206 protein-coding genes and 3 rRNA genes (2 of these 209 running past the window's edge) are annotated in these 230,686 nt (G+C 68.1%); 87 read left to right on the top strand and 122 right to left on the bottom strand.

The annotated features are described in order from the left end of the window. Positions 1-596: the 5' portion of a succinyl-diaminopimelate desuccinylase gene (gene dapE / locus FHU38_RS21495; protein ID WP_167174347.1), read on the bottom strand. It extends 481 nt beyond the left edge of the window; 596 of the gene's 1,077 nt are visible here — the first part of the coding sequence; its start codon is at positions 594-596; its stop codon lies off the left edge, out of view. A gap of 43 nt (positions 597-639) precedes the next feature. Here dapE and FHU38_RS21500 point away from each other — a divergent pair, with 43 nt between their 5' ends. Further along, positions 640-1,071: a hypothetical protein gene (locus FHU38_RS21500; RefSeq protein ID WP_167176391.1), complete on the top strand. Its 432-nt coding sequence runs from the start codon at positions 640-642 to the stop codon at positions 1,069-1,071. Between the two features lie 21 nt (positions 1,072-1,092). After that, positions 1,093-2,076, top strand: coding sequence for a 2,3,4,5-tetrahydropyridine-2,6-dicarboxylate N-succinyltransferase (dapD, locus tag FHU38_RS21505; RefSeq protein WP_167174350.1), 984 nt, complete (start codon positions 1,093-1,095; stop codon positions 2,074-2,076). A gap of 13 nt (positions 2,077-2,089) precedes the next feature. On the opposite strand, the gene dapC is transcribed toward dapD, so the two are convergent. The 3 genes from dapC to FHU38_RS21520 form a co-directional block, all read right to left on the bottom strand. Continuing rightward, positions 2,090-3,184, bottom strand: coding sequence for a succinyldiaminopimelate transaminase (gene dapC / locus FHU38_RS21510; RefSeq protein WP_167174353.1), 1,095 nt, complete (start codon positions 3,182-3,184; stop codon positions 2,090-2,092). Then, entirely contained in the window at positions 3,181-3,501 is a 321-nt protein-coding gene (fdxA, locus tag FHU38_RS21515) for a ferredoxin (RefSeq protein WP_009152606.1), read from the bottom strand. Before fdxA ends, dapC begins: the two co-directional genes overlap by 4 nt. 66 nt (positions 3,502-3,567) lie before the next feature. Further along, positions 3,568-3,759: a hypothetical protein gene (locus tag FHU38_RS21520; protein WP_167174357.1), complete on the bottom strand. Its 192-nt coding sequence runs from the start codon at positions 3,757-3,759 to the stop codon at positions 3,568-3,570. Positions 3,760-3,796: 37 nt separating this feature from the next. Between FHU38_RS21520 and FHU38_RS21525 the strand changes: the two genes are divergently transcribed. The 5 genes from FHU38_RS21525 (at position 3,797) to FHU38_RS21545 (ending at position 7,939) form a co-directional block, all read left to right on the top strand. Further along, positions 3,797-4,579: a GNAT family N-acetyltransferase gene (locus FHU38_RS21525; protein WP_167174359.1), complete on the top strand. Its 783-nt coding sequence runs from the start codon at positions 3,797-3,799 to the stop codon at positions 4,577-4,579. Further along, positions 4,576-5,571: a 2-phospho-L-lactate transferase gene (gene cofD / locus FHU38_RS21530; protein WP_167174362.1), complete on the top strand. Its 996-nt coding sequence runs from the start codon at positions 4,576-4,578 to the stop codon at positions 5,569-5,571. Before FHU38_RS21525 ends, cofD begins: the two co-directional genes overlap by 4 nt. Beyond that, positions 5,564-6,901 (top strand): coenzyme F420-0:L-glutamate ligase, encoded by a 1,338-nt coding sequence (locus FHU38_RS21535; protein ID WP_167174365.1) that lies wholly within the window; start codon positions 5,564-5,566, stop codon positions 6,899-6,901. Before cofD ends, FHU38_RS21535 begins: the two co-directional genes overlap by 8 nt. Then, a complete protein-coding gene (locus tag FHU38_RS21540; RefSeq protein WP_167174368.1) occupies positions 6,895-7,479 on the top strand; it encodes an NUDIX hydrolase in 585 nt (194 codons plus the stop codon). Before FHU38_RS21535 ends, FHU38_RS21540 begins: the two co-directional genes overlap by 7 nt. Positions 7,480-7,573: 94 nt before the next feature. Continuing rightward, entirely contained in the window at positions 7,574-7,939 is a 366-nt protein-coding gene (locus FHU38_RS21545) for a GntR family transcriptional regulator (RefSeq protein WP_167174371.1), read from the top strand. A gap of 3 nt (positions 7,940-7,942) precedes the next feature. On the opposite strand, the gene FHU38_RS21550 is transcribed toward FHU38_RS21545, so the two are convergent. Genes FHU38_RS21550 through FHU38_RS21560 form a run of 3 tightly spaced genes read right to left on the bottom strand, consistent with a single transcriptional unit; the run spans position 7,943 to position 10,210 of the window. Continuing rightward, on the bottom strand, positions 7,943-8,710 hold the full coding sequence (locus tag FHU38_RS21550) for a putative hydro-lyase (RefSeq protein WP_167174374.1): 768 nt from the start codon (positions 8,708-8,710) through the stop codon (positions 7,943-7,945). A 19-nt stretch (positions 8,711-8,729) separates the two neighbouring features. Beyond that, a complete protein-coding gene (locus FHU38_RS21555; protein WP_167174377.1) occupies positions 8,730-9,602 on the bottom strand; it encodes a 5-oxoprolinase subunit C family protein in 873 nt (290 codons plus the stop codon). Continuing rightward, positions 9,599-10,210: a 5-oxoprolinase subunit B family protein gene (locus tag FHU38_RS21560; RefSeq protein ID WP_167174380.1), complete on the bottom strand. Its 612-nt coding sequence runs from the start codon at positions 10,208-10,210 to the stop codon at positions 9,599-9,601. The genes FHU38_RS21555 and FHU38_RS21560 overlap by 4 nt, the downstream gene beginning before the upstream one ends. A 240-nt stretch (positions 10,211-10,450) precedes the next feature. On the opposite strand from FHU38_RS21560, the gene FHU38_RS21565 reads away from it, so the two are divergent. Continuing rightward, positions 10,451-11,149, top strand: a complete 699-nt coding sequence (locus FHU38_RS21565; protein WP_167174383.1) for a GntR family transcriptional regulator — start codon at positions 10,451-10,453, stop codon at positions 11,147-11,149. Here FHU38_RS21565 and FHU38_RS21570 read toward each other — a convergent pair. Both FHU38_RS21570 and FHU38_RS21575 read right to left on the bottom strand, forming a co-directional pair. After that, a complete protein-coding gene (locus tag FHU38_RS21570; protein WP_167174386.1) occupies positions 11,134-12,045 on the bottom strand; it encodes a DNA-3-methyladenine glycosylase family protein in 912 nt (303 codons plus the stop codon). The two genes, FHU38_RS21565 and FHU38_RS21570, sit on opposite strands and share 16 nt — an antisense overlap. Continuing rightward, positions 12,038-13,117 (bottom strand): sugar phosphate nucleotidyltransferase, encoded by a 1,080-nt coding sequence (locus FHU38_RS21575; RefSeq protein ID WP_167174389.1) that lies wholly within the window; start codon positions 13,115-13,117, stop codon positions 12,038-12,040. Before FHU38_RS21575 ends, FHU38_RS21570 begins: the two co-directional genes overlap by 8 nt. A 148-nt stretch (positions 13,118-13,265) precedes the next feature. Here FHU38_RS21575 and FHU38_RS21580 point away from each other — a divergent pair, with 148 nt between their 5' ends. Continuing rightward, positions 13,266-13,619 (top strand): hypothetical protein, encoded by a 354-nt coding sequence (locus FHU38_RS21580; protein WP_167174392.1) that lies wholly within the window; start codon positions 13,266-13,268, stop codon positions 13,617-13,619. Positions 13,620-13,626: 7 nt separating this feature from the next. On the opposite strand, the gene FHU38_RS21585 is transcribed toward FHU38_RS21580, so the two are convergent. The 3 genes from FHU38_RS21585 to FHU38_RS21595 all read right to left on the bottom strand — a co-directional run bounded on the left by FHU38_RS21585 (position 13,627) and on the right by FHU38_RS21595 (position 16,857). Then, entirely contained in the window at positions 13,627-14,490 is an 864-nt protein-coding gene (locus FHU38_RS21585; RefSeq protein WP_313886846.1) for a glycosyltransferase family 2 protein, read from the bottom strand. A 75-nt stretch (positions 14,491-14,565) separates the two neighbouring features. Next, the gene (locus tag FHU38_RS21590) at positions 14,566-15,714 is read right to left on the bottom strand and encodes a glycosyltransferase family 4 protein (protein ID WP_167174413.1); all 1,149 of its coding nucleotides are present in this window, start codon (positions 15,712-15,714) and stop codon (positions 14,566-14,568) included. 57 nt (positions 15,715-15,771) lie between these two features. Then, on the bottom strand, positions 15,772-16,857 hold the full coding sequence (locus FHU38_RS21595) for a glycosyltransferase family 4 protein (protein ID WP_167174415.1): 1,086 nt from the start codon (positions 16,855-16,857) through the stop codon (positions 15,772-15,774). A 19-nt stretch (positions 16,858-16,876) separates the two neighbouring features. Between FHU38_RS21595 and FHU38_RS21600 the strand changes: the two genes are divergently transcribed. Genes FHU38_RS21600 through FHU38_RS21610 form a run of 3 tightly spaced genes read left to right on the top strand, consistent with a single transcriptional unit; the run spans position 16,877 to position 21,406 of the window. After that, a complete protein-coding gene (locus tag FHU38_RS21600) occupies positions 16,877-17,782 on the top strand; it encodes a glycosyltransferase family 2 protein (protein WP_313886847.1) in 906 nt (301 codons plus the stop codon). Positions 17,783-17,811: 29 nt separating this feature from the next. Then, positions 17,812-20,328, top strand: a complete 2,517-nt coding sequence (locus tag FHU38_RS21605; protein ID WP_167174417.1) for a glycosyltransferase — start codon at positions 17,812-17,814, stop codon at positions 20,326-20,328. Continuing rightward, a complete protein-coding gene (locus FHU38_RS21610; protein ID WP_313886848.1) occupies positions 20,321-21,406 on the top strand; it encodes a glycosyltransferase family 4 protein in 1,086 nt (361 codons plus the stop codon). Before FHU38_RS21605 ends, FHU38_RS21610 begins: the two co-directional genes overlap by 8 nt. 6 nt (positions 21,407-21,412) lie before the next feature. Here the strand turns inward: FHU38_RS21610 and rfbD are convergent, their stop codons facing one another. Beyond that, positions 21,413-22,375 (bottom strand): dTDP-4-dehydrorhamnose reductase, encoded by a 963-nt coding sequence (rfbD, locus tag FHU38_RS21615; RefSeq protein ID WP_167174419.1) that lies wholly within the window; start codon positions 22,373-22,375, stop codon positions 21,413-21,415. Then, complete coding sequence (rfbB, locus tag FHU38_RS21620) at positions 22,376-23,368, bottom strand: dTDP-glucose 4,6-dehydratase (RefSeq protein WP_167174421.1); 993 nt, start codon at positions 23,366-23,368, stop codon at positions 22,376-22,378. Between the two features lie 151 nt (positions 23,369-23,519). On the opposite strand from rfbB, the gene FHU38_RS21625 reads away from it, so the two are divergent. From FHU38_RS21625 to FHU38_RS21635, 3 genes are all read left to right on the top strand, one after another. Beyond that, the gene (locus FHU38_RS21625) at positions 23,520-25,067 is read left to right on the top strand and encodes an LCP family protein (protein WP_167174422.1); all 1,548 of its coding nucleotides are present in this window, start codon (positions 23,520-23,522) and stop codon (positions 25,065-25,067) included. Between the two features lie 25 nt (positions 25,068-25,092). Next, on the top strand, positions 25,093-26,355 hold the full coding sequence (locus FHU38_RS21630) for an LCP family protein (protein ID WP_167174425.1): 1,263 nt from the start codon (positions 25,093-25,095) through the stop codon (positions 26,353-26,355). A gap of 64 nt (positions 26,356-26,419) precedes the next feature. Beyond that, positions 26,420-27,127 carry a TIGR03089 family protein gene (locus FHU38_RS21635; RefSeq protein WP_167174427.1) on the top strand — a complete coding sequence of 236 codons (708 nt, stop codon included), beginning with the start codon at positions 26,420-26,422 and terminating at the stop codon, positions 27,125-27,127. A 121-nt stretch (positions 27,128-27,248) separates the two neighbouring features. Here FHU38_RS21635 and FHU38_RS21640 read toward each other — a convergent pair whose 3' ends face one another. Then, positions 27,249-27,731 (bottom strand): GNAT family N-acetyltransferase, encoded by a 483-nt coding sequence (locus tag FHU38_RS21640; RefSeq protein ID WP_167174429.1) that lies wholly within the window; start codon positions 27,729-27,731, stop codon positions 27,249-27,251. A gap of 81 nt (positions 27,732-27,812) precedes the next feature. On the opposite strand from FHU38_RS21640, the gene FHU38_RS21645 reads away from it, so the two are divergent. Together FHU38_RS21645 and FHU38_RS21650 are read left to right on the top strand one after the other, a co-directional pair. After that, positions 27,813-28,169, top strand: a complete 357-nt coding sequence (locus FHU38_RS21645) for a YrdB family protein (RefSeq protein ID WP_167174432.1) — start codon at positions 27,813-27,815, stop codon at positions 28,167-28,169. Between the two features lie 86 nt (positions 28,170-28,255). Continuing rightward, on the top strand, positions 28,256-29,146 hold the full coding sequence (locus FHU38_RS21650) for a YwqG family protein (protein WP_167174435.1): 891 nt from the start codon (positions 28,256-28,258) through the stop codon (positions 29,144-29,146). Between the two features lie 78 nt (positions 29,147-29,224). Here FHU38_RS21650 and FHU38_RS21655 read toward each other — a convergent pair whose 3' ends face one another. After that, the gene (locus tag FHU38_RS21655; protein WP_313886849.1) at positions 29,225-30,394 is read right to left on the bottom strand and encodes an acyl-CoA dehydrogenase family protein; all 1,170 of its coding nucleotides are present in this window, start codon (positions 30,392-30,394) and stop codon (positions 29,225-29,227) included. Positions 30,395-30,491: 97 nt separating this feature from the next. On the opposite strand from FHU38_RS21655, the gene FHU38_RS21660 reads away from it, so the two are divergent. Then, the gene (locus FHU38_RS21660; RefSeq protein WP_208415776.1) at positions 30,492-32,138 is read left to right on the top strand and encodes a class I adenylate-forming enzyme family protein; all 1,647 of its coding nucleotides are present in this window, start codon (positions 30,492-30,494) and stop codon (positions 32,136-32,138) included. 34 nt (positions 32,139-32,172) lie between these two features. Here the strand turns inward: FHU38_RS21660 and purE are convergent, their stop codons facing one another. The 3 genes from purE to FHU38_RS21675 are packed head-to-tail and all read right to left on the bottom strand — an operon-like array spanning position 32,173 to position 35,176. Then, on the bottom strand, positions 32,173-32,670 hold the full coding sequence (purE, locus tag FHU38_RS21665) for a 5-(carboxyamino)imidazole ribonucleotide mutase (RefSeq protein WP_313886850.1): 498 nt from the start codon (positions 32,668-32,670) through the stop codon (positions 32,173-32,175). Continuing rightward, complete coding sequence (locus tag FHU38_RS21670) at positions 32,667-33,860, bottom strand: 5-(carboxyamino)imidazole ribonucleotide synthase (protein WP_167174447.1); 1,194 nt, start codon at positions 33,858-33,860, stop codon at positions 32,667-32,669. Before FHU38_RS21670 ends, purE begins: the two co-directional genes overlap by 4 nt. 26 nt (positions 33,861-33,886) lie before the next feature. Then, positions 33,887-35,176, bottom strand: a complete 1,290-nt coding sequence (locus tag FHU38_RS21675; protein WP_167174450.1) for a glycosyltransferase 87 family protein — start codon at positions 35,174-35,176, stop codon at positions 33,887-33,889. Between the two features lie 198 nt (positions 35,177-35,374). Here FHU38_RS21675 and FHU38_RS21680 point away from each other — a divergent pair, with 198 nt between their 5' ends. Both FHU38_RS21680 and FHU38_RS21685 read left to right on the top strand, forming a co-directional pair. Next, positions 35,375-37,483, top strand: coding sequence for a sigma-70 family RNA polymerase sigma factor (locus FHU38_RS21680; protein WP_313886851.1), 2,109 nt, complete (start codon positions 35,375-35,377; stop codon positions 37,481-37,483). 97 nt (positions 37,484-37,580) lie between these two features. Beyond that, positions 37,581-38,120, top strand: a complete 540-nt coding sequence (locus tag FHU38_RS21685; RefSeq protein WP_167174456.1) for a GtrA family protein — start codon at positions 37,581-37,583, stop codon at positions 38,118-38,120. On the opposite strand, the gene FHU38_RS21690 is transcribed toward FHU38_RS21685, so the two are convergent. Both FHU38_RS21690 and FHU38_RS21695 read right to left on the bottom strand, forming a co-directional pair. Then, a complete protein-coding gene (locus FHU38_RS21690; protein ID WP_167174457.1) occupies positions 38,117-39,400 on the bottom strand; it encodes an ATP-binding protein in 1,284 nt (427 codons plus the stop codon). The two genes, FHU38_RS21685 and FHU38_RS21690, sit on opposite strands and share 4 nt — an antisense overlap. Positions 39,401-39,403: 3 nt before the next feature. Continuing rightward, positions 39,404-40,114: a response regulator transcription factor gene (locus tag FHU38_RS21695; protein ID WP_167174460.1), complete on the bottom strand. Its 711-nt coding sequence runs from the start codon at positions 40,112-40,114 to the stop codon at positions 39,404-39,406. 9 nt (positions 40,115-40,123) lie between these two features. Between FHU38_RS21695 and hisN the strand changes: the two genes are divergently transcribed. Further along, positions 40,124-40,924, top strand: coding sequence for a histidinol-phosphatase (hisN, locus tag FHU38_RS21700; protein WP_167174462.1), 801 nt, complete (start codon positions 40,124-40,126; stop codon positions 40,922-40,924). A gap of 9 nt (positions 40,925-40,933) precedes the next feature. Here hisN and FHU38_RS21705 read toward each other — a convergent pair whose 3' ends face one another. From FHU38_RS21705 to FHU38_RS21730, 6 genes are all read right to left on the bottom strand, one after another. Beyond that, the gene (locus FHU38_RS21705; RefSeq protein ID WP_167174465.1) at positions 40,934-41,206 is read right to left on the bottom strand and encodes a hypothetical protein; all 273 of its coding nucleotides are present in this window, start codon (positions 41,204-41,206) and stop codon (positions 40,934-40,936) included. Further along, a complete protein-coding gene (locus tag FHU38_RS21710) occupies positions 41,203-43,290 on the bottom strand; it encodes a glycohydrolase toxin TNT-related protein (protein WP_167174468.1) in 2,088 nt (695 codons plus the stop codon). The genes FHU38_RS21705 and FHU38_RS21710 overlap by 4 nt, the downstream gene beginning before the upstream one ends. A 9-nt stretch (positions 43,291-43,299) precedes the next feature. Beyond that, on the bottom strand, positions 43,300-43,632 hold the full coding sequence (locus FHU38_RS21715) for a WXG100 family type VII secretion target (protein ID WP_167174471.1): 333 nt from the start codon (positions 43,630-43,632) through the stop codon (positions 43,300-43,302). Further along, the gene (locus tag FHU38_RS21720) at positions 43,629-44,072 is read right to left on the bottom strand and encodes a YbaB/EbfC family nucleoid-associated protein (protein WP_167174474.1); all 444 of its coding nucleotides are present in this window, start codon (positions 44,070-44,072) and stop codon (positions 43,629-43,631) included. Before FHU38_RS21720 ends, FHU38_RS21715 begins: the two co-directional genes overlap by 4 nt. 133 nt (positions 44,073-44,205) lie before the next feature. After that, on the bottom strand, positions 44,206-44,565 hold the full coding sequence (locus tag FHU38_RS21725; protein WP_167174477.1) for a hypothetical protein: 360 nt from the start codon (positions 44,563-44,565) through the stop codon (positions 44,206-44,208). A 57-nt stretch (positions 44,566-44,622) separates the two neighbouring features. After that, positions 44,623-45,381, bottom strand: a complete 759-nt coding sequence (locus tag FHU38_RS21730; RefSeq protein WP_167174481.1) for an SDR family NAD(P)-dependent oxidoreductase — start codon at positions 45,379-45,381, stop codon at positions 44,623-44,625. A gap of 68 nt (positions 45,382-45,449) precedes the next feature. Here FHU38_RS21730 and FHU38_RS21735 point away from each other — a divergent pair, with 68 nt between their 5' ends. Continuing rightward, entirely contained in the window at positions 45,450-45,911 is a 462-nt protein-coding gene (locus tag FHU38_RS21735; RefSeq protein ID WP_167174483.1) for a MarR family winged helix-turn-helix transcriptional regulator, read from the top strand. 37 nt (positions 45,912-45,948) lie between these two features. Here the strand turns inward: FHU38_RS21735 and FHU38_RS21740 are convergent, their stop codons facing one another. The 3 genes from FHU38_RS21740 to FHU38_RS21750 form a co-directional block, all read right to left on the bottom strand. Then, positions 45,949-46,893 (bottom strand): hydroxymethylglutaryl-CoA lyase, encoded by a 945-nt coding sequence (locus FHU38_RS21740; protein WP_167174486.1) that lies wholly within the window; start codon positions 46,891-46,893, stop codon positions 45,949-45,951. Further along, on the bottom strand, positions 46,880-47,422 hold the full coding sequence (locus FHU38_RS21745; protein WP_167174489.1) for a PH domain-containing protein: 543 nt from the start codon (positions 47,420-47,422) through the stop codon (positions 46,880-46,882). Before FHU38_RS21745 ends, FHU38_RS21740 begins: the two co-directional genes overlap by 14 nt. A 61-nt stretch (positions 47,423-47,483) precedes the next feature. Beyond that, positions 47,484-48,308, bottom strand: a complete 825-nt coding sequence (locus tag FHU38_RS21750; RefSeq protein WP_167174492.1) for a biotin--[acetyl-CoA-carboxylase] ligase — start codon at positions 48,306-48,308, stop codon at positions 47,484-47,486. An 81-nt stretch (positions 48,309-48,389) separates the two neighbouring features. On the opposite strand from FHU38_RS21750, the gene FHU38_RS21755 reads away from it, so the two are divergent. The 3 genes from FHU38_RS21755 to FHU38_RS21765 are packed head-to-tail and all read left to right on the top strand — an operon-like array spanning position 48,390 to position 51,014. Beyond that, complete coding sequence (locus FHU38_RS21755) at positions 48,390-50,030, top strand: acyl-CoA carboxylase subunit beta (protein ID WP_167174495.1); 1,641 nt, start codon at positions 48,390-48,392, stop codon at positions 50,028-50,030. A gap of 45 nt (positions 50,031-50,075) precedes the next feature. Next, the gene (locus FHU38_RS21760; protein WP_167174498.1) at positions 50,076-50,303 is read left to right on the top strand and encodes an acyl-CoA carboxylase subunit epsilon; all 228 of its coding nucleotides are present in this window, start codon (positions 50,076-50,078) and stop codon (positions 50,301-50,303) included. 42 nt (positions 50,304-50,345) lie between these two features. Beyond that, on the top strand, positions 50,346-51,014 hold the full coding sequence (locus FHU38_RS21765) for a Maf family protein (RefSeq protein WP_167174501.1): 669 nt from the start codon (positions 50,346-50,348) through the stop codon (positions 51,012-51,014). Between the two features lie 4 nt (positions 51,015-51,018). On the opposite strand, the gene FHU38_RS21770 is transcribed toward FHU38_RS21765, so the two are convergent. Further along, positions 51,019-51,723, bottom strand: coding sequence for a hypothetical protein (locus tag FHU38_RS21770; RefSeq protein WP_167174505.1), 705 nt, complete (start codon positions 51,721-51,723; stop codon positions 51,019-51,021). Between the two features lie 177 nt (positions 51,724-51,900). Between FHU38_RS21770 and FHU38_RS21775 the strand changes: the two genes are divergently transcribed. From FHU38_RS21775 to FHU38_RS21800, 6 genes are all read left to right on the top strand, one after another. Beyond that, complete coding sequence (locus FHU38_RS21775) at positions 51,901-53,676, top strand: acetyl/propionyl/methylcrotonyl-CoA carboxylase subunit alpha (protein WP_167174508.1); 1,776 nt, start codon at positions 51,901-51,903, stop codon at positions 53,674-53,676. A gap of 62 nt (positions 53,677-53,738) precedes the next feature. After that, positions 53,739-54,155: a DUF1707 SHOCT-like domain-containing protein gene (locus FHU38_RS21780; protein ID WP_167174511.1), complete on the top strand. Its 417-nt coding sequence runs from the start codon at positions 53,739-53,741 to the stop codon at positions 54,153-54,155. Positions 54,156-54,164: 9 nt separating this feature from the next. Beyond that, positions 54,165-54,686 carry a GNAT family N-acetyltransferase gene (locus tag FHU38_RS21785; protein WP_167174515.1) on the top strand — a complete coding sequence of 174 codons (522 nt, stop codon included), beginning with the start codon at positions 54,165-54,167 and terminating at the stop codon, positions 54,684-54,686. Beyond that, a complete protein-coding gene (locus FHU38_RS21790) occupies positions 54,683-55,981 on the top strand; it encodes a hypothetical protein (protein WP_167174518.1) in 1,299 nt (432 codons plus the stop codon). The genes FHU38_RS21785 and FHU38_RS21790 overlap by 4 nt, the downstream gene beginning before the upstream one ends. Then, positions 55,978-56,865 (top strand): hypothetical protein, encoded by an 888-nt coding sequence (locus tag FHU38_RS21795; RefSeq protein WP_167174521.1) that lies wholly within the window; start codon positions 55,978-55,980, stop codon positions 56,863-56,865. The genes FHU38_RS21790 and FHU38_RS21795 overlap by 4 nt, the downstream gene beginning before the upstream one ends. Then, positions 56,862-57,209, top strand: a complete 348-nt coding sequence (locus FHU38_RS21800) for a hypothetical protein (RefSeq protein WP_167174524.1) — start codon at positions 56,862-56,864, stop codon at positions 57,207-57,209. The genes FHU38_RS21795 and FHU38_RS21800 overlap by 4 nt, the downstream gene beginning before the upstream one ends. Before the next feature lie 34 nt (positions 57,210-57,243). Here the strand turns inward: FHU38_RS21800 and FHU38_RS21805 are convergent, their stop codons facing one another. After that, positions 57,244-58,953, bottom strand: a complete 1,710-nt coding sequence (locus FHU38_RS21805; protein ID WP_167174527.1) for a glycerol-3-phosphate dehydrogenase/oxidase — start codon at positions 58,951-58,953, stop codon at positions 57,244-57,246. A gap of 321 nt (positions 58,954-59,274) precedes the next feature. Between FHU38_RS21805 and FHU38_RS21810 the strand changes: the two genes are divergently transcribed. After that, positions 59,275-60,183: an MIP/aquaporin family protein gene (locus FHU38_RS21810; RefSeq protein ID WP_208416856.1), complete on the top strand. Its 909-nt coding sequence runs from the start codon at positions 59,275-59,277 to the stop codon at positions 60,181-60,183. Positions 60,184-60,204: 21 nt separating this feature from the next. After that, positions 60,205-61,719: a glycerol kinase GlpK gene (glpK, locus tag FHU38_RS21815; protein ID WP_167174533.1), complete on the top strand. Its 1,515-nt coding sequence runs from the start codon at positions 60,205-60,207 to the stop codon at positions 61,717-61,719. An 85-nt stretch (positions 61,720-61,804) separates the two neighbouring features. Here the strand turns inward: glpK and FHU38_RS21820 are convergent, their stop codons facing one another. Beyond that, the gene (locus FHU38_RS21820) at positions 61,805-62,590 is read right to left on the bottom strand and encodes a VOC family protein (RefSeq protein ID WP_167174535.1); all 786 of its coding nucleotides are present in this window, start codon (positions 62,588-62,590) and stop codon (positions 61,805-61,807) included. An 81-nt stretch (positions 62,591-62,671) separates the two neighbouring features. Then, complete coding sequence (locus tag FHU38_RS21825; RefSeq protein ID WP_167174538.1) at positions 62,672-64,069, bottom strand: NAD(P)H-quinone dehydrogenase; 1,398 nt, start codon at positions 64,067-64,069, stop codon at positions 62,672-62,674. 98 nt (positions 64,070-64,167) lie between these two features. Here FHU38_RS21825 and FHU38_RS21830 point away from each other — a divergent pair, with 98 nt between their 5' ends. Then, on the top strand, positions 64,168-64,620 hold the full coding sequence (locus FHU38_RS21830) for a gamma-glutamylcyclotransferase (RefSeq protein WP_009152544.1): 453 nt from the start codon (positions 64,168-64,170) through the stop codon (positions 64,618-64,620). Between the two features lie 121 nt (positions 64,621-64,741). Here FHU38_RS21830 and FHU38_RS21835 read toward each other — a convergent pair whose 3' ends face one another. From FHU38_RS21835 to FHU38_RS21860, 6 genes are all read right to left on the bottom strand, one after another. Next, positions 64,742-65,647 (bottom strand): endonuclease domain-containing protein, encoded by a 906-nt coding sequence (locus FHU38_RS21835; protein WP_167174541.1) that lies wholly within the window; start codon positions 65,645-65,647, stop codon positions 64,742-64,744. Between the two features lie 180 nt (positions 65,648-65,827). After that, positions 65,828-67,117, bottom strand: a complete 1,290-nt coding sequence (locus tag FHU38_RS21840) for an amidohydrolase (protein ID WP_167174544.1) — start codon at positions 67,115-67,117, stop codon at positions 65,828-65,830. Positions 67,118-67,360: 243 nt separating this feature from the next. Then, positions 67,361-67,645, bottom strand: coding sequence for a hypothetical protein (locus FHU38_RS21845; RefSeq protein WP_167174547.1), 285 nt, complete (start codon positions 67,643-67,645; stop codon positions 67,361-67,363). A gap of 33 nt (positions 67,646-67,678) precedes the next feature. Further along, positions 67,679-68,680 (bottom strand): methylmalonyl Co-A mutase-associated GTPase MeaB, encoded by a 1,002-nt coding sequence (gene meaB / locus FHU38_RS21850; RefSeq protein WP_167174550.1) that lies wholly within the window; start codon positions 68,678-68,680, stop codon positions 67,679-67,681. Positions 68,681-68,682: 2 nt separating this feature from the next. Beyond that, complete coding sequence (gene scpA / locus FHU38_RS21855; RefSeq protein ID WP_167174553.1) at positions 68,683-70,860, bottom strand: methylmalonyl-CoA mutase; 2,178 nt, start codon at positions 70,858-70,860, stop codon at positions 68,683-68,685. Continuing rightward, the gene (locus tag FHU38_RS21860) at positions 70,857-72,677 is read right to left on the bottom strand and encodes a methylmalonyl-CoA mutase family protein (RefSeq protein ID WP_167174556.1); all 1,821 of its coding nucleotides are present in this window, start codon (positions 72,675-72,677) and stop codon (positions 70,857-70,859) included. The genes scpA and FHU38_RS21860 overlap by 4 nt, the downstream gene beginning before the upstream one ends. Before the next feature lie 202 nt (positions 72,678-72,879). Here FHU38_RS21860 and FHU38_RS21865 point away from each other — a divergent pair, with 202 nt between their 5' ends. Then, positions 72,880-74,610 (top strand): serine/threonine-protein kinase, encoded by a 1,731-nt coding sequence (locus tag FHU38_RS21865; RefSeq protein WP_243852726.1) that lies wholly within the window; start codon positions 72,880-72,882, stop codon positions 74,608-74,610. Between the two features lie 38 nt (positions 74,611-74,648). Here the strand turns inward: FHU38_RS21865 and FHU38_RS21870 are convergent, their stop codons facing one another. Then, complete coding sequence (locus tag FHU38_RS21870; RefSeq protein WP_167174562.1) at positions 74,649-75,284, bottom strand: MerR family transcriptional regulator; 636 nt, start codon at positions 75,282-75,284, stop codon at positions 74,649-74,651. A 120-nt stretch (positions 75,285-75,404) separates the two neighbouring features. Between FHU38_RS21870 and FHU38_RS21875 the strand changes: the two genes are divergently transcribed. The 5 genes from FHU38_RS21875 to FHU38_RS21895 all read left to right on the top strand — a co-directional run bounded on the left by FHU38_RS21875 (position 75,405) and on the right by FHU38_RS21895 (position 81,136). Then, positions 75,405-76,214: a purine-nucleoside phosphorylase gene (locus tag FHU38_RS21875; protein ID WP_167174564.1), complete on the top strand. Its 810-nt coding sequence runs from the start codon at positions 75,405-75,407 to the stop codon at positions 76,212-76,214. Between the two features lie 501 nt (positions 76,215-76,715). Further along, the gene (locus FHU38_RS21880; RefSeq protein WP_167174567.1) at positions 76,716-78,371 is read left to right on the top strand and encodes a phospho-sugar mutase; all 1,656 of its coding nucleotides are present in this window, start codon (positions 76,716-76,718) and stop codon (positions 78,369-78,371) included. A 79-nt stretch (positions 78,372-78,450) separates the two neighbouring features. Further along, on the top strand, positions 78,451-78,903 hold the full coding sequence (locus tag FHU38_RS21885; protein WP_167174570.1) for a flavodoxin family protein: 453 nt from the start codon (positions 78,451-78,453) through the stop codon (positions 78,901-78,903). 50 nt (positions 78,904-78,953) lie between these two features. Next, positions 78,954-79,631: an LppX_LprAFG lipoprotein gene (locus FHU38_RS21890; RefSeq protein WP_167174573.1), complete on the top strand. Its 678-nt coding sequence runs from the start codon at positions 78,954-78,956 to the stop codon at positions 79,629-79,631. After that, positions 79,628-81,136, top strand: a complete 1,509-nt coding sequence (locus FHU38_RS21895) for an MFS transporter (protein WP_167174576.1) — start codon at positions 79,628-79,630, stop codon at positions 81,134-81,136. The genes FHU38_RS21890 and FHU38_RS21895 overlap by 4 nt, the downstream gene beginning before the upstream one ends. Positions 81,137-81,283: 147 nt before the next feature. Here FHU38_RS21895 and rrf read toward each other — a convergent pair. From rrf to FHU38_RS21915, 4 genes are all read right to left on the bottom strand, one after another. Next, positions 81,284-81,400 (bottom strand): 5S ribosomal RNA (gene rrf / locus FHU38_RS21900). Between the two features lie 73 nt (positions 81,401-81,473). Beyond that, positions 81,474-84,616, bottom strand: a 23S ribosomal RNA gene (locus FHU38_RS21905). Between the two features lie 190 nt (positions 84,617-84,806). Then, positions 84,807-86,339: ribosomal RNA gene (locus FHU38_RS21910) — 16S ribosomal RNA — on the bottom strand. Together the 16S, 23S and 5S rRNA genes form the textbook arrangement of a ribosomal RNA operon. Before the next feature lie 317 nt (positions 86,340-86,656). Then, positions 86,657-86,926: a hypothetical protein gene (locus FHU38_RS21915; RefSeq protein WP_208415777.1), complete on the bottom strand. Its 270-nt coding sequence runs from the start codon at positions 86,924-86,926 to the stop codon at positions 86,657-86,659. Between the two features lie 155 nt (positions 86,927-87,081). On the opposite strand from FHU38_RS21915, the gene FHU38_RS21920 reads away from it, so the two are divergent. Continuing rightward, positions 87,082-87,672, top strand: coding sequence for a TetR/AcrR family transcriptional regulator (locus tag FHU38_RS21920; RefSeq protein ID WP_167174579.1), 591 nt, complete (start codon positions 87,082-87,084; stop codon positions 87,670-87,672). Between the two features lie 5 nt (positions 87,673-87,677). Here the strand turns inward: FHU38_RS21920 and upp are convergent, their stop codons facing one another. Further along, a complete protein-coding gene (upp, locus tag FHU38_RS21925; protein WP_167174582.1) occupies positions 87,678-88,301 on the bottom strand; it encodes a uracil phosphoribosyltransferase in 624 nt (207 codons plus the stop codon). Between the two features lie 42 nt (positions 88,302-88,343). Between upp and FHU38_RS21930 the strand changes: the two genes are divergently transcribed. Genes FHU38_RS21930 through FHU38_RS21950 form a run of 5 tightly spaced genes read left to right on the top strand, consistent with a single transcriptional unit; the run spans position 88,344 to position 93,564 of the window. Next, positions 88,344-89,006 (top strand): DUF1707 SHOCT-like domain-containing protein, encoded by a 663-nt coding sequence (locus tag FHU38_RS21930; RefSeq protein WP_167174585.1) that lies wholly within the window; start codon positions 88,344-88,346, stop codon positions 89,004-89,006. 22 nt (positions 89,007-89,028) lie between these two features. Continuing rightward, the gene (locus tag FHU38_RS21935; RefSeq protein WP_167174588.1) at positions 89,029-90,276 is read left to right on the top strand and encodes a serine hydrolase domain-containing protein; all 1,248 of its coding nucleotides are present in this window, start codon (positions 89,029-89,031) and stop codon (positions 90,274-90,276) included. 38 nt (positions 90,277-90,314) lie between these two features. Continuing rightward, entirely contained in the window at positions 90,315-91,268 is a 954-nt protein-coding gene (gene deoC, locus FHU38_RS21940; protein ID WP_167174591.1) for a deoxyribose-phosphate aldolase, read from the top strand. 3 nt (positions 91,269-91,271) lie between these two features. Beyond that, a complete protein-coding gene (locus FHU38_RS21945; protein WP_167174594.1) occupies positions 91,272-92,705 on the top strand; it encodes an aldehyde dehydrogenase family protein in 1,434 nt (477 codons plus the stop codon). Next, entirely contained in the window at positions 92,698-93,564 is an 867-nt protein-coding gene (locus FHU38_RS21950) for an aldehyde dehydrogenase family protein (protein WP_167174597.1), read from the top strand. Before FHU38_RS21945 ends, FHU38_RS21950 begins: the two co-directional genes overlap by 8 nt. 58 nt (positions 93,565-93,622) lie before the next feature. Here the strand turns inward: FHU38_RS21950 and FHU38_RS21955 are convergent, their stop codons facing one another. Beyond that, entirely contained in the window at positions 93,623-96,142 is a 2,520-nt protein-coding gene (locus FHU38_RS21955) for a DEAD/DEAH box helicase (RefSeq protein ID WP_167174601.1), read from the bottom strand. A gap of 142 nt (positions 96,143-96,284) precedes the next feature. On the opposite strand from FHU38_RS21955, the gene FHU38_RS21960 reads away from it, so the two are divergent. Continuing rightward, positions 96,285-97,553, top strand: coding sequence for a primosomal protein (locus FHU38_RS21960; RefSeq protein ID WP_167174604.1), 1,269 nt, complete (start codon positions 96,285-96,287; stop codon positions 97,551-97,553). Positions 97,554-97,574: 21 nt separating this feature from the next. Here the strand turns inward: FHU38_RS21960 and FHU38_RS21965 are convergent, their stop codons facing one another. Next, on the bottom strand, positions 97,575-98,681 hold the full coding sequence (locus FHU38_RS21965) for an adenosine deaminase (protein WP_167174607.1): 1,107 nt from the start codon (positions 98,679-98,681) through the stop codon (positions 97,575-97,577). A 231-nt stretch (positions 98,682-98,912) separates the two neighbouring features. On the opposite strand from FHU38_RS21965, the gene FHU38_RS21970 reads away from it, so the two are divergent. Next, a complete protein-coding gene (locus tag FHU38_RS21970; protein ID WP_167174609.1) occupies positions 98,913-99,971 on the top strand; it encodes a PA containing protein in 1,059 nt (352 codons plus the stop codon). 33 nt (positions 99,972-100,004) lie between these two features. On the opposite strand, the gene FHU38_RS21975 is transcribed toward FHU38_RS21970, so the two are convergent. The 6 genes from FHU38_RS21975 to FHU38_RS22000 all read right to left on the bottom strand — a co-directional run bounded on the left by FHU38_RS21975 (position 100,005) and on the right by FHU38_RS22000 (position 106,822). Next, a complete protein-coding gene (locus FHU38_RS21975) occupies positions 100,005-101,315 on the bottom strand; it encodes a thymidine phosphorylase (protein ID WP_167174612.1) in 1,311 nt (436 codons plus the stop codon). Then, the gene (locus FHU38_RS21980) at positions 101,312-101,710 is read right to left on the bottom strand and encodes a cytidine deaminase (protein ID WP_167174615.1); all 399 of its coding nucleotides are present in this window, start codon (positions 101,708-101,710) and stop codon (positions 101,312-101,314) included. The genes FHU38_RS21975 and FHU38_RS21980 overlap by 4 nt, the downstream gene beginning before the upstream one ends. After that, the gene (locus FHU38_RS21985) at positions 101,711-102,979 is read right to left on the bottom strand and encodes an ABC transporter permease (protein WP_167174618.1); all 1,269 of its coding nucleotides are present in this window, start codon (positions 102,977-102,979) and stop codon (positions 101,711-101,713) included. It abuts the gene before it with no gap. After that, positions 102,963-104,069: an ABC transporter permease gene (locus FHU38_RS21990; RefSeq protein ID WP_167174621.1), complete on the bottom strand. Its 1,107-nt coding sequence runs from the start codon at positions 104,067-104,069 to the stop codon at positions 102,963-102,965. Before FHU38_RS21990 ends, FHU38_RS21985 begins: the two co-directional genes overlap by 17 nt. Beyond that, positions 104,066-105,604 carry an ABC transporter ATP-binding protein gene (locus tag FHU38_RS21995; RefSeq protein WP_167174624.1) on the bottom strand — a complete coding sequence of 513 codons (1,539 nt, stop codon included), beginning with the start codon at positions 105,602-105,604 and terminating at the stop codon, positions 104,066-104,068. Before FHU38_RS21995 ends, FHU38_RS21990 begins: the two co-directional genes overlap by 4 nt. Positions 105,605-105,697: 93 nt before the next feature. Next, the gene (locus FHU38_RS22000; protein WP_208415778.1) at positions 105,698-106,822 is read right to left on the bottom strand and encodes a BMP family lipoprotein; all 1,125 of its coding nucleotides are present in this window, start codon (positions 106,820-106,822) and stop codon (positions 105,698-105,700) included. Between the two features lie 439 nt (positions 106,823-107,261). On the opposite strand from FHU38_RS22000, the gene sdhC reads away from it, so the two are divergent. The 4 genes from sdhC to FHU38_RS22020 are packed head-to-tail and all read left to right on the top strand — an operon-like array spanning position 107,262 to position 110,731. Continuing rightward, positions 107,262-107,705 (top strand): succinate dehydrogenase, cytochrome b556 subunit, encoded by a 444-nt coding sequence (gene sdhC / locus FHU38_RS22005; RefSeq protein ID WP_167174627.1) that lies wholly within the window; start codon positions 107,262-107,264, stop codon positions 107,703-107,705. Beyond that, positions 107,705-108,130: a succinate dehydrogenase hydrophobic membrane anchor subunit gene (locus FHU38_RS22010; RefSeq protein ID WP_167174630.1), complete on the top strand. Its 426-nt coding sequence runs from the start codon at positions 107,705-107,707 to the stop codon at positions 108,128-108,130. Before sdhC ends, FHU38_RS22010 begins: the two co-directional genes overlap by 1 nt. 23 nt (positions 108,131-108,153) lie before the next feature. After that, the gene (sdhA, locus tag FHU38_RS22015; RefSeq protein ID WP_167174633.1) at positions 108,154-109,950 is read left to right on the top strand and encodes a succinate dehydrogenase flavoprotein subunit; all 1,797 of its coding nucleotides are present in this window, start codon (positions 108,154-108,156) and stop codon (positions 109,948-109,950) included. 1 nt (position 109,951) lies between these two features. Continuing rightward, positions 109,952-110,731, top strand: coding sequence for a succinate dehydrogenase iron-sulfur subunit (locus tag FHU38_RS22020; protein WP_167174636.1), 780 nt, complete (start codon positions 109,952-109,954; stop codon positions 110,729-110,731). An 84-nt stretch (positions 110,732-110,815) separates the two neighbouring features. Here the strand turns inward: FHU38_RS22020 and FHU38_RS22025 are convergent, their stop codons facing one another. Both FHU38_RS22025 and FHU38_RS22030 read right to left on the bottom strand, forming a co-directional pair. Continuing rightward, positions 110,816-111,256, bottom strand: a complete 441-nt coding sequence (locus tag FHU38_RS22025) for a hypothetical protein (protein ID WP_167174639.1) — start codon at positions 111,254-111,256, stop codon at positions 110,816-110,818. Further along, positions 111,253-111,513, bottom strand: a complete 261-nt coding sequence (locus FHU38_RS22030) for an SCO4848 family membrane protein (RefSeq protein ID WP_167174642.1) — start codon at positions 111,511-111,513, stop codon at positions 111,253-111,255. The genes FHU38_RS22025 and FHU38_RS22030 overlap by 4 nt, the downstream gene beginning before the upstream one ends. A gap of 41 nt (positions 111,514-111,554) precedes the next feature. On the opposite strand from FHU38_RS22030, the gene FHU38_RS22035 reads away from it, so the two are divergent. Further along, positions 111,555-112,793 carry a D-alanyl-D-alanine carboxypeptidase family protein gene (locus tag FHU38_RS22035; protein WP_167174646.1) on the top strand — a complete coding sequence of 413 codons (1,239 nt, stop codon included), beginning with the start codon at positions 111,555-111,557 and terminating at the stop codon, positions 112,791-112,793. A gap of 31 nt (positions 112,794-112,824) precedes the next feature. On the opposite strand, the gene FHU38_RS22040 is transcribed toward FHU38_RS22035, so the two are convergent. The 4 genes from FHU38_RS22040 to FHU38_RS27535 are packed head-to-tail and all read right to left on the bottom strand — an operon-like array spanning position 112,825 to position 118,119. Beyond that, the gene (locus FHU38_RS22040) at positions 112,825-114,093 is read right to left on the bottom strand and encodes an MFS transporter (RefSeq protein WP_167174648.1); all 1,269 of its coding nucleotides are present in this window, start codon (positions 114,091-114,093) and stop codon (positions 112,825-112,827) included. A 39-nt stretch (positions 114,094-114,132) separates the two neighbouring features. Then, positions 114,133-115,155, bottom strand: a complete 1,023-nt coding sequence (gene yhjD, locus FHU38_RS22045) for an inner membrane protein YhjD (protein WP_313886852.1) — start codon at positions 115,153-115,155, stop codon at positions 114,133-114,135. A 47-nt stretch (positions 115,156-115,202) separates the two neighbouring features. Then, positions 115,203-117,752 carry a bifunctional FO biosynthesis protein CofGH gene (locus tag FHU38_RS22050; protein ID WP_167174651.1) on the bottom strand — a complete coding sequence of 850 codons (2,550 nt, stop codon included), beginning with the start codon at positions 117,750-117,752 and terminating at the stop codon, positions 115,203-115,205. Positions 117,753-117,807: 55 nt separating this feature from the next. Then, positions 117,808-118,119 (bottom strand): hypothetical protein, encoded by a 312-nt coding sequence (locus FHU38_RS27535; protein ID WP_167174654.1) that lies wholly within the window; start codon positions 118,117-118,119, stop codon positions 117,808-117,810. 323 nt (positions 118,120-118,442) lie between these two features. On the opposite strand from FHU38_RS27535, the gene FHU38_RS22060 reads away from it, so the two are divergent. Together FHU38_RS22060 and FHU38_RS22065 are read left to right on the top strand one after the other, a co-directional pair. Beyond that, complete coding sequence (locus tag FHU38_RS22060; RefSeq protein ID WP_313886853.1) at positions 118,443-119,411, top strand: purine-nucleoside phosphorylase; 969 nt, start codon at positions 118,443-118,445, stop codon at positions 119,409-119,411. A 207-nt stretch (positions 119,412-119,618) separates the two neighbouring features. Then, entirely contained in the window at positions 119,619-120,212 is a 594-nt protein-coding gene (locus FHU38_RS22065) for a hypothetical protein (RefSeq protein WP_167174659.1), read from the top strand. Between the two features lie 40 nt (positions 120,213-120,252). Here FHU38_RS22065 and FHU38_RS22070 read toward each other — a convergent pair whose 3' ends face one another. Next, entirely contained in the window at positions 120,253-121,065 is an 813-nt protein-coding gene (locus FHU38_RS22070; RefSeq protein ID WP_167174662.1) for an exodeoxyribonuclease III, read from the bottom strand. A 49-nt stretch (positions 121,066-121,114) separates the two neighbouring features. On the opposite strand from FHU38_RS22070, the gene FHU38_RS22075 reads away from it, so the two are divergent. Continuing rightward, on the top strand, positions 121,115-121,873 hold the full coding sequence (locus FHU38_RS22075) for an MBL fold metallo-hydrolase (protein WP_167174665.1): 759 nt from the start codon (positions 121,115-121,117) through the stop codon (positions 121,871-121,873). Between the two features lie 5 nt (positions 121,874-121,878). Then, positions 121,879-123,369 (top strand): serine hydrolase domain-containing protein, encoded by a 1,491-nt coding sequence (locus tag FHU38_RS22080; protein ID WP_243852730.1) that lies wholly within the window; start codon positions 121,879-121,881, stop codon positions 123,367-123,369. A 2-nt stretch (positions 123,370-123,371) separates the two neighbouring features. On the opposite strand, the gene FHU38_RS22085 is transcribed toward FHU38_RS22080, so the two are convergent. After that, positions 123,372-123,695 carry an SH3 domain-containing protein gene (locus FHU38_RS22085; RefSeq protein ID WP_313886885.1) on the bottom strand — a complete coding sequence of 108 codons (324 nt, stop codon included), beginning with the start codon at positions 123,693-123,695 and terminating at the stop codon, positions 123,372-123,374. On the opposite strand from FHU38_RS22085, the gene FHU38_RS22090 reads away from it, so the two are divergent. After that, entirely contained in the window at positions 123,661-123,804 is a 144-nt protein-coding gene (locus FHU38_RS22090; protein ID WP_167174671.1) for a hypothetical protein, read from the top strand. The two genes, FHU38_RS22085 and FHU38_RS22090, sit on opposite strands and share 35 nt — an antisense overlap. Positions 123,805-123,812: 8 nt before the next feature. On the opposite strand, the gene FHU38_RS22095 is transcribed toward FHU38_RS22090, so the two are convergent. Genes FHU38_RS22095 through FHU38_RS22120 form a run of 6 tightly spaced genes read right to left on the bottom strand, consistent with a single transcriptional unit; the run spans position 123,813 to position 130,534 of the window. Next, positions 123,813-124,967 (bottom strand): vWA domain-containing protein, encoded by a 1,155-nt coding sequence (locus FHU38_RS22095; RefSeq protein WP_167174674.1) that lies wholly within the window; start codon positions 124,965-124,967, stop codon positions 123,813-123,815. Continuing rightward, entirely contained in the window at positions 124,957-125,838 is an 882-nt protein-coding gene (locus FHU38_RS22100) for an AAA family ATPase (RefSeq protein WP_167174677.1), read from the bottom strand. The genes FHU38_RS22095 and FHU38_RS22100 overlap by 11 nt, the downstream gene beginning before the upstream one ends. Before the next feature lie 23 nt (positions 125,839-125,861). Next, entirely contained in the window at positions 125,862-126,767 is a 906-nt protein-coding gene (locus FHU38_RS22105; protein ID WP_167174680.1) for an XdhC family protein, read from the bottom strand. After that, positions 126,764-129,142 carry an aerobic carbon-monoxide dehydrogenase large subunit gene (locus tag FHU38_RS22110; protein WP_167174683.1) on the bottom strand — a complete coding sequence of 793 codons (2,379 nt, stop codon included), beginning with the start codon at positions 129,140-129,142 and terminating at the stop codon, positions 126,764-126,766. Before FHU38_RS22110 ends, FHU38_RS22105 begins: the two co-directional genes overlap by 4 nt. Continuing rightward, the gene (locus tag FHU38_RS22115) at positions 129,139-129,651 is read right to left on the bottom strand and encodes a (2Fe-2S)-binding protein (RefSeq protein WP_167174686.1); all 513 of its coding nucleotides are present in this window, start codon (positions 129,649-129,651) and stop codon (positions 129,139-129,141) included. Before FHU38_RS22115 ends, FHU38_RS22110 begins: the two co-directional genes overlap by 4 nt. A 1-nt stretch (position 129,652) precedes the next feature. Continuing rightward, positions 129,653-130,534: an FAD binding domain-containing protein gene (locus FHU38_RS22120; RefSeq protein ID WP_167176403.1), complete on the bottom strand. Its 882-nt coding sequence runs from the start codon at positions 130,532-130,534 to the stop codon at positions 129,653-129,655. A gap of 96 nt (positions 130,535-130,630) precedes the next feature. Between FHU38_RS22120 and FHU38_RS22125 the strand changes: the two genes are divergently transcribed. Next, positions 130,631-131,569, top strand: a complete 939-nt coding sequence (locus tag FHU38_RS22125; protein WP_167174689.1) for a LysR family transcriptional regulator — start codon at positions 130,631-130,633, stop codon at positions 131,567-131,569. Between the two features lie 40 nt (positions 131,570-131,609). Here FHU38_RS22125 and FHU38_RS22130 read toward each other — a convergent pair whose 3' ends face one another. The 3 genes from FHU38_RS22130 to asnB all read right to left on the bottom strand — a co-directional run bounded on the left by FHU38_RS22130 (position 131,610) and on the right by asnB (position 135,203). Next, on the bottom strand, positions 131,610-132,146 hold the full coding sequence (locus FHU38_RS22130) for a hypothetical protein (RefSeq protein WP_167174692.1): 537 nt from the start codon (positions 132,144-132,146) through the stop codon (positions 131,610-131,612). An 83-nt stretch (positions 132,147-132,229) separates the two neighbouring features. Then, positions 132,230-133,453 carry an NADP-dependent isocitrate dehydrogenase gene (locus tag FHU38_RS22135; protein WP_167174695.1) on the bottom strand — a complete coding sequence of 408 codons (1,224 nt, stop codon included), beginning with the start codon at positions 133,451-133,453 and terminating at the stop codon, positions 132,230-132,232. 226 nt (positions 133,454-133,679) lie between these two features. Continuing rightward, positions 133,680-135,203, bottom strand: a complete 1,524-nt coding sequence (gene asnB, locus FHU38_RS22140) for an asparagine synthase (glutamine-hydrolyzing) (protein ID WP_167174698.1) — start codon at positions 135,201-135,203, stop codon at positions 133,680-133,682. 103 nt (positions 135,204-135,306) lie between these two features. Between asnB and FHU38_RS22145 the strand changes: the two genes are divergently transcribed. Together FHU38_RS22145 and FHU38_RS22150 are read left to right on the top strand one after the other, a co-directional pair. After that, entirely contained in the window at positions 135,307-135,495 is a 189-nt protein-coding gene (locus FHU38_RS22145; RefSeq protein WP_167174701.1) for a DUF1918 domain-containing protein, read from the top strand. A 361-nt stretch (positions 135,496-135,856) separates the two neighbouring features. Further along, positions 135,857-137,050 carry an MFS transporter gene (locus tag FHU38_RS22150; protein WP_167174703.1) on the top strand — a complete coding sequence of 398 codons (1,194 nt, stop codon included), beginning with the start codon at positions 135,857-135,859 and terminating at the stop codon, positions 137,048-137,050. Positions 137,051-137,075: 25 nt separating this feature from the next. Here the strand turns inward: FHU38_RS22150 and FHU38_RS22155 are convergent, their stop codons facing one another. Next, the gene (locus FHU38_RS22155; protein ID WP_167174706.1) at positions 137,076-137,387 is read right to left on the bottom strand and encodes a DUF3017 domain-containing protein; all 312 of its coding nucleotides are present in this window, start codon (positions 137,385-137,387) and stop codon (positions 137,076-137,078) included. Then, positions 137,384-138,238: a bifunctional methylenetetrahydrofolate dehydrogenase/methenyltetrahydrofolate cyclohydrolase gene (locus FHU38_RS22160; protein ID WP_167174709.1), complete on the bottom strand. Its 855-nt coding sequence runs from the start codon at positions 138,236-138,238 to the stop codon at positions 137,384-137,386. Before FHU38_RS22160 ends, FHU38_RS22155 begins: the two co-directional genes overlap by 4 nt. Before the next feature lie 245 nt (positions 138,239-138,483). On the opposite strand from FHU38_RS22160, the gene FHU38_RS22165 reads away from it, so the two are divergent. Then, on the top strand, positions 138,484-141,432 hold the full coding sequence (locus tag FHU38_RS22165; protein ID WP_167174712.1) for a glycohydrolase toxin TNT-related protein: 2,949 nt from the start codon (positions 138,484-138,486) through the stop codon (positions 141,430-141,432). A 185-nt stretch (positions 141,433-141,617) separates the two neighbouring features. On the opposite strand, the gene FHU38_RS22170 is transcribed toward FHU38_RS22165, so the two are convergent. From FHU38_RS22170 to FHU38_RS22185, 4 genes are all read right to left on the bottom strand, one after another. Beyond that, positions 141,618-144,974: an error-prone DNA polymerase gene (locus FHU38_RS22170; RefSeq protein WP_167174715.1), complete on the bottom strand. Its 3,357-nt coding sequence runs from the start codon at positions 144,972-144,974 to the stop codon at positions 141,618-141,620. Positions 144,975-145,140: 166 nt separating this feature from the next. After that, entirely contained in the window at positions 145,141-146,724 is a 1,584-nt protein-coding gene (locus FHU38_RS22175; protein WP_167176405.1) for a DNA polymerase Y family protein, read from the bottom strand. A gap of 95 nt (positions 146,725-146,819) precedes the next feature. Then, positions 146,820-147,584 carry a hypothetical protein gene (locus FHU38_RS22180; protein ID WP_167174718.1) on the bottom strand — a complete coding sequence of 255 codons (765 nt, stop codon included), beginning with the start codon at positions 147,582-147,584 and terminating at the stop codon, positions 146,820-146,822. Between the two features lie 287 nt (positions 147,585-147,871). Next, positions 147,872-148,993, bottom strand: a complete 1,122-nt coding sequence (locus FHU38_RS22185; protein WP_167174721.1) for an epoxide hydrolase family protein — start codon at positions 148,991-148,993, stop codon at positions 147,872-147,874. Positions 148,994-149,055: 62 nt separating this feature from the next. On the opposite strand from FHU38_RS22185, the gene FHU38_RS22190 reads away from it, so the two are divergent. Next, complete coding sequence (locus tag FHU38_RS22190; protein WP_167176407.1) at positions 149,056-150,030, top strand: helix-turn-helix transcriptional regulator; 975 nt, start codon at positions 149,056-149,058, stop codon at positions 150,028-150,030. A 64-nt stretch (positions 150,031-150,094) separates the two neighbouring features. On the opposite strand, the gene purH is transcribed toward FHU38_RS22190, so the two are convergent. The 8 genes from purH to FHU38_RS22230 all read right to left on the bottom strand — a co-directional run bounded on the left by purH (position 150,095) and on the right by FHU38_RS22230 (position 159,272). Further along, the gene (purH, locus tag FHU38_RS22195; protein WP_313886855.1) at positions 150,095-151,666 is read right to left on the bottom strand and encodes a bifunctional phosphoribosylaminoimidazolecarboxamide formyltransferase/IMP cyclohydrolase; all 1,572 of its coding nucleotides are present in this window, start codon (positions 151,664-151,666) and stop codon (positions 150,095-150,097) included. Next, entirely contained in the window at positions 151,663-152,280 is a 618-nt protein-coding gene (gene purN / locus FHU38_RS22200; RefSeq protein WP_167176409.1) for a phosphoribosylglycinamide formyltransferase, read from the bottom strand. Before purN ends, purH begins: the two co-directional genes overlap by 4 nt. Before the next feature lie 109 nt (positions 152,281-152,389). Beyond that, positions 152,390-153,838 (bottom strand): cell division protein PerM, encoded by a 1,449-nt coding sequence (locus FHU38_RS22205; RefSeq protein WP_208415783.1) that lies wholly within the window; start codon positions 153,836-153,838, stop codon positions 152,390-152,392. Positions 153,839-153,949: 111 nt separating this feature from the next. Beyond that, positions 153,950-154,582 carry a DUF5336 domain-containing protein gene (locus tag FHU38_RS22210; RefSeq protein WP_390623314.1) on the bottom strand — a complete coding sequence of 211 codons (633 nt, stop codon included), beginning with the start codon at positions 154,580-154,582 and terminating at the stop codon, positions 153,950-153,952. Between the two features lie 336 nt (positions 154,583-154,918). Further along, positions 154,919-155,806, bottom strand: coding sequence for a succinate--CoA ligase subunit alpha (gene sucD / locus FHU38_RS22215; RefSeq protein WP_167168232.1), 888 nt, complete (start codon positions 155,804-155,806; stop codon positions 154,919-154,921). 9 nt (positions 155,807-155,815) lie between these two features. Then, positions 155,816-156,985 (bottom strand): ADP-forming succinate--CoA ligase subunit beta, encoded by a 1,170-nt coding sequence (gene sucC, locus FHU38_RS22220; protein WP_167168235.1) that lies wholly within the window; start codon positions 156,983-156,985, stop codon positions 155,816-155,818. 113 nt (positions 156,986-157,098) lie between these two features. Further along, a complete protein-coding gene (locus FHU38_RS22225; RefSeq protein ID WP_167174731.1) occupies positions 157,099-157,425 on the bottom strand; it encodes a hypothetical protein in 327 nt (108 codons plus the stop codon). Next, positions 157,422-159,272 carry a hypothetical protein gene (locus FHU38_RS22230; protein WP_313886856.1) on the bottom strand — a complete coding sequence of 617 codons (1,851 nt, stop codon included), beginning with the start codon at positions 159,270-159,272 and terminating at the stop codon, positions 157,422-157,424. The genes FHU38_RS22225 and FHU38_RS22230 overlap by 4 nt, the downstream gene beginning before the upstream one ends. Before the next feature lie 677 nt (positions 159,273-159,949). On the opposite strand from FHU38_RS22230, the gene FHU38_RS22235 reads away from it, so the two are divergent. Continuing rightward, positions 159,950-160,642 carry a M23 family metallopeptidase gene (locus tag FHU38_RS22235; RefSeq protein ID WP_167176413.1) on the top strand — a complete coding sequence of 231 codons (693 nt, stop codon included), beginning with the start codon at positions 159,950-159,952 and terminating at the stop codon, positions 160,640-160,642. 376 nt (positions 160,643-161,018) lie between these two features. Here the strand turns inward: FHU38_RS22235 and pcrA are convergent, their stop codons facing one another. Beyond that, on the bottom strand, positions 161,019-163,421 hold the full coding sequence (pcrA, locus tag FHU38_RS22240; protein WP_167174734.1) for a DNA helicase PcrA: 2,403 nt from the start codon (positions 163,419-163,421) through the stop codon (positions 161,019-161,021). Between the two features lie 222 nt (positions 163,422-163,643). On the opposite strand from pcrA, the gene FHU38_RS22245 reads away from it, so the two are divergent. The 6 genes from FHU38_RS22245 (at position 163,644) to FHU38_RS22270 (ending at position 169,746) form a co-directional block, all read left to right on the top strand. Next, positions 163,644-163,922 carry a chorismate mutase gene (locus FHU38_RS22245; RefSeq protein WP_167174737.1) on the top strand — a complete coding sequence of 93 codons (279 nt, stop codon included), beginning with the start codon at positions 163,644-163,646 and terminating at the stop codon, positions 163,920-163,922. A gap of 67 nt (positions 163,923-163,989) precedes the next feature. Then, entirely contained in the window at positions 163,990-164,304 is a 315-nt protein-coding gene (locus FHU38_RS22250) for a hypothetical protein (RefSeq protein ID WP_208415784.1), read from the top strand. Positions 164,305-164,798: 494 nt separating this feature from the next. Then, entirely contained in the window at positions 164,799-165,800 is a 1,002-nt protein-coding gene (locus FHU38_RS22255) for a hypothetical protein (protein WP_167165491.1), read from the top strand. A gap of 268 nt (positions 165,801-166,068) precedes the next feature. Continuing rightward, complete coding sequence (locus tag FHU38_RS22260) at positions 166,069-166,938, top strand: hypothetical protein (RefSeq protein ID WP_167174740.1); 870 nt, start codon at positions 166,069-166,071, stop codon at positions 166,936-166,938. A gap of 150 nt (positions 166,939-167,088) precedes the next feature. After that, complete coding sequence (locus tag FHU38_RS22265) at positions 167,089-168,732, top strand: serine/threonine-protein kinase (protein WP_167174743.1); 1,644 nt, start codon at positions 167,089-167,091, stop codon at positions 168,730-168,732. Positions 168,733-168,789: 57 nt separating this feature from the next. Continuing rightward, a complete protein-coding gene (locus FHU38_RS22270) occupies positions 168,790-169,746 on the top strand; it encodes a serine/threonine-protein kinase (RefSeq protein ID WP_167174746.1) in 957 nt (318 codons plus the stop codon). A gap of 24 nt (positions 169,747-169,770) precedes the next feature. On the opposite strand, the gene FHU38_RS22275 is transcribed toward FHU38_RS22270, so the two are convergent. Further along, positions 169,771-170,445: a response regulator gene (locus FHU38_RS22275; protein WP_167174749.1), complete on the bottom strand. Its 675-nt coding sequence runs from the start codon at positions 170,443-170,445 to the stop codon at positions 169,771-169,773. Beyond that, positions 170,442-171,833 (bottom strand): ATP-binding protein, encoded by a 1,392-nt coding sequence (locus FHU38_RS22280; RefSeq protein ID WP_167174752.1) that lies wholly within the window; start codon positions 171,831-171,833, stop codon positions 170,442-170,444. Before FHU38_RS22280 ends, FHU38_RS22275 begins: the two co-directional genes overlap by 4 nt. 128 nt (positions 171,834-171,961) lie before the next feature. On the opposite strand from FHU38_RS22280, the gene FHU38_RS22285 reads away from it, so the two are divergent. Next, a complete protein-coding gene (locus FHU38_RS22285; RefSeq protein ID WP_167174755.1) occupies positions 171,962-173,206 on the top strand; it encodes a PspC domain-containing protein in 1,245 nt (414 codons plus the stop codon). Continuing rightward, entirely contained in the window at positions 173,199-173,420 is a 222-nt protein-coding gene (locus FHU38_RS22290; RefSeq protein ID WP_167174758.1) for a hypothetical protein, read from the top strand. The genes FHU38_RS22285 and FHU38_RS22290 overlap by 8 nt, the downstream gene beginning before the upstream one ends. Before the next feature lie 9 nt (positions 173,421-173,429). Here the strand turns inward: FHU38_RS22290 and guaA are convergent, their stop codons facing one another. Next, positions 173,430-174,974 (bottom strand): glutamine-hydrolyzing GMP synthase, encoded by a 1,545-nt coding sequence (guaA, locus tag FHU38_RS22295; RefSeq protein ID WP_167174761.1) that lies wholly within the window; start codon positions 174,972-174,974, stop codon positions 173,430-173,432. A gap of 96 nt (positions 174,975-175,070) precedes the next feature. Between guaA and FHU38_RS22300 the strand changes: the two genes are divergently transcribed. Beyond that, on the top strand, positions 175,071-176,384 hold the full coding sequence (locus FHU38_RS22300; protein ID WP_167174764.1) for an aldehyde dehydrogenase family protein: 1,314 nt from the start codon (positions 175,071-175,073) through the stop codon (positions 176,382-176,384). Here the strand turns inward: FHU38_RS22300 and FHU38_RS22305 are convergent. The 3 genes from FHU38_RS22305 to guaB all read right to left on the bottom strand — a co-directional run bounded on the left by FHU38_RS22305 (position 176,368) and on the right by guaB (position 180,950). Further along, entirely contained in the window at positions 176,368-178,071 is a 1,704-nt protein-coding gene (locus tag FHU38_RS22305) for a GMC family oxidoreductase (RefSeq protein WP_313886857.1), read from the bottom strand. The genes FHU38_RS22300 and FHU38_RS22305 overlap by 17 nt on opposite strands. A 137-nt stretch (positions 178,072-178,208) precedes the next feature. Further along, positions 178,209-179,342: a GuaB3 family IMP dehydrogenase-related protein gene (locus tag FHU38_RS22310; protein WP_167174767.1), complete on the bottom strand. Its 1,134-nt coding sequence runs from the start codon at positions 179,340-179,342 to the stop codon at positions 178,209-178,211. A gap of 63 nt (positions 179,343-179,405) precedes the next feature. Further along, the gene (guaB, locus tag FHU38_RS22315) at positions 179,406-180,950 is read right to left on the bottom strand and encodes an IMP dehydrogenase (protein WP_167174770.1); all 1,545 of its coding nucleotides are present in this window, start codon (positions 180,948-180,950) and stop codon (positions 179,406-179,408) included. Between the two features lie 98 nt (positions 180,951-181,048). Here guaB and FHU38_RS22320 point away from each other — a divergent pair, with 98 nt between their 5' ends. Beyond that, positions 181,049-181,444, top strand: coding sequence for a DUF5319 domain-containing protein (locus FHU38_RS22320; protein ID WP_167174772.1), 396 nt, complete (start codon positions 181,049-181,051; stop codon positions 181,442-181,444). 56 nt (positions 181,445-181,500) lie between these two features. On the opposite strand, the gene FHU38_RS22325 is transcribed toward FHU38_RS22320, so the two are convergent. The 4 genes from FHU38_RS22325 to FHU38_RS22340 all read right to left on the bottom strand — a co-directional run bounded on the left by FHU38_RS22325 (position 181,501) and on the right by FHU38_RS22340 (position 184,933). Continuing rightward, the gene (locus tag FHU38_RS22325) at positions 181,501-182,472 is read right to left on the bottom strand and encodes an anti-sigma-D factor RsdA (RefSeq protein ID WP_167174775.1); all 972 of its coding nucleotides are present in this window, start codon (positions 182,470-182,472) and stop codon (positions 181,501-181,503) included. Continuing rightward, on the bottom strand, positions 182,473-183,045 hold the full coding sequence (locus FHU38_RS22330) for a sigma-70 family RNA polymerase sigma factor (protein WP_009152448.1): 573 nt from the start codon (positions 183,043-183,045) through the stop codon (positions 182,473-182,475). Positions 183,046-183,350: 305 nt separating this feature from the next. Further along, entirely contained in the window at positions 183,351-183,947 is a 597-nt protein-coding gene (locus FHU38_RS22335) for a response regulator transcription factor (protein WP_009152447.1), read from the bottom strand. A gap of 140 nt (positions 183,948-184,087) precedes the next feature. Further along, on the bottom strand, positions 184,088-184,933 hold the full coding sequence (locus FHU38_RS22340) for a hypothetical protein (protein WP_313886858.1): 846 nt from the start codon (positions 184,931-184,933) through the stop codon (positions 184,088-184,090). Between the two features lie 322 nt (positions 184,934-185,255). Here FHU38_RS22340 and FHU38_RS22345 point away from each other — a divergent pair, with 322 nt between their 5' ends. Next, positions 185,256-185,558 carry a WhiB family transcriptional regulator gene (locus FHU38_RS22345; protein WP_167174780.1) on the top strand — a complete coding sequence of 101 codons (303 nt, stop codon included), beginning with the start codon at positions 185,256-185,258 and terminating at the stop codon, positions 185,556-185,558. 190 nt (positions 185,559-185,748) lie between these two features. Here FHU38_RS22345 and groL read toward each other — a convergent pair whose 3' ends face one another. Continuing rightward, entirely contained in the window at positions 185,749-187,368 is a 1,620-nt protein-coding gene (gene groL, locus FHU38_RS22350) for a chaperonin GroEL (RefSeq protein ID WP_167174782.1), read from the bottom strand. 82 nt (positions 187,369-187,450) lie between these two features. Next, complete coding sequence (gene groES / locus FHU38_RS22355) at positions 187,451-187,744, bottom strand: co-chaperone GroES (RefSeq protein ID WP_009152442.1); 294 nt, start codon at positions 187,742-187,744, stop codon at positions 187,451-187,453. Positions 187,745-188,019: 275 nt separating this feature from the next. On the opposite strand from groES, the gene FHU38_RS22360 reads away from it, so the two are divergent. After that, entirely contained in the window at positions 188,020-189,630 is a 1,611-nt protein-coding gene (locus tag FHU38_RS22360) for an alkaline phosphatase D family protein (RefSeq protein ID WP_167174785.1), read from the top strand. Here FHU38_RS22360 and tsaD read toward each other — a convergent pair whose 3' ends face one another. The 3 genes from tsaD to tsaB are packed head-to-tail and all read right to left on the bottom strand — an operon-like array spanning position 189,631 to position 191,761. After that, a complete protein-coding gene (tsaD, locus tag FHU38_RS22365; RefSeq protein ID WP_167174788.1) occupies positions 189,631-190,677 on the bottom strand; it encodes a tRNA (adenosine(37)-N6)-threonylcarbamoyltransferase complex transferase subunit TsaD in 1,047 nt (348 codons plus the stop codon). It abuts the gene before it with no gap. Beyond that, on the bottom strand, positions 190,677-191,150 hold the full coding sequence (gene rimI / locus FHU38_RS22370) for a ribosomal protein S18-alanine N-acetyltransferase (RefSeq protein WP_167174791.1): 474 nt from the start codon (positions 191,148-191,150) through the stop codon (positions 190,677-190,679). Before rimI ends, tsaD begins: the two co-directional genes overlap by 1 nt. Beyond that, positions 191,147-191,761: a tRNA (adenosine(37)-N6)-threonylcarbamoyltransferase complex dimerization subunit type 1 TsaB gene (gene tsaB, locus FHU38_RS22375; protein WP_167174794.1), complete on the bottom strand. Its 615-nt coding sequence runs from the start codon at positions 191,759-191,761 to the stop codon at positions 191,147-191,149. The genes rimI and tsaB overlap by 4 nt, the downstream gene beginning before the upstream one ends. 293 nt (positions 191,762-192,054) lie before the next feature. On the opposite strand from tsaB, the gene FHU38_RS22380 reads away from it, so the two are divergent. Next, complete coding sequence (locus FHU38_RS22380; RefSeq protein WP_313886886.1) at positions 192,055-193,494, top strand: acyl-CoA synthetase; 1,440 nt, start codon at positions 192,055-192,057, stop codon at positions 193,492-193,494. Positions 193,495-193,603: 109 nt separating this feature from the next. Here the strand turns inward: FHU38_RS22380 and tsaE are convergent, their stop codons facing one another. From tsaE to xylB, 4 genes are read right to left on the bottom strand one after another with little or no spacing between them, the layout of a single operon-like run. Then, entirely contained in the window at positions 193,604-194,077 is a 474-nt protein-coding gene (gene tsaE / locus FHU38_RS22385; RefSeq protein ID WP_167174800.1) for a tRNA (adenosine(37)-N6)-threonylcarbamoyltransferase complex ATPase subunit type 1 TsaE, read from the bottom strand. After that, complete coding sequence (locus FHU38_RS22390; RefSeq protein ID WP_167174803.1) at positions 194,065-195,069, bottom strand: alpha/beta fold hydrolase; 1,005 nt, start codon at positions 195,067-195,069, stop codon at positions 194,065-194,067. Before FHU38_RS22390 ends, tsaE begins: the two co-directional genes overlap by 13 nt. Next, positions 195,066-196,199 (bottom strand): alanine racemase, encoded by a 1,134-nt coding sequence (gene alr, locus FHU38_RS22395; protein ID WP_167174806.1) that lies wholly within the window; start codon positions 196,197-196,199, stop codon positions 195,066-195,068. The genes FHU38_RS22390 and alr overlap by 4 nt, the downstream gene beginning before the upstream one ends. A gap of 26 nt (positions 196,200-196,225) precedes the next feature. Next, the gene (xylB, locus tag FHU38_RS22400; protein ID WP_167174809.1) at positions 196,226-197,638 is read right to left on the bottom strand and encodes a xylulokinase; all 1,413 of its coding nucleotides are present in this window, start codon (positions 197,636-197,638) and stop codon (positions 196,226-196,228) included. 286 nt (positions 197,639-197,924) lie between these two features. On the opposite strand from xylB, the gene FHU38_RS22405 reads away from it, so the two are divergent. Next, a complete protein-coding gene (locus FHU38_RS22405; RefSeq protein WP_167174812.1) occupies positions 197,925-198,725 on the top strand; it encodes an SGNH/GDSL hydrolase family protein in 801 nt (266 codons plus the stop codon). On the opposite strand, the gene FHU38_RS22410 is transcribed toward FHU38_RS22405, so the two are convergent. After that, the gene (locus tag FHU38_RS22410) at positions 198,682-200,127 is read right to left on the bottom strand and encodes an NAD(P)H-hydrate dehydratase (RefSeq protein ID WP_167174815.1); all 1,446 of its coding nucleotides are present in this window, start codon (positions 200,125-200,127) and stop codon (positions 198,682-198,684) included. The two genes, FHU38_RS22405 and FHU38_RS22410, sit on opposite strands and share 44 nt — an antisense overlap. A 10-nt stretch (positions 200,128-200,137) precedes the next feature. Further along, on the bottom strand, positions 200,138-202,000 hold the full coding sequence (glmS, locus tag FHU38_RS22415) for a glutamine--fructose-6-phosphate transaminase (isomerizing) (protein ID WP_167174819.1): 1,863 nt from the start codon (positions 201,998-202,000) through the stop codon (positions 200,138-200,140). A gap of 117 nt (positions 202,001-202,117) precedes the next feature. Between glmS and FHU38_RS22420 the strand changes: the two genes are divergently transcribed. Continuing rightward, positions 202,118-202,930: a poly(ethylene terephthalate) hydrolase family protein gene (locus FHU38_RS22420; RefSeq protein ID WP_167174822.1), complete on the top strand. Its 813-nt coding sequence runs from the start codon at positions 202,118-202,120 to the stop codon at positions 202,928-202,930. Here the strand turns inward: FHU38_RS22420 and FHU38_RS22425 are convergent. The 6 genes from FHU38_RS22425 to FHU38_RS22450 are packed head-to-tail and all read right to left on the bottom strand — an operon-like array spanning position 202,923 to position 208,617. Further along, on the bottom strand, positions 202,923-203,909 hold the full coding sequence (locus tag FHU38_RS22425; RefSeq protein WP_313886859.1) for a beta-ketoacyl synthase N-terminal-like domain-containing protein: 987 nt from the start codon (positions 203,907-203,909) through the stop codon (positions 202,923-202,925). The two genes, FHU38_RS22420 and FHU38_RS22425, sit on opposite strands and share 8 nt — an antisense overlap. 13 nt (positions 203,910-203,922) lie before the next feature. After that, positions 203,923-205,125, bottom strand: coding sequence for a beta-ketoacyl-[acyl-carrier-protein] synthase family protein (locus FHU38_RS22430; RefSeq protein WP_167174825.1), 1,203 nt, complete (start codon positions 205,123-205,125; stop codon positions 203,923-203,925). A 5-nt stretch (positions 205,126-205,130) separates the two neighbouring features. Next, entirely contained in the window at positions 205,131-205,379 is a 249-nt protein-coding gene (locus FHU38_RS22435) for an acyl carrier protein (RefSeq protein ID WP_167174828.1), read from the bottom strand. Beyond that, positions 205,376-205,897, bottom strand: a complete 522-nt coding sequence (locus tag FHU38_RS22440; RefSeq protein WP_167174830.1) for a hypothetical protein — start codon at positions 205,895-205,897, stop codon at positions 205,376-205,378. The genes FHU38_RS22435 and FHU38_RS22440 overlap by 4 nt, the downstream gene beginning before the upstream one ends. Positions 205,898-205,921: 24 nt before the next feature. Then, positions 205,922-208,246: a WXG100 family type VII secretion target gene (locus FHU38_RS22445; protein WP_167174833.1), complete on the bottom strand. Its 2,325-nt coding sequence runs from the start codon at positions 208,244-208,246 to the stop codon at positions 205,922-205,924. Then, positions 208,243-208,617: a hypothetical protein gene (locus FHU38_RS22450; protein WP_167174836.1), complete on the bottom strand. Its 375-nt coding sequence runs from the start codon at positions 208,615-208,617 to the stop codon at positions 208,243-208,245. The genes FHU38_RS22445 and FHU38_RS22450 overlap by 4 nt, the downstream gene beginning before the upstream one ends. 194 nt (positions 208,618-208,811) lie before the next feature. On the opposite strand from FHU38_RS22450, the gene FHU38_RS22455 reads away from it, so the two are divergent. Beyond that, positions 208,812-210,083, top strand: coding sequence for an IS110 family transposase (locus tag FHU38_RS22455; protein ID WP_243852283.1), 1,272 nt, complete (start codon positions 208,812-208,814; stop codon positions 210,081-210,083). A 184-nt stretch (positions 210,084-210,267) separates the two neighbouring features. On the opposite strand, the gene glmM is transcribed toward FHU38_RS22455, so the two are convergent. From glmM to rplM, 3 genes are all read right to left on the bottom strand, one after another. Beyond that, entirely contained in the window at positions 210,268-211,602 is a 1,335-nt protein-coding gene (glmM, locus tag FHU38_RS22460) for a phosphoglucosamine mutase (protein ID WP_167174839.1), read from the bottom strand. Between the two features lie 223 nt (positions 211,603-211,825). Beyond that, complete coding sequence (gene rpsI / locus FHU38_RS22465) at positions 211,826-212,296, bottom strand: 30S ribosomal protein S9 (RefSeq protein WP_167174842.1); 471 nt, start codon at positions 212,294-212,296, stop codon at positions 211,826-211,828. A 14-nt stretch (positions 212,297-212,310) separates the two neighbouring features. Continuing rightward, positions 212,311-212,763, bottom strand: coding sequence for a 50S ribosomal protein L13 (gene rplM / locus FHU38_RS22470; protein ID WP_167174845.1), 453 nt, complete (start codon positions 212,761-212,763; stop codon positions 212,311-212,313). 185 nt (positions 212,764-212,948) lie between these two features. Here rplM and FHU38_RS22475 point away from each other — a divergent pair, with 185 nt between their 5' ends. Together FHU38_RS22475 and FHU38_RS27540 are read left to right on the top strand one after the other, a co-directional pair. Then, on the top strand, positions 212,949-213,839 hold the full coding sequence (locus tag FHU38_RS22475) for a hypothetical protein (RefSeq protein ID WP_167174848.1): 891 nt from the start codon (positions 212,949-212,951) through the stop codon (positions 213,837-213,839). A gap of 235 nt (positions 213,840-214,074) precedes the next feature. Continuing rightward, a complete protein-coding gene (locus tag FHU38_RS27540; RefSeq protein WP_243852312.1) occupies positions 214,075-214,371 on the top strand; it encodes a DUF4333 domain-containing protein in 297 nt (98 codons plus the stop codon). A 57-nt stretch (positions 214,372-214,428) separates the two neighbouring features. Here the strand turns inward: FHU38_RS27540 and FHU38_RS22485 are convergent, their stop codons facing one another. The 4 genes from FHU38_RS22485 to eccCa all read right to left on the bottom strand — a co-directional run bounded on the left by FHU38_RS22485 (position 214,429) and on the right by eccCa (position 221,360). Then, a complete protein-coding gene (locus FHU38_RS22485) occupies positions 214,429-214,716 on the bottom strand; it encodes a WXG100 family type VII secretion target (protein ID WP_167174854.1) in 288 nt (95 codons plus the stop codon). 52 nt (positions 214,717-214,768) lie between these two features. Then, positions 214,769-215,086, bottom strand: coding sequence for a WXG100 family type VII secretion target (locus tag FHU38_RS22490; RefSeq protein WP_167174857.1), 318 nt, complete (start codon positions 215,084-215,086; stop codon positions 214,769-214,771). Between the two features lie 261 nt (positions 215,087-215,347). Next, positions 215,348-217,246 (bottom strand): type VII secretion-associated protein, encoded by a 1,899-nt coding sequence (locus FHU38_RS22495; RefSeq protein ID WP_167174860.1) that lies wholly within the window; start codon positions 217,244-217,246, stop codon positions 215,348-215,350. A 103-nt stretch (positions 217,247-217,349) separates the two neighbouring features. Beyond that, positions 217,350-221,360 carry a type VII secretion protein EccCa gene (gene eccCa, locus FHU38_RS22500; protein WP_167174863.1) on the bottom strand — a complete coding sequence of 1,337 codons (4,011 nt, stop codon included), beginning with the start codon at positions 221,358-221,360 and terminating at the stop codon, positions 217,350-217,352. Positions 221,361-221,578: 218 nt separating this feature from the next. On the opposite strand from eccCa, the gene eccD reads away from it, so the two are divergent. Beyond that, on the top strand, positions 221,579-222,976 hold the full coding sequence (gene eccD, locus FHU38_RS22505) for a type VII secretion integral membrane protein EccD (RefSeq protein ID WP_167174865.1): 1,398 nt from the start codon (positions 221,579-221,581) through the stop codon (positions 222,974-222,976). A gap of 37 nt (positions 222,977-223,013) precedes the next feature. Continuing rightward, complete coding sequence (mycP, locus tag FHU38_RS22510) at positions 223,014-224,633, top strand: type VII secretion-associated serine protease mycosin (protein ID WP_167174868.1); 1,620 nt, start codon at positions 223,014-223,016, stop codon at positions 224,631-224,633. Between the two features lie 378 nt (positions 224,634-225,011). Here the strand turns inward: mycP and eccB are convergent, their stop codons facing one another. After that, a complete protein-coding gene (gene eccB / locus FHU38_RS22515; protein WP_167174871.1) occupies positions 225,012-226,637 on the bottom strand; it encodes a type VII secretion protein EccB in 1,626 nt (541 codons plus the stop codon). Positions 226,638-227,104: 467 nt separating this feature from the next. Between eccB and eccE the strand changes: the two genes are divergently transcribed. The 3 genes from eccE to FHU38_RS22530 all read left to right on the top strand — a co-directional run bounded on the left by eccE (position 227,105) and on the right by FHU38_RS22530 (position 230,082). Beyond that, complete coding sequence (gene eccE / locus FHU38_RS22520; protein ID WP_313886860.1) at positions 227,105-228,283, top strand: type VII secretion protein EccE; 1,179 nt, start codon at positions 227,105-227,107, stop codon at positions 228,281-228,283. Beyond that, a complete protein-coding gene (locus FHU38_RS22525) occupies positions 228,280-229,002 on the top strand; it encodes a hypothetical protein (protein ID WP_167174873.1) in 723 nt (240 codons plus the stop codon). Before eccE ends, FHU38_RS22525 begins: the two co-directional genes overlap by 4 nt. Before the next feature lie 180 nt (positions 229,003-229,182). Beyond that, positions 229,183-230,082, top strand: a complete 900-nt coding sequence (locus FHU38_RS22530; RefSeq protein ID WP_167174876.1) for an endonuclease domain-containing protein — start codon at positions 229,183-229,185, stop codon at positions 230,080-230,082. Here the strand turns inward: FHU38_RS22530 and truA are convergent. After that, positions 230,079-230,686, bottom strand: the 3' portion of a protein-coding gene (truA, locus tag FHU38_RS22535; RefSeq protein ID WP_167174879.1) for a tRNA pseudouridine(38-40) synthase TruA. Its footprint extends 286 nt past the window's final position; only the last 608 of its 894 coding nucleotides appear in the window; the start codon falls outside the window, past its right edge — the gene reads right to left on this strand; the stop codon is at positions 230,079-230,081. The two genes, FHU38_RS22530 and truA, sit on opposite strands and share 4 nt — an antisense overlap.

Below are 230,686 nucleotides of genomic sequence, written 5' to 3' on the forward strand. Positions count from 1 at the left end.
GTGTGGATGGCGTTGACACCCATCCAGGCCCGTGCGGTGTGCGCCCGCCTGCCCTCGGCCCGCAACTCGACCCGCATGGTGCCCTGGCACCCCGCCTCGATCACACCGTTGGACGGCTCGCCGACCACGGCAAGGTCACCCCGCAACCACTGGGGCAGCTCCCGCTCGATTCGGCCGAGCCCGTTGCGGGCGGCCTCGACCTCCTCGCAGTCGTAGAAGACGAACGTCAGGTCGTGCCTCGGCTCGGTGAGGGTCGCCGCCAGGTGCAGCAGCACCGCATCGCCGCCCTTCATGTCCACCGTGCCCAGCCCGTGCAGCACCTGCTCCGCGCCGGAACCGGTGCGCGTCAGCGGAAGGTTGTCGTTGACCGGCACCGTGTCGAGGTGCCCGGCGAGCACCACGCGGCTCGGCCTGCCCAGCGACGTCCTCGCCAGCACGGCATCGCCGTGGCGGACCACCTCCAGGTGCGGCGCCTGCGCGCGCAGCGCCGCCTCCACCGCGTCGGCGATCTCGGCCTCGGCACCGGAGACGCTGGCGATGTTCACCAGCGCCTCGGTGAGATCGACGGGGTCGGCACGCAAGTCGAGTGAGGGCATGTCCGAACCGTAGCGCGGGGGTGCGTACGGTGTTGCCGTGCGCATGACAGTTGCCACGGCCGCCGTTGTCGCGGCGTTGCTGACGATCGCGGGTTGTTCCCGCGAAGCGGGCCCCATGCCCGAACAGCAGCCGCAGGACCCCGGACCAGGGGCGCTCACGGTCAAGTTGAACGCGCTCAGCGCCGATGAGTGCTTCCGGTCTCCGGAGTCGGTGCCCGCGCCCAACTGTGAGAAGTACGTGACCCAGGTGGCCAGCGTTCCCGAAACGGCGCGGCGCTTCGTCGACGCGGCGGGCAGCCAGCTCAACCGCGCGGCGAACGAACTCGCGTCGGGTATCGCCGCCTACCGCGACAACGGGTGCGCCCAGGGTGGCGGCCAGTCGTGTTCGACCGCGCTCACCGACATCGCGACCGCTCTGGAGGCGGTGCGGCGGGAGGTGTCGGCCCTGCCGGACGTGACGACACGGCCGAGCTGAGCAACGGCTACCGTAGCGGCCGTGAGCGAGCAGACCCCCAACCCAGATACGACCGGCGCGACCGGCGTCGGCCTTGCCACCGTGACAGGCGACGGGACCGTCCTCGACACCTGGTTCCCTCACCCGAAGCTGACGGCCGCGGCCTCGGGCGGCACCGAGCGGCTGACCGAGGCACAGGCCGAGGAACTGCTCGGGGATTCGGTTTCGGCGCTGCTCGGCCAGGACAGCGACCGAGGCGTCGAGGTGGTGGCCGTGCGCACCTCGATCGCCTCGCTTTCGCAGCCCCCTGCCGACGCCCACGACGTCTACCTGCGGCTGCACCTGCTCTCCCACCGGCTGGTCCGCCCGCACGGGCAGAACCTCGACGGAGTGTTCGGCCTGCTGTCCAACGTCGTGTGGACCAACCACGGCCCGTGCCCCGTTGAGGGCTTCGAGACGGCCAGGATGCGGCTGCGGGCGCGCGGCCAGGTGACGGTGTACGGCGTCGACAAGTTCCCTCGCATGGTGGACTACGTGGTGCCCTCCGGGGTGCGGATCGCTGATGCGGACCGGGTGCGCCTCGGTGCTCACCTGGCGAGCGGCTCCACCGTGATGCACGAGGGATTCGTGAACTTCAACGCGGGCACGCTGGGCGCCTCGATGGTGGAGGGCCGGATCTCGGCCGGAGTCGTGGTCGGCGACGGAACCGACATCGGCGGCGGCGCCTCGATCATGGGCACCCTCTCCGGTGGCGGCAAGGAAGTGATCTCGATCGGCGAGCGCTGCTTGATCGGCGCCAACGGCGGTGTCGGCATCTCGCTCGGCGACGACTGTGTTGTCGAGGCAGGCCTCTACATCACGGCGGGCACGAAGGTCAACGTAGAAGGCAAGTCGGTGAAGGCAAGGGAGCTGTCCGGCCTCTCCGGTGCGCTGTTGCGCCGCAACTCGACCACGGGCGCCGTCGAGGTCGTATCCCGTGCGGGCGCTGGTGTCGAGCTGAACGCCGCCCTGCACGCCAACGACTGACCGGGGCCGCCCGCTAGGCCTCGGCGAGCCGAGCGGCCGCGGCTTCGACCCGCTCGTCGGTGGCCGTCAGCGCGATACGCACGTGCTGGCGGCCCTTCGGGCCGTAGAAGGAGCCGGGCGCGACGAGGATGCCGTGCTGGGCGAACCAGTCCACGCTCGCCAGTGCGTCCTCGTCCCGGGTAGCCCACAGGTAAAGGCCCGCCTCGGAGTAGTCGATGCGGAATCCCACCTTCTCCAGCGCCGAGCGCAATACGGCGCGCCGGTTAGCGTAGCGTTCCCGCTGCCCGCGCAGCGCGGTGTCGTCGCGCAGCGCCACGGTCATCGCCTCCTGCACCGGCCTCGGCACGATCATCCCCGCATGCTTGCGCACGGCCAGCAGGTCACGCACGAGCGCGGGGTCGCCGGTGACGAAACCCGCACGGTAGCTGGCCAGGTTCGCCGACTTCGACAACGAATGAACGGCGAGCAGGCCGTCCATGCGTCCACCGTGGACATCGGGATGCAGTATCGAGATGGGTTCGCTCTCCCAGCCGAGCGCGAGGTAACACTCGTCGGAGACGACGATCGTGCCGCGCTCGCGTGCCCACTGGACCACCTTGCGCAGGTGTTCGAGGCCGAGCACTCGCCCCGTCGGATTGGACGGCGAGTTCAGCCACAGCAGCGCGGGCCTGCCGGGGCCGACGGCGGTCACCCCGTCCGAGCGCAGCACCGAAGCGCCTGCCAGCAGGGCGCCCACCTCGTAGGTGGGGTAGGCGAGCTCGGGGATGACCACCATCGAGCCCGGCTTCACGCCAAGCAGTGTCGGCAGCCACGCGACCAGTTCTTTCGACCCGATCGTGGGAAGCACGGCATCCGGGTCGATCCCCTCGACGCCATGCCTACGGCCCAACGCCTCCACAGCGGCCGATCGCAACGCGGCCGTGCCGTGGGTGGTCGGGTAACCGGGGATCTGCGACACCGAGGCCAGTGCCTCGCGCACGGGTTCGGGCACCGGGTCGACCGGTGTCCCGACGGACAGGTCGACGATGCCGCCGGGATGAGCCCGCGCGCGCCGGCTCTGCTCGGCCAGCGAGTCCCAGGGGAAGTCGGGCAGCCGCGAGCGGGTCATTCGCCCTGCGGGGGCAGGTCCTTGATCCACTGCGGGTCGTGAGCCGTCTTACCGACCTTGGACGCCCCGCCGGGAGAGCCGAGCTCGTCGAAGAAGTCGACGTTGGCCTTGGTGTAGGCGCTCCACTCGTCCGGCACGTCGTCCTCGTAGTAGATCGCTTCCACCGGACAGACCGGCTCGCAGGCTCCGCAGTCGACACACTCGTCGGGGTGGATGTAGAGCATCCGCTCGCCCTCATAGATGCAGTCGACGGGGCACTCGTCGATGCATGCCTTGTCGAGCACGTCGACGCAGGGCTCGGCGATCACATAGGTCACTGCGCTCTCCTGCTGGTGGTTTCAGTCCGGCTGGTTGCCGGACACTACGCTGTCTCGCCACGCATCCTAAGCCGAGGGCCCCTGTCGGGGAGGGAAGCGTTTGTCACCGGTAATCACGAATCGCGGCCTCGATTCGGCCGGTTCGGTGCCGGGCTCAGCCGTGGGTTCCGGCTCGTTGTCGACGGCCCTGGCGAAGCTGTCGGAGATTTCCCGCACCAGGTCGGCGTTGTGGCGATCGTCCTTGCGCGCGATACTCATCGGCCCTCCTTACTGGGCTTTTGATACCAATCTAGTCGTGAACGGGGCCGAGCACATCGAACACGCATGCGCCGACGCATGGCAGGCGCTGATCGAGCGAAGGCTCGGCGAGTGGCGGTTGCGGGCCGCGGCGGATCGGGTCGGCACCGAGCGGGTTCCCTTCACCGCCCGCGCCAACAGCGCTCTGGCCGTCGGCGACCCGGGAATCGCGATCACCAGCGCACTCGACGAAGTATGTGAGTTCGCCCACGAGCAACGCATCGAGCCTGTGGTGCAGGTTGTCCACGGCGATCCGGTGGAGTCCGAGTTGCTGCGGTCGGGATGGCGGCCGTATCACGAGCACGCGGTCGGTTGCGAGGTATCGGTCCTGGTCGGGCCGACCGGGCAAGGCGGCGAGGCAGGCGATGAGCGGATACGGATGTTGGACGCGCCGACGGCGGGCTGGTGGGAGCTCACGGTGGACTCGCCTCTGCCAACGACCGCACAGCGACATGTGCTGACCAGCGGTGACCGTGTTGGTTTCGGGGTGGCAGAGCACCAAGCAGGCACAGTGGCGGCGGTGCGCGGCGCCGTGGTCGGCGACCTGCTGCACGTCGCGCGGCTGGCGGTGCGGCAGCGGCTGCGCAGGCGCGGTATCGCGGGCGGACTCATGCGGCGGGTTTCGGCATGGGGGTCCGAACACGGCACTACTCGATGCGTTCTACAGGTCGCTGTCGGTAACAACGGTGCGCTGGCGTTGTACCAGCGCCTGGGATTCCGCGAGCACCACCGTTACCGCTACTGGGTTCCTGGCACGCCGTGGCAGGATCGGGCCCCGTGAAGGTTGTCGTTGTAGTGGGCGGCGTCGGCGGGGCGCGTTTTCTGCTCGGAGTCAAGGCCGCGCTCGGGCTGCCACCGGTGGGCGAGGGCGAGTCACCTCACCAGGTCACCGCGATCGTCAACACCGGTGACGACGTGTGGATGCACGGCCTGCGTGTCTGCCCGGACCTGGACACGTGCATGTACACCCTCGGCGGCGGGATCGACCCCGACCGGGGGTGGGGGCACGCGGGCGAGACCTGGACGGTCAAGGCCGAACTCCAGGCCTACGGTGCTGAGCCCACGTGGTTCTCGCTCGGCGACAAGGACATCGCCACGCACCTGGTCCGCACCCGCATGCTCCGCGCCGGTTACCCGCTCTCGGCGGTGACCGAGGCGCTGTGCGATCGGTGGCGCCCTGGGGCGAGGCTGCTTCCGATGGCCGACGACCGGGTGGAGACCCACGTGGTCGTGGACGACCCGGACGTGCCAGGACAGCGCAAGGCGCTGCACTTCCAGGAATGGTGGGTGCGCTACCGCGCTTCGCTTCGAGCGCACTCGATCGTTCCCGTCGGCGCAGAGGAGGCCACCCCGGCTCCCGGTGTGCTCGAGGCGATCGCTGAAGCCGATGCCGTGCTGTTCGCGCCTTCGAACCCGGTGGTCTCGGTCGGCACCGTGCTGTCGGTTCCCGGGGTGCGGGAGGCGCTGCGCAAGACCGAGGCCGGGATCGTCGGCGTCTCACCGATCATCGGCGGCAGGCCGCTGCGCGGGATGGCCGACGCGTGCCTCACCGCGATCGGCGTGGACACCTCGGCGGAAGCCGTGGGCAGGCTCTACGGGTCGAGACACACGTCGGAGGAAGGGCTGCTTGACGGGTGGCTGGTACACGAGGGCGAGTCGGTCGACGTGCCGGGAGTGGCGGTCAGGGCCGTTCCGCTGCTGATGTCCGGCGTCGACGCGACGGTGAAGATGGCACTTGCCGCGCTGGACTTGTCTGGAGTGGACGTTGACTGACCATGCGGCGCCAAGGCTGGAGATCATGCCGGTCGAGGGATTGCCCGAGTTCCGGCCGGGCGACGATCTCACGGGCGCCATCGCACGGCAGGCACCCTGGTTACGCTCGGGCGACATCGTGGTGGTCACCAGCAAGGTCGTCTCGAAGGTCGAGGGCAGGCTGGTCACCGTGCCGACCGATCCCGAGGAACGCGACGCCGCGAGACGCGCCCTTATCGACGAGGAGTCGGTGCGGGTCATCGCCCGCATGGGCCGCACGCTGATCACCGAGAACCCGCTGGGGATCGTGCAGGCGGCCTCGGGCGTGGACGCCTCCAACGTCGCGGGCGACGCGATCGCACTGCTGCCCACCGACCCGGACGCATCGGCCGCGGCGCTGCGAGCAGGGTTGCGCGAACGGCTCGGCGTCGAGGTCGCCGTGGTCGTCACCGACACGATGGGCAGGGCCTGGCGGCTCGGCCAGACCGACTTCGCGATCGGGTCATCGGGCCTTCGGGTGCTGCATTCCTACGCCGGAGCCGTGGACGGGCAGGGCAACGAGCTGGCCGTCACCGAGGTCGCGGTGGCCGACGAGGTGGCGGCTGCGGCGGACCTGGTGAAGGGCAAGCTCGGTGGCACACCGGTCGCGGTCGTTCGCGGCCTGGCCGTAGGCGACGGCACCGCCACGGCCCGCGATCTGGTGCGGCCGGTTGAGGAGGACCTGTTCCGGCTCGGCACAGCGGAGGCCATCGCGCAGGGACATCGCGAGGCGGTGCTGCTGCGCCGGTCGGTTCGGGAGTTCACCGACGAACCGGTTGACCCGGAACTGGTGCGCGCAGCCGTGGCGGCTGCGCTCACCGCGCCCGCGCCACACCACACCCGGCCGGTGCGGTTCGGCTGGCTACGCAACCGTGGGCAACGGGACAAGTTGCTTGAGGCGATGCGGGACGCCTGGCGGGCGGACCTGATCGGCGACGGCTTCACCGACGAGCAGATCGCCAAGCGGCTGCGCAGGGGCGATGTGCTGTTCGAGGCACCCGAGGTGGTTGTGCCGTTCCTGGTACCGGAGGGCGCCCACAACTATCCGGACCAGCGGCGCAACGCCTGTGAGCACACGATGTTCACCGTCGCCGGTGGCGCGGCGGTGCAGAACCTGCTGGTGGCTCTCGCGGCCGAGGGCCTCGGCTCGTGCTGGATCTCCTCGACGATCTTCGCCCCGGAAGTGGTTCGAACCACACTGGGACTGGACTCGTCGTGGCAACCGCTCGGTGCGGTCGCCATCGGGCACCATGCCGGGCCACGACACCCGCGCGAGCCACGCGAACTGGACGAGGGCCTGATCGAATGGTGAGCGCACTACACATCAACGCCACCGCGGCCCTGCGGGCGTGGCGGCCCTACGAGGCCGCGCAGGAGTCACTGCGGCAGAGCTACCTCGGCTTTCTCGCGGCGCGGGAGGACGCCTGTGAGCGGTCGTGCGCCCCAGGGCACCTGACCGCCTCGGCTGTGGTGTTGGACGAGCCGGGCGAGCGGGTGCTGCTTACCCTGCATCCCCGGGTCGGCAGGTGGCTTCAGCTTGGAGGTCACTGCGAACCGGAGGACTCCTCGCTGGCGGATGCCGCGCTGCGGGAGGCGCGCGAGGAGTCCGGCATTGAGGAGCTGACGCTGGACCCAGAGCCCGTTCGTCTCGAGGTGCACCCGATCACGTGCTCGCTGGGCGCCCCGACCCGGCACTTCGACGTGCAGTTCGTGGTGCGGGCTCCACGGGAAGCGCAGCCGGTGGCAAGCGACGAGTCGGACGACCTGCGCTGGTGGCCGGTACACGCGTTGCCCGAGGGCACAGAGGAGCTCACGGAGTTGATCGCGGCGGCGCTCGATCGCCGCCGCACCGGCTTGACTTCGCCGCGGCCACCGCGTCACCTTGGCTGACACAACGAACGGCACAACCCGGGGGGTTGCAGGTGACCTCGTACGCAGCGGAGGGTCGTCGGGCCCCGTTCGCGACCGGAACGAGGGTCCAACCATGATCGTCAAGATCGACCCGGCGGCGAAAACCCCGCCGTACGAGCAGGTCCGCTCCATCCTCGCCAGGCAGATCAACGACGGCACGCTCGCGGTGGGCAGCAAGCTGCCGACGGTTCGGCAGTTGGCGACCGACCTCGGGATCGCTCCCAACACGATCGCGCGGGCCTACCGGGAACTGGAGGAGGCCGGACTCATCGAGACCAGGGGCCGCGCCGGCAGTTTCGTGGGCTCCTCCGGCGACGAGAGCAGGCAACGAGCACGCGAGGCCGCCGCCCGGTACGCCGCCACCACTCGCGGCCTCGGGCTGTCCGGCCGGGAAGCACTCGCCATCGTCAGCGCCGCACTCGAAGAACCGTCCCGGTAGGTCTCACGGCACCTGGAACTCGGAGTCGCGCAGGTCGGTGATCGCCATGTGCCCGGGCGCGTGTCCGATCGCGAAGGGCGGTTTGGAACGCATCACGGCCGCCTGCGGCGTCACCCCGCACGCCCAGAACACCGGGACCTCACCGGGCCGAATCTCCACGGCGTCTCCGAAGTCGGGGCAGGCGAGGTCGTCGATGCCGAGCAGGCCGGGAGCTCCGACGTGGACGGGAGCACCGTGCACGGCCGGGTAACGCGAGGTCACCCGCACCGCCGTTGGCACGAGCTCGGCCGGGACGGGGCGCATCGACACCACGAGTGGGCCCGACAGCGCCCCGGCTGGCCTGCACTCCCGGTTCGTGCGGTACATCGGCACGTTGGTCCCCATGTCGATGTGCCGCACCGGCACCCCGGCCTGCTGCAACGCCGCCTCGAAGGTGAAGCTGCACCCGATGAGGAACGACACGAGGTCGTCACGCCACAGCGAGGTGACCTCCGTGCGCTCGTCCACCAGTTGCCCTTCCCGGTAGACGCGGTAGCCAGGCAGGTCGGTGCGCAGGTCCCCGGCGAAGACGGAAGCGCTGGTCTGTCCCGGCTCGGTCACGTCGAGCACCGGGCACGCCTTCGGGTTGCGCTGGGCGAACAACAGGAAGTCGTAGGCGTGCTCGCGGGGCAGACTCAGCAGGTTGGCCTGTGTCCATCCCGGGCAGTAACCGGACGTCGGCACCCGCAGGCCCGCCCTGAACTTCTGTCTGGCTTCGGCAGGCGAAAGCATCACGGCCTCATCTTCTTCTCTACCCTCTCCTCTTCAGCAGTGTGAATCGCAGCCGCATCCCTGGACGGGCTTGCGCCGCCTTGTCGACGTCGGCGGCCACGACCACGGCGATAACCGGGTAGCCGCCCGTCACCGGGTGGTCGGCGAGGAAGAGCGTCGGCCTGCTCGAGGGCGGCACCTGCAGTGCGCCCGCCACCATGCCTTCGCTGGGCAACTCTTCGTCGCGCACCCTTGGCAGTGCGGGCCCGTCGAGCCGGATGCCGACCCGGTTGCTCTGTGCTGTCACCTCGTACCGAGAGCCGAGGAGGGTGGCGAGCGCGCCTTCGGCGAACCAGTCGTCCCTCGGACCCGCCATCACGCCCAGCATCAGTTCGTCGGCGGGTGGCTCACGAACGGGGGCGAAGCCGATGGGCGGCCACTCCGAGGGCGGTGGCCCGACCGGCAGCACCGTGCCCGCCCGCAGCGGTTCGGGGCCGAGCCCCGCGAGCACGTCGGTCGAACGCGAACCCAGCACCGGCTCGACGGCGACGCCGCCGCGCACTGCCACGTAGTTGCGCAGGCCCTTGCTCGTCATGCCCAGCCGCAGCACCGAACCCGACGGCACCCGCAGCACGGTGTTGGTCGCCGCACCCCTGCCGTCGATGGACACAGGGCAGGTCGCCCCGGTGATCACCACGGTGAGGTCACGCAATGCCCGCGCGGCGAATCCCCCCAAGGTCACCTCGACGGCCGCCGCGTCCTCCTCGTTGCCCGCCAGCCGGTTGGCCAGCCGTAACGCGCCGCGGTCGGCCGCGCCGGAAACGCCGACCCCGATGGCAGCGAGGCCGGGGCGCCCGAGATCCTGGACCGTCGCGAGCAGCCCCGGCTCGAGCACCTCCAACCCGTGGTTCACGCGACCTCCTGGAACCTGACTCGAACGCCGGGACGCAGCAACGCGGGTGGGTCCCGGTCGACGCGCCACATCTCCAACTCGGTACGCCCGATGAGTTGCCACCCGCCGGGTGACTCGCGGGGGTAGACGCCACTGAAGGCGCCCGCGAGTGCGACGGCGCCCGAGGGCACCCGCGTGCGCGATTCCGTGCGCCTCGGCACCTCCAGCCGGTTGGAGTCGCAGGTGAGATACCCGAACCCGGGGGCGAACCCACCGAAGGCGACCGTCCACTCGACGCCGGTGTGTTCCGCGATCACCTGCCGGGGCGTGAGGCCCGTCAGTCGGGCGACCTCGTCCAGGTCCTCACCGTCGTAGCTGACCGGGATAACCAGCGACTCGCTGTCGTGCGAGGTCGTCTCCGCGGGGCGGACCCGCCGCACGACCTGCTCGATCTCCGCCACGTCGGCGCGGAGCGGGTCAAGCCGCAGCAGCAGCGTTCTCGCGGCCGGGACGAGATCGAGCACCCCAGGTGGCGGCGCTTCGCGCAGCGCCGCATGCAGCCTCCGCACCTCGTCGAGATCGTCGAGTTCGACGAGCAGTCCCGAATCAGCACACGGCAAAACACGCATAGCCAACTCCACAGTCTCGCGATCCAGCTCAGCCGCGGCTCGGCACCCTTCCGGCCGGGTGGACCGAACCGAGCGGGGCACCACCCGTCGCGACGACACGAAGCGTGTTCGTCTCCTTCACGATGGGACCTCCCGTTTGGATGTGGTGCACAACGAACGGTACAGAGTTGTTGAACAATCCTGCAAGACTCTTGTCGAACTCGCATGTAAGCTGCGAACGACAGCCGATCGGAGGGGTGCATGACTGCCACAGACCCGTGGGTGGACCTCCTCGCGGGCGACCGCTCGCTGCTGGACCGCACCAGCACCGCCGAGCGAGTGGCCGACGTGCTGCGCCAACGCATCATCGAGGGCGGCCTGCCACCCGGCACCCGGCTGTCGGAGGAGAACGCGGGTCGCGCCCTGTCGGTATCACGCAACACTCTCCGCGAGGCGTTCCGGCTGCTGGTGCACGAACGGCTGCTTGTCCACGAGTTCCACCGCGGGGTGTTCGTCCGGGTGCTCAGCGCCGAAGACGTGGTGGACCTCTACCGCATCCGGCGAATGCTGGAGACGAGCGCGGTGCGCCACGCGGACAGCGCTGGTCCGGCCCGGCTTGCCGCGCTCGACCAGGCGGTGAGCGCGGGCGAGTTGGCCTCCCAGGAGCAGCGCTGGCTCGACGTGGGCACCGCCAACATGCGTTTCCACCAGGCCATCGCGGGGTTGGCGGAAAGCCCGAGGGTGGATGAGATCATGGGACAACTACTCGCCGAACTGCGGCTGGCTTTCCACGTCATGTCCCGGCCACGCGAGTTCCACGAGCCCTACCTCGAACTCAACCGCACCATCACGGAGCTGATCGGGCAGGGTCGGCTCGCCGAGGCCGAGGCAAGGCTGGCCGAGTACTTCGACGTCGCCCAGGAACAGCTGGTGGACGCCTACCGTCAGATCGCGCGGTAGTCCCTGACGGCGTGCCTCGGGCCGAACCTGGGACGGGAGAACCCGGCCGCCTCCAGGTAGCGCACGGCGCGCTGCCGCTGCGGGAAATACGGCGCGAGCACGGCGTGCATTCCTTCGTCGTCCAGCTCCCGGCCGAGCAGCGCGTGGCCGACGATCGCGGGAACGTGGAAGTCACCGAAACTGACCGCGTCCGGATCGCCCCACGCCCGCTGCGCGATCTCCGCGGCGGTCCAGACACCGATTCCCGGTACCTGCCGTAGCAGCGCCCTGCCCTCGGCGCCCCGCAGCCCGCTCGCGCCCTCCAGCCGGTGCGCCACGCGGGCGGCGGCGACAAGCGCGCCTCGACGGCTGCTGTCCACACCGACCTTGTGCCACTCCCAGTCGGTGATGGAGCGGATGGCGAGCGGGGTAGGTGGCACCCGCATTCCGTGCGGCGCCGGCCCCGGCGCCGGCTCGCCGAACCAGCGGCACAGCTCTCGCCAGGAGCGGCGCGCCTCGTGGCTGGTGACCTTCTGCTCCAGCACGGCAGGTACCAGCGCGTCCCACACCCGCCCCGTCGCGCCGAGCCGCAGCCATGGCAGCCTTCGCCTGGCCATGGCCACGGCGTCGTGATGAGCGACGAAGCCGGTGTCGTCATCGTCGGCACCAAGCAGCGCCGGAAGCCCGTCGAGCAGTGCCCTGGCGCCCTGGCCCCACGCACGTGCCTGCACAACACCGTCCGTGCGCGGCCGCAGCACCATGGTCGCGGCGCCCTCGACGGTGTTCGCGGTGAGCCAGGTGAGCCCGCTGTCCTCATGCCGCAGGCAGGGGTCACCTCGCCCTCTCCGCGACGGGGCCAGCACGCCCGCGATGTCGGTACGGAAAGCAGGCCGGTAGTTCCTGGTGAGTTCAGGCATCACTGGAGAACCGGATAGAGCGGTCCGGCAGCGTTACCCGTGGCCACACGCGGGCGCCGTCGAGCAGTTCACAGCCCGAACCAACCACCGCGCCGTCACCGAGCACCACTCCACGCAAGACCGCGCCCTCACCGACCCGTGCACCCGCACCCAGCACCGAACGGTCCACCACAGCGCCGTCGGCGACCTGCGAGTCGGGAAACAGCACCGAACCCGCCACGCGGGCGCCCGCACCCACCGTCGCACCCGGCCCAACGCTCGACCCTTCGCAGATGTCGGCATCGCCAGCCACCTCGGCGCCTTCGAGCACCAACCGATCCCCGATCGGGCCAGGTAACGCGGAACTCGGCGCGATCCCGCGCACCAGATCGGCCGAGCCACGCACGAACGCCTCCGGCGTGCCGACATCCAGCCAGTAAGACGTATCGACGTAGCCCTGCAGGTGCGCGCCGTCGGCCAGCAGGCCGGGGAAGGTTTCCCGTTCCACCGAGACCGGCCTGCCCGTCGGCATCTTCTCGATCGTCCGCCGCCGGAACACGTAGCAGCCCGCGTTGATCTGGTCCGTCGGCGCCTCGGCGGACTTCTCCAGGAACGCCGTGACCCGGCCGTCGCCGTCGGTGGGTACCGAACCGAACCGGCTGGGATCGGCGACCCGTTGCAGGTGCAGCGTCACGTCGGCCCCCGCCGTACGGTGGGTGTCGACCAGCGCGCCGAGGTCGGCACCGGAGAGGATGTCGCCGTTGAAGATCACCGCGTCGTCGGCGCGCAGCCGGTCGGCGACGTTGCGGATCGCGCCGCCGGTGTCGAGCGGTTCCTCCTCCACGACGTAGTCGAGCTCGAGGCCCATGGCAGAGCCGTCCCCGAAGTAGTCCCGAAAGACCTCCGCACGGTAGGAGGTGCCGAGCACCACATGCGTGATTCCGGCGTCGCTGATCCGGGAAAGCAGGTGGGAGAGGAAGGGGGCGCCCGCGGTGGGCAGCATGGGCTTTGGCGCCGACAGCGTCAGCGGGCGCAGGCGCGTGCCCTTACCGCCCACAAGGACGACGGCGTCAACTCCGGAAACGGATGTCATCGCGTGCAACCCTCCATTCCTGGCTCGGATGCGGTGACAAAACCGGGGGAAGGCCTAACGGTCACCGGGCCAGAGGGCCTACCCTAGACAGCAAGGCGGCGGCCCCGTTGAGAGAGGGCCCTCGGTGAGATTACGGGGAGGCGAGGAGATGGATCCCCGCGATCGGGCGGACGCCGTGCTCTCCCGCGCACAGGCACGTCACGGTGTTGTCACTCCCGACAACATGACATCGCCCATGGACGCCGCGAACACCCAGCAGCTCCCCAGATCCTTCGTGAACCGCATCGACGAGACCGATCCGGACAGCACGACGGTGCTGCCGTCTTCGATGATCAGGGAGAACGACAGCCACCTCGCCGAGCCCGCACCGACCACGCGGCTGGAACCGCCGCAGGGCCACCAGGAGCCAGCGACCGGGGAAACCGAGATCACCGGATTGGTACCGACCACCAGGACAAGGCCGGCACAATCGAACGTCGCCCGCAGGCTCGAGGGGCTGTAACCGGGGGTCAGCCGCGCCGGGTCTCCAACCGCAACCGCACCGCCAGTCCCGCACGGATCGCCAACAGCAGCGGTTTCCACAACACGCCACGATGACGGTCGGCCAGGTAACGGTAGGCGCTCTCGTGGTGCGCGGCGAGCATCCGTGCCGAGGCCTTGGACGTCGCCTGCCCTCCGATGTGCATCACGCTCGCCGAGGGCACGTACACGTTGAGCCAGCCCGCCCTACCCAACCGGTCCCCGAAGTCGACGTCCTCGAAGTACATGAAGTACCTCGGGTCGAACCCGCCGACCGAGTCGAACGCCACCCGCCTGACCAGCTGGCACGAGCCGGAAAGCCACTCCGTGGTGCGCTCGCTCGGCAACGCCCTGTCCTGCCGGTAGGCACGCGTCCACGGATTGCTGGGCCACACCTTGCCCAGCAGCGCGTGCCCGATCCCGCGACCGAGCGAGGGCAGCAGCCGGGCCGACGGGTAGACGCTGCCGTCCGGCTCGCGGATCAGCGGGCCGAACGCCGCGCCCCTCGGCCACCGCCGCGCCACTTCCAGCAGCGCGTCCAGCGAGCCGGGGTCCCATTCCAGGTCCGGGTTTGCGATCACCACCCAGCCGACGTGGTCGTCGAGTTCGGCCACACCGCGGTTGATCGCCCCGCCGTAGCCGAGATTGCCACCGGTGGGCACCATCCGGACGTGTTCCCGCTCGGCCGCCCGCTCCGGCGCGCCGTCGACCGAGCCGTTGTCGGCGAGCACCACGGTCACGTCACGGTCGGTCGCCTTGTCCAGGGTGTCGAGGAAGCGTTCGAGAGTCTCGCCGGGCGAGTACGTCACGGTCACCACCGCGACGCCGTCGCCGTAGGTCTTCGGCTCGGTCACGCCGACATTGTGCACCCATCACGGTGAGTGGTTGGTCGGCGGTCGTCAGTGCCGGAAAGGGTCCGCGACCGCGAGTCAGCCCCTGCGTGCGCGGTGTTTGTGCCAGGCACGGTCGTATGCCTCACGATGCCGTTCCGCGCTGGTTGCCCACGAGAACTCCTTGGCCCTGCGCTGAGCGGCCTCGGCGAGCACGGCGCGGCGTGACGGATCGTCGAGCAACTCGCGAAGTGCCGCCGCCACATCGCCCGCACCGACACCGCAATAGGCCACCGCGTCCCCGCCGACTTCCGGCAGCGCGAGCCTACGGGTGGTGAGCACGCAGGCTCCCGAGGCCATCGCTTCCAGCACGGGAAGGCCGAACCCCTCGCCGAGGCTGGGGTAGGCCACCACCTCCGCGCCACCGAGGAACCCGGCCAACGTGTCGAACGGCAGGTAGCCCGCGCGGATCACCCGCAGCCGGTGCGGTGCCGCGTCGAGCGCCTTCTCGACCTGGCTGTCCCAGCCCGGCTGCCCCGCCAGCACCAGCGCGGGCGGGTCCGGCCGCTGCGCGACCGCGAGCGAGAATCCCCTGATCAACGCCGGCACGTTCTTGCGCGGTTCGAGCGCCCCGAGGAAGGCCACATACGGCATGTCACCGAGACCGACCGCGTCCCGTGCGGCGCGAACCTCCTCGGGAGCAGGCGGATGGAAGCGTTCCTCGTCCACACCGTGCTGGATGATCTCCAGCTCGGCACCGGGCACGCGGGCAACCCTGGCCAGCTCCCGCGCGGTGGCCGCGCTGGGCACGACGCACAGCGAGGCACGGCGCAGCGCCGCCACCGTCCACGCCCTGAAGAACCGCGCCTTGACGGACGAGTGCAGCACCGCGTCGGTGAAGAACGTCGCGTCGTGCAGGGTGACCACGGAGGCGGCGCTGCTCGCCAGCGGCATGGTGTAGTGGGGTGAGTGCACCACGTCGACGCCGAGCCTGCGGATCATCCTCGGCAACGTCGTCTGCTCCCACGTCAGCCGCGCCGTTCTGGTCGAGGTCGACTCGGCGGTACCGACCACCCGGGCATCCGGAGCCAGTTCCGCGTAGAGGCGCACATCCCTCGGCTGGCACATCACGGTAAGAGCGGTACCGAGCTTGTTCAACGCGGCGACGAGCGAGTCGACGTAACGGCCCACGCCACCACGGTCGGCAGGCACGGCCGTGGCATCGATCAGCACGCGGGGTTCTCGCACCCGTGCAGCCTACGACTCCACGCGGTCGCGCTGGTCTCGTTCCCGTAAAACGGGCTCTCAGCTCACATCGGCATGCAACGCCCACACTCGCCGGGCCGCTTCGCGCCACGAGAACTCCGCCGCCCTCGCCTTGCCCGCCTCCGCCAGTTCGGCCGCGCGGGCGGGAGAACCCAACACCTCCCGCAACGAAGCGGCCAGCGCGCGGGCGTCGCCCCTTGGTACGACCAATCCAGCTCCCCCAGCCACCTCGACCAGGGCGGGGGCATCGGAGTGCACCACGGGAATTCCGGCCGCCATCGCCTCCAGCACCACCAACCCGAAGCCCTCCGCCATGCTCGGCGCGGCAACCACGCACGCCCCCCGCAGCACGGCGGCGAGTTCGGCGTCGGTGACCCTGCCCAGTACCCGGACCGCGCCCTGGGGCAGGCCGTGCTCGCGGGCGAGCCGCTCCGGGTCTAGTCCACCCCAGCCGGGCTGGCCCGCAAGCAACAACGGCACCTGCTGCCCGGTCGCGCGCAGCAGCGCCATCGCCTCCACCAGCACGTCGATTCCCTTGCGAGGCTCGATCGTGCCGACGGCCAGCACGTAGCGCTCTGGCAGGTCCATCGCGGCGGGCACGCCCAGCTCCGACACCCCGTGGCCGATGACGTGGACCGCCGCCCTTGGCTCGACGTACTCGGCGAGTTCGGTAGCGACCGACTCGGTAGGGACCACCAGCGCGTCGGCACGCAGTGCCGCCCTGCGGATCATCGCCCGATGCCAGCGCACGCCGCGCGGGGTCAGTGTCCCCGGATGCGTCCACGGGACGGTGTCGTGCGCCGTGACCGACAGCGTGCTACCACGGCGCGCCCTCGGTGGCGCCAGCGGGGTCGGAGCGTGCACCCCCGCACCACCCGGCCACAGCGCGAGCCCTGCCTGCCACGCGGACACCAGCGCCCGAGGGGGCAGCGGCAGCACGCGTGGTCCCCGCACGCCCGCCACCCGCGCGGGCTCGACGTCGCGGTGGTAGGCCACCACGCTCGACAGCGTCCACCCCGGCGGCACGGTGAGCGCGAGCGCGCGCAGCAGTTCCGCGGTGTAGCGGCCCGTGCCTCCCGGCACCGGGGCCAGCAACTGCTCGGCGACCACGACTAGTTCCGGCACGCCGGATATTCTGCCCGGCGTGCTCACCACCGTCGTCGTCGTCACCTGGCGTGGCGCGGCGCACATCACCGACTGCCTTGACGCGCTCGCCGCGCAGCGCCGCCCGCATGTCGCGCTGGTGGTGGACAACGCCTCCGACGACGGCACCGCCGAGTTGCTACGGCGGCACCCCACCCGGCCGAAGGTGTTGCGGCTTTCCCGCAACACCGGTTTCGCCGGCGGCATCGCGGCCGCGTTGTCCGTTGTGGACACACCGTTCGTCGCGTGGCTCAACGACGACGCGGTGCCTGCGCCGGGTTGGCTCGCGGCGCTGGAGGAAGCGATGGCCGCCGATGTCGCGGCCGTCGGGTCCCGGCTGGAGTACGGCGACGGCGGCTTGCAGTCGCTGGGGGTGCGGCTGACTCGCCACGGCTACGGCGCCGACCTCACCGCACCGGCCGAGCCGTTCGGTTTCTGCGGTGGCGCGGCATTGTTGCGCACCGACGTGCTGCGCGACGCGGGCGGAGTGCCCGCTGACTTCTTCTGCTACTACGAGGACACCGACACCGCATGGCGGCTGCGGCTGGCGGGCTGGCGGGTGGCCGTTGAGCCGAACGCCGTGGTGCGCCATCGGCACGGCGCGAGCACCAACCCGGGTTCGGCTCCGTTTCACCGATGGAACGAGCGCAATCGGCTGCTCATGCTGCTGCGTTGCGCGCCGGCCGGTGCCGCGTTACGGGAACTGGCCCGCTTCTGCGCCATCACCGCTACGCTTCCGGTGCGCGGGCGGGTGCCTCCTGCACCGAACTACCGGGTCGGCCTGCGCTGCCGCGTACTCGTCGAGGTGGTCACCGCACTGCCCGCGACACTACGGCAACGGTTTGCGATCGGTCGGCGACGCACGATCGGTCGAGCCGAGATATGGCGCAAGTGGGCCTGCCAGTAGGGTTGGGCTCGGCGGGAAGGAGCACGGCGTTGGCCCATGCGGACACGGCACAACCGCTGGTCTCGGTCGTTGTGGTGAACTACCGCGGCGCCGAAGACACCATCGCGTGCCTGCGTGCGCTGCTCGATCACGACTACCCGCGGCTTGAGGTCATCTGCGTCGACAACGCCTCCCCCGGCGACGACGCGGCGCGGATACGTTCCGCCGTGCCAGGCGCGAAGCTGATCAGCGCTGCGAAGAACCTCGGATTCGCGGGCGGCTGCAACCTCGGAGCAGGCCAAGCGCGGGGCACCGTGCTGGCGTTTCTCAACAACGACGCGCTCCCCGGTCGGGACTGGGTGAGCGCGGCGGTAGCCGAGCTGCGAACCGACCCGACCGTCGCGGCCGTGGCGAGCAAGGTGCTCGACACCGGGGGCGAGTCGGTGGACTTCGTCGACGGCGGGCTGACGTGGTTCGGGATGGGCTACAAGCGGCACGCGGGTAGCCCGCTGTCGCAACTCCCCGCCGCCGAGCACGAGGTGGCCAAGGACGTACTGTTCGCGACCGGCTCGGCGATGTTCGTGCGGGCCGGGGTCTTCGCCGAACTCGGCGGGTTCGACGAGAACTTCTTCATGTTCTATGAGGATGTCGACCTCGGGTGGCGGCTCAACCTGCGCGGTTGGCGGGTGCGTTACGTCCCCGCTTCGGTTGCCTACCACCGCCATCACGGCACGATGTCCGCAGTGGACACTCCCGACAGCGGTCGGGAGACCTTCCTGCTCGAGCGCAACGCACTGTGCGCGCTGTACAAGAACCTCGCCGACGACACGCTCGCGAAGGTGCTGCCCGCGGCGCTGGCACTGACCGTGCGCAGGGCCACGGCACGCGGCGAGTTGGACCCCACCCAACTGGACCTGGCGGCAGGCGTCGGCCCCGCCGAGACCGCACCGGTACCCGTGCCACGAACCGCCCTCGCCGGAGTGCTGGCGATCGACCAGTTCGTGCAGTTGTTGCCCACGCTGGCCGAGTCGAGGGCCGCCGAGCAGGCCGCACGGGTGCGCGGCGACGCCGACCTGCTGCCGCTGCTGCGCAGGGCACTGGAGCCCGCCTACCCGTTACCGCGCTACCTGGCCGCGCACGACATCCTCGTCGAGGCGTTCGGCATCGAGAAGTCGTTCGGCGCGCGCAGGAAGGTGCTGGTGCTCACCGGCGACTCCGTCGGTGAGCGCATGGCGGGCCCCGCGATCAGGGCGTGGAACATCGCTTCGGTGCTGGCCACCGAGCACGAGGTACGGCTCGTCACCGTCAATCCGGTCGCCGACCCGCCGCCCGCGCCGTTCGAGGTACGCGCGGCCCGCAGGCGGGAGCTGACCGAGCACGTCGAGTGGGCCGACATCGTGATCCTCCAGGGGCACGTGCTGGAAATGGCACCCGCGCTGAAGGCCGAGCAGGCACACAAGATCGTGGTCTGCGACCTGTACGACCCGATGCATCTCGAACTGCTCGAGCAGGGCAAGGACGCGCCGGACGACCGCAGGAGCGCCGACCTCGCGGGCGTGGTGAAGGTGCTCGACGCCCAACTACAGCGGGGTGACTTCTTCCTGTGTGCCTCACAGCGGCAACGTCACTTCTGGCTCGGCCATCTCACCGCGCTCGGCAGGTTGTCACCGCGCCTCTACGACGCCGATCCCACCACCCGGTCGCTGCTGGCGGTGGCGCCGTTCGGTCTGCCGCCCGAGCCGCCGCGCGGTAACGGCCCAGGACTGCGCGCAGCGATCGACGGCATCGCCGACACCGACCGGGTCGTGCTGTGGGCGGGTGGGGTCTACAACTGGTTCGACCCGCTTACTCTCGTTCGGGCGATGGAACTGCTCAGCCTCCGCCGAGCCGACGCGAAGCTGGTCTTTCTCGGTATGCGCCATCCCAATCCCGAGGTCGGCGAGATGGACATCGCCGCGAGGACGGTTCGGCTCGCGGATTCACTCGGACTCACCGACAAGCACGTGTTCTTCAACGAGCAGTGGGTGCCGTACGGGCAGCGGCAGAACTGGCTGCTCGACGCCGACTGCGGCGTCACAACCCACTTCGAGCACGTCGAGACAACGTTCGCGTTCCGTACCAGGGTGCTGGACTACCTGTGGGCCGGGCTTCCCATCATCACCACCGACGGCGACGCGTTCGCCGACCTCGTCCGCGAGGAAGGTCTCGGTATGGTGGTGCCCGCACGTGACGAGGACGCCCTGGCCGACGCGCTGGAACGCTGCCTTTACGACGAGGAGTTCGCCGCCGGTTGCCGCGAGCGCATCGCGGCCGTCGCGCAGCGCTACACCTGGCCAACGGTGCTGCGACCGCTCGTGGAGTTCTGCCGCGATCCTCGCCCCGCCGCCGATCGCCTTCCCGGCTCCGGCGATCTCGCCGTCGAGCATTCGCCTCGGGGCATCGGTCTGCTCCGTCGTGACCTCGCCCTGGTGAAGACCTACCTGGCAGAGGGAGGGCCCGCCGAACTGGCCAAGCGGGCGGGCGGCCGGGTGCGCAAGCTCACCCGAAGGGGATCGCGCCGTGGTTGACCGGCGGCTACGGGTGCTGTTGGACGGTACCCCGCTGCTCGGCGCCCGCACCGGGATCGGAAGGTACACCGCGTCGCTTTCCGAGGAGCTGGCATCACTGCCCGGAGTGGACACTCGCGCGGTGGCCTTCACACTGCGAGGCTGGCGCAGGCTGCGCACCGTGCTGCCACACGGCGTTCGCGCGAGGGGCATGCCGGTGGCCGCGAGAGTGCTGCGCAAGACCTGGCTTCGGTCCTCGTTCCCTCCGGTCGAACTGTTCGCCGGGCCGACCGACGTGGTGCACGGCACCAACTTCGTGCTGCCCGGCACGCTGCGTGCGGCGCGGGTGCTGACGATCCACGACCTCGCCTTCTTCGATGCTCCCGACGAGCTGCCACCGAGTGACAGGGAGCTTCCGGAACTGGTGCGCAGGGGTGCCGCGGCGGCGAACGTGATCTGCACCCCGACGGCTGCCGTCGCCGACGCCGTCGCCGAGCGGCTCGACGTCGACCGGGGCAAGATCGAGGTGACTCCGCTTGGGGTGGACGCGGGCTGGTTCACCGGGCGACCACCGAGCCGTGGTGTCCGCGAGCGGCTGGGCCTGCCGCCGAAGTACCTGCTGTTCGCCGGTGCCGCTGGCCCGAGAAAGGGCCTCGACTGGTTGGCCAAGGCACACGCCGCCGACGAGGAGCTTCCTCCGATCGTCTACGCCGGACCCGGCTCCTTTCCCGCGACATCACGCTCGCGACACATCGGCTATCTGTCCGATCTGGACCTTCAGCGCGTGGTGGCCGGTGCGGCGGCACTGGTGCTGCCGTCCAGGGACGAAGGTTTCGGCCTTCCGGTGCTCGAGGCGATGGCCTGCGACGTACCCGTGGTGTGCACCGATGTCCCCGCGCTGCGTGAGGTGTCGGGCGGGCTGGCCAGACTGGTCCCCTACAGCGACGTGGAAGGACTGGCCAGCGCGCTGGCCGAGGCCGTGCGACAACCGCACCTGGCGTCCGCGTCGGCCACGCGCAGGGCACACGCGGCAAGCTTCACCTGGCGCAGGTGCGCGGAAGCCACGGTGAACGCCTACCGACGCGCCGTGGACTCGTAGCGGCGCCTACGCGCGCAGTGCCGCCGCCCCGTGCTCGGTGAAGAACGCCGTCAGCGCTTCCCGCCACGGCCGCAGTGGCGTAAGCCCGGACTCCGTCCAGGACGCGTTGGACAGCACCGAGTACGCGGGCCGTGGCGCCGGGCGGGGGAACTCATCACTGCCGCAGGGCCGCACCCGTTGCGGGTCGGCACCGAGCTCCTCGAACACCGCGCGTGCGAATGAGAACCACGTGGTCTCCCCACCACCGGTGCAGTGCAGCACCTTTCGGCTCGGCCCTGCGCCACCGGCTACCCGCCGCGCCAGTTCCAGCAGACCGCCAGCTAGGTCGGCCGACCAGGTCGGGGAACCACGCTGATCATCCACAACCGACAGTGTGTCCCGCTCGCGCTCGAGGCGGGCGATGGTCTTGACGAAGTTGCTACCGGCGGCGCCGTACACCCAGGCCGTACGAACGATCCACGCCAGCGCTCCCGAACCGAGCACGGCGTCCTCGCCCGCCGCCTTCGTGCGCCCGTACGCGCTGCGTGGCCCCAGCGAGTCCTCAGGCTCGTAAGGACGCTGCTCCATGCCGGAGAAGACGTAGTCGGTGGAGATGTGAATGAGCGGAACCCGTCGCGACGAGCACACGGCCGCCAGCATTCTCGGTCCGTCGGCGTTGACGGCGAACGCCCGCTCCTCGTGTTCCTCGGCGGCGTCCACCGCGGTGTAGGCGGCCGCGTTGACAACGACCGGCGCTCGCCCCGCCTCGCGAGCGGTTGCCGAGAGCTGCGAGACGGCCTCGACCAGCCCGCCCGCCTGCGTCACGTCCAGCTCGGCCGATCCTGGCGCACGCACCTCGACACGGTCACCGGCCAGCGCCGCCAGGTCGCTGCCCACCTGGCCGGTGCCCCCGACCACAAGCAGGGACAGCCCAGCCGAAGCGCGAGGGTCCGCCGGGTCCACATCAGTTTCCGGGGCAGCCAACGACATTCACCTTCCAGCCAGCGCGGCACGGTCCTTCAGCGGTTCCCACCACGCGCGATTCTCCGAATACCAGCGCACAGTGTCGGCCAGACCGGCTTCGAAGTCGACCCTTGGTCGGTAACCGAGCTCATTACTGATCTTGGTGATGTCCACCGAGTACCTGCGGTCGTGCCCCTTGCGGTCCTCGACCTGCCGCACCATCTCCCAGCCGACCCCGACGGCCGACAGCAGCCGCTCCGTCAGCTCCCGGTTGGTCAGCTCGGTGCCGCCGCCGATGTTGTAGATCTCTCCGGGACGTCCCGAGTCGGCGACAAGCTGGATGCCGCGACAGTGATCGTCCACGTGCAGCCAGTCACGAACGTTGAGACCGTCGCCGTAGAGCGGAACCGGCTTGCCGTCGAGCAGGTTGGTGACGAACAACGGGATGACCTTCTCCGGAAACTGATACGGTCCGTAGTTGTTCGAGCACCGAGTGATGCACACATCGAGGCCGTAGGTGCGGTGGAACGAGCGGGCCAACAGGTCCGAGGACGCCTTCGAGGCCGAGTACGGCGAGTTCGGCTCGAGCACGTGATCCTCGGACCACGAACCCTCCTCGATGGACCCGTACACCTCGTCCGTTGACACGTGCACGAACTTGCCCACTCCGGCGTTCGACGCCGCCTGCAACAGCGTCTGGGTACCGAGCACGTTGGTGAGCACGAAGTCCGCCGAACCCAAAATGGACCGGTCCACATGCGACTCGGCGGCGAAGTGCACGACGAGATCCACGTCAGCCATCACTTCCGTCACCGTTCCGGGATCGCAGATGTCACCGCGGACGAACCGCAACCTCGGGCTGTCGGCCACCGGAGCCAGGTTGGCCTCACTGCCCGCGTAGGTCAGCTTGTCGAGAACCACGATCTCCGCGTCACGCAGCGCCGGATACTCGCCGGACAGCGCCTGCCGCACGTAGTGCGAGCCGATGAAACCCGCGCCGCCGGTAACCAGCACTCGCATGTGTCGTCCCTTTCGTTCTTCGCCAGAAGTTTGCCACGCCTGATGGCAGGGGAAACGCAACAGTAAGGGCAACGTTTACCAGGGCTGCCGCGTCTGTCACGTAGATCAGTAGTGTGTAGGCGCAGACAGTGAACTGGGGAGGAGCGCACACGTGACCGACTGGGCACGGGGACCGGTCGAAGCGCGACCGGTGCGCCGCGGGTCGCGAGCCGGGGTGTTCGCGCTACTCAGTGCCAAAGTAGTCCTCTCGCTTCTCTCCGTCACCGTACTAGCACTCACCTGGTACGGCTGGCAGTTCATCGGCGCGATGAACTCCGGTGTCACCACCACGGATGTCTTCGATTCCGAACCAGAGGCTGTGCCATTGGACGGTGCCGTCGACATCCTGCTCGTCGGGCAGGACAGCCGCACCGACGCGAAGGGTAACCCCCTCCCCCGTGAAGTGCTCGACAAGCTGCACGCGGGTGACGCCAACGGTGAGCGGCAGACCGACACGATGATCCTGGTGCACATCCCGCAGGACGGCACAAGGGCTGTCGCGATCTCCTTCCCCCGCGACTCCTGGGTGGAGCTGGCGGGTGGCTACGGCAGCAGCAAGCTCAACAGCGCGTTCGTCTACGCCTTCAACGACACGTTCCAGACCCTGCAACAGCAAGGAGAGACCGATCTCGCGGAGATCGAGGAGAAGGCCAAGGTCGCGGGACGCAAGAATCTGATCGCCACCATCGAACAGCTGATCGGTAAACCGGGAATGATCGACCGCTACGCGGAGGTCAATCTGGCGAGCTTCTACGAGGTGACCAAGGCGCTCGGCGGGATCGAGGTATGCCTCAAGGAACCGGTGCGCGAGCCCAAGTCGGGTGTCAACCTGCCGCAGGGCAGGCAGACCATCAAGGGCGTGCAGGCGCTGGCGTTCGTCCGGCAACGTTACGGACTGGAGAACGGCGACCTCGACCGGATCGCGAGGCAGCAGGCGTTCCTGTCCGGACTGGTGCGCAAAGTGCTGTCCACCGACGTGCTGATGAACCCGTCCAGGCTCAGCGACGTGGTCGAGGCCGTGCAGAAGTCCGTGGTGTTGTCGAAGGATTGGGATTTGCTGGAGTTCGCGGCGCAGATGCGCAACCTCTCCGGAGGCAACGTCGAGTTCCACACCATCCCGGTGGTGGGCAACGCCTGGATCGGCGGTGCCGCGGTGTTGGAGGTGGACGCGCCTCAGGTTCAGGAATTCGTCGACGACCTCGTCACCGAGCCGGGAGCCGACTCGAGCGACACCCCACAGACCGTGCCGGGCGCCGAGCAGTACACCGTCGACGTCTACAACGCCTCCGGCGACCCGCAGGCGGGGCAGGACGTGCGGCAACTGTTGCGGGAGCAGGGCTTCGAGGGCGAGCAGTACGCCACCACGGACCCCATGCCGAGCACCGTCGTGTACTACGCGCCTGGCGACGAAGCAGGAGTGCGGGCCATCCGGAAGACACTCGGCGAGGACGTGTCGGCCGAACCGGCGACCGACCTGTCCGCAGGGGTGCTCCGCCTGGTGGTCGGCACCGATTTCGAGTTGGATTCCCCCTCGGAGGCCGCGAGGGAGGGCTACCTCGGCCAACCCCGTGCCTACCCGCCACGAGCAAGCAGCCCGGCTCAGCAGGACGACCGGCCGGATGCGCCGATAACGGCTGGTGACGTCCCCTGCGTCAACTAGACTGACCGTCTGATCGCCCGGGGGAATGGGGGAAGAAGCCGTGGCTGAGGGCGAGGAGCGGGAAGACGACACCGGATCCTCTGCGGCCCCGACACCACAGCCGCCGGGCACCGGGGAGCAGCCGCGACGGCGATCGCCGTTTCGGTTGTTCAGGCGCGCCGTCGTCGCACTCGTCTCGGTACTGGCCCTCACCGCCACCGGCTACGCCTATACCGCGCTCGACGCCCTCCAGGACAAGGTCAACACCACCGACGCGCTTCGGCAAAACGACAGCGACGACGAGGACGAGGTGCCGAGCCCTCCACCGCCGGAGGACGACGGCGCCACGGACATCCTGCTCGTCGGCGCGGATTCCCGCACCGACATGGAGGGCAATCCACTGCCCGCGGCGACACTGCGGAAGCTGCGCACCGAGGGCAAGTCCGGTGTCAACACCGACACCCTGATCGTGCTCCGCATACCTGATGACGGTGGGTCGCCGACCGGCGTCTCGATCCCAAGGGACACCTGGGTCGACGTCCCGCACGGGAACAAGGACAAGATCAACTCGGTGTACGGGACGGCCAAGTGGCATGCCATGCGACGGCTGCGTGGCCAGGGCATCACCGAGCGCGCCCGGCTCGAGCGCGAGTCCGACCAAGCGGGCAGGCGCGCACTGGTCGGTGTAGTTCAGGAGTTCACCCGCATCCGGATCGACCACTACGCGGAGGTGAACCTCCTCGGCTTCTACCTGCTCACCGAGGCGCTCGGCGGCGTCAAGGTGTGCCTCAACCAGGCAACGTGGGATCCAGACTCGGGCGCCAACTTCGCCGCGGGGGTGCAGGTGGTCTCCGGTGGCGAGGCGCTGTCGTTCGTACGGCAGCGCAAGAACCTTCCACGTGGCGACCTCGACCGGATCGTGCGCCAGCAGGCGTTCCTGGCCTCGGCGCTCAACAAGGTGCTCTCGGCGGGCACGCTGACCAGCACCGACCGGCTGGATCGGCTGGCTGACACCGTGCAGCGTTCGCTGGTGCTCGACTCCGACCTTGACCTGCTGGAGTTCGCCGACAAGGTGAGGGGTGTCGCCTCGGGTGACATCACGTTCGTGACGATCCCGGTCGTGGAGATCGCCGCCCGCAGCCCCGACGGCAGGCAGAGCATCGTCACCGTCGACGTGGAGCGCGTGCGCTCGTTCGTGCGCGACGTCGTCAGCGGCGGGGCTTCCGAGGTGCGACCTTCCGGGGGCGGTTCGGCACCAGCTGGCGCGAGAACCCAGATCACGGCCGAGGGCGTCACCTGCGTGAACTAGCGATGACGGTGGCGACGGTGACCCTTCGCGTGCGGCTGATCGGCCGCCAGGCACAATCGGCCGCGTGAGCCTGACCGAGCACCTGCTGCGGCCCCTGCTGAAGTCGTCCGCCGCCCGCCCGCTGATCACGCACTACGACGACGCGGCGGGAAGCCGGATCGAGCTGTCGGTGGCCACGGCCGCCAACTGGGCAGCGAAGACGGCGAACTGGCTGGTCGAGGAGTTCGACGTCGAGCCGGGCGACGAGGTATCCGTCGAGTTGCCCGCGCACTGGCAGACGGCCGGGGTGTTGCTGGGCGCATGGTGGTGTGGGGCCCAGGTGGTGAAAGGCGGGAGCGGCGTGGCGGTCGCGTTCGTGGGACCGGAGGCGCCCGTGGAGCAGGCCGGGCGCACGGCGATGGTGGCGCTCGACCCGCTGGGCCGTGGCCTGGGGTCGCGATGCCCGGAAGGGGCCATGGACTACCTGGCCGAGGCACGCCTCTCCGGCGACGAGTTCACGCCGCTGCTGCCGATACCCGACGACACGCCCGCGCTGCTTGGCGCCCCGGTCGGTGAGGTGCTGACCCGCGCCCGCGAGCGCGCCACCGCGCTCGGCATCGGCGCCGGTGACCGGGTGTTGTCGGCCAGACCGTGGAGCTTGCCCGACGGGGTGCTGGACGCCCTGCTCGCGCCGCTGGCGGCGGGCGCGCACCTGGTGCAGGTCACGAACGCCACGCCGGACAAGCTGGCCACACACCGCGAGGAAGAACGCACCACGGTCGAACTGACCTGACGCGGCCCCACCCACGCGCGAGTCCCCCGTTCTCGCCCGCGAGTCCTGCGTTCCCGTCCGCGAGTCCTGCGTTCTCGCCCGCGAGTCCTGCGTTCCCGGTTGGCCGAGTGCTTCCGCTGTCTCAGCCAATGCGCCTCTCGTACCAGCACTCGGCGTAGGGGCCGTCGTTGTACCCGGGGATCTCGCGGTAGCCGTGCCGCACGTAGAGGCTGCGCGCCTCAACCAGGTCGTGCCTCGTGTCAAGCCGCACGACGTTCGCGCCAAGGTCGCGTGCGCTGTCCTCCGCGCGGGCCAACAGCCGCGCGCCAATACCTCTCCCCCGCCGGTCGGCCGACACGAACATGCGCTTCAGCTCGGCGACGCCCGGTTCGAGCAGCCGCACCCCGGCGCATCCGACGGGCTCAGTGCCTTCCCGGGCGAGCAGGAACACCCCACGTGGAGGCTGGAGTACATCGCTGGGGTCCTCGGTCATCGCGACGTCCAACTCCGCTGGAGTCGCGGCGCGGCCGTAGTACCGAGAGGCAACATCGGCGAAGTAGGCCCGCAAGATGGCCTTCGCGGGCTTGCTGTGCACACCGAACACCACGATCTCAAGATCTGTCACTCACGGTATCTTCGTCACGCTGACGTCCTGTGGCCAGCGGTTTTTCGCATCGCCCTTCGCTTGGCGACTAGGCTGTGCCCTGTGGGGCGGGGGCTGCGGTGGGCCAACCAGATCCTGGCGTTCCTGTTTGAACTCGCGGCACTGGCCGCGCTGGGGTACTGGGGCTTCTCCGTCGGGGGGTCCTTGCCGCTCAAGGTCGTACTCGGCGTTGGCTCACCCGCGCTCGCCGCCGCCGTCTGGGGTCTGTTCGCCGCACCACGAGCCAGGTTCCAGCTGTCGGTGGCCGGCGTGCTGGTGGTCAAGGCAGCGGTGTTCGCCGCCGCGACAGTGGCGCTGTACGTCACAGCCCCGCAACCGCTTGCGATCGCATTCGCGGCGCTCGTCGTGCTCAACACCGTCGCGGTCACGCTCACGCGAGCGAACCTCGGCACGCCCTGAACGCAGAACTCGCGGGCGGGTTGAGCTGTGTGGCCTACCGTGCTGGATCCACTCAGCGCAGCGGCATGCTGACAGAATCGCCGTCCATGCGCACGGGTGAAGCTCATCTGGTAGCCACTGCTCGCAAACTACTCCCACCTGCTGTGGCGGCTCGCTGGATCGCGTTGATCCGGCCCGCCCTGCGGCTGCGCCCCGCATACGGAGGTGACACGCAGGTAGGTCAACTCGGTGGTGTCCCCGTTCTGCCCGAAGGCATGGGGTGGCCGGTGTGGGAGGGCCAGGGGCCGCTGAACTTCGTCGCGTCGATCGATTGCGGCCGGCTACCGCGAGCGGCGCTCGACCTGCCTCTCCCGGCTGCGGGCACACTGAACTTCTTCTTTTTCGACGACGAGCCAGGCACCCCTGGCGGCTACGAGTTCTGGCGCAAGGTCGGTGGGTGGGAGCCCAAGTCGCTCGTCAGGGGATCGCGAGTCATCTATACCCCAACCACCGTGCCCGCCTCCGAACGGTCCACGCCGGGGGAGATCGCTCCGTACGACTTCGTGCCGCTCACCGCGACGCCGACGATGACCGGCCCCGACTGGCTCCACCCTGACTTCCGTGCCGCTTGCGCGGATCTGTCCGAGTCGGACAGCGCATTCGCCGCTGACTGGGCGAACCGCGATGCCCTGACTGGGGCGTTGTACGAGCTGGCGCAACCACCCCGGCATCAACTCGGAGGCCATGCGCTGCCCGTTCAGGATGCCGTGGAACTCGATGTGGCACGGGCGAGCCTGCGAATTCGTTCAGGCCACCATGTGCCGAGCCCGGACACGGTGAACCTGGAAGCCTCGAGGTGGACGCTGCTCGCACAGATCGACTTCGACGGCACAGCCCAGATGGCGACGAGGGACCTCGGCACCCTGTACTGGCTCATACGTACCGAGGACCTTGCGGCGAGGCAGTTCTGGGCATCTTCGTTCATCCGGCAGGAGTAGCGGGACAGGCCTGGTTCGCCACGCGCAGCCGACACGCCCGAACGCAGGACTCGCGGGCCTGAACGCAGGACTCGCGGGTTACTTGAGTAGGTTGCGGGCCATTACCATGCGCTGGATCTGGTTGGTGCCCTCGTAGATCTGGGTGATCTTGGCGTCGCGCATCATGCGTTCCACCGGGAAGTCGCGGGTGTAGCCCGCGCCGCCGAAGAGTTGCACGGCGTCGGTGGTGACGTCCATGGCGACGTCGGAGGCGTAGGACTTGGCGGCGCTGGCCATGAAGGAGGCACGCGCGTCGCCGCGCTCGGTGGCCGCGGCGGAGGCGTAGACGAGATGACGGGCGGCCTCGACCTTGGTGGCCATGTCGGCGAGCATGAACTGCACGCCCTGGAACTCGGCGATCGTCCGGCCGAACTGCTTGCGCTCCTTGACGTAGTCCACTGCCGCGTCGAGCGCGCCCTGCGCGATACCGAGCGCCTGCGCGCCGATGGTCGGCCGGGTGTGGTCCAGCGTGCGCAGCGCGGTCTTGAGCCCGGTGCCCGGCTCGCCGATGATGCGATCAGCGGGGATGGTGCAGTTCTCGAAGTAGATCTCCCTGGTGGGCGAGCCCTTGATGCCGAGCTTGCGCTCCTTGGGACCGACCGAGAATCCGGGGTCGTCGGCGTGCACCACGAACGCGGAGATCCCGTTCGCCTTCTTCTCGGCGTCGGGGTCGGTGACGGCCATCACCGTGTACCAGCTCGACTCCCCGGCGTTGGTGATCCAGCACTTGGTGCCGTTGAGTACCCAGGTGTCACCCTCCAGCCGCGCCCGCGTGCGCATGGACGCGGTGTCCGAGCCGGCCTCACGCTCCGACAGCGCGTACGACACCATCGCCTCGCCCGCCGCGATGGAGGGCAGCACCTGCTTCTTCAACGCGTCCGAGGCCGAAAGCAGGATCGGCTGCGTGCCCAGCTTGTTGACCGCGGGGATCAGCGACGCCGACGCGTCGACGCGCGCGACCTCCTCGATCACGATGCAGGCCGCGATCGCGTCCGCGCCCTGCCCGCCGAACTCCTCGGGCAGGTGAACGGCATGGAAGCCGGCCCGGATCAGCGCGTCACGCGCCTCCACCGGGTAGCGCTCCTGCTCATCCACCTCGGCGGCATGCGGGGCGATCTCCTTCTCCGCCAGCGCGCGCACCGCCGCTCGCAGTTCTTCGTGCTCCTCGGCGAGTTGATAGAGCCCTGGACCGTCGGTCACCGGCGCCACCCTTCTGCAGAAAGGCCGTTTTGCTCGGCATCCATGTTAGTGCGCGTTTACTCGGAAGTCCTTGTGTCTTCTGCCGCACCTTACTTACTGTCGGGTGATGCCGACCACAATGATGTCGCCGCCACCAGGGTTGCCCAACTCGCTCGACTACCCCGAGGTCCCCGTCGGCTCGCTGCTCGCCGGCGCGGCGACCCGCTACGGCGACCGCACCGCGTTCCAGCACGGTGACCAGAAGCTGAGCTTCACGCAACTGTGGGAATCGGCGTGCCGGTTCGCCAACGCGCTGCTCGACCGCGGTGTCGGCAAGGGCGACACCGTCGCCCTGCACCTGCCGAACTGCCTGGCGTTTCCCATCGCCTACTACGGCACGCTGCTGGCAGGCGCCACGTTCAGCCCGGCGAACCCGCTGCTGCCGCCCGGTGACCTCGCCGCGCAACTCGCCGACTGCGAAGCGAAGGCCGCCGTCACCTTCGGGCCCGTGGCGGCAGCGCTTGCCGGAACCGGCGTCGAGCTGGTGATCGTTGTGCAACCGACCGACGAGGGGCAACTCGATTTCCAGGACTTCGTCGCGACCGCTGAACAGGCGGCGCCAAGGGTGGACATCGACGTCGACAACCTGGCACATCTGGCCTACACCGGCGGCACCACCGGCCGGTCGAAGGGGGTGCGGATTCCGCATCGCAACGTCGTCGTCAACACGCTGCAGTACGCGTGCTGGGGGTCGGGAGCGGTTCCAGTGCTCGACGCCGACGGCAACCCCACACTGGACCAGATCGGCAGCGAGGACGAGTGGCCGGTGCGGCTCGGCACCGGCATCGGCATCAATCTCACCCCGTGGTTCCACGCCATGGGCACCATCGGCGGGCTCAATGTCTCCGTCGTCAGCGGCGGCACCGTCGTCATACACGACCGGTTCGACCCGCAGTCCTATGTGGCCGACGCGCAGCGGCTGCGGGTCACCTCGATGAGCGGAGCGCCCGCGTTGTTCGCCGCGTTGCTGGCGTGCGAGGACTTCCACAAGGCCGACCTGTCCTCCGTGCGCGCGATCACGTCGGGTGCGGCTCCGATGCCCCACGAGATGATCAAGGCGCTGCAAAGGCTCGTCCCCGAAGCCGTGATCGCGGAGGGATACGGGCTGACCGAGGTCACGATGGGTGCGACACTGTCGCCGAGTTGGCGTTCGGGTACGCGCAAGGTGGGTTCGGTTGGTGTGCCCATCTTCGACACCGAGGTCAAGATCATGCCCGCCGAGGGCGGCGACGAGGAACTCGCCGCGAACACGCCAGGCGAGGTGTGTGTCCGTGGCCCGCAGGTGATGCTCGGCTACCACAACCGGCAGGAGGAGACCGCTGCGGTGCTGGTGGACGGGTGGCTGCACACCGGCGACGTCGGGGTGATCGACGACGACGGCTACCTGTCTATTGTGGATCGCAAGAAGGACATGCTGATCTACAAGGGGTACAACGTATACCCCCGCGAACTCGAGGAATTGCTCATGGCGCTGCCCCAGGTCGCCTCGGCCGCGGTGGTGGGCAGGAAGACGGTGGAGACCGGCGAACTGCCGGTGGCGTTCGTCGTACGCGCTCCCGGCCACGATGAGGCGACTGCCGAGCAACTGCTCGACGCGGTTAACTCGCAGGTGGTGCCGTACAAGCGGCTGCGGGAGCTGCACTTCGTGGACACCATCCCGGTCTCGGCCGCGGGCAAGGTGCTCAAGCGGGAGTTGCGCGCGCAACTGACGTGACCGTCGGCGGGCGGGGCGCCCGTTCGCCCCGCCGCTACTCGCCGAGTCGGGCGCGCAGCGCGGCGTCCTTGTCAAGCACGAGCTGCTCCAGGTCCGCCTGGAACCGCTCCATCCGCTCGCGCAGGGCATCGTCGCCCGCGGCCAGCACCCGCACGGCGAGCAGGCCCGCGTTGCGCGCACCACCGACCGAAACCGTGGCCACCGGCACCCCCGCTGGCATTTGCACGATCGAGAGCAACGAGTCCAGCCCGTCCAGGTGCTTCAGCGGCACGGGAACCCCGATCACGGGCAGCGGGGTCGCCGACGCGACCATCCCGGGCAGATGCGCGGCTCCGCCCGCCCCCGCGATGATCACCTTGATTCCCCTGCCCGCCGCCGAGCGCGCGTAGTCCAGCATCCGTCGCGGCGTCCGGTGCGCCGAGTACACGCCCACCTCGTAGGGCACCGAGAACTCCCGCAGTGCCTGCCCCGCCGCCTCGAGCACCGGCCAGTCGGAGTCGCTGCCCATGATCAGGCCTACCTGTGCGGTCACCGTTCTCCTCGGTGGGTCTCGTAGCCGTCGAGCCATTCGGCGTGGGAAAGCCAATGCGCCGCCAGCCGCGCCTTCTCGCGCAGTCTCGGGGTCAACTCGCCGAGCAGGTTCACGTGCCCCAGCTTGCGGCCCGGACGCTCACCCTTTCCGTACAGGTGCACCCGTACGTCGGGGAACCGCGCGAAGAGGTGGTGCAGCCGCTCGTCAGGCCGCATCGCGGGCGAGGCGGGGGCGCCTAGCACATTGGCCATCACGGTGGGCGAGAGCAGTTCCGTCGCCCCAAGTGGGTAGTCGAGCACCGCGCGAAGATGCTGCTCGAACTGCGACGTCGCCGAGCCGTCCATCGTCCAGTGCCCCGAGTTGTGGGGCCGCATGGCCAGCTCGTTCACCAGCAGTCCGCCGTCGGTCTCGAACAACTCGACGGCGAGCACACCCGCCACATCAAGCGCTTCCGCGATGCGCAGCGCCAGGTCCTGCGCCTCCTGGGTGCGCCGCGCCGACAGCCCGGGAGCGGGCGCCAGTACCTCGGTGTTGATACCTCCGGACTGCACGGTCTCCACGACCGGCCAGGCCGCTCCCTGCCCGAAGGGTGAGCGCGCCACCAGCGCGGACAGCTCCCGCCGCATGGTGACCCTGGTCTCGACCAGCAGCGGTGTCCCCGCTTCCAGCAGTTCGGGTATCAGGCCGCGGGCGTCGTCCGGCGAATCCAGCGGCCACACCCCCCTGCCGTCGTAGCCGCCCCTCGCGGCCTTGAGTACAACAGGCCAGCCACGCGCGTCGGCGAACTTCAGTACGTCCTCGACCCCGGTGACCTCCGTGAACGGCGGCCCAGGAAAGCCGAGACCCGCGAGGCGCTCCCGCATCAGCAGCTTGTCCTGTGCGAACGCGAGCGCGTAGGGACCTGGTCGTAGCTGGAAGCCCTCGCCGGCCAGTGTCAGCAGGTGCTCACCCGGCACGTGCTCGTGGTCGAAGGTGACGACATCGACACCACGAGCGAACGAGCGCAGTGCCTCCAGGTCGGTGTGATGGCCGTACACCACCTCGCCCGCCACCAGGCCCGCCGAGTCGTGCTCGCCAGCAGCGAGCACACGAAGCGACTGGCCGAGCGAGATGGCCGCCTGGTGGGTCATTCTGGCGAGTTGACCGCCGCCGACCATGCCGACGATGGGGAGTCCGGTGCGGGTGTCCATGATGGGCTCAGCCTAATCGAGCACGGTCACGCCCGTTTCCTGCGCCACAGCCAACGCAGGCCGAGCACGGCGGCAAGGCACAGCGGCACGAGCAGGTAGGCGCTGCCGAGCACGTACTGCCAAAACGCCCAGTGCAGTTCCAGGTTGCGCCCGTTGGGCAGCACCAGCAGCACGCAACTCACGAACACCACGATCACCGCACCGGCGGCTGCCCACCGCTTCCACGCCGTCGCGGGCGTCGTCAGCGGCAGCCGGGAGACCAGCAGCACGATGAGCGGCACCGCCCACACCCAGTGGTGTGACCACGAGACCGGGGACACCAGCAACGCGTAGAACGCCGTGACCAGCAGCGCGGCGAGCGACTCTCCGCTGCGATGGAACCGAAGCATCAGCCACACCGCAGGCGGCGCGAGGGCGGCGCCCATGGCGAGCGCCACGGATGACGACCACGGCGCGAGATCGGACAGCCTGTTGATGAGGCCGTTCAGCGACTGGTTGCCCGCCCAGTGCATCGGGCCGATACGGCCCTGGTCGCTGATGGTGTGGGTCCAAAATCGCATGGCGTCGCCGGGCACCAGCGCGAACAGCAGCGCTTGCAGCCCGACGAACGTACCGAGTGCGCGAAGCGCCTCCATTCGCCTGCCGGTGAACAGCAGGTGCGGGATGAAGATCAACGGGGTGAGCTTTACGGCGGCGGCGACACCGACCAGTACCCCGCCCCAGCGGCTGTCCCTGCGGCAGATCACCAGCACGTCCAGCACGATCAGCGCCATCAGGATCAGGTTGATCTGGCCGAGGAACACGGTTCGCCACACCGGTTCCAGCGCCAGGAACACCACGCCGAAGATCAACGTAGCGCGGGCGGGAGAGGCCCAGCGCGGTACCTCGCCACGGGGTAGCGGCAGCGACGCGATCGTCACCCGGATCACCAGTGCCAGCGCGAGAAACGACACCGCGGCGACCACGCCCCACGCGACCTGCACCGGCAACACCGCGAGCGGCACGAACAGCAGCGCGGCGGTCGGCGGGTAGGTGAACGGCAACAACGCCCACCACGGCTCGGGCCCGAGTGTGTTGGCGTTGTACAGCGGCTCGCCGTGCAGCAGGGTGATCGCGCCCGCGCGGTAGACGGCGCTGTCGACACCGAGCCGCCAGTCGAACAGCCAGCCCAGCACACCGGCCAGCAGCGACACCGAAGGCAGCGCGAGCAGCAGCGCGACCGAGCGGGGCCGCACGGACAGCCTGCCGAGCGAATCCTTCAGCGACAGCTTGGATTCCGGGGCGGCGCGCACCTCGGGTTCGAGAGTGACCGGCATGGCCGCCTCACAATCCGACGGGTATCGACAGCCTCACGGCAACTAGGAAATCACGAAACGACATCGACTTCGGTGGCAACCCCGGCACTACGCGGCGTACACCGGTGGTGACACACCCGCCCGGTGCCCACCGCCGGGATGTCCGTCACACTTGGCCTGCACGGTTGTCGAGCCGGGCACAGGCAAGGAAGGAGCGCCGTGTCGACCGCCCTCCCGGACCCCAAGGGCAGCAGCGATGCCGAGCTGATCGCATCGGTGCGCGAGGGCAGGATCGAGGCGTACGGCACCCTCTACGAGCGCCACGTGGCCGCGGCGTACAACCTGGCGCGCCAGTTGACTCGTTCCGCGACGGAATCCGACGACCTGGTGTCCGAGGCGTTCGCGAAGGTGCTCGACGCACTGCGTGCGGGTAAGGGACCGGACAGTGCGTTCCGGGCTTACCTGCTCACCACGCTGCGGCACGTCGCATACGACCGGGCACGCAAGGACCGGCGCGTTGACCTCACCGCCGACATCACCAGCGTCGAGGAGGGTGTCGACGCGCTCAAGGTGCCGTTCACCGACACCGCGGTGCGAGGACTGGAACGATCGCTGGCCGCGAAGGCGTTCGGCAGGCTTCCCGAACGTTGGCAGACGGTGCTGTGGCATACCGAAATCGAACGCCAGTCACCTGCCGAGGTGGCGCCGCTGCTCGGCCTCACACCCAACGGTGTCTCGGCGCTGGCCTACCGCGCGAGGGAGGGGTTGCGGCAGGCGTATCTACAGGCTCACCTCGCCGAGACCGAACAGCAGCGGTGCAGGGCGACGGTGAGCAGGCTCGGGGCGTGGACGAGGCACGCGCTGTCCAGGCGGGAACGCGCGCAGGTGGAAGCGCATCTGGACCGGTGTCCCAGGTGCGGGGCGCTCGCGGCCGAACTGGCCGACGTCAACAGCGCGCTCCGTGCGGTGGTGGCGCCGCTCGTGCTCGGTGGCCTTGTGGCGGACTACCTGGCGACGACGGGCGCGGGTGCGGCCAAAGAACTGGCCGCACAGCCGCCTGCCACCGAAAGCAGCGCCTCCCCGGGCGATACGACGGACGCCGGGACCGCGATAGCGCCCGCGAGCCCTCGCCAGTTCGTCGGTGTGGCGGGCTCCGGTGTGGCTATGGCTGCCGCGATCGCCATCGCGTTGGCGGCAGGCGGGGTCTCGCCGCCGCTGGCGCAACGGCCGCCGTCGGCCACGCAGGTGCCCACCCCACCCAGCAGCCAGCAGCCGCTGCCCGAGCCAGGACCGGTCCCTCCGCTGCTTCCACCCGCTACTTCCGCACCGCTGATCCCGTCGCTGCCCGCCACCCGCACGCCACCGTTGCCTACCGCGCCCAGCACGTCACGGCCTGCTGAGGAGCCCGCGCCCGGACCGGCCAGGGTGGTGCTGCGCGAGCACGTGTCCGAACTCGTTCTCGAAGCCGACGGCGCACCCGCGGAGTTGCCGTTCACGGTCCGCAACGAGGGCGAAAGCACTTCCAGCGGCGTCAAGCTGACCCTGCGGTTGCCGCCCGGGATCAGCGCCGTAGCACCGGGTGGTGGCGGAGGCTCGCCGCAGGGCCACGTGGCGGGTGAGCCGGTCGGCACAGCACGTACACCCACCGGGGGTCACGACATCAACTGCCCCGCCGGAACGGGCACGGTGACCTGCGAGCGCGGCGGTCTGGCGCCCGGCGAGTCGGCGGTGTTCAGGCTGTGGCTGCGGGCGGCGGGCAACGCGGAGGCCGGCCGGATCACCGGCTCGCTCGGCCTCGGAGCCAGCAAGCGAGCCGACATCAGCGTGCCCCTCACCGTGCGCGCGGGCGACGTGGCCGAACTGGAGACGGAGAAGCTGCTCGGCGAGCGGCCAAGGGCGCTTTCGGTGGAGGTACGCAACGGCGGCAGGTCGCCACGCAGGGCGAGGGTTGAGTTCGACCGGCCCGGCATGGCGTTTCCTCGCGGCGGCGCACTGAACTGCGACAGCGGGAACCGGCCACGCTGCTCGCCCCTCCGGCCGCTGCGACCAGGAGAGTCGTTCCGGATGCTGTACGTGCCCTACCGGGATCAGCGACACGTGCTGGAACTGACCGTGTCCGCGACCGTGGGCCACGCTCGCGTCACCGAGACGGTGGAATTCGCGTGCGGGTACGGCCACTGCGCGCGGGATGAGGTTCCCCAACGAGGTGGTCCGGGTTCGGAGGAGCCGACGACCGGCGACGCCGAGCCTCCATCGGCTCCGCACCTGCGAGAGGTGCTGCCGCCCGTCGTCAGGCAACGGCCGGTGGAGGGCCTGCTCGGCGGGTGAGAGCGAGGCTGTCCTGACGTCGATGACCGGCAGGCAGCCTGCGCAGGAGAAACGCCGTGCTGACAGCGCGGACACCTCAACTGCGTAGACTGCGGGCGTGGCTGTCGTCGAATCCGTGCTGGCCCACGTGCCTGAGCCGCTGCGGGCGGTGCTCATCAAGCACCGCGAGTTGCTCAAGTTCGCGGTGGTCGGTGGCACCACCTTCCTGGTCGACAACGGCATCTGGTACCTGCTCAAGCTGACGGTGCTCGAGGCCAAGCCCACGACCGCGAAGGGCATCGCGATCATCATCGCCACGATCGTGTCGTACGTGCTCAACCGGGAGTGGTCGTTCCGCACTCGTGGCGGCCGGGAACGCCCCCACGAAGCGGCGCTGTTTTTCCTGGTCAGCGGGGTAGCCGTGGTGGTGAACCTGATCCCGCTGTACGCCTCACGGAACGTCTTCAACCTCGAGGTACCGCACGTGTCACTACTCGTGCAGGAAGTCGCCGACTTCGCGAGCGGGTCCGTGCTGGGCATGCTGCTTGCGATGGCGTTTCGCTTCTGGGGTTTCAAGCGTTGGGTGTTCCCCGACGAGTTGGGTGATCGGCGTGGCGAGGACGCCGCCGTCGCCACCGAACGGCGAGTGCGGGCCTAGCGGGGCACCCGCTCGGGCGGCCAGCTCACTCCCCCGACATCCGCGGGCGTCGGTACCCGCAGGAACAGGCTGAACGTAGCGGGCTTCTTCACCGAAAGCTCGAGCCTGCCGCCGTCGGCTTCGGCGAGGGCACGGGCGAGCGCGAGCCCCACACCGGTGGAGCCACCGCCGGAGACACCGCGGTCGAACACGTGCGCGGCCAGTTCTTCTGGCACCCCCTGGCCGCCGTCGGCCACCTCCACAACCACGGTGCCTTCGGAGTCTCCCCGCCGTGCGGTGACCGTCACGGTGCCGCCACCGTGCCGCAACGCGTTGTCCAGCAGCACTCCGACGACTTCCCGCAGCCGCGCGGGGGTAGCCCTCGCCATCAGCGCGTCAGCGCCACGCACCCGCAACGTGCGCCCGTGCGCCCGAAACTGCGGGCGCCACTCCTCGGCGATGTGTGACAGCAGCGTCGACAGTTCCACCGGCTCGGCACCCACCTCGCTGGCGGCCCTCGCGGCGGCGAGCAGCTCGTCGAGCACGGTCGCCAGCCGGTCGGCCTGTTCGAGCGCCGCTCGCGCGTCCTCGCGCACCTCGGGGTCATCATGCGCCGTCAGAGTCTCCAACCGCAGTTGCAGCGCGGTCAGCCTGCTGCGCAACTGGTGGGAGACGTCGCCGACGAGCTGGCGTTCCCGTTGCACGAGCTGAGCCAGCGCCGAACCGGACGCATCGAGGGCGTCGGCGACCATGTCGAGTTCACCGACCCCGTAGCGACGCTGGTCGGCACGGAAGTCACCCCCGCCAAGTCGCGCGGCACGGTCGGCGACGTGCCGCAGCGGCCGGGCCAGCCTGCGGGCGGTCACCGTGGCCACCATCGTGCCCGAGCCGACCGAGAGCACCACCAGCAGCACGACCGCCATCGCCACCTGCGTCTGTCGTGCCCGCATCGGCCCCGCCGGGATCGCAAGCTCCACGGTCCCACCCTTGGCGATCGGAACGGTCTCCACCACCACGTCAGACCCGGGGTAGCTGCCGTACACGAGTTCGCCCGTTGTGGCCCCGCGCACGGTGAGCAGGCCGTCCCTTGGCACGGCAACCCGCACCGGGTCCAGATCCAACGGCCTGTCGTCGGCGAGCTGGTCGTCCAGGATTGCCGCGATCCGCTGCGCGCTGGATGCGAGGTCTTCCCGTTGCAGGTTGTCGACCAGCAGCCATCCGGTTACGCCGAGCGGGATACCGAGGGCGGTCCCGGTGACCGCCACGGCCAGCAGGATGGCGAGCAGGATGCGCCGCCGCATGACTCACTCGGTGTTGAAGCGAAAGCCGACCCCGCGCACCGTGGCGATGCGCTCCTCGCCGGGCTTGCGACCGCCGTTGTCGCCGCCCGCGAGCTTGCGGCGCAGCCACGACATGTGCATGTCCAGCGTCTTCGAGGTCTTCGACTCCAGGTCGTTCCAGACCTCCGAAAGGATCTCCTCCCTGCTCACCACCTGCCCCGCGCGACCGAGCAGCACGCGCAGCAACTCGAATTCCTTGTTGGCGAGTTGCACCTCGCAGCCGTCCACCGTCACCAGGCGAGCGCCGACGTCCATGCGCACCCCGCCCGCCTCGAGCACCTCGGGGGCCCTGCGGCGCAGCAGCGCCCGAATGCGCGCCAGCAGCTCGGCAAGCCGGAACGGCTTGGCCACGTAGTCGTCGGCTCCCGCGTCAAGCCCCACGACGAAGTCGACCTCGTCGGTCCTTGCCGTCAGCATCAGCACGGGCAGCCCGGCATCCGTGGCCCGCAGCCTGCGGCACACCTCGAGGCCGTCCATCCCGGGCAGGCCGAGATCCAGCACCAGCAGGTCCACCCGGTCACGCGAGGTCGCGTCCAGTGCCGACGGGCCGTCGGCGACGACCGCGACCTCGTAACCTTCCCGTTCGAGCGCGCGGGAAAGCGGCTCCGCGATCGCCGGATCGTCTTCGGCAAGTAGGACCACGCTCACCTCGCCAACCTTACGGCGCGACCACATGAAAACATCGTGACCGTGTCCCGCTACTCCTCTGACCTGATGCTCGCGGGCGAGCTGGCCGACACCGCCGACGCGATCACCACCGCCCGCTTCCGTGCCCTCGACCTGGCCGTCGGCAGCAAACCAGACCGCACTCCGGTCACCGACGCCGACACCGCGGTGGAGGACGCCGTGCGCGACCTGCTCGCGCGGCGTCGCCCTGGTGACCGTGTCGCGGGCGAGGAGCGCGGCGGTGCTGTCGGTGGCCAGGGCCGGGTGTGGGTACTGGACCCCATCGACGGAACCAAGAACTTCCTGCGCGGAACACCGGTTTGGGCGACGCTGATCGCGCTGGTCGAGAACGGCACGCCGGTGGTCGGCATGATCAGCGCGCCGCTACTCGGCAGGCGCTGGTGGGCGGGCGAGGGCGGCGGAGCCTGGCTGCGGGACTCCTCCGGCGAGCGCAGGCTCGCGGTGTCACGGGTGTCGGCGCTGGCCGACGCCTACGTATCGACGACCGACCTGGGCTCATGGGTGGAGCACCACTCAAGAGCCGCCTACCTCGCACTCGTGGACGCCTGCTGGGAGAGCAGGGCGTTCGGCGACTTCTGGCAGCACTGCCTTGTCGCGGAGGGCGCGATCGACGTGGCGGTCGAGCCGATCGTCAATCCGTGGGACGTGGCCGCCGTGCGAGTGCTCGTCACCGAGGCGGGTGGCCGCTTCACCGACCTGGCAGGGCGCTCTCGCATCGACGGCGGCTCGGCGCTGTCGACCAACGGGCTGCTGCACGACGACGCGCTGGCCACGATCGACGGGGCACGGCGCGGCTAGACGCGCGCGCTAGGGCAGCACGCCGACGGCTCCGCGCACCACCTGCGCCCAGGTGAGCCTCCCGAACAGGTAGTGACAGGCGACCTGCTCGTTGCTGAACCGGGCCCAGTCGTAGCGGTTGCCCTGCTCTCGCCAGAACACCTCCCACGCGACGTCGCCGTCCTCGCAGACGTCTTCGGTACGCAGCAGGCACCACGTGTTGTCGGCCTCGGCTCCGATCGACACCACCTCTTGCGGGATGCCGACGGCATCCAGCCAGCGCACGATCGACTCGACGTTCATGGCCTCTCCTCGAACGTGACGTCAGCCAGATAACCCAATGTCACCAGTTCCGCCGCCGAGTACACCGACCGGTACCGCACCCCGCCCCCCGGCTGGCCGAACCATGGGGCGGACAGTGCCCGCCACATCGGCAGCTCGCGGAGCACGCGATAGCGCCGGTAGCCTGCCTCCAGCAACGCCGGTGGCAGCGAACGCCGCGCGAACGGGGTGCCGTCCTCGGCGAACACCCTGCCCAACGCGGTACCGAACCGGTCGAGCACCGTGTCCGGCGCGAGCAGCACCGGCTCGCCGGGCTCGCACCCACCCTCGGGGTAGCGCTCCCCTGGAGGCCAGGCGAACTCGGCTCGCTGCCCGGCGTGCACCACGTAGCGCCGATCCCATTCGCGTTCGTCCATCCCGCCGAGCGGATCGTGGCCCTCCGACAACGTGGCGGGCGGGCACGGCAGCACCTCGGCGGGCGGCGGTGCGGGCTGGCGTACCCCCGCGCGCAGCGAGGCAAGCGCGACGGTGGGGTCGATGGTGCCGGATTCGGGATGGTCGTGCGGCGGGAACCGAAGCCCTGCGGCGTAGTCGCAGTCGCCGGCAGGCACCGGCAACTGCCGTGCCGGTTTGTCCGTGGCGACAGGAAGGTGCCCGATCGGGAACATGTGCACCAGAAACAGCGCGACCACACTCTGTCGATCCTGCCTCGCGGCACCCACCGGCGGGTGCGCGGCAGGCTGCTGGGGGCGCGCGGGGTCGGGCGCCTGCGGCGGGTGCGGGGCGCGCTGCTGGTGGTGCTGTTCCGGCCCCCACCGAAATGACTGGGGCGGCGCGGCTCGCGGGGCGTGGCCGGGCCCGGCCGTGGGTGCCGCTGTGGCGGGTGCGCCTGGTACTGGTGGGCCGCCCGCGACGGGACCGTAGGGAACGGCACCGGGACCGAACTGCTGGCCTGCGTAGGGAGGAGCGGCGAACGGCTGTGCCGCGGGCACGGGTGGCTGCGGCGCGAACTGCCCCGCGACCGGTGGCCCCGCGACCGGTGGCCCCGCGACCGGTTGCGCCGCGACCGGACCCCCGGTGAAACCGGCAAGGTGCGTCTGCCCGTGCGACTGCCCGGCCGGTGGCGGCGCGAGCGCGGTGCCGCTCGGCGGCGTCGGCGCGTCGGCGAACCCCAGGCTTGCCGCGGGCTGCCCGCTCGGCGGCGTCCTCGCGTGCGTGATGGCGATGGGGCCGGTGTCTTCCGGCCCAGCAGCGAGAACAGGAGCGGGCCCGTCGAGTGCCTCGCGGCCACGCCACACGTGCGGCAGCGGGTCCGGCTCGGACTCCGGCGACGGCGGCTGCCACGGTTCGACGCTCTCGGCAAACGCGACCGGCTCGGCCAGGTCCAGGGACTGTGCCGAATCGTGTGGCTCACCCGCCGCGAGCGGTTCCTCCACCTCGACCTCGACCGTGCCCGAGGGCCCCCGCCCGTCAGGTGCACCGAGTGCCTCCTCGACCACCTCGGCGGGCAGTCCGGTCGTGGCGGCCAGCAAACCCGACTGGCCGCCCGAGGTGTGCGCGCCTGGGTTCGGTGCCACGAGTTCGGTGGCCGTGTCGAGTGGTGCACTCCCGCTCGGTCCTACCGCGTCGGCGAGGCCGGTGGTGACGGCACCGAGGTTGGCGGCCGTGCCGCGCAGGGTCGTGTCGAGCGCCGCCAGTGCACCCGGATGCCCGGCCTGCGCGGCCGCGAGAGCCGCGTCGCGGTTCCTCGCCGCTGTCACGAGCTGACGCACGATCTCCACCTTGGCCTTACCGACCTGTTCGGCGGCGTGCTCGAGGCGATCGGCGGCCTGGTTCGCACCCGCCGCCGCCTCCATCATGCTGCCGTTTCCGGCCGACACGATGCCGGACCACCTGTGACGGGCCGCTTCCTCGGCCGGTCCGGACATCGCGTCGAGTGCGTTTCCCGCCGCCGAGTCGGCCTCGCCGGCCAGCGTCGTGAGGTCGTGCGCCGCCCTGCGCCATGCCGCGGCCTGCTCACGCATGGCGTCCTCATCCGCCTGCGGCCACGCGGTGCCCGTCTCGGCGGCGATGCCTGCGAGTTCCGCGGGTAGTTCGACACCCATGCGCGCTCCCTAGCCGACCGACCCGATGCCGCCGATGCCGTCCGCCGCTTCCTCGTCGGCGTCCTGGTAGGCCGAAGCGGCTTGGGAGAAGCTCGTCGCGACTTCGCCGAGCCTGTCGGGCAGCGCGTCCAGCGAGCGCAGTATCTCGTCGGCAGGCCCCGCGTGCGTCTGGGAGAAGCTGCGCCCGACCTCATCAGCGCCCCACGGCTGAGCTGACTCGCTCAGCGCATCCCGCAATTCGGCCACCAGCCGCCGCGCTCTGCCCGACAGCGCCTCCAACTCGGCCGCATGCGACAGCAGCCGCTGAGGGTCGGCCCCGAAACCCGCCACGCCACCGTTCATCGCGTTCCCGACCATTCGCCGTCGTCGAGCCAGTTCTGATCCTCGAAACTGGCGTCGTCCTCTTCCTCCGGGCCGGAAGTGGCGATGTCGTCCTCGGTGAGATCGGCCGTGCCGAGCAGCAGTGCCTGCGGGTCGGTGCCAGAAGGCAGCGCGGGCGCGAGTACGTCCGCCGCCAGGGAGAACGCCCTGACGGTCGCCTCCCCCGTCAGCCGCACGATCTGCGCGGCCAACTCCGCAGGGCGGTACCGGTCGTATGCGTCGTCCGCGATCATGAGGTCGGTCAGCGTGCCACGAGCACCCACGACCGCGGTGACGAGCCCGTCCTCGCTACTCACCGAGGCGCTGATCGCGGCGAGGTCGCGATGCACCGTGCTCAGTTGCTCCCTGCTGCGGTGATAGTCGGCGAGCAACTCGTCCACCTGCGCGCGATACTCGGTCACGGCGCTCTCCCGACGTCCGAAGGTCGTGTACAGCAGTCGGCGATGGTCTTTGACGCAGCCTGTTCCTCCTCGGTTCCCTTCGCAACCGCAGTCGTTGTGATCACGTGACGTGGGTGCTGCCCGGCGCGGCCCGTCAGGACCAGTCGGTCTGCCAGCCCGGTCGACGCGACGACCCCAGCAGCTCCGCATCCGCCGGACGGTGGGAGTGGTCCACGATGTGCCGTAGCAGCCGGGAATCGACGTAGTTCGGATACCCGGAGACACTGCCGGTGAGGTCAACGAGGTCCCGGAAGAGCGCGAGCGCTGGATTGCTGTTTCCGGTGTCGTGGGCGATCACCAGTGTTCCCAGTGTCTCCAGTGTCTCCGGTGGTCCCACCGCGTCGCGGGTCCGGACCGCCCTGGCACCGCACCCGGCGATGCTTTCGTTCCAGCCGAGCACCAGGGTGATGGCGAAGGTCCGGTTGACCGGGGTGAGCCGCACGTTGTCGATCATGCCAGCCGCCCGATCGGTCAGCGGGCACCACGCATCACAACCCGCTCTGGCAGCACTTCACCGCGTCAGGTGCCGCCCGCCCGCCACGGAGAGGACCTCGCCGTTGGCGTGCCCGTTCGCGGCAGAACCGAGATACGCGACCGCCGAGGCGACGTCCTGAGGTGTGCAGATGCGGCGCGTGGGCGTCTTCGCCGCCTCCGAGTCGACGGCCTTCCGCCCGAATCCGGGGGTGGTCAGCGCCCGCTCGGTCAGGGTGAAGCCAGGTCGCACGACGTTGCTGAGGATGCCGTGCCGGGCCTCTCTGACCGCCAGCACCTTTGTCGCCGTCTCCAGCGCGCCCTTGGCGGCGGAGTAGGCCACACCCGCGGCCATCGGCTGCTCGACGATGTCGGTCGAGATCAACACCAGCCTGCCCCAGCCTGCCTTCCGCATACCGGGAAGGACGGCCCCTATCACGGCCATTGTTCCGGCGGTGTTCGTGGTGAGGCCGTCGGTCAGGCTCTCCCAGGTGTCCGTCATCGTCGTCGGCCAGGAAACCGCGTTCGCGACCAAGATCGCGACCTCACCGAACTCGTGTTCGACCTGGCGCACCGAATCCGCTATCGACTCCTGGTCACGATGGTCGATCCGCACCGTCATCGCCTCCCCTCCCGACTCGATGATGGAGTCGACCAGGCTGCGCGCCCCCGCCTCGTTGCTGTGCCAGGCCGCGGCCACCCGCGCTCCCTCTGCCGCGAACACCCTCGAAATGGCGCTGCCGATTGCGCCGGACGCCCCGGTGACCAGCACCACTCGACCGTCGATCCCGAGATCCATAGCTCCCCCAAAACCAGATAGTTAGCCGGACATCTATTAGCCGACTATATAAATATAGGATTGGGCTCGTGGACGCAAGTGATTCGATGCGCGTCAATCGGGCGCTGAACAAGATGAGCAAGCTCTACCGCGCCGCGAAGGCACGCAAGCTCGCGGCGCTCGGGTTGCATCCCGGACAGGACGTGCTGCTGTGGCTGCTCGCCCAAGAGCGCGACGGCATGACAGTCTCGGAACTGGCGGCACGGCTGGGAATCGAACCGCCGACCGCCACCCGTAGCCTCGCTCGGCTGGAGCGTGGCGGGTGGTTCCGGCGCGAACCGGTCGCCACTGATCGCCGACAAGTGCGCATCGTGGTCACTGAGGCAGGCCACAGGCTGGTCCCCAGCATCGAACGCGCGTGGTCCGAACTCGCCGAGCAGGCGCTGGGCGAGGTGAGCCAGGAGCAACGCGACATCACGATCGCGGTGCTCGAACAGGCCAACGAGCGACTGCGCGGTCTGGTGGGAGAAGCCGTCCTTGCCGAGGAGTGAGCCGTTGGCGTGTCCCCGAGAACTTCAGGAACCCGCCTCAGCCGCCGAGCGCACGCACCACCCGTGACGGGCTCGGCCTGCCGAGCCGCCCGGCCAGCCACGTGCTCGTCGCGACGAGCGCGTCCAGGTCGACGCCGTGGTCGATCCCGAGCCCGTCGAGCATCCACACCAGGTCCTCGGTGGCGAGGTTGCCTGTGGCCGACTCCGCATAGGGGCAGCCACCCAGCCCGCCAGCCGAAGAATCCACAGTAGACACCCCGAGTCGCAGCGCGGCGCAGGTGTTGGCCAACGCCTGACCGTAGGTGTCGTGAAAGTGCACGGCGAGCCCGGCAACGTCGATTCCGGCGGAGGTGAACGCCGTGACCAACCGTTCGACACCAGCCGGGGTCGCGACCCCGATGGTGTCGCCTAGCGACAGTTGCGTGCAGCCGAGGTCGAGCAGGTTCCGGCCGGCACGAACGACCTGCGCCGGATCGACCACGCCCTCCCACGGGTCGCCGAAACACATCGACAGGTAGCCGCGCACGTCGACACCTTCGCTCCTTGCCCGCGACACGACCGGCTCGAACATCGCGAACTGCTCGTCGAAGCCACGGTTGAGGTTGCGTTCGGCGAAGGACTGGGTAGCGCTGCCGAACACCGCGATGTGGCGCACGCCCGCGGCGAGCGCGCGGTCCAGCCCGCGTTCGTTGGGCACCAGCACCGGGTAGCGAACCCCGGCCACCCGCCGCAGCCGCTCAAGCAGTTCCTCGGCGTCGGCCAGCTGCGGTACCCATTTCGGGTGCACGAAGCTGGTGGCCTCCAGCGTCGTCAGTCCCGCGGCAGCGAGCCGATCGAGGAACTCCAGCTTCACCTCGACGGGCACGGTGGTGGCCTCGTTCTGCAGGCCGTCGCGAGGCCCGACCTCCCAGATGGTGACCTGACGGGGCATGCCCGTCACGGGCCCGACCCGCTCCGGCAACCCGAGCTCACGCGCGCCCATGACGCTCCTGGCTGCCGGTTCCGAAGTCGAAGTCGTCGTAGGGATTGTCGTTGACCTGCCGGTAGATCATCGTGTGCACCTTCTCGACGCCGGGAATGTCGTCGAAGGTCAGCGGCTCCTCCGAGGCGGACTCGATGATCAGCGTGCCGCAGCCGAAAACGCGATCGACGAGCCCGTGCTCGAAACGGACGCTGTTGATCCTGGCCATGGGGATGTCGATGCCGGTGCGCTTGACAACGCCCTCCCGTGCGATCACCCGGTCCGTGGTGACGATGAAGTGCGTGGTGCGCCAGCGCACGAACGGCACGAGGAACAACCACACCACCAGCAGCACCGCTACCGCGCCGACAGCGATCAGCGTGACCATGTCCCACGGCGCGTCCAGGTCGCGGGCCCACAGCGCGAGCCACACCCCGGCTCCCAGCGTGCCCGCCAGAGCCAGCACCGGCAGGATCAGCATCTTGAAGTGCGGATGCTTGTGCGTTATGACGCGCTCACCCTCACTGAGCAAATCGTCTGGATAAGGCACTTCGACACCCCCGAGGGCTCATGTTCGGCGTGGGAGTCACCGTACCGCGTCATCGCCGGGCTCAGGCGTGGCTCGGCCGCAGGTGGACGACATCACCTGCGAAGATCGTGTGGCGCTCCCCGTCGGCTGTCCGGACGATGAGCGCCGCATCGGAGTCCACGTCGAGCGCCTCACCGATCTTGGCCGAACCACCCGCCACGAGAACCTTCACCTGCATCCCGAGCGTCGCGCACCGCGACCGGTACTCGTCGAGCAGCCCGGCGGCCCGCAGATCCCCGCGGGCGCAGCGCCAGCGCTGCTCGCGTTCGTGCAGGTGACCCAACAGCAGGCGGGCCACCTCCGTGCGGTCGGAGGTCGAGGCGCCCTCCTCGGCGAGTGAGGTCGCGCGCAGCGCGCCCGGCCCCGGTCGCACCGGCTCGCGCATCGGCGACACGTTCACGCCGATGCCCAGCACGACAGCCTGCTCGTCACAGGCGACCGCCTCGGCGAGCACACCGGCGCACTTGGCGCGCTCAACCCCAGCCAGCATGTCGTTGGGCCACTTGAGCACCGCGTCAACACCCAACTCCCGCGCGGTGTCGATCAGGGCGAGCCCCGCGACGGCCGCCAGCGAGCCGAGCGCGGGCAGTGGCACCTCGCCAGGCCGCAGCAACACGCTCAGGTACACGCCGGCGCCGGGCGGGGAGACCCAGGTTCGGCCCCTGCGGCCCGCACCCTTGGTCTGCTCCTCGGCGATGAGCACGGTGCGGTCTGCCGCGCCCTCCACGACGGCATCTCGAAGATCGGCGTTGGTGGAGCCCGTGCTGGCGACCACGTCGATGGCGGTATAGGGGCCGACGGGCCGCAGCAGCGCGGAACGCAGTCGCGCGGCGTCGATGCGCTTCATACGGCACAGCCTATGACCCCGGCGAGCCCTATGACGTGGCACACCCCTGCGGCCAACTGAGGGTCGTTAAGCTGCTGTTTCATGAGCAGCGCGACGGAGCCGATCGGCACGCCCCCCGCAGAAGAACCGGACATCCACACCACGGCCGGTAAGCTCGCCGACCTCTACCTGCGCTACGACGAGGCGGTGCACGCCGGGTCGGCGCGCGCGGTGGAGCGCCAGCACGCCAGGGGCAAGAAGACCGCACGTGAGCGCATCGACCTGCTGCTCGACCCCGGTTCCTTCGTCGAACTCGACGCGCTGGCCCGGCACCGCTCCACCAACTTCGGGCAGGACTCCAACCGGCCCTACGGCGACGGGGTGGTCACCGGGTACGGCACCGTCGACGGCAGGCCGGTGTGCGTGTTCAGCCAGGACGTCACGGTTTTCGGCGGCTCACTCGGCGAGGTGTACGGCGAGAAGATCGTCAAGGTGATGGACCTGGCGATCAAGACAGGCAGGCCGATCATCGGCATCAACGAGGGTGGCGGCGCGCGCATCCAGGAAGGCGTCGTCTCGCTCGGCCTTTACGGCGAGATCTTCCGCCGCAACACCCAGGCCTCCGGTGTGGTCCCGCAGATCTCGCTCATCATGGGCGCCAACGCGGGTGGGCACGTGTACTCGCCCGCGCTCACCGACTTCGTGGTGATGGTGGACCAGACCTCCCAGATGTTCATCACCGGACCCGACGTCATCAAGACGGTGACCGGCGAGGAGGTGACCTTCGAGGACCTCGGTGGTGGCCGCACCCACAACACGAAGTCCGGCAACGCGCACTACCTCGCGGGCGACGAGGAGGACGCCATCTCCTACGTCAAGGAGTTGCTCTCCTTCCTGCCCGCCAACAACCTCTCCGAACCTCCGGTGTTCGACTCTCCCGAGCCGACGGGTGAGTCCATCCCGGACGGTGTCAGCGAAACCGACCTGGAACTGGACACGCTGGTCCCCGACTCGCCGAACCAGCCGTACGACATGCACGAGGTGATCAAGCGGGTCGTGGACGAGGGCGAGTTCCTCGAGGTGCACGAACTGTTCGCGCCCAACGTGCTGGTCGGGTTCGGCCGCGTCGACGGCCACAGCGTCGGCATCGTCGCCAACCAGCCGACCCAGTTCGCGGGCTGCCTCGACATCGACGCCTCGGAGAAGGCCGCCCGGTTCGTGCGTACCTGCGACGCGTTCAACGTGCCCGTGCTGACCTTCGTCGACGTTCCCGGCTTCCTCCCCGGTACCGACCAGGAATGGAACGGCATCATCCGGCGGGGCGCGAAGCTGATCTACGCCTACGCGGAGGCGACGGTACCGCTGGTCACCGTCATCACCCGCAAAGCGTACGGCGGCGCCTACGACGTGATGGGTTCCAAGCATCTCGGCGCGGACGTCAACGTCGCGTGGCCGACCGCCCAGATCGCCGTGATGGGCGCTCAGGGTGCCGCCAACATCGTGCACCGCAAGACCATCGCCAACGCGGCGGAAGCGGGCGAGGACGTGGAGCAGCTGCGGGCGCGGCTGATCCAGGAGTACGAGGACACGCTGTGCAACCCCTACGTCGCCGCGGAGCGTGGCTATGTCGACGGCGTGATCCCGCCCTCGCACACCCGCGGCTACGTGACCAGGGCGCTTCGGATGCTTCGGGACAAGCGCGAGACGCTGCCGCCGAAGAAGCACGGCAACATCCCGCTGTGATCGCGAAAGGCCGCTGCCATGTCTGCCATGTCGGAAGAAGCTGCCATGCCTGAGCAACCGGAACATTCCGGGCCGCTGCTGCGCGTCGTGCGCGGCAATCCCGACGACGCGGAGGTGGCCGCACTCACCGCCGTCATCGCCGCCGTGGCCGCCTCCGGTGAGCAGGAGGCCAAGCCCGCCACCCGGTCGCTGTGGGCCGACCCCGCGGCGCGACTGCGGGCACCGCTGCGGCCCGGACACGGGGCCTGGCGTGCCTCCGGGCTGCTCCGTTGAGGCGGCGGTGCGTGCGCGGTGCGATCACATAGCCTTTGCCGCGTGCGTTTCGTGCTGGCCTCGGCCTCCCCAGCTCGCCTCGCGGTGCTGCGCGCGGCGGGGATCGAACCGAGTGTGATCGTCTCCGGCGTCGACGAGGAGGCCGTCGCAGCCGGACTGCCCGACCCTTCACCGTCCGAACTGGTCACCGCACTCGCCATGGCGAAGGCCGACGCCGTGGCCCGCTCCGCGGACCTCGCCGCTATCACACACGGGTCGCACGCCGAGGCCCACGAAGGTGCCGAGGACGCCGTCGTGGTCGGCTGCGACTCGATGCTCGCGATCGGTGGCGAGGTGGTGGGCAAGCCCGCGACCGCTGAGGTCGCTCGCGCACGCTGGGCCGCCATGGCAGGCGGCACCGGCGAGTTGCTCACCGGGCATGCCGTGGTGCGGGTGAGCGACGGTGAGACCGTCGGCGTCGCGAGCGGAACCCAGTCAACGACCGTGCGGTTCGCTTCCCCCACCGAGGCGGAACTCGAAGCCTACCTGCGGTCGGGTGAGCCACTTGCCGTGGCGGGCGCGTTCACTTTGGACGGTCTTGGCGGCTGGTTCGTCGAAGGCGTCGACGGCGACCCCTCCAGCGTGATCGGAATCAGCCTGCCGCTGACAAGGCGACTCCTCGCGGAGGTGGGCGTGAGCGTCGTGGACCTGTGGCGAGACGGCGAGGGCTGACCCGCTACGAGCAGGCCCCGACCTCGTCGGCCGCGAGGTCCACCTCCGGCCAGCCGCGCAACTGGCCTGGCGAGTCGAACCCGGCCGTGCAGCCGACGAGTTGGCCACGCAGGTCGTAGACCTCGGCGAGCACGGGCGCGCGCCTGCACTGCGAGACCTCGCCTGCACGGCCACAATCGTGCCGCACCACGATCACCTCCGGCGCGGCGTCACCGGCCGCGTCGTCGAGCGTGATGCTGCCCGCGTCGGAGAAGTACGGCCGCTCGGCCGAAGCCCAGCCGTCGCCACGCCAGATGTGCAGCTCGCCCGCCATCCCGCCGTCGTGCGGCCCGCGCACAAGGCAGACCGGGGTGGCGATCTCGACGCAGCGCAGCGAGTCGTGGTTGAGCCGCACCCCCATGCCGGTGATCGTGGTTTCCGCGGTCGTACCCGACGACGGCCCACCGGCCCGCAGTCTGCCCGTGCCGCCGCGGCTGTCGGCCAGCAACTCAACCGGCATGCCGTTGACCATGGCGGACGCCAGGACACGGCACGGTTCGTCACCGCAACCGGAGTAGGACGCCGCCGCCGTGGTCGTCGCCCCACCCGCGCTCGCGGGCGCGGAATCCCCGTTGCGCAGCACCGCCGCCGTCACCAACGCGCACAGGGCCACAGCGAACGACAGCGCCGTCGTGAGCACGACGGCGCGCGGCGCCGACGTTCCCGCCACTGGATCCTCCTCCCTCAGCGTGCCCTGCGCGTTCGCGCCTGAGGGTAGGCGAGGTGGTAGCGGACCTTCAGCTACGGCGCCGCCCGCCCTCACCCCTACGTCGCGTGAGCCTCGTCTCGTCTGCCGTGGCAGCGGAGTCCGTAAACTCTCGCGTGAGCAGCTAACAGGGAGGTAAGCGTGCCCGAACCAGCGAGCGTCACCAAGGTGCTCGTCGCCAACCGCGGTGAGATCGCCGTCAGGGTGATCAGAGCGGCCAAGGACGCGGGGCTGGCCAGCGTGGCCGTGTACGCCGAACCCGACAGGGAAGCACCACACGTTCGCATGGCCGACGAGGCCTTCGCGCTGGGCGGCACCACGGCGGCCGAAAGCTACCTGGTGTTCGACAAACTGCTCGACGCCGCCAAGCGGTCCGGCGCCGACGCCGTGCACCCCGGCTACGGCTTCCTTTCCGAGAACGCCGACTTCGCACAGGCGGTACTGGACGCGGGACTCACCTGGATCGGGCCGAGCCCGCAAGCGATCCGCGACCTGGGGGACAAGGTCACCGCGCGGCACATCGCGTTGAAGGCGGGCGCGCCGCTGGTGCCAGGCACGAAGGACCCGGTATCGGGCGCGGACGAGGTCGTCGCGTTCGCGGAGGAGCACGGCCTGCCCGTGGCCATCAAGGCCGCGTTCGGTGGCGGTGGCCGGGGCCTGAAAGTGGCCCGAAGCATGGAGGAGATCCCCGAGCTGTTCGATTCGGCCACCCGCGAGGCCGTGGCCGCGTTCGGCCGTGGTGAGTGCTTCGTCGAGCGCTACCTGGATCGGCCGCGCCACGTCGAGGCGCAGGTGCTCGCGGACAAGCACGGCAACGTGGTGGTCGTGGGCACGAGGGACTGCTCGCTGCAACGCCGCCACCAGAAGCTGGTCGAGGAGGCGCCCGCCCCGTTCCTCACCGCCGAGCAGCGTGAGATCATCCATTCCTCTGCGAAGGCCATCTGCAAGGAAGCGGGCTACTACGGCGCGGGCACGGTCGAGTACCTGGTCGGTGTCGACGGCACGATCTCCTTCCTCGAGGTGAACACCCGCCTCCAGGTCGAGCACCCGGTCTCGGAGGAGACCACCGGGATCGACCTCGTGCGTGAGCAGTTCCGTATCGCGGAGGGCGGCACACTGCCGTTCACCGAGGACCCGCAGCCGCGCGGTCACTCCATCGAGTTCCGCATCAACGGCGAGGACGCGGGCCGCAACTTCCTGCCCGCACCCGGAACGGTCACCCGCCTGGTGTTCCCCGAAGGGCCAGGCGTGCGCGTCGACTCCGGCGTCGAGACCGGCAGCGTGATCGGCGGGCAGTTCGACTCCATGCTCGCCAAGGTGATCGTCACCGGCGCCGACCGTGCGCAGGCGATCGAGCGTGCGCGCCGCGCGTTGGACGAGATGGTCGCGGAGGGCTTGGCGACCGTCCTACCGTTCCACAGGGCGGTCCTGCGTGACGAGGCTTTCGTCGGCGACGGCACCGGGTTCTCCGTGCACACCCGCTGGATCGAGACCGAATTCGACAACACCATCGAACCGTTCACAGCCGCCGAGGAGGTCGAAGCCGAGGCCGAGCCACGCCAGAACGTCGTCGTCGAGGTCGGTGGCCGCAGGCTGGAGGTGTCCCTGCCCGGTGACCTGGCGCTCGGCGGTGGCGGCACCGCCGCCGCTGGCAAGGCCAAGCCGCGCAAGCGGGGCGGCGGCGCGAAAGCGGCCGTCAGCGGGGACGCGGTCACCGCGCCCATGCAGGGCACGATCGTCAAGCTGGCTGTCACCGACGGTCAGCAGGTCGAGGCGGGTGAACTGATCGTGGTGCTGGAAGCCATGAAGATGGAGAACCCGGTCACCGCGCACAAGTCGGGCACGGTCGCGGGACTCGCCGTCGAGGTCGGCTCCGCCGTCAGCCAGGGCGCCGTGCTGGCCGAGATCAAGGACTGAGGCGATCGGACGGCCGCCGGGCTTCGTGGCAGCCACTGATCCATCCGACCTACCATCGAGACGTGGCCGTCGATCGACCGGAGTACCGGCTCAGTGACGCTGAGCGGCGAGAAGCGTTGGACGCGCTTTCCGAGCACGTCCGCAGCGGACGGCTGGACCTGGTCGAGTTCGAGCAGCGGTCGGGCCAGGTGAGCGCCGCGAAGCTACGCGGCGAGTTGGAGCCCATCTTCGCGGACCTGCCGGAGCCGCGGCCGAGTGTGCTTCACACCGTTCGCACGCTCGGGCAGCCGCGGCAGCGAGGCGAGCCGCCGCAGCCCTGGTCGCAGCGGGTCGCGGCAAGCGCCGTCCCGATCGCGGCCATCGTGGCCCTCGTGCTGTTCTTCACCATCGCGAGAGGCATGGTGTTCGTGTTCCTGTTACCTGCCGTGGTCGCGCTCTTGGCAGGGTCTTTGGCCTCCAACCGGCGCCGAGGGCCATAAGATCACCGCGTGGAGCCGGTCGAGATCAACGCGGGGACCTACTACCTTCGCAGCCTGCGGGCGGACGAACTGCTGGACGACCGGCCACGGCTGCTGGCTGCCTTCGCCGATCCGGTTCACCGTCGGTTCGTCCCCCACTACGTCGTCGACACCGTTGAGGCGGCCACCGCCTACGTCGAGCGCCGCGCCCGCGAGTGGCTGGCCGACGAGCGCTGTTCCTGGGCGGTCGCCGAGCCCACTACCGGCGAACTGCTCGGCGAGGTGGGGCTGAAGCGGCTCGATCTCGCCGCGGGCACCGCGGAGGCCGCCGTGTGGCTGCACCCCGCCGAACGCGGACGAGGGATTGCCGCCACAGGGCTGACCGCGGCGTTGCGTTTCGGGTTCGGCGCGCTCGGTCTTCGCTACGTCGACTACCGGCACGAGGCCGCCAATCACGCCTCGGAAGCGGTCGCGAGGAAGTGCGGCTTCACTCTCGTCGACGCGGCGGGCTCCGATCTCCGCTGGCGGCTGACCTCGGACGGCGCCGCGTGAGCAGGGCCGCACCGCTGACGGTGCTGCTCGCGATCGTGTTCACCCTGCTCGGTATCACCCCGGTCGCTCCTGGCCGCGCGGCCGCCGAGGAACCGCTGCCTCCGAAACTCGATGTCGACGCGGCGCTGCGCGCCTTCGAGACTCAGCAGATCTACCGGGCGCCCGGCGCTGTCGCCTACTTCGACACCGAACTCATCCGGCGGGAACTGCCGCCGGACATCCGGGTGCTCATCGCGCCCTTCACCGGCCCGGTCGAGGAAGGCGGAAACTACGCCAGCCACGACGAGCACTACGAGCAGGTGTACGACCAGCTCATGCGGTGGAGCGAGCGGACGGGCAAGAAGTGGGTCAGGGTGGAGGGGTTGCGCGTCTCCTCCAGCGAGGGAGTCACCGCGAGCCCGAGCGACCTGACCGAGCTGCGCAGGGTGACCGCGTGGTACGACGTCACCGACTTGCTGTGGTTGGTGATCCGCCACGCCAAGGGCGTGCAGACCGGCAGCGGGTCGCCGGACCGTCCGAAGGCGCGGGTCGTGACCGCGACACCGCAGCAGCTCACCGAGCTGGAACGGCGGCTGCGCGATGACCCCGTCTACAACGCTCCCGGTCGCGAGGACCCGGTCGAGCTGTCGGTCGAGCGAATCCGCGAACGCACCGGCATGCGGGTGCGGGTGGCGGCGTTCCCGGTCGTCGATCCGAGTGAGCCGATGGTGGACTACGCACGGCCGCTGGCGAAGCGGTTCCCCGGCGAGGTGGTGCTGGTGGCCCAGGGCGGCTGGCTGGAGGTAGCCGGTGCCCACCACCACGAACTGGTCTCCGCCCGCGACTACGCCTACGGCCGCTACGAGGGCGGCAGCTTCGAGCAGGGCATCACCATGACCGACCGGATCGGCACGGTGCTGTTGCGCGCCGACCAGCTGCTGACCGAGCATCCGTTCAGTCGCCCGCCACCGCGAACTTCGCGCCAGCTCATCGGAGCTCTCGCACCGTGGCTCGTCGGCGGGTCGGCCCTCGCGATCGGCGCGATCGCACTGCTGCGGGCACTGCTACGGCGAGCGCGGCAGGCAAGGGCGGACCGTGCCGCGCTACGCGAGGCAGGTGCCGAGGCTTTCGCCGAGATCACCGAACTCGGCAGGCGACTGCTCGACGCCGACGGCGGTCGCGATGCTGCGGCGGCCGAGCGGCATGCCACCGCCACCACCCTGTTCGAGCAGGCGCACACGGCCGGTGCCATGGCCGAGGTCCGCGACATCGCGATACAGGGGCAGCGGCTGCTGCGAGAGGAGCGGGGTTCGTGACGAGGCGGATACCCGCATGGGGCTATGCAGCGCTACTCGGCGTCGTGGGGTTCCTGATCGTGTTCAAGCCGTGGCAACTGCCGAGCGAGCGGGCCCGCGAAGCGGCCCAGCACCTTCGCGACAGCTCCGTCTACGTCGCGCCGGGCGCACCCGGACTGGTCGACCCGGTGCGGGCCCGCGAGGTGATCGGCGATCGGGCGATCGTCGTCGCGATCTTCGACGACGAGCCACCGCGCGAGTACGCCGACGAGGAAGACCCGAGCCGGGCACTGTGCGACGAAATCGCCACGCTGGTGCCGACGAACCTGGTCATCGTCTTCTCCGCCGACGAAGGCGAGTACGCCAGCACCTACTGCGACGGACCAGCCTTCCCCGCGCCCACGCGCGGCGACGACTCCGCCGAGGACTTCTCCTTCAAAGTCATCCTCAAGGCAGAGGCCTCCTGGCAGTATCGCGTCACCGACACCGACCTCACCCCGGAGATCGAGGAGTACGCCCTCGCCTTCGATGCCGAAGCCGCCGAAGCGTACGGCGAGATTCCCCGGCGCGGCCCCGTGGACGACGTCACCGACGTCGGCCGGTTGCTGCTCACGGGTGCGGCAATGGTGTCGGCGACGGTGGTGCTGTTCCTGCTGCTGCGTGGGACCGCGCTGGCACTGCGCAACAGGGTCGGTGCCCGGGGCGCGGCCGCTCGCCGCCGCGCCGCCGTCGACGCGCGGCTGAACCGCCTCGCCGACCGCGTGCTGCACCCGGACGGGCCTGCTGACCCGGAACACGCCAAGGAGTACGTGCTCATCCTGCACGAGTTCCGCGAGGCGAGCGACGGTCCGCGGCTGGCGGAGTTGCAGTCGCGGATCACCGCGCTGGAAAGGCAGCTGCTGTGACCTGGCTGTGGCTCACCCTCACGGGCGTCGCGTTGGCCGCGGGCGCGGTGATCCCCGTGATACTGCACCGGCAGCCGCATCCCGGCAGGGCGGCGATCGCGGCGCGCTCCCGGTACCACCTGCTCGGCCACCACGTCGAGGTAACTGAGCCGGTCACCGACCCGGAGGCGGCGGCCCTGCTTCGCTCGGCCCGGGAGCGCTGGCACAGCGCGGGTGCCCTGCTCGCCTCGGCGAGGTCGCGCCAGGACTTCGAGCTGGCTCGGCGGGTGGCCGAGGAAGGGCTCTGCGACGTGACGCGAGCCTATGCCCTGCTAGGACTGCCGGAACCAGGTCAGCCGTGGTGAGCAGGAGCCGGCCCAGCCGTACCGCGACGGGTACTCAGCCCACCGGCTCGATGAGGTTGCCACGAGCCTCCGGTGCGGCCACCCGCCGCGCGTCCGCCGCCTCGTCGTCGGACTGGCTTTGCGACTCTCGCTCGGCCCTCACCCTCTCGCGATACAGCTCCACTTCCTTCGCCATGGTTTCCTGCGTCCAGCCCAGCACCCCGGATACGAGTTCGGCGACCTGCTCGGCGCAGTCCACGCCGCGGTGCGGGTACTCGATCGAGATGCGGGTCCTGCGCGCGAGCACGTCTTCCAGATGCAGCGCGCCCTCGTGACTGGCGGCGTACACCGCCTCGACGCGCAGGTAGTCCGGCGCGGCGTCAAGCGGGCGCAGCAGGTCGTGCCGCTCTTGCGCCAGTGCCAGCACCTCGTTGACCAGTGAACCGTAGCGATCGAGTAGATGCCGGACGCGGTACGGGTGCAGCCCGTGTGCCGCGGCGAGGTGGTCCGCCTGGTTGACAAGGGCGTGGTAGCCGTCGGCTCCCAACAGCGGCACCTTGTCGGTGATGGAGCCGCGAACGCGGCCAGGCAGATCCACCGAAGCCGCATCCACGGCGTCGGCGGCCATCACCCGATAGGTGGTGTACTTGCCGCCCGCGATCGCCACCAACCCCGGCGCCACCCTGGCCACCGCGTGCTCGCGCGACAGCTTGGAGGTCTCCTCGCTCTCACCCGCGAGCAGCGGCCGCAGTCCCGCGTAGACACCTTCGATGTCGTCGTGGGTCAGCGGCGTGGCCAGCACCTCGTTGACGTGGTCCAGGATGTAGTCGATGTCGGACCTGGTCGCGGCCGGATGCGCAAGGTCTAGGTGCCAGTCGGTGTCGGTGGTGCCGAGAATCCAGTGGTTTCGCCACGGGATGACGAACAGCACGGACTTCTCGGTGCGCAGGATCAGACCTGTTTCGGACACGATGCGGTCGCGCGGCACCACGATGTGCACACCCTTGCTCGCCCGCACGCGGTACCGGCCACGGCTTCCGGACAGCCGCTGCAGTTCGTCGGTCCACACACCTGTGCAGTTGACGACGACGCCCGCGTTCACCTCGGTCTCCGCACCGGTCTCGACATCTCGGACCTTCACGCCGGACACCCGGTCCGCCTCCCGAAGGAAGTCCACCACCTGGGTGGAGGTGCGCACCACCGCGCCGTAGTGCGCCGCCGTTCTGGCGACGGTCATCGTGTGCCTTGCATCGTCGGCCTGGCCATCGAAGTAGCGAATGCCGCCGATCAAGGCGTCGCGCTTGAGCGCTGGCACCATCCGCAGCGCTCCGGCCTTGGTGAGGTGCTTCTGCCCAGGCACCGAACGGGCGCCGCCCATCGTGTCGTAGAGCAGCAGACCGGCAGCGGTGTAGGGCCGTTCCCACAGGCGGTGGCGCAACGGGTACAGGAAGCTCACCGGCTTCACCAGGTGCGGAGCCAGCCGGGTCAACATCAACTCCCGCTCCCGGAGTGCCTCGCGCACCAGGCCGAACTCCAGCTGTTCCAGGTAGCGCAACCCGCCGTGGAACATCTTGCTGGAGCGACTGGAAGTGCCCGAAGCCAGATCCCTGGCCTCCACGAGCGCGACGCGCAGCCCTCTGGTGGCCGCGTCGAGCGCTGTCCCCGCACCGACGACACCCCCGCCGATGACGACGAGGTCGAAGTCCTCCCTGCCCAGCCGCTCCCACGACTCAGCGCGGTTGGCGGGCCCCAATGACACGGTCACGCGTTCCTCCTCGCCACGGGTTTCGGGGCGTGGGGCATGGCAACCCCACCTCTCAGCATGGCATGTCCCGCGCCGGACGGCGGCAGTTCGAAGGCGCGCTGATGGGACTCGACAACACGATGTTGATCTGTACTGTTAGTACTTCACGTCGCTGGAGGAGGTTTAGGCACGCACAGGTCGGCAAGTCTGTGTCGCCTGGCGTATCGCGGACCTCGCCAGGGACGCGTGCCCCGACGCAGGGGCGACGGGTGCCAAGCCACACATGGAGGTGTAGGCGTGAGTGAAAGGGCCTCCGGACAGCGAACCAGCGTCTTCTCCAGAATGCGTGCCACGACCGGCGGCGAGATGCTGGCGGAGTTCCTGGGCACGGCTGTCCTGATCATGTTCGGTACGGGATGTGTCGCGGTCGCGGTGGTGGGCCTGCCCGAGTCGGGGCGGCAGACTGTCGACTTCGGTGCTGGCAACTGGTTGATCATCGCGTTCGGCTGGGCGCTGGCCGTCGTGTTCGGCGTCTACGTCGCGGGAGGCGTCAGTGGCGCGCACATCAATCCCGCGGTCACGCTGGCGTTCGCCATCCGCAGGAAGTTCCCGTGGGCAAAGGTGGCGCCGTACTGGCTGGCGCAGGTCCTCGGCGCGTTCGCGGGAGCCGCGGTGGTCTACGCCGTGTACGGGCCCGCGATCAACGCGTTCAACAACACGCAGGGCATCGCGGACGGAGCGGACTCACTACCCACATTCTCGATCTTCGCGACGTTCCCCGCCGAGTACTTCGGCGGCACCTGGTGGGGTCCCTTCGTCGACCAGATCGTCGGTACCGCGCTGCTCGTCGGGGTGATCGCCGCACTGATCGACAACCGCAACCAGGCCCCGCTGAGCAACTTCGCCCCCTGGGTCATCGGCTTCGTCGTCGGCGCCATCGGGCTCAGCTTCGGAACCGGCGCAGGCTACGCCATCAACCCGGCGCGTGACCTCGGCCCTCGCTTCTTCACCTGGCTTGCAGGCTGGGGTGACACAGCGTTCCCCGGCAACGGTGATTGGTTCAGCAACTACTGGTGGATACCGATAGCCGGGCCATTACTTGGCGGCGTCATCGGGGTGATCATCTACGACCTGTTCATCGGTCAAGTTCTCACGGCCAAGGAGACGGCGCCCGAGGTCGAGCCCTCACCGCCGCCGGGACGTGTCCCGGAGTCGGCGGAAAGCGGCACCACCACCTCCGCGTCGGACTAGCGAAACGGGAGAAGGAGACAGATGGCTTCCTACGTGGCCGCCGTCGACCAGGGCACGACGTCGACAAGAACGATGATCTTCGATCACTCCGGCCAGGTCGTGGCTTCCGACCAGCGCGAGCACGAGCAGATCCTGCCGAAGGCGGGTTGGGTCGAGCACGACGCCGAGGAGATCTGGGCCAACACCAGGGCGACCGCCGCGGGCGCGCTCGCTGCCGCCGACCTCACCACGGCGGACATCGCCGCTGTCGGCATCACCAACCAACGCGAGACCACCCTGGTGTGGGATCGCAAGACAGGCAAACCGGTCTACAACGCGATCGTGTGGCAGGACACCCGTACCGACCGGATCGTGAACGAGCTCGGCGCGGCGGGCGGCGGCCAGGAACGCTACCGCGACACGACCGGGTTGCCGCTGGCCACCTACTTCTCGGGGCCGAAAGTGAAGTGGATCCTCGACAACGTCGAGGGGGCACGGCAGCGCGCCGAGGCCGGTGACCTGCTGTTCGGCAACATGGACACCTGGCTGCTGTGGAACATGACCGGCGGGGTGGACGGTGGCATCCACGTCACCGACCCGACCAACGCGTCGCGGACGCTGCTGATGGACCTGGACACGCTGTCCTGGGACGCCGACATCGCCGCCGACATGGGCATCCCGCTCTCGATGTTGCCGACCATCCGGTCGTCCTCGGAGGAGTACGGCACCGTGCGCGAGCGAGGCGCATTCGGTGGGGTTCCGATCGCGGGAATCCTCGGTGACCAGCAGGCCGCGACGTTCGGCCAGGCCTGCCTGTCCCCCGGCGAGGCGAAGAACACCTACGGCACCGGCAACTTCGTGCTGCTCAACACCGGTACCGACAAGGTGATGTCGCAGAACGGGTTGCTCACCACGGTCTGCTACAAGATCGGGTCGAACGACACCGTGTTCGCGCTGGAGGGCGCGATCGCGGTCACCGGCTCGCTCGTGCAGTGGTTGCGGGACAACCTCAACATGATCAGCTCCGCCGCCGAGATCGAGGAACACGCGCGGACGGTCGAGGACAACGGCGGCGCCTACTTCGTGCCCGCGTTCTCGGGGCTGTTCGCGCCCTACTGGCGATCCGACGCGCGTGGTGTCATCGCCGGGTTGACCCGCTACGTCAACAAAGGGCACCTGGCCCGAGCGGTGCTGGAGGCGACAGCCTTCCAGACCCGCGAGGTGATCGACGCCATGAACGCCGACTCCGGTGTTCCGTTGAAGACACTCAAGGTGGACGGCGGCATGGTGGTCAACGACCTGCTCATGCAGTTCCAAGCCGACATCCTCGGCGTGTCGGTGATCCGCCCCAAGGTCAGCGAGACCACCGCGCTCGGGTCCGCGTACGCCGCCGGCCTGGCCGTCGGCTTCTGGGAGAGCGAGGACGACATCCGCACCAACTGGGCCGAGGACAAGCGGTGGGAGCCCTCCATGGATGAGGCGCGCAGGGACCGCGAATACCGCAACTGGAAGAAGGCGGTGACCAAGACCTTCGACTGGGTCGAGTCGGAGGACTGACGGCCGCGACACCCGGCCTCGCCAGCGCTTGGGAGCGTCGCCGCCTTCCGCGGCAGCGACGCTCCCAAGTCCGCTGCCCGGCGGTTCAGTCGGCGGACGCGGTCACCGAGATCAGCGAGAACGCCGCACCCTGGTTGTCCGTGACCGCGCTCATCCTGCCGTAGGGCGAGTCCTGCGGCGGCCGAAGCACACTGCCGCCGAGTTCACCGACTCGCGCCACCGCCACGTCGGTGTCGGTAACGCCGAAGTAGGCCATCCAGTGAGCGGGCACCTCGGCGGGCGTGTCCTCGGGCAGTTGCCCCAGCCCGCCGACCGCCTGCCCGCCGACCGTGAGTGTCGCGTAGGTGAACCCGCCCCCGGACATGTCGTCGAAGCCGTAGCCGAACACCTTGCCGTAGAAGTCCTTCGCGGCGGCGAAGTCGCGGGTCATGCACTCGTTCCAGATCAGCGCGGAGGGGGTGTCGGCCAACTCGACGCCGAGAGTGTCGCCCGCCTGCCACACCCCGAACACCGCACCGGTCGGGTCCGCCGCGACGGCCATCCTCCCCGCCGACATCACGTCCATCGGCTCCACCAGTAGTTGCCCACCCTCGGCGCTGATCGCGGCCGCCGTCTTGTCGACGTCCCCGGTGGCCAGGTATGTGGTCCACGCGGCAGGCATGTTCTCCTGTCCCGGCTGGGTACCACCGATCCCGGCGACCAGCTTGCCGCCGACCGAACACATCAGGTAGTTACCCGCCTCATCACCGGTGTCGGCGAAATCCCACCCGAGCAGGGCGCCGTAGAAATCCATCGCCATCCTCGGATCGGGCACCGTCACATCGACCCAGCAGGGCGTTCCTTCCGGCCACGCCGTATCGCGAACAGTCATGTCGTACTCCACTTCGTCATCGAACCCACTCGTGACGAGTGTCACGACAGGCACCGACGAAACCGTGGAGTGACCGATTCGTCAGTCCAGGTCGTCGTGACGCATGAGTTGCCGCCCCGCCTCCGTGATCGAGCCGGACAGCGACGGGTACACCGAGAACGTCAGTGCGAGATGCTCGACCGTCAACTGGTTCTGCACCGCCAGCGCGATGGGCAGGATCAGCTCGCTTGCCGTTGGCGCCACCACCACCCCGCCCACGACGACGCCCGTGGCGGGCCTGCAGAACAGCTTCACAAAGCCCTGTCGCAGCCCTTCCATCTTGGCGCGCGCGTTGGTCGCCAGCGGCAGCATGATGGTTCGCGCGGGCACCTCGCCGGTGTCGATCGCCTGCTGGCTGATCCCGACGGTGGCGATCTCGGGGTGGGTGAACACGTTCGCGGCCACGGTACGCAGCCGGATCGGCGCGACGCCCTCGCCAAGGGCGTGCCACATCGCTATGCGGCCCTGCATGCTCGCCACCGACGCGAGCATCAGCACCCCGGTGCAGTCGCCCGCCGCGTACACCCCGGGCGCACTGGTACGCGAAACGCGGTCGACGGTGATGAAGCCGCCAGGGCCGGGCTCGATGCCGACACGCTCCAGCCCGATGTCGTTGGTGTTCGGCACCGAGCCCACCGTCATCAGCGCGTGGCTGGCCTCGATCTCCCTGCCGTCGGTGAGGTGAATGCGCACGCCCTTGTCCGTGCGGTCCACCCGGTCGGCCCTGGCGTGCTTGACCACGGTCGTGCCGCGCTGGGAGAACACCTCCTCCAGCACCGCGGCCGCGTCGGCGTCCTCGTGCGGCAGGACCCGGTCGCGGCTGGACACCACGGTGACCTTGACACCCATCTCGGTGTAGGCGGATGCGAACTCGGCGCCCGTGACACCGGACCCGATGACGGCAAGGTGCTCGGGTAGTTCGGGCAACTCGTACAGGTGCCGCCAGTCGAGGATGCGCTCACCGTCGGGAACCGCGCCGGGCAACACGCGCGGCGTGGCACCGGTGGCTATCAGGACGACATCGGCGTCGAGGATCTCCTCGTCACCGTCTGTGGTGGTGACCCCGACCTTGTGTGTTGCGAGCCCTGGCTCCTCGTCTCGGAAGCGGGCCGTACCCGTGATCACCCGCACGCCTTCCCGCTGCACGCGCGCTCGGATGTCGGCGGACTGGGCCAGCGCGAGACCGCGCACCCGGCCGTGCACGGTCGGCAGGTCGATGGCCGCCTGCCCGACGCCGATGCCCAGCTCGCGGAAGCCGTGCAGGCTGGCCCGCGCGCCGGAAGAGGCGATGAAGGTCTTGGAAGGAACGCAGTCGTAGAGCACGCAGGCGCCGCCAAGGCCGTCCCGCTCGACGACCGTGACGTCGGCTCCGTGCTGTGCCGCGACCAACGCGGCCTCGTAGCCTGCAGGCCCGCCGCCCATGATCACGATCTTGGTCAACGTCCGTCCTCCTCGTCACCTGGCTCGCGACCCAACTCTAGGTGGGGACACGCGGACTGCGTCCTTTCGGGTGAGCGTGTGGTCGCTAGGCTGTGGCCGTGCCCTTGTATGCCGCGTACGGGTCCAACATGGATCCCGCTCAGATGACGGAGCGAGCCCCGCACTCGCCGATGGCGGGTACCGGTTGGCTGGAAGGCTGGCGGCTCACCTTCGGCGGTGAGGACCTGAGCTGGGAAGGCGCGCTCGCGACGATCGTCGAGGACCCGGGTTCGAGGGTCTTTGTGGTGCTCTACGACGTGACGCCGCTCGACGAGTCACTGCTGGACCAGTGGGAAGGCGGGGAGCTGGGCCTACACACCAAGATCCGGCTGCGGGTGCAGACCATGGAGGGGTCGGTGCTGGCCTGGTTGTATGTGCTCGACGCCTACGAAGGGGGTTTGCCGTCGGCCCGCTACCTGGGCGTACTCGCTGACGCGGCCGAGGCCGCGGGCGCACCCGCCGACTACGTCGACGACCTGCGCACCCGCCCCTGCAAGCGAGTCGGCCCCTGACCCGCGAGTCCCCCGCTCCCGTCCGCGAGTCCCCCGCTCCCGTCCGCGAGTCCCCCGCTCCCGTCCGCGAGTCCCCCGCTCCCGTCCGCGAGTCCCCCGCTCCCGTCGGCGAGTCCTGCGTTCACGCGGTCAGGCCGCGACGCCGGAACGCGTCAAGGACGGCAGCGACGAGCCTGCTCGGGTCCCGCAAGTCGGCCGCGTCGGCCCGCAGCACGATCCAACCCCGCCGCCGCAGGTCCTCGTCGCGTTCCGCGTCAGCCTCCCTGCTGGCTTCGTGCGCCTCGTAACCGTCGTACTCCACCGCCACCCGGACCTGCGACCAGGCAAAATCCAGCCGATAGAGGACACGCCCGGCGATATCCGTGACCGGGACCTGCTGCTCCGGCACCGGCAACTCGGCCTCGACCAGTGTCAACAGCATCGCGCTCTCCGCAGGAGATTCCGCGAGCCCAGTGGCCAGCCACAGCAGCGACCGGCCCTGCCGCCGCCCCCGTGGGTCCGGCCGGGCCGCGATCCGTTCCTCCACGCGCAACCGAAACGTCTCGCGATCGTGCGGGGACAGAGCCCGCAGCGCCTCGTCGGCACACGCCAGTGCGTCTCGCCGCGAGCCACGACACAGCACCTCGGACAGGGCCAGATCGACGTCCACCACCCGCAGTCCGGCGATCTCGTGGATGTCCTCCTCCCGGACCGAACCGTGATGGACAAGCACCCCCGCCCGGCGCCGCGGCTTGCACCGGTAGGGCACCAGCACGTGGATCGGATTGGTGTCGGCCGCACAGAAGCCGTGCACCCGCAGCGCGCTGTGCTGGCTGAGCATCGCGTCCGGACCCGCGTGCAGCAAGGCTGCGGCGGCGCGGGTCCCGAAGTCGGCGGCGCGACGTGGGTCCACCAGCACCGTGCGCGAGAACGTGGCGAGTCGCCCGTCCCGCAGGGCAGTGCGCAACGCGGCCGAACCGAGTGCTGCCGCGAGGTCCGCACGCAGGTATGCGCCGTGCAGGTCGAGACTCGGAGGGAAGGTGACCATGCCCCAACCGTCGGCTGTCCAAGCACCCTCAGGGAGATGCAATCCACAGAATGTGGATAACTCAGGGTCCTGTGGACAACTCAGTCCGACGTGAACGCAGAACTCACGGTCCTGAGCGCAGAACTCGCGGGCCTGGACGGGGGACTCGCGGGCGAGAGCGGGGGACTCGCGGAAGGGTGGTCAGGCGACCAGCGCCGCCAGGGCCGTATGCACGAACACCCGCACGCCGTTGAACAGCGCCCGCTCGTCGGCTTCGAAGGTGGGCTGGTGCAAATCCCGCATCGCGCCCTCACCCGGCCACACCCCGAGCCGCGCGAACGCACCCGGCACGTGCTCCAGGTACCAGCCGAAGTCCTCGCCACCGGACGACTGCTCTGTGTCGGCCAGTGCGTTGTCGCCGAGCGCCGCTTCCGATCCCGCCCGCAACAGGACGGTGCTCTCCTCCTCGCTGACCACAGGAGGCACCCCGCGCCGGTAGTTCAGTTCGTAGCCCACCCCGGTGGGAGCCAGCAACGACTGCACCGACGAGGCGATGAGCGGCTCGAGCTGCGTCCAGGTCTCGTGGTCGGCTGTGCGCAGCGTGCCTCGCAACAGGCCGTCCTGCGGCACCGCGTTGGCGGCCTCGCCCGCGTGCACCGAACCCCACACCAGCACGGTTCCCGACCGCGGGTCCACTCGCCGAGAGAGCAACGCGGGCAACGAGGTGATGATCGTGCCGAGCGCGTGCACGAGGTCGGCGGTCAGGTGAGGCCGTGAGGTATGCCCGCCTGGCGACGTCAACCGCAGCTCGATCAGGTCGGCCGCCGATGTCAGGGCCCCGATGCGGGTACCGACCTTGCCTACCGGCAGCCGCGGGTCACAGTGCAGCCCGAAGATGCGGTCGACGCCATCGAGCGCACCCGCCTCGATGGCGTCCAACGCACCGCCGGGCATGACCTCCTCCGCAGGCTGGAAGATCAGTCGTACCCTGCCGGGAAGCTCATCGGCCTGTGCCAGCGCGAGCCCCGCGCCCAGCAGCGCGGCGGTGTGCATGTCGTGCCCGCAGGCGTGCGCCACGCCGTCGACGGCCGAGGCGAACGGCAGTCCGGTCGCCTCGGTGAGCGGCAACGCATCCAGGTCGGCCCGAAGCGCGACGCACGTGGGCCCGCTACCGACATCGCACACCACGCCGGTCCCGCCTGGAAGCACCCACGGACGCAAGCCCGCCGAGCGCAGCAGCTTCACCACCAACTCCGTCGTGCCGAACTCGTGTCTGGCCAACTCGGGGTTGGTATGGATGTGCCTTCGCCACGCCACGACGTCGGCGGCGTGGCGCAACAGCCACTCGTCGAGCCAGGCGGGGCCACGGCCCGCGCCGAGGTCGGTCGGCGTGGGGGCCACGGTGACCCCGGAGTCGGTCAGCAAAGCGGCAGCCGTACCCGACCCGCCGTGCTCACCAGGCAGGTCCGGCCGGGAGTCGAGAACGGTCACGCCGCACCTCCGCACGCATCCGGCACGAGGTCGTTGGAGCTCACTGTCTCTCGCTGGGAAATCATTGCCGTACGCATTTGCTCTCAGTCTTGCACCACACAGGGTAGTTGTAACCCAGATGTCCTAATGACGAGACAGAAGGTAGCCCGGTTGCGCTAAGCGGTGACGCAGTGTTCGGCGAAACTGTAGGGCTCTGTCGGTGGCTGAGAGCGTTCGGCAGCCCGCGCCGTCCGCCGAGCGAGCCTAGCCGCCCTGTTGCCGCTTCTTCCTGATGTGCCTTCCCCACAGCACGATGCCGAGCAGCACCGCGGCCGCGGCACCCACCACCAGCCTGCTTCGGTCCTTGTCCGCGTCAACCTCGGTCTGCGGGTCGAGGGTAGGGCCGGGCTCGGGATCGACGTCCTGGGCCGGATACGGCGCCGCTGCGACGAGCGGCTCGGCGGACGAGGTGACCGGTGTCACCGACCCGATGACCACGAAGCTCGCGGCAAGGGCAAGCAGCCCGACCACGACGGCAAGCACACGCACGGGCACCAGTCTGCCCGCTCACGCCCCTTCGCGTCAGCCGCCACGCGGCAGTGGCGCTTCGAACGCCTGGAGAATTCGCTCGGCGGCCAGGGTGGCGGTGAGCCTGCCGTCACGCACCTCCTGCTCCACCTCGGGCACGACCGCGCGAACCCCAGGGTGCGCCTCCAGGCGGTCGAGCAACTGCTCCCTGACCATCGACCAGGTCCAGTCGACCTGCTGCTGCCTGCGCTTCTCGGTCAACTCACCGGTGGACCGCAGCATCTCACGGTGCCTGCCGATCTGCTGCCACACCGTGTCCAACCCGGCACCGGTCAGCGCGCTGCAGGTCAGCACGGGTGGGACCCACCTGGCATCGGGCCCGTAGATCATCCGCAGTGCTCCCGACAGCTCCCTCGCCGCCTTGCGTGCCTGCAACTCGTGTTCGCCGTCGGCCTTGTTCACCGCGATCACGTCCGCGAGTTCGAGCACGCCCTTCTTGATGCCCTGCAACTGGTCGCCCGTTCGTGCCAGCGTCAGGAACAGGAAGCAGTCGACCATGTTGGCGACCGCCACCTCGGACTGCCCGACACCGACCGTCTCCACCAGCACCACGTCGTAGCCGGCGGCCTCCATCAGCACGATCGACTCGCGGGTGGCCCTCGCGACCCCGCCGAGCGTGCCCGACGTCGGCGACGGCCGGATGAAGGCCGACGCATCCGTGGCCAGTCGCGCCATCCGCGTCTTGTCGCCGAGGATGCTGCCGCCGGTGCGGGTCGACGACGGGTCGACGGCGAGCACAGCCACCCGGTGCCCCTCGCCGGTGAGCTTCGTGCCCAACTCGTCGATGAAGGTCGACTTGCCCACCCCGGGAACGCCGGTGATGCCGACCCGTTGCGCGCCGCCCGCGTGCGGCAGCAACTCCACCAGCAGCTCCTGCGCCTGCCTGCGGTGGTCGGGGTGTGCGGACTCCACCAGCGTGATGGCCCGCGACAGGATGCCGCGGTCGCCCGCGAGCACCCCCTTCGCGTATGCGGCGACGTCGACGGTGCGAGGCATGCCTACGAGTGTCGCGCTTGCAGCTGTTCGAGCAGACCGGCGGCGGCCTCGGCGATCACCGTGCCGGGGCCGAAGATCGCCGCGGCGCCCGACTGCCGCAGCTCGTCGTAGTCCTGCGGTGGGATCACACCGCCACAGACGATCATGATGTCGTCGCGGCCGAGTTGCGTCAGCTCCGCACGCAGGGCGGGAACCAGCGAGAGGTGTCCTGCCGCGAGCGAGGAGACGCCCACGACGTGCACGTCGGCCTCCACTGCCTGCCGGGCGACCTCGGCCGGGGTGGAGAACAGCGGCCCCACGTCGACATCGAAGCCGAGGTCGGCGAACGCGGTTGCGATCACCTTCTGGCCACGGTCGTGCCCGTCCTGGCCCATCTTCGCGACAAGGATGCGTGGCCTGCGCCCCTCGGCGCGGGCGAACTCCTCGACCAGTTCCCGAACCGACTCCACCTTGTCAGACTTGCCGACCTCGTCGCGGTACACGCCCGAGATGGTACGAATCTGGCCCGAGTGCCTGCCCCACACCCGTTCGAGCGCCTCGGAGATCTCGCCGACCGTGGCCTTCGCGCGTGCCGCGTCGATGGCCAGCTCGAGCAGATTGGCCTCACGGGACTCGGACGCGGCGCACTCGGTGAGCCTGCGCAGTGCCTGCGTCGTGGCCTCCTCGTCGCGCTCGGCCCGCAGCCTGCGCAGCTTGTCAAGTTGCTGGGCGCGAACCCCTTCGTTATCGACCTTGAGCACGTCGACGTGCTCGTCGGTGTCAAGCCGGTACTTGTTGACGCCGATCACCGGCTGCCGTCCGGAGTCGATGCGCGCCTGGGTGCGCGCGGCCGCCTCCTCGATGCGCAGCTTGGGGATACCGGCGTCGATGGCGCGCGCCATGCCGCCCGCCGACTCGACTTCCTCGATGTGGCCCCACGCCTTCCGTGCCAGGTCGTAGGTGAGGCGCTCGACGAACGCGCTGCCGCCCCACGGGTCGATGACGCGTGTCGTGCCGGACTCCTGCTGCAGCAGCAACTGCGTGTTGCGCGCGATCCGCGCGCTGTTGTCGGTGGGCAGCGCGAGCGCCTCGTCGAGCGCGTTGGTGTGCAGTGACTGGGTGTGGCCCTGCGTCGCGGCCATCGCCTCCACGCAGGTACGCACCACGTTGTTGTAGACGTCCTGCGCGGTGAGTGACCAGCCTGAGGTCTGGCAGTGGGTGCGCAGCGACAGTGATTTGTCGTTGCGTGGCTCGAATCGCTTGACCAGCTTGGCCCACAGCAGCCGGGCCGCTCGCAGCTTGGCGACCTCCATGAAGAAGTTCATCCCGATCGCCCAGAAGAACGACAACCGGGGCGCGAACGCGTCGATGTCCAGACCCGCGTCGATCCCCGCGCGGATGTACTCCACACCGTCCGCGAGCGTGTAGGCCAGCTCCAGGTCGGCGGTGGCCCCGGCCTCCTGCATGTGGTAGCCGGAGATGGAGATCGAGTTGAACCTCGGCATGTGGCGCGAGGTGTAGGCGAAGATGTCAGAGATGATCCGCATCGAGGGCTGCGGCGGGTAGATGTAGGTGTTGCGGACCATGAACTCCTTGAGGATGTCGTTCTGGATGGTCCCCGCCAGCTGCTTGGGCGCCACCCCCTGCTCCTCAGCCGCGACGACGTACAGTGCCAGCACCGGCAACACGGCGCCGTTCATGGTCATCGACACGCTCATCTTGTCCAGCGGGATGCCGTCGAACAGCTGCCGCATGTCGTAGATGGAGTCGATGGCCACGCCCGCCATGCCGACATCGCCCGCCACCCGCGGGTGGTCGGAGTCGTAACCGCGGTGCGTCGCCAGGTCGAAGGCGACGGACAGCCCCTTCTGACCCGCGGCGAGATTGCGCCGGTAGAAGGCGTTCGACTCCTCGGCGGTGGAGAAACCCGCGTACTGCCGGATGGTCCACGGCTGGTTGACGTACATCGTCGGATACGGCCCGCGCAGGTACGGCGCGATCCCGGGATAGGTGTCGAGGAAGTCCAGCCCGGACAGCTCGGCCTCGGTGTACAGCGGCCGCACGCCGATTCCCTCAGGGGTCTCCGATGCCAGCGCGTCGGGGCCCTTGCCGGTGGTTTCGTGCAGCGCCCCGGTCCACTCCGACCGGTCGGCCTGCCGCACACCACCGAGTTCGACGTCGGTGAAGTCGGGGATGCTCATGGGGCCACTCCCAGGGTTTCGAGGGTGCCGGTCAGTACGGCGAGCGCGTCACATCCCTTGTGGACGTACCCGGTAACAGCCGGGTAGTCGGCTGGCTTGCCCGCGAGCAGCACACTCACGGCGCCCGCCTCACGCAGCGCAGCGGCGACCTCGGCCGCCTGCTGGGCGTAGGCCTTGTCGCTGCCGCACAGGCACGCGACCGTCGTGCCGCTTTCACGGAAGGCCGCGACCGGATCGTCGGTCACCCCCGGGTTGATCGGCTCGATCCCGCCCGCCATGAACAGGTTCGCCGCGAACGTCGCCCGCGCGGTGTGGTCGGCCAGCGGTCCGAGCGTGGCGAGGAAGACCGAGGGGCGGCTGCCGGTCTCCGCCAGCCGCGCGTCGGCGCGGTCCCGAAGCCGCTCGTAGTCCTGCGCGTATCGCAAGCGCGGCAGGCCACCTCCCTCGGCCGCCGGTGTGGCGGGCTCGCGTTCGAGGTCGGCCTCTTCCAGCAGTGGGAACTCGCTGACGCCGGTGATCGGGTCTTCCCTGGTCGCGATGCGGGCTCGGCGGGCCTGCCAGGTCAAGTCGAGCCTCGCCGCGAGCGCACCGGAGCCGAGCTCGGCCTCGATGCCTCCCGCCGCTTCGATGGCGGTGAACTCCCGCCACGCCGCCTGCGCCAGCGCGTCGGTGAGGTTCTCCACGTACCACGACCCGCCTGCCGGGTCGATCACCGCGGCGAGCTTGGATTCCTCGAGCAGGATCGCCTGCGTGTTGCGGGCGATCCTGCGGCCGAAACCGTCCGCAAGGCCGAGCGCTGAGTCGAACGGCAGCACGGTCACCGCATCGGCACCGCCCACGCCCGCCGCGAAGCAGGCGACGGTGGTGCGCAGCATGTTCACCCACGGATCACGCCTTGTCAGCATGGCCGGTGAGGTGACGGCGTGCTGGTACATGGCGGTCCCAGGCGCCCCGCAGACCTCGCCGACCCGTGCCCACAGCCTGCGCGCGGCGCGCAGCTTGGCGATGGTCATGAACTGGTCGGTGGAGGCGGCGAAGCGGAACTCCAACTGACCCGCGGCCTCCTCGACGCTGAGCCCCGCCGCGGTGAGCGCACGCAGGTACGCGACGCCCGCCGCGACGGCGGCGCCCAGTTCCTGCGCGTCCGAACCGCCCGCCTCGTGAAACGGCAGCCCGTCGGCGACGACGGTGCGCATCGCCGGGTACTCGCGCGCGACCCGGGCGGCGAGTTCAGCCGACGCGGCCACGTCGTGCGCGCGTCCCGTTCTGGCCAGCAGCCCGATCGGGTCGGCTCCGATGCCACCCGCCACGCTTGTCGGCGGCACGCGCTGGTCCGCGAGCAGCGCGAACAACGCGTCGGCGGCTTCGAGATAGTCCGCTCCGGGGTCGAGCACCACAGGCGCGAGGTCCAGCCGGACCTCGTGCAGCGCGTCGGCGAGCGAGGACACCGGCAACGCGCCCGCGCCGACCCGCAGCCAGCTGGACGTGACGCCGCCTTCCAGGTCGGCGAGCACGGCGCGGTTCGTCACCGCCGGGTCGGGGTGGGTGTGCGACGCGCGCACGTCCCAGCCGGTGAGCACGTGCCCCTCCGGCCTCGACCCGCGCACGAACGGGCTCAGGCCGGGAAAGCCCGCGGCGGGGGCCACGTCGGCCGCCGTGTACAGCGGCTGGATCGCGATGCCCTCGTAGGTGCGCGTGATGAGGTCCTCTGGCCGCGAGCCGGTCTTGCTCAACACGGCCTCGACCAGCCTCTCCCAGTCGGCGCGGTCGGGACGGTCGAACTCGGCCGCCAGTGGCAGCTCAGCCACGTTCGTCATAACTAGTCATGTTAGGGGGGTCACCCTTGCGGTGGTTGTGAGGCAAATCGCCATTAACAAGGCTGGTCCGGCCAACCAGGGAAGGAGAGTTCGCCACAATAGGCCTGTGTCCAACCCGCCATCCAAACCACCGGCTTTCCCCGACGAGTCACGACTCGTCGCGGGCCGATACCGGCTGCGGTCTGTTCTCGGGTCGGGCTCGATGGGCACCGTCTGGTCGGCCTACGACGAGTTCCTGCAGCGGCCGGTCGCGGTCAAGGAAGTCAGGATGCCGCCTGGCGTGCCCGCGACCAGGATCAGCGAGTTACGGGAGCGGACCCTGCGTGAGGCCAGGGCGATCGCGGTGCTCTCCCACCCGAACGTGATCACGCTGCACGACGTGGTCAGGGAGAACGGCGACCCGTACGTGGTGATGGAGTTGCTGCCGGCGCGCAGTCTCGCCGGGCTGCTGCACCAGGCAGGGCGGCTCACGGTCCCGCAGGCCGCCGCGGTCGCCGACGCCGTCGCCGCCGCGCTCGAGGCCGCTCACGCGGCCGGGATCACGCACCGCGACGTCAAGCCCGGCAACGTGCTCGTGGCGGGCGACGGCCGCATCAAGCTCACCGATTTCGGCATCGCCCGCAACGTCTCCGAAGCCACCATGACCCACACCGGCATGATGCTGGGTTCGCCCGCGTTCATCGCGCCGGAAGTGGCCTCCGGCGGTGCGGTCACCTACACGGCCGACCTGTGGGGACTCGGTGCCACGCTGTTCGCGGCCACCGAGGGCCATCCGCCCTACGACGCCGACGGCGACCCGTTCGAAACGGTGACGCGTGTGGTTCACGGCGACGTGCCGAGGCCGTCGGCGGGTCCGCTGGCACCGTTGATCCGTGGCCTGATGGCGAAGCGCCCCGCGGAGCGGATGTCGCTGTCGGAGGTCCGGCGCAGGCTGTACCCGCTGCTGAGGAAGCCACACCACCCGCTGTTCCCCGCCGAACTGTTCCGGCAGGGCGAAGGTTCCCGTGCGGGCAGCGAGGCCAGCGTCACCCGCGTGATTCCACGCATGCCGCCCGCCAAGCCGAGCGAATCCCCTGCGGGCACGCGGCAGTCGAAGCCGGAAAGCACGGGCGGTGAGGCCGGCGCGTTGGCCGCCGACCCGGGGCCACTGCCCTTCGCCGCGAGCGGTTCGGGTTCGACGGGTTCACCAGGTTCGTCAGGTTCGGCGGGTCCCGCCGATCCGGCGGACTCAGCGGGGCTGTCGCCGTCCGCTATCGCGGCCGCGCTGGGCGAGCGGATCGACGCTCGAAGGGCCGCGCTCGTCGCCGTGGCGATGCTGCTGTTCCTCGCGGCCGCGGCGGCGGGTTTCGCGCTCACCAGGGTGGTGGCCGGGCAAGCGCTTGAGCCGCCCCAGCCCGTCGCACCCCACCCGGCGGCCAGGCCCGCGACACAGTCGCTGGAACTGCTCACCCGGGAAGGCGACGCGACCAACCTGCGAGGGGCCAAGGGCGGCCTGTTCTCCGTGGAGGTGCCTTCCAACTGGGTGCGGTTCACCAGCCAGCGGCCCGAAGGTGCGTTGCCGACATCGACCATGGTGCGTTTCGTGTCCCCCGATGGCTCGCAGGTGCTCGGCGTGGAGCATTTCGCCAACTACTTCCCGGACCTGGCCGCGCAAGACTACGTGCGGGCACTGGCCGGGTACTGGCCGGAGTCGGACTTCACGCTGGTGCGTTCCGACCCGCTGGCCGACGGCCGCGAGGGGGTGCTGCTGGGCTACCGCACCGCGGAGCGCGGCAGCGGGCAGCGGGCGAGCAACAGAACCACGCAGGCCGAGGTGTTCCGCAGTGACTCCAGCCTGTGGGTAGTGAGCGTTACGGTGCCGCTGGAGCGGGAGCGGTTCGGCCGCAGCCAACTGTTCGACCGGATCGTGCCGACGTTTCGGATGACCAGTTAGCGGTGAGTCACAGTGGGTTGGCGGGAACGGCGCCTGCCTCATCCCCGCCTTTCGTCTCCGAAGCGCCGCGCCGAGACGTTGGCCTGCGCGATCCTGCGCAGCGCCACGAGAACCGCGTCGCCGAGCACGGTGCCGACCACCGCGCTTTCCACGATCGACTCGGTGGTCGGTAGCCCGACCACGAACTCCAGGTCGGACTCGGCGAGCCGATCGGCCGCCTCTGCGTAGGTGTCGAGGGCGTCGACCAGCCGCGCGTGTCCGAGGTTGCGCAGTGTGCACAGCACTCCCACCAGCGCCTGCACCGGCGCCTGCCTCAGTTCCAGTCGCCAGCCACGTTTGGCCGCGACCTCCTCGACCCGCTGGATCGCCCACTGTTCTGTCCGCTGGTTGGCGCTTCCGCGATTCAGCGGCAGCCCGTGCTGGGCGATACCGAGCACGTCGTAGGTTCGGTCGTGGGAGTCGATGGCGGTGAGGATTTCGCGGACCGAAGCGATGGAAAGCCCACCGACTTCAAGCAGCGCGCGCACCAGCCTCAGGCGGCGCACGTGGGACTCGTCGTAGCGCGCCTGGTTCGGGCTGGTGCGCTCGCCCGGATGAAGCAAACCCTCGCGCAGGTAGTACTTGATGGTCGCGACCGCGACACCTGACCCCCTGCTCAACTCGGCCATTCGCATCGACGCTCGCCCTTCCCTCGCACCCTCCCAGTACGGATACAGTAGCTCTCCATTATGGAGAGTCTGGCTATCCAATAGCGCCGTCAACCGGTGCAGGAGCAGGCTCTAGGCTTCACGATCGTGGACGAGACAAGCGACCAGCGACCCCGTGAACTCGCCGCGGCCGCGGCGCGCGTGCTCGCCGAACGAACCGGCGCGGACACGCACGACATCGCCATCGTGCTCGGCTCCGGCTGGCGCCCGGCCGCTGACCTGATTGGCGAGCCGCAGACCGAGATCGATCTCGCGGAGCTTCCCGGCTTCGAGACACCGACCGCCGTCGGCCACGGCAGCACGACACGCTCGCTGCTCGTCGGCGGACGACGTGTCCTTGTCCTGCTGGGGCGCACTCACCTCTACGAGGGGAGGGGCGTGGCCCGCGTGGTGCACGGTGTGCGGACGGCGGCCGCGGCGGGTGTGCGCACCGTGCTGCTGACCAACGCGGCCGGCGGGTTACGCGACGGGTTCCAGGTCGGTCAGCCGGTCCTCATCTGTGACCACCTGAACATGACGGCCACCTCGCCGATCACCGGAGCGAACTTCGTCGATCTCGTGGAGCTGTACTCGGGCAGGCTGCGGCAGGTGGCAAGGGAGATCGACTCGTCGCTGGTCGAAGGTGTGTACGCGGGGCTGCCGGGACCGCACTTCGAGACTCCAGCCGAGATCCGCATGCTGCGCACGCTCGGCGCCGACCTGGTTGGAATGTCAACGGTCCTCGAGGCAATCGCCGCACGTGCCGAGGGAGTCGAGGTATTCGGGCTGTCGCTGGTCACCAATCTCGCCGCGGGCATCACGGGTGAACCGCTCAGCCACCAGGAGATCATCGAGGCGGGCAGGGCAGCCGCGGAACGGATGGGTGGCCTGCTCCGCGAACTCGTCCTGCACGCCTGACTACGTCACTTGCTCGTGGTGCCGTTGCCGGTAGCGATCGGAGCGTCTGTGATCTCACGGCTCGTCATCGGTTTTCCCTTCCCAAGCAACAGCGGCTTTCGCGTCTGACACGCGGAACCATTTGGCGGTGCGCGGAATCGCGCACTTCCAAATTTGGCGCAGAATTGGCAAGTGGACAATAGCCCGATCGTGTGCTAGCAGGTTTTCAGTCGTTGACTCTCAGCGACTTGTCGCCGCCCTGCTAAATGCGTTGTTCACGGTGGTCACACGATTACGAACACTGTCACTCGAACGAGTGGAAATATGTCGTGTCACCACCGCATGACGGAATTTCGGACAATGAACCCGTAAGAACACTCAGGCGAAGTGATCGGGCAAAGCTCGCTGCAAAATGTGATCCGCAACTTTCAGCTCCACCGCTCGCGACGCCTCACAACCGGCGGGCCGGTGACCGCCGGGGTCGACCCCAGCCTTGCGGTGCGCCCTTGGCAGCATTGCGAGATGGAGCAGAACCCGCCCAGACTCACCTCCGCCGAGCGGGACAGGGCACTTCGGTGGATCGCCGACGACGTGACACCTCACGACCGCACTGAGCTTCAGGAAGTGCTCGCAGCGGCGATGAACGCCCAACCCGACGCCGTAGCGGAGTTGCGGGAGCGCATGGCGGGGGAACTCGCGTTCGGCACCGCGGGACTGCGCGGACCCGTACGCGCAGGGCCCAACGGAATGAACACGGCTGTGGTCGTGCGGGCCACGGCCGGTGTCGCGTCCTGGCTTCGGGGCGAAGGCAGGGCGGGCCGCACCGTGATCGTCGGCAGGGACGCCAGGCACGGCTCGGCGGACTTCGCCACCGCCGCGGCAGAGGTGCTCACGGCGGCTGGATTCGATGTCCGGCTGCTGCCCGCAGCACTGCCGACTCCACTGCTTGCCTTCGCCGTTCGCAGGCTCGGCGCGGCGGCGGGCATCCAGATCACCGCGTCACACAACCCTCCCGCCGACAACGGCTACAAGGTCTACGACCACACGGGCGCGCTGATCGTGCCTCCCGCCGACCGGCGGATCGAGTCCGCGATCGAAGCGGCTCCGGCGGCGATCTCAGTGCCGAGGTCACCCGGCGCCGAGGTGCTTGGTGACGACGTACTACAGGCCTACCTCGATCGCGTGGCGAGGCTGCCGCGTGGATCGGCCCGCGAGTTGCGAGTCGTCGCCACCGCATTGCACGGGGTCGGCGCCGACACACTGCGACTCGCACTGCGGCGAGCCGGGTTCACCGACGTCGGCTTCGTACCCGAACAGGAAGAACCCGACCCGGACTTCCCGACCGTGGCGTTTCCCAACCCGGAGGAACCGCAAGCGGGCGACCTGCTCCTCGACCTCGCCCAGCGCACCGGGGCGGATCTTGCGATCGCGTTGGACCCCGACGCGGATCGCTGTGCGCTGGGTGTCGCGGGGCGCGACGGCCGCTGGCGCCTGCTGCGTGGCGACGAGACCGGTGTACTGCTCGGCGAGCACGTGCTGTCCGGGCTGAACACGCCGGACCCGCTGGTGGCCACGACGATCGTGTCGTCTTCGATGCTGGCGTCGATCGCGAAGGCACACGGTGCCCGCTACGAGGAGACACTGACCGGATTCAAATGGCTGGCAAGGGCGGGCGCCGGGCTGGTCTATGCGTACGAGGAAGCCCTCGGAGTGTGCGTCGACCCCGAAACCGTGCGGGACAAGGACGGCATCGCGGCCGCGGTGGTCGCCTGCGACCTGACAGCGCAAGCCAGGGCCGCGAACCGGTCCCTGCTCGACCTGCTCGACGATCTGGCGCTACGGCACGGACTCCACCTCACCGACCAGGTTTCACTGCGCATCGCCGACCTGGCCGAACGCGGGCGGGTGATGGCGAGGCTGCGCGAACACCCACCCACCGAACTGCTGGGGACGGCCGTGGTGGCACAAGACCTGCTACCGCGAGCCGACGTACTGCGGTTACGCGGCGAAGACCTGCGGGTTGTGGTGCGTCCCTCAGGCACGGAGCCGAAGCTGAAGGCCTACCTTGAGGTCACGGCGCCGGTTCCCGCACCAGCCGAGCTGCACCGTGCTCGCGACCTGGCCGAACGGCGGCTGGCCGGGCTGCGTTCCGCCGTGCGCGACCTGCTGGCCGGCTGACCGGCCAACCCACGCGCCAGGTCCGCCCCTGTCGTCGGTCGGTTGCGACCAGGCCTGCGCACAGGCACGCTGATCGACTGTGCCCACGTTGCTGATCGTTCACCACACCCCGTCGCCGCACCTGCAGGCCATGTTGGAGGCCGTGGTTTCCGGCGCGACAGATCCGGAAATCACCGGTGTCGACGTCGTCCGCGAGCCCGCGCTGTCGGCCACCGCTTCCGACGTGCTCGAAGCCGACGCCTACCTGCTCGGCACCCCGGCCAACCTGGGCTACATGTCGGGGGCACTGAAGCACTTCTTCGACACCGTGTACTACCCGTGTCTGGAGGCGACCCGCAAGCGACCGTTCGGCTACTACGTGCACGGCAACCAGGGCGTCGAAGGAGCGCAGAAGGCGGTCGAGACCGTCACCACCGGGCTGGGCTGGGAACAGGCCGCTCCGCCCGTCGTGATCGTGGGTGAGCCGGACAAGGCCGCGCTCTCCAACTGCTGGGAACTCGGCGCCGCTGTCGCCGCCAACCTCATGGCCTGAATTCCAGGAGCCATGACACAAGCCCCGTGCGGGGGCATACGATTCTGCGCATGCCTTTGCGCCGAACCCTGCTGGCGATGCTCGCGCTCGTGGCCGCCGCCACCACGGCCTGCACCGGGGACGCACCCGACGCGCAGTTGCCCGAGGGAGCAGCACTCGTCAGGGACGCCTCCACCGCCACTCGTGACATCACGAGCACGCATTTCACCATCGAGGTCAACGGCACCATTCCCGGACTGGCCGTACGTGGCCTCGACGGTGACCTCACCAGGGAAGGCGAGGCCAAGGGTTCCGGCACCATCGAGCAATCCGGTCAGCTGGTCGAGATCGAGTTCGTGCTGAAGGGCAACACCCTGTACCTGAAGGGACCCACGGGTGGCTACCAGCAGATCCCGGTGGCGCTCAGCTCCTCGGTGTACGACCCGTCCGCGGTGCTCGACCCAGAACGGGGCGTGTCGAAGCTGCTTTCCAGCCTGCGCGATCCGGTCACCGAAGCCACCGAGGAAATCGGCGGCGTGCAGACGTACAAGGTGACCGGAACACTTCCGAAGGACGTGCTGGCCGGGCTGCTGCCGGGAATCGACTCCGACGCCGAGGTGAGTTTCTGGTTGCGCAAGGATGAGCGGCACCTACCCGTCAAGGCGACCGCGGCGTTTCCTAACGACGCGACCGTCGATGTCACGCTGTCCGATGTGGACAAACCAGTCACGGTGAGTCCGCCGGCGTGACAACGGTCCTCACGCGGCGCGGGAGCAGGTCCGTCGCGCTCGGCGCGGGCGCGCTGGCGGTGCTGCTCGGGGCACTTGACACCTACGTGGTGGTCGGCCTGCTGCGGCAGATCATCGAAGACCTGCGGATACCGGTGAACCGCCTCGAGCGGGTCACCCCGATCGTAACCGGTTACCTGCTCGGCTACGTCGCCGCGATGCCGCTGCTTGGGCAGGCGTCCGACCGGTTCGGCCGCAAGATTCTGCTGCAGGCCTGCCTCGGCGGGTTCCTCGTGGGATCTGTCGTCACGGCTACCGCGCCGAGCGTTCCGATGCTGGTGACGGGTCGTGTGGTGCTCGGTGTCGCGGGCGGGGCTCTGCTGCCGGTCACGATGGCGCTCGCCGCGGACCTGTGGTCGCAACGCAATCGCGCCACCGTACTGGGGGCGGTCGGCGCGGCGCAGGAACTCGGCAGCGTGCTCGGACCGGTTTACGGGATCGCACTCGCGGCGGTCGCGGGCTGGCGGGGCGTGTTCTGGGTGAATGTGCCGCTGGCACTGGTGGCGATGGTCGCCATCCACCTCTCTGTGCCCGGCGGCAGGCCCGTGGAGCGCACCAGAGTGGATGTGGTCGGTGGCGGGCTGCTGGCGGTCGCGCTCGGCGCGCTGGTCGTGGGCCTTTACAACCCCAACCCCCGCGAACAGGTGCTGCCGAGCTGGGGTGTGCCCGCGCTGGCCTGTGCGGGCGTCGCCCTGGTGGCGTTCCTGCTGTGGGAGCGCGGGGCGCGCACCCGGCTCATCGACACCGCGGGGGTGCGGATGAGACCGTTCCTCGCCGCGCTGGCGGCGAGTCTCGCCGCGGGCGCCGCGCTTATGGTGACTCTCGTCGACGTCGATCTGTTCGCCCAGACCCTCCTCGGATATGACGACGAGGGCGGGGTGCTGCTCCTGCTGCGATTCCTTGTGGCACTTCCGGTCGGTGCGCTCCTGGGTGGCTGGCCCGCCTCGAAGGTCGGCGAACGTGCGGTCGCCGTGGTGGGCATGCTGATCGCCGCGGCCGGGTTCGCGCTGATGTCCGGCTGGACCGCCGACGTGCTGGCAGCCAGGCATATGCTTGGCCCATTGTCCCTGCCGAGGCTGGACACCGACCTCGCGATCGTCGGTATCGGGCTCGGACTTGTCATCGCCCCGCTTTCGGCGGCAGCGCTGCGTGTGGTCCCCGGTGAGCGACACGGGGTGGCTTCCGCTGGGGTGGTGGTCGCCAGGATGACCGGCATGCTCGTCGGCATCGCGGCACTGTCGGCTTGGGGTCTGCACCGTTTCCACAGCATGACCGCGAACCTCGACGTGCCGATCCGCGTGCTGTTCCCCTCCGAGAAGGCCTATCGCACGTCAATGGACGCCTACGTCGACGCGGTACGTCAAGCGCTGCTGGCCCAGTACACCGAGATCTTTCTGATCACGTCGTTCGTGTGCCTCGCGGGTGCGGCACTCGCTGTGTTCATCGCCCCGCGGTCCGCCCACTGAGACCACCCTGACAAGGGACCACCTTGACAAGGCTTTGTGGTCGGGTGTCCGGAACACTTCATGGGGCGCTGTGGAAATACCGAACAGCGGGCCAGGAATGCCAAAGGGCCCGCCGGATTTTCTCCGGCGGGCCCTTTGGTTGTTGGTGTTCGGCGGTGTCCTACTCTCCCACACCCGTGGGGGTGCAGTACCATCGGCGCTGGCAGGCTTAGCTTCCGGGTTCGGGATGGGTCCGGGCGTGTCCCTGTCGCTGTGGCCACCGAAACGGTGGTGAAACAACCACGGTGTGGTGTGGTGTTTCAGAGTTGCAGAGTGGGTGCGGGTGCATGGGGGTTTTGTGGTGAAGTCCTCGGCCGATTAGTACCAGTCCACTCCAGAGCGCATTGCTGTGCTTCCATGTCTGGCCTATCTACCCAGTGGTCTGCTGGGGGCCTTACCCCACGGGGGGTGGGAGACCTCATCTTGGAACGGGTTTCCCGCTTAGATGCCTTCAGCGGTTATCCCTTCCGAACGTAGCTAACCAGCCGTGCCCCTGGTGGGACAACTGGCATACCAGAGGTTCGTCCGTCCCGGTCCTCTCGTACTAGGGACAGCCTTCCGCAAGTCTCCTACGCGCGCGGCGGATAGGGACCGAACTGTCTCACGACGTTCTAAACCCAGCTCGCGTGCCGCTTTAATGGGCGAACAGCCCAACCCTTGGGACCTACTCCGGCCCCAGGATGCGACGAGCCGACATCGAGGTGCCAAACCATGCCGTCGATATGGACTCTTGGGCAAGATCAGCCTGTTATCCCCGGGGTACCTTTTATCCGTTGAGCGACACCCCTTCCACCAGGAGGTGCCGGATCACTAGTCCCTGCTTTCGCACCTGCTCGACCCGTCAGTCTCACAGTCAAGCTCCCTTGTGCACTTACACTCAACACCTGATTGCCAACCAGGCTGAGGGAACCTTTGGGCGCCTCCGTTACCTTTTGGGAGGCAACCGCCCCAGTTAAACTACCCACCAGGCACTGTCCCCCACCCCGATCAGGGGCGCGGGTTGAGGTTCCCCATCCGGCCAGAGTGGTATTTCAACAATGACTCCACCCGCACTGGCGTGCGGGTTTCCCAGTCTCCCACCTATCCTACACAAGCCGAACCGAAAACCAATACCAAGCTGTAGTAAAGGTCCCGGGGTCTTTCCGTCCTGCCGCGCGAAACGAGCATCTTTACTCGTAGTGCAATTTCGCCGGGCCTGTGGTTGAGACAGCCGGAAAGTCGTTACGCCATTCGTGCAGGTCGGAACTTACCCGACAAGGAATTTCGCTACCTTAGGATGGTTATAGTTACCACCGCCGTTTACTGGCGCTTAAATTCTCAGCTTCACCCCCCGAAAGGGGCTAACCGGTCCTCTTAACGTTCCAGCACCGGGCAGGCGTCAGTCCATATACATCGACTTACGTCTTCGCATGGACCTGTGTTTTTAGTAAACAGTCGCTTTCCGCTGGTCTCTGCGGCCGACCCACCCTAGCCCGCGCGGGGCTTCAGGTGTTTCGGCCCCCCTTCTCCCGAAGTTACGGGGGCAATTTGCCGAGTTCCTTAACCACAGTTCACCCGATCGCCTTGGTATTCTCTACCTGACCACCTGTGTCGGTTTGGGGTACGGGCCACGCGCACACTCGCTAGAGGCTTTTCTCGGCAGCAGAGGATCACCCTACTTCGCCACAACGGCTATGCATCACGCCTCACCCTCGTCATCGAAGACAGCCCGACGGATTTACCTGCCGGGCGGGCCACACGCTTACACCAGTATCACCACTGACTGGCGGGGCTACCTTCCTGCGTCACCCCATCGCTTGGCTACTACAAGCTCAGGTCCCACGCACACCCACACCCATCTCCGAAGAAACAAGCGCGGGGCGGGTGGTTAGTCTCACCTGCCTCGCCAGGGACGCGCACACGCGGGTACGGGAATATCAACCCGTTGTCCATCGACTACGCCTGTCGGCCTCGCCTTAGGTCCCGACTTACCCTGGGCGGAACAACCTGGCCCAGGAACCCTTGGTCATCCGGCGGCAGAGATTCTCACTCTGCATTCGCTACTCATGCCTGCATTCTCACTCCCACACCCTCCACCACTCGTTTCCACGATGGCTTCCCTGGATGCAGGACGCTCCCCTACCCACCCACACGACTACACCAACAACCCCGCAGGGACAATCGGCGGATCTCATGTGCAGGTGACACGGCTTCGGCGGTGTGCTTAAGCCCCGCTACATTATCGGCGCAAAACCACTTGACCAGTGAGCTATTACGCACTCTTTCAAGGATGGCTGCTTCTAAGCCAACCTCCTGGTTGTCTCAGCGACTCCACATCCTTTCCCACTGAGCACACACTTAGGGGCCTTAGCCGGTGTTCTGGGCTGTTTCCCTCTCGACGACGAAGCTTATCCCCCGCCGTCTCACTGCCACGCTCTCACACACCCGTATTCGGAGTTTGGTTGACTTCGGTAAGCCGGTAAGCCCCCTAGGCCATCCAGTAGCTCTACCCCAGGCGTGAAACACGTGACGCTGCACCTAAATGCATTTCGGGGAGAACCAGCTATCACGGAGTTTGATTGGCCTTTCACCCCTACCCACAGCTCATCCCCCAGGTTTTCAACCCTGGTGGGTTCGGGCCTCCACACCGTCTTACCGGCGCTTCACCCTGGCCATGGGTAGATCACTCCGCTTCGGGTCTAGACCACGCGACTCCACACGCCCTCTTCGGACTCGCTTTCGCTCCGGCTACCCCACCCGGGTTAACCTCGCCACGCAGCACTAACTCGCAGGCTCATTCTTCAAAAGGCACGCCATCACCACCACACAAGGCAGCAGCTCTGACGGCTTGCAGGCACACGGTTTCAGGTACTCTTTCACTCCCCTCCCGGGGTACTTTTCATCTTTCCCTCACGGTACTCGTCCGCTATCGGTCACCAGGAAGTATTTAGGCTTACCGGGTGGTCCCGGCAGATTCACAGCAAATTCCACGAGCTCGCTGCTACTCGGGGAAACACCACCACAACACCGCCATGCAGTTTTCGCGTACGGGACTCTCACCCACTCCGGTCAACCATCCCAGGCTGTTCCACTAACCACACACGGCATCACCAGAAGTGTCAGCTCCTGAACAGTGGCACCCCACAACCCCGCACACACAACACCTGACAGCTTGACATGCGCACGGTTTAGCCTCCTCCGCTTTCGCTCGCCACTACTCACGGAATCACACTTGTTTTCTCTTCCTACGGGTACTGAGATGTTTCACTTCCCCGCGTTCCCTCCACACACCCTATACATTCAGGTGCGGGTGACACCCCATCACGGGTGCCGGGTTACCCCATTCGGACACCCTCGGATCACAGCTCGGTTGACAGCTCCCCGAGGCTTATCGCAGCCTCCCACGTCCTTCATCGGCCCCTGATGCCCAGACATCCACCATGTGCCCTACACAACTTGACCACAAAGATGCTCGCACCCACTCTGCAATTCTCAAACACCACACCGAAACAACACCACGTGTTGCCTCAAAACCCAACAGCGCACCAACAGACCCCGCACCACCACCCCACAACAGGGCAGAACACAGCACAGGACGCGTTTGTGGCGGTCCACCAAAACCACGAACAACCGTGGAACAGTTGCTCCTTAGAAAGGAGGTGATCCAGCCGCACCTTCCGGTACGGCTACCTTGTTACGACTTCGTCCCAATCGCCAGTCCCACCTTCGACCACTCCCCCCCACCAACGTGGGTTAGGCCATGGGCTTCGGGTGTTACCGACTTTCGTGACGTGACGGGCGGTGTGTACAAGGCCCGGGAACGTATTCACCGCAGCACTGCTGATCTGCGATTACTAGCGACTCCGACTTCACGCAGTCGAGTTGCAGACTACGATCCGAACTGAGACCGGCTTTAAGGGATTCGCTCCACCTCACGGTATCGCCACCCTCTGTACCAGCCATTGTAGCATGTGTGAAGCCCTGGACATAAGGGGCATGATGACTTGACGTCATCCCCACCTTCCTCCGAGTTGACCCCGGCAGTCTCCCACGAGTCCCCGGCATAACCCGCTGGCAACATAGGACAAGGGTTGCGCTCGTTGCGGGACTTAACCCAACATCTCACGACACGAGCTGACGACAGCCATGCACCACCTGTACACCAACCACAAGGGAACACCCATCTCTGGATGCGTCTGATGCATGTCAAGCCCAGGTAAGGTTCTTCGCGTTGCATCGAATTAATCCACATGCTCCGCCGCTTGTGCGGGCCCCCGTCAATTCCTTTGAGTTTTAGCCTTGCGGCCGTACTCCCCAGGCGGGGCGCTTAATGCGTTAGCTACGGCACGGGACACGTGAACAGCACCCCACACCTAGCGCCCAACGTTTACAGCGTGGACTACCAGGGTATCTAATCCTGTTCGCTCCCCACGCTTTCGCTCCTCAGCGTCAGTATCGGCCCAGAGACCCGCCTTCGCCACCGGTGTTCCTCCTGATATCTGCGCATTCCACCGCTACACCAGGAATTCCAGTCTCCCCTACCGAACTCAAGTGATGCCCGTATCCACCGCACGCCCACGGTTAAGCCGTAGGTTTTCACGGCAGACGTGACACACCGCCTACGAGCTCTTTACGCCCAATAATTCCGGACAACGCTCGCACCCTACGTATTACCGCGGCTGCTGGCACGTAGTTAGCCGGTGCTTCTTCTCCCAGTACCGTCAAGCCGAAACCCTTCGTCCTGGGCGAAAGAGGTTTACAACCCGAAGGCCGTCATCCCTCACGCGGCGTCGCTGCATCAGGCTTGCGCCCATTGTGCAATATTCCCCACTGCTGCCTCCCGTAGGAGTCTGGGCCGTGTCTCAGTCCCAGTGTGGCCGGTCACCCTCTCAGGCCGGCTACCCGTCACCGCCTTGGTAGGCCATCACCCCACCAACAAGCTGATAGGCCGCGGGCTCATCCCATACCACCCAAAGGCTTTCCACACACCACCATGCGACGATGTGTCCTATCCGGTATTAGACCCCGTTTCCAAGGCTTATCCCGAAGTACAGGGCAGATTACCCACGTGTTACTCACCCGTTCGCCACTCATCCACCCAGCAAGCTGAGCTTCAGCGTCCGACTTGCATGTGTTAAGCACGCCGCCAGCGTTCGTCCTGAGCCAGGATCAAACTCTCCAACAAAAACCCTGAACTCAAACTCAAAAAAACCCACAAAAAAGGGGCAAAAAACAAACACCACAAACACAAAATCTGCTAGCACACTGTTGAGTTCTCAAACAACACGATCGCTTCGGTATTTTGCCTCTGAGGCGTCAGCCAACCCCGGACCAAAGTCCGAACTTGAAGTCGAAGGGTTGTGCCCTACCTCAGGGCCGACCAGCAACGTTACCCGGAGCCCTGCGCGGTGTCAACCTCGCCTGTCTCCGGCCGCCCCTGGCGACGAAGAAAAGATTACACACCGCCGATCGACCCCTGAAAAGGGGGGTGCCCTAAGTCGATCATCGCAGGTCAGCAGAGCCGAGGCCATGCCAGCGCCGCGCTCGACCAGAGTCACGCGAACGCCCCGGCGCGGACCTTGACGCGTCCCGCTCGATCCGCTCGCAGTTTTCGATCTGGTCGTCGAGCAGTTCGAGACAGGCCCGCGGCTGCGCCATGCGTTCGGCGAGTGCCCCGCGCTGCTCCACGGGTATGGCCTCACGCCTGCCCGCGCTCGCGACTCCGAGCCTTCGCAGGGCCGCCGCGCACTCAGGCATCCGCCTGATCGACATGCCTTTCCCGCGCAGCTTCGTCAGGAAGCGCAGCCACACCAGATCGGTCTCGGAGTAGACAAGCGGACGCTACGGCCTGGAGCGCGCTCCCAGGCCAACCGTTGACATAGCGGCTTTTCACCAGTTCGTGCACCGCGCCCGGATATGGTGTCGAGGTGCCACGCCCGAGAACCCACGACGACGCGCTGCGGCAGCGGCTGTTGGACCGGGCAGGTGAGCTGCTCGCGGACGAGGGAGCCAAGGCGCTGAGTCTGCGCAGGCTCGCCGGCGCGGTTGGCACGTCCACCACAGCGGTGTATTCGCTGTTCGGCAGCAAGCCCGGCCTGGTCAACGAACTCTACGTAGAGGGCTTCCGCCGGTTCGGGGCTCGACTGCGGGCCGTGCCACCCACCAATGACGTGTTCGAGGACCTGGTGCGCATCGGCCTGGAGTACCGGGCGAGCGCGCTGGCCGACAGCAGGCTGTACCCGATCATGTTCACGAACGCGGTACCTGGCTTCGAACCGGACGCGGCCTGCGGTGAACTCGCGAGGCAAGCACTGCGACCGCTGTGGGAGCGGGTGCGCGCGGGCATTGCGGCGGGGGCGCTCGTGGACGCCGGTGTCGATGTCATCGCCGTCGGCTACTGGGCCTGCGTGCACGGGCTGGTGTCGCTCGAACTCAGCCATATGCTTCCGCGCGGGTTCGACATGTGCACCACCTACCGACTGGCGTTGCGGGCGCACGCGGAAGGCTGGCGACGCTGACGGACTCACACCGCTCCGTACTGCCGATCCCCCGCGTCGCCGAGACCGGGCACGATGAACCCGGAGTCGTTGAGCCGCTCGTCGATGCTGCAGGTGACCACCCGCAGCGGCAGCTCGGCCTCCTCCAACCGCTTGATCCCCTCCGGCGCGGCCAGCGCGCACACGGCCGTCACATCGGTGGCGCCACGCTCCATCAGTAGCCTGATCGTGTATTCCATGGAGCCGCCCGTAGCCAGCATGGGGTCTAGGACGAAAACCGGTGACTGCGCCAGTGACTCCGGCAGCGACTCCATGTACGGCGTCGGCCGCAGCGTGGCCTCGTCCCGCGCCAGCCCCACGAACCCCATCTGCGCCTCCGGGATGAGCTTGTGCGCCTGGTCGGCCATACCCAGCCCAGCCCGCAACACCGGCACGAGCAACGGGGGCTTCGCCAGCCTGCAACCGTCCGTGCGTGCCACGGGCGTGTGGATTCGCTCCGTCACCAACGGCGCTTCCCGCGTGGCCTCGTAGATCAGCATGACGGTCAGCTCGTGCAGGGCGGCGCGGAACGCGGCGCTGTCGGTGCGGGCGTCACGCATGGTTGACAGCCTTGCCCTGGCCAGCGGGTGGTCGACGACGAGCACGTCCATAACAGACACCCTATCCGCCACCGAGGCGATAGGGTGGGCGTCGTGACGGAACAGCCGCAGCGCCCTGATCCCAAACAGCTGAGGGCCTCGGACGCCGACCGCGAACGTGTGGCGCAACTGCTGCACAACGCGATGAGCGAGGGCCGCATCACCATGGCCGAGCTGGAGGAACGGCTCGGCACGGTGTACGCGGCCAAGACACTTGGCGAGTTGGAGCCGGTACTTGTCGACCTGCCAGGCGCCTCGGTGTCGCACACGCAGGTCTCACCTGCAGCCGCTGGCGAGAACCTGCCGGACAGGCGGATCGGCGGCACACCTGGCTCGACGTTCTCGATCGGCGTGCTGTCGGGCGCCACCAGGAAGGGCAACTGGGTGCTGCCCACCCAGCACAACAGCTTCGCGTTCTGGGGCGGCGTGGAGATCGATCTGCGTAACGCGCGGTTCGCCGAGAAGCACTGCACCATCACGGCGGTCGCCATCATGGGCGGCATCGACATCGTCGTTCCCGACGACATCGTCGTCGACGTCACCGGCATCGGGTTCATGGGCGCCTTCGAGACCAAGGACAAGCAGGGCGCGGCGGATTCGGCGCCGGAAGGCGCACCGGTGGTCAAGATCAACGGACTGGCGCTGATGGGCGGAGTCGAGGTCAAGCGCGTCCCGCGCGACCGCAAGCGCCGCGAGGGACAGACCCAACTCGAATAAGAGCCACACTGGGGGTATTCACATGCGGCACGCCGTCCGCTTCGCGGCGACCGTCATCACCTGCGCCGTCATCGCGACGGTCGCGCCAGGCGTCCCCTCGGCTGCCGCGCCGGGACAGGCCGATGTTCGGACTGCCATGGACAAGGCCGTGGAAACGGGCACGCCCGGCGTACTCGCGGCCGTCGTTGACCGCACCGGCCGCTGGAGCGCCGCCAGCGGCGTCGGTGAGTTACACACCGGCCGAGAACCGCGGCAGCGGGGCAGGTTCCGGATAGCCAGCGTGTCGAAGACCTTCACGGCCACGCTCGTGCTCCAACTCGTCGAGGAAGGCAAGATCGGACTCGACGATCCCGTCGCAGGCTACCTTCCCGGGCTGCTGCCGTACCCGGAGCCGATCACGGTGCGCCAGCTACTGCGGCACACCAGCGGCCTGCCGAGGGACCTGCCGCCCGAACTCGGCTGGCAGTCGCTGCCCGAGGTCGACACCGAGCGGTTCGTCAGCCTCACCCCCGAGAAGGTGGTCAGGTCCGCGACCACGGGCACCCCGCTGCGGTTCGAGCCGGGCACTAGTTGGGCCTACTCCAACATCGGCTACACAGTGCTGGCGATGCTGGTCGAGAAGACCACGAGGCAGCCGATCGAAGAGGTGCTCGCCGACCGCATCCTGCGGCCACTTCGGCTTTCCGACACCACGTTGGTCCGCGACCAGCCGCTGCTCACCCGGGCGGCGGGCCACGGGTACGAGCAGCTCTACCAGCCACCCAGGGGGCTCACCGACGTCACCGTCTACAACTACTCCCGCTATTTCGGCTCAGGAAGCATGATCTCCACCGCCCAGGACGTGAACCGCTTCTTCCGAGCACTGCTGCGGGGCAGGTTGCTGAGCGCGGACACGCTCGCCCAGATGAAACGGACCGTGCCCGCGCTGGACGGCAACGGCGAGTACGCCGGGTTCGACTACGGGCTCGGCCTTGCCAGGCTGCCACTGCCACCCTGCGGCGAGGGCGCCTTCGTGTGGGGGCACGACGGCTCGCTTCCCGGTTTCGGCACCTACAGCTTGCACGACGAGTCGGCGAGCACCCAGATCACCACGATGGGTACCCGCAATCTCACCGCGCCGATCGACTCGCTCGTGGCTCGCTTCCAGGTCGCCGCGGCCGCGTTCTGCGAACTCGAAACCACGACGACGTCGCGCACGACACAGCTTGCGACCACGCTGCCCCGGTTGCTCGCGCTCGGACCGGTGAGCAGCCGCCGATCAGCGTTGTGAAGCTGACCGGGCTGACGGCGTGCGGCTACTCTCAGGCCATGGCGACAGCTACCTTGCCCGCCGAGCTCGCCGAAGCAACCCGCGACGAGCAGAGCCTGCGCCGGTTTCTGCACGGGCTGCCCGGCGTGGATCACGTGGGGCTGGAACAACGGGCGGCGAGCCTGGCCACCCGCAGCATCAAGAACACCGCGAAGCTGTGGGCCATCGACGCCGCCATCGCCATGATCGATCTGACCACGCTCGAGGGTGCCGACACCAGGGGCAGGGTGCGTGCCTTGGCCGCCAAGGCGCGGCAACCGGACCCCGGCTATCCGGACACGCCCAGGGTGGCGGCGGTCTGCGTGTACCCGGATCTGGTCGAGACCGCGACGCGAGCGCTACGGGGTAGCGGCATCGAGGTGGCCAGTGTCGCCACGGCGTTTCCGTCCGGGCGCTCCGGCCGGGACGTGAAGCTGGCCGAAGTGTCGCTCGCCGTGTCCTGCGGAGCGACCGAGGTGGACATGGTGATCGATCGGGGTGCCTTCCTCGAGGGCCGCTACGGCGCGGTGTTCGACGAGATAGTCGCCGTGAAGGCGGCGTGCGGCAACGCCCGGCTGAAGGTCATCCTGGAAACCGGCGAGCTGGGCACCTACGACAACGTGCGAAGGGCGAGCTGGCTCGCGCTGCTGGCGGGCGGCGACTTCGTCAAGACCTCCACCGGCAAGATCACCCCCGCCGCGACGCTGCCGGTGACGCACGTGCTGCTACAGGCCGTACGCGACTTTCACGAGGCGACAGGAGAGCAGCGCGGCGTCAAGCCCGCGGGCGGAATCCGCACCACAAAGGAAGCCATCCGTTACCTGGTGGCGGTTCGCGAGGTGGCGGGCGAGGGTTGGCTCGTGCCTGCGCTGTTCCGGTTCGGCGCGTCCAGCCTGCTCAACGACCTGCTACTGCAGCGCCGAACGCGGCTAGAAGGTCACTACAGCAGTCCCGACCACCTCGCACTGGACTGACAGATGAGCCAATGGGAATACGCGCCAGCGCCGGAGTCCGCGGAGATCGCCAACCTGAAGCAACGTTACCGCCCGTTCATCGGCGGTGAGTTCGTCGACGGTTCCGGTGAGCCGATACGGACGGTCAACCCGGCGACCGGTGAGGTGCTCGCGGAGGTCGGCACCGCATCGGAGTCGGATGTGGACAACGCGGTGCGGTCCGCGAGGCGCGCCTACGAGCGCACCTGGCGCAAGCTGCCCGGTGCCGAGCGGGCGAAGTACGTCTTCCGCATCGCAAGGCTGATCCAGGAGCGGGCACGGGAACTGGCCGTGCTTGAGACCCTGGACAACGGCAAGCCGATCAGCCAGTCGCGAGACGCCGATGTTCCGGGCGCGGCGGCGCACTTCTTCTACCACGCGGGTTGGGCCGACAAGCTCGAATACGCGGGACTCGGCCCCGACCCTCGGCCGCTTGGGGTGGCGGGCCAGGTGATCCCCTGGAACTTCCCATTGCTGATGCTCGCCTGGAAGGTCGCGCCGGCACTGGCTACCGGAAACACGGTGGTGCTCAAGCCGGCCGAGACCACACCGCTGAGCGCGCTTGTCTTCGCCGAGATCTGCCTGCAGGCGGAGTTGCCCGACGGTGTGGTCAACATCGTGCCGGGCGGAGATGACGTCGGCGCCGCCGTTGTCGCTCACCCCGACGTCGGCAAGGTGGCTTTCACGGGGTCGACAGAGGTCGGCAAACGAATCCAGCGCTCGCTGGCGGGCACCGGCAAGCGGCTGACCCTCGAACTCGGCGGCAAGGCCGCCAACGTGGTGTTCGACGACGCCCCGCTGGACCAAGCCGTGGAAGGCATCGTCAACGGCATCTTCTACAACCAGGGCCACGTGTGCTGTGCGGGTTCCCGGCTGCTCGTCCAAGAGTCGATCGCGGAGGAGCTGCTCGACCGGCTGCGGGCCCGGATCGAGACGCTGCGGCTGGGCGACCCGCTTGACAAGAACACCGACATCGGGGCGATCAACTCGGCGGAGCAACTGGCGAGGATCAACGAGCTTGTCGCCGCAGGTGAGGCCGAGGGCGCGCGGCGATGGTCGAGCCCCTGCCCGCTGCCCGAGCGGGGGTTCTTCTTCCCGCCGACGGTGTTCTCCGAGGTGGAGCAGTCGATGCGAATCGCAAGGGAGGAGATCTTCGGCCCGGTGCTTTCCGTGCTGACCTTCCGTACCCCGACCGAGGCCGTCGCGAAGGCGAACAACACCCGCTACGGGTTGTCGGCGGGCATCTGGACCGAGAAGGGCTCGCGCATCCTGTGGCTGGCGCAGCGGATGCGCGCGGGTGTGGTGTGGGCCAACACGTTCAACCGGTTCGACCCCGCCGCGCCTTTCGGTGGGTACCGCGAGTCGGGATTCGGTCGCGAGGGTGGCCGGATCGGGCTGGAGGCTTACCTGCATGTCTGATCGAGTGAGCGTGGCCAAGACCTACAAGCTCTACATCGGCGGTGCCTTCCCCCGCTCCGAGTCCGGGCGCACCTACCCCGTCACCGACACGAAGGGACGGTTCCTGGCCAACGCGTCGCATGCCTCGCGCAAGGACCTGCGCGATGCGGTGGCCGCCGCGCGCGCGGCGTTTCCGTCGTGGTCAGGGGCCACCGCCTACAACCGGGGCCAGGTGCTGTACCGGGTGGCCGAGCTGCTAGAGGGTCGGCGCGAGCAGTTCGCGACCGAGGTGGCCGACGCCGAGGGGGTATCGGCGCGCAAGGCGGAGGCCATCGTGGACGCCACCGTGGACAGGTGGGTGTGGTATGCGGGCTGGACGGACAAGGTCGCGGCTGTGCTTGGCGCGGCCAACCCGGTGGCGGGCCCCTACTTCTCGTTCACCGTCCCGGAACCGACCGGGGTGGCCGGGGTGGTGGCGCCGCAGGATTCGTCGCTGCTGGGGCTGGTGAGCGTGCTGGCACCGGTGCTGGCCACCGGATGTACCGCGGTGGTGGTGAGCAGCGCGGAACGTCCGCTGCCTGCGGTCACGCTGTCGGAGGTGCTGGCGACCTCCGACGTGCCTGGCGGCGTGGTCAACGTGCTGACCGGCAAAGCGGGTGAGCTCGGCCCGTGGCTGGCCTCGCACGCGGACGTGGACGCGATCGACCCCACCGGCGCCGGACCGCTGGGCCAGGTCGAGATCGCTCGCGAGGCCGCCGCGACGGTGAAGCGGGTGCTGGCGGTCACCGAGGACGAGCCGGACTGGACGGCACGCCCCGCTCTGACCCGGCTTCGGCACTACCTGGAAGCCAAGACGGTGTGGCACCCGATGGGCCCCTGAACGCGGAACTCGCGGGCAGGAGCGGGGAACTCGCGGGCAGGAGCGGGGAACTCGCGGGTCAGAGTTGGTTCACGTCGGTCACGACGATTACGGCGGCACCTGCCGCGTCGCTGGCCTTGAGGTCCACCTCGGCGCTGATGCCCCAGTCGTGGTTTCCTTCCGGGTCGTCGAAGACCTGCCGTACCCGCCACACGTCCTGCTCGGGCTCGACAAGCAGCAGTGCGGGACCCCTGGCATCGGCGCCGGTACCGATCTCGTCGTACTCGGCGTAGTAGTCCACCAAGGCCCGCTCCCAGGCCTGGGCGTCCCAGCCGGACCCCCCGTCCAGCTCGCCGAGCGCGGCGTAGTCCTCCCGCGCCGCGAGTTGCACCCGCCGAAACATCTCGTTGCGTACCAGCACGCGGAAGGCACGCTCGTTGCGGGTCACCGGCGGAGGACCGTCGAGCCGCTCGCCACCCTCGTGCTCCGAGCGTCGCGCTTGCTCGGGGTGGCGCAGCGCCTCCCACTCGTCCAGCAGGCTGGAGTCGACCTGCCGCACCAACTCCCCGAGCCATTCGATCAGGTCCTGCAACGGCTCGGTCTTCGCATCGTCCGGCACCGTGCGCCGCAGCGCGTCGTAGGTCCCCGCGAGATAGCGCAACAGCACGCCTTCCGAGCGCGCCAACCCGTAGAAACCGATGTACTCCACGAAGTTCATGGCGCGCTCGTACATGTCGCGCACCACCGATTTCGGCGACAGCTCGTAGTCGGCGACCCACGGATGGCCCTGCCGGTAGCGCGAGTATGCGGCGTGCAGCAGTTCCTCGAGCGGTTTGGGATAGGTGACGTCCTCGAGCAACTCCATGCGCTCGTTGTACTCGACGCCCTGCGCCTTCAGCTGGGCGATGGCCTCGTTGCGTGCCTTGAACTGCTGCTGGGAAAGCACCTGTTTCGGATCGTCTACAGTGGATTCGACGACCGAGACGACGTCGAGTGCGTAGGACGGCGAGTCGGGGGCGAGCAGTTCGATGGCGGCCAGCGCGAACGGCGAGAGTGGCTGGTTGAGCGCGAAATCGAACTGCAGGTCCACCGTGAGCCGCACGGTGCGACCCTGCTCGTCGGGCTCGTCCAGCCGCTCCACCACACCTGCTGCGAGCAACGCGCGGTAGATCGCGATGGCGCGCAGGATGTGCCTGCGCTGGGCAGGCCGGTCCTCGTGGTTGTCCTCCAGCAGGTGTCGCATGTGGGCGAACGCGTTTCCAGGCCGGGAGATCACGTTCAACAGCATCGAGTGGCTCACGGTGAAGCTGGACCTCAGCGGTTCCGGTTCCGCCGCGACCAACCGCTCGAACGTGCTCTCGGTCCAGTTGACGAAGCCTTCCGGAGCCTTCTTGCGCACGATCTTGCGCTTCTTCTTCGGGTCGTCGCCCGCCTTCTGCAACGCCTTGGCGTTCTCGATGACGTGGTCGGGAGCCTGCACCACCACGTAGCCGTCCGTGTCGTAGCCCGCTCGGCCCGCCCTGCCCGCGATCTGGTGGAACTCGCGCGCCTTGAGGTGGCGCTGCCGGGTTCCGTCGAACTTCGTGAGAGCCGAGAGAACCACCGTGCGGATGGGCACGTTGATGCCGACGCCAAGGGTGTCGGTGCCGCAGATCAGCTTGAGCAGTCCGGCCTGGGCGAGCTGCTCAACCAGCCTGCGGTACTTCGGCAACATCCCCGCGTGGTGCACGCCGATGCCGTGGCGAACCAGCCGCGACAGGGTCTTGCCGAATCCTGCCGAGAACCGGAAGTCGCCTATCGCTTCCGCGATGGCGTCCTTCTCGGCCCGGCTGGCGACGTTGATGCTCATCAGGGCCTGTGCCCGCTCGACGGCGGCGGCCTGGGAGAAGTGCACCACGTAGACCGGAGCCTGCCCGCCGTGCAGCAGCTCGGAGACGGTCTCGTGCATCGGGGTGAGTGCGTAACGGAACGTCAGCGGCACCGGACGCTGCGCGGAGGTGACCACGGCCGTGGACCTGCCGGTTCGGCGGGTCAGATCCTTCTCGAAGAACGAGACGTCGCCCAGCGTGGCCGACATGAGCACGAACTGTGCTCTCGGCAGCTCCAGCAGCGGCACCTGCCAGGCCCAGCCCCGATCCGGTTCGGAGTAGAAGTGGAACTCGTCGGCTACGACCTGACCCACGTCCGCGTCCGCGCCGAACCGCAGTGCGATGTTCGCCAGGATCTCGGCGGTGCAGCAGATGATCGGGGCATCGGCGTTCACGCTGGAGTCCCCGGTCATCATGCCGACGTTGTCGGCGCCGAAGACCTCGACGAGGGAGAAGAACTTCTCCGAGACCAGCGCCTTGATCGGCGCGGTGTAGAAGCTGCGCTTGCCGTGCGCCAGCGCCGCGAAATGCGCGCCGACGGCCACGAGGCTCTTTCCCGAACCGGTGGGGGTGGACAGAATTACGTTGGCCCCGGAGACGACTTCGATCAGCGCCTCTTCCTGCGCGGGGTAGAGTTCGAAGCCACGCTCGAAGGTCCAGGTGGAGAATGCTTCGAAGAGCGTGTCCGGGTCGGGGTCGCCGGGTAGGCGATCGGTCAAGGAGTCAGTCATCGTGGCCTAGATGGTGTCATCCCCGCGCCGGGAAGTGAGGGGTCATCGCGGTGCGGGACCGGAACCCGTAGGCTTCGCCTATCGCGTCCGGTTCCAGCTCCAACATCAGACCGGCACGTGCACAGGTGTTCCGGAGGGCGGAATGGCACAGGATATCATCCCGATCGAACTCGGGCTGCCACAAGGCGATCTGGTGACCCTGTGGGCGCCACGATGGCGGGAGGACGGCGAGGAGTGGGAGGCCTTCCTCGGCGACGAGGACGACCTCTACGCCTTCCCCGACGCCGCGCACCTCGCCGCGTACGTCCGCACCGCGGAGCAGCACGATCTGATCGACCACCCCGCGTGGGAGGCGGTCCCCGCGCTGAACGTGCCCGAGCTGATTCCCGACGACGACCACTCCTACGACCTTGTCGGCGTGCCGGAACTGGTGGCCGAGACGCCCGACTCGTGGACGCTGTCCGAGCTGGCCGAGATCGTGGGCATCGTCCGGTCGCTGGCCGACGTGTGTGAGCTGGATGAAGTCCATGAGGTGCTGGACGGCTGCGAGGCGTTCTCGCTGCTCGACCAGGGTCAACTTCCCTTCACCGGCCGCGAGGGCGGGCGGCTGTGGAACGAGCTGTCCAAGACGGTCTCCGAGAAGTGGGACGTCGTGCTGGACACCATCGACGAGCTGGTGACTGTTCCGGACGTGGACGCGGCGACGCTGGAGGAGACCACGGAGGAACTCGCCGCCTTCCACGAGGAATCCGCGGAGGCCGAGGCCGGAGTCGATTCCGAGGACGAGGACCTCGACACGGTGGACGCCGAGTCCGACGACGAGGAGGACGAGGAAGCGGAGGCCGAAGAGCCGACCGGGCTGTGGGCCGAGGTGGGCATCGACCCCATCAAGATCGTCACCTCGACCGGGGAGTACTACACGCTGCGCTGCTACCTCGACGACGAGCCGATCTTCCTCGGCGCGAACGGCAAGATCGAGGTGTTCGGCTCGGAGAAGGCGCTCGCCCGGGCACTGGCCGACGCCGGTCAACTCGCCGACACCGACCTCGCCGAGGTGTCCACTTGGGACGAGGTACTGACAAGCGCGACCGCTGGCGAGCTCGAGGTCGAGGTCGATCCCGACAACACCTACGTGCTCGCGGGCCTCGACGCCGATATCGCGGAGGGACTGCGGGCGATCGATCCGACCCAGCTGGAGCTGGCCGTGGAGCTGCTGCGTGACGCCGCGGACTGGGCAGACGACGACAGCGTGGCCGAGGCACTCTCGCACTCGGAGAGCCTCGGCTGGCTGGTGTCCTTCGTACTGCGGCCGGACCCGACCCGACTCGCGCCGAGCCCGCCGTTCGACGCCGAGCAGAAGGCCTGGCGTTCGCTCGTGGAGTCCTTCGAGGGCAGGCTGCACGTCAACTGACCGAACCTGCCGCTTTCGTGGCTAGAGCAACGGCTTGCTGACCAAGTCCGAGTACCAGGGTTTGATCACATTGTTGATGATGTCGAGCCGCTGATCGAAGTCGATGAACGCCGACTTCATCGCGTTGATGGTGAACCACTGCACGTCCGCCCAGCTGTAGCCGAACGTCTCCACCAGCGCCGCGAACTCCGACGACAGGGTGCAGCCGCTCATCAGCCGGTTGTCGGTGTTGACCGTGACGCGGAACCGCAACTTGGCGAGCAGCCCTATCGGATGCTCGGCGATCGAGGCGGCGGCACCGGTCTGCACGTTGGACGAGGGGCAGATCTCCAGCGGGATACGCCGGTCACGCACGTAGGCGGCGAGCCTGCCCAGTTCGGTGGCGCCGTCGGGCGAGGTCTTGATGTCGTCCACGATCCTGACCCCGTGCCCGAGCCGCTCCGCCCCACAGTGCTGGATCGCCTCCCAGATCGAGGCGAGCCCGAACGCCTCGCCCGCGTGAATGGTGAAGTGCGCGTTGTTGACCCTGATGTATTCGAAGGCGTCCAGGTTCCTGGTCGGCGGGAATCCCGCTTCCGGCCCCGCGATGTCGAACCCGACAACGCCGGCATCGCGGTAGCGAACCGCCAACTCGGCGATCTCCAGCGCCCTCGCGTGCTGGCGCATCGCACACAGCAGCGAACCGACGTGGATGCGGTGTCCCCGCCGCGCCACACGGCGCTTGCCCTCGGCCAGGCCCGCGAGCACCGCCTCGATCACGGCCTCCAGCTTGAGTCCGCGCTCGACGAACAGTTCGGGCGCGTACCGGACCTCGGCGTAGACGACGCCGTCGGCGGCGAGGTCCTCCACGCATTCCGCGGCCACCCGGGCCAGCGCCTCCTCGGTCTGCATGACGCCGCAGGTGTGAGCGAAGGTCTCCAGGTACGACTCCAGCGAGCCGGAGTCGGCCGCCTGCTGGAACCACCTGCTCAGTTCGGCCACGTCGGTGGTTGGCAGGCCGCGGTAGCCGGTGGACTCCGCCAACTCCAGCACCGTGCGTGGCCGCAGCCCGCCGTCGAGATGGTCGTGCAGCAGGACCTTGGGTGCGCTGCGCAGGGCTTGCAGCGTCGGGACGGTTCGCGTCGACATGACTCGACGGTACCCAGAACCGCCCTCATTCGATCGATCCACCGCAATCACTCGACGGGGAAGGAAGTCTCGACCTCCACTCAACCCTCCGCAGAGAGATCGTCTCGTTATTAGCTCGCCGGAGTTGCACGTCAATGCCAATTAGCCGGGGGCGATACCCTCCGCAGTGGTTCGATCGCTAGGCTGCCCACTACGTCCAGGTCTTTCCCCCGTCGAAGAAGGACAACCGCAGTGACGACTGAAAACCACCTCGCAGCCCCGTCCTTCGACCGCATGCGCAACATGCTCGTGCGCGCGGCCGAGGTCCGAGAGAGCGAACAGCAGCAGATCTTCGACGCGCTCGACGACATCTACGCCCGGCTGGCGCCGGTGGACTCGCTCGGCGCGGTGCGCAAGCGGCTGTCCGAACTGCCGGACCGCACCGAGGTCAGCGTCCTCGCCGAGCGCCTGGACGAGGCCATGTCCAGGCTGGAGGCGCAGGACAACGCGCTGGCCGACCTGGCGAGGGCGGTTGAGTCGATCGTCGACAAGCTGGCCAAGCCGTTCGCCCAACTCGACGGGCGATTGGACGGGGTCGCGGCCCGGTTCGAGGGCGTCGCGGGCCGGATGGACGGGCTTGAGGACAAGCTGGAGAACATCCACCGCAGGCTCGACGAGCTCGGCGGGCACCTCGACAAGCAGGACGACAAGATCGACGGGTTGCCGCTGGCGGTGCACGGCCCCGTGCGCGAGCGCATCGACCTGCTGGAGTCGAACGTCAAGGAACGCGTCGAGCGGCTCGACACCGACAACAAGGAGCGCATCAGCACCACCACCGAGTCGCTGCGCAACGCGCTCACCGAGACCGCCGAGATGGTGGACTCCTCGCAGCGGCTGGACACGCTCGGCGACCGGCTGGAGAAGGTCACCACTCGCCTCGACGAGCTGGCGAGCAGGCTGGACAAGGTCGAGGAGGGCTTCGTGGCCCAGCTCGGCGACCTCGACGGCTCGCTGAAGTCCGGTCTTTCCAAGGTCGAGACCACGCTTTCGAAGCAGCCCGACAATGACTACTTCAGCTCCGTGGTTCGCAGGAGCAACGAGGAGTCCGAGCGTCGCATCGGCGGGCAGTTGGACGAGGCGATGGCGACGTTCGCGGAGCTGATGCTCGGCGGTGGCCCCGCGGCACAGCCGGTCGCGGTGGCCGCACCGGCGCCTCGGCAGCCTCGCCGCCGCAACGGCCGCCAGCAGAAGGGCTCCGAGACCAAGGCCAAGGCAGGCGCCTCAGGCGAAAGCGGCGAGTCCGAGGAGTGATCAGTGGCCGGAAGGGTCGTAACCCTTCCGGCCTCACGGCCGGATCGTTTCCAGCACGATGCCGTCCAGTTCCTCGGCGGTCGCGCGCTCGTCGCGTGTGCCGGTTGTGGTCACCGTGTACGCGCCGTTCAGCGCCTCCAGCGCTGTAGGTACCGCTGCCGGGGTGTCGGTGTGCAGCTCGAACAACGGCTGGTCGGCTTCGACGAACTCGCCGGGTTTGGCCAGGCAGCGGATGCCCGCGCCCGCCTGCACCGGGTCTTCCTTGCGGGCACGGCCCGCGCCCAGCCGCCACGCGGCCACTCCTACGGAGTAGGCGTCCAACCCGGTAACCACTCCGGTTGCCCGCGCGGGCACCACGTGAACGTGGGCGGGCCTCGGCAACGGCGCCTCGGGGTCCCCGCCCTGCGCCCGGATCATGCGGCACCAGGTTTCGTAAGCCTGGCCCGAGGCCAGCACGGGTGCCGGGTCGACGCCGGACAGCCCGGCCGACGCCAGCATCTCCCTCGCCAGTGCCAGCGTCAGTTCGACCACGTCGGGTGGACCACCACCGCGTAGCACGGCAACGGCTTCGGCGACCTCGACCGCGTTGCCGACCGCGGAGCCGAGCGGCACGTTCATGTCGGTGATCAGCGCCGTCGTGGACACCCCGTGCGCTGTGCCGATATCGACAAGCGCCCGCGCCAGTTCCCGCGCACGTTCGCGGGTTTTCATGAACGCGCCCGAGCCCGCCTTGACGTCGAGCACGAGTGCCCGTGACCCCTCAGCGATCTTCTTGCTCATGATCGAGCTGGCGATCAACGGAACGGACTCGACCGTCGCGGTGACGTCCCGCAGGGCATAGAGCAGCCGGTCGGCGGGCGCCAGCGTTGGCGTCGCCGCACAGACCACCGCCCCTACCTCGTCCAGTTGCCTGCCGATCTCGGCCGCCGACAGCTCAGCTCGCCAGCCTGGGATGGCCTCGAGCTTGTCGAGGGTGCCTCCGGTGTGCCCGAGCCCCCGTCCCGACAGTTGCGGCACCGCCGCACCGCAGGTCGCCACGAGCGGAGCCAGTACCAGGGTGATCTTGTCGCCTACGCCGCCCGTGGAATGCTTGTCCACCGTCGGCCGCGCTGTGCGCAGCGACAGCCGCTCACCGGAGTCGATCATGGCGCCGGTCCAGCGGGCGGTCTCATCCTGGTCCATACCGCGCAGGAAGATCGCCATCGCGAGCGCGGCCATCTGCTCCTCGGCGACAACACCGCGGGTGTAGGCATCCACCACCCAGTCGATCTGCTCGCCGGTCAGCCTGCCGCCGTCCCGCTTGGTGCGGATGACGTCGACCGCCGCGAACGGCTCCCCGGTCACGACGGCAGGTCCGTTGGACCGAAAGCCTCGGGCAGCACCTCACTCATCGCACGCGCGCCGAGTGAGGTGTCCACCAGGCACGTGTCGCCGCCCAACTCGAAAACGAGCTGGCGGCAACGTCCGCACGGCATCAGCAGTTCGCCCGTGACGGCGCGGCAGGCCAGCGCCACCAGCCTGCCCCCGCCGGTCAGCTGGGAATGCCCCACCAGGGTCACCTCGGCGCACAGCGAGAGCCCGTAGGAGGCGTTTTCGACGTTGCAGCCGGTGACGACCCTGCCGTCGTCCATCAACGCGGCCGCGCCGACACGCAACCTCGAGTACGGCGCGTAGGCATGGTCGGCCGCCCGCACCGCCTCCGCCCGCAGCCGCTCCCAGTCCACGTGTCCCGGCTTCATCTAGCCACCCTCTCCACGCCGGTACCTCGCTCCGATGGCTTTCGGCGGCCGCAGCCGCTGAGCCGCGACAGCCAGCACGATGATCGTCACGAAGTGCGGCGTGTACGGGATGAGGTCCCTCGGCAGTTCGTCGTTGGCCCAGTACACGTAGTAAAGGGCACCGGCCCCCGCCAGCGCCAGCCCCGCAGCTGCCCAGCGGCGCCGCAGGAGTAGCACCACCGTGAGAACCACCAGCAGGAGCACCACGCCGTAGCACAGCGCGAGCACGGCCTGCCCTCCCCCGGACAGCTGCAAGCCGTCCGAGTAGCCGAACAGCGCCGCGCCACCGAGCAGCCCACCCGGCCGCCAGTTGCCGAAGATCATGGCCGCCAGGCCGATGAAGCCGCGCCCGTTCGTCTGGTTCTCCAGGTAGTCGGCACCCCCTGGAAGCAGCACGAGCGAGGCACCGCCCATCCCCGCGAGCGCGCCGGAGACCACAAGTGCAACGTACTTGTGCAGGTAGACGTTCACTCCGAGGGACTCGGCTGCCACCGGGTTCTCGCCACACGAACGCAGCCGCAACCCGAACCTGGTCCGCCACAGCAGGAAGTAACTCAGCGGCACGAACAGCACCGCGAGCACCGCCAGCGGCGTCACGTCCGTGACAAGGCCCCGCAGCAGCCCCGCCACGTCGGAGATGCCGACGCGTTGGGCATCCTCCAGTCCTGCGAGCCAGTCGGACAGCAACGTGGCCGAGTAGGTGTCGAACTTCGGCACCGGTGGCGACTGTCTGGGGTTGCCCGAGATCGGCTCGAACAGCAGGTTAGCGAGGTACTTCGCGACGCCGAGTCCGAGCAGGTTGATCGCCACACCGGAGACGATGTGGTTGACGTTGAAGCTCACCGTCGCCACGGCGTGCAGCAGCCCGCCGAGGGCACCGAAGACCACCGCGGCGAGCAGCCCTGCCCACACGCCGCCGTGGTAGGCACCCCACGCGGCGCCGAACGTGCCCAGGATCATCATGCCCTCGAGCCCGATGTTGATGACGCCGGAGCGCTCCGCCCACAGCCCGCCGAGCGCGGCGAGCAGGATCGGCAATGCGAGCCGCAACGCGGTCTGCGCCGTGCTGCTGGATGTCAGCGTGTTCATCCCGGTCAGGTACGAGGTGGTGGACAGCACCCCGATCGCGACGGCGGCCCACAACGAACCCCTCGCCCATCCCGGCAACCGGCGATCGGGGGGCGATTCGGAACCCGGGTCAGGGGTTCGCCGGTCAAGTGTCGTGGTCATGCCGCGCCCCCTCGCTCACCGGCGCAGGCGTGCCGCCGAGGCCTGCCTGGCCGACCCTGCGTTGCTGTGCCGCGAGGTCGGCGCGTTTGACGATCTCGTAGGCGACCACGACGGAGAGCACGATGGTGCCCTGCATGATGGTGGCGATCTCCCTCGGCACCTGGATGGCCTCCAGCGACACCGCCGACTTGTCGAGGAACGCCCACAACAGCGCGCCGAACGCGATGCCCACGGCGTGATTGCGGCCGAGCAACGCGACGGCTATGCCGGTGAAGCCGTAGCCCTGGGTCGCGGTGATCGCGTACACGTGGTCGCGACCGAGCAGCTCCGGCATCGCGATCAGCCCGGCGACGCCACCGGAGAGCAGCATCGCGAACACCGTCATCCGCGTGGCGTTCACACCGCCCGCGGCCGCGGCCGTCGGTGACTCACCACTGGCGCGCAACTCGAAGCCGAACCTGGTGCGGGTGAGCATGAACCAGTACCCCACCCCCAGCACGGCGGCGACGACCACCGAACCGAACACGGTGCCCGCCGCGCCGAGCGGTATCCCCGGTATCCAGCCACTGGGGTCGATCTCCTCGGTGCTGACGTTGTTGCCGTGCAGCACCCCGAACTGGTCAGGGCTCACCAGGAACGCCACGATCCCGTAGACGATCGAGTTGAGCATGATCGTCGTGATCACCTCGTGCACGCCGCGAGCGACCTTCAGTATCGCGGGCAGCAAGGCGTACAGCGCACCGGACGCCACCGCGATCACCATGATCGCCAGCGCGTGCAGAACCGGCGGCAGGTGCAGTGCGGCACCGGTCACCGCCGCGACGACGGCCGCGAACCGGTACTGGCCCTCGACACCGATGTTGAACAGGTTCATCTGGAACCCGATCGCCACGGCCAGTCCAGCGAGGTAGTACACGGTCGCCAGGTTGACGGCGTCCACGGCCGTGGTGTCTCGCAGCAGCTGCGAACCCATGGTCGCGAACGCGAGCAACGGGTCCGCCCCGGACACCAGCAACGCCACCGACGACAACACCACGGCGAAGGCGACGGCCAGCGCGGGAGGCAGCAGCGCGATGCGCCAGGAACTCACGCTTCCTCCTCCGCCGTCGCGCCCGTCATCGCCGAACCCAACTCGCCGGGGGTGACCGTGGCAGGATCGGCGGTTTCGACGAGCCTGCCGCGCAGCATGACGCGGATGGTGTCGGAAAGGCCGATCAACTCGTCGAGGTCGGCCGACACCAGCAGCACGGCCAACCCCTGCCTGCGTGCCTTCCTGAGCTGCTCCCAGATCAGTGCCTGCGCCCCGACGTCCACCCCACGGGTCGGGTGTGACGCGATGAGCAGGACCGGATCGTTCGACAGCTCCCTGCCGACCACGAGCTTCTGTTGGTTACCCCCGGAAAGCGCTGCCGCGGCGACCTCCACACTCGGGGCCCGCACGTCGTAGCGCCGCACGATGGCCTCGGTGTCAGCGCGGCTGGCCGCCAGGTCGAGCAACTGACCACTACAGACGGGCCTGCGACTCTGGTAACCGAGAATCCTGTTGCGCCACAACGACTGGCTGAGCAGCAACCCGTGCCGGGTGCGGTCCTCCGCGATGAAGCCGATGCCTGCCTCACGCCTCGCGAGCGTGCCCAGCCCGGTGAGGTCGGTCGCTTCACCGGCGTGGTCGAGCAGTTCCACGATTCCCGCGCTCGCCCGCCGCAACCCCATAATGGTCTCGACCAGTTCGGTCTGCCCGTTGCCTTCTACGCCGGCCACACCGAGCACCTCCCCCGCGTGCACGGTCAACGAGATGTCGTCGAGTACGGCTCGCCGCGACCCCTCCTCCGTCAGCCGCAGCCCCGTTACCCGCAGCACCGGCCGCTCGGTCACTGCCGACTCTCGGGTGTGCGGACTCGGCAACTGCGATCCCACCATCATCTCGGCCAGTTCGCGGGAGGTCACGGCGGCGGGCGCGACCGTGCCCACGGTGGTGCCCGCTCGGATCACCGTGACCCTGTCGGCGATGGCGCGAACCTCGTCGAGCTTGTGGGAGATGAAGATGAACGTGTAGCCCTGCGCGCGCATCTGGCGCACGGTGCGAAACAGCGCGTCGACCTCCTGCGGGACGAGCACGGCGGTGGGCTCGTCCAGGATGATGATGCGCGCACCCCGGTACAGCACCTTGACGATCTCCACGCGCTGCCGGTCGGCGACGCCGAGACGCTCCACGAGCGTGTCCGGCGCTACGCGCAGCCCGGTTTGCCGGGCGAGCGTGTCGAGCGCCGCGGTGGCTGCCCTGCCGATGCCGTACAACCCTTCGGCTCCCAGCAGCACGTTCTCGCGCACGGTGAGGTTGTCGGCGAGCATGAAATGCTGGTGCACCATGCCGATACCCGCCTTGATCGCGTCCTGCGGGTTGCGCAGCCGCACCGGCCTACCCGCCACCGCGATGGTGCCCTCGTCGGGCTGCTGCATGCCGTAGAGGATCTTCATCAGCGTGGACTTGCCCGCGCCGTTCTCCCCGCACACGGCGTGCACCTCGCCCGCGTGCACGGTCAGGCTCACGTCGGAATTGGCGACGACGCCAGGGAATCGCTTCGTTATCCCCGCGAGTTCCACCGCCGGATCGGCTTCGGTCATGTTGTGTGAGGTTCCCCCCGTCGCGATGGCGGAGGGGCCCGTGATCGACCGTCTCAAACGGGCCCCACGAACACGTACCGGTTGGTCGCGCCGCTAATTGGCCACCGTGGTAGCGACCTTGATATCGCCGTCGACGATCTGCTGTTTGTAGGCCCGCAGGATCGGGGCGATGTCGTCGATCTTCCCGCCCGACGTGGCGTAGCCGACCCCTTCCACGGCCAGGTCGAAGCGCTCGGGCAGCGTGGAGAGGTCGTCGCGGGCCACGGACTTGATGTAGTCGTACACCGCGATGTCGACGCGCTTGAGCATCGACGTCGTGATCACGTCCTTGACGTGGGCCACGGTCTTTTGCCGGTACTGGTCGGAGTCGACGCCGATGGCTTGCACCCCCGAGGCCTTCGCCGCCTCGAAAACGCCACGTCCCGAGGCGCCCGCGGCGTGATACAACACGTCGGCACCCCTGTCGATCTGCGACTTGGCGACGACATTTCCCTTACCGGGGTCGTTGAACCCGCTGATGTCTCCCGCGGGGGTCAGGTAGTCGCGCTCGATGGTGACCTTGTCGGACACCGCCCGCGCGCCCTGGACGTAGCCGGCCTCGAACTTCGCGATCAGCGGGGTGTCCACACCGCCGACGAAGCCGATGTGGCAGTTCTCGCTCTTGTAGACCGCCGCCACGCCGACGAGGAACGAGCCCTGTTCCTCGGCGAAGACCAGCGGGGTGACGTTCGGCGCATCGACGGAGTCGTCGTCGACGATGGCGAACCGCGTTCGCGGGTACTTGGGGGCGATCGCCTTGACCGCGTCGGCGTAGGCGAACCCGACGGCGATGATCGGGTCGTAGCCCTGCTGGGCCATCTGGTTGAGTCGCTGCCGCTTCGCGTCCTCCGACTCCTTTCCCTCGGCCGTGCTCTCCGTGGTGTCCTTGACCCCGAGCCGCGATTTGGCCCTGTCGACACCGGCGGCTGCCGCGTCGTTGTAGGAGGCATCGCCCCTGCCTCCTACGTCGTAGGCGAGCCCGACGCGCAGGTCACTGGCGTCGACATCCTCCTGCTCGCGACTGCGGGACTGGCTCGAAGCCACCTTCGGCGGGTCGGCCGCGGTGACGCAGGGGCCCTCGTCCCCTCCCTCTGCGGCGTCTCCACCGGAGTCCTTGGCACAACTGGCCAAGGTCAGCACGCCGGTCATCGCCACGGCCACCAGGGTTGCCCCACGCATTCGACGCACGGTGTCTCTCCCTCCCCGCTGTTCAAGCGGACGAACCCCTACAGCCCGCCCGTGCCGGTAACCGGGCGGGTCGCAGAACCGTACGCCGTGATGTGGCGGCGAACACACAAATGACAACTCGTGTAACCCAAATGTCCGCCGACGAACGTGGGTGTCGCAGCGTCCGAACAATGTCCGACCAATGCCAGACCAATGCCCGACCGGAGCCCGAACACTGATCGACCGGGCGCGCAATACCGAACGACGAGACCTACGCCACGCCGTCGCCGGTGATCGATGTTTGGTCCATCACAGACAACAACCCGAGCTTGAGCCCCCAGGACAGTGCGGGTCTAGCATCCATCCGTATCCACGCTCGACGACTCCGACCTCGGCGAAGCCGCTGGTCCGCCGGGCTCAGTCCATCAGTGACGTTGGAGGCCGTACACCGATGTCCACCACCGCGAGCACCGCCGTCGAGGCGGCGAGTGATCGGGCGGGCGCCTCACGCCGGAGCGGAACGTTCTACCGCGGCGATCCTGGCATGTGGTCCTGGGTGCTGCACCGCATCACCGGCGTGCTCACGTTCTTCTTCCTGTTCGTGCACGTTCTCGACACCGCACTCGTCAGGGTTTCTCCCAACGCCTACGACGAGGTCATCGAGACCTACAAGAGCCCTCTCATCAACCTGCTCGAGGTCGGGTTGGTCGGCGCGGTGCTTTTCCACGCCCTCAACGGCATCAGGGTCATCCTGGTCGACTTCTGGTCGAAGGGACCGAAGTACCAGCGGGTCATGTTGTGGTCGATCCTCGCCGTCTGGGCACTCGTCATGATCCCCGGCACCTATTTCATGCTCGAGCGCACCGTGACCGAGCTGTTCGGAGGCGGCAACTGATGGCTGATTCACTCACGGCGCTCACCCTCGACAAGCCGCGCTCCCCACGCAGGCCCGCGGCTCGTCGCAGCAACTTCGAGCTGTACAGCTGGGTGTTCATGCGCGTTTCCGGCCTGCTGCTGATCGTGCTGGTGCTCGGGCACCTGTTCATCATGAACATCCTTGACGGCGGCGTGCACCGGATCAACTTCGCGTTCGTCGCGGGCCGCTGGTCGTCACCGTTCTGGCAGTTCTGGGACCTGATGATGTTGTGGCTGGCGCAGCTGCACGGCGGCAACGGGCTGCGCACGATCATCGACGACTACGCGCGTAAGGACTCCACCCGTTTCTGGCTGAAGATGGTGCTCTACACGGCGATGGTGCTGATCCTCGTGCTCGGCACGCTGGTGATCTTCACCTTCGACCCCGACATCCCGACCGACTGAACCCACCACCCGGAGTTTGCGACATGCAGTTTCACAAGTACGACGTGGTGATCGTCGGAGCGGGCGGCGCGGGGATGCGTGCCGCCATCGAGGCGGGGCAGCGCGCACGAACCGCCGTGCTGACGAAGCTCTACCCGACGCGTTCGCACACCGGCGCCGCCCAGGGCGGCATGTGTGCCGCACTCGCCAACGTCGAAGAGGACAACTGGGAGTGGCACACCTTCGACACGGTCAAGGGCGGCGACTACCTCACCGACCAGGACGCCGCGGAGATCATGGCCAAGGAGGCCATCGACGCGGTGCTCGACCTGGAAAAGATGGGGTTGCCGTTCAACCGCACTCCCGAGGGCAAGATCGACCAGCGGCGGTTCGGCGGCCACACCCGCGACCACGGTAAGGCCGCGGTGCGCAGGTCCTGTTACGCGGCCGACCGCACCGGTCACATGATCCTGCAGACGCTGTACCAGAACTGCGTCAAGCACGGTATCGAGTTCTTCAACGAGTTCTACGTGCTCGACGTCGTGCTCACCGATACCCCGGACGGGCCGGTGGCCTCCGGCGCGATCGCCTACGAGCTCGCCACCGGCGAGATCCACGTGTTCCAGGCCAAGTCGATCGTGTTCGCCACCGGTGGTTTCGGCAAGGTCTTCAAGACCACCTCCAACGCTCACACCCTCACCGGCGACGGCATGGGCATCTACGCGCGCAAGGGACTGCCGCTGGAGGACATGGAATTCTACCAGTTCCACCCGACGGGGCTGGCCGGGCTCGGCATCCTGCTCACCGAAGGCGCCCGAGGTGAGGGCGCGATCCTGCGCAACGCCTCCGGCGAGCGATTCATGGAGCGCTACGCGCCGACGATCAAGGATCTAGCACCACGCGACATCGTGGCCCGCTCCATGGTGCTGGAGGTGCTCGAAGGCAGGGGCGCCGGCCCGAACAAGGACTACGTCCTACTCGACTGCACCCACCTCGGCGCCGAGGTGCTTGAGTCGAAACTGCCCGACATCACCGAGTTCGCGCGCACCTACCTCGGGGTGGACCCGGTGCATGAACCGGTGCCGGTTTACCCCACGGCGCACTACGCGATGGGCGGAATCCCGACCAACGTGCATGGGGAGGCGTTGCGCGACAACGACAACGTCATCCCCGGCCTGTACGCGGCGGGCGAGGTCGCCTGCGTCTCGGTACACGGCGCCAACCGGCTTGGCACGAACTCGCTGCTGGACATCAACGTCTTCGGGCGAAGGGCCGGAATCGCCGCTGCCGAGTACGCCCAGTGTCGCGAGTTCGTCGAGCTACCGGACAACCCCGCGGCGATGGTCGAGGGCATGGTGAACCACCTGCGCACCGCCAAGGGTGGGGAGCGGGTGGCCGACATCCGCACCGAGTTGCAGCAGACCATGGACGCCAACGCTGCCGTCTACCGCACCGAGGACACCCTCAAACAAGCGCTGCACGACGTGCACGCACTGAAGGAGCGCTACGGCCGCGTTTCGGTGATGGACAAGGGCAAGCGCTACAACACCGACCTGCTCGAGGCGATCGAGCTGGGATTCCTGCTCGATCTGGCCGAGATCCTGGTGAACGCGGCTCTGGCCCGCAAGGAGTCGCGGGGTGGGCATGCCCGCGAGGACTACCCCAATCGGGACGACGTCAACTTCATGCGGCACTCGATGTCGTACAAGATCCTGCCGGACAACGGCAAGGGTGTGGACCCGGGCGCCCCGCTCGGACTCGCCGGGTTCATGGCCGACATCCGGCTGGACTACAAGCCGGTGACCTTCACCCGGTACGAGCCGATGGAGCGGAAGTACTGATATGACTGCCACGGTTTCCGAGGGCACGCACGACACCTCGCAGATTCCCGCGCCCGAGGGCTCGATCACCATCACGGTGAAGATCCTGCGGTTCAATCCCGAGCAGGACACCGAACCGCACTGGGAGTCCTACGACGTCCCGGCTCTGCCCACCGACCGCGTGCTGAACCTGCTGTTCAACATCAAGAACTATGTGGACGGCACGCTGGCGTTCCGGCGCTCGTGCGCACACGGCATCTGCGGGTCGGACGCGATGCAGATCAACGGGATCAACCGGCTCGCCTGCAAGGTGCTGGTGAAGGACCTGCTGGAGAAGAAGGGCAAGCACACCACCGTCACGGTCGCGCCGATCAAGGGCCTGCCGACCATGAAGGACCTCTATGTCGACATGGAGCCGTTCTTCGAGGCCTACCGCGCGGTGAAGCCCTACCTCATCGCGTATGGCAACGAGCCAACGCGCGAGCGGATCCAGTCCCAGGCCGACCGGGAACGGTTCGACGACACCACGAAGTGCATCCTGTGTGCCGCCTGCACGTCGTCGTGCCCGGTGTACTGGTCGGACGGGTCCTACTTCGGTCCCGCGGCGATCGTCAACGCACACCGGTTCATCTTCGACTCCCGCGACGAGGGGTCCGAGGAACGTCTCGACATCCTCAACGACTCCGAAGGGGTGTGGCGTTGCCGCACCACCTTCAACTGCACCGACGCCTGCCCGCGTGGCATCCAGGTCACCAAGGCGATCCAGGAGGTCAAGCGGGCGCTGCTGTTCAAGCGGGTCTGAGTCGCTCCACAAAGCACAGGCACGGCAGGCAGGGGCACGTTCGCCGACGCGGACGTGCCCCTGCCTGTTCGGTGCCAGTACGGGTCAGGCGTTGGCGCAGGCATCGCGGGCGGCTGAAACCGCCTGCTGGAACTGCGGCCCCTCCGCTTTGAACGTGCTCCGGTAGATGTGCAAGGGCTTGCTGATCGCGTCCGCGAGCGGCTGGTAGGACTTGTCGACCTCCGCGGCGGCGGCGGCGAGTTCGGCCGCCGCGCCCCACCTTCGAAGGCTCGCGAAGTCGCCATCGGGTAGCAACGCCGGGGTGCGCTCGAGCGCCGCACACGCGGCGCTGACGTCCGCGGCAGGTCCTTCCGCCGAGCCGCCGGTCACCGACCACGCCAGCCCAACGGCACCGCCGCCGACCAGCAGGCCGAGCGCGAGTGCTGTCGGGAGCAGCCATCGACGGGGCCGGTTGCCGCCGGTGGGCTGGGTGGGCTGCTGGGTGGACTCCGCGGACGAGGGAATCCGCGATTGAGGAGTACTCACGAAAACTCAGACTCCCTTCGACTCGCCGTGGTTCGGGTAGCTCGCCAGCCGCGCCAACCGATGATCCCGATGACGGTGCCGAGCACGAACGAAACCACCGTCAGCGCGGCGTGCACGAAGAAGAACGAGGTGGGCGAGCCGTCGGAATTCCAGGCGTTGTCACTAGCCCACAGGTTGCGGGCGAAGGTGATCCAGATGATCCAGGACCACACCCCGAACGCCAGCAGAAAGAATGAAGTACCGCGAGACATTCGCATGCCTGGCAGTATCCTCGCTCGGCTGTCGATAGCCTGCACGGGTGCGCAGCGCTTCCACCACCAGACTCGCCTTCGTTTCGCTGTCCGCTCTGGTCGCGATCGTCGCGGTGCCCGTGCCCGCGCTCGCGCTGGGACAACCGGCGCAGCCGCCCGCGCCGGTTGTCCAGGAGTGCGCGAACCGGCAACTGCCGCCGCCCCCGGTGGACACCTCCGAGCAGCCACGCCCCGGAGAGTCGTCACCGGCGCCGCTGCCGGTACCCGCGACCCCGGCCGGTGGCGAGCGGATGGCCGAATGCGGGCTCGTCCTGCCCGGCCCGACACCCTCGTCGCCGAGGCAGCTCACTGCCGCGTCCTGGCTAGTACAGGACATGGAGACCGGGGAGGTGCTGGCGGCCAAGGACCCGCACGCCAGGCACAGGCCCGCCTCGCTGATCAAGACGCTGTTGGCGCTCGTGGTGCTCGACGAACTGCCGCCCGACAAGATCGTGGTGGCGAGCCGGGCGGACGCCGAGCAGGAGTGCACCTGTGTAGGCCTCGTCGCGGGCGGGCACTACGAGGTGGAGGTGTTGCTGCGGGCACTGCTGATGCGCTCGGGCAACGACGTGGCGCACGCACTCGCCACCGCCGTCGGCGGGGTGGATGTCGCGGTGAGCAAGATGAACGCACTCGCCGAGCGGCTCGGCGCGAGGGACACCCGCGCGGCGACACCGTCCGGACTCGACGGCCCCGGCATGGTCACCTCGGCCTACGACATGAGTCTCATCTTCGGCCACGCCATGCGGCAACCGCGTTACGCCAAGGCCGTGGCCACGAGGCAACTGATGTTTCCCGGCGGGCCCGGCAAGCCGGACTACCCGGTGTACAACGACAACAACCTGTGGCAGTCCTACCCCGGCTTCCTCGGCGGCAAGACCGGCTTCACCGACGACGCGCGCCACACCTACGCGGGCGCCGCGAGCAGGGAGGGCCGAAGGCTCGCCGTCGTCCTGCTCAGGGCGGAGCAACGGCCCAGCAGAGTGTCGGAGCAGGCCGCGCGGCTGCTCGATTACGGCTTCGCCCTCGCGGCAGCGGGCACAAGGCCCGTGGGGACGCTCCGGCAGGACACACCTGCGACGGCAGGGACCTCGGCGGAGCAGCAGCCTGAGGTTTCCGTCGCCGCCACGAGCGCTCAGGACCCGTTCGGCACAACCGGGTGGATCGTGACGCTGGTGGTCACCGTGCTGGTGATCGTGGGCATGATCACGGCTCACCGGCGGGGGTTGCTGCGCCGCCCGGAATAGCGACGCGGACCAACTCGTGGCGCGGTCGCCGTCAACGCTGCCGCGTGGACTCCGGGCAGCAGTTGTCCGTGGCGACCTCTTGCGCGGTGTGCTCGCCACCGTCGCGCGGTGGCAGGGTCTCCCTCGCCATGAGCCACAGCAGCAGGGCCACCGCCGCGACGCCGCCGGTGAGGCCGAATGCCGCACCGTAGGACCACTGCTCCGCGATCGCGCCCGCGGCAAGCGGCCCCACCACGGCGCCGACGTCGGCGGCCATCTGGAACCCGGCGAGCACGGAGCCGCCGCGTGCCTTGGCCCCTAGCACGTCGGCGACCGCGGCGCTCTGCGAAGGGTTCAGCGCCCCGGAGCCGACGCCCGCGACGAACGAGGCCGCGAGGAACAGCCACGGGTCGCTGGTCATGCCGAGCCCCGCGGTGCCAACACCGAGCAACGCGAGCCCGAACAGTGCGGGCAGCTTACGCCCACGCCGGTCGGCGAAGCGCCCGGCGAGCAGCAGCACGGCGGCGTTGGCCGCGGCGAACACCGCGAGCGCGATGCCGGTGAACGCCTCGTCCTTGGCGAGCACCGCCGTCACGAACAGCGGCATGAGCGACATGCGAACGCCGAACACCGCCCAGCCGTTGGCGAGGTTCGACGCCAGCGCGGCGCGGTAGGTGGGGTGCCGCAGCGCTTGCGGGAACGTCATGGTGGGTGTGGTGTCGTCGGCGGGTCGCGCGGCGAGTTCGGAGCCGCGCAGTTTCCACCACACGAACACCGTCGTGACCACCAGCGCGCTGCCGTAGGCGACGAACGGCGCCCGCAGCGAGACAGTGACCAGGGCACTGCCGATGACCGGGCCCGCGATGCCGCCCAGCAGGAAACTCGTGCCCCACAGGCCGGAGGCCCTGCCTCGCAGGTGGGCGGGCGAGATGCGGATCAGCAGCCCGATGGCGGAGACGGTGAACATCGTGGAGCCGATCCCGCTGGCCGAGCGAAACAGCAGCAACTGCCAGTATTCGGCCGCCAGCGCACACGCCAGCGTGCCGACGGCGACGATCGAAACGCCCCACAGATAGATGGGACGTTCCCCGAACTTGGTCACCAGCCTGCCGCTCGCCGGGGCGAACGCCAGTCGCACGAACGCGAACGCACTCACCACCACGGAGGCCGCGGTAACGCCGACGTCGAAGCTTGCCGCGTAGTTGGGCAGTGCGGGCCCGATCAGCCCGTAACCGATGGCGATCAGAAAGCTCGCCCCAACGAGAATCCAGATCTCGCGTGGCAGCTTGGTCGTCTCCGATGTCGTTACCGTTTCGCTCACCCTCACCCCTGTCGTCACAGGTGAGCATAGGTGAGCGGGTCAGCCGCGCCCGCGCCCGCGCCTGCCCAGCAGCACGCCGATCCCGAGCATGGCCAGCACCGCACCGGGTCCGGCGCCCTTGGTAACACGTACCGTCGGCCGGATCACCGCGGGCGGTGGCGGCTCGATCTCCCGCACCACGTTCTCTCTGGCCGTGGCCGTCCATGCGGTGACGAACAGCACGAAACGCGACACAAGATTGGCGAACACGAGCAGACCGATGATAGGGCCGAAAAGCGCGCCGCTGGGTGTGTCGGAGATCGCGCCGAGATACACCGACCCTGCCTGCTTGAGCAGTTCGAATCCGATGGCCGCCAGCACGGCGCCGCGTACCGCGCTGCGCACCGTGACCCGCTGTCTCGGCAGTCGCGACAGCACCCACAGGAAGACCAGCACGTCGGCGACCAGCGCCAGCACGATGGTCGACAGCCACAGCACGAACCTCGCGAACGCGACGTCCTGCAAGCCCGCGAGGTCGAGCAGATAGTTGCCGACCGTGTTGCCGACGGCGGTCAACCCGAACGAGACGGCCAGGGCCACGCCCAGCCCGCCGAGCGCGATCAGGTCCCGCAGTTTGGTCCGCAGGAACGGCACCCGCCGCTTGCCCTGCCCCCACTGCGCGGTGAGCGCGTCACGAAGGTTGGTCATCCAGCCGAGACCGGAGTAAAAGGCCAGCAGGAGTCCGAAGATCCCCACTCCCGCTCTGGAGTCGAGCGCCGCGTCGACGATGGTGCTGAGGAAGTCGCCGAGCCCTTCCGGCGCCGAGCTAAGGATCGCTTCCCGCAGTTCCCGCAGCGCGGTCTGGTTGCCCGCGAGCACGAAACCCGCGATCGAGAAGCCCACCATCAGCAGCGGAAACAGCGACAGCACCGAGAAGTATGTGATGGCGGCCGCGTAGTGGTTGCCGTAGCGCTCGGCGTAGGTGGTGGCCGCCACGAAGACGTGGTTGAGCCACGGGTACTTCCGGCGCAACCGTGGCAGTGGGTTCCGCGGGGTCACCGTGCCCGCGTCGCGGTCCGTCACGCGCGACGACGCTAGCCACGGGCCGGTCACGCCGCAACGGCGACCGGCTACGAACGGTGAACGAGGTCCGTGCTACCCGACTGGACCCTGCCGTAGGTGGTGGTCCGCTGTGCGCTGGAACGTCCGGCCAGCGTCGCCAGCTCGTCCAGTTGCGCCACGGTGCGTGACGAACCGTGTTCCGAGCCTGCCATCCGGGAGATCGTCTCCTCCATCAGCGTGCCACCGATGTCGTTGGCCCCGCCGCGCAACACCTGGGCCGTGCCCTTGTCGCCGAGCTTGACCCACGAGCACTGCACGTTGTCGATGCGGCCGTGCAACGCCAACCGAGCGAACGCGTGCACCGCCCGGTTGTCGCGAACCGTCGGCCCCGGCCTGGCCACGCCCGCGAGGTAGATCGGGGCGTTGTGGTGCACGAACGGCAGCGCGACGAACTCGGTGAAACCACCGGTCTCGTCGGCGATCGCGGCCAGCACGCGCAGGTGCCCCAACCAGTGCCCCGGGTGGTCGACGTGGCCGTACATCATCGTGCTCGACGACGGGATGCCCAGTTGGTGCGCTGTGGTGACCACGTCGATCCACGTCCGCGCCGGCAGTTTGCCCTTGGTGAGCACCCAGCGCACGTCGTCGTCCAGGATCTCGGCCGCCGTTCCGGGGATGGAACCCAGCCCCGCTTCGCGCAGTTCGGTGAGCCACTCGCGCACGCTGACGCCCGCCTTCGCCGCCGCGGACACGATCTCCATGGGTGAGAAGGCGTGGACGTGCATGTCCGGCACCGCCTTCTTGATCGCGCGCACCACGTCGGCGTAGTAGCCCACCGGCAGCTTCGGATCGATGCCGCCCTGCATGCAGACCTCGGTCGCTCCGGCCTCAGCGGCCTCCACAGCGCGAGCCGCCACCTCGTCGGTGGAGAGCCGGTAGGCGTCGGCGTCCCGCTCGCGCTGCGCGAACGCGCAGAACCGGCAGCCGACATAACAGACGTTGGAAAAGTTGATGTTGCGGTTCACCACGTAGGTGATGTCGTCACCGACCACGCTCGCCCGCAGTTCGTCGGCCAGCCGTGCCATCGTCTCCAGCGCCTCACCGTCAGCGGTGAGCAGCGCCATGGCCGCGGCCTCGTTCTCCTGGCGCAGCAGCGCCGCCGGGTCGTCGGCGGCCAGCCGCAGCCCCTCACGCACGTCGGTGTCGAACCTCGCCACCACCACCTCCGCCCGCTCCCGCAGCAGCTCCCAGTCGCCGTACACGCTGTCGAAGTCGCTGCGCCGGTCGTCGGTTCGACCCTCGGTGTCGATCGCGGTGTGCAGATCGGCACGCCCCGTTGTGTCAAGGCCACCGTCGGGCTCCTGCCACGGCAGGCCACTCGGCCGCGCCTGTTCCCTGCCGAGGCCGTCCGCACCGGCAAGGGCGGTGACATGCGGCTGGATACGCGCGTCGAGCCACCTGTCCTGGTCGAGGACGAACCGAGGGTAGACGGCGAGTCGTTCGCGCATCGCGAAACCCGCCTGCTCGGTGCGCCGCGACAACTCCTCGACGGCGGGCCAGGGTCGCTCCGGGTTGACGTGGTCGCGCGTCACAGGGGAGACGCCGCCCCAGTCGTCGATGCCCGCACGCAGCAGCAAGGCGTGTTCGTCGCCGACGAGATTGGGCGGCGCCTGCACGCTGACCCCGGGCGGCATCAGCAACCTCGCGACGGCCACCGTCGCGGCGAGGTCGGTCAGGTCCGCATCCGCGTGCGAGCGCATGGCGGTGTCGGGCTTGGCGCGGAAGTTCTGGACGATGATTTCCTGGATGTTGCGGTACTGCCTGGCGCGCGCACGAATCGCGTGCAGCGACTCGGCGCGCTCGAAGAGTGTTTCGCCGATCCCGACCAGGATGCCCGTGGTGAACGGGACCCCGACCCGGCCCGCGTCGTCGAGCACCCGCAACCGCACCGCGGGTTCCTTGTCGGGGCTGCCGTAGTGCGGTCCTCCTGGTTCGGACCACAACCGCTGCGCGGTGGTCTCCAGCATCATCCCCATGCTCGGTGCGACGGGCTTGAATCGCTGCAACTCCTCCCAGCTCAGTACGCCGGGGTTGAGGTGAGGCAGCAGCCCGGTCTCCTCGAGCACCGCGACGGCGCACGCCCTCACATAGTCCAGAGTGGACTCATAACCACGCTCGTCGAGCCATTGCCTCGCCTGCGACCAGCGCTCCTCGGGCCGGTCGCCCAGGGTGAAAAGCGCCTCCTTGCAGCCCGCGGCCGCGCCTGCCCTTGCGATGTCGAGCACTTCGTCGCGTTCCAGGTACGGCGAGTCGAGCTTGCCTGGCACCGTGACGAAGGTGCAGTAGTGGCAACGGTCCCGGCACAGCCTGGTCAGCGGGATGAACACGCTGCTGCTGTAGCTGACGACCCCGGGCCTGCCCTGATCGGCGAGGTGCGCGTCGCGCACGCGGCCCGCCGCGTCGAGCAACCGGTCCAGGTCCTCGCCGCGCGCGTGCAGCAGGACGGCCGACTCGGTCACGTCCAGCGCGACCCCGTCCTCGGCGCGACGCAGAGCGCGGCGCAACGCCGCCTGTGACGGCTTCGGGTCGGGCGGGTTGATCGAGACGGGATCAGCCATGCCCAGAGACTAAGGGCCCATGGCTGCACGCGACCATCGCCGCGCGTGTGACCTATTACTCGCCGGAGCGGGAATAAGCCGGGACGTCGGCGGCGGGCTCCGCCATCGCGACGACCTGCGCGCGCGCCTTCCTGCGCTGCCGAACCACACCCGCGGCCATACCCAGCACACCCAGGACCACCGCGACGAGACCGACTGGCCCGAGCAGCCCGAACGTCATCGCGTTGGGCTCTGCCTGCGCGGCGGAGGCAGTGCCTGCCCCTATGACCAGGAGAAACGCCATCAGCGCCTGCACGGCGACCAGGGCCGCGCCGCCACGGAGCACGCGTGCGAGCGGCCGTGACTGCTCGCTGACTGGGTTGCGCACCGGAGTGCCTCCCGAATGTGAGTCTGCCGTTGTGTGCGGACCTTCACCCAATCGAGTGACTGTCGCCCTTGAGGAAGCTACCGATCGTGTCAAGGTTTGGTCACTTTCATCGGGGCGCGGGTGAGATTAGCGGTCTCGCCGAAGGCCCCTACTTCCGGGTCGGCACTCAGCAGGCGTCACCCGCGCGAGCTCGACACTTCCGGGGCGCCGAACAGGCAGGACGCGCCGAAACGACCGACCATGCCCTTCAGTCGCTGCGTTGGGAGATACCTGTGTTGCGTTCCGCCTCCGTGAGATCGTGGCCGCGCCGACTGAGTGCCGTCGTGTTGACCGCCGTGCTCGTGGCCATCGCCGCGCCGACCTCCAGCCCGGTGGCGGACGGCGGCCCGGAGCCACCGCAACCAACGCAGCCGCCGGAGCCGGCGACCGGCCCGTTCCCGGTCTCGGTCCTGGTCATCACGATGTTCGGCGAGGAGATAACGCCGTGGCTGGAGAACGAGCGCCTCTCACACAAGATCGGTGTACCCGGCACGTACGGCCCGCTGCGCTGCGACGACAGAGGGCTGTGCGTCGCCGGTATCGGTGTCGGCAAGGCGAACGCGGCGGTCAGCATGATGTCCATGCTCGATAGCCCCGAGCTGGACTTCAGCAACGCGTACTTCATCACGGCGGGAATCGGGGGCACGCCACCGGACGAGGGAACCCTCGGTTTCGCGGCATGGGCCCGCTGGGTCGTCGACTTCGATCTGGGCCACCATCTGCTTCCGGAGTCCGCCCCCGAGGTGCCGCAGGGCTACCTGCCGTTCGACGCCGACGGCACCAACGTGTTCCGGCTCAACGACGAACTCGTCGACCTGGCCTACAAGCTCACCAAGGACCTGGAACTGGCCGACAGCGCCGAGGCCGCACGCAACCGGAGCCGCTACCCCGGCCAGCGCGACCAGACCCCGTACGTCGACGTGTGCGACACCATCACCGGCGACGACTACTGGGCCGGAGAGGAACTGTCCGAGCGAGCCCAGTACATCACCGAACTGTGGACGCAAGGGCAAGGCACCTACTGCACGACTCAGATGGAGGACACCGCGGTGGCGGCCGCGCTTTCGGCACGAGGCCGACTCGACCGGTACCTGTCACTTCGCACGGCCAGCGACTTCGATCAGCCCTACCAGGGGCAGAGCATCACCGAACTGCTTTCGGAGTTCCCCGGCTACGAGATCGCGGTGACCAACGCCTACCTGGTCGTGTCCACGGTGGTGGAGGAACTGCTCACCTGTCCACCGAACAACTGACGGCCTCGGCCGAAGCGCAGCCGCCGGTCCAAGGAGCCGTGACAGGGACGTGGTCGCGCCTGCCGTAGCTCTCGGCCCGCTCCACCACCGAGGCGCACACGCGCGCGAGTGACTCGACGGCGAGTGGCGGGCGGCTCACCAGCGCCTGATCCGTGTCAGGATGATGCACGACGAACCGGCTGAGAAACCGCTTGGAGCCCTGAACTAATGGCGGTCACCGCTGATGACCTTCACGCGGCGCTCGACAGCGTCGCGACGGCACTGCGTCCCGCGACCGACCGTGACTGGACCGCCTCCAAGGGAACCGGGGAATCGGATTGTTGGCACACGGCTGAACACCTCGGCGACTGCCTACTCTCCTACGCCGCACAACTGGTCGCCCAACCAACCTCTCGATTTGTACGTTTCGAAGCCGCCGCGGACAAGGATGCTTCCCCGGCCGAGGTGCTGGAGTTCGCCATCGCGGGCGGAATGATTCTCGCCGCGACCGTGCGAAGCGCCGCACCCGATGCCCTCGCTTACCACCCAACCGGGATGAGCGACCCTGAAGGTTTCGCGGGAATGGGCTGTGTCGAGGCGCTCGTGCACGGCGAGGACATCGCGCGAGGGCTCGGCCTTCACCTCGACCCACCGCCCGACGTGTGCGCCCGAGTGCTGGCCCGGATGTTCCCGCACAGCAGCGCCGACATCTCCGGTACCGATCCGTGGACAGCCCTGCTGTGGGCCACCGATCGAATCGACCTACCTGGCCGCGAACGGCAAACCGGTTGGCGCTGGCATAGTGCACCGCTCAACGCGTGACCGCGACACCGTCTCCATGCCTACCGGAGCGCCGGCCGGTTCAGCCGCCTGCGGGCGGCCAGTCAAAGGTCGCCGTGACGGGCGCGTGGTCGCTCCAGCGCTTGTCGTAACTCTCGGCCCGCTCCACCACCACTGACGTGCACTTCTCAGCGATACCCGGTGTCGCGCAAACCAGATCGATCCGCCAGCCCGAGTCGTTGTCGAACGCCTTGCCCCGATACGACCACCACGTGTACGGCCCCGGCCCTTCGGGGTCGAGCCTGCGCTGCACGTCCACGTAGCCTGCCTCGTCGAACACCCGGCTCAGCCATTCGCGCTCATGCGGAAGGAAACCGGAGTTCTTCCTGTTGCCCTTCCAGTTCTTCAGGTCGATCTCGGCGTGCGCGATGTTCCAGTCGCCGACCACCAGCACCTCACGCCCCCGTGATTCGGCGTTGCCGCGCAACTCGGCCAGGTACGGCAAGAACGCCTTCATGAACCGTTCCTTCTCCTCCTGCCTCGGGGTGCCGACGTCACCGCTTGGCAGATACAGGCTGGCCACGACCAGCCCTGGAAGGTCCACCTCGAGGTACCGGCCGCTGTCGGCGAACTCCGGCTCGCCGAATCCCACCCGTACCGCCTGCGGCTCTGTCCGGCTGTAGACGGACACGCCGTTGCGGCCCCTCACCGAACAGTCCGCGTGCGCGGCGTACCAGCCCCGCGGCCGAGCCAGTTGGTCCGGCAGACTGTCCGGCGAGGCCCGCACCTCCTGACAGGCCACCACGTCGGCGCGAGTGGCGGCAAGCCACTCGACGAACCCCTTCTTGGCCGCGGCCCGCAGGCCGTTGACGTTGACTGTGGACACGGTCAGCACGCCCGGCAGGTTACTCGCCCACGTCCCTTCGGACTGGCACACTCTGTCCATGACGCGGCCCATAAGGCGGCCCGCCACCCGGCTCACCGTGCTCGGTGGCTGCGGCGCCTGGCCGGAACCCGGCCGGGCTTGCAGTGGTTTCCTGCTTGAACACGACGGGTTCCGGGTCGTACTCGACCTCGGCTACGGGACCGCGTCGCGGCTGCTGGGGCGCTGCCCTGGCGGCGAGGTCGATGCCGTGGTCGTCACCCACGAGCATCCCGATCACTGCGTGGATCTGAGCGCGCTGGCCAGGGTGCGTTACTACGCCGGTTCCAAGGCGTTGCCGCTGTACTGCCCACCCGGTGTCGTGCGCGTGCTGCGCGAACTCGAGCGAAACCCGGACCCCGGCGAGGTGTTCGACCTTCGCACCCCACCCACCGCACCCGCGACGCGGCCGCTGGGCCCTTTCCAGCTCACGACGATCGCGCTGCCCCACCACGTGCCGAACCTTGGGGTGCGGTTGACCACCGCCGAGCACGCCATCGCCTACACCGGCGACTGCGGATCTTCTCCCCTCCTCGCCGAACTGGGCCGCGACGCGGATCTGTTCGTGATGGACGCCACGCTGTGGGAGCCCTCCGGCGAGCCGCACTACCTGATGACGGCAGAGGAAGCCGCGGGTTGGGCGAAGCGGGCGGGCGCCAAGCGCCTGCTGTTGACGCATTTCTGGCCGGGCACCAATCGCGATGTCGCTGTGACGCGAGCTCGCGCGGTGTTCCCCGGCGAGGTGCTGGCCGCCGATGAGGACACGGTGGTGGCACTGTGAGCAGAATGGTCGTGCTGCTGGCAGCACTCAGCACGCTGATCTGGCTTGTCCCGCGAGCCGCCGCGCAGGAGCGGCCTGCGGACATCGACGCGCTGGTGAACGCCGCTATGGAGGCCAACGTCGTCCCTGGAGTCGCGGTGGCGGTGGTGCGCGGCGGCGACGTGCTTCAGGTACGCGGCTACGGCACGGCGGGCGACGATCGCGACGTCTCCCCGGACACCCCGTTCCTCGCCGCCTCGCTGAGCAAGTCGTTCACCGCGACCGCCGTGTTGCAGCTCGCCGACGAGGGCAGGGTGGAACTGGACGCGCCGGTGCGGCGCTACCTGCCGGGGTTCACCACCGCCGACGCCGACCGGGCCGGGCGGATCACGGTGCGGCACCTGCTCAACCACACCAGCGGGATGGCCGACACCGGCTTCGCCGAACGAACGCTGCCGCAGCCGGAGTCGGTGCGCGAGCGGGTGGCGAGCCTGCGGACCGCGAGGCTGGTCAGCGACCCTGGCGAGGAGTTCCACTACTTCAACCCGAACTACGCGGTGCTGGCCGGCGTCGTCGAGGTCGTCTCAGAAATGCCGTTCGCCGAGTACCTGTCGACGCACGTGCTCGATCCGCTAGGCATGTCCGGCACGACCAGCGTGGTCACAACGGAACAGCTCGACGAGCGCGCGCCGGGCCGGGCACGCGGGCACGTGGTGGCGTTCGGTACGGCATTCGGGCACGACGAGCCACCCGGGTACCTCGCGGGCTCCGGCGGCGTCGTCACCAGCGCCTCGGACATGGCCAACTTCTTGCGCATGCAACTGGGCGCGGGAGTGTTCGAGGGCAAGCGGCTTCTCAGCACCGAGGCGGTCACACTGATGCACACCCCGGCGAGCGGCAGCGACTACGCGATGGGTTGGGTGGCACGCGAAGGTGAACCGGACTGGCTGGAACACACCGGCGTGCTCACCACCGCATACGCCGAGCAGGTGCTCGTACCGGCAACCGGCGTCGGCGTGGTCGTGTTGACCAACTCGAACCACGCGCTTTCCGGCATGGCGGGACTGGCGCACCGGATCGCATCCACCGTCCAAGGCGGACAGCCGGATGATGGCGGGCCAGGACTGCGGGTACTCGGCTACTCACTGCTCGCCGTCACCGTGCTCGCAGCGGGGCTGCGATCATGGCGGCTGGCACGAATTCGGCGGTGGCGACCCGTAAACCGAAGGCCGAGGCGGCGGTTGCCACAGCGGCGACCGTGGACACTGTGGACACTGTGGACACTGTGGGCACTACAGGCGCTGTGGGCACTGTGGATGCTCGCGCCGCTGGCCGTGCTTGTCGCGCTCCCCCGGTTGACCACCGCGTTCAGTGACCGGGTGTTCGGTTACCGGCAACTGTTCTGGGCGATGCCGGACGTGTTCGTTCTGCTCGCGGTCGCCGCACTCACCGGTGTATCACTGCTGGTGACTCGCGGGGTAATCCTGTTGCGCATGCGGCGCGGGAGCGGAAGCTGACCTCAACCGCAGCTGGCGCCCGAGACCGGTTCGAGAAACTCATCGGCCGCCCAACGGCTCTCGTCGATCTTGCGAAACCCGTTGCGCACCACCGGATGCGCTTCGGTCTCGGCATCCTGCCTGAACTTGCCGACGATCTCGGCATCCATCCCGGGCCCGGCCCTAACGTTGAGGATGTCCGCGGTGACCTTCACGCGGCAGTCCTGTCCGCCTGACCCCGACTGCGCCTCGGACGGGCTCTGGTCGGAGCCCATCGAGTAGATGAGCACGACCCCGATCAGAACCGCAAAGATGACCAACGTCTTCTTCGGTATTCCCAGCACCACGTTCGTGCTCCTTGTGTACTGCGACAGGCGCTGCGAGCAGAGTAGGGGCAAACCCGGCGGCGGGGACAGGGCCAACTGGTCCAACCACCCGCTCGCGGCAATGCTGTGATCGAATAGTCACTTTCGGTCAGCAGCGATGGCCTCGACCAGCTCACCGATGGCGTCCAACCGGTGTGCGCTCACTACCGTCGCGCAGTGCGGCCATGCCGCCGCCATCCCGCCCGCGAGCGGCCGGTACCCCGGTTTCGCCGTGCGCGGGTTGACCCACACCACCCGGTAGGCAAGCCGGGCGAGTCGCGCCATCTGCTCGCCGAGGAGTGCGGCGTCACCCGCTTCCCACCCGTCGGAGATGACGACGACCACCGCCGAGCGCGCCATGCCTCGTGCGCCATGGCTTTCGAGGAACTCGCGCAGGCTCTCCCCGATGCGGGTGCCGCCCGACCAGTCGGGCGCGGCCTGCCCCGCCTCCCGTAGCGCCGTGACCGGATCGGCGGCCAGCACGTGGGTGAGCCGGGTCAGCCGGGTGGCGAACGTGAACACCTCCGCTTCGGCGCCTCCCGCGGCGGACACCAGCAACTGCAGCATGGCCCGCGCGTGTGCCTGCATCGAACCCGAGATGTCACACAGCACCACCAACCTGCGCGGCTTCAGCCGCTGCTTCCGCCTGCGCAACAGCACCGGTTCCGCGCCGGTTCGCCGCGCCCTGCGCAGCGTCTCCCGCATGTCGAACTGCCGTCCCGCCGCGGCCGCCCGGTGTCGGCGCGAACGACGCAGCGGTGTCGCGATGCGAAACCGCCGCATCGCCTCGACCAGCGAAGCCAGCTCATCGGGGTCCAGTTCGGCGAAGTCACGGCTGGCAAGGCGCTCCACGGCCGCTCCCAGTGTCGGCGTGCGCACCTCGCGCCCGTCACCGTCGCCCCTTCGGCCGGCCTCGCGGTGGCCTTCCCGCTCGCCCGGCGGCGAGGCCTGCTGTGCGGTCCGGGCCGCCGACGAATCAGGTGCCGCGTCGGTCCCGGTCCGCGTCGCCGACGCCGCGCGTGATGGCAACTCGACCCCGAGCTCACCGAATACGCGGTCGAAAACCCGGTCGAGCAGTTCGACATCGGAAGGGTCCGCCGTCAACGTGGCCAGGGCACACCAGTACAGCTCGTCGGCCGTCCTTGGCGAAACGGCTACGACGGAGCGGGCGAACCGGGCCGCGCGATCGGCGCCCACCGGCAGCCCCTCCGCGCGCAACGCCGCGCACAGCCGCGCGGACAGCTCAGCCAGCATCGCCGGCGATCCTCGCCAGACCGGCCGCCTCAACGGCGGCACGATCCTCCTCGTACTTCAGCACCGCGCCCAAGGTGTGGCGCATCGAGCGCTCGTCAACGTGCTCGATACCGAGCGCGTGCAGCGCCGCGGCCCAGTTGATGGCCTCCGCGACCCCAGGTGGCTTGTAGAGCCGCAGCTCACGCATGCGCTCGACCACACCTGCGACCCGCTCCGACAACCAGCCGGTGGCCTCGGGCACCCGCAGCCGGATGATCGCGGCCACCCGCTCGGCGTCGGGATGGGCGATCCAGTGGTACAGGCAACGACGCTTCAGCGCGTCGTGCAGCTCGCGGGTCCGGTTCGACGTCAGCACCGCGATCGGGGGCACGACCGCTCTGCGCGTACCCAACTCCGGGATCGTCACCGTTGATTCGGCGAGCAGTTCGAGCAGGAACGCCTCGAACTCGTCGTCGGCACGATCCACCTCGTCGATCAACAGCACCGCCGGGCGTGGACCAGGATGGTCGATCGCCGCGAGCAGCGGCTTGGCAAGCAGGTAGTCATCGGTGAACAGGTCGGCCTCGGCCACCCGCGTGCCACCGGCCTCGGCGAGCCGGATCGCCAGCAGCTGGCGCGGGTAGTTCCACTCGTACAGCGCGTCGGCCGACGCCAGACCCTCATAGCACTGCAACCGGATGAGCGGGGTATCAAGCACCCGGGCCAGCGCCTTGGCCGCCTCGGTCTTACCGACGCCTGGCTCGCCTTCGAGCAGGATCGGCTGCGCCAGACGTACGGCCAGGAACAGGGCCGTGGCCAGCGCGTCGTCGGTGAGGTACTCGGCCTCCTCCAGCGCCCGCGCCAGCGAACCGACATCAGCGAACTCCGACACTCACCGCTCCCTTCGCGGTACCGCTAGCCAGGCAAGGTCTGCAGGTAGCGGGAGGGGTCGTCGGCGAACGCCTGCCCGCAGCCGGGACCGCAGAAGTAGTAGCGCGTGCCGTCTTGCACGGCCTGCGGGGTCGTCGCGGTGATGGCGACGCTCATCCCGCACACCGGATCGGTGGCCTCGGCCACCCCGGCGCTCACCTCCGGTTCTCCCGTCGAGGTGCGGGGGCGCTCGGCGAGCAACTGCGCGTACACCGACAGCGCGACCTCCTCCGGAGTGCGCGCCCCGATGTCCAGCCCGGCGGGAGTGTGCACCCGGCCTGCGTCCGGCTCGTCCAGTGCCGCCAGCACAGCCCGGCCCCTGCGCGGGCTGGCGATCAGTCCGATGTAGTCGACCCCCGCCCGCAACGCGGCTCGCAGCACTTCCTCCTCGTCCCTGCCGTGAGACGCCACCACCACCGCCGCGGTGTCGGTGGGCAGCGACGGCAGCGTGTCGCTGTTTCGGCGCACGTCGTAGCCGAGTGCCGCGCCCACCTCCTCCAGCGCCCGCGCGATGGGCGCGGCGCCGAACACCTCCACCAGCAGCGAAGGCAGTTGCGGCTCCAGGAAGATCTCCAGCGTTCCGCCGGAAAGGCATGGGTTGCCGACCGTGAGCACACCCTCCCCCGCCGTCTCCCCCTCGGCTTCAGGGGTGATGCGCAGCAACGTGGACTCGCCGCTGGTCAGCGATCGCATGCCAGCAACCCGAACGGTCGACTCGGCACACGTTCCGCCGACGAAGCCCTCGATGGTGCCGTCGGCGAGCACGAGCGCCCGGTCGCCGGGTCTGGCGCTGGTGGGGCGCTGCGCGCGCACGACGGTCGCGAGCACGAACGGGGTTCGCTGTGCCCGTAGCGACTCGGCGTGCGCGAGCAGCCGCGGTGCTTCCCTCATGTGATCGCCAGGTCGGTCCGTATCGGGTCACCTTGCGTCGCGCGCCACACGGCGGCGGGTGTCAGCGGCATGTCGGCGTGCCGCACACCGTGGGGCCGTAGCGCGTCCACAACCGCGTTCACCACGGCCGCGGGCGAGCCCACCGTCGCGGACTCCCCGATTCCCTTCGCGCCGATCGGGTGGTGCGGCGAGGGAGTCACCGTCTCCCCCAGCTCCCACGAGGGGCACTCCATGGAGGTGGGCAGCAGGTAGTCCATGAACGATCCGCCGAGGTGGTTGCCGTCCTCGTCGAAGGCCATCACCTGCATCAGCGCCATGCCGACGCCATCGGCCAGCCCGCCGTGCACCTGCCCCTCGACGATGATCGGGTTGATCCGCACCCCGCAGTCGTCCACGGCCACGAACTTGCGCACCTTCACCTGGCCCGTCTCGGCGTCCACGTCGACCACGCACACGTATGCGCCGAACGGGTAGGTCAGGTTCGGCGGGTTGTACACGCACGCCGCGTCGAGATGGCCTTCCACGCCTTCGGGCAGCTCCAGGTCGGCGTGCGCGGCCAGTGCGATCTCGGAGATCGTCTTGCTCGCCGAGGGATCGCCCTTGACGAACCAACGTCCCTTTTCCCATTCCAGGTCGTCCGGGCTCACCTCCAGCATCGCGGAAGCCACGATCTTGGCTCGTTCCCGCACCCTGCGCGCGGCCACCGCGGTCGCGGCACCGGAGACCGGGGTCGAACGCGAACCGTAGGTGCCCAGCCCGAACGGCGTCTGGTCGGTGTCGCCGTGCACGACGTCGATGTCGTCGGGGGAGATGCCCAGTTCCTCAGCCACGATCTGCGCGAACGTGGTCTCGTGACCCTGCCCCTGCGTCTGGCACGAAAGCCGCAGCACCGCCTTGCCGGTGGGGTGCACGCGCAACTCGGCCCCGTCGGCCATCCCGAGGCCGAGGATGTCCATGTGCTTGCGTGGCCCCGCACCGACCGCCTCGGTGAAGAAGCTGACGCCGATGCCCATCAGCTCGCCACGTTCGCGCTTGGCGGCCTGCTCGGCACGCAACTCCTCGTAACCCACCTGCTCCAGCGCCAGCCGCAACGCCTTCGGGTAGTCGCCGGAGTCGTACTCCCAGCCCGTCTTGCTCTCGTAGGGGAACTGCTCGGGCCGCAACAGGTTTCGCATCCGCAATTCGGCGGGATCGACCCCGAGGTCGTAGGCGAGCACGTCGACCAGCCGCTCGACGAGGTACACGGCCTCGGTGATGCGGAACGAACACGCGTAGGCCACCCCGCCAGGGGCCTTGTTGGTATAGACGCCGGTGACTTCGCAGTGCGCCGCCTCCAGGTCGTAGGACCCGGTGAAGACACCGAAGAACCCGGCGGGGAACTTCGTCGGCTGTGCGGTGCCGTTGAAGGCGCCGTGGTCGGCGATCACCTTCACCCGCAGACCCAGGATCTTGCCCTCCCGCGTGGCCGCGATCTCGCCACGCATGTGGTAGTCGCGGGCGAAGGAGGTGCTCATCAGGTTCTCCGAGCGGTCCTCCATCCACTTCACCGGCTTGCCGGTGACGATCGAGCCGACGATGGCGCAGACATAGCCGGGATAGATGCCGACCTTGTTGCCGAACCCGCCGCCGATGTCGGGCGAGATGATCCGGATCTTGTGCTCCGGCAGCCCCGCGACCATCGCGTACACCGTGCGGTGCGCGTGCGGCGCCTGCGTCGTGGTGTACATCGTGAGCTTGCCGGTGATCTTGTCGAGGTCGGCCACCGCGCCACACGTCTCCATCGGTGCCGGGTGCACGCGCGGGTAGAGCATGTCCTGTGCGGCGACGACCTCCGCCCTGCCGAACACGTCGTCGGTCGCCGTCTTGTCGCCGGTCTCCCAGTCGAAGATGTGGTTGTCCGTCCTGCCCTCCAGGTCGTCGCGGATCACCGGCGCGTCGGCGTCCAGCGCCTTGCGCGCGTCCACGACGGGCGGGAGCGGCTCGTAGTCCACGTCGATGAGTTCCAGTGCGTCGCGCGCGGAGTAGCGGTCATCGGCGATCACGAAGGCGACTTCCTGGCCCTGGAAGCGCACCTTGTCGGTGGCCAGCACGGCCTGCACGTCGTGCGAGAGCGTCGGCATCCAGGCGAGGTTCAGCCCGGCAAGGGTCTCGCCGGTGATAACGGCGCGGACCTTGGGGTGGGCCTGCGCGGCGCTGGTGTCGACGGACAGGATGCGCGCGTGCGCGTAGGGGCTGCGCAGCACGGCGCCGTGCAGCATTCCCGGCAGCACGATGTCGTCGACGTAGGTGCCGTGGCCACGGACGAAGCGCGCATCCTCCTTGCGGTTCATCGGGCCGTAGCCCATCGGGGTGGGCCGTTCCTCGGTGGCGGTCATGCCTGCACCTCCACGCTCGTGTCCTCGGTGACCGTTTCGCCCTCGGCAGCCGCCTCGTGCTCGGCGGCCCAGCGAACGGAGCGGACGATGTTCTCGTAACCGGTGCAGCGGCACAGCTGCCCGGAAATGGCCTCCCGGATGTCCGCTTCGGACGGATCGGGATTGTGGTCGAGCAGCCAGCGTGAGGTCATCATCATCCCGGGTGTGCAGAACCCGCACTGCAATCCGTGGCACTCGATGAAGCCCTGCTGAACGGGGTCGAGTCCGTCGGCGCGCTCCAGCCCCTCGACCGTCCGCACCGTGTGGCCGTCGGCCATCACAGCCAGCGCCGTGCACGACTTGACAGGGACGTCGTCCAGCCACGCCACACAGGCACCGCAGTTGGACGTGTCGCAGCCCCAGTGCGTGCCCGTGAGGCCGAGCTCGTCGCGCAGGAAGTGCACCAGCAGCATGCGCGGCTCCACGTCGCGGGTGTAGGACTGGCCGTTGACGTTGACCGTGATCTCCATGTCAGGCCTCCTGGTGGTTTCGGCCGCGCCAGCGGCTGAGGGCTTTGCCCAGTGCGCGCGCGGTGAGCGTCGCGGCGAGGTGCCGCTTGTAGTCGACGGGCCCGCGCTGGTCTGCGAGCGGGTTGCAGTGCTGTGCCGCGATCCGGCCTGCCTCGGCGAAGCGCTCCGGCGTGGCTGGTCCCCCGGTGAGGAACTGCTCGGCCTCGGGTGCGTGGAACTGCGGCGCACCCAACGCGGTCAGCCCGATACCGACCTCGGCGAGTTGGTCGCCCTCCAGTCGCAGCGCGGCACCCACCGCCGCCACGGCCCAGTCGCCGGCTCGCCGCTCCACCTTCTCGTAGGCGGAGGCGGAGGAGCGGATGGGCACGCGAAGTTGCAGCAGCAGTTCGTCGGGCTCCACCACGGTCTGGTAGGGGCCGGTGAAGAACTCCCGGACAGGTGTGGTTCTGCGTCCCCGCGGTCCCTGGATCACGGCCTCGGCACGGACCGCGGCGAACGCGGCCGACAGGTCCTCCGAGGGGTCGGCCTGGCACAGCGACCCACCGACGGTTCCCCTGTTTCGCACCACGGGATCGGCGATCATCCGCTCGGCGTCGTGGAAGATCGGGAAGTGCTCGCCCGCGATCGCGGAGTCGAGCAGGTCGGCGTGCCGGACCATGGCACCGACGACGAGTGTGTCCTCCTCGACGCTGATCCTCGCCAGTTCGTCGAGGTCGTTGATATCGATCAGCGCCTCCGGCTGGGCGAGCCGTAGCTTCATCATGGGAATGAGGCTGTGTCCGCCCGCGACCAGCCTGCTCTCCGATCCGTACCTGCCGAGCAGCTCCAGTGCGTGCTCGACACTCGTTGCCTTCTCGTACTGGAACTGCGCTGGTACCTGCATACCGCCGAGGTTCGCCCTGGTCGGCCATTCCGGCAATGGCGGCATAAGGGTCTGCTTATGTAGCCTGGTCCGTGAGGGATGTCACAAGGGAGTGCAATGACACTCGGCCAGCTCAGCGCGTTCGTGCTCGTCGCTCGGCTCGGCTCGGTCACCGACGCCGCACGTGCGCTCGGTGTAAGCGAACCCGCCGTGTCGCAGGCGCTGGCGGCACTACGGCAACAGCATGGCGACAAGCTGCTCGTGCGTACCGCGGGTGGTATGACGCTCACGGCGGGCGGCAAGCGGTTGTTGCCGATCGCCTCGCGCATGGTGGCGCTCGGGGCCGACGCCGAGGCCGCGGTCCGGCAGGCCAACGGCGTGGCCGAACCGCTGAGGGTGGCCGTCACCAGCACCATCGCCGAGTTCGTCGCCAGCCCGCTGCTGGAGGCGTTCGGCAAGCGCACCGGCGGTGGCGTCGAGGTGTCCTCCGGGCTTGCGAAAGTGGGCGAGATGCCGGTGTTGGTGGCCAACCGGCTCGCCGACGCCGCGCTGGGTCCACGGCTGGACGATGCCGAGCTTGACAGCGTTCCGGTGTTTCGGTGCGCGTTGGTGGTGGTGGCCTCGCCGAGGCGACCACCTTCGGGCAACCCCGCGGGTTGGCAGTGGCGGGTGGACCCCTCCGGCACCGATGCCGAAAGCGCCGCCGCGCGGTTGCTGCGCGGCCTCGGCGTCCCCGACACCAGCATCGAGGTGTTCACCAACCAGACAGCGGCCTGGGCGGCGACGGCGAGCGGGGGTGGTGCCTCGATCGCGATCGAGCACCTGGTCGCGCCGCAACTTCGGCGTCACGAGCTGGCCGTAATCCCGACTCCGCTGACCCCGATGCCACTGTGCTGGCACGTGACCACGCCCGCACGCGAGCGTTGCTCGGTAGCGGCGGCCTCGCTGCGGCACTTCCTCGGCACGCCCGGCGCGATGCAGGTGATGCGCTCACCCGGTAGCGGGGTACCGCCGTCGCGGTTCCGGCCTCCGGTGTTCGTCACGATCTGGTCCTGATTTCTGCCCGCCACACACCCGAGCGGCAGGCCGCGCTCCGTCACTGCCGCGCCACCGTGAAGTCCGCGCAACCGGGGCCCGCCACCCGGCCGGTCATCGTGTCCCCCTCCACGGACGCCACTCCGAGATCGACCATCACGTAGCCGTCGGGCTGTTCGATCCACTCCTGCTGCGCGAACACAAGGCCGGTCTCGGTGTTTCGGCCACGCATCGAGAAGCTGCCGGACGGATTCTGCGGCTGGCCGGGCAGCGGGAAGAACCGAAAGACGGCTTCGACCGTGTCACCCTCCGGCGCGGATATCTCCAACTCCATGCCGGTTTCGCCCTGCGAGCACTGATACTGCCCCTGCCACAGACCCTCAAGGCTCGCCAGGTCGACCGGTTCGCCTGCCTGCGGCAACGGACTCTGCTGCGTCGAACTCGGCGCGGTCACCGGGGCTGATGATGACGGTTCAACCGGGTTCGCGGTGGGGTCAGCAGCGCTCGGAGTACCTGCGATGCGCTGGCCGCAGCCTGCAACCGTGAGCACGCCGAGCAGGCACAGCGCCGCGGTGACAGCGCGGATCGTTGTTGACACGCCGCCTGATCCTAGCCGTACGAAGGCCCCGACCGGGTGAACCGGGCGGGGCCTCGCGACAGCTTTCGCGTCAGGCTCTGACGTCAGGCCTTCGCGATCTTGGCGGCGAGGTTGCGGTCCAGCGTGGCGAGAAATTCCTCGGTGGTCTGGTACGGGGTGTCCTTGCCGATGAGTTGGGCAAGGTCCTTGGTCATCTTCCCGCTCTCCACGGTCTCGACCACGACCTGTTCCAGCTTGTTGGCGAATCCGACCAGCTCGGAGTTGCCGTCCAACTTGCCCCGGTGCTCCAGGCCCCTGGTCCACGCGAAGATCGACGCGATCGGGTTGGTGGAGGTCGGCTTGCCCTGCTGGTGCTGCCGGTAGTGACGGGTCACGGTGCCGTGCGCGGCCTCGGCCTCCACGGTCCTGCCGTCGGGGGTGCGCAGCACGGAAGTCATCAACCCGAGAGAGCCGAAGCCCTGGGCGACGGTGTCGGACTGCACGTCACCGTCGTAGTTCTTGCAGGCCCAGACGTAGCCGCCCTCCCACTTCAGCGAGGCGGCCACCATGTCGTCGATGAGCCGGTGCTCGTAGGTCAGGCCCTTAGCGTCGAAGTCGGCCTTGAACTCGGTTTCGAAGATCTCGGCGAAGATGTCCTTGAACATGCCGTCGTACGCCTTGAGGATCGTGTTCTTCGTCGACATGTAAACGGGCATGCCCCTGTCGAGCCCGTACCGCAGCGAAGCGCGCGCGAAATCCTCGATGGAACGGCGGTAGTTGTACATCCCCATGGCGACGCCACCGCCCTCGGGGAACTTCGCGACTTCCAGCTCCATGGGTTCGGAGCCGTCCTCGGGCGTGTAGGTGATCGTGACCGTGCCCGGCCCCGGAACCTTGAAGTCGGTGGCCTTGTACTGGTCGGCGTGGGCGTGGCGGCCGATGATGATCGGCTTGGTCCAGCCGGGTACCAGCCTGGGAATGTTGGAGATGATGATCGGCTCTCGGAATACGACGCCGCCGAGGATGTTGCGGATGGTGCCGTTGGGGCTACGCCACATCTTCTTCAGGCCGAACTCCTCGACCCGCGCCTCGTCCGGTGTGATGGTGGCGCACTTGACCCCGACGCCGTGCTTGGCGATCGCGTTCGCCGCCTCGACGGTGATCTGGTCGTCGGTGCGGTCGCGCTCCTCGATGCCGAGGTCGTAGTACTCGAGGTTGATGTCGAGGTAGGGATGGATCAGCTTCTCTTTGATGAACTGCCAGATAATGCGGGTCATCTCATCGCCGTCGAGCTCGACGACGGTGCCCTCGACCTTGATCTTGGCCATGAGCGGCGGGGCTCCTCTCGCGGATCTTCGCGGTTCGTCTCGGCACGTGGTAGCGGTACAAGCGTACTGGTAAACGAGCGCGAGCGTCCGAGGCATTCGGTTACCCGGTGGTAATGCCCAAACACCCGCGAGTCCCCCGTTCTCGCCCGCGAGTCCCCCGTTCTCGCCCGCGAGTTCTGCGTTCGGAGGGCCTCCCGGCGAGCGCGGGCGCAGTTCACAGGCAGGATCAGGTGGTGGCGAACCTGCCCAGCGTGCGCTCGGGCCGGATACCGGCGAACTCCGCCCGCCAGATCGCGTAGAACGCCGCCTCCTCACGACCGCGCAGCTCCACCCCGTCGGCCGCCGCCACCTCCGGCGAGGAGCGCACGGCTTCCGCGAGCACGTCCTTGGCCCCCGAGCCGTCCCCGAACTGCTCCTTGCCCCTGCTCAGGATCGCCTCAGGCAACCAACCCTCGAAGGCCTCGCGTAGCAGCTTCTTCTCCGCCACACCCGGCCGGACCATCTTGTGTTCGGGCGGGATGGACAGCGCCAGCTCCACAACCTCCCTGTCCAGGAACGGTTCCCGCGCCTCCAACCCGAACGCCATCGACGCGCGATCGCAACGCTGCAGGTTGAGGTGGTGCAACTCCCCGACAGTGCGCACCAGTTCGGCCTGCAACGCGTCGGGGTCGGTGAAGGGCTCCTCGTGGTAGTAGGCGTACCCGGCGAACAACTCGTCCGCTCCCTCGCCGGTCAACACGGCGTGTACCCGCCGCGAGGCGTACTCGGCCAGCAGCAGATTGGGAACGGCGCTACGCACCAGCGACGGGTCGAAGTGCTCGATGGCCCTGACGGCCCTCGGCAACGCCGCGACGGCATTCCTCGGGGTCATCGCGATCTCGTGGTGCTCGATGTTGCCGTGCCGCCGCTGCAGGTACTCCGCGACCGTGCGTGCGGCGGCGAGATCCGAACTGCCGGGCGCACCGACCGCGAAGGTAGGCAACGGCTGGCCGTGTCTCGCCGCGTACTCGGCAGCCACTGCGGCCACGATGGCTGAATCAAGCCCGCCGGAAAGGAACACCCCGACCCCGACATCGCTCATCATGCGGTTCTCCACGGCGGTCACGACCGCCTCGCGCACGGACTTCACCAGTGAGCGCTCCCACACGCCAGGCTCTTCCGCGCGCCGCGCGGGGCGCACATGCGCGGGCACGGTGTCGGCGAACCGCACCAGGCCACCCACCGGGCTCCAGCAGTGCCCCGGCGGGAACGTCTCCACGAGCGGGCGATCTTCGACGTCGAAGGCACGCAGTTCGCTGGCGAAGAGCGTCACCTCATCGCGCCTCACCCAGTAGAGGGGCTTCACACCGAGTGGGTCACGCGCGGCGAGAAAGCCACCGTCCTCGGACGCGAACGCCAGCGCGAACATGCCACGCAGCCTGGCAAGGCCCGCCGGGCCGTCCACGACGAAGGCGTGCAGCGCCGCCTCACTGTCCGACCCGGTCTCGAACAGTTCGTGCCCCAACTCCTCCCTGATGTGTCGATGGTTGTAGATCTCGCCGTTGACCACCAGGTATGTCGTCGAGTCGGCATCGACCATCGGCTGGTGTCCGCCTGCCACGTCCATGATCGACAATCGCTGGTGACCGAGCCAGACACCCGGCCGGTGGATCTCCCCTGAGTCGTCAGGGCCACGGTGGGAGATCCGGTCCAACATGCGTCTACAGGTGTTCACATCGAAGTCGCCGACCGCGGCGACAATTCCACACACCGGTGCCAAGCACCTCCTCGGTTACGACCGAGTGTAGTCGTCGGCGTCGGCTCGCCCGGTTTCGAACGTGCTCCTACCCTGGTCGTTACGGAGGTGGTCAACGATGCGAGCATCCGTAGGAGACCGGATTCGTGTGCACGGACGCACTGTCGGTGCAGGTGAGCGACAGGGCGAGATCGTCGAGGTCCGGGGCGAGAAGGGCCGGCCGCCGTACCTGGTGCGGTTCTCCGACGGCCACGAGGGACTGATGTTCCCCGGTCCGGACAGCGAGGTCGAACGACGCCCGGAGTGATCGACACTGCTGGGAGCGCGGGCCGGTGCCCGGACCACCTCGCGGGTAACGGCCGGTGGGTCGCATCCCCGCCCTGCCCACTTGCGTGACGGTCGGCAGCGGCACCGGCCCGCGACACCCCTCTCCCGGAGCGTGCTGCTCGAACCTGCCGCATCAGCCTTCGGCGAAGGTGGCTGACATCACGGGCTGCCGGAGATGAAATGGCGCCCGTTCTTGGTTGAACTGGACGAGAGACAGATTCAGCAACGACGACGTTCACGCTGATCTGTCTTTCTTTGTGGCCAGTTTCTTGATCGATACAGCCATGATCGATACAGCCACGTGTGTCAACACCAGCACCTCCGTCCCCGAAGGGAGTGTTGTGCCTGTAGCGCTGCTCGCGCTCGCGATCGGTGCCTTCGGCATCGGTACGACTGAGTTCGTCATGATGGGAGTGTTGCCGGAGGCGGCAAAGGACTTCCACATCTCGATCCCGGTAGCAGGACACCTGATCACCGCGTACGCCGTGGGCGTGGTGGTCGGGGCCCCACTACTCACCGCGGCGGCCGTGCGCATGGCTCGTAGGACCGTGCTCATGGCCATGATGGCGATGTTCACCGCGGGCAATGCACTGTTCGCGGTCGCGCCGAGCCACGAGTTCGGTGTGGTGTTCCGCTTCCTGGCCGGACTGCCACACGGCGCGTTCTTCGGAGCGGGAGCCGTCGTGGCGGCCAAACTCGCGGGTGAGCACCGCAGGGCCCGTGCCGTCTCGTTGATGTTCCTCGGCCTTACCCTGGCCAACGTCGTCGGCGTGCCACTCGGCACGCTGCTGGGGCAGCAGGTCGGCTGGCGAGCCACCTTCGGCGTGGTGGCCGCGATCGGTGTGGTCGCGCTCGCCGCGATCGCCAAACTCGTGCCGTACGACGGAAGGCCCGCGGACCCGTCGCTGCGCGGTGAACTCGCCGCGTTCCGGCGGCCCCAGGTGTGGCTCGCACTGGCCGTCGTCACGTTCGGACTCGGCGGCGGCTTCGCCAGCCTCAGCTATGTGACCCCGATGCTGACCGGCGTCGCGGGGTTTGAACCGACCACGGTGACGTTCCTGCTCGCACTCGCCGGACTCGGCATGACAACGGGCAACATCGTGGGCGGACGGCTCGCCGACCGGGCACCGGTGCCCAGCCTTTACGGCGCGTTGTTCGCGCTTGGTGTGGTGCTGGTGCTGTTCACCTTCACCGCACACAGCAAACTCGGCGCGGCGATCACGATCTTCGGCGTTGGGATGACCGCCTTCATGGTCGGACCCATGATGCAGTCGCGAATCATGGAGAAGGCCGGTGGCGCGCCTTCGATGGTTTCCGCGGCCGTGCAGTCGGCGTTCAACATCGCCAACTCCATCGGTGCCTACCTCGGCGGGATGGTGATCGCCGGAGGGTTGGGCCTCGTCTCACCGAACTGGGTCGGCGCACTGCTCGCGGTGCTCGGACTGAGCCTCGCCGGCGTCGCGGGCACGCTGGACCGTCGTGAGGCGCGGCCACAGGTCCAGCCGGAGCCACAACCGCAACCTGCGGCGGCATGACCCGCGGGCGGTCCGCTGGGCTCGATCACCCCAGCGGACCGCCCGTGATGGTCAGCGCGACAAACAAGATCAGCAATCCGAGACCGGCGTAGCTGAGCACGTCGACCACTCGGCTGCGAATGGTCAGCAGCCCGGCCTGCTCATCGGAAAGCGCGGCTCGCAACACCGCGGCCACCAGCAAGGCCCCGCCGATGAGCGCCGCGCCCTGCCGCCAGTGGTACATCGCGATGCGCGCAGCCGCCAGCCCCACCAACGCCAGCACGAGCGCGAACGGCAGGTGGTACAGCAGGCGCCGACGAGTCCGGCGTTCCTTGCCCGTCTCCACGGCCGAGCTCACCGCGCCGCCGCCCGCTCAGCGGCTTCGACGACGTTCGAGATGAGCATCGCCCTTGTCATCGGGCCGACACCGCCCGGGTTCGGTGCGAGGTGACCCGCGACCTCTTCCACTCCCGGCGCGACATCGCCGGCGAGCTTGCCGTCCACTCTCGAAACGCCGACATCGAGCACCGCGGCGCCTGGTTTGACCATGTCCGGAGTGACCAGGCCGGGTGAGCCCGCCGCCGCGACCACGATGTCGCTTCGCCTGACCTCGGCCGCGAGATCGCGGGTGCCGGTGTGGCAAAGCGTCACCGTGGCGTTCTCGGTGCGGCGGGTGAGCAACAGCCCGAGTGTCCTGCCCACGGTGATGCCCCTGCCGATCACCGCGACCCGGGCCCCGTCGAGAGGCACTTCGTAGCGACGCAACAACTCGACGATGCCCAGCGGTGTGCACGGCAGCGGGCCGGGTTTGCCGAGCACCAGCCTGCCAAGACTCACCGGGGCTAGCCCGTCGGCGTCCTTTTCGGGGTCGATGCGTTCCAGGATCGCGCCTGCGTCCAACTGCTTGGGCAACGGCAACTGAACGATGTAGCCGGTGCAGGCCGGGTCGGCGTTCAACTCGTCGAGTACCGCCTCCAGTTTGGCCTGGGAAATGTCGGCGGGCAGCTCCCTGCGGATGGAGTTCACCCCGACCTTGGCGCTGTCGGAGTGCTTCATGCGCACGTAGGCATGCGAACCCGGGTCGTCCCCGACCAGCACCGTTGCGAGACCGGGCGTGATGCCCTGCTCGGCGAGCGCGGCCACCCTGGGCGCGAGTTCGGAAAAGATGGCGTCCTTGGTGGCCCTGCCGTCGAGAATCGTCGCCGTCACGGGACCGATTCTTTCAAAGGCGCCACGGCCCCGCGTCTCCGCATGCGGCGACAGCCCACCGAAGCCAGGATTGCGGCGTTCGAGCGATGTGAGACTGATACCGATCACGTACCGTAGCACTCACGGTCCCTCGTTGGTCTGCTCGTGACCGCACGGTTGCCTCCATCCAGTGAAATGTGGCGATACGCACTCGGTCGGTACACGCGGACCAGGTCCAGCCCTGGAACAATGAAGACGAAGTACACATGTGCCGTGCATTCACGGCGCCGATTGGCCAAGATGTTGGCGTGGCACTACCGACCCAGCTGAACGCAACCGAGCAGGACACTCTGGTCAAGCAGATCGGCCTCTCCTTGCTCAGGGCAGCCCCGCGCGATTGGCGCAGGATAACTGCCGAGTACAGAGCTGTGGGGAGGTACCACGAGCTGACCGGTGAGGTACTCACGGCCGATGGCGCCACCCAGGAGTGGGTGGCGACGCACGACATCGCCACGCTGTTCGGCCGGTTGCGCGCCGGGATGTACCGCGAAGGCCGCGGCACCTGGTTCAACGCCCGTTACCAACTGGACCATCCGTCGAGCTACAACCTCGAATACGACCGCGACGAACCCAGATGGGACCTGGCGCCGCCGCCCCAGGCCTACGCCGACGAGCTGCGCATGTTCCCGCGCAGTGAGGAGAACGTTCCGGACTGGCTGATGCGCAGGATGGCGGGTCTGAGTCCGGAGCGCCCAGGTCCACGGTTTCGAATGGCCCGCATCTTCGACGGTGCCGGTACCGGCGGCCACCCTGTGATCAACCGTCCGGAACTCGATGTCGAGGAGCAGGACCGCCTGCTCGACTACCTCGACGGGGCGCCCGTGGTAGTGCCGGGACGTGGCTACGACATCGATCGGCTGGCGGCCACGCCCGAGAGCACCGTCCCGATCGCCTTCCACAGCGATGGGACGTGGATCTGGCCCGCCGCAGTGAACTACTACCTTCGGGAGTACGGCGTCGCGCCCGAACCCGACCTCGTGCAGCACATCAGGGCGAACGGCTTCACGATCCCGGACGTGCCGGAGCCGGTGCGGCAGGCCGCGGCGACTCACATCTCGCGCGGTGTGCAGCCACAGCAGCAGCGCCCGGCTCCACCGCCCCCGCCGGAACCTGTGCCCTCTGCGGAGGAGCAGCGGCGAGCCGAGCAAGTTCCTTCTCGGTTCGACGAGCACCGACCAGCCGAGCAGGACGCCGACCGTACCCGCATCGCCGCACCACCGCGGTTCGAGAACCAGCCCCAGTTCGACGACCAACCCCAGTTCGACGACCAACCCCAGTTCGACGACCAACCCCAGTTCGACGACCAACCCCAGTTCGAGGGCCAACCCCAGTTCGAGGGCCAGCGCCGGTTCGGGGACCAGCCTCACTTCGACGACCAGCAACCATTCGAGGACCGACCCCGCGTCGACGACCAACCGTCGTCAGAAGAGACCCAGTTCGCCGACCAGGCATCATTCGATGAGCCGGAACGGGACGAGCCCACCGACGACCCCTACGCCGAAGACCACGCGCAGGTGGAGCAGGCCACGACGTTCACGCCACTGGCCGCGCTCGACAACGGACCTCCCACAACGATCACTCCGCCGCAGCCTGCCGCGGCCCACCATGCCAGGCAGGAGCCGCCGCTGAGCGATGCCGAGCGCACTGAAGTGCCCGGCTCCGAACAGCGCACCGACGAGCAACCGCTGCTACGCCACGACGGCAGGACTCACGAAGCCCTGCCCAGCTACGAGACACACGCGACGGCGCACGAGACGCAGACCGGGCACGAGTCCATCCCGCATCAGGGCGCGGGAGTGAACCACGACGTGCTCGGTGGCCAACCTCCCCTGCCACATCGCGATCACGCCGCGAACCACGTGGCCGGGCCCGGCCACGACGGCAGGGCCCACCAAGACATCCCAGCAGCTCACGAAGTGCCGCCAGAGCAGGCGGATCGCCCAATTCCGGACGCACTGCCGCGGCGGGGGAACACAGCGGGCGAGGAATCCATACCCGGCCGTGAGGCCGTACCTGACCACGAGGGTGCGCAGGTTCACGCCGCCGCCCCCGGCAGGCAGGCGGTGCCTGCCGGGGAGCCGATGGCCACCCACGATGGTTCGGTGCCTGCCGAGCCCGATGAGGGGCCGTCGACCCAGTACACCGCGCCGCCTCCGATGCTGGACGAACCCGTACTGGACGAGCTGCTGGACAAGCTCGAAGACCTCGGCATTCCCGAGACCGCCTACCGCCTCGGCGAACCCGCGGAACGCGGGTGGGCCATCGAGCAGGTGGCGGACGGCTGGCGGGTCGGCTGGTACGACAGGGGGCTGAAGAGCCCGGCCGTGTTCGGAGACGTCGAAGACGCCGCCGCCTTCATGCTCGGCAAGCTGCTGCTGGTGCCCGACGGTGTGGAGGAGGCGCCTCAGCAGCGGCCCGCATCGCACCTCCAGCAGGCACCACCGCCGACGGCGCAACAGGTCCCGACGCCTCAACAGCCCCAGCCGCCCGAAGACGGGCGCGCCCCCACACCACCTTCGCCACCGCCTCCATCACCACCGTCACCACCGCCTTCGCGGCCGGTGACAGCAACGCTTTCCCCGGAGGTCGCGACCGGCGCACGGCCACCTGCACGACCCAGGGACCAGAGCCCAGTGGACCCGCGACCACCCGCACCACAGCCACCGCCCAGGGAAGAGACCGTGGTAACCCCGGCCGCCCGCAGGCAACCGGCGACGCCCGCGACACCCGCGCCGAGGTCCCCTGAAACACCCTCGCCAGCCCAGCGAAACGGGCGCGTCGGCTCCGATGGTGGGGGGCAACAGTGGCCGATCCAGCCGCTTCCAGGCGAGCCGCCGCTGACTCTCTTCCGCGGGAAAGAGATGCGTGAGCTGCCGGTCGGCAGCGAGCTGGACAGGTTCGGCGGTCCCAGTGGCAACCTGACCTACGCCGCCGGCACACCGTTCGAGGAGCGTTCCCTGGTGCCGGAATGGGTCAACCGGCCGTACCACGTGTACCGGGTGCAGCGACCGATGGAAGCACTCGCGGGCGTGGCTATCCCGTGGTTCAACCAGCCCGGCGGCGGTGCCGCTTACGTGTTGCCTGCCTCCATCGAGGAACTGTTGGCGGAGGGTGACCTCATCGAACTCGAACCGGGCGAGCCGCCGATCGACTAGGTGAGGTGGCCCCCGGACGTGCCTGACCGGGACAGGCACCTTCCGCGATGAGATGCCGGCCGTCCGTCCGTTGAGAGACCCGTCTGAAGTGGTGCCACGGCCGCTGCTCGCGGTGCGGCTCCACGAGCAGTGGCAGCGGGCCGTCGCGCGGACGCCCGGGTTGACGAGCAGAAGCGCACCCGCGCTCACCGGAAGTCCCTCGACTTGGAAGGGACTCGCATGGGCAAGTGCTGCAACCGGTCAGCGAGCAGGCTCACGACCCCGTCGGCTCGTTCAACAACGCCGCGCACCAGTAGCGCCGGGCTGGAACGGGCCACCCGGTGGTAACGCTGCCACAGCCCAGCCGTGCACACGACATTGACCATTCCGGTCTCGTCCTCGATGTTGAGGAAGGTGATCCCACCGGCGGTTCCTGGGCGCTGGCGATGGGTCACCGCACCGCCGATGAGAACCCTCCTGCCGTCCTCGATTTCTTGCAGCCGTTCAGCGGTGACCACACCGAGCCGATCGAGTCGGTCGCGGATGAACTCGGTGGGAAAACTGTCCGGCGACAGGCCTGTTGCCCATACATCGGCGCTCGCGTGCTCGAGTTCGTCCATACCCGGCAACGGCGGCGCCTGTGTTCCCGGCATGCTGTCGGGGAGCTTCTCCGGTCGTTCCTGCGCCACCGCACCTGCCGCCCAGAGTGCTTTGCGACGGTCCGTCTCGAAACATCCGAAGGCTCCCGCCGTGGCGAGCGCCTCAACCTGTGGTGTGCTTAGCCGAACCCGTCTCGCCACGTCTGCCATGTCCTCGAACGAACCGCCACGTTCGCGTTCAGCGACGAGCTTCTCAGCGAGCGGTTCGCCGATCGTGCGTACCGCCCCCAATCCGATGCGGACAGCCAGTTCCCGCCCGGTTGTCCCGACCGGCTCGAGAGTCGCGTGCGACAAGCTGGCATTCACATCAGGGCCGCGAACCGTGACCCCATGCCTGCGGGCATCCGCCACCAGTGACTGCGGCGAGTAGAATCCCATAGGCTGCGCACGAAGCAGCCCAGCGCAGAATGCCTCCGGGTGGTAGCGCTTGAAGAACGCGCTCGCGAACACCAAATAGGCGAAGCTCAACGCGTGACTCTCCGGAAAACCGAAGTTGGAGAACGCCTTCATCTTCTGGAAGATGCGCTCCGCCATGCTCTCATCCACCCCGTTGCGCGCGGCGCCGTCATAGAACCGCCTGCGCAACCGTTCCATCTTTCTGCCTGATCGCTTAGCTCCCATGGCGTGGCGAAGCTCGTCCGCCTCGGCAGCGGTGAAGTTGGCGACATCGATGGCGATCTGCATCATCTGTTCCTGAAACAGCGGCACCCCCAGCGTCTTGCCCAACGCGTTCTCCAACAGCGGATGGTCGTGCTGCCACTCCTCCTTTCCGGTGTAGCGGCGGATATAAGGGTGCACCGAACCGCCCTGGATAGGTCCGGGACGGATCAGCGCGACCTCGATGGCGAGGTCGTAGAACTTTCGCGGCGCCAGCCGGGGCAAGGTGGCCAGCTGCGCCCGACTCTCCACCTGGAACACGCCTATCGCGTCGGCACGCCGAAGCATCGCGTAGACCTCGTCGTCGTCGAGGTCGAGCTTGCTCAGATCGATCTCGACACCCTTGTGCTGGCGCACGAGATCGACCATGTAGTGCAGTGCGGAAAGCATGCCGAGGCCGAGTAGATCGAACTTGACCAACCCCACAGAAGCGCAGTCGTCCTTCTCCCATTGCAGGACACTGCGGCCTGGCATCCGAGCCCACTCGATCGGGCAGATCTCGCTCACCGGCCGATCGCAGATGACCATGCCGCCGGAGTGGATACCGAGATGGCGAGGAAAGTCCTCCATCGCGGCTGCCAGCGCCAACACCGAATCCGGGATGTCGTGGTCGTTGCCTTCCTGGGTGTACCGCAGCGGCCCCCACCGATCGATCTGCTTGCTCCATGCGTCCTGTTGCCCGGGTGAGTGCCCGAGCGCGCGAGCAGCGTCCCGCACCGCCGACCGCGCGCGATAGGTGATCACGTTGGCCACCTGAGCCGTACGCAACCTCCCGTGCTTGGCATAGACATACTGGATGACCTTCTCGCGTTGGTCCGATTCAATGTCGAGGTCGATGTCGGGGTAGCCGTCCCTGTCAGGAGCCAGGAAACGTTCGAAGAGCAGCCGCCACCGCACGGGGTCGACCTTGGTGATGCCGAGCGCGTAACAAACCGCCGAGTTGGCCGCTGACCCTCTGCCCTGGCAGAGGATCTCGTTGTCACGGCAGAACGCTACGATGTCCCACACGATCAGGAAGTAGCCGGGAAACCCGAGCCGCTCGATGATGTCGAGTTCGTGGTCGAGCTGCCGGTAGGCAGCCGGGTTCTGTTTCGGTTCTCCGTACTTCTCTTTGGCACCCCGATAGGTCTCCTGACGGAGCAAGCTGACTTCGTCGTGCCCTTCCGGCACTTCGAACGGAGGCAGCCGGGGTGCCACCAGATGCAGTTCGAACGCGCACTCGGTGCCCAACAGCGCGGCTCGCTGAACCGCGCCGGGGTACCGGGCGAGCCTTTCGGTCATCTCCACGCCGGAACGCAGGTGCGCCGTGCCTGCCGCGGCAAGCCAGCCCTCCATCTCGTCCAAGCCCCTCCGCGCCCTTACCGCCGCGAGCGCCTGCGCCAGATACGCGCGCTGCGGCCTGGCGTAGTGGACCACGTTGGTGGCCACCGTCGGCAACCCGAACTCGGCGGCGAGCGCGGCCAGGATGTCGTTGTGGTGACTGTCGAGCGGGTTGCCGTGGTCGAAAAGCTCGACGTAGACATCGTCCTCGCCGAACCTGGCGACGAGTTCGCGCAGCCGTTCGGCCGCGCCCGCCGGGCCACGCTCGGCCAATGCCTTTCGAACCGATCCCTTACGGCAACCGGTGAGCACGGCGCACTTGCCGGCCACCTCGTCCACGACCGCGTCGAGGTCGTAGACGGGTCGGCCCTTCTCCGCCCGCTGTCGTGGCGACAGTTCCTGGTCATGCCCGTGCAATTGCCCTGCTGTGATCGCGCGACACAAGCTGGAGTACCCGTCCTGTCCTTTGGCGAGCAACAGCAGGTGCTCGCCTTCGGGGTCGGGCATCCCGTTCTGTGGCCCGGAAAGTCCCAGGCTCAGTTCCGTTCCGAACACGGTTCTGATGCCGACGTCACGAGCGGCCTCCGCGAACCGAGCCACCCCGTACATGCCGTCATGGTCGGTAATCGCGATTGCGTCCAGCTCCAGCCGAGCCGCTTCCTCCACCAGTTCCTCCGGATGGCTAGCGCCGTCCAGGAAGCTGAAGTTGGAGTGACAGTGCAGTTCGGCGTAGGGAACGCGGCTCGCCGCGCCCGTGTCGTCATCCCCGCGCAACGAGGCAAGGTCCACTGGCGGGACGTAGCCGAGCCGCCTTCGGCTCCAAGCCGGACTGTCGTTGCCGTCCCCCAACCGGTCCGGCGGTTCGACCCGCCCTGACAACGCGCGTTCGAGATCCCGCCATGGAACCTGCGGGTTGTTCCAACCCATGGCGGTTATCCGTGATTCTCCGGTGAGGTCCGCGGCAACGGGATCACCGGGCACACCTGTTGCGCCGACAGTTCCGTGGAGTTCACCCACGGGTCTGTTCCCCACGTCGGGGACCGGTGCTCTGCCGGGGACCACTCGGATCCACCGAAGTGGTATTCGTCGTTCACTAGTCGTACCTCCCCTCGACCGTCCACTCGGGACGAGAACCGTGCTGCCACAACAGCAGTAGCGCGACGGCCGGATCTTCCACAGCTTCGCCCTCGAGCAATACCTGCAGTCGGGCCTGTGTGCCCGCATCGTGCGACACCCACCAACGCGTCAGCACTGGCCACGGCCCCGCCCAATCGATAACCCTGCGAGGGCTTCCACCCTCGACAGCGACCTTCCACGGGGCCGCCGTGATCTGGTAGCGCCCTGTGCCGCTCACCGCCTCCCCATTCCAATCGGTCACGGTGACCGGGATCGGGTTCTCGAAGACAGTCGCCGGTGACGGCGCGGGCAACCGGCCGGGCCACGGGGCATCGTGGCCGTTGGTGGGGGCACGTCGATCGCCCCACGGAACTAGCCGCACGCGCTCAGCGGGTCCCCGTCCACCGTCGAACACCGCTGTGAAGACCCCGCTTGGCCCCAGCAGTCCTTGCACATGAACAAGTGCCCTGGCGGCGCGCTCCGACTCCGGCGTGTGCTCCCCACCGCTGTCGCTCCCACGCCACAGCCCCAGTTGCAGCGATTTTCCCTCGACGGTCTCCTCGGGTGTCAGGCGGAGCATGGACACTCCCGCCGTGGGCCGCTCCCCCGCTGCGGTGCGAAGCCAGCCTTCGAACTGCCAGCGCACCCGATCAGCAATGCCTTCCGGGGTGAGAGGTTCCGCGCAACGCCACACTCTGTGCAGTTCCTCGCCTCGCTCGGTGACGGCGTAGATGCCGAGTCTGGTACAGGCGAGGCCCCTGGCGGCCAGCCCCGCGTGGAACTGGGCGGACAGTGTCTTCGCCATGAACGCGGCGGTGTCCACCCGGTCCAAAGCAGGCTCGAACTCACGGGTGACGGCCAGTTCGGGGGGTGGCTTACGTCGATTCGGAGGCCGTTCATCCCCGCCACCTGCCAGCCGATGGGCAAGCAGTCCCACGCTTCCGAAACGGGAGACCACATCACGCTGGGGTAGCGCCGCGAACGACCCGAGCGTGCCAAGGCCGAGGCGACGCAACAGGTCCACGAGCTCGGCCCTGTTCGAGTCCGGCTGGTCGAGTTCGGTGATACTCAGCGGGTCGAGGAACTCCGCGCTCTTTCCCCGTGCAACGATCGCCGACCTGTGCGCGGCCAGCGTCGCGGCGAACAACCCGTCGGCGATACCGATCTGGCATTCCACGCCCACACTGCCGGACACGTGGTCAACCAGCAGTTCAGCGAAGCTTCGCTCCCCTCCGAAATAGCCCGCCGCTCCGTCGACCGGCACCGCCACCAGACCCGGGCGCACGACATCGACACCGACGACCAGTTCCTCCACCGCCGCCGCGACCGGCTCGAAAAACCGCGCGTCCCGGTCGGGATCGTCGGGGAACACCTCGATCTCGGGGCAACGCGACTGTGCTTCCCTTCGTCGCATACCCCTTCGGACACCGGCCGACCTCGCCGTCGCCGAACACGCCACCACCCGGTTGGCGACGAACACAGCAGCGGGCAGGTGTGCGGGCAGACCTGCGGCCGCTCCGGCCGCCACCACTGGCCAGTCCGGGCACCACAGGACCAGCATGCGGTTCACCGGGAAGGTCCGCTTCGCTTCGTCCAGTGGAAGCACAGCTCCTCGCGACTTCGCCACATTGCTGTCGAGCCGACGCGGCAGTGTGCTCATCCCGCCTTCACCACCCCGGCAGGCGCAACACCTTCCGTGTGGCCAACCCGACGCACCACGCCTCCTGGTCCAGGTAGCAGCAAGGCTGTCCGGGAGGGGCGGGTAACGGCTCCCCTGCCGACCACATCCACCAGCACTTCACGTTCTCGCAGGTAGCCGTGGCCGTGGTCGAGCCCGGTCCACCGTGAAGACAGGCACCGCAACTCCACTTCCGCACCGGGCCAGGGCCCGAACGACAGCAACACCGCGCCCCGATGTCTGGCGCGAGCGGAAAGTCTTCTGGCTTCCTGGGTACGTTCGGGGGAAGCGGTCGCGACCAGATCAAGTCCGTCGAGCAACGCCGCGGTCACGGGTGCGAAGTCCGCGCCTGGCCTCGGCACCAGCGCGAGTCTGTTCACCTCAACGCCGAGTTCGCTGGCGGCGGCAAGCCCGAGCCGAGGAATGCCTACCACCGCCGCCCAATGACCACCCGTTGTGGCCTCTGCCAATAAGGCAAGTAGCAAAGAAATGGATCCCCGCACGGCGACCGTGCTGCCCCGACGCAACCCGCGACGAGGCAACAAGTCCGCGAGAGCGGGCAGCACCGGCAGCACCTGTCCGGTAACTTGCGCGCGATCAGCGGCGCGCGCCACCACACTCGCGGTACTCACTCCGGGAAGGGCGGCCAATCGTGCGACAGTATTCCTCGACTCCGTCCGCGATTCGGTCGTCGACTCACCCGCTGCCGCGGCGGAGACCTCTGCTAGGCCCGGCCCTGACATGAACTACCTCCCCTCACAGACGGCCGGAGTACGCTCACGTCAAAGGGCGCAAACGCTCCGAAGGCGCCGCGGGGAAGACGGCGGATTCGAACATTTGTTCGATATACCCAGTGAACACTGGGGCCATGCCTGTGTCAAGAACCCGCCAGGGTGGCCTCCGCGTTGCTTCCGTCGTGTCTCCGTCGGCACGTAGCGGCCGAAGCACCTACCAAGCCGACGCCGCGAGATTCGTGCTCACCTGCCTAGGAAGCAGGTGAGCACGAAACCGCGGAGCGATACCGCCGTGGTCAGCGCAGCTTGCCGAAGAATGCCCGCAGGTCCTCCACGTACACCTCGGGCGCCTGGTGCGCCGTGTAGTGGCCACCACGCTCCAACTCGGTCCAGTGCACCAGATTGGCGTGGTCCCGTTCGGCGAATCGACGGATCGTCTGGAAGTCGTTGGGAGCCATCGCTAGACCGATCGGTACGGTCGTGGGCTCGCCGGCCCGCTCCAAACGTTCGTTCTCGTAGTAGAACCTCGCAGCCGACGCCGCCGTGCCTGTAAGCCAGTACACGCTGACGTTGTCCAGCACGAAGTCGTCGTCCACCGCGTCGCCGAACAGCTGCCCGTTCCAGGCGAGCTGGCCAACCGGAGAGTCCTGCAACGCGAACGCAAGCGTTTGCGGCTGCTGTGCCTGCAGTGTGTTGAACGCTCCCATCTTCTCCCAGAACCACTGCAGATGAGCCAAAGCCGCCGTTTCCTGCTCGGTGAGATCCCGCAGCTCCGCCGGGTCGCCGGTGGGGAAGGAAAAGATCTGCGTCACGTGCACACCGACGACGTGCTCGGAATCGACCCTGCCGACCTCGGGCGAAATCATCGAGCCGCCGTCGTTGCCCACGGCCCCGTAACGCTCGTAACCGAGCCTGCTCATCAGCTCCGCCCAGGCCGCCGCCACCCGCCGGATGTTCCAACCGGTCTGGGTCGTGGGGCCGGAGAAACCGAAACCGGGCACGGACGGAACCACGACGTGGAAGGCGCGCGCCGGGTCACCGCCGTGGGCACGCGGGTTTGTCAGCGGACCGAGCACATCGAGATACTCCACGAAGCTTCCGGGCCAGCCATGGGTAAGGATCAGCGGAAGGGCGTCGGGCTCAGGTGAGCGTACGTGCAAGAAGTGGACGTTCTGCCCGTCGATCTCAGTGGTGAACTGCGGGTACGCGTTGACTCTTCGTTCGAAGGCACGCCACTCATAGCCGCCGACCCAGCGATCGGCGAGCCTGCGCACGTACTCCTTGGTCACGCCGTAGTCGGCACCCACACCTGGCAACTCGTCCGGGAAGCGGGTGCGGCGAATCCGGTCCGCCAGGTCGTCGAGCTCGGCCTGCGGAACATCGATGCGGAAGGGGCGAATGTCGCTGCTGTTTGTCATACCAGCAACACTAGGGGGTAAATAGGCACGATACATTCCTAATGACCGGCACAATCGAGAACATGCTGGAAACCTCGGCACGACTCCTCCGGTTGCTGTCACTACTACAGACCCCACGCGAGTGGCGCGGCCCTGAACTCGCCGAACGGCTTTCGGTGTCAACACGCACGGTGCGAAACGACATCGAACGGCTGCGTACGCTCGGCTACCCCGTCCACGGAAGTAGGGGCGCCGCGGGTGGCTACCGACTCGAGGCAGGCGCGACACTGCCACCGCTGCTCCTCGACGACGAGGAGGCGCTGGCGGTCGCCGTCGGCCTGCGTACCGCCTCGGTCGGCACCATCGGCGGCATCGGGGAGTCTTCGCTGCGCGCACTCGCCAAGCTCGAACGGGTGTTGCCGTCGCGGCTGCGGCATCGGCTCAACGCGCTGCAGACCTACACCGTGCCGGTACCAAAGGACGGTGAAAGGCCGACCGTGGACCCCAGCGTGTTCACCACACTTGTGACAGCCGCCCGTGACCAGGAACGTCTCCGGTTCGACTACGACAACCACAGCGGCCAGACATCGGTGCGAACCGTGGAGCCGCACCGCCTGGTCAACTGGGGCCACCGCTGGTACCTGCTCGCCTGGGACGTGGACAGGGCGGACTGGCGAACCTTCCGAGCTGACCGAATCCGACCGCGTATCCCGACCGGTCCCAGGTTCGCCGCACGCGAACTCCCAGGTGGAGACGCCGCCGCCTTCGTCTCGCGGGGTGTTTCGGCCGCCGCCTGGCGCTATCGGGCGCGAGTGCTCGTGCACGCGCCCGCCGAAGTGATCGCCGAGCGGATCTCACCTGCCGTGGGCGTGGTCGAAGCGGTGGACGAGCGGACCTGCGTGCTGAACACCGGAGCCGACTCGATCTCGACGTTGGGCGTCCATCTCGGGCTGCTGGACACCGACTTCGAGGTCACCGAACCAGCAGAACTGGTCAGCCACCTGCGCGAACTGGCCGAACGCTACGCAAGGGCCACACCAGACCACAACCACGTTTAGCGGGCAGAACGCGGTACTTGCGCATTCTAAGTACAGCGGTTTGCCCGCTAAACGTCGTGCGGGGTCAGTGGGCGAAGTGGCGGGTGCCCGTCAGGTACAGGGTCGCGCCGACCGCCTCGGCAGCCGCGATCACCTCGGCATCGCGCACCGACCCACCCGGTTGCACCACGGCACGCACACCCGCGTCCAACAGCACCTGGAGGCCGTCAGGGAACGGGAAGAAGGCATCGGAGGCGGCCACCGAGCCCTTCGCGCGATCACCCGCACGCTGGACGGCAAGCCGCGCGGAGTCGACCCGGTTGACCTGTCCCATTCCCACACCGACCGTGGCGCCACCACTCGCGAGCAGAATCGCGTTGGACTTCACCGCACGGATCGCCCGCCAGGCAAAGACCAGGTCAGCGAGGGTGTCCTCATCCGCGGCCTCCCCGGAGACCAGCGTCCAGCTAGCGGGATCGTCGCCAGGCGCGTCCACCTTGTCCGCCGTCTGCACCAACATGCCGCCGGAGATGGGACGCAACTCCAGCGAGTCCGCATCCTGCTGCTCGCCAAGGCGCAGTAGCCGCACGTTCTTCTTGCGCGTCAACACCTCGAGCGCGTCGGGGTCGAACTCCGGCGCCAGCACCACCTCGGTGAACACATCAGCGATCTGCTCGGCAGTTTCAAGGCTCACCGGCCGGTTCGTCGCGATCACCCCGCCGTAGGCGGACACCGGGTCGCAGGCATGCGCCTTGCGATGCGCCTCCGCGACATCGACGCCGACCGCGATCCCGCACGGGTTGGCATGCTTGATGATGGCCACGGCGGGTTCGGTGAAGTCGTAGGCAGCGCGCCTGGCCGCGTCGGTGTCGACGTAGTTGTTGTACGACATCGCTTTGCCGTGCAGCTGCTCGGCGTGGGCCAACCCGCCTTCCGCGGCCCGGTAGACGGCGCCCCGTTGGTGCGGGTTCTCGCCGTAGCGCAGTACCTCACCGCGCTGCCAGGTCTCACCCAGAAAGTCGGGAAACCCGCTGTCATCCACCGGGGCGTAGCTCTGCGCGAACCAGGACGCGACCGCCGTGTCGTAGGCGGCGGTATGGGCGTAGGCCTCCGCGGCGAGGCGCCTGCGATCGGGCTCGGAGAAGCCACCGGTTCGAACTCGCTCCAGCACCCAGTCGTAGCGTGCGGGGTCGACCACAACGGCCACACAGCCGTGGTTCTTGGCGGCCGCACGCACCATGGCTGGACCACCGATATCGATGTTCTCCACGCATTCGGCTGCGCTCGCTCCGGAAGCGACCGTCCTGGCGAACGGGTACAGGTTCACCACGAGCAGGTCGAACGGCGCGATTTCCAGGGTCCGCAACTGCTCCACATGGTCGGGCCTGGCGGTGTCGGCCAGCAGGCCCGCGTGCACTCGCGGATGCAGGGTCTTGACTCGGCCGTCGAATGACTCGGGAAAGCCCGTGAGCTCCTCGACCTTGGTCACCGGCACGCCCGCGTCGGCGATAACGTTCGCGGTACCTCCGGTGGAAACGATCTCCACACCCGCGGCGTGCAGACCTGTCGCCAGCTCAAGCAGGCCCGACTTGTCCGAAACGCCGATCAACGCCCGCCGTACCGGTCGCTGCCCCACGTCAGAGGACTGCTCGCTCACGACAACCTCACCTTCCGTCCATCGACCGTGCATCCGACACGGCCGAGCTTCGCGATCACGTCCACGAGCAGCCTGCGCTCCACAACTTTGATCCGCTCGTGCAAGCTCGCTTCGTCGTCGTCCGGTTCCACGGCGACCGGCTCCTGCGCGATGATGGGCCCGGTGTCTACACCAGCGTCGACGAAGTGGACAGTGCAGCCGGTGACCTTCACTCCCAGTTCGAGCGCGTCGCCGACCGCGTGCATACCGGGGAACGCGGGTAGCAACGCGGGATGCGTGTTGATCACCCGGTTCGGGAACCCGGCGAGAAACAGCGGCCCCAGAATCTTCAAGAACCCCGCCGACACGACCAGGTCAGGGCTGTAGGCAGCGACGGCCTCGGTCAGAGCCTTGTCCCAGGCCACGCGATCGGGGTGATCACTCGTACGCACCGTGAAATGCGGCACCCTGGCACGTTCGGCGCGGGCGATAGCCTCGATTCCCTGCCGATCGGTACCTACCGCGACGACTCGGGCGGGAAACGACAGCTCGGCTGCCGCGTCGACAACAGCCTGTAGCAACGTGCCGGAACCCGACGCGAGCACCACCAGCCTCGCCGGGGCGGGCAGCTCCAACCTGCTGGGCAGAACGATCTCCTTGCCGGGCAGTGCGCAAGCGGCACACGTCGCGTGACCTCGTGACACCAGCCTAAACGGCAATGGTTTGATCTTGATGGGTGGTGTGTCACCCCCGCCCGGGGTCGACGTCGTCCCCGCTGGAACCGTCGTCGGTTACCGCCGGGTCCTCGTTCGATTCCGTGCCGTCCTCGGCATCCTCGGCGACATCGCCGTCAGTGGGCTTGTCCTCGTTCTCGTCCTCATGCTGGTCCTCGACCGCGTCTTCGCCTTCCGCTGCCTTCGCTTCCGCCTGGTCTTTCACCTCGACCCGCCGCTCGTCACCGTCGGCGTCCTCCGACGGCTGCGGCTGCTCCGCCAGATCGCGCGCCACCACATGGGCACGGCGGCGGCGAACGCGTGGCCCGCAGAACCATGCCACCAGACCCCCGGGCACCGCGATCCAGCCGAACGCGGCGATCGAGACCAACCCCAGTGGCAAAGCGACCGGGTCGAACGATCCCTGCGCCAGTCGACCACCCGCGAGGGCTCCCAGCACGACCGACCCGAACGCGGCGAAAGCGCCCGCCACCGCCACCATCCGCAGTCTTGCCACCGGATTGGCTGCGGCATGCCGCAGCGAGCAGCCCACGAGCACACCCGCGACCGCAGGTAACAGCAGCAAGGCGGGCCACCACGGAGCCTGCCGTTCCGGCATGCCCGCCAGTAGTGGTATCGCAGGCACCACACCACCGCTGAAGGTGAACGGACTCATCGACATGGCCCCGACCGAAAACCCAGGACCGGCCGTGAAGCCCGCGGCCATGACCACAGCGTTGGGAAGGTAGCCCAGGCACAGCAACAGCACACCTAATGCGCTGCCTACGTTCGGCGCGTTCACCGCGAACAGCCTGCTCGCTGTGGCTGCCGACAGCACCGTCGCCAGTGTGAAGGCCAGCGCACCGCCGGTGAGCAAAGCAGTGAGGCCGAGTAGCCCTGCCCGCAGCCCACGCAGCGCGGCTGGGTCGAGGTAGGTGCGCAACGCGGCCGCGATCCCGCAGCCGCGCGACAGTCCGACGGTCGCACAGCACGCCGTGATCAGTGCGGGCATGACAACGGCCGCGAGTGGTTGCACCGCAAGACCGCCCGTACCGCGTGCGAGCAGGACGATCGGAACCGTCGCCAGAAGATGCGCGCCGACCATGGCGGCGACAATCACGGTCGCTCGCGAGCGGCTCGTCGCATCGATGCGCCTGCCCGCGACGCGGGCACTGCGCGCCACGAGCACCCCGATCGCGACGGTTGGTCCGAGCGGAAGGATGCCCAGCGGCTGACCATCGATCTCCAACGGCACCTGGTACGCGGCCAGCCAGGCCGGTCCGGAGGCCGCGAGCACCCCGCTCAAGGAGAACTGGGGGCCATCCGCTCCCGCGACGGTCAGTGCGAGCAGCAGCAGGACCGCAAGGTAGCCGACGACCACCGGGCCGAGTGCGGCCGTGAGCAAAGCCCTCGCCCGCAGGCGGCTCGGCGGCAACTCGTCAACGTGGGCGGAAGTTGGCCGGGTAGTGGGCTGCCCCATGCAGCGCACCATCGCATCCGACCTGCCGCGCCCGGTCGAGGCGCGCCGCCGTACGGCCGCGGGCCGCCCATTACCCCCCACCTGGGTCAACCGCGCGGCCGTGGCGTTGCGTCAGCTTCCGGCCTGGTTCCCACCCGGGGGCGTACCTGGGCCGCCCTGCTGTCCGGACTCTGATGACGGCTGGAAGAACTGACCGTGCTGCGGCGCGTACTGCGTTGGCTGCTGTGTCGGCTGGCCGGGCTGCTGCACCGGCTGGGCGAACTTCGTCGGCTGGGCCATCCCACCGCTGTCGGGTGAGGGCTGCTGGCCGAACTGCTGCTGGCCGAATCCACCGGGCTGCTGCCCATAGGGACCGTGGCCGTACGGACCCGCCGCTGCTTGCGGCTGTGACGGCGGCTTCAAGACGCCATTCTCGAACAGGTAGGCGGCGACAGCCGCGAGCAGTTGGAGAATTCCGAAGATCAGCACCAGCACACCGCCCGCCGCCAAGCTGCCCTCGGACTGGAACACGCCGAACAGGAACGGAAGCATCGCGCCGACAGCCAATGCGGCGGGCCAGGCACCGGGCTTGTCCCCGCCCGGCAACAGGTTGAACGCCGCCGTCGCGCCAGAGATCAGCAACAGTGCGGGCACCCAGGCCCACGCGCTCTCGTAGAAGCTCGCGCCGGTGCCGATACTGGCGAATCCGAGGAACAGGTTCAGCACACCAAGACCGGCGGTCACCAGGAAAAGCAGCTGAGGCAATGCGATCTTGGGACCGGCGCCCGAGAGTGCGGGCCCAGGGTGAGGCTGTTGGGGCTGATGCGGACCCTGGCCCGGGAATCCACCCGGCGCGCCGCTCGGGAAGCTCATCAGTGTTCTCCTGTCGTATTCAAACTGAAACGCGCGGTCAGCCTGATCAGGCGGCTGTGGCAACGGAAAGGTAACGCATCGCCCGCCCATGTGCCGCCGGGCCTTAGACGTGGCTACCACGCGGGCGGTTTCACCTCGTTCCCTTTCTACAGTGGTTCGCCAACAGCGACGGGGCCGGGCACCGTTGTGGTGCCCGGCCCCGTGTCCGGTTGGTATGCGCCGCCGTGTTCAGAGTGTCTTGTAGAGCTCGCGTGCGTGTTCGGCGGTTTCGGTGGGTGTTTTGCCGACTTTGACGCCTGCGGTTTCGAGGGCTTGTTGTTTGGCGTGGGCGGTGCCTGCGGAGCCGGAGATGATGGCGCCTGCGTGGCCCATGGTTTTGCCTTCGGGGGCGGTGAAGCCTGCGACGTAGCCGACGACGGGTTTGGTGATGTGGTCGCGGATGTAGTCGGCGGCGCGTTCTTCGGCGTCGCCGCCGATTTCGCCGATCATGACGATGAGGTCGGTGTCGGGGTCGTCCTGGAAGGCTTGCAGGGCGTCGATGTGGGTGGTGCCGATGATGGGGTCGCCGCCGATGCCGATGCAGGTGGAGAACCCGATGTCGCGTAGTTCGTACATCATCTGGTAGGTGAGGGTGCCGGATTTGGACACCAGTCCGATGCGGCCGGGCCCGGTGATGTCGGCGGGGATGATGCCGGCGTTGGACTGGCCGGGGGAGATGATGCCGGGGCAGTTGGGTCCGATGATGCGGGTTTTGTTGCCGCTGGCGCAGGCGTGGGCCCACATCACGGCGGTGTCGTGCACGGGGATGCCCTCGGTGATGACCACGACCAGGCCGATCCCGGCGTCGATGGCCTCGATGACGGCGTCCTTGGCGAAGCGGGGCGGCACGAACACCACCGACACGGTCGCCCCGGTCTCGGCCATCGCCTCGGCGACCGTGCCGTACACGCTCAACTCGCTGCCGCCGATGGCGACCCGCTGCCCGGCCTTGCGGGCGTTGACCCCGCCCACGATCCGCGACCCGGCCGCCACCATCTTCGTGGCGTGCTTGGTGCCCTCCGACCCGGTCAAACCCTGCACGATGATCCGGGAATCACTGTTCAAAAAGATCGCCATGATGCCTGCTCACACCCTCGCCGCGGCCAGTCGCGCGGCCTCATCAGCCGCGGAATCCATCGTGTCCACCACCGTCACCAACGGGTGCGCCGCCTGCGCCAGAATGCGCCGCCCCTGCTCCACATTGTTGCCGTCCAACCGCACCACCAACGGCTTGGACGCCTCATCACCCAGCATCGCCAACGCCTCCACAATCCCCGACGCCACCGCATCACACGCGGTGATCCCCCCGAACACATTCACAAACACACTGGCCACATCCGGATCCCCCAACACCACATCCAAACCCGCGGCCATCACCTCCGCCGACGCACCCCCACCAATATCCAAAAAGTTCGCCGGAGCCACCCCACCATGCCGCTGCCCCGCATACGCCACCACATCCAACGTCGACATCACCAACCCCGCACCATTACCGATGATGCCCACCTGCCCATCCAACTTCACATAATTCAACCCCTTGGCCTTCGCCTTGGCCTCCAACGGATCCTCCGCGGCCACATCCACCAACCCCGCATGCTCCGGATGCCGAAACGCCGCATTGTCATCCACACTCACCTTGCCGTCCAACGCCACAATCCCATCACCGGGATCACGCACCAACGGATTGACCTCCACCAACAACGCATCCTCAGCCACAAACGTCTCCCACAACGCCACCACCACCTCCGCGGCACGCTCCACCACCGCCCCCGGAAAACCCGCCGCCACCACAATCTCGCGAGCCCGATCCACATCCACCCCCACCAACGGATCCACCGGCACCCGCACCAACGCCTCCGGACGCTCCACCGCCAACTGCTCGATCTCCACCCCACCCTCAGCCGACGCCATCGCCAAAAACGTCCGATTCGCCCGATCCACCAAAAACGAAAAGTAATACTCCTCCGCAATCTCCGACGCCTCAGCCACCAACACCCGACGCGTCACATGCCCCTTAATCTCCAACCCCAAAATCGCCCGAGCACACTCCACCGCCTCACCCGGACCCCCAGCCAACCGCACCCCACCAGCCTTACCCCGACCCCCCACCTTCACCTGAGCCTTCACCACAACACGACCACCCAACCCCTCAGCAACCCCAAACGCATCCTCCGCCACATCCACCACAGCCCCAGCCAACACCGGAACACCATGCGCAGCGAAAAGATCCCTCGCCTGATACTCATACAAATCCACGACTTCAGCTCCTGACGACACACATGTGCGGTTTGCGCATAACCCTGCTGCCGGACGCAGACGACCCTAGCGACCCCGCCGGACGCGCAGGCGGCCCTATTCGGTGAACTCCGTCACCGTCGGTGCCGCGAGCAGGACCCTGTGGCACAAATCGCGCCGCGCTCGCTCCACTGGGTGGTGTCTGTATCGATCCCAATCCTCATGACAGGTAGCTCTGACAATGCCGTGACAATCGCTTCAAGAAGGCGCTCCCCCTGCACTGAGCCGACAGCCAGAGCCAGCGCTTCGGGGTCTTCCTGATCGACGACCGCCAGTACCTCGTCAAGACCGCCCAGTACGCCGGTGTAGACGACCTCCTCACCGGCGTCACGCAGGGCGCGTGCGGCCCGGATCGCGACGTCGTGCGGTTGGCACAACTCAGCCAGCAAGATCCGGGTCACCGCTCACCTTCGGCAGCCACGCGCCCGCGCGCGCTGCGTGCGTCGGCGGCCGCGATCACGGCGGCGATCAGTGCGGCGGCGGCCCCGGCCAGGGCGAGCCACACCCCTGGCCCGGCACCCGCGCCCTCGATATGCCCCTCGCTCAGCGGCAGTGCGGCGGCTCGCAAACCGAGCACCGCGGCCACCCCGATCAGCAGTCCCGCCGCGCGCACCGGCCTGCTGATCGTTGCGAGCGCCAGCACGGCGAGAACGGTGATCGCGCCCGCGAGCAAGCCCCAGGACGGCGTACCGAAGTCCGACCAAAGGCCCGGCTCGACATAGTCGGGCGCCACGACGACCGGCATCCCGAACGCCGCGACGGCGAGGATGGCGGCCGCCGCGAGCGGCGCGAGCATATTCAGACCTGCCCGGGTGATCGCGCCCCCGACCATGGTCGCCTCCGCGTTCTCGCGCTCCACGATTCCGGTGACAGCGCTACAGCACGCGGCGACCACGGCGGCGAACATCGCAAGCCACGTCCACAGCACTCCCGGCCCGGCGGACATCGTGCCGGGAACACCCGTCGCTGTGATGGCTGTGTCGAGCACGGCGGTACCCGCGACGAGCACAGCGACCCATGCCACCGACAGCACAGGGCGCACGGCCGCCGCGACGGCGGGCACGAACATCGTCGAACCGAGCACACCCACCACCAGCCCGGAGACGAGCAGCAACCAGCGTGCCGGGCTCTCCGGCGCCTCGGCCGAGCTGCCCGTTGATACCTGGGCGGTGAACGACCCGATGACGGCGACGATGGCGGTGAGCATCGCGAGGACGCCGGTGACCAGCTGCAGCCGGAGCTGACCCGGCACCGAGGCCTGCGGCGCGTGGCCGGGCTGGTCGAGTTCGGCGGCGGACGCCCCGGACTCGACGCGACCGTGGGGACGGGTGGCCGCCACGGCGAGCAGACCCGCCGCACCGACGAGCGCGACAAGGGGGCCGGCGCTGAGGTCCACCGCTTCCAGGCTCGCTCCGCTCACCACATGAGGCGCCGCCAGTGCCGCGACGCCCACGGCAAGGCCCGCGAGTCCTCCCCTCGCGAAGTCCACCGTGGCCGAGGAGGTGATCAGAAAAGCGGCACCGACGGGCAACGCGCAGGCCAGCAACAGGTACCCGGCCATTGCCGCGGCAGGCCCCTCGAACGCGTTGCGCCCGAGCAGGTAAACGTCTTCGGACCCGAACGGCGCCATCAACAGGCCACATGCGGCGATCACCGCGGTGACGACCACCACGAGCAGCCAACGCTGCCGCCACCGCTGCGCGCCGACCTCATCCGCGTCCACACTCGGCTCGGGAGACCCCGGCGCGCCCACGGCGACCGTGGGTTTCACACCGACGGAGCGCAGGGCAAGCAGACCCGCGACAGCTGCCGCCAGGTGCCCAGCGAGCAGTAACCACAGCCCCGTTGCGGGTGCGCGCGTCACCAGATCACCCGGCATGTACAGCTCCGGCCGGGAAGCGACCGACGGATCAGCCGCGAACTGCAGGTCGAGCACCAACCGGCCAGGAGCGAGGGCGGCCGCGCCGACGAGCACGCCCGCGGCAGCCGCGTGCCTCGAGCTAAGCACCAGGGCAGTCGCTACAGCCACCGGAAGGAAGGCCAGCACATCCAACAGTGGTGCGCTCGTGAACGCAGGCTCAGCGCCGTCGACGACGGGGACCATCGCCCCCGCGGCCATAAGTGAGGCCGCCAATCCCGCGACAACCAACGCGGACAACAAGGTGGCCGAGTCAGCGAAGCGTTCCCGCGCCGCTGACGACGATTTCGCGCGTGAGGCGATCGCATCGCCGGCACTCGACTCGATCACACACCTCCACTTCCGACGCCCCGCCTATCCAGGAGCGCTCTCGCCGTCCGGCGGTAACCGCGGGCTCAAGCCAGGTACTAACCGTTCCGACGCTAGCAACGGCGGGCGTCGCGCGCGCCGCAACGCCGACCACGTCACGACAACTCATGCGGAGGGCGCGGTACGGCTGGTCACCCACCGCCATTGGCAAGGGGTTCGCCAAGGCATGCCGAGGACCAAACCGACTCAACGCGGTTCAAACACCCGGTTGCGCAGATGTAACACACGTCACATCAAACTCTCCGTGTCGCTTCTACCTTGAGTCATTCGCCTCTAGTCCGGCCCAAACACCTCCCTCGGTCGGCGTAAACCGGATGCGGATCTTGCTAGGGGCGCCGCCATTTCGTTACTGTCCCGCAGTCCCCATTACGGTCAGGTCACGAACGTGGTGGGCGAGCCTCCTCGGAGGTTTGCAGACCATTGAGCGGTGCCCCCGACACCGTTCGCCGGGATCCCCCGCCCGGTGTCTCACGACCTGGCTCCCCGAGTAACGGAAGGCCCCTGTCTTGGCTCGACACCGCTCCCCCGGCGGCCAAGCTACTTCCCCGGCACTCGAAGAGGCACTTGACGGTGCGGTCGTTCGCGTCCGGGGATCGCACAGGCTTCCCGCGCCCTCGTCGGCCCTGCGTGGCCGAGTGGTGGTCGCCGCCGTCGCCGCCGGTGCTTTCGCCGCCGCCGCCGCTGGTCAGACACTCCAAGCCGCAGGCGAGCCGTCGTCGGACTCCAAGACCGACGTCACCCCGTTGGCCAACTCCCGTGACGCGAACGCCGCACTCGGAACCGGTGGCGGCACTCCGGCAGGGGCGCCTGTCCTGTTGCAGGTTGCCAGGACCACAGACGGTTCCGCAGAGGCGAAGAAGCTCACCACCAGCGCGAAGGTGACCAAGGAGCGTCTCGAAAGGGAGGCCGAGGAGGCCCGCCGCGCCGCTGAGGAGGCCGCCCGGCCCAAGACCGTGCTCCCCGCTCAGGGCTATTTCACCTCGGGATTCGGTGCCCGGTGGGGCACGACTCACTACGGGATCGACATCGCCAACAGCGTAGGCACCCCCATCGTGGCCGCGGCAGACGGGACGATCATCGAGGCCGGACCTGCCAGCGGCTTCGGCCTGTGGGTTCGCATGCAACTCGATGACGGCACCGTCCTTGTTTACGGGCATATCAACAGCTACTCCGTGTACGTCGGCCAACGAGTCAAAGCAGGCGACTACATCGCCGAGATGGGCAACCGCGGCCAGTCGACCGGCCCCCACCTGCACTTCGAAGTCTGGTCGGCGGCCGGGCAGAAGCTGGACCCGCGTGCCTGGCTGGCCGAACGTGGGGTCTACCTGTAACGGCTCGTTCCCACCCCTCGCGCGGCGCCGGTCGGCGAACACCGCTCCATCCGGGTGAACTGTCCCCGGCTCGGTGGGCATGCGGACGTCGTCGCGACTCCCACCCACCACATCGGCTCCCCGAGCCGATAGCAGCCGCCGTGGCCCTGCGGCAAGCCATAGCACCGCGGTCATCGCACAGGCCATCGGCACCCCAGTCCGCCATGGCAACAACCGACGGGCCTCAGGTCGCGGCGTGTGACCACTTCTCCGCATAGCTCGCTCCCCAATTCGAACTTGTGTTCGACAAGGAGACTAGCGTGGTGGTCCGACAATTCCGGGCCCGACGCGATGATTCACTCGGAAGGGTCAACAGCCGCTATCAGCTCGCGGCGATTCAGAGCTTCACCATTGGCACACTGCCGATGAGCATGAGCCGCACGGTGCCCGACGCGCCGAAGTCGATCGTCGCCGTGGCTCTCGGGCCCGACCCCTCGGTGGCGACAACCGTCCCCAGCCCGTACTTGTCGTGGCTGACCCGGTCACCAACGTCCAGCTTCAGCGCGACGGTGTCCTTCCAGTCGGCCTTCCACCCCTTGAAGGAAGTGGTGCGCATACCGCCCGCCGCGATACCGGCCTGCGCCGACCCCTCGCCCGTGCCGATCCGCCTGCCCCAGGTCGTGGCCGCGCGCGGTGACCCACCCTGCCCCGTGCCCGACGGTGCCTCCCTGCGCCAGTCGAGGAGCTCGGCGGGAATCTCGTCCAGGAAGCGCGAGGCCGGATTGTTCATCGGCTGGCCCCATGCGGTGCGGACGAGCGCACGCGAGACGTAGAGCCGCTTGCGCGCCCTTGTGATGGCCACGTAGGCGAGCCTGCGCTCCTCGGCCAATTCCTTCGGCTCACCCAGCGCGCGCAGGTGAGGGAAGACGCCGTCCTCCCAGCCGGTGCAGAAGACGACCGGATACTCAAGGCCCTTCGCGGTGTGCACGGTCATGAGCGTGACGACCCCGGAATCGTGCTGCTCGCTCTCCCCGTCCGGGGTCGGGATGGAATCGGCGTCGGCGACCAGTGAAACCCGCTCGAGAAAGGCGGGTAGTGATCCCGGTTCCGGCACACCCGCTTCCTCGGCTTCGCCCTCGTCGGTACTAGCCGCGGTCTGCGCGAAGTCGGTGAACTCCCTTGCCACGGTGACCAATTCGTCCAGGTTTTCCAACCGGGAGGCGTCCTGCGGATCGTCCGACTCCTCGAGTTCGGTGCGGTAGCCGGTCCGTTCCAACACCGCTTCCAGGATGTCGGCCACCTCCTCTCCGGAGTCGACCAACTCGCCAAGCCCGTCGAGCAACTCCACGAACGCCGCGATGGCCTTCTGCGAACGGGAGTTCAGCAGCGCGATCCTGCCCGCCGCCGCGTCGCGCAGCGCCGAGCTGAACGAAACACGTTCCCGTTCGGCGTGGGTTGCCACCACCGCCTCGGCACGGTCACCGATTCCGCGCTTGGGCACGTTGAGGATGCGCCGCAAGCTCACCGTGTCCTCCGGGTTGGCCAGCACCCGCAAGTAGGCCAGCGCGTCACGGACCTCACGGCGCTCATAGAAGCGCACGCCACCCACCACCCGGTACGGCAAGCCCAGCCGGATGAAGATCTCCTCGAACACCCGTGACTGGTTGTTCGTGCGGTAGAAGACGGCGATATCGGAGTACTTCGCCTCACCCCGGTCGGCCAACTCGTCGATCTCGCCCGCCACGAACGCGGCCTCGTCGTGCTCGTTGTCGGCGACGTAGCCGACGATCCGTTCGCCGTGCCCTGAGTCGGTCCACAGTCGCTTGTCCCTGCGGTTGGGGTTGCGTGCGATGACCGCGTTGGCCGCCGAAAGGATCGTCTGCGTCGAGCGGTAATTCTGCTCGAGCAGGATGGTGCGCGCGGCCGGGAAGTCGCGTTCGAACTCCTCGATGTTACGGATGGTCGCCCCGCGGAACGCGTAGATCGACTGGTCCGCGTCACCCACGACGCACAGTTCGGCGGGCTCGACACCCGACTCGGTGGGTCCCGTACCGACCAGTTCGCGCACCAGCGTGTACTGCGCGTGGTTGGTGTCCTGGTACTCGTCGACGAGCACGTGCCGGAACCGGCGCCGGTAATGCTCGGCCACGTCGGGGAAGGCCTGCAGCAACTCGACCGTGCGCATGATGAGGTCGTCGAAGTCCATCGCGTTGGCCTGCGTGAGCCTGCGCTGGTACTCCCGGTAAGCCTCGGCGGTCCTGCGCTCGAAGTCGCCCGCCGCGCGTTCCGCCGCCGTATCGACGTCGACCAGCTCGTTCTTCAGGCTGGACACGTGTGCGGCCAATGCCCGGGCGGGGTATCGCTTGGGGTCCAGGTCGAGGTCACGGGCGACGAGTGTCATCAACCGCCTGCTGTCGTCGGCGTCGTAGACGGAGAAGTTCGACGTCATCTCCAGTGTCTTGGCCTCGCGTCGAAGCAGCCGCACACACATCGAGTGGAACGTCGACACCCACATCGCCCCCGCGCGGCGCCCGACCAACTCGCCGACCCGGTCACGCATCTCCGCGGCCGCCTTGTTGGTGAAGGTGATCGCCATGATCTGGCCGGGATGTGCACCACGCTCGGCCAGGAGGTAGGCAATCCGCCTGGTCAGCACGCGCGTCTTGCCCGAACCCGCGCCTGCGACGACGAGCAATGGCGATCCGGTGTGCTCCACCGCGGCGCGTTGAGCCGGATTCAGGTCGTCGAGCAGTGCCGCATGCCTGCTGGGTTCCGGGGGAAGATCGAACAGGGTGCTCATTGTGATTCCACGCTACCTGGGGGGTCCGACGGTGGGTCCATGTGCCATACTCGGGCTCATGCGGTACGACGCGTTTCGATTTTTCTACGGGATCCGGACTCCGGTTCCCGTGGTCGCGTAGTGCCGTAAGCAGCCATCACGAAGCCCCGGAGTCCACGGACCCGGGGCTTTCGTCGGCTCGGGCCCGGGATGCCGGCAAGACCACAGCGACCGGAGGTCCACATGGACGCGCAGACTCACGACAAGGCAGAACCGGCGGCCGACGACATCGAGGCGTTGCGTGAGGAGATCGACTGGCTCGACGCCGAGATCCTGCGCCTGGTGAAGCGTCGAGCCGAGGTCTCGAAGAAGATCGGCGCTGCCCGCATGGCGGCGGGCGGCCCCAGGATCGTCTACAACCGAGAGATCGACGTGCTGGCCCGTTACCGGGAACTGGGCCCGGAAGGCAGGCAGTTGGCGATGGCCCTGCTCAACCTGGGGCGCGGGCGCCTCGGCCGGTGAGGTCGCGCACGAAATCAGGGGCTTTCCCCGAAGCCGGACTCCACCCGTAACGGGCACACTTGGACACATGGACACGATCATCAACCTGATCGCCGTCGTGATCGCCATCGCGGGGGTGCTCGCCGCGCTGGGCCATGCCGGTTACCTGGCCATGCTGAACAGCGCGGCCAACAAGCGACCCGGCGGCGCGCCGATCGCGCAGTACGTGCGCTCCCGGTGGGGCATCGCGGGCGGCACCACCGCGGCCGCCTTGCTCGCGCTGCTGCTCACGGCGGGTGGTCCCGCCCTCGACATCGTGGCGATCATCCTCGCCGTCGGCGCGGGCACCACCGCCAGCAAGGCGCTGCAAGCCACCCAGTCGCGCTACCGCAGCGGTGGATAACACGCCCAACCTCATGCGCCCAGTGGAGTGAACTCCGCGCGAGCTGGCTTCCTCACCCCACGCGGAGAGGCGAAAGCTCCTACTCTGATGCGGGTGAGTGCAGTCGCGAGCAATTTGCAGATTTCGATTCACGAACGTGTGGGTGCTCGTGGCCGCGGCTCCTTGCCGGACACGGGTGCCGCTGCGGCTCGGCCGCGTGCTTGGGAAGGGACCTACCGACCATGAGCGGTAGGTCCGACCTCCCACGAAGCCGCTTCACGGATACCCGAGCCACGCACCCACCCAGACCGGAGCAGCACCGACGCCCGGCAACCTCCGGCCCCGAGACCTCACCCATGGCTGCCGTGCCACGTCCCCCTCGGCACGGCGGCGGGTCGTCGAACCCACGCGGAGCAGTACCGCCAGCTCCACCAGCACCATCAGCACCACCGCCTCCGCGACGCACCGGGCGATACAGGCCCGACCCGCCGGAGTTCGCCACCTCACGCGGGCGGTTGCCGATACCGCCGCCTGCCGACGCCCATGGCGACGACGTCGAAACCACCGGCCGCGACATCCGTGACGACGTCGATCCCGAACTGGCCGAGCGACCCACCGTACGCCGCAAGAAGGTCTCGCTGACCGACCCAGCACCTACCACGGAGACCGACGCGGAAGCAGCCGAGCACGCCGACGACGCCAGGGTCTACGTCGCCCCGCCGCCGGACGGCCTCGGCAAGTTCGACCTGGGCTCGGTACCCGCATCGGTCACGCCGCCACGCACGTGGCGTAAGGCGGCGTGGTTCGCGACATTGTCATCCGGTGCCGTTGTCATCGCGCTGCTGTTCGCCGGGTCGGTGCTGGTCGGGCAACCGCCCCAGCAGCCACAGCAGGCGGCGCTGGAAGACTGGCCGGACCGGCACGGCGGTGCGCCCATGCTTCCCGGCGAGGGTTACGCGGGCGACCAGGCATCCAGGCCAGGTGAAACTTCCGAGACGGACAACGCACCCTCCGGTACTCCCTCCGCCGACGGCGAGGCAGGCAACGTTTCCGTCGGGCTGCGCTCAACCGAGTCCTCACATACGGCATCGACCGGCTCGTCCAGTTCGGGTGAGTCCACCTCCACCACGACCACCTCGGCGGAGCCGTCGAGCGAACCGAGCAAACCTCCGGTCACTCCGGCACCGACCGAAACGGCAGAGCCTGCTCACCTTTTCACCGCCTACGACGCGGACACGCTCGCCCAGCGATCTCAGGACTACCTGAACACCGTCACCGAGGACGCCGAGGCAGCGTACGAGCTCACCACGGGGGAGCTGGCCGCCGAAGGCCCTGACGGGCTGCGCGAGAGGTACGCCGAGATCGCCTACGTGGAGGTCCGGCACGTCTACATCGACCAGAACAAGGGTTACACACTCAACGAGATCGACGTGACGTACACCGACGGCACCAAGGAGCAGCAGACCCGCAAGCTCGTGTTCGAAACCAACGAGAAGATCTCCTCGGACGACGGATAACCACCGACCAACATCCTGACCTGCACTGATTCACCTGCGGATGCAGCATCATCCGCACATTCCGCTGCACGTGCGGAGCGGTGAACGGTGAAAAATTGCTCCAAACGAGTGACAACCTCTGCCGTTCACCGTATCGCGGCGACGTTCCACCGACCGTGCCGCAGCGAGCTCTGGCGCGAAAGCGCCGGACGCGATTACCTGTCGTCCAGGGGTCCGCACCAAGAGTCCACGAGACAACATGTTCAAGCGAGACGGACGAGGGCGAGCAGTGCACGACCGGCGTGTACCACGTCAACCAGGACGGGAACAGACCGTCGTCGTCGAGGTCGACGACGCGATCGACCGCGAACCCGCTCGCGGCGGAGTCGATGACGTCGATGCTGAGCAGGTGAGCGGACCCGCGAGCGAGCCCCGAAGGTACCTGCCGCCGCCGGTCCACAGGCCCGACCACACCGAGAAGGAACAGCCGCGCGAGCCGGAAAGCAAGTTCGCACGGCGTGCCAAGCTCATTGCCCTGTTCGTGGCCATGGCCCTGCTGCTGGCTTCGCTCTACATCGCGGCCTCGCTCTCCGAGTCGGGCGAGCGCGACGGCGCGGAGAGTCCCAGGTCACCCGCCATCACGGGTGCAGCCGCACTCGGCGGTTTCGCACTGCCCGCAGGCCGCGCGGTGACGGAGATGGAGACCCGGCGCGAGCCGTCGGTCCAGGCGGCAGGTCCGAAGGACCCCGCCGCGGAGACCACCACAGCCGAGGGTTCACTGGCAGTGGGCAGCGCCCCCAACCCAGGTCAGGTTGACACCGAGAAGTCGGCCACCACCGGGACGGACACGCAGGCGGACGAGCTCGACGCGGTCCGCGACTTCTACCAACTGGCGGCCTCCGAACCTGCCGAGGCACTGCGCCTGCTCGGCCCGGCGCTCGCGGGCAAGCACGACGACCACCTGCTGCGTGCCTGGCGCTCGATGAGGTCGATCCGGCTGGACGATGTCCGGCATGGTGCCGACGGCACGGTGCGGGCCGTGGTGACGATGGTTCCCGCCGACGGAACGCCGCTACGCCTCACCCAGCTGCTGCGATTCACCCACGGACCACGGCTGCTGATCAACGAAGCGACCCTCGTCTCTGTCAAGGCGGAGTGAACCCGTTACAGTAGGCACCGATCGGGTCTGGCAGCCATCCCCGAGAGTGCCGCCCGTGTGTGCACAGAGTGAGCGGCCTAATCTGTCACGGGTCGGTCTCGGTAAGCCGGCACACGAACCACCGGTATGTGCGAGCCCGAAGGAGGTCGCGTGAGCGACGAGGGTCGCCTGGTCGCCGGCCGCTACCGCGTGATCAAGCGGATCGGGACCGGTGCCATGGGCGCCGTCTGGCAGGCGCACGACGAGGTGCTGCACCGCACGGTCGCGATCAAGCAACTGTTGCTGCAGCCAGGTCTCGACGAGCACGAGGCGGAGGACGCGCGGCAGCGGACCATGCGCGAGGGCAGGATCGCCGCGCGGCTACATCATCCGAACGCCATCACGGTGTTCGACGTCGTCACCGACGACAACGGCCAGCCGTGCCTGATCATGGAGTACCTCGCGTCGACGAGCCTCGCCGAGGAACTGCGGCAGCGGACCACCCTTCCACCGCTCGAGGTCGCGAAGATCGGCGCGCAGATCGCTGCGGCGTTGAAGGAAGCGCACGCGGTCGGCATCGTCCACAGAGACATCAAACCGGGCAACATCCTGCTCACCGGCAGCGGGCTCGTGAAGATCACCGACTTCGGAATCTCGCGAGCGAAGGACGACGTCACCGTCACCAAGACGGGAATGATCGCGGGCACCCCCGCCTACCTCGCGCCCGAGGTGGCGATCGGGGGGAACCCAGGCCCGGAGTCGGACATCTTCTCGCTGGGCTCCACCCTCTACGCGGCCACGGAGGGGCAGCCACCGTTCGGTCTGAGTGAGAACACCCTCAGCTTGCTGCACGCGGTCGCCGCTGGGCAGATCAACCCACCACGGCAGTCGGGTCCACTCGCGAGCGTGCTCGCCGTGATGCTGCACCCGGACACCAGGCACCGGCCGACGGCGCAGGAATGCGAGGAACTGCTCTCGGCTGTCGCCCGAGGCGAGACCCCGATCGGTGGAGGCGCTGACGACCCGACGCGAATGCAGTCGTCCGGCCCCGGCAGCACCGCCGTGCTCGGTGCGGCGAGGGCGGGAGCGATCGGTGGTGCGCTTGGCGCCGCCGCGGCCAACGACGACGCGCTGCCTACCGCCCACTCCGGGACCCTCGGTGACGGCGCCGAGGGGCCCAATGCCGGGCACTACGCCGCTGGTTACCCAGGGAAGGGCTACCCCACCGAGCCCTACGACGGCTACCCGGGAGCTGGAGCACCCGACCGTACCCGTGCGGTTCCCTACGGGGATCTTGACGACACCGCCGACTACGGCGTCTACCGAGGCTACGGCCACGACGAGTACGGCGAATACCGCGACTACGACGGCGCCGACGGCGCGAACTACGACGAGCGCTACGAGCCGTACGACGACCCGGCGGACGACCAGCAACAGGGCAACTGGAAGATTCCGGCCGTTATCGGCAGCGTGGTGGTCGTCGGGATGGCGGTGTTCGCCTTCTGGGTGTTCGGCAGCCCGGGAGGCAGCGACGCCGAACAGGAGGACCCGCCGCAGCGTCCGGTGGCGACGACCTCGCAGATGTCCTCTCCGACTCCGCAACCCACCACGACCACTTCGGAGGAACCGGTGGAGACCGTGGAGACCGAGAGTCCCGTCGAGGAGTACACGCCGCCGCCCGAACCGCCACCGCAGCCGGAGACGACGGTCGAGCCGACCGAGGAGACGTCTACCACCACGTCTACCACCACGTCGACATCGATTGTCGAACCCACTGAACCGACGGCGACATCCACTCCGACGTCCAGCCCTTAGGTGGACGACACACGCGATTGATGTTTGTTTGACCCGTGTGGCGGTACAAGGGGTGGCGTGAAGGGAACGGAAGGCGCTCTCGTCGGCGGACGGTACAGGTTGGACCAACCCATCGGTCGCGGCCGGGCCGGGATCGTGTGGCTGGCGTTCGACACGATGCTGTACCGCACCGTCGCGGCCAAGAACCTGTACCTGCCGCCCGACCGTGACCCGGAACAAGCCAGACAGCTCGCGCTGCGAGAAGGGCAGCGAGCCATGAAGGTCACCCACCCGAGCGCGGTCGCCGTCTACGACGCCTTCTCCGAGGACGGCGACGTCTGGCTGGTCATGGAATACGTCCCTTCCCGCAACATGGCCGACTTCCTGTCCGAGCACGGCGAACTGACCCCGGGACAGGCCGCGTACCTCGGTGTGGCTCTCGGGTCCGCGTTGTCGGCCGCACACGCCGCAGGAGTGCCACACTCGGCGGTCGAACCCGGCAACGTCTTGCTCGCCGACGACGGCGGCGTCAAGATCACCGACATCGGCCTCTCTCAGCCACCTGCGGACCCGGCCTTCCGCGCACCGGAGGTGGCCAACGGCGAACCCGCCAGTCCAGCCTCCGACGCGTACTCCCTCGGGGCGACGCTGTTCACCGCTGTGGAAGGCACCCCGCCCTTCGGGTCGGACGGCACCAGCGAGCCGGTGGTACCCCGGCGGACCGGGCCACTCACCGGCGCCCTGCTCAAGCTGCTGCGCACCGACCCCGAACTGCGCCCGATGTTGCCCGACACGATCAAGGCACTCCAGGCGGTCAGCAGAGGCCAGCAGAACGGGTTCGTACCTCCGACCGCGCCCGCCATGCCGACCGTTCCGCTGCTGCCACGGCCCCCTCGGATTCCCGCGCAGGCGGGCCCCGCCACCGCCGCCGCACCACAGGCGGGACGGCTGCGCTCACTCCCCCGATCGTGGACATGGAGCCTTGCGGCACTGGTCGTCGCGGCAGCGTTCGCGCTGCTGTTCGCCGTGATGTGAAGCCGCTGTCGGCGGCCGTCCCACCTAGACCAAGCGGCGGTCGGAGGCCCAGCGGGACAGCTCGTAGCGGTTCGAAAGCTGTGTCTTGCGCAGCACACTCGACACGTGCGTCTCCACGGTCTTCACGGAGATGAACAACTCCGAGGCGATCTCCTTGTAGGCGTAGCCGCGGGCCAGCAGCCGCAGCACGTCGCGTTCCCTCGGGGTGAGCAGGTCGAGGTCGGGATCGCTGATAGGCTCCGCGCCCGGCCGGTCGGCGAAGGCGTCCAGGACGAACCCCGCCAGCCGCGGCGAGAACACGGCATCGCCGTCGGCGACGCGGACCACCGCCCGCACCAGTTCCCGCGAAGAGATCGTCTTGGTGACGTAGCCACGCGCACCCGCCCTGATCACCGCGATCACGTCCTCGGCGGCGTCGGAGACCGACAGCGCCAGAAACACCACATCCGGTTGTTCGGGCCGCACCCGCCGCAACACCTCGGCACCGCCGCCATCGGGCATGTGCACGTCGAGCAGCACCACCTGCGGCCGGGTGCGCGCTATGCCGGCCACCGCCTCGGCGACCGAACCGGCCTCGCCAACAACGCGAACCTCGTCGGTGATCGATTCCAGCTCGGTGCGCGCCCCCGCGCGAAACAGCGCGTGGTCGTCGACGAGGAACACCGTCACCGGTCCCCGCGTCCGCTTGTCTTCCGTCACGTCGCCCCCTGAGCGGTCTTGGCCATGGCCTTGCGCGGCATCGCCAGCTGTATCTCCGTACCCTCCCCCGGTGCCGTGCGCAGCCTGCACGAGCCACCGTTGCGCTCCATCCTGCCCCTGATGGAGTCGCTGAGCCCGTGCCGGTCCTCCGGCACCGCGTCGGGGTCGAAACCCTTGCCCCGGTCACGCACGAACACCGTCACCGAGGTGGGCTCCACCTCCGCGTACACGCTGACCTCTTCCACACCGGCGTGCTTGGCGGCGTTCACGATCGACTCGCGTGCCGCGTGCACCAGCGCCGTGAGCGACTCGTCGAGTTCGGCCTCTCCCACGACCACCTGTTCGACCGAGATCGCGAAAGCGTCCTCGACCTGCCCGCATATCCCTGCGATGGCCTCCGACAGCGTTCCCGGTGTGCCGTGGCCCTCTCCGTCCGGTTGTTTGGGGGCCCCGTAGCCGGACGGCCCGTACAGCCAGGTCCGCAACTGGCGTTCCTGGCCTCTCGCCAGCCGGGCTACCTCACGCGGGGACTCCGACTGTTTTTGGATCAGGGCCAGCGTCTGCAGCACCGAATCGTGCAGGTGCGCGGCGATCTCGGCGCGTTCCTCGGTGCGGATGCGGGCACGCCGTTCATCACCGAGGTCCCGCACAAGACGCAACCAGAACGGGATGGTCAACACGGCGACGCCGACCAGCGTCGCCAACACCGAGATGAGCGCGAGCTGCACCTGGTGGAAGCTGCTGCCCCGCAGCACGACCACCCCGATACCGGTCATCACGAGCGCGACCCCGGAGAGCACCCGGACGGCGGCGGACCAGCCCCCGCCGCCGAGGACGGCACCGGCCACACCGCTGCGGGCCCCGTCGCGCCAGCGGCGCCGCTGGGACTCGTCGGCTTCCCGCCACACCACGGCGGCGCCGACGAGCGCGACCGCCACCGGCAGGCCCACCCAGCCGCTGAGCATGCCGGTGATCGCGCCGCCCGCGACGGTGAGCCCGATGCCCAGGGCGAGCAGCCCGTACGCCTGCTGGCGCTCCTTCGCCGACTCGACCGTCGGTGGCTCGTCTCTGGACTGCTGCGGAACGAACGCCCACAGCAGCCCGTAGGCCAGCAGCCCGACACCGCCGAAAGCCGCCAACACGGCGAAGGTCGCCCGTACCCACAACACCTTGACGCCGAGGTGGTCGGCCAAGCCGCCCGCGACGCCCGCGACTGCCCGACCGGTACGGCGCCGATACATCTTCGGCGGGCCGCCGGGCGAGGCCACCGCCTGGTGGCCGACCTGGATCCCGAGCTGCGGCCTGGAAGCGGAGGACGCTGAGGACGCTGAGCGCGCGGCCGCATTCGCCGTGCGCTCCTCGGTGGCCTGTTCCTGCACGTCACCCATGGTCACACCAGCATAGAAGGTGTTTCATCAGGGAAGCCCCTGATTCCTCCCCCACCCTGAAGGGCGGCGGGCAAGTTCAGGGGCTTCCCGGATGTGGAAGTGCGGCGGGCGAGCGCATCCTCGAGGGCATGAATGCCGCGACGAACACCTCGAGGCAGTTGGACGGCTTCGAGGAGACCGTGAAGGACTTCTGGGCCAGCAGGCCGAGACGACCACACCAGGGGCGCAAGGTCGCCGGTGTGGCGGCAGGCATCGGCAACCGCTACGGCATCGACCCCGTCGTGGTGCGTGTCGCACTGGTCGCGACGACGGTCTTCGGCGGCATCGGCCTGACCGCGTACCTGCTCGGCTGGCTCTTCCTGCCAGCGGAAGGAGACGAGGTCTCCGCCTTCGAGAGCCTGATCGGTAGGGGCCGCAGCTCGGTGTCGAAGCCGTTCGCGGCGCTGTTGTGCCTGCTGTTGTTCCCGGTGTCCGGCTGGGCCTTCGCGGGCGACTGGTTCGACGGCGGCGGCTTCATCGGGATGGCGCTGCTGGTGACGGCGCTCTACCTGCTGCACAGGAGCCGCGGCCAGTTCAACAGGCCCGCACCGCCCACGGTAGGCGTGACCTTGGACTACGCCGCGGCCGCCACTGCGGCGACAGCGGCTGGCGGCTCAGCGGCAGGCGCACAGCACGGCACCTGGGACCCGCTCGGCGCGGCGCCGCTGGCCTGGGAGCTGCCCGAACCGGCACCGCCGCCACAGCCTCCGCCACCACGACCTCGCCGTCCCCGCTCGAAGATCGCATTCGCCACGTTCGGGGTGGCGATCGCGGTGGCGGGCGTAGGTTCCGCGCTGGTGGCGGAGGGAGTGCCGTGGTTCACCCTTGCCCACGTGATCGGCCTGGTGCTCGGTGTGATCGGGGTCGGACTCGTGCTCAGCGCTTTCCGTGGAGGTGGCCGGTGGCTGACCGGGCTGGCGGTTCCGCTGGCCGTGGCGGGACTGGTACTGACCAGCCTCCCGCTGAACGACTTCCGCGGCGGCGTCGGCGAACTCGACGCGACACCTCGCACAGCGGCGGAGGTGCTGCCGGTGTACGAACGCACGGCCGGTGAGATCCGGCTCGACCTTCGGCAACTGCGGGCAACCACGCCTGTGGAGACGGCAGTGCGCAACGGCGCGGGAAACGTCACGGTCATCGTGCCGACGACCGCTGACGTCACCTACCAATGCGAGGCTGGTGTGGGCAACATCGAATGCCTCGGCAGGCAACAGTCTGGGGCAGGTACCGCGCCCATCAGCGGTGTCGACCTCGGCGACGACGGCGAGGGTGGCCAGCGGCTGTCACTCAAGGTCGTAGCCGGAGCGGGGAATGTAGAGGTGCGCCGTGGCTGAGCCGAACGAAACCGGGACGCCGAGCGGGCGCAGGCGGGTGGACATCGTCACCCTGCTGTCGGGGATCGCGACACTGCTCGTGTCCGCCTACGTGCTCTCAGACGGCGCGACCTGGCTTCCGGAAATGGATCTGCGCTGGGTGCTGGCAGGTGGCGCCGTCCTCGTCGGGACGCTGTTGCTCGCCGCTTCGATGCGAGGCAACTGCCGGGAGTGACCTCGCGGCTCACTCCCACTCGATGGTGCCGGGTGGCTTGCTCGTCACATCGAGCACCACCCGGTTCACTTCGGCCACCTCGTTGGTGATCCTGGTCGAGATGCGCTCGAGCACGTCGTAGGGCAGCCGCGTCCAGTCGGCCGTCATCGCGTCCTCGCTGGAGACCGGACGCAACACCACCGGATGCCCGTAGGTACGGCCGTCACCCTGCACGCCGACACTGCGCACGTCGGCGAGCAGCACGACAGGACACTGCCAGATCTCGCTGTCGAGCCCGGCCGCGGTGAGTTCCTCACGCGCGATCGCGTCCGCTGCTCGCAGCGTCTCCAGCCGATCGGCGGTGACCTCGCCGATCACCCGGATACCCAGTCCAGGGCCGGGGAAGGGCTGCCTGTGCACGATCGTCTCCGGCAGGCCAAGTTCCAGGCCGACCCGCCTTACCTCGTCCTTGAACAACGACCGCAACGGCTCTACGAGCGTGAACCGCAGGTCGTCCGGCAGCCCGCCGACGTTGTGGTGGCTCTTGATGTTGGAAGCGCCCGTGCCGCCACCTGACTCGACGACATCCGGGTAGAGGGTGCCCTGCACCAGGAACTCGACGTCGCCCTTGGCCTTGAGGTCACGCGCCGCTCGCTCGAAAACGCGGATGAACTCCCTACCGATGATCTTGCGCTTCTGCTCGGGGTCCACAACACCTGCGAGCGCTTCGAGAAAGCGTTGCCTGGCGTCGACGGTCACGAGTTTCACGCCGGTCGCCGCCACGAAGTCGCGCTCCACCTGTGCGCGCTCGCCCGCGCGCAGCAGGCCGTGATCCACGAACACGCAGGTGAGGCGCTCGCCGATCGCGCGCTGGACAAGCGCGGCCGCGACGGCCGAGTCGACGCCGCCGGAAAGCCCGCAGATCGCGTGTCCATCACCCACCTGGGCGCGGATGCGCGCAACCTGGTCGTCGACGATGGAAGCCGTGGTCCACTGCGGGCGGATGCCAGCCACCTCGTGCAGGAAGCGACGCAGCACCTCCTGGCCGTGCGGCGAGTGCGCCACCTCTGGGTGGTACTGCACACCGGCCAGCTTGCGGCCGAGATCCTCGAACCCCGCAACGGGTGCGCCCTGACTGCCCGCGGTGACCTGGAAGCCTTCCGGGGCCTTGGTTACGCAGTCCCCGTGGCTCATCCACACCGGGTGCCGCGCGGGCAACTCCTCGTGCAGCACGCCCCCGTTCACGCCGAGTTCGGTACGGCCGAACTCCCTCGTCCCGGTGTGCTCCACCGTGCCGCCGAGTGCCTGGGCCATCGCCTGGAACCCGTAACAGATCCCGAAGACGGGAACCCCCGCCTCGAACAGCGCCGCGTCCACCTTGGGGGCATCCTCGGCGTAAACGCTGGAAGGGCCGCCGGAAAGTATGATCGCCGCGGGCTCTCGCTCCAGCAGGTCCGCTACAGCCGTGGTGTGCGGCACGACCTCGGAGTACACCTGTGCCTCGCGAACCCGGCGCGCGATCAGCTGCGCGTACTGCGCGCCGTAGTCCAGCACGAGTACGGGACCTTCTGCCACTTCCGCGGACCTCCTGGCGATCGTAACGAACTGCCGTACCCATCGTCGCAGGTGAACCGCCGCGCGATGAGCGCAGGTCACCGTTACCGTGCTGGCATGGACACCATCACGCCGCGGCCAAGGGCTGTGTGGGTAGCAGGTCGCGCGGAGCAGGGCAGCCGCACGGTGACCGTCACCCACCCCTACGACGGTACCGAGGTGGCCACCGTCGCCGTCCCCGACGAGCAGCAGGTCGAGCACGCTGTGATGGCGGCGGCGAGCATCGCCTCGGAGGTGCGCAGCAGCTCGGCCAGGCACAGGGCCACCACGCTCGAACGGCTGGCCCGCGGGTTGTCCACCCGAGGCGACGAACTGGCGGAAATGATCACTGCGGAGAGCGGCAAGCCGCTGCGCTGGGCCGAGGCCGAGGTAAGGGAGGCGACCGCCACGCTGCGGTCCGCGGCACGGTTAGCCTGCGAAACGCGGCGGCAGGAGTCCGACACCGCGGGCGAGGGACCTGTAACGCTGACTCGGCGCGTGCCGAGGGGACCGGCACTGGGAGAGGTACCCTTCCACGCGCCTCTCGGCATGGCCGCCCGCGCGGTCGCCGCTTCGCTGGCCGCAGCCGCACCCGTGGTGCTCGTACCCACGCAGCGGGCTCCACTTTCGGCACTGGCATTGGGTGAGTTGCTGGCCAACGCGGACCTGCCGGACGAGGCGTTCTCCGTGCTGCCGGTCGAGGACACCGCCACGCTGGACACCGACACCCGGCTGGTACCGGTGCCGGACACCGGCTGTGGCCAGGCGGCAGCCGTCGTACTGGCGGACTGGCCCGATCTCGACCAAGCGGCCGCCCGCCTCGCCGCGGCGGGAACCGGACAGGCAGGGCAGTCGTGTGTGGCGGTGCGGCGTGTGGTGGTGCAGCGGGCGATCGCTGCTGACTTCGTGCCGAAACTGGCGGAGGCGGTGCGCGAGCAGCGCATCGGTGACCCTTACGACAGCAGCGTGTCCGTTGGACCGATGGCCGACGAAGCCGCCGCCGAACGCGTCGTCGGCTGGGTGGACGAGGCCGTTTCGGAGGGCGCGAAACTGCTCACCGGCGGTACGCGTACCGGCAGCACGGTGGAACCGACACTGCTCACCGATGTCGCCGAGCAGGCCCGGGTGTTGCGGCCCACGGCGTTCGGCCCGGTGCTGGTGATCACCGTCGCGGAATCGACCGAGGAGGCCTTCGCCGCGGCGAAAGGGCCGAGGACGGGAGTGTTCACCCGCGATGTCCAACTGGCGCTGCACGCCTCCGCCGACCTCGACGCGGGCGAGGTGACCATCGGTGACGTGCCGACCTACCGCCCGGATTCGGTGGGCGGCGCCATCCAGACCCTCACCGAGGAGCGCATCACCGTGCTGCCCGCCCCTACGCCTCCACGGTGAGCGCCGCGGGGGCGTGCGCGGGAACGGCCGGGTTCTTCGGCGCCACCGGCTCGAGCCTGCGGTACTTCTTGCCCTGTGCGGGCCGAAGGTCGGCCTCACCCTTGTTGGGCCACAGCGAGAACGCGCGTTCCGCCTGCGCCGTGATGGTCAGCGAAGGGTTGACCCCGAGGTTCGCCGTGATCGCAGCACCGTCGACAACATGCAGGTTGGGGTAGTTGAACACCCGGTGGTAGGGGTCGATGACACCGTTTTCGGTGCTGGTGCCGATGGGGGCGCCACCGATGAAATGCGCGGTGAGCGGAATGTTGAAGATCTCGCCCCACGTGCCACCTGCCGTACCGCCGATGTGCTCCGCTGTGCGCAGGTTGGCCTCGTGGCCCGCCGGGATGAACGTCGGGTTCGGCGCGCCGTGGCCCTGCCTCGAGGTGTAGCGGCGGCGGCCGAACAGACCCCGCTTGGTGTAGGTGGTGATGGAGTTGTCGAGGCTTTGCATCACCAGCAGGATCACGGTGCGCTCGCTCCACCGGTAGCCGTTGAGCAGCTTCAGCGTTCGTACCGGATGCCGGCGGGCGAACCGCAGTGCTTGCCGCCACCTCGGCACCTCGGAGGCTCCGTCGGTGGCGATGGTTTGCAGCAGGCTCATGGCGTTGCTGCCCTTGCCGTAGCGCACCGGCTCGATGTGTGTCGTCTCGTCCGGGTGGATCGAGGAAGTGATGGCGACCCCGCGGCTGTAGTCGTTGTCCGGGTCCACCGAGGTGCGGGCCGCTCCGACGATGGCTTCGGAGTTGGTCCTGGTCAGCTCGCCGAGCCGGTCCGAAAGCCGGGGCAACGCACCGGTGTCCCGCATGTGGTGTAGCAGCCGTTGGGTGCCCCAGGTGCCCGCCGCGAGTACGACGTGCCGGGCGGTGAGCGTGCTCCGGAACCTTCGGGCCGTGGTCCCGGTCTTGCGGACGTCCACTTCGAATGTGCCGTCACCGCGTGGTCGAACAGCCGTCACGGTGGTGAGTGGGACGACCTTCGCCCCCGCATGCTCCGCGAGGTAGAGGTAGTTCTTCACCAGGGTGTTCTTCGCGCCGACACGGCAACCGGTCATGCACGAGCCGCATTCGGTGCAGCCGGTTCGGGCTGGTCCTGCACCACCGAAGTAGGGGTCGGCGATCTGCTCGCCCGGCTTGCCGAAGTACACGCCGACCGGTGTGGGGTGGTAGCTGTCGGCTACACCCATGTCGACCGCAACCTTGCGCATCACCCGGTCGACCGGGGTCACGGTTGGGTTGGTGACCACGCCGAGCATTCGGCTCGCCTGGTCGTAGTGCGGGGCGAGTTCGGCCTCCCAGTCTGTGATGTGAGACCACTGGCTGTCGGTGTAGAACGGCCTCAACGGGCGGTAGAGCGTGTTGGCGTAGACCAGCGAGCCGCCCCCCACACCAGCGCCAGCGAGAACCATGACGTCCTTGAGCAGGTGAATGCGCTGGATCCCGTAACAGCCGAGGGCAGGCGCCCACAGGTAACTGCGCAGCTCCCAAGAGGTCTTCGCAAACTCGTCGTCGGAGAATCTGCGGCCGGCCTCCAGCACCGCCACGCGGTAGCCCTTCTCGGTGAGCCGCAGCGCCGCGACGCTTCCTCCAAAGCCGGAACCGACCACGACTACGTCGTAGTCGGGCTCGATGGTGTTACGCGAAGTCACAGGAAAAGCCTAGCCCCGGACAACACTTCTGACCAGAGGTAAGTTACCGCCGAGTTACCCGGGCCCGGGACAACGTTTTGCCCGCGAAACGTGCTCCGCGCGGGACCACGGACCGCGTTTCGCGGGCAAAACGTGGTTCAGGCGCGCACGGTGAGGCCGACTTTCTGAAATTCCTTCAGGTCGGAGTAGCCGGTCTTGGCCAGCGCGCGGCGCAGCGCACCGAAGAGATTCACCACACCCTCGGCATCCGATGCCGGACCGTGCAGCAGGGTCTTGAGGTCCACGTCCTGGTTGGGCACCTGCGCCACTCGCGAGCGGGGCAGCGAAGGGTGGGCCGCGGCCGCCGTCCAGTACAAACCCCTGCCCGGCGCTTCGCTGGAGGCGGCCAGCGGTGCACCGAGCATCACCGCATCCGCACCACAGGCGATCGCCTTCGCGATGTCGCCGCTGCAGTTCACCCCACCATCGGCGAGCACGTGCACATACCTCCCGCCCGTCTCGTCGAGGTAGTCACGCCGCGCGGCGGCGGCATCGATGATCGCGGTCGCCATCGGCACACCGATACCGAGCACCCGGTCGGTGCTCGTCACACCGGTGCTGTGCCCGTGTCCAACGATGACCCCGGCGGCGCCGGTCCGCATGAGATGCATCGCGGTGCGGTAGTCGCTCACGCCGCCCGCGATCACGGGAACGTCGAGGTCGGAGATGAACTGCTTCAGATTCAGCGGATCACCGTCGCGGGCCACGTGCTCCGCGGACACGATGGTCCCCTGCACCACGAGAATCTCGACCCCTGCCGCCAACAGGTCGGGAGTGAGCTCGGCCGCGTGCTGCGGGCTGACCCGCGCGGCCACGGTGACACCAGCTTCACGTACGCCTCGGATCGCTTCGGCAAGCAGGTCCGTGCGGATGGGCGCCGAGTGCAACTCCTGCAGCAGCCCCACGAGTTCGGACCACTCGGCGCCGGACTTCGCGGCGTCGGCGATGCGACCGAGTGCCGCGTCGGCATCGGCATGCCGCGCCCAAAGCCCCTCGGCGTTGAGCACACCGAGACCCCCGAGGTTGCCGATCGACACCGCGGTCTCAGGCGAGACGACCGCGTCCGTCGGGTGGGTCACCAGCGGCAACTCGAAGCGGTAGGCGTCGATTTGCCAACCCGTCGACACCACCTTTGACGAGCGTGTACGCCGCGACGGCACGATGTCGATGTCATCGAGGTCATACGACCGCCGCGCGGTGCGCCCCATGCCGATCTCGACCAGATCCCGCACGTGAAGTCCCTCCTGGAGCGAATACTGCCGGACCATTGTCGGCACCCGACCGAATACGTCCGGCTACCGGGTGGTGTAGTTCGGGGACTCCACGGTCATCGTGACGTCGTGCGGGTGGCTTTCCTTCAGCCCCGCGGACGTGATGCGCACCAACTGCGCACGCTGCAGCTCGGCGACCGTCTGCGCGCCCGCGTATCCCATACCCGAACGCAGGCCTCCCACGAGCTGATGCACGACCCCCGACAACGGGCCACGAAACGGAATGCGACCCTCGATACCTTCCGGTACCAACTTGTCCTCGGAGAGCACGTCGTCCTGGGCGTAGCGGTCCTTGGAGTAGGAGCGCACCTCCCCGCGCGAACGCATCGCGCCGAGCGACCCCATACCCCGGTAGGTCTTGTACTGCTTGCCGTTGACCAGGATCACTTCACCCGGCGCCTCGGCGGTACCCGCGAGCAGGCTGCCGAGCATCACCGACGACGCCCCGGCCGCGATGGCCTTCACGATGTCACCGGAGTACTGGATCCCGCCGTCGCCGATCACCGGGACACCTGCGGGCCTGCACGCCTTGTCGGCCTCGTAGATCGCCGAGATCTGTGGCACGCCCACCCCGGCCACGACCCGAGTGGTGCAGATGGAACCGGGACCGACACCGACCTTCACCGCGTCCGCGCCCGCGTCGACCAATGCCTGCGCTCCGGCACGCGTGGCGACGTTGCCGCCGACCACGTCGACGGTGTCGCCGAGTTCCTTCTTCAGCCTCGCTACCGTCTCCAGCACGGCGCGCGAATGCCCGTGCGCGGTGTCGACCATCAGCACGTCCACACCGGCGTCGGCGAGCGCCATAGCCCGCTGATGGCCGTCGGTGCCGACTCCCACGGCCGCACCGACGAGCAGCCTGCCGTCGGTGTCCTTCGTGGCGTTGGGGTACTGCTCGGTCTTGACGAAGTCCTTGACAGTGATCAGGCCACGCAACTTGCCCGCGCCGTCCACGATCGGCAGCTTCTCGATCTTGTGCCGACGCAGTAGGCCGAGCGCGGCGTCAGCCGTCACCCCGACCTGTGCCGTCACTAACGGGGTGGGGGTCATGACTTCGCTGACGGCCTTGCTGTGGTCCATCTCGAACCGCATGTCCCTGTTGGTGATGATGCCCACGAGCGTGCCCGCGGCGTCGGTGACGGGAACACCGGAGATGCGAAACCGCGCGCACAGGGCGTCGACCTCGGCCAGCGTGTCGTGGGGCGAGCAGGTGACCGGGTCGGTCACCATCCCGGCTTCCGACCGCTTCACGATCTCCACAGCCTGCGCCTGCTCCTCGATGGGCATGTTGCGTTGCAGCACGCCCATCCCTCCCTGGCGGGCCATCGCGATGGCCATACGTGCCTCGGTGACCGTGTCCATGGCCGCCGACAACAGCGGTACGCGCAACACGACATTGCGTGACAGCCGGGTACTGGTGTCCACCGTGCTCGGAATCACATCCGATTCGGCGGGAAGCAGCAGCACATCGTCGAATGTCAGCCCGACCATCGCGAACTTCTCTCCAGCCTGGGCTGTCGCCTCCTCCTCGGAACGGAGCAGGTCGGCGGAGGTGATGTCGCTCGTCATGAGTTACGGCTGACCTTCCTCGACTGATGAACCAACGGGGGGTTTTGCAGACCTGTTAGCGATGGTATCTGGACGTACCCGGGGGCCCGCCCGGTACCGTGCAGGCCGTGCCGCACGATCTGTTGCCCCCAGACCCGTTCGCCGACGACCCGAACGACCCGGCCAAGGAGATCGCGGCCATCGACGAGCCCTCGGGCGAGCCGATGAGCCCGGACGAGCGTTCGGAGCTGCTCGCGGATCTCTCGGACCTCGCTGTCTACCAGGCGCTGCTGGAGCCACGTGGTATCCGAGGAATCGTCGTGGACTGCGGCGAATGCGACCAGCCTCACTATCACGACTGGCACCTACTGCGCGCGAGTCTGGAACAACTGCTCGCCGACGGGCAGATGCGCCCGCATGAGCCCGCATACGACCCCAACCCGGCCGACTATGTGAGCTGGGACTACTGCCGAGGGTTCGCTGACGGCATCACGGCCACCGAAAGCGCCTACTGAACCTCAAGACGAAGGGCGAGCGCGGCGAGTCGCCGCGCCACCCTTCCGCACTGTCGTCAACTGGTTGGATCGGCGAACTCCACCGAAGCCCCGTAACCGGGGCTTCGTCCCGACTCACTGCCGGTGCTGTCGTCGGTGGACGAACTCGGCGAAGTGGGCGTGGTGGAACTCGGCGGTGCGGTGGTGGAACTCGTGGAGGTACTGTCCGGCTCGGCCGGAAGCGGCTCCACCTGCGGTGACGTCGGCGTGGTCGGCGATGAGTCGGTAGAACTGGACGTGCTGTCGCTCGTAGTAGTCGGGCTGGTGCTGGTGTTGCGGTCTTCCTGAGGCTCTTCCAGCTGAGCCAGCAGCTCGGTGTGACGTGCCTTGAGCTGAACCAGCTCCTCCTCTGCAGTCACCTGTTGCAGCGTGCGCTCAGCCTGTTGCAGTGCCCTGCGGGCGTCGTCGTAGCGCTCCTGCGCGATGGCGAGATAGGCCTTTTGCAGATCCGTACGCACCGATGCCGCGGCCTCCACCGAACGGGCGTGGTCGGCGTAGAGCACCTTGCTCAGGCCCCAGAGTGTGTCGCCGGGTTGGGCGTCGCGAGCGGCCAGGGCTGTGCCCGTGAACCCGATGGCGAGCACCGCCGCGGCCGCGGCGACGGGTACGAGCATGCGTCTGCGCACACGAGCGCCCTTGCGTCTAGCAAGCGAGGCGGTTCTTACCGCGGTGGTGGCGGCGGGCACATCGACGAGTTCCGGGATGGGCTCGCTGTCGATGTCGCGCCGCCATGCCAGCAACAACGCGTTGAGCTCGTGATCTCCGAACTCGTCCGCGACACGGGGGTCGGAGCCGCCGAGAGCGTCCAGCAACGCATCATCGGCCTGGATAGCGGAAAGCTCCGACGCCGAAGCCGCCGACTCGTGGCCGGAAGGGCCGTGCTGCCGCCGCGAGGGCACCGACCCGTCCGCAGGGCCGGACCCGGTGTTCGGCCCGTTCGCGTCGCCGTTGAGCTCGTGCTCGTGGTTGTCGTCGTCGCGTTCCGCCACTCAGACCACCTCCTCAGCGGCCAGTGCCTTGCGTAGTCGCGCCAGGGCACGATGCTGGGCGACCCTGACCGCGCCGGGCGTCGAACCCACGGCCTCGGCGGTCTCTTCAGCGGAAAGACCGACGACCACACGCAACACCACGATCTCGCGTTGTTTCTCCGGCAGGACCTGCAGCAACTGCGACATCCGTTCGTTCAGCTCGCCCTGTAGAGCCCGCTGTTCGGGGCCGACACCGCCTTCGATCTCGTCCGGGAGCTCCGCGACAGGTTCTGCCCGGTTCCGAGCGGCCGCGCGGTGCGCGTCGGCCACCTTGTGTTGGGCGATTCCGTAGACGAAAGCCAGGAAAGGGCGGCCTTGATCACGGTACGAGGGCAATGCCGTGAGCACCGCGAGACACACCTCCTGGGCTACGTCGTCCGCCGAGGCGAACGAGCGTTCCTGCCTGCCTACCCTGGCACGGCAATACCGCACCACAAGAGGACGGATAGCGGCCAGCAGCCGCTCGACTGCTTGAGGATCACCCTCGACAGCGGCGGCGACTGATTCGTCTAGTCCATCCCCCACAGTGGCCATCGCAGACAACAGTCCCGGTGTTACGTCAGGCGTGCAAAGAAGCCGACGCGCGAAACGCGAGTCCCTCACGCCGGTGACAACTACCGTACCTTCCGGCACCGCGCTTTTCGTTCACGGTCGACCCTTGGCGCCTCCTGCACCTCGCAAGCTGCGAAGATGCGACCGTATCAGCCTTTGTCCAGGCTTCAACAACGTCGCGCCTGGTGGGCGTCAGACGGTAGCGACACGAGCACGCCACACCGGTCTCACCGATGTGGCGTGCCACTTTGGAGGGGATACGAGTTCCGGCCGTACGCCCGAGGGCCTCAGGATACGAGCCCACGGCGGAAGCCGTGTGCGACTGCCTGCGCGCGGTCGCGGACGCCGAGCTTGCGGAACAGCCGTCGCGCGTGCGTCTTGACCGTGTCCTCGGACAGGTAGAGTTCACGACCGATCTGTCCGTTGCTCTTGCCCTGGCTCATGCCGCGCAGCACCTGCAGCTCGCGCTCAGTCAGCTGCACACCGGGATCGGAGGGCTGCCGCGGGGCGGGTACCGAGGTGCTGGCGAGCGTGTGGGCCAGCGCGGCCACCAACTCGGGACGGGAGGCGTCCCAACGGAGGTAGCCACGCGCACCACCCGCGATGGCCGCGGCGATACTGCCCGCGTCGTCGGGGGCGCCGAACACGATCACGTTGGCCTGCGGGTTGGCCGACACGAGCCTGCGAGTGGCTTCCACACCGGTGGGAACAGCGCGCTGCGTGCCCACGAGCACCACGTCGACCGGCTGCCGGGAATACCTGGCAAGCAACTCGTCACCGTGCGCTACACAGTCGATACGACTGACGCCGGAAACGGCGGACATCACGCGGGTCAGCCCTTCGCGAACACTGCGTCGGTCGTCGCAAATCAAGACCGTCGTCACGGGGTTTCCTTCCTGCAGCCGGGTGACATTCCATATCCCCTATCGGACGCTTTAGGTTCCACCTTGACACGATCTGGTGGCTTTTTTTGGAGAAACCCTCGCCCGGATGTCGGTATGGGCGATGTGCCGCAGGTAACAGCCTAGATCGGGACCCATGGCGAGCGAAATGCCAACCGCTTTCCGGTCGGGTCGGCGGCCGGTAACAGAGCGTGTAACTCACGGGTAACCCTGGATCGATTCCATTCGGCCGTGGCGGGATCCAGGTCGGCGGCCAACAATCTGGCGGGCCACGTCAGCGAGCGAAGCTCCCAGTTGTCCGCCGCGTCCAGCGCGGAGCCGACGAGAGCGCCCGCACGCTGGCGGGCGCCCGGGTCGCCGGTGGCCGCCAGCGCGGCCGCCAGCACGAGTTGGGACTTCACCAAATGCCGAGCGGCGCCCCGCTGCCGTGACAGCCCCACAGCACGTTTCGCGGGCAAAACGGCATCCCCGGCCAAGCCACGGGCCAACGAGAGTTCCGCTGTGACCCAGCACGTCCGCACTTCGGCACGCCACCCCGCGCGCGGCGACAGCGCCTGCTCCAGTAGCCGCTGCGCCGCACCGAACCTGCCGAGGGCGAGGTTGTCCGCCGCGAGCCCCAGGAACGCGTCGGCGAGCGCGCCCGCCGGATCGAGGCCGTCCTCGTCGGCGTCTCCGGTGGCCACGGCCGCCCGCGCAAGGGCCGCACCGTCGAACGGTAGGGCGGCGGCGTGCCCGCCCAACTGGCGGCGGTGCGAGGCGAACGTCGCTCCCGCGAGCGCGGCCGACAGTGGGTCCCTGCCCCTGATGAGCGGCTGCAGTAGCGTCGTCGCCGCCGCATAGCGACCGCGCGCGCCAAGCAGCACTGCCGCCAACCACTGGGATCGCGGCGTCGTGGCGGCGGTCAACGCTCGGTCGGTGATCGCGGGTGCGTCGCCGAACGCGGCGTGGCGCAACACTGCTTCGCTCACAGGCACGGGTCCATCGTCGTCGAGTGCAACCGGGTGATGGGCGCGGGCCTCGGATCCACGGCGAGTGAGGATCGAACGAAGCACCCACTATTCCCATGTAGATCAATATCCGCGGCCGGAAAACGAAGATCAAAAAGGGCTCCGTTCAGCTATCGGACCTCCCACGGTTGGGTGAGACCACTAACGGCTGAATTGATCCCAAGCCCTTGAACAACAGTTCTCGCACTTCTAGCGTTACGGCCGTTGCACCAAATGGAGTAGTCGCACAGGTACAACTGCATGAATCCGGCCGCGTGGGGTCGGATATCGGAGGCGGTCAACGATGGCAGACACGCGCAGACTCCCTGGCCCGAACGCGGATGTTTGGGACTGGCAACTGGAGGGGGCATGCAGGGGGATGGACAGCGGTTCTTTCTTTCACCCTGACGGGGAAAGGGGGCCGGCGAGAGCAAGGCGGGAGGCACGGGCCAAGGCGATCTGCCATACATGCCCTGTGCTGCGGATTTGTCGGGAACACGCGCTCGCGGTGCACGAGCCGTACGGCATCTGGGGCGGCCTTTCGGAATCGGAACGGGAGACGATCATCAGGTCGCAGAAGCGTGCGTTGACCCTGACAGGACACTAGGCACACCTACCGAAACGGAGGGCACCCGTGGGGGGATGCCCTCCGTTTCTCATTTGCCTGCTCGCGCGCCCTGAAACCACGGTTAGCCCGCGAAACGCACTCGGCGAACGATGGGCCGAAACGGCAGGGGCGGCACCCGCTCGGCGGGTGCCGCCCCTGCCGTTTCGGTGGCTGTAAGCGCGGCAGGCACTCAGTGGGAGTGGCCGTGCCCGTTTCCGGCGCCGTTGCCCTCTTCCTCCTCCGGCTTGTCCACCACGGAGCTCTCCGTGGTGAGCACGAGCCGCGCGATGGAAGCGGCGTTGGCGACAGCGGAGCGTGTCACCTTCACTGGGTCCACGATGCCCGCCGCCAGCAGGTCGGTGAGCTCACCGGTGGCGGCGTTGAAGCCCTGCCCCCAGCTCTGCTCCTGAACCTTGGACACGATGACGGGGCCCTCGTGGCCCGCGTTGTTGGCGATCCACCGCAACGGCGCGACCAGCGCCTCGCGGACGATCTTCACGCCGGTCGCCTCGTCGCCGCTGAGGCCGAGCCCGCTCTCCAGCTCCTTGGCCGCGTGCACTAGTGCGGAACCGCCGCCGGGCACGATGCCTTCCTCGACGGCCGCCTTGGTAGAGGCGACGGCGTCCTCGATACGGTGCTTGCGCTCGTTGAGTTCGGTCTCGGTAGCCGCACCAACCTTGATGACCGCCACCCCGCCGCCGAGCTTGGCGAGGCGCTCCTGCAGCTTCTCCCTGTCCCAGTCGGAGTCGGTAGTCTCGATCTCCTTGCGGATCTGGGCGATGCGTGCGTCGATGTCGGCCTTGGTGCCCGCGCCATCAACGATCGTGGTGGTGTCCTTGGTGACCTCGATACGCCGGGCCTTGCCCAGCACGTCGATCCCCACCTCCGACAGTTTCAGGCCCACCTCACCGGACACGACCTGGGCGCCGGTGACGACGGCGAGGTCATCGAGGAACGCCTTACGGCGGTCACCGAAGAACGGTGCCTTGACCGCCACGGCGGTGATCGTCTTGCGCAGCGCGTTGACCACCAGAGTCGAAAGCGCCTCGCCCTCGACATCCTCGGCGATGATCAGCAGCGGCTTCTTGGCCTCCGCCACCTTCTCCAGCAGCGGGAGCAGGTCGGCCAGCGCCGAGATCTTCTCCCGGTGCAGCAGCACGTAGGCGTCCTCGATGATCGCCCGCTGCTCCTCCGCGTTGGTCGCGAAGTGCGCCGAGATGAAGCCCTTGTCGAACTGCACACCCTCGGTGATCGACAGCTCGGTGGCCAGCGTGGAGGACTCCTCCACGGTGATCACACCGTCCTCGCCGACCTTCTCCACGGCCTCACCCAGCAACGCGCCGATGTTGGCGTCGCGCGAGGTGACGGTGCCCACCTGGGCGATGTTGTCCCGGCCCTTGACCGGCGTCGCCTTGTCCTTGAGCACCTCGATGATCTTGTCGGCCGCGGCCTCGATGCCCTTGCCGAGCGCTGTCGGGTTGGCGCCGGCAGCGACGTTGCGCAGCCCGACGGACACCAGCGCCTGGGCGAGCACGGTCGCCGTTGTGGTGCCGTCCCCTGCGACGTCGTTGGTCTTCGTCGCGACGTTCTTCGCCAGTTGCGCGCCGAGGTTCTCGAACGGGTCGTCCAGCTCGATCTCGCGCGCGACCGTGACGCCGTCGAGCGTGATCGTGGGGCCGCCGAACTTCTTGTCCAGCACGACGTGCCTACCGCGCGGCCCGAGGGTCACCTTGACCGCGTCGGCGAGCTTGTCGACGCCACGTTCGAGCGCTCTACGAGCGTCCTCGTCGAAGTTGATCTGCTTTGGCATTGCGAACCCTCTCTCCGTACACGCGAAACGCCCCGGCCCCCGGCTTGAGCGGGGCCCGGGGCGTTATCGCGTACGCAGGTCGTCAGTTGATGACGGCCAGCACATCGCGGGCGGACAGGATCAAGTAGTCCTCGCCGTTGTACTTGACCTCGGTGCCGCCGTACTTGGAGTAGATGACGACGTCGCCTTCCTTGACGTCCATCGGGACGCGGTTGCCCTTGTCGTCGATGCGGCCCGGGCCGACGGCCAGGACCTTGCCCTCCTGGGGCTTTTCCTTCGCGGTGTCGGGGATGACGAGGCCGGACGCCGTCGTCTCCTCGGCCTCGCTCGTCTGGACAACGATCTTGTCCTCGAGCGGCTTGATGTTCACGCTCACCGGATTGACCTCCACGGGTCCGTCGAAAGCGTTGGCAGGTACCTAGTTGGGTACGGCTCCTACCACCCCGCCGTCGCGGGTGCCGGGGCGTGTGTGGTGCCGTGCGATTAGCACTCTACTGACTTGAGTGCTAGCCGCGCAACCAGGGGCGACATCGGGCGATTCGCACCCACCCAACGTTCATCGACTGCTCACTCGCAGGGGCAGCAACTGTCATCCTGCCAATGCAGGCTGTGCGGGTTCTGGCTGGTAGGCACCACGTTGGGAGTCAATCCGTGCCCGCATCAGGTGAAAATGAGTCCTTCACGTCAACACGTCGTCATGTACTCGTAGGAGGGGCCGCGGTCGGGGCCGCAGCGCTCACCACGACCCTGCCGAGCACCGTCGCGGCAGCCGCACCGTCTCCGGTGCGCTCCGGACCCCATGGCGGGGACCCCTTCACCCTCGGCGTCGCATCCGGCGAGCCCGACAACCACAGCGTGGTGTTGTGGACTCGCCTCGCCCGCGACCCGCTGGCCGAGGACGGGCTCGGTGGGATGGGATCACGCACCGTCGAGGTCGACTGGGAAATCGCGCGCGACGAGCGGTTCCGGCACATCGTGCGCCGCGGCCGGGAGCGCACCGGTCCCGACGCAGGCTTCGCGGTGCACGCCGAGGTCGCGGGACTGGCGCCCGGCCGCGAGTACTTCTACCGGTTCCGCCACGGCCGCCACGTCTCCCGGCCTGGCCGGACCCGCACCGCGCCACCGGTCGGTGTTCTCGGCTCCGGGCTCACGATGAGCTTCGCCTCCTGCTCGCAGTTCGAGCACGGCTACTTCACCGCCTACCGGTACCTCGCCGCAGACGAGCCCGACCTGGTGCTGCACCTGGGCGACTACATCTACGAGTACAGGCCGCAGGTCTACATCTCTCCCGACGGCAACGTTCGTGATCATGCCGGCCCGGAGACCGAGACCCTGGCCAACTACCGGCAGCGCTACGGGCAGTACCGGACCGACGCCGACCTGCAGGCAGCACACGCCATCGCCCCGTGGCTGGTCGTGCCTGACGACCACGAAGTGGACAACAACTGGGCGGGCGACATCTACGAGAAGCCGAACATCCCGCAACCCGACTTCCTGCAGCGCAGGGCGAACGCCTTCCGGGCGTACTACGAGAACATGCCGCTGCGCCGCCGCAACATGCCGCAGGGCTCCAACATCCGCCTCTACCGCTCGGTCGCGTGGGGCTCACTCGCCAACTTCCACATGCTCGACACCAGGCAGTACCGCGACGACCAGGCCTGCCGCGACGGCTGGAAGGTTTGCGAGGACTCCGCCGATCCCGCGAGGACGATCACGGGTGCCGACCAGGAGGCCTGGCTGCTCGAGCAGTTCCGCCGGTCACGCGCTCGCTGGGACGTGCTGGGTCAGCAGGTGTTCTTCGCCCGTAGGGTCAGTGGCTCCGGGGCCAACAGCATGGACGCCTGGGACGGTTACAAGGGTTCCCAGGAGCGCATCGCCGAAGGCTGGCTTGAGGCGGGCGTGCGCAACCCCGTGGTACTCACCGGCGACGTGCACACCCACTGGGCGAACGAGTTGAAGGAGAACTACGCCGACCCTGACAGCCGGGTGATCGGCACCGAGCTGGTGACCAGTTCCATCAGCTCGGGTGGCAACGGCGCCGACTCCGACCCTGCCGACGACCCCAACCTGCGACGCAACCCGCACATCAAGTTCCGCAACGCCCAGCGCGGTTATGTGCGCACGCGGATCACCCGCGACGAGCTGCGGGCCGACTTCCGAGTGGTGGAGCGCGTCACCGAGCCAGGTGCGCCTGCGCGTACGCGGGCGTCCTTCGTGATCGCCGACCGTCACCCCGGGCTTTCGGAGGTACAGCCCGGTTGATCACAGGGACACGGTGCTGACCGGCAACGCCGGGTTGGCGGAGAGGTCCATGGCGCTCGGCGCGCAACCAGCCGCGACCACGTGCGCGCCGAGCGCCGCGATCATCGCCCCGTTGTCGGTACACAGCCGGGGCCGGGGTACGCGAAGCTCGATGCCCGCCTCGGCGCACCGCTGCCTGGCCAGCGCCGAAAGGCGGGAGTTCGCAGCCACCCCGCCGGAGATGACAAGCGTTCCGATGCCGGACTCGGTCGCCGCCCGCACCGCTTTCGCCGTGAGCACGTCCGCGACCGCCTCCTGGAACGACGCGGCCACGTCAGCGACCGGCACCTGCTCACCACGCGACTCCGCGGCTTCGACCCACCGCGCCACCGCGGTCTTCAACCCGGAGAAGGAGAAATCGAACTTCGCGTCACGGGGGCCTGTCATGCCGCGCGGGAACGTGATGGCCTGCGCATCACCGCTCTTCGCCGCCTTGTCGATGGGCGGGCCGCCGGGATAGGGCAGCCCCAGAAGCCTCGCCACCTTGTCGTAGGCCTCGCCTGCCGCGTCGTCGACGGTCGAGCCGATTTCGGTGATCTTCGAAGCGATGTGGTCAACCCGCAGCAGCTGGGTGTGGCCACCGGAGACGAGCAACGCCAGGCACGGCGAAGGCAGTGGCCCGTGCTCCAACGTGTCGACAGCGATGTGGCCCGCGAGGTGGTTGACGCCGTACAGCGGCACGTCAAGCGCCGCCGCGTACGCCTTGGCCGCTGCAACGCCAACCAGTAGCGCACCGGCGAGCCCCGGTCCGACCGTAACGGCGACCGCGTCCACGTCCGACAGTTCCAGCCCAGCACTTTGGAAAGCGCGACGAACGGTCGGCGCCATCGCCTCGAGGTGAGCTCTGCTGGCCACCTCCGGTACCACACCGCCGAAGCGGGCATGCTCCTCCACACTGGAGGCAACCTCGTCGGCGAGCAGTTCCACGGTGCCGTCGTCGTGCAGCCGCACGAGACCGACACCCGTCTCGTCGCAAGAAGTCTCGACTCCCATGATGATCGATGGCATCACCCTGCCACCTCCTGTGTGCCACGGGCCTGCCGCATCATCGTGTAGGCGTCGGCGCCCGAGGGCTGGTAGTAGCGTTTGCGCAGGCCGATCCGGCTGAAGCCGTGTCGCTCGTACAGCCTGATGGCCGAGTCGTTGTCGGTGCGGACCTCGAGGGTCACCAGTGCGTGCAGCTCATCGGCCCTCGCCAGCAGCGCACGCAGCAGCGCGGTGCCGATGCCCTGCCCCTGGAAGTCGGGATGCACGCCGATGGTGTGCACGCTGGCCTCCCAGTCCCCCGGTGTGCCCACCATCGCCAGGCCCGCGTATCCGGCGAGTTGGTCGTCATCGGTGAGCGCGGCCAGGTAGAAGCCACCCGCCTGCAGTTCGGCGTGGAAGGCGCTCGCGCTCCACGGTGAGTCACCGGAGAACAGGATCCGCTCCAGCTCGACACAGCGGCGGATGTGCTTGCCGCGCAGCGGCTCGAGCCTCACGGCACGGTCACCCGCTTTCGCGCGCCGGGCTGCGCGACGTCCGGCCTGCGCAGGTAGAGCGGGGTCAACGGTGCGGCGGGCTGATCGTTGAGTAGCGCTTCGCGCGCTGCCCGAACCAGGCCACGTGGGCTGGGGTGAGCGTGTTCGACGCGTTCGGTGAGGGAGGCGTCGAGGTCGGCAGGCCGGTCGACGTGCGGACCGTCGGTGCGGGTGCCCGCTCCGTCGTAGGCCGCCCAGTACACCTCGCGGCGCCGCGCGTCGGTGATGACGAGGAAAGGGGCACCGGCGTCAATCCCCGCGGCTATAGCGTCGAGGCTGCAGACCGGGTAGGCGGGGATGTTCAGAGCGTGCGAGAGGGCGGTGGCGGTGACAATGCCCGCTCGGAGCCCGGTGTAGGGCCCGGGCCCCACCCCGCACACGATGGCGTCGAGTTGGTCGAGGCTCGTCCCGGCATCGCGGACGGCGTCCATGACGTGCGGGGTGAGCAACTCGCCGTGCGCGCGGGCATCGACCGTGACCCGCTCGGCGAGCACGGTCAGCCTCCCCGTGCGCACGTCGACGACCCCGGCGGTGACCGCGGGTGTCGCGGTGTCGATGGCGAGTACAAGCACCCTTCGAGCCTACGACCGACCGGTGAACGACCGCCGAGCACCTGCCGTGGCCGCGACCACGTTTAGCGGGCAAACCGCTGTACTTGCGCACGCTAAGCAATGCGGGTCCCAGGTCGGCTACGGGCCCCAACCACGGTTAGCCCGCTAAACGCGGTTCGGGCGGTGCACCGGGCGTGCGGTCGGCCCGCCGTGGTGTGCGGGCATCATGGTCGCGGCGGCCCGTTCGTGGCGCGGGTCGCGCCCAACACTGTCGGGCTCCGGAGAACAATCGAAGGACAAGGAGACCGGTGACCGTGCTCTTTCCCGCTTTGCAGTCGGCGACCACCAAGGAAGCGCTGCGCTTCGGTGACAGGACACTGACCTACGCCGACCTCGCCCTGGTGGCGGGCGCACTTGCTCACCGACTGCGCCGGTTGGACCACGATCGGCCACGGGTCGCCATCTGGGCGACCGCGAGCCTGGAGACCAGCGTGGCGACCGTGGCGGCACTGCTCGCGGGTGTGCCCGCCGTGCCGATCAATCCGAAAGCGGGCGAGCGGGAACTGGCACACATCGTCTCCGACAGCACGCCTGCCCTGGTGTTGGCGCCACCGGGTACGGACCTGCCTTCGGAGTTGCACCGCGTCGCCCGCGAAGACGTCAGCATCGAGGGTGGCGCAGGTGACCTCCCGCCGGAGGTCGAGAGCGAGACACCCGCATTGATCGTGTACACCTCGGGCACCACTGGTCCGCCGAAGGGAGTCGTGCTGCCACGCAGGGCCATCGCCAGCACGCTCGACGCCCTAGAGGACGCGTGGCAATGGACGGCCGACGACGTGCTGGTGCACGCGCTGCCGTTGTTCCACGTACACGGCTTGATCCTCGCGATCCTCGGCCCGCTTCGCCGCGGTGGCACCGTGCACCACATCGGCCGGTTCTCCACCCAGCAGATCGCCAGGGAACTCACCGGCGAGGCCACCATGATGTTCGGCGTTCCAACGATGTATCACCGCATCGCTTCGGAAGTCGCCACCGACCACACGCTGGCGAACGCTTTGCGCGACGCCCGACTGCTGGTATCCGGATCAGCGGCCCTTCCGATGCGCGATCACCAACTCATCACCGAAGCCACCGGGCAACAGGTCGTCGAACGCTACGGCATGACCGAGACACTCATGAACACCAGCGTGCGGGCCGACGGGCCGCGCAAACCAGGAACCGTCGGACCGCCACTGCGTGGTGTCGAACTGCGGTTGATCGACGAAGACGGCAACACGGTCGAGCTCGGTGACACGGAGACCGTCGGCGAAATCCAGGTACGCGGGCCCAACCTGTTCACCGGATACCTGAACCGACCCGACGCGACCGCGGAGGCCTTCGACGGCGACTGGTTCCGCACCGGCGACATGGCCACCCGCGATACCGATGGTTACGTGCGCATCGTCGGGCGGAAGGCCACCGACCTCATCAAGAGCGGCGGATACAAGATCGGCGCGGGCGAGATCGAGAACGCGCTGCTCGAACACCCCGGCGTCGCCGAGGTCGCCGTCACCGGTGAGCCGGACCCCGACCTCGGTGAACGCATCGTTGCCTGGGTCGTGCCCAGCGACGAGCCCGCGGTGAAGGAGACCGAACTGGTCGACCACGTCGCCAAGCTGCTTTCGCCGCACAAACGTCCCCGCGCAGTGCGGTTCCTCGGCGCGCTACCACGCAATCACATGGGCAAGGTCATGAAGCGAGCCCTCGATACTTGACAGCGCACACGCGATGCTCACCGTTGCAGTTCGGAGCCAGGCAGAGTCGGCACCGGCTCACCACGGTTAGCCCGCTAACCGCGCACCCCCGACACCCGGCGAACCACGGTTAGCCCGCTAACCGTGCTTGTGGTGCCCGCTCGGTCCAGTCGCCATGGGGTTCGAGGCTGACGACCCGGACGTCGTCAGGTCGGCGGCCGAGACGCACCACGAGGTAATCCTCCGAGAGGCGTTCGGCCAGCCCCTCTCCCCACTCCACCACGATCGCCGCTTCCTCGAGATCGGTGTCCAGGTCGAGGTCGTCGAGTTGGGAAAGGTCGTCACCGAGCCGGTAGGCGTCGACATGCACGAGAGGTACGCCCGGATCACCAGCCGGGTGCACACGAGCGAGCACGAAAGTCGGCGAGCTGACGCGGCCGGAAACCCCCATCCCCTCCGCGATCCCCCTTGCCATTGTCGTCTTGCCCGCTCCGAGTGGTCCTGCGAGTAGCACCAGGTCGCCCGCTCGAAGCAGGCGTCCCAATGAACGTCCGAACTGGACCGTGTCCTCGGGCGAGGGTAGCTCGAAACTCACCTGCGCCACCAGAAGATCCTCCGCGTCGATCTCTTGCTTCGCGCACCCGAGCACGACCGAAGCAACTGCCGGAGATGGTCGTTGACCAGCTCCGGTCGCTCCAGGTGCACCATATGTCCCGCGTCCATGACCCGCACGAGCCTCGCCTGCGGTAGCTCGGCGGCCATGCGCTCAGCGTGCGAGAACGGCGTAATCCGGTCGGCATCGGCGCCAACGACCAGCACCTGCGCGTGCCTCAGCCCCGCGAGCGCGGCATAACGGTTGTGGCTGCCGAGCGTCTCGGCGAAGCTGACCAACTGCCGCACCGGGGATACCCGCAGCATCTCCTGCATGAAGTCGACCAGCTCCGTGCTGACATTCCCCTTGCCGAACGCCAGCCTGCGGACCGCGTGCCTGGTGAGCTGACCGCCCGCCGCACGGACGAACTCAACAAGCCCGGGCTGCCAGCCCGCCAGTTCACCGACCCCACGGGTGACCGGGTTGTACTTGGACAGCAGCGACCTGCCAAGGCCGTGGCTGCCAACCTCCCCCGCAGCGGTCGCGATCAGCGCGACGCCGCGAACGCGTTCGGAGAACAGTTCCGGGTGCTTCTGTGCCAGCTCCATGATCACCATGCCACCCATGGAGTGGCCTGCAAGCACCAGCGCTCCGTCAGGCGCCACGGCACGGATGACCGCGTGCAGGTCGTCGGCGAGTTGTTCGATGGTGCTCGTCCGCGCGTCCGACGGCGCCGACTGCCCATGTCCTCTGTGGTCGTAGTAGACCTGACGCACCCTAGGCGACCGCAGTGAGGCGAAGTCCCTCCGCTGGAACCGCCAACTTCGCCGCGACAAGGCAAAGCCGTGCACACCGACCACGGTCACCACTGCGCCCTTGCCGCTGGGTGGATCGACCTCTTCCACAGCCAACGGTGCGCCGTCGTCGGCCGCGACGGTGGAGACGCGGCAGGCAGGTTCGGCCAGCGTCAGCTCTTCGGCTCGTGTTTCCTCCCCCGTGCTCATCGCTGCCCGACCTCCCCCACGTAGCGGCGGCTCACCCTCGGCCGGTACATCCCGGTGACGATCTCGTAGTCGATCGTGCCGATGGTTTCCGCCCACTCGGTGGCTGTGGGTTCGCCCGCCTCACCGGTTCCGAACAGCACCACCTCGGCGCCCAGCGGCGGTTCGTCGTCGCCGCAGTCGACCACCAACTGGTCCATGCACACCCTGCCGACCACGGGCCTGCGACTTCCGGCGAGCCAAACCTTCATCCGGCCGGAGAGGGTTCGTGGTACGCCGTCGGCATAGCCGACCGGAACGAGTGCCAGTGTGGTGTCCCTGCGGGCGGTCCAGGTATGTCCGTATGAGACGGATTCCCCCGCCTCGATCCGCTTGGTGAGCACGACGCTCGAACGGAAGGTCATCGCTGGCCGTAGTCGCTCGGGTTGCGCGACCGGGTTGAGTCCGTACACGGCGATACCGGGCCGCACGATGTCGAAATGCAGGTCGGACCTGGTGAGTGTGGCCGCAGAGTTGGCAAGGTGTCGCAGTGGCCGCAGCCCGGCGTCGCGGGCGACGGCATAGGCGGCCGCGAACCGCTTCGCCTGCATGTCGATGGATGGGTGCCCGGGCTCGTCGGCGCAGGCCAGATGCGACCAGATCGCGACGACTTCCACATCCGGTTCAGCCGCCGCCGCCTTCACCAACTCCGGCCACGCGTACGCGGGGCACCCGTTGCGGGAAAGGCCGGTGTCAATTTTCAGGTGCACGCGGGCGGTACGTCCAGCTCTTCCTGCCGCATCGGCCACCCGCGCGAGTTCATGAGCGGAGCTCACCGACAGATCGATGTCGTTCTCGATGCCAGGAGTGAAGTCCACGCCCGTGGTGTCGAGCCAACTCAACAGCCGTACCGTGATGCCCGCGTCGCGTAGGTCGAGCGCTTCGGCCAGGGATGCCGTGCCGAGCCAACTCGCACCGGCCTCAACCGCCGCACGGGCCACCGACACGGCGCCGTGGCCGTACCCGTCCGCCTTCACCACCGCCATCGTCTCGGCACCGGACTCGGCCGCGCGCGCGGCGAGCAGGCCGAGGTTGTGCCTGATCGCCGACAGGTCGATCAGCACCTCGGCACGGGGCGGTTGCGCTGCGCTCATGATGTGGGAATTTTCCCATAGCGCGTTCAGACGTCGTGCGCGCGTGCTCTCGCCGCGGCGTGCCGCCGCCTGATGCGCTCCCCTTCGTCGATGTCCTCAGCTGTGGGTTCGGTCAGCCGCGACACGGTGTCGGCCCGCCACTGCGGTGGCTGGTCGGTACCCGCCAGCGCCCACGCAGCCTGCCGGGCCGCGCCGATCGCGACGTGCTCGGCGGGCGGCGGGACGGCGACCGGGACACCGAAGACGATCGGCGCGACGGCACGGACGCTCTCCGACTGCGCGGCGCCCCCGATGAGCAGCACTCTGCGCACGGTGATGCCCTGCGCACGCACGGCTTCCAGTCCGGCCGCGAGGCCGCACAACATGCCTTCGACCGCGGCACGCGCCAAGTTCTGCGCTGTCATGTTCGCCCTGCGCAGCCCGTACAGCGAGCCGGCGGCATCGGGCAGGTTGGGGGTGCGCTCACCGTCGAGGTAGGGCAGCAGGGTTAGCCCATCGGCGCCCGGTGGTGCGCTCAGTGCGAGCTTGTCGAACTCGGCGAGGTCCACACCCAGCATGGTGGAGGTCGCGGTGAGCACGCGTGCGGCATTAAGCGTGCAGGCCAGCGGCAGGAAGCGGCCCGTGGCGTCGGCGAACCCGGCGACGATGCCGGTGGGATCGGCGGCGGGTGTCTCGCTGACTCCGAACACGGTGCCGCTCGTACCCAGCGACACCACGACGTCGCCGTCCGCGGCCTCCAGCGCGAACGCGGCCGCCATGTTGTCACCGGTGCCCGCGGATACCAACCTGCCGTCGCGGGTGTAGCCAGCCGGCTCCGCAGGCTGCAGGACCTTCGGTAGCGCAGGGTCACGGCCACCGAAGGCGCGGTGCAAGATGTCGGTGCGGTAAGCGCGTTTCGCGGGCGAAAAGTAGCCGGTGCCGGATGCATCACCACGGTCGGTAACCGGTTCACCACCAATGAGCCGCCAGGTCAGCCAATCGTGCGGGAGCATGACCCGCGCCACGCGATCGGCAAGCTCGGGTTCGTGCTCGGCGAGCCAACGCAGCTTCGTGACGGTGAAGCTGGCCACCGGCACCGAGCCAACGGCCTCGGCCCACGCCTGCCCGCCGCCGAGTTCCTCGGTGAGGTCGGCGGCCGCTTTGGCCGAACGGGTGTCGTTCCACAGCAACGCGGGTCGCACAACATCGCCGCGCTCGTCGACGGTCACCATGCCGTGCTGCTGCCCGGCCACGCCGATGGCGGACACGCCGTCCAGCAACCCGCCGCTGGCGGAGCCGAACGCATCCCACCACGCTCGCGGGTCCACCTCCGTGGCGTCGGGGTGCTCGGCCCGGCCGGTGCGAACCACCTCGCCGGTGCGCGCGTCGCACACCATCACCTTGGTCGATTGGGTGGAGGAATCGACCCCAGCGACCAACACTTCGTCGTTGCCGTGCATCTCACCCAGCTTCCTTACCCGCTGCGAAGCGAGTTCGTGCCGCAACCGCCGCCGGACATGACGTCCGCACCGGTCGTTCGCCGGCCGTGACTCTGCGACCTCTGCGACTTCTGCGACCTCTGCCACTTCGAGAGCTTGCCGCGCCCTTCATATCAGGAAGAACCACCGTTGTTAACGCATAACCCGGCAGCGCCGCCTTCACCCCGCGCCGCCGAACCACGTTTCGCGGGCTAACCGTTGTCGGGGCGGCTATGGTCGGGTGGCTGACCAGCGGAAGCGAGGGACCATGAGCTACCTGCGTTACGTCGCGCTCGGCGACAGCCAGACCGAGGGACTCGGCGATGGCGACGAGGCCACCGGCTACCGCGGCTGGGCCGACCGGCTCGCGGAACGACTCGCTCGCCTCGATCCCCGGCTGCACTACGCCAACCTCGCTGTCAGAGGCAGGCTGGCCACTCAGGTTCGGACCGAACAACTCACACCAGCTCTTCGGCTTCGCCCCGACCTGGCGACCGTCGTGGCAGGCATGAACGACCTGATCCGTCGCGACTTCGATGCCGGCCGCGTAACTGCCTGCCTGGAGGACATGTTCACCGCACTCACCGCGAGCGGCGCCCACGTCGCCACGGTGACGTTCCCCGACATCGGCAGGATCGCCCCGCTCGCCCGCCCGCTGAGGCCCAGGGTGCTCGACCTCAACGCCCGCATCCGCGCTGCCGCGGCACGACACTCTGTCACGGTTGTCGACACCTTCCCGCACCCGGTTACAACGGACCCACGGCTGTGGAGCCCCGATCGGCTGCACGCCAGCCCACTCGGCCACGCCCGCATCGCGGACGCCTTCGCACACGCACTTGACCTTCCCGGCAGCGACAGCTCGTGGTCCGGCGCGCTACCTCCGCTTGCCGTACCGGGACCGTGGCATGCCGCGCGCACGGAGTTGCGTTGGCTCGCGACGTTCGCCGCGCCCTGGATTCGCCGACGGATCGCCGGGCGTTCCTCTGGAGAAGGACGCGGCTGCAAAAGGCCGTGTCTGGCGCCGGTCAACCAACCAGCGCTCGAACCTCCCGAAGCGCCAGCGGGATAGCGTCCAGCACGCCGGATGCCGACACCGGAACACCCCCCGCCGCTAGTTCACCCGACCTGGCGTGCACGTCGGCTGCCGCACCCGCAGCCAGCCACGGGTCCAACCCCGACGCCAGAAGTGCGCCGATGAGCCCGGAAAGCACGTCGCCGGAACCCGCCGTCGCCAGCCACGCCCCCCTGGGCTTGTTGATCAGAACCCGCCCACTCGGGTCCGCGACAACCGTGCAGTGTCCTTTGAGCAGCACCACCGCGTCGAATCGCCGAGCGGCTTCGCGGACGGCAGCCACCCGGTCGGACCCCGGCGCCGCCCCTGTAAGCCGCTCGAACTCGCCGTCGTGCGGAGTCAGCACCAGCGGTGTATCCGGGTCACGCGCATCCAGCACATCGGGGTGCTGCGCGATGATCGTGATCGCGTCCGCGTCCGCGCACACCGGCACTCCCTGCCCAAGTGTGTGAGCCAGCACCTCCGTGCCCTCGCGACCGGTGCCTATACCGGGGCCCACCACCCAGGCCTGCACCCGGCCCGCATCGAAAACCGATCCGGTAGCCACCACTTCAGGCCAATGCGAACGGACCACGTCCGCCGCCGGGCCGGCATAGCGAACCATGCCCGCCTTGCCTCGAACCGCGGCGGCGGCGGCCAGCACCGCGGCGCCGGGATAGGCCGCCGAGCCCGCCGCGACACCCGTCACTCCCTGGGTGTACTTGTTGTCCGACGGCGCGGGCACGGGCCAGGTACTGGCGGTGTCGGCGGGGTCCAGCCGCAGCAGAGCAGGCTCTCCCAACTCACCGGCAAGCCCGATGTCCACCAACTCGACATCGCCGCATCGCTGCGGGTTGAGAACATGCACCGGTTTGTACGCGCCGAAGGTCACTGTGCTGGTCGCGGTGACCGCGGGACCGTCGACAAATCCGGTGTCGGGCTCCACGCCGCTGGGCAGGTCGACAGCGAGCACCGGAGCGGTCACCGTTTCGAGCAGGGCCGCCGCATCCGGCCGCAACGGCCCCTTACCGGAGATGCCGACGATGCCGTCGATCACCAGATCCGCGTTGCCGATCCATTCGGCGTATTCCGACGGCTCAGGCAGCCGTCCGCCGGCCCGCCTCAGTGCGGCAAGGCCGGCCGGGTGCGCCTTGTGTGGGTTCAGCAGCACGGCTGCAACACCCACGCCACGTCTGCGCAGGAACGCACCAGCCCACAACGCGTCACCGCCGTTGTTGCCTGCGCCGACCAGCAACACCACTCGCCTGCCCTGCACTCCACCGGTGTGCTTGGCGAGCAGTTCCGCCGCGTACACAGCGACGCCGTAGGCGGCGCGCCGCATCAACGCCCCTTCCGGGACGCGGGCCAGCAGCCGAGTCTCCGCTGCCCGCACCTGTTCGGTGGTCCAGATACCCTGCACAGCGACCTGCCTACTCCACCGTCACCGACTTCGCCAGGTTCCTCGGCTTGTCGACGTCATACCCCCGGCTCTTGGCGATCTCGGCGGCCAACACCTGCAGCGGCACGGTGGACACCAGCGGCTGCAGCAAGGTCGGCACCGCGGGCACCTCGATGAGTTCGTCGGCGAAAGGACGCACCCGCTCGTCGCCCTCCTCCGCGATGACAATCGTCCGCGCACCACGGGCCTGGATCTCACTGATGTTGGACACCAGCTTGGCGTGCAACACCGCTCTGCCCTTCGGCGATGGCATGACCACCACGACGGGCAGGCCCTGTTCGATCAGCGCGATGGGGCCGTGCTTGAGTTCACCCGCCGCGAAACCCTCGGCGTGCATGTAGGCCAGTTCCTTGAGTTTCAGCGCCCCTTCGAGTGCGACTGGGAACCCGACGTGCCTGCCGAGGAAGAGCACGGCCTTGGAGTCGGCCATACGCCGCGCCAGCTCCCGTACATACTCCATCGTAGACAGTGCCTTGTGGACAGCCGAAGGCATCGCCTCCAACTCGGCGAACTCGCGGGCCACCTCATCGGGGTACTTGGTGCCTCTGGCCTGCGCGAGCGCGAGCCCGACGAGGTAGTTGGCCGCGATCTGGGCAAGGAAGGCCTTGGTGGAAGCAACCCCGATCTCCGGGCCTGCATGTGTGTAGAGCACCGCGTCCGACTCGCGCGGGATCTGCGCGCCGTTGGTGTTGCAGACAGCCAGCACCCTGGCCTTCTGCTCACGGGCGTGCCGCACGGCCTCCAGCGTGTCGGCGGTCTCACCGGACTGCGACACGGCGACGACAAGGGTGTCGCGGTCGAGCACCGGGTCCCGATAGCGGAACTCGCTGGCCAGTTCGACCTCGACCGGCAACCGGCACCAATGCTCGATGGCGTATTTCGCGACAAGACCCGAGTGATACGCCGAACCGCACGCGACAACGAATACCTTGTCGACGTCACGCAGGTCCTGTTCGGAAAGCCGCTGCTCGTCGAGTACGACCCGGCCCGACTGGAAGTGCCCGCGCAACGTGTTGGCAAGCGCGTCCGGCTGCTCCTCGATCTCCTTCAGCATGAAGTACTCATGGCCGCCCTTTTCGGCGGCTGACAGGTCCCAGTCGACCCTGAACGGCTTGCCCTGCGCCGGTTCGCCGGCGAAGTCGGTGATCTCGTAACCCTGTCTGCTGATGGTGACGACCTGGTCCTGGCCAAGCTCCACGGCTTCGCGGGTGTGCTCGATGAAGGCAGCGACGTCGGAGGCGACAAAGGTCTCGCCCGTGCCGACACCCACCACAAGAGGTGACGACCTGCGCGCGGCGACCACAAGGTCCGGCTGTTCGGCGTGGGTCACCACGAGGGTGAAGGCGCCCTCGAGGCGGCGACAGACGGAGCGCACGCTTGCCGAGAGGTCACCCTTCGTCTCACCCTCGGCGTAGGCCATTCCGATGAGGTGGGCGGCGGTCTCGGTGTCGGTATCGCTGCGCAGCTCGACCCCCATATCCTCGAGTTCGGCGCGCAACGAGGCGAAGTTCTCGATGATCCCGTTGTGCACGACGGCGACGCGCCCCTCGGCGTCGCGATGTGGGTGGGAGTTGCGGTCGATCGGTGCACCATGGGTCGCCCAGCGGGTGTGGCCCATGCCCGCGGTACCCGCGAAACCGGTGCGGCCTGCTTCGTCGAGGGCGGCCTCGAGGTTGGCGAGACGACCTGCCTTGCGTTCGACGGTGAGACCGCCGAGCCCGGCGAGCACCGCGATTCCTGCGGAGTCGTAGCCGCGATACTCCATTCGTCGCAGGCCGCCAAGGATTACTCCGAGTGCCTGCCGGTGGCCGACATATCCCACGATTCCACACACGCCCATCAGCGTAACGACACACTGTTACGACGCATCCCGGGCTCGCGCTCACCGCGTTTTGCCCGCTAAACGCGTCCTTGGGTGGTCTTGCGCGGCTGGTCGGCTACCCTGCCTGCCATGGCCAGTAAGCCCAAGCGGTTACTCGAGCAGCTGTCGTTCCCAGGGCCGCACGAGGTACTGCGGGGCGACCTCGCGCTCGTGGGCCTTCCGGGGGTCGTGTTCACCCCCCGTGCAGGCCTCGGCCTTCCCGCGATCTCCTTCGGTCACGGGTGGCTGCAGCCACCTGGCCGCTACCGGGACCTGCTGCGCCACCTCGCCAGCTGGGGGATCGTCGCCGCCGCGCCGGCGACCCAACTGGGGCCACTGCCTTCACATCGGCTGTTCGCCTCCGACCTGCGCTCGACGCTCGACATAGTGAGCGGCGTGCGGCTCGGGCCGGACGGTATCAGCGTCGATCCCGGCAAGCTCGGCGTCGCGGGCCACTCGACCGGTGGCGGAGCCGCCGTCCTCGCCGCTGCGGAACCCGGCCCGCAGGTCAAGGCCGTTGCTACGGTCGCCGCGGCGCAGACCATCCCAGCCGCCACGACCGCGGCCCGCGACATCCACGTGCCAGGCATGCACCTGGCGGCCGACGAAGACCTCGTCGCCCCAACCCGCGGCAACGCAGAGGCAATCGCACGCGCATGGGGCGGTCCCGTTCAGCTGCGCACACTGCGCAAGTCCTCACACCTCGGCGTCACTGAAGGTATGCACTGGAGCCAGCCGCTGCTGCACGGCAAGCCACATCGCGCCACCCAGCGCGTCGTCCGGGCATTGTTCACAGCGTTCTTCCTCACCGAACTCACCGGCGACAACACCTACCGGCCGCTGCTGGAGGCCGACCTCAAACCCGCCCAGCTCGCGCTACACACAGAGCCCACGCTCAGTTGACCCGCAACAGCCCGCATCCGACGGCTCCGTCCGCATCCAGTGCCGTCACCAGACCCAGCCCCGGCTCGGCCAGCATCGCCACGAGCTGAAACGGCCCCACCGCGGCACCAAGGTCGCCGAGGTAGGCGCCCGGATCAAGTACTTTCGCGGGCATACCGCTGAGCGCTTCCTCGATCCCCATACGTTCGGCATCGGCAAGTCGGCCACCGGGCGCCGAAACCACCACGGTGTCCACGTCACCCGCCGCGCACCCACACCGAGCGAGAACGGAACGGACGCACTCGACCAGCGCCGCGCGCAGGTCGCCGTCGACTGCCACTCTCGTCTCGACCCCGAGCACCTCGGCCAGCGGGTGCCGTGCCAGGCCCGGCGGCTCCAGCAGCATCACCGCCGCTCCTTCACCGGGCGGGCGGTCTCCGTCGCGATGCCACTCCAACCATGCCCGTGGGATGCTGCACTCCTCCGCCGCGCCACACACCACCGCACCGGCCCTGCCCGTGACCAGTAGCCGCGCCGCGTACCGCAGCCCGCTCAGGCCAGACATCCGGCCACCGGCGATTGTGGAGTTCGGGCCGCGCAGCCCGTGCCAGATCGCCACCTGACTCGCGGCGCTGTTCATAAGCGCGTACGGCATCATGGCCGGATTGACGAAGTACGGTTTGCGTCGGGTGAGCGAGTCCCTCGTGAACGCCCACTGTGTCTGCGTGCTCCCTGAAGTGGTACCCAGTACGACACCCGTGAGCGGGTCGACCTCGACATCGGCCAGAAGGTCACGTGCCACGGCGACCGCCAGTGCGCTGCACCGGTCCATCGAAGCGGTGCCCTTCTTGCCGAGGGCCTCCTCAACGACGAACTGTTCAGCAACCAAACCACGCAACCGGGGATGCTGCTCGTCCAGCACGATCACCCGTGACCGCGTGGGGTCCAGCGCCGCGCGCCCCGACCCGCATGCCGAGATCGCCGACCATGCCGTGATCACCGCACGCACCGCGCTACCGCTTTCCAATGACAACGGTCGCGTTGTTACCGCCGAAGGCCAACCCGTTGTTCAACACAATCCGTGGATCACCGAGCACAGCTCGGTTGGGTACACAGTCGATGGCGCACTCGGGGTCGGTTTGCTCGTGGTTGATCGTCGGCGGAATGAAACCGTGCTTCAGCGCCAACGCGCACGCCGCCGCGGCAAGCGCGCCCGCGGCACCCATCGTGTGCCCGAGCATCGACTTCACCGAGACCGTGCGTGGCACCCTCGGCCCGAACAGTTCGTGGATGGCCCCGCACTCGGTGACATCGTTGGCCTTCGTGCCCGTGCCGTGGGCACTGATCAGGTCCACCTCGTCCGGTGTGACGTCCGCGTCCAGCAGGGCCAGTTCCATGCAACGACGGACGCTGTCTCTGTCGGGAGCGACTTGATGTTGGGCATCGCAGTTGAGGCCGTAACCGAGGATCTCACCGTAACTGCGCGCGCCACGGGCTACTGCGGCTTCAACAGGCTCCAACAGCAGCATCGCACCGCCTTCCCCGGTCAGAATGCCACGGCGATCACTGTCGAAGGGGCGGCAGCGTCGCGGGTCGATGGCGCCGAGCCGGTAGAAACCGGTGAACGTCATCCGGCACATCGCGTCCGCGCCGCCGCACAACGCGAAGTCGGCCTCTCCTGTCCTCACCGCGTCGAAGCCGTTGCCGATCGCGTAGTTGCCAGCCGCGCAAGCCGTCGCGATCGTTGAAACCTCCACGTTGGACAGTTCAAGTTCGCGTGCCACCCCGGTGGCGAGCCTGCTGGCCACGACCCTGCGGGCCGCGTCCGGATCGATCATCTCCGGGCCCGAACGGATGAACCCCTCGGCTAGACGTTCGCCGTCGTCGGAGCCGCCGTCCGTGGTGCCCACCGAAATGATGCCTCGTGAGCCGATCAGGTCAGCTACGGTCAGGCCCGCGTCGGCGACCGCCATGCGTGCCGAAGCGATCGCGAACTGGGCGGCCCGGCTCACCTCCGCCAGCGGCACCCGCCGCACCCATCGTGTGGGCTCGAACCCGCCGACCTCGCAACCGGTAGCGTGCGCGAATCCGGTGGTGTCGAAGGCATTGATCGGTCCCGCACCGCTTTGCCCGGCACGCAGGCTCTCCTGATACGCGTCGACGCCGATGCCTATGCTCGACACCACACCAAGACCGGTGATCGCGACTCGGCGCATGCTCATCACCCCAGGACCGCACTGAGCACTTCGTACACCCCGCGCAGATTCACCATCCGCTCGAGTTCGCTCTCGTCGATCTCCACGTCGAACTCGATTTCGAGGTGAGCCAGTAGTTCGATCAGCTTCATCGAGTCGGCACCGAGGTCGTCAGTGAACAGCTCGGTGTCGCCGACCCCCGCCTCGTCAACCTCCAGCACCCGGCACACGAGTTGTTTGATCTCCGTGGCGCGCCGCTCGACCACAGGGTTCATTTGAGCCAACTGTTGTTCGAGAAATCGTCGTCGTCGAAGGATTCCTCCACTCGATGCCGGGACCGGCGCGGTGGCGGGGGCGGCGGGGGCTGCACGGGTTCGGGATCGGGTGGAGGTGCGACCGAACGCGAGTACTTGCGCTCCTGCTTCGGCTCCGAGTGCTGGACCTCCGGTCGCGCATGCTGTTGCGGCGCCGGGGCAGGGCTCGCGGAATAGTCGGCGTAGCGCGCGAACTCGTCGGTCTGCTGATCGGCCTCTTCCGGGCCGAATCCCATGACGGTCTCCTTGCCGGACAGGGCCTTGTCCGTTGCCCAGCCACCCGCGTCGCGCTGCCTGCGGGTGAGTTCGCCGAGGTGTTTGGCCGCACGTTCGGCAACCGCGCCCTGCTTTTGCAGACTGTCTTTTGCTTGTTGTTTCACCGCGGCGGCGTGGCGTTCCCGCAGCGCTCGCCGATCCGCCAGTTCCCGGCTGATCCGGCCGAGTCGGGAGATGGCGGCCGCGGCCCTTCCCTCAGCCATGCGAACTCCTCACGGTCGTGGCGGTCAACGATCGAACCGCACGGAACGGTCGACGTCGATGTCGCCATCCAACGAGCCACTGATCCTGCTACCGCCGGCGCTGTTGTCGAAGATCTCGCCGTCGATGCGGTAGGCGCTGCTACGTTCCTGGTCTCCGCCCTGGCCACCACCGGCGCCACCCATGGCTCCCATGCCGCCCATCATGCCCATTCCACCCCCGGCTGCCGTGCCGCCGCTCTGGGCGGGCGCGGCGGCAGGTGCCTCCCCCATCCCGCCTGGTGCGCTTCCCAGGCCTGCGCCCGCAGGGGTCGACTCGGCCACACCGGACCGCGGACCGCCGCCAACCGGCTCCTCGCCGCTGTCACCGGGACTGACCGCCGCGGCCTGCGCCCCTGTCGCATCGCTCCCGCCTGCGCCGACTCCGCCCACCGAACCGGCTTCGTCGCCACCGGAACCGGCGGCGACGGACCCGCCGGCACCTCCCTCGGACTCGGATGCGGTGCCGACCTGCGAGGGCGCGGCCTCCGGCCGCGGCGGGTTCTCCGCAGGTGCGGGCATCGTTCGAAGTTGCTCGCGTGGCGTGCCACCGGCAGCACCGTCCCGCTGCTCCTCGCCAAGGGTGTAAGTCGTAGGCGGCGGGTTGCCGTCGTCGACGGTGACCCGGGTAGGCCCGTCCGGCCCTTCCGGCTGCTCAGCGGTGATTCGAAGGTCGCCGTCCTCGATATGGATCTTTCCGTCCGGGCCCGGCCGATAGACCTGCTCGCCGTCCTTCCCGCCTGGGCCGAACTCACCGGGCTCAGCCTGCGCCTGCTCGCCGGTGCCGAAGTCGAGCTTGTAGTCCTTGGGTTCGCCGGAGCCGTCGTCGACCGTGATGCCCATCTTGCCCTCGTCGTCGGGCTCGGTCAGTTCGAGCGTGTGATCACCCTTCTCGACGGTGAGGGTGTCCCGGTCGTCGCCAAGGTCCTTGATCGCCTCACCTGTCTCCGGGTCGATCGGGTACGGCTCGCCGGTCTCCGGATCAACCTCAAGTGGTTCACCGGTGACCGGGTTCTTTCCGTCCCCAGGCTGCTCCATCTCAGGCATCGACGGGGTACCACCACCGCTGGGGCCACCACCCCCGCCTCCGGTTCCGGGCCCCGCACCACCCGGAGCAGGGCCCGGGCCGCCACCGACCCCCTGGTCCCCGGGCTGCGGCCCCGCACCCGGGTCGGTCGGACCGGTCCCGCTGTCCTCGGGGAACTCGCTCTTGTACTCCTTGAGGTAGTTGTTGAGTTCTTCCCACGCTGTGTCGACGGCTTCCTTCGTGTCGTCGCACACCTGCGTGAACCGCTGAAAGAGGTTGTCGTAGAGGTCTGGGTTCCAGGAGTTCCTGATCCAGGTCTTGCACTGCTCGATGGTGTAAGTCTTGTTGCCATCGTTGAGGCCACAGTCGTCGGCGCGGATGGTGGGCTCGATATTGCTGCCGGTCTCGGCGTCCACCCAGGCGGCCACCTCGAGAATCTCGTCCTGCGAGTCGAACTCACCGCGTGCCAGCTTCATCACCTTGCGGGCGGTGTCGGGTAGCGCGCTGCCGACGGTGGGTGTGTAGAGCGAGAGCACCTCGTCGGCCTTGTACTTGCACGCCTCATAGATGGTCTGCACCGTGGCTTCGATGACCTCGGCGCCCCCCTTGAGAGAGTCCAGCAGCTCCCTGGTGTTCGGCGCGATGTCCTCGCTGTACTTCTGGTAGGAAGCGTTGGCACCATCACCGGTCCAGTCCTTGTACAGCGAGTTGAGGTTCGACTCCGTGGTGCCGTGCAATTCCTCGAGCACCGAGTGTGCGTCGCGCAACCGCTGCGCCTCGTCGAGGAACTTCTTGAAGTCGATCCCGCGTTGTTCGTCGAACCGCTTCTGGATGTCTTCCTGGAAGTTCAGCGGCCCGTCGATATGCCTGCAATCACCGGGAACCTCACCGTCGATCGGCAGGAACTCCTCGAACACGTACAACGCGTCCTTGGCCAGGTCGAACAGCTCGTCCGAGTTGCCAACACCCGAACCGCCCTCACCAGGTGCCTGCGCACTATCCAGCTCGGACTGATTCGAACCGATCCGTTCCTCGTACTGTCGGCCGACGTAGCTCGCGTTCTCCGACTCTTGCCTGGCCCTGTCGTAAACCGCGTCGGTGTCAACGAAGGCATTGGTGTCGGCGAACGGTGACGGGCTGACGTTGTACCGGTCGTAGTACCCCATGGCCTCGTCGTTCACTTCGCCGCCGCGCGCGTAGGCGGAAAGCACCAACTGTTTGGTGTCGGCCGAGACGTAGGGATCCTCCAGGATCGCCTTCGTTTCCTCCCAGGTCTTCTCGCTCACATCCCGCTCCCCGACTGTGCTACTGAGGAGGACTGCTCGGCCTCAGCAGCCGCGTACTGTTGACCCGCGCTGCCGATCGACGTCGCCAGGGAGATCAACGCGGTGCACATCGCGCCCGCACCTTTACCCAGTTCCTCGATGGAGGCCGTGAAGTCCGTCGCCCACTGACCGTGCTCGGCGCCGAAATCGGCTTCTGCGACCTTCGTGGGTGCGAGGCCCTCCACCTCGCCCTGCGCGGTTTCCGCTGCGTCATGGATGGCCTGCGACTGACGCGCGAGCGTGCCCGTTTCAGCCGTGTAGCCGCTCGGTGCGCCGACCCCCGAGCCTCCCGCGCTCTGCCCCGGTACGCTGATACGACTACCTTCGTTCATGGCCGGGACCTCCGGGGAACGCTTTGTTCGCTTGTCCTGCGAGGACTGTCGTGAGACGGCGTCCCTGGAGGTTTCAGCCGGAGGCTTGTCATCTCGGAAGGTGTCGTCCCGGTGAGGACTGGTTTATCAGCACGATGCAATGCCTCCCGCTCCGGTTGTCGTGTCCATAGACGGGAAAGGAATCGACGCACTTGTTGGGAGTTGGTATCGACTGGGCGGAGTCGTTTCACGATGTCGCGCTCGGCAGACCTGATAATGGGATCGTCGAACAGTTTCGTATCGACCACACCGCGGCCGGTGTGGGCCGGTTGATCGCTCGGTGCTTGGAGTTGGAAACCGACCCGGCTGATGTGCGTGTTGTGTTGGAAACCCGGCACGGTGTATTGGTCGAGGCATTGACCGACGCGGGGTTTACCGTGTTGCCGGTCAACCCTGACCTGGTCGCCCGCCGTCGTGGCCCGGCGAAGAAGAAAGACGACGCCGAAGACGCCCGGATCTGTTGTTTGCTGGCGTTGGATCAGTTTCTGGAATTGCGGAAGTTGATCCCGCACGGCAATCTGGCTGGCGAATTGCGTTCGATCGCCCGCGATGACGAACGAGCGGCCCGGGACCAGCGGCGGCTGCTCAACCGTCTTCGCGCCGATCTGCTGGCCACTTTCCCGGCCGCGCTGACCATCGCCGGTGACGATCTGGGCAGCCCTGTCATGCTGAAACTGCTGGCCACCTGGCCCACACACGCCCAACTCGCCGGCGCCGGTACCGACGCGATCGAGTCCTTCGCGCGGTCTTCCCGACACGGCTGGCCGGACCGGTTCGCCGCCCGTGTTGCCGACGCCCTCACCGTCGAGCAACTCCCGGTTCGCGATTACCTGATCCGCGCGAAAGCCACCACAATCTCGTTGACCGCGACCCAGCTTCTCGCGTTGCGTGAGGCTCGGAAATCGTGGGAACGCCGCATGGCAGAACTGCTCCTCGGCGACACCCGGTACGGCCGCGCCAAACAACCCAGAAATCCCGATCCGGGAAAAGCGATACCGGGCGGTGACATCTACCTGAGTTTCCCCGGACTTGGGGACATCCTCGCCGCCCGGATCGCCGGAGAGATCGGGGATCACATCGAGCAATTCGACACCCCGAACGGGCTGCAATGCTACGCCGGAACCGCACCCGTAACCCGACGATCCGGCCGCAGCGAGCTCGTCATCGCCCGCCGCCTGGCCCATAACCGATATCTCGGCACCGCCGTGCACCAATGGGCCTTCTGCACCCTCACAACCTCGACCTGGGCGCGCGAGTTCTACGACCGGAAAATCACCGCCGGAAAAGCACACCACAGCGCCCTGCGCGCCCTCGCCAACCGCTGGCTGGAAATCCTCTGGCACTGCCTCACCAAAGGCATCCGCTACGACGAAGCCGTACACATACGCAACCGATCCAAAACCCTCCAAACAGCTACCGCCGCCTGAGGTTGACAGAAGGTGTCTCACGGCAGCCCCCCTCATTCGGTTGCTCGACGTTTGTGGTCGCCGTATACGACGCACCGAAACGAGAGGCGGTGCCGTCGCTAATGCACAGAATCTACCGATCTGTTCGCTTCCTGTACGCCGGTTGCGGCATTTGCGACACGAAGTTCGCCAGTAATCGGGAGCGCTAGGACACGGACGAAACGACTCCCGCGAGCCGGTCGGCGGCCGCCTGCGCCGTGTCCTCCGCGGGTGCCTCGACCATGACCCGCACGAGCTGCTCGGTCCCTGATGGGCGCAGCAGCACGCGACCCTCCTCACCCAGCTCGGCGGTGACGGATTCCACCGCCTCCTTCACAGTCGGCGAGTCGGCGACCGCCGCCTTGTCCGTGACACGGACGTTGACGAGTACCTGCGGGAGCCTGCGCATAACGCCCGCGAGCTCCCTCAGCGGTTTGCCCGTCTCGGCGACGCGGCTCATCAGGCGAAGCGCTGTGAGCAATCCGTCACCGGTGGTGGCGTAGGCGGGGAGCACCACGTGCCCGGACTGCTCACCACCCAGGGAGAACCCGCCCGCACGAAGCTCCTCCAGCACGTAGCGGTCACCCACAGCGGTGGTGCGCAGCGTCACGCCATGGTCTCGCATCGCCAACCGCAGCCCCAGGTTGCTCATGACCGTCGTGACCAGCGTGTTCTCGGCGAGTTCGCCCGCATCGGCCATAGCGAGCGCCAGGATGGCCATGATCTGATCACCGTCGACGAGGCCACCCTCGGCGTCCACGGCAAGGCAACGATCAGCGTCTCCGTCGTGAGCGATACCGAGGTCAGCGCCATGTTCGACAACAGCCGCGCACAGCGCCTCTGGATGGGTGGAGCCGCAGCCGTCGTTGATGTTGATCCCGTCCGGGTCGGCGTGCAGGGTGATGACATCGGCGCCCGCCGCGCGATACGCCTTGGGTGCGGCGTTGGAGGAGGCACCGTTGGCGCAGTCGACCACCACGCGCAGGCCCTCGAGCGGCTGCGGCGTGGCCGCCAGAAGGTGTGCCACGTAGCGGTTCACCGCGTCCGGCACGTCGGATACTCGACCGATCTGGGCACCGGTCGGCCGTTCCGGGTGGGAGGAGAGACCGGCCTCGATCTCGTCCTCGATGCCGTCGGGGAGCTTGTGACCTCTTTCACCGAACAGCTTGATGCCGTTGTCTGGCATCGGATTGTGCGACGCGGAGATCATGACCCCGAGATCGGCGGCGAGATCGCTCACCAGGTAGGCCACGGCCGGAGTGGGGAGCACTCCGACCCGCAGCACGTCCGCGCCTGCTGACGCGAGTCCCGCGACCACGGCGGCTTCCAGCATCTCGCCACTCGCGCGCGGGTCCCTGCCGACGACAGCCACCGGACGATGGGAGCGGTCGTGTGCCGCGAGCACCCTCGCCGCGCTCGCGGCTACCGAAAGCGCGAGCTCGGGCGTGAGATCGGCGTTGGCGAGGCCGCGTACCCCGTCGGTGCCGAATAGGCGAGCCATGTCCTCGACCTCCGTCTTCCTGACGACCCGAACAACCTAGCGACCCCGCCCACCGCCTCCCCTACCGGCACGCCCAGACCGCGTTTTGCCCGCTAAACGCGCACCGCCGATCCGCGCGTACCGCGTTTAGCAGGCTAACCGTGGTACGCGACAGGGGCCTGACAAAGACCAAGCGCCCACCCTCAGCAGGGGGTGGGCGCTTGGTTGGTATGACTGCGGCGCGTCAGCGCTTGCTGTACTGCGGAGCCTTCCTTGCCTTCTTGAGGCCGTACTTCTTCCGCTCTGTGGAACGTGCGTCTCGGGTCAGGAAGCCCGCCTTCTTCAGCGCCGGCCGATCCTCGCTGTCGACCTCTGCCAGGGCGCGCGCGATAGCAAGCCGCAGCGCACCCGCCTGCCCGGAGATTCCGCCGCCGTTGAGGTTGGCGACGACATCGAAGGAATCGGGCTTCTCGACCGTGACCAGCGGTTCTCGAATGAGCTGCTGGTGCACCTTGTTCGGGAAATATTCCTCAAGGCTCTTGCCGTTGAGCTTGAACTGGCCACTACCGGGTACGATCCGCACCCGGACGACCGCCTCCTTGCGGCGACCGACCGTCTGCGCGGTGCCACCGGCGGCACGAGACGGCTTCGGCGCGGCCGGCGTCTCGCTGGTCACGACCGCGTCCTGAGCGGCCTCGGTCTCGGTGCTGGTCACAGACTGTTCCTCACTCACTGGGTCACCTGAGCGATCTTGGTGATCTCACGCGGCTGGGGCTGCTGCGCGGCGTGCGGGTGGTCAGGGCCCGCATAGACCTTGAGCTTCTTCGCCTGCGCGCGGCCCAACTTGTTCTTCGGCAGCATGCCCTTCACGACCTTCTCAACCAGCCGTTCCGGACGTGAGTCCAGCAACTCACCGAAGGAGCGCTTACGCAGACCACCAGGGTAGCCGCTGTGGCGGTAGGCGAACTTCTGGTCACGCTTATTGCCGGTGAGCGCCACCTTCTCAGCGTTGACGATGATGACGAAGTCACCGGTGTCCACGTGCGGGGCGTAGGTGGGCTTGTGCTTGCCGCGCAGCAGCGTGGCGACCTCGGTCGCGAGCCGGCCGAGCACGACATCCTCGGCATCGATCACGTGCCAGGCACGAGTGACATCGCCGGGCTTGGGGCTGTACGTGGGCAAGGGTCTACCTCGTCGTCAACTTGCTTGTGGGGTCAGTGCGGGCTGAACGCGTGCTGCCAGCGCGCACAACAGCTTATGAAGATACCCGGTCACCTCAGGCAAGGTGAAGCGGGGGTCTGCTGAGCCCCCTCATACTAGTGTCTGCGGCGACACGCGGTGGTGAGACTTTCCGGGGGCCAAGAACAATGACACAGCGAGTACGCAGGCTCATCACTCTCGGTGCCGCGTTGGTGCTCATAGCGGGTTGTTCGCCAGGGCGAGCGGGCACCGCCATCCCCGACGGCGACGAAGTCACGCGCTACGTCAACGCCAAGTTCACCGCGACACTGGATCGACTCGACGACGAAATCTCCAGCCGTGACCCGCGGAAGAGCACCCATCGATCGTTCACTCGCATCGACGACAAGAAGGCCGACACCACCTACACAGCCATCCAAGTGGGCAGCCCACCATCACGGCTGTACAAGAACCACTCGAACCGGGACTCATCGGACTACCGCGACTACTTCCATCCCGCCGGCAGTGATGTGGAATACGTCTTCCTCGGGCCAGAGTACGCCAGCCTCGCGCCGACACCGTGGGTTTCGATGCCTTACGACGGAGCCGGACTAAACAACTGCTTCTGGGGCGGCTACGCCTCACTCTGCAAGATGCTTGCTGCCGTGTCCACCGCCACGCAGAACGGTGAGGCCGACAAGCAACAGGCGAAGAACCTCGTGGACGGCAGTGTGGAGCTCGTCGCCGAGATCCCGCTCAGTGAGTTCCTGAACCAGCGGGTCGTCGTGCTTCCTGACTGGGCATTGGCGCGAATCAGCGACCAGATGCGGAAGGGGATGCTGCGCGCCCAGATCAGGCTCGGTCCCGACGGAAAACTGCAGGAGATCAGGATGACCGGCAAGATCTCCGACGGTGAGCACGAGGTTCAGATCAACGAGCATTACCAAGTACAGGACCCGCCCACGGAGGAGGAACTGCCCAATGTTCCGCCTCCAGAGCAGTTGACCGTCTTGACGGCCGAGGCGGAGGTCGACGACTTCTATGATCGGATGAACGAGATCACCAGCGCTGGCGGCTGACAGCCGAACTCAGCACCAGCAATTGCAGAAAGGGTTGCCGATGACACAGCCGACCGGGCAGCCGGGGGGCTGGTGGCGACCGCCGCCTACCCCGCGGCCGTACGGGCAGCCGCCCACACCACCGCCCGGGCAGCAGCATGCAACCGGTAATTACGGGGGCGGGTTCCAAACCCAGTACCAGGGACTGGGCGCATTCGGCACCGCCGAGGTAAGGCAGCGGAAACCGAGAAAACGCTTGCTGATCAGCACCATTGTCGTGCTCGCACTCGCAGGTGGCGGCCTGACCGCGTGGTGGTTCGGCCCGTTCCGCAACGATGTTCTCGACCAGCAGTCGCTCCAGGAAGGAGTGGCTACCGTGCTGCGGGACAACTACGGCGAACACAACATCAAGAACCTGCATTGCCCCGCGGATCAGCAGACCACGACAGGACACACCTTCGAATGCTCGGTCGAACTCGGAGATCGGAAAACGGCCGTGCCGATCCGGATCCTCAACGACAAACCTGAATACGAAGTCGGCGCGCCACGGTAGCGCGAAAAAGGGTGCGGGACTGGCAAGCTGCCGATCCCACACCCTTATCGAGACGGCTCAGAACATGCCCTGGATGCTCTTGTCGGTGCCCTGGTAGCCGTCGGCGATCTGAGGCAGCGCCGTGGCGATCTGCGCCAGCACCTGCTTCATCTCGTCCAACGACTGGTTCCACTGGTTCTGGCAGTGCTGCCACGCCTCCATGGCCTCACCGGACCAGGAGTCGACCAGCGGGGCAAGCCTGGCCTTGAGGTCCTCGAACAGCGCGTCGAGTTCAGAACCGGTCTTGTTGCAGTCCTCTGCCGCCGTGTGAATGGTCGCGTAATCAACAACGATGCCCTCGGGCATTTTTTACCTCCGCTTGAGTTGAGAAAGTCTTGGCGATTCGATGGGCGCTAACTCACAGGCCGCCGAGCGTGTTGCCGATGTTGCTGATGGCGGAGTTCTGCTCCTCCTCCGCCTGCTGGTACTTGACACCGGACTGCTGGAGCAGCTCACCGATGTTGCCGAGGGCCTCGTTGAGCTTCCTCGTCTTCTCGTCGAAGGACATCATGACGTTCTGAAAGGCCTTCGCCGCCTCGCCCTGCCAGCCCGCCTGCGTCGCCTCGATGTTGTTGCGCAGGGTGTTCAGGTTCTGGTCCATCGACGCCTTGATCTCGTCGACATCCTGGTATGCCTGCTGAAACTGTTCCGGTGTTCCGGTGAAACCGCCTGCCATCGGGAGTGACCCCCTTCGCTCGTGGTTGGCCCGTACGTGAATCGTTTCGTACTGGCCCTACGACGCAGACATTGCCACGGCAGGTTCCTCGCTGTCGCGGTATGCCTCCAAGTAGTTGCTAGCGTGAATGCTCCAATTCGGAAACCCGTACCCGCCAACAGCCACCGACATCGCGTTTAGCGGGCAAACCGCGGTGGGCTGGCCCTGCATGGCGCACGTCGACCGCAGTTAGCGGGCAAACCGTGGTTGCGACCGCGACGGTCAGTTGGTGAACTCGAGTGTGCGGACGATCTGCTCGCACGCTTGCTGCACGCGGCGCGGCATCTCGGCCTCCTGACAGCCCACGCTGACCTGGGCCGTGCCGTGTGCGAGCACGTACCAGTTCACCGTCGCCGCCGGCTTCGTCTCCGTGTAGTAGATGACATCGCGACCGGCGAAGGCATGGTGTTCGGCGAAGTCGCTGTACACATCCGGCTTGTCGTCGGCCTGATCGCGCAGTTCGCGGGCTAACCGTGCTCGATTGGAACCGCCGTCGTAAGAGAGAACGAACTCCTGTACCACTACCAAATCGTCGTCCTCGCTGGTCTGGGCCTCGCGGGGTTTGACCACGACCTGCCGGTCGGCGACGTTGTCACCCGTCTGAGTCCAGTCCGCGGGCGCGACAAACTTGTAGGAGTACTGCGCGAAGGTTCGCCCTTCAGCGGCCGCCCGATCGTCGCCACGCGACACCACGAGCACCGTCGTGATCACCGCAACGGCTACCGCGGCAGCGACCGCGATCCCCCACAACAGCGCCCGACGGCGCGAGCGTGGCGTCCTAGCGGGACTCAGCGGTACCGCGGGCGGATGGAGGTGCGGGGGCGACGGCGGAGCTGCCATCGGCCTGCCCTGTGCGGGCTGCCGCGGGAAAGGTCCACTCGCCGGCGGCCCCTGCCGGACCGGGTAACCAGGCCTGGCCACGACATCCGTCCGCCGGTCCTGTGCGCGCATCGGTGCACCGAACCGACCCTGCGAGCCGGTACCCGGCAGCATGCCTGTCCGGTCGGGAATCACCTGTACGGCTCTCAGCGCACCCCGCGCAACGACCGTTTCCGGCTGATCGAGAGTGGTTGGTACCACACCGGTGCGCTCGTGCACCAACCGCGAGACCATGGGTATCCTGCTTGAGCCGCCGACGAGGAAGATCGCTGTCAGCTGCTTGGGCCGAAGCCCCGCCGCCTCGATCGTCTCGCTCGTCAACTCGACGGCGCGTCCGAGTCGGTTCGCGATGAGTCGCTCGAGGTCCTCCCTCGTCACGTGAGCATCGGCGAACGGTGGTGGCATCGGCACATCGGTGTAGGCGTGCCGCGACAGCGTTTCCTTCGCGCCGCGCACGTCCTGCCGCAACACCCGTCTGCGGCGACGATCCGTCAGCTCGCGACCAGTCACCAACTGCTCCCATGCGTCCGGATCGGCGTCCGACACCAGGGAACCAACGTGTTCCAGCAGTACCTGATCGATATCGGCTCCACCGAAGGTCGGGTCACCGCGGGTGGCGAGGACCTCGAAGGCACCGTTGCGGTGGCCCGACACGCGACGCACCACGCTCACATCGATCGTTCCGCCGCCCAGGTCCAGCACCGCCAGCACATCGCCCGGTTTCCCGCTGAACTCGACCGTGCGGTCCTGATTGACGTCCGTCGGCGCGAAGGTGGCCGCATGAAAGACCGCCGCCGCCACCGGTTCGGGTACCAGCGCGACCTCCCGGGCGAGTTGCGCCGCGGCCTGGCGCAACAACCGGGTCCGCACGGCCCCCCACTCAGCAGGGTGCGTCAGGACCAGCAGCGCTACTTCGGCGCCTCCCGCGAGCCTGCGGGCCTCGGACACCGCCCGCCTCAACACGGCATTCACCACGTCGACGACACTCAACACCGTGTCGCCGAGTAACAGTTCGCCCTCGTCGATTCGCCGCTTGGGCGTGGGTTCGAACCGAGACGGGTCCACGGCAGCCTGTCGCTCCGCCTCCTGGCCGACGAAGAGCGTGCCATCCTGTGCGGCGTAAACGGCCGAGGGCAACAGCGGCTGGCCGTCGACCACCACCACCTGAGGTTCTCGACCGTTCACAGAGGCGACGACACAGGTGCTCGATGTCCCGAAGTCCACCGCCACCCGTAAGGTCACCAGCCGCTCCCACCAATCGCGATTCCGTACTGAAGCACTCTGTCAGATGGGCTCCGACCCCGCCTGTGGTGGATACGCCGTGTCGCCCGCGATCGGCAGAAGGTCACTCGGGCGGGATCCACGACACGTGCATCAGCTGCTTACCTGCCTTCCTGCTTACGAACACGCCGCGGCCCGGCGGCATCGGACTCGCCTTCACATTGCCCAGCAGCTGGCCCTCGTCCTTGGAGCCGTTCATCACGATGCCGGGCATCGCGAGTTCCTTCAGCTTGCCGATGATCGGGTCCATGCCGGTGCGGGCGGCGCCTCCGGTGCGGCGGGCAACCACCACGTGCAGGCCGACATCCTTGGCCTGGGCCAGGTACTCCGACAGCGGGCGCAGCGGGTTGCTGGTGGAGGTGGCCACCAGGTCGTAGTCGTCGACCACGACGAACAGCTCCGGCCCGGTCCACCAGGACCGTTCCTTCAACTGCTGCGGGGTGACGTCGGGGCCGGGCAGCCGCTTGGCCATCGACTGCGCGACCTCCTTGATCATGCCTTCCAGCTGGTTGGCCGACACCGCGTATCCCAGCAACTGATCACCCTCGACGAAGCCGAGCATGGTGCGCCGGTAGTCGACGAGGATCAGCACCGCTTCCTTCTTGGAGTAGCGCTCGGTGATGCCGCGCACGATCTGCCGCAACAGGTTGGTCTTGCCCGACTCGCCGTCGGCGTAGGCCAAGAAGTGCGGCTCGGCATCGAAGTCCAGATACACCGGCGCCAACTCGTCCTCGTTGACCCCGATCGGCACCAGCCTGCCGTCCCGATGCTTGTCCTGCAGCAACAACTCCTCGTAGGGCAGTAGATCCGGCAGCAGGCGAACCTGCGGGGCGCGCCGACCCTGCCAGGCGGAGGCGATCTTGGCGACCGCGTCCGCCACGCCGTTGCCGAGATCGTCGTCACTGCTGGAGCCGTCGATGCGGGGAAGCCCGCTGAGGAAATGGAGCTTGTCTCTGGTCAGACCACGCCCTGGCCTGCCTGGCGGCACATTGACCGCGACCCGCCTGTCGATGTCGGACTCGCTCGGGTCACCCAATCGCAGCTCGAACCGCGTGCCCAGCATGTCCTTGATGGCCGGCCGGATATCGGCCCAGCGGTTGGACGCGATGATCACGTGCACGCCGTAGGTCAATCCTTGCACCGCAAGCTTGGTGATCTGCGGCTCCAGCTCTTCGAAGTCGTCACGCAGCGCCCGCCAGCCGTCGACCACGAGAAACGCGTCGCCGAACGGGTCCTGCTCGGCGGTGATCTCACCCCGGCGCTTGCGGTTGCGGAAGTCGTTCATCGAGTCCACGCCCAGCGCACCGAAGCGGGCCTCCCGCTCGTTCACCAGCGTGATGAGTTCGGCGACAATCCGTCGCGCCTTGTCCGGCTCCCGCCGTGCGACCGCGACGCCACCGACGTGGGGCAGCCCGTTCAGTCCCGCCAGCGTGCCACCACCGAGATCGATGCAGTAAAACTGCGCCTCCTGCGGCGTGTGGGTCAACGCCATCGACATCACCAGCGTCCGCAACATCGTCGACTTGCCCGACTGCGGACCACCGATCACCACCCCATGCCCGGCACCACCCGAGAAATCCGCCCACAACGGGTCACGCCGCTGCTCGTAGGGCCGGTCCACGATCCCCAACGGCACCTGCAACCGCCCGTTACCGAAAAACCCCACCGGCGAAAGGCCCCTGTCCTCCGTAGGATTCAGGTTCGGCAACAAGGTGTCGAGTGAGTTCGGCTCGTTCAGCGGTGGTAGCCAGACCTCGTGGGCAGGCGGCCCCTGCCCCACGAGCCTGCCGACGATCACGTCCAGTTCGCTCGGCTCGACCGCCTCCTCGGACTGCTGCTTCGGCTGTTCGATCGGCTCCGGCTCGTGCTCGGGGATCTTCGGCAACTCAACGAAGTCAGGGACGAACAGTTGCGGCCGCTTGTCGGCGCGAACCACCTTGGCCCCTGGAGCGGCCGTCTTGATACCGGCGGGCCGGTATGGCCCGGAAACGTAGGACGCCTTGAACCGGACCAGCGTGGACGTGTCGTACTTGAGATAGCCCCCGCCGGGCACGGAAGGGAGTTCGAAGGCATCGGGCACCCCGATGGCGGCACGGGACTCGGCGGCCGAGAACGTCTTCAGCCCGATCCGGTAGGACAGGTGCGAATCCAGGCCCCGAAGCTTTCCTTCCTCCAGTCGCTGCGATGCCAGCAGCATGTGCATCTGCAGTGAACGGCCAAGTCGGCCGATGGCCACGAACAGGTCGATGAAGTCGGGTTTGGCGGAAAGCAGTTCGGAGAACTCGTCCACCACGATGAACAGCGCGGGAAGCGGATCGAGGTCGGCGCCGTTCTCACGCGCCTTCTCGTATTCCCAGACGTTCTTGAAGTTGCCGCCGTTCTTCAACGCCTCCTGCCGCCGATTCATCTCACCCGCGAGCGCGTCCTTCATGCGGTCGACCAGCGTGACCTCGTCCGCGAGGTTGGTGATGACGGCGGACACGTGGGGCGCCTTGTCCAGACCGAGGAAGGTGGCCCCACCCTTGAAGTCCACGAGCACGAAGTTGAGCGCCGTGGACGAGTGGGTGGCGAGCATGCCCAGCACCAACGTGCGTAGGAACTCCGACTTTCCGGAGCCGGTCGCACCGATGCACAGGCCGTGTGGGCCCATGCCCTCCATCGCCGCTTCCTTGATGTCCAGTTCCACCGGCTGGCCGTACTCGCCGACGCCGAACGGCACCCGGTAGCGGTCCCTGATGGGCCTCGGTCGCCACGCCTGCTGAACGTCGAACGTCATCGGGTCGCCCGGGATTCCGAGCAGTTCCAGCAACGACGGGTTGGACAGCAGCGGCTGCTCCTCACTGTCGTCCGCCGCCGCAGTACCCATCCGGTAGGGCGAGATCTTTCGTGCCAGAGCCTCGACCTCGGCCAAGCTAAGCCAGTCCGGACGTCCGAACCACTCGACACCGCCCGCGCTGCGGGCGCCCAGTCGTTCCTGCTCGACCACCAACCGCAGCCCACGGCGTGCGGCCAGGTTACCGATCGAGTCGGAAAGGTCGATCAGCGTGACCCCGACGAGGCCCTCCTCGAGCAGGATCTGCTCCTCACCGGTTACGTCGGCGTCATCGATGATGATCACGACATGTGGTTGGTCCGGTGCCGGTGTCGCGTTTCGGGAGAACCGCTGGCGGTCCCGCAGTTCGTCGTCCAGCCACTGTTCGATCTGCGCGAGCGAGCCGCTCATCATCCTGAGCTGGCCGATACCGTCCGACAACGTCGGGTGCTGCACGTGCGGCAGCCACTTGGCCCACTCCCAGTGTTCCTTCGCTCGCCCCGCCGTCGCGATACCGATCAACACGTCGTCGGGGCTGTGGAAGGTGACCAGTTGCGCGAGCATCGCGCGGGTCAGGCTGCGGGTGAGCTTCTTGTCGCCCTGCATACCGACAGCCGCGAAACCCCGAAGGGTGATCTGCGTCGGCAGGTCAGGAACGATCGAGTGCGCCCGCACGAACCGGCGCAACGCCAGCGTCGCGATTGGCTCCAACTCGTCGACCGGTCCGGTCTGCGGCGGTACCAGTCGGGTGGCCAGGCGGTGCGAGCTGCGGCCTACCCGCAGGTGCAGAAAATCCTGGTCACTCTGCCGCCGCTCCCACATCCGCCTGCTGGTCGCCAACGACCACAGGCTCTCCGGGTCCGGATGCACCCACTCCAGCGCCGCGCGCTGGTCGACCATCGCCTCCCTGGCCCTATCCCGCATCTGGCCGAGGTACCGCAGGTAGTCCTTGCGGTCCTCGTTCATCTCGGCCTTCTTCTGCTGCCCGCCACGACCACCGCCAGCGAACATGCCGACCATCGACATCATCATCATCAGCGGCATCATCAGAAAGAACGGGCTGCGCGCCATGTCGCGGTTGGCCGTGAACATGAAGACGACCATGCCCACCATCGCGACGACCATCACGATCGGCAACAGCTTCATGACGATGTTGCCCGGTATGGTCCTCGGCACCTCGGGTGGCGGCTCGAGATGCACCTCGCCGCCCGGCGGACGGGGAGCAGCAAGCCGTGGCGACCGCTTGAACTGCAGCGTGCTCACCGAAAGGACCCCTCTTCGACTCGGCGACGTCGGCCCGGCAGGCGCACGGACCGATACATTCACCGGAACTGCCCCCACGCATGGCCAAGGTGCGTTAATACTAGGGCGGCAGTACGACATCGTGGGGCTGGTTCGCCGAACGTGACCGGCCTTGGTGGCCAGTTACCCGCGACGCGGTATAAGTACCGCGTCGATATCTCCAGGTAGGGGGCGAACAGGTGGCAACGGGCACGACGGTTTTCAGCAGGGTGACGGTGGTGGCACCGCGTACCCGTATCGATGTCGCGCTGCCCGCGGACATCGCGGTTGCCGACCTGATGCCCATGCTGCTGGAGATGGCCAAAGAGGTCAGCCCCGACGGAGGTGCGAGGCACGGTGGCTGGGTGCTGGCCAAGCTCGGCGACGGACCGCTCGACCCCAGCCGGACGCTCGCCTCCCTCGGCATCGTCGACGGTGAACTACTACAGCTACGCAAGCGCAACGAGAGCCCGCCGCCGCCGCTCTACGACGATGTCGTCGACGCCATCGCCGAGGCACAACCCGACAGCTTCCGGCCGTGGACCAAGGAGACCGCACAGCGCATCGGCCACATCGCGGGCACGCTCTCCCTCCTCACCGCCGCGGTCGCGCTCTTCTTCAGTGGCCCACTGTTCGGCGGCAACGGTATTGCGGCAGCGATCGCGGGCGGCATCGGTGCGATCGCCTGTGTGGCCGTCGGCGCGACCCTCGTGAAAGCTTACGAAGCCGAAGCTACCGGCGTCGTGATCGCAGCTGCCGGTGGGCTGCCGCTGGCATTCGTCAGCGGGTTCTACATCGTGCCTGGAGCCTCCGTGCGCGCGAATCTACTGTTGGCCAGCGCGCTGGTTGTGGTGGTCGCCGCGGTGTGCATCCTCGTGATGGGCGCGGGTATCACCACCTTCATAGCGGCGGCGACCGCAGGCGTGTTCGGATTGCTCGCGTTCCTCGTCGCGACACTGGTCGCCCATCCCGCGCCTGGCATCGCTGCCGGTACCGCTGCCGTGGCTCTCGCGGGCATCTCCATGTTGCCGAGGGCGACCATCTGGCTGGCCAAGCTGCCGTTGCCCCACGTGCCAGGGACCGCCGAGGAACTCAAGGAGGACTCCGGCTACCCGGACTACTCCTCCATCGAGCGCAGGACCAGCATCGCGCACAAGTACATGACCGGCCTGCTCATCGGTTGTGGTTCGGTGACAGCGATCGCCGCTATCATCACGGCTTCGTCGCCGGACATCTACGGCATCCTCACCGCGGTGATCGCCACGATGGTCCTGCTGCTGCGCGCCCGCACCTACGCCAACGGCAGTCAGGCGGTCGCCCTGCTGACCACAGGCATGGCCTCAGCCGCGGGCATCCTGCTCGGCTGGATGTGGACCGAGGACGCGACAGGCCGCGTCGTCTGGGTGTTCGGATCGCTGATCTTGATCGCGGCCGGCGCACTCGTGCTCGGAGTGGTTTTCCCGAATCAGCGATTCTCCCCGCCGATGCGACGCACGGTCGAGATCATCGAGGCGGTGTGCATCGCGGCGGTCCTGCCACTGGCGCTGGCGGTCATGGGGTTGTATTCGACACTGCGCCATCTCGACATCGGTGGTTGACCCGCCGTATTCCGCTCACTGACGTATAGGGGGTCGCGTGCGTAGGGCTTGGCCGCTGAGGCGCGCATCCGCGTTGGCGCTGACCGTGGCGATCGGCACGGTGTGCCCTGGGCTGTCACCCGTACCCGCCGTGGCGCAGGATTCCTCGTCCGACAGCGAAGGTTATTACGCGACGCCGCCGCCGCTGGGGAACACCGCACCGCCCACCGATACCGGTCGACCGGACAAGCCATATACCAAGCAGGTCGGGTGTGTAGAGCGCGATCTGGGCCGCGACGTCATCCCGCGGGAAACCCCATGGGGGCAGCAGTATCTGCGCATCAACGAGGTACACGACCTGATGCGCTCCACGGTCGGTTCCGTCGGGCGGTACCCGGGAGGCGAAGCTGTCCGTGTCGCTGTGATCGACACCGGGATCACCAACCACCCGTTCTTCAACGGCAGGGTGCAGGGTGTCGAGGACTACGTGGCCGATACCCCTAACGGTCCGGGTTTGGAGGACTGCGACGGGCACGGCACCGAGGTCGCGGGAATCATCGCGGCCAACACCACACCCGACATCGGGTTCAACGGTGTCGCCCCAGAAGTTCAGATCCTCTCGATTCGCCAGTCCAGCCAGAACTACGCTGTTGACGACTCGGCCTCACAGTCGAGTGGCGGCAACGAGAACGCGGGCGGTGAAGGCGGCAATGACTCCGGCGGCGGTGGCGACACAGATGGTGAAGGCCAACCGAACGCGCTGCGTGCGCCGGGCGGCACAGCCCCGGCGCAGAACGGCGGCCGTACGCAGGAAGAAGAGGACGCGGCAGGCACACTGGACACCCTCGCGCAGGCCGTCGTCCGCGCCACGAACGAGAACGCCGACGTCATCAATATCTCGATCAACAACTGCAGGCCTGCCGACGGCAACATCGGCGAGGGGGAACGCACGCTGCAAGCCGCCGTTCGGTACGCCGTGGACAACGACGTTGTCGTCGTGGCAGCCGCGGGTAACACCGGCGAGAACTGCCCCCAGAACGACCAGCGAGACCCTGCCAAGCCGAAGACGATCGTGACGCCACCCTGGTTCGCAGAAGACGTACTTTCGGTAGCAGCCATTGACGAAACCGGCAGCGTGGCTGACTTCAGCGTCCACGGACCATGGGTGACAGTCGCCGCACCGGGAACAGGCATCACATCCCTTGACCCGGCCGCCGGCTCCGGCGGTCTGGCGAATCTCACCATCGAGAATGGCGAGCCACAACAGATCCAGGGCACCAGCTTCGCGGCGCCATATGTGTCGGGAGTCGCCGCGTTGGTACGTGCGAAGTACCCGGATCTGACGGCCCGTCAGGTGATGTACCGGATCGCGTATACCGCACAGCATCCCGCGGCGTCGGGCGGTCGGGACAACTTCGTCGGCTACGGGATCATCGACCCCATGGCGGCTCTTACGGCGACGGTGCCTTCCGAAGAGGGCATCGAGCCCGCAAGGGCTGACCAGCTCCCTTCGGACCTGCCTCTGACCGACAACCGCGACTGGACCCCGATGGTCGTGGCTCTGGCCGGCTCCGGCGGTGCCCTCATGGCGTTGATCATCACTCTGTTCGTGGTACACACCATCCGCCGCAACCGCACCGACGAAGCCCACCCCACGGATAGCCGGAAGCGCGTTTAGCGGGCTAACCGCGCTTCCGCGGCCGGCATTTCCACCCCGGGGCCCGTCGTCGTTTGCCGTACCCCTTCCTCAGCAGCACGTCACAACGCAGCCGCAGACACTTCGGCGACCAAGCTTCAGCCTGCCTTCTTCGGAGGGGAGCACGTTTAGCGGGCAAACCGTGGCAAGGATGGGCAAGAACCCGGATCCAAAGACCCATCGTCGGGAACGCGTCCTCGCAGGGACGGTTTGCCCGCTAAACGTGCCACATCCCACCGACTCCCCCGGCCGCCGGCACTACGTGGCCTTGGTTTCCCCATACTGCGCATCGCGACGGGCTCACCCGCGACATCCGGACTTGCGACCTCGCGCGGTTATCCGGCTCAAGGGCAGGCGATTTCAGTTACCGCCTGTCGTCCCGGCCGCACCGTCCTGTTGGAACGAGCCCGCGTTCGGGTCAACAGGTACGGCGTCGAATGTGCGCATGACGTCTTGGGTGTTCAGCGAAGCACCCACAGGAAGCAACTTGATAATGGACTCGGGAGCGGGGTCGAGCCTGTTCAACCCCAACCCGGTGGCGATGTCGGTGTTTGGGATGCCGTAGCGCATTCCTCGATCGGAGATGAGCTGGATGTTGCCCCTGCCGAAGGTTTCTTTGGTCGTCGCCGACCGCACCGCAGCCGCGAACCCCGGCCGCATGTAGAAGCTGTCGATCTTCCAGTTGTCAGGACTCGGGGACCCGATGTCGATCAGTTGCGGCTTGCCTTGGGCGTCCTTGGGTCCTGGCAGCTCAGAACCGACGTAGACGGCGGTGTAGGCGTCCTGTTGGGGGCCCGTGCCCTTGACACTCCAGCCGAGACATCCGACGGGGAACTTCAACGGGTCGAGCACGGTGGGCACCGACGGCGGGTAGTAATCGACGTCGAGGTAGGCAGGGTCGTTCCTGCCAACGCTGGGAACATTCGTCAGTACGTCGGGGCTGACCCGCTCAACGGACTCGCCTCCGCCTTGGGTGTTGCTGAACCGGATCATGTCGGCAACGGCCTGCGTGATCGGTTGAGTACCCGAGCGAGTGATGACGTAGTATTCGGTGCTGTTGCTGCGTTCGATCGCGAAAACCGCCCCGACAGGAAGGCCATCAACGTCGAATCCGTCGGGCGTCTCGCCCGCTCCCGGCACTGTGGGTGCTTTTAGTTCGCCCACGGCAGGGATCGCGTTCAACAACCCCATCGAGATTCGCCTTGCCATAGCCGGGTCCAGCTCCAACGCACGGCGCACGGAGGCGTCCTCCATGTCGACCTCGGCCCGAACCGCGTTCGCGTTGGGTTGGTTCTCGTCAGTGCCTTGTCGGTAGATCAAATGATGCTTGCCGTCTTCGGCGACGACCAGGAGTGCTTGATTCTGCGTCAGTTCCCGCCCGAGATCCTTCAGGCCTGCGAACACGGTTGTCGTTGTCTCTGCCGAGTCTCGCGCCACGCCACTGGGCAGGTCACGGTTGATGTCGATCTGGTCGCAGACCGCCCAGTCAGTCGAGATGAGCTGGTCCTCTGCCGGCAGCAACTCAGGCCCGTTCGGTATGCCCTGAAGTCGTCCTCGCGGGATGTCTTTGAGCTGGTCGTCAGGAACCACTTCGGGCTCGGCCGCCTGGCCACCACTCCCGGCGGCCGCCGCTTGCCCGCCTTCCCCACCCTGTTGGGAGGCCATGAGCATAAGCCGCGCCGAAGCGAGGTTGAACGTCGGGATGAGCTTCTTCGGATTTTCCGCGACGACGTAGACGGAACCGGATGGCTCGCCGATGACGATGCCGGAATCCGGCGGCTTGGGAGCAGGCTTGAAGAACCCGACGATGATGAAGCCGACCATCGCCAGCGCACTCAGCACGACACCGACAATGGTGGCACGCGAGTGCGTCCGCATGGGGTCGTGCAACATCACCGCGTCCTTGCGGACCAGCGCGGACTGCATGCGCCGCAGCACGAACCGGTACGCCTGAACTTGCGACTTGGTTGTCGGTGTTGACGGCATTCTCGACCTACAGCTCTCCCACTCGCGGTACGGTTCCGCAGGATAGCCGTGCGGGGAACCATCTGGTGTTGGTTTCTACCAACTCCGTCATGGTTCGGTTTCCCGGGACCGCTTGACGCCAGTTGTACGCACGAGGGGAAGAGAACGAGCGGATGTCCGTCAGCACTCCTCCACGTCGCACGGGCCCGCCGCCGAGACCGCAACCGCCGGTCGGGCGGCCCGCGGGTCCTCGACAGCGACCAGACGGGCCTGGCCGAGGCCCCGCAGTCCCACGCAGCCCGCAAGGTCCACACGGACCGCAGGGGCCAGGAGGGCCGGGGGGTCCTGGGGGGCCGGGCGGACCACCGGGGCCTCCACCCGGTCAGCAACCCCCTCGGCCGAACGGCTCCAGCCCACCGGCTCGTACAGCGCCACCTGCACGGCGCCGCACGCTTGGCGCAAGTTTCGGCCCGCTGCCAGTCGCGAATGTGGTGCTGCTGGAGGTCGGGCTGGCGATCGGCCTCCTTCTTCTAGCCCTCAACAATTCCCTGCTGTACGTCGCGATAGCTGTCGTCGCAGTCGCGCTGGTCCTGGCTCTACTCCGTTGGGGTGGTCAGTGGTTCACCCAGTGGGCCGGATTGACCGCGCGCTACACCCTCCGGTCTCACGGCCGGGAAGTCACACCACCACCACCGCCAACGGTGGAGAAGCTCGCTACCGAGGCTGCCGAACAGAACGTGATCGGCCCCGACGACGCGAGAGTCAGCCTGCTCCGGCTCGCTGTGCCGGACCTTGTGGTGGCATACGGCAAGGATCACGAACACCAGGATGTGGGGCTTGCCTGGCACGACGGAAACTGGACCGCAGTGCTGCTGGTGGAGCCGACACCAGCACTGATCACGCAGGCAGGCGGTGCCCCGAGCCTGCCCCTGTCGGCATTGGCGCCGTGTCTGGAAGACCGCGGCGTGGTCCTCGACTCCATACAGCTGACCTGGCACTGCTACCCGGGCAGTGCCGCCCTACCCGCCGATTCTCCCGCGCTGAGTTCTTACATGGAGGTGCTCGGACCACTTCCTGCTGCGGCGCGCCGCACAACGTGGGTTTCCATCCGGCTCGACCCGAAGCGGTGCCCCGCAGCGGTACAGGAACGTGGTGGCGGCGTAGTCGGGTCACATCGAGCACTGATCGGTGCGCTGTCACGAGTGCGCAACGCGTTGGAATCACGAGGCGTACCGACCCGGCCCCTCAATCCCGACGAACTGCTGCGAGCAGGGATCTCCGCCGCCGAACTCACCGGTGTCGCTGGATCCGACACTCGCGTCAGGCTGCGCGAACGCTGGACCGGCGTGACAGCCGCGGGAATAGGGCATGCCAGCTACGCGATCACGGGTTGGCCCAAGGGCAAGATCAGCAGCAACCTCAACGCGCTCACGAGCGTGCGCGCACTTTCCGCGACGGTGGCTATGGCAATCTCGCCCGCGCAGGAGAGTGGCAAGATCGCGCTGCGGGGTGTTGTCCGGGTCAGCGCCCGCAACCCCCGTGAACTCGAGGCAGCGGACCAGCGCCTGACGAACATTTCCGGCCGCCTTGGGGTGGCACTGACACCGCTGCGTGGCCTACAGGCGGCTGGCTTCTCCGCAACTCTTCCGATAGGAGGCACCGCGTGACCACCCGCGTTCACGATGCCAACAACGGCGCCGGGGTGGCTGCGGAATTCATCGTCGACCCGACGCTGCTCGACGCCATCAGCCCGTCAGGTGATCGGGGCGGCATCGTGCTGGGGTCAGGGCTGCAGGGTGAGCCGCTGACCATCTCAGCCCTGCGCTCCACGCCGACGAGGATCGTGCTCGTCGGTGGGCTTTACCTCGCCCGGCAGGTCGCCTTGCGTGCGATGGCGGTAGGGGCGTGGGTCGTCGTCGCGACGGGTAGGCCCACCGCGTGGCATGTGTTGTCGCAGGCTGCGGGTACCCAGCGCAACGGCCAGCCTTCACCGCTGGTGCAGATCCGGCGACTCTCGCCTGTCGAGCTTCCAAGGCCGTCGGAAGATGCGCCATTGCTGGTTGTACACGACGGCGGCCCTACACCGCAGGATCTGTTTCCTCCCCGATCGCCGTGGCAAACCACCGTTTATGTGCTGCCGTACCTGCATCCGCAAGCGGGTGCGCTCGCGAACGCCGCGGACCTGGTGCTGATGCAGCGGCTTCCAGCAGGACAGGCCGAACTCGCGGCGCGTATCTGGCGATTGCCCTTCCAGATGAAGGGGCAACTGACGATGCTGAAGGACGACCAAGTGGTCGCTCTTGGTCGAAACCTTTGGCGACCACTTCGCCTGGTGACCACGAGCAAGGAACAACAGATCCTGGGCCCCGTCCGGCGCGGCGACTGACACGCCCAACAACGCGGTTTGCCCGCGAAACGTGCGCACCGCGTTTCGCGGGCAAGCCGCGTCTTGACCTCACTCGCCGGCCAAGCGCGGGGGGGTACAGGGCTGTGGATAACCGCGCCCTTGTGGACAACTCACGATAGGCCGTGCCTGAATGTCGGTCAGCCCAGCAAGGTTTACTGGGTGAACAGAACAACGAGGCCACACGAGCTGACAAACGTCTTCCGCGGATCAGTTGCCCGTGCCGAAGGGTACGTAACAGAAGCCCAGCTACGCGGGCCGATGTTCCGACGGCTGTTTCAGGACGTCTACGCGCCGGCCCACCTGCCGGTGACGCACGAACTCCGCTGCCGCGGCGCGGCATTGATCGTTCCCAAAGAAGCGGTGCTGACAGGCCGGTCAGCCGCGACAGTCCTCGGGATCGACCTCGCCAAACCGCACGACCCAGTTGAATTCGTCGTTCCAGAGAAATCGCGTTTCGGTCCCATAAGCGGTATCCGCGTGCGCAGGACAGCTGTCAAACGAAAAGAATCCCGACCCTGGCAGGGCATCAGGATAGCCCGGCCCACTCGCATAGCTCTTGATCTACTGCTGCGACTCTCGCCGCGAACGCACGGATGGATAAGGCGGCTACGCATAGCTGTCCCAGACCTTGACGCATTCCTGCGCTCGAAGCTGGTTTCCACGAAGGCGCTAGAACGTACTCTCCGAGATCGGCGTAATCGGGGTATCAGACTCGCACGAGAGGCTCTCCTCATGTCCGACGCACGAGCGGAATCACTTCCCGAGTCAGAACTGCGGGTCGTCCTCGAAACAGGAGGCCTCAACCCGACTCCGCAGTACCGGATTCTGAAGAATGGTACAGAAGTGGCCCGGCTCGATCTCGCGATCACCGAAACACGAACGGCTATAGAGTACGACGGTTACTGGCATCGAGAACGAAGACAGACCCTCCTCGACCGAGCCCGACGTGGGCGACTCGCTGCCGAAGGATGGCGGTTCGTCATTGTCACCGCTGAAGACTTGACAGGCGATCCGAACAAGATACTGGAGGCCGTGCGCCGCGCCCAGCAATCGCCCTAGGAACTGCTCGGGTGCGCGGATCGAGTATTGCGGGTCTCATTGGCTCGCGCGGCGAGCTCACCTGCAGGCGGATAGTCAACGCCAATCAATGTCAGCCCGTGGGGCGGCGCTACCGCACTGTCGCGTAGGTGACTGCGAAGCGATTCGACAACTGATGCAGCACTGCGGCGCCCATCTCCCACCAGCAATAGTGCCCCCACAAGGCTGCGAACCATGGAGTGGCAGAACGCATCGGCCGTAACCGTCGCGTGTATCTCGTGTTCGCCCACTTGCCGCCAGCTCAGCCGTTGCAGATGTCTGATGGTCGTTGCGCCCTCACGCTGCTTGCAGAAGGCGGCGAAGTCGTGCAGCCCGATGAGAGGGCTTGCGGCTTCGTTCATGGCTTCCACAACAAGTGCCCGCGGCCACGCCAGGGTGTCCCGTCGACGCAGCGGGTCAACGCCCCATGGCGCATCCGACACCTTGTACAGATAGTGCCGTCTCATGGCGGAGAACCGGGCATCAAAACCGTCCGGCGCGACATCGACCGCCAATACCCGTACATCTGGCGGAAGAACCCTGTTCCAACGGTGTCGTAAGCGGATCAGGTCAGGGACACCCTGCT

The organism is Saccharomonospora amisosensis (genome assembly GCF_011761185.1).
Lineage (GTDB): Bacteria > Actinomycetota > Actinomycetes > Mycobacteriales > Pseudonocardiaceae > Saccharomonospora_A > Saccharomonospora_A amisosensis.

Bases quoted from the DNA above. Each gene is read 5' to 3' on its own strand.
- FHU38_RS22390 (WP_167174803.1), bottom strand. From the start codon at position 195,069: ATGAGCACGGGGGAGGAAACACGAGCCGAAGAGCTGACGCTGGCCGAA.
- FHU38_RS21960 (WP_167174604.1), top strand. From the start codon at position 96,285: ATGGCACAGGATATCATCCCGATCGAACTCGGGCTGCCACAAGGCGAT.
- FHU38_RS22280 (WP_167174752.1), bottom strand. From the start codon at position 171,833: ATGGGTGACGTGCAGGAACAGGCCACCGAGGAGCGCACGGCGAATGCG.
- FHU38_RS21725 (WP_167174477.1), bottom strand. From the start codon at position 44,565: ATGATCGACAACGTGCGGCTCACCCCGGTCAACCGGACCTTCGCCATC.
- FHU38_RS22090 (WP_167174671.1), top strand. From the start codon at position 123,661: ATGACCAACGTCTTCTTCGGTATTCCCAGCACCACGTTCGTGCTCCTT.
- FHU38_RS21870 (WP_167174562.1), bottom strand. From the start codon at position 75,284: ATGCGAATGGCCGAGTTGAGCAGGGGGTCAGGTGTCGCGGTCGCGACC.
- deoC (WP_167174591.1), top strand. From the start codon at position 90,315: ATGGCGACAGCTACCTTGCCCGCCGAGCTCGCCGAAGCAACCCGCGAC.
- FHU38_RS21915 (WP_208415777.1), bottom strand. From the start codon at position 86,926: ATGTCGATCAGGCGGATGCCTGAGTGCGCGGCGGCCCTGCGAAGGCTC.
- dapC (WP_167174353.1), bottom strand. From the start codon at position 3,184: ATGACCCGCTCGCGGCTGCCCGACTTCCCCTGGGACTCGCTGGCCGAG.
- FHU38_RS21865 (WP_243852726.1), top strand. From the start codon at position 72,880: ATGGGCACCGTCTGGTCGGCCTACGACGAGTTCCTGCAGCGGCCGGTC.
- FHU38_RS22490 (WP_167174857.1), bottom strand. From the start codon at position 215,086: ATGGCAGGCGGTTTCACCGGAACACCGGAACAGTTTCAGCAGGCATAC.
- FHU38_RS21710 (WP_167174468.1), bottom strand. From the start codon at position 43,290: ATGGGTGTCGAACTACCCGCGGAACTCGCAGGCATCGCCGCCGAGACG.
- FHU38_RS22000 (WP_208415778.1), bottom strand. From the start codon at position 106,822: ATGCGTGGGGCAACCCTGGTGGCCGTGGCGATGACCGGCGTGCTGACC.
- guaB (WP_167174770.1), bottom strand. From the start codon at position 180,950: ATGACGAGCGACATCACCTCCGCCGACCTGCTCCGTTCCGAGGAGGAG.
- FHU38_RS21995 (WP_167174624.1), bottom strand. From the start codon at position 105,604: ATGACCGAAGCCGATCCGGCGGTGGAACTCGCGGGGATAACGAAGCGA.
- sdhC (WP_167174627.1), top strand. From the start codon at position 107,262: ATGTCCACCACCGCGAGCACCGCCGTCGAGGCGGCGAGTGATCGGGCG.
- FHU38_RS22115 (WP_167174686.1), bottom strand. From the start codon at position 129,651: ATGGAGATCACGGTCAACGTCAACGGCCAGTCCTACACCCGCGACGTG.
- FHU38_RS21560 (WP_167174380.1), bottom strand. From the start codon at position 10,210: ATGCGTGTTTTGCCGTGTGCTGATTCGGGACTGCTCGTCGAACTCGAC.
- FHU38_RS21820 (WP_167174535.1), bottom strand. From the start codon at position 62,590: ATGACTGTTCGCGATACGGCGTGGCCGGAAGGAACGCCCTGCTGGGTC.
- FHU38_RS21575 (WP_167174389.1), bottom strand. From the start codon at position 13,117: ATGACATCCGTTTCCGGAGTTGACGCCGTCGTCCTTGTGGGCGGTAAG.
- FHU38_RS21520 (WP_167174357.1), bottom strand. From the start codon at position 3,759: ATGAGTATCGCGCGCAAGGACGATCGCCACAACGCCGACCTGGTGCGG.
- FHU38_RS22430 (WP_167174825.1), bottom strand. From the start codon at position 205,125: ATGCGCCGAGTCGCGATCACCGGTCTTGGTGTGGTGTCGAGCATAGGC.
- groL (WP_167174782.1), bottom strand. From the start codon at position 187,368: ATGCCAAAGCAGATCAACTTCGACGAGGACGCTCGTAGAGCGCTCGAA.
- FHU38_RS21690 (WP_167174457.1), bottom strand. From the start codon at position 39,400: ATGCGGCGGCGCATCCTGCTCGCCATCCTGCTGGCCGTGGCGGTCACC.
- FHU38_RS22405 (WP_167174812.1), top strand. From the start codon at position 197,925: ATGAGCTACCTGCGTTACGTCGCGCTCGGCGACAGCCAGACCGAGGGA.
- FHU38_RS21890 (WP_167174573.1), top strand. From the start codon at position 78,954: ATGCCTTTGCGCCGAACCCTGCTGGCGATGCTCGCGCTCGTGGCCGCC.
- FHU38_RS21715 (WP_167174471.1), bottom strand. From the start codon at position 43,632: ATGAACGGTGGCGTGGCGGGTTTCGGGGCCGACCCTCAGCGGCTGCTG.
- FHU38_RS21955 (WP_167174601.1), bottom strand. From the start codon at position 96,142: ATGACTGACTCCTTGACCGATCGCCTACCCGGCGACCCCGACCCGGAC.
- FHU38_RS21630 (WP_167174425.1), top strand. From the start codon at position 25,093: ATGGGGGAAGAAGCCGTGGCTGAGGGCGAGGAGCGGGAAGACGACACC.
- FHU38_RS21935 (WP_167174588.1), top strand. From the start codon at position 89,029: ATGCGGCACGCCGTCCGCTTCGCGGCGACCGTCATCACCTGCGCCGTC.
- FHU38_RS21500 (WP_167176391.1), top strand. From the start codon at position 640: ATGACAGTTGCCACGGCCGCCGTTGTCGCGGCGTTGCTGACGATCGCG.
- FHU38_RS22095 (WP_167174674.1), bottom strand. From the start codon at position 124,967: ATGCTGGCTGAGCTGTCCGCGCGGCTGTGCGCGGCGTTGCGCGCGGAG.
- FHU38_RS22420 (WP_167174822.1), top strand. From the start codon at position 202,118: ATGGCCAGTAAGCCCAAGCGGTTACTCGAGCAGCTGTCGTTCCCAGGG.
- FHU38_RS21950 (WP_167174597.1), top strand. From the start codon at position 92,698: ATGTCTGATCGAGTGAGCGTGGCCAAGACCTACAAGCTCTACATCGGC.
- FHU38_RS22065 (WP_167174659.1), top strand. From the start codon at position 119,619: ATGGCGGTCACCGCTGATGACCTTCACGCGGCGCTCGACAGCGTCGCG.
- FHU38_RS22080 (WP_243852730.1), top strand. From the start codon at position 121,879: ATGGTCGTGCTGCTGGCAGCACTCAGCACGCTGATCTGGCTTGTCCCG.
- FHU38_RS22245 (WP_167174737.1), top strand. From the start codon at position 163,644: ATGGACGCGCAGACTCACGACAAGGCAGAACCGGCGGCCGACGACATC.
- FHU38_RS21540 (WP_167174368.1), top strand. From the start codon at position 6,895: ATGGTGAGCGCACTACACATCAACGCCACCGCGGCCCTGCGGGCGTGG.
- FHU38_RS21740 (WP_167174486.1), bottom strand. From the start codon at position 46,893: ATGGGCGCGCGTGAGCTCGGGTTGCCGGAGCGGGTCGGGCCCGTGACG.
- glmM (WP_167174839.1), bottom strand. From the start codon at position 211,602: ATGGCTCGCCTATTCGGCACCGACGGGGTACGCGGCCTCGCCAACGCC.
- FHU38_RS22135 (WP_167174695.1), bottom strand. From the start codon at position 133,453: ATGGCCAAGATCAAGGTCGAGGGCACCGTCGTCGAGCTCGACGGCGAT.
- FHU38_RS21985 (WP_167174618.1), bottom strand. From the start codon at position 102,979: ATGACCACGACACTTGACCGGCGAACCCCTGACCCGGGTTCCGAATCG.
- FHU38_RS22485 (WP_167174854.1), bottom strand. From the start codon at position 214,716: ATGCCCGAGGGCATCGTTGTTGATTACGCGACCATTCACACGGCGGCA.
- FHU38_RS22300 (WP_167174764.1), top strand. From the start codon at position 175,071: ATGGACACCATCACGCCGCGGCCAAGGGCTGTGTGGGTAGCAGGTCGC.
- tsaD (WP_167174788.1), bottom strand. From the start codon at position 190,677: ATGCCATCGATCATCATGGGAGTCGAGACTTCTTGCGACGAGACGGGT.
- FHU38_RS21965 (WP_167174607.1), bottom strand. From the start codon at position 98,681: ATGTCGACGCGAACCGTCCCGACGCTGCAAGCCCTGCGCAGCGCACCC.
- FHU38_RS22030 (WP_167174642.1), bottom strand. From the start codon at position 111,513: ATGCGAATGTCTCGCGGTACTTCATTCTTTCTGCTGGCGTTCGGGGTG.
- FHU38_RS22145 (WP_167174701.1), top strand. From the start codon at position 135,307: ATGCGAGCATCCGTAGGAGACCGGATTCGTGTGCACGGACGCACTGTC.
- FHU38_RS22165 (WP_167174712.1), top strand. From the start codon at position 138,484: ATGTGCCGTGCATTCACGGCGCCGATTGGCCAAGATGTTGGCGTGGCA.
- FHU38_RS22450 (WP_167174836.1), bottom strand. From the start codon at position 208,617: ATGAACGAAGGTAGTCGTATCAGCGTACCGGGGCAGAGCGCGGGAGGC.
- FHU38_RS21570 (WP_167174386.1), bottom strand. From the start codon at position 12,045: ATGCCTGAACTCACCAGGAACTACCGGCCTGCTTTCCGTACCGACATC.
- FHU38_RS21670 (WP_167174447.1), bottom strand. From the start codon at position 33,860: ATGGACACCCGCACCGGACTCCCCATCGTCGGCATGGTCGGCGGCGGT.
- FHU38_RS21675 (WP_167174450.1), bottom strand. From the start codon at position 35,176: ATGCCGGTCACTCTCGAACCCGAGGTGCGCGCCGCCCCGGAATCCAAG.
- FHU38_RS21980 (WP_167174615.1), bottom strand. From the start codon at position 101,710: ATGAAGCCGGGACACGTGGACTGGGAGCGGCTGCGGGCGGAGGCGGTG.
- FHU38_RS21880 (WP_167174567.1), top strand. From the start codon at position 76,716: ATGGAGCAGAACCCGCCCAGACTCACCTCCGCCGAGCGGGACAGGGCA.
- meaB (WP_167174550.1), bottom strand. From the start codon at position 68,680: ATGCCTCGCACCGTCGACGTCGCCGCATACGCGAAGGGGGTGCTCGCG.
- FHU38_RS21945 (WP_167174594.1), top strand. From the start codon at position 91,272: ATGAGCCAATGGGAATACGCGCCAGCGCCGGAGTCCGCGGAGATCGCC.
- FHU38_RS22185 (WP_167174721.1), bottom strand. From the start codon at position 148,993: ATGACAAACAGCAGCGACATTCGCCCCTTCCGCATCGATGTTCCGCAG.
- FHU38_RS22105 (WP_167174680.1), bottom strand. From the start codon at position 126,767: ATGAGGGAAGCACCGCGGCTGCTCGCGCACGCCGAGTCGCTACGGGCA.
- FHU38_RS22440 (WP_167174830.1), bottom strand. From the start codon at position 205,897: ATGGCTGAGGGAAGGGCCGCGGCCGCCATCTCCCGACTCGGCCGGATC.
- FHU38_RS22205 (WP_208415783.1), bottom strand. From the start codon at position 153,838: ATGGGGCAGCCCACTACCCGGCCAACTTCCGCCCACGTTGACGAGTTG.
- eccB (WP_167174871.1), bottom strand. From the start codon at position 226,637: ATGCCGTCAACACCGACAACCAAGTCGCAAGTTCAGGCGTACCGGTTC.
- FHU38_RS21550 (WP_167174374.1), bottom strand. From the start codon at position 8,710: ATGCTTTCGCCTGCCGAAGCCAGACAGAAGTTCAGGGCGGGCCTGCGG.
- FHU38_RS21705 (WP_167174465.1), bottom strand. From the start codon at position 41,206: ATGAACGTCGAGTCGATCGTGCGCTGGCTGGATGCCGTCGGCATCCCG.
- FHU38_RS22175 (WP_167176405.1), bottom strand. From the start codon at position 146,724: ATGCTGGTCCTGTGGTGCCCGGACTGGCCAGTGGTGGCGGCCGGAGCG.
- FHU38_RS22110 (WP_167174683.1), bottom strand. From the start codon at position 129,142: ATGACCGCCACCGAGGAACGGCCCACCCCGATGGGCTACGGCCCGATG.
- FHU38_RS22170 (WP_167174715.1), bottom strand. From the start codon at position 144,974: ATGGGTTGGAACAACCCGCAGGTTCCATGGCGGGATCTCGAACGCGCG.
- FHU38_RS22020 (WP_167174636.1), top strand. From the start codon at position 109,952: ATGACTGCCACGGTTTCCGAGGGCACGCACGACACCTCGCAGATTCCC.
- scpA (WP_167174553.1), bottom strand. From the start codon at position 70,860: ATGAGCATCCCCGACTTCACCGACGTCGAACTCGGTGGTGTGCGGCAG.
- FHU38_RS22120 (WP_167176403.1), bottom strand. From the start codon at position 130,534: ATGCAGGTACCAGCGCAGTTCCAGTACGAGAAGGCAACGAGTGTCGAG.
- FHU38_RS21860 (WP_167174556.1), bottom strand. From the start codon at position 72,677: ATGACGAACGTGGCTGAGCTGCCACTGGCGGCCGAGTTCGACCGTCCC.
- pcrA (WP_167174734.1), bottom strand. From the start codon at position 163,421: ATGAGCACCCTGTTCGATCTTCCCCCGGAACCCAGCAGGCATGCGGCA.
- upp (WP_167174582.1), bottom strand. From the start codon at position 88,301: ATGGACGTGCTCGTCGTCGACCACCCGCTGGCCAGGGCAAGGCTGTCA.
- FHU38_RS21730 (WP_167174481.1), bottom strand. From the start codon at position 45,381: ATGGATCTCGGGATCGACGGTCGAGTGGTGCTGGTCACCGGGGCGTCC.
- alr (WP_167174806.1), bottom strand. From the start codon at position 196,199: ATGAGCGCAGCGCAACCGCCCCGTGCCGAGGTGCTGATCGACCTGTCG.
- FHU38_RS21835 (WP_167174541.1), bottom strand. From the start codon at position 65,647: ATGGTCACCTTCCCTCCGAGTCTCGACCTGCACGGCGCATACCTGCGT.
- xylB (WP_167174809.1), bottom strand. From the start codon at position 197,638: ATGCACGGCAACGACGAAGTGTTGGTCGCTGGGGTCGATTCCTCCACC.
- FHU38_RS22075 (WP_167174665.1), top strand. From the start codon at position 121,115: ATGACGCGGCCCATAAGGCGGCCCGCCACCCGGCTCACCGTGCTCGGT.
- sdhA (WP_167174633.1), top strand. From the start codon at position 108,154: ATGCAGTTTCACAAGTACGACGTGGTGATCGTCGGAGCGGGCGGCGCG.
- FHU38_RS22250 (WP_208415784.1), top strand. From the start codon at position 163,990: ATGGACACGATCATCAACCTGATCGCCGTCGTGATCGCCATCGCGGGG.
- FHU38_RS22010 (WP_167174630.1), top strand. From the start codon at position 107,705: ATGGCTGATTCACTCACGGCGCTCACCCTCGACAAGCCGCGCTCCCCA.
- FHU38_RS22050 (WP_167174651.1), bottom strand. From the start codon at position 117,752: ATGGCTGATCCCGTCTCGATCAACCCGCCCGACCCGAAGCCGTCACAG.
- sucD (WP_167168232.1), bottom strand. From the start codon at position 155,806: ATGGCGATCTTTTTGAACAGTGATTCCCGGATCATCGTGCAGGGTTTG.
- FHU38_RS21545 (WP_167174371.1), top strand. From the start codon at position 7,574: ATGATCGTCAAGATCGACCCGGCGGCGAAAACCCCGCCGTACGAGCAG.
- FHU38_RS21650 (WP_167174435.1), top strand. From the start codon at position 28,256: ATGCGCACGGGTGAAGCTCATCTGGTAGCCACTGCTCGCAAACTACTC.
- FHU38_RS21580 (WP_167174392.1), top strand. From the start codon at position 13,266: ATGGATCCCCGCGATCGGGCGGACGCCGTGCTCTCCCGCGCACAGGCA.
- FHU38_RS21810 (WP_208416856.1), top strand. From the start codon at position 59,275: ATGCGTGCCACGACCGGCGGCGAGATGCTGGCGGAGTTCCTGGGCACG.
- FHU38_RS22475 (WP_167174848.1), top strand. From the start codon at position 212,949: ATGACACAGCGAGTACGCAGGCTCATCACTCTCGGTGCCGCGTTGGTG.
- FHU38_RS21695 (WP_167174460.1), bottom strand. From the start codon at position 40,114: ATGTGGTCGCGCCGTAAGGTTGGCGAGGTGAGCGTGGTCCTACTTGCC.
- FHU38_RS22180 (WP_167174718.1), bottom strand. From the start codon at position 147,584: ATGTCAGGGCCGGGCCTAGCAGAGGTCTCCGCCGCGGCAGCGGGTGAG.
- FHU38_RS21750 (WP_167174492.1), bottom strand. From the start codon at position 48,308: ATGAAGCGCATCGACGCCGCGCGACTGCGTTCCGCGCTGCTGCGGCCC.
- FHU38_RS21660 (WP_208415776.1), top strand. From the start codon at position 30,492: ATGCCGACCACAATGATGTCGCCGCCACCAGGGTTGCCCAACTCGCTC.
- FHU38_RS22435 (WP_167174828.1), bottom strand. From the start codon at position 205,379: ATGAACCCTGTGGTCGAGCGGCGCGCCACGGAGATCAAACAACTCGTG.
- FHU38_RS22330 (WP_009152448.1), bottom strand. From the start codon at position 183,045: ATGGCCACTGTGGGGGATGGACTAGACGAATCAGTCGCCGCCGCTGTC.
- FHU38_RS22190 (WP_167176407.1), top strand. From the start codon at position 149,056: ATGCTGGAAACCTCGGCACGACTCCTCCGGTTGCTGTCACTACTACAG.
- FHU38_RS21755 (WP_167174495.1), top strand. From the start codon at position 48,390: ATGAGCAGCGCGACGGAGCCGATCGGCACGCCCCCCGCAGAAGAACCG.
- FHU38_RS22345 (WP_167174780.1), top strand. From the start codon at position 185,256: ATGGCAGACACGCGCAGACTCCCTGGCCCGAACGCGGATGTTTGGGAC.
- FHU38_RS22285 (WP_167174755.1), top strand. From the start codon at position 171,962: ATGAATGCCGCGACGAACACCTCGAGGCAGTTGGACGGCTTCGAGGAG.
- rfbD (WP_167174419.1), bottom strand. From the start codon at position 22,375: ATGTCGTTGGCTGCCCCGGAAACTGATGTGGACCCGGCGGACCCTCGC.
- FHU38_RS22125 (WP_167174689.1), top strand. From the start codon at position 130,631: ATGACACTCGGCCAGCTCAGCGCGTTCGTGCTCGTCGCTCGGCTCGGC.
- glpK (WP_167174533.1), top strand. From the start codon at position 60,205: ATGGCTTCCTACGTGGCCGCCGTCGACCAGGGCACGACGTCGACAAGA.
- rfbB (WP_167174421.1), bottom strand. From the start codon at position 23,368: ATGCGAGTGCTGGTTACCGGCGGCGCGGGTTTCATCGGCTCGCACTAC.
- FHU38_RS21760 (WP_167174498.1), top strand. From the start codon at position 50,076: ATGCCTGAGCAACCGGAACATTCCGGGCCGCTGCTGCGCGTCGTGCGC.
- FHU38_RS21565 (WP_167174383.1), top strand. From the start codon at position 10,451: ATGACTGCCACAGACCCGTGGGTGGACCTCCTCGCGGGCGACCGCTCG.